The following is a 188,634-nucleotide window of genomic DNA, read 5'->3' as shown; positions in this document are numbered from 1 at the left end:
AATGGACTCCTTGATTGGCCCTACCTTTGAAAGCAGATACTTCACAGAGGACAAAGGTTATGATAAAATATTCACAACTTTGTTATGTAAATGAAGTCCTTACTTCCTCCATATTTTACTGTCTTACGCTTGGCGGCCGCGGACAGCAAAATGTCGATCGGAATGGGGGCTTTATTATTTTCTCTTATTCTAATATATATATTAATATATTACCTTCAAAGTTCTACATATTTCCACTCCTTATTTTGTGACAGAAAAATAAATTTAAGAAAAAGCCGAAGGCTGGACGCATAATGCTTGTTTTATATTAATGTTTATTTATTTTAAATGATTATAAGAATGATTGTTTGTTTACAAGTCTCAGAATCTATTGATTCTATTGGCTTTCTAGTATTTTGCTATCACAAGTTAGGGAGTTAATCGTCACATATTAAGGAGTATAGAAATCACAATAAGGGGAGTTAAGTGTCACTAATTCAGGAGTCATCTGTCACGATTTGTGGAGTAGAACTGTCACAACTTTGGGAGTAGAATAACGAGTATTTCGCCCAATTTGTTACCCACGATAGAACTGTGAATTTACTTTTTTTAATTTACTCATAAATATTGCGCCTAGAAGTTACTTTTATAGTTTTATGATGAAGTTTTGAACTAGAAAGTGAATGGAGTACTCCTTATCTTGTGACAGAAGTGAACGATAAGTCCTCGATTTGTGACAGCAGAGCTATTAAACACTCCTGTTTTTGTGACAGCCGGCAAACCTGGGATAGAAATACTCCCTTTTATGTGACAGACATTACTTTAAACTCCTCAATTTGTGACGCTTGAAGAACGACATAAAAGGAGAATGCTTTCGATAAAAGCTTGATCTTCAGTGTGTCCAACTCCTATTTTTGTGACAAAAGACCGGAGATACTCTTTTATAACCATAGATAACTCCCAAATCTGTGACAGAAGCATAGATTTACTCCTAAAAATGTGATAGTTTCCTCATAACACTCCTATATTTGTGACAGCTAGAGGATTAGAATAATCTAGATACTCCTTTTTTTGTGACAGTAAAGTAGAACGTAACTCCTCATTGTGTGATAATTATACCGAGGAAACTCATGTAAGGCTGTTTTTAATAAGCAAAATACTCTGGTTTGTGGCGTATTCCTTGGATAACTCCTAAAATTGTGACAGAAAACTTGCAGGTAATTTCTAACTATTTCCTGTCACATATAAAGGAGTGGAAAATCAGGAGCCGGTTAATTATAGTAATCATGAAGGGGGGGTTAAGGGAATGGAAGCAGAACAGCTAGAACAGATAGAATTTGATTTGGGTCCCACGTCTATTTCACCTGAATATGTCGTCACAAAGTCAAATGCATTGATTGAAATGCCTCTTAACCTTGACCTGCAGGAATCGCGTGTCATCTATACGCTCATTTCGTTAATCCAACCTGATGATGAAGACTTCAAAACGCATTTTGTTAAGGTGAAGGAGTTTGCCGACATCTTAGATTTGCAAGAGAAGAATTTTTATAAAAAGATTCGGGAAGTTGTGACAGGGTTACAGAGAAAAACGCTGGTAATTCGTGAAAACAATGGTGAATCCGATCTGGTGGTGAACTGGCTTTCCGCATCACGTTACCATCATCGTAAAGGTTTGGTCGAACTTGAATTTTCACCGCAGTTGAAGCCTTATTTACTGAAGCTAAAGAAGGACTTCACTCGATATAAATTGGCTAATGTCTTGGTCCTGAAGAGTAAATACTCGATACGGATGTATGAACTACTTAAGCGTTACCTGAACTTTGGGAAAAGAAGATTTACGCTTGAGCAGCTCCGAAATTTGCTGGAGATCGATCCAGGAAAACTAACTCATTACGGCCATTTGAAGCAGCGGGTTCTTTTGAAGACCCAGGAAGAGTTAGCCGAAAAGACGGATATTTCTTTTGACTTTGAGGAAACGAAAGTCGGACATAAAGTAGTGGCAATAACATGTTACATAAAGCCTAATCACCGCAAAAAATTGCTTCTAAAGGATCCGGAGATTTTCGAGAAGGATGTCACAGCATACTCATTATTGACCCGCTTCGGCGTCCGAAAGCCGGTTGCTGAAGAGCTGATCCAAACATTTGGTGAGAAGAGAGTTAAGGACAACATTCAATACGTATATGAGACAAAACAAGAGGCAAATATCGATAATATCAGCGGGTACATGGTAAAAGCAATACGTGAGGATTTCGTTCATAATGGTGCCGGATATGAGGATGAAGATCGGTTTGACTTTGATACATCTATCCCTCATTTAAATGCCCGTTTACGGCGTTTGATCGAACAGCATCACGAAAAGATCCATGGTGCTAAAAAATCCGAAGAGAAGAAACTACGGAGTGATATGGCTCAGGATGTAGTGGATGAGATTCACCGTACACTAGAGATACGAAGAAATCGAAACCTTAGGCCGCTCGAACCGGAGGATTTTGACCAAAAATATGTCCGAGAATTGTATGAATATTTGTTAGAGCACCCCTATGTCTAATAGTCGAACTTTGACCCTGTTTGTAAACGGCTAAAAGAAAACACCCATCGGCTTAGCAAGATAGTAGATGACCTCTGAATTCTAAGGGGTCATCTTTTTTATCGCCAACTGAAACCATTCGGAAATGAAACACCCACTCTAACTTCCTCGATGAAATGACAATTAAGGATATTCACCCATCTTTTATATGTGAAATTACAATTCCAATGAAGTTATTGTCCCAACAATTACCACGAAGCTACAATGTAAAACCAGCCCCAGAATCTTGTCGCATTTGGGAAGAAGTAAAATGCATGCTTGGCAAATTTCAGAATGGATCCTGGGGTTATGAGAATGTAACAACGAAAAGACCATGAAACTGCAAGTTTTCTCAAAGCTCTCGTTAGCTAAGCAACTACAAAACAGTTTGTGAACCTTAACTCCTGTATATTGGAGAAGATTTATATTTCTTAAATTATGTATACCCACATTAAAATATGTAAGTTGTAAATCTTTGGATAATAAATTATCTATATATATAATGACATTCCCAACAATAGGTGGTTATTATGCAATCAACTTTCTCTGTGTATCGATGGATGTTATCTTTTCTTAAACCATATGCTTCACTTGTTGCTGGCCTCATCGTGATTATGGCAGCAACTTCGGGAGTACAGTTGTTAGTACCGAAAATGATTCAGCATTTTATCGATCATATTTTGCCGGCTAAGGATTGGACACTGTTTACGGTGCTGTTTTTGACTCTTACTGTGTTTATTGTCGTGATGATCTCTCTATTTATGGTAAGGAATCTGCTACAGCGGCACATCGAAGAGAAGGCCTCACGGGATTTGCAGGTTACGATCTTGGGCCATCTCAGAAAGCTGGGATTCTCATACTACGAGAAGCATACCGTTGGGGAAACGTTAGCTTTTCTAAACACAGAAGTCTCGGCAGTGCAGCATGTGTACCGTCAACTATTTCCTATGACGATTTTTAGTTTTATATTTACAGTATTTGCGTTAATTGTCATGATTTCATCTAGTTGGCAGCTAACCCTTGTCACAATACCTTTTTTCATACTTTACTATTTGTACGGTCCAACTATTGAACGGATGGCGGCCAAGGCCAGCAAAGCACTCGCTCAAGCGAGAATCGAAGCGAACCAAAAGGCTCATGAAAGTGTATCTGCGATTGGGGAGCTGAGGTTGTTTACTGCAGAAAATTGGGATTTACAAAGATATTTGAACAAGGTCGACGCATGGAATTCCAACGTAGTAAAGTCCTTTTTTCTTGCGTATTTGCGGGGGAGCGGGCGAACGTTCAGCTTCTACGCAGGAGCGATTGGGTTGTTCCTAATCGGAGCTTGGCTATTGGAAAGGCATTTGATCACTGCAGGGGAGTTGGTCGGTTTTTTGCTTCTCTATTTTGTGGCAATGCAGGAGTTGACCAGACTGGTTTCACTCTTGACAGAGCAGTATGTGATAATGCACCAGACGGAGCGACTGTTTCGGTTCGTTCACGAGAAACCAGAAGTGAAGGAACCCCAAAAGGAAGTGTTGGAGCTGGTACATCCAGTGAGAGGAGAAATTTGTTTCGATAAGGTCCATTTCTCATACAGCGTTGACAGACCGGTACTCAAAGGATTCGATTTGATGATTAGAGCAGGGGAGAAAGTCGCCATCGTCGGAGAAAGCGGAAATGGGAAGTCGACGATTATCAAGCTGATAGGTCGGTTCTACGATCCGCAGCTAGGGAGGATTACACTTGATGGCGTTCCTATCAACAAGCTATCTTTTGAATCGTTGCGCGATCCACTCGGCTTTGTATTTCAGGAGACATTTCTGTTCGGGCAAACGGTGAGAGAAAATATATTGTTCGGGTGTCCGGATGCAACCGAAGATGAATTGATGGTTGCGGCGAAAGCGGCTTATGCGCACGACTTTATTATGAAGTTGCCTGAAGGATATGACACGTACGTTGGCGATCGTGGCATAAAGCTCTCCGGTGGACAGCGGCAGCGCATTGCTATAGCGAGGATGTTTATAAAAAACCCAGCGGTCATTTTGTTGGACGAAGCGACGTCCTCATTGGATAGTACTAGTGAGCGCGAGGTGCACATTGCGTTGGAGCAGTTGAAGAAGGGAAGAACAGTCATTTATGTAGCGCATCGGTTGCAAACGATCAAACATTTCGATCGAATCGTGGTTCTCCAAGAAGGGAGAGTAGTGGAACAGGGGACGTACGAGCAGTTGAGCCACGCTGGAGGAGCCTTTCAACGTCTGCTCATCGGTGACGAATCGTAAGAGGGGGCGTCCATATGGACAATTTGAGATTTGCTTGGAAGTATGCATTGAAGGTGAAGTGGCTCATTTTATTTACTACGCTGTTCATGATCATCGAGTCCCTGGCCTCGACGATATCCATTGTCTTTCAGCAAAACATCATTGATAAGGTCATTTTAAATCGGGAGTTCGGTATGTTGTTACCCCTGGTGGTGCTTATTGGATCTGCATATGTTACGCATGTTGTCTTCATGACTTTGGCACCGCGTTGGATGTACAAGATTGCTACCCAATCGAGGAAGCATCTTTCTGTTGATTTTATGCAGTGCATGTATCGGATTCCAACCAATAAGCTTCAAAATGAGCGAACCAGCAAATATTTGTATCAATTCGCCACCGATGTAGGGGATATCGGAAATGTTTCAAACTTCTTGGCGGGAGATATCACCCGGGCGATCGGTCGTGCGATGTCCTTGGCCGTTCTGATAGGGATATTTGCGATGACTGCTCCGGTGATGCTCCCCTTTCTATTAGTTCTAAGTGGGTTCTATATCGCGGTGGGGCGTTACTTTGCTATGCATTTAAAGGATGCCTCCGCCGAAGTGAATCGGACACGCTCGGATATGCTGGTGCTCTTGGAAGAGGGAGTATCCTCCACGCGGGAAGTGGTAGCGTTCCAACGTCAGAAATGGGAAATGGTCAAATATCATGATCACTTTGCGAAATATTTCGCAAAGTTGGTAAATGAAGTAAAAATAATTAATAAAGAACAATTTATCAGTATGTCACTGCAGTGGGGCATTACGCTGCTGATCCTCTTATTCGGTGGGATCATGGTCATGAACGGAAAGCTTACCGTTGGAGTGTTTGTGGTTCTGTACCAGTTAGCACATCGGGTGATGGAGGATATTGAACAAATATACACGTATGTCATGCGTTTTCCGAGCCGAATGGTTTCGATAGAGCGGCTGAGAGAGGTGATGGAAGGCGAGCAAATAGATGAAGACGGAACGCCTCTAACTGACCCGCTCCACAGCATTCGATTTGAAAGGGTGTCATTCCATTACGGTGATCGGGTGCTTCCAGTGTTGCAGGATGTGGAAGTCAATCTGCCGTTGAATAAAAAAGTGGCCGTGGTGGGACCAAGCGGTGGTGGCAAGTCGACACTGTCTAAGCTATTGGTTAGGTTTTATGATCTAGAGAAGGGAGATATCTTGGTTAATGGAAAGCCTTTGCACCATTGGAAACGTGCTGATTGGATGCGCAAAATTGCGCTTGTGGCTCAGGAACCATATTTCTTCCATAATACGATCCGAATGAACTTGAAGATGGGAAATGACAAAATATCGGATGAGAGAATGATCGATTACTGTAAAAAGATGCTCATTCATGATTACGTTGCGTCATTGCCAAACGAATACGAGACGGTACTGGGAGAGCGAGGAGCGCCTCTGTCCGGTGGACAACGGCAACGGCTGGCTCTGGTGCGGGCATTGCTAAAAGATCCTGAAGTGCTCGTGATGGACGAAGCAACTTCCGCACTCGATTTGGAAACTGAACGCCACGTGCAACATAATATTGACGAGCTCCGAAAGGGGAAAACCACGATTATCATCACTCATCGGCTGTCAACGGTGATGAATGCAGATCATATCTATGAGGTAAGAGATGGCCATATCACAGAGAAAACCACGGAGCTATGTTATTAGTATGTCTTAAAATAATTTCTACACAGACCGAAATAGAAAAATTTATAAGGTGGGATTGTAATGTTTACCGATTATAAAGATACACTATGGAATTATTTAGTTAATAATTCTCCGACTAATGAGAGTTTATTCAATATTCTAGATTACTCAACAAAAGCATTATTTCTCGAGAAGTTAACTGACTCAGAGGAATATAAAGTGGTTCTTGATAAGATCGAAAAGCAAAAAAAATTTAATGTTTTGGTTCGAAGTGAAATGATTGAAATTACAAAAAGATTCGAAAAGTGCAAAAAAAAGGTCGTATATTTAAAAGGTTTGTCTTTGGCTGCTAGTCTTTATAATCCAGTAGAATCAAGACTATATAGCGACATTGATGTAGTGGTAGAAAGCGATAAATTAGATGAATCTTTGAGGATATTTCGAGATATGGGTTATGTTTACGAGCATACGGGGAAGCCGGTAGGAATCGACACTTCCCATATACCATTGAACGAATGGTTGAGAAGAACTCAACACATCCCTGAAATTTTAAGGAGGGATGTTGATGGTGAAGGAAATAATATTTATATAGATGTCCATGCAAAGATATTTAACGAAATATCTACGGATTGGAGTTATATAACCAAAATTATTCAGCGGGCAGAAATGGAGGTAATCTTAGATCGTCCCCATTTAGTTCTAGAATTACATGATAGAATTATTCATCTTCTTACTCATATTACTAAAGAATATATTGATACAGGTACTCTACATTTGTTCGCCCACGGTAAAAGAAGGCGCTTAAAACTAATTTGGTTGTATGAGGTTGCCTTGTTGATAAGGAAAAACAAGCAATTTATTAATTGGGAGATTGTTTGCGAACGAATGGCTGAATGGAAAAAAGAGTATGAGGTACTATTTGCATTGGCACTTATTAATAGGGTATTCCCTTCTTGTATGGATAATAAAATACTTTCAGATTTATTAGAACTAGTTAAAGTGAATGAAATTGATAATATGAGTGGTTTTAGGAGGAGAGCGTTACCTCATTTAATAGAAATCTCTCCTGACGAGGTAATTCTTGGTGATCCACATATTATTTATACGAAATTATTATCAAGTGTTAAATGGTTGGGGCCAGTTATTCAATGTTATAAACAAGAAGATATTCATGCCAAAACACCAAGTATTGTTTTAGGTAAGAACCAAACCGGAGTAAAGAATGCTTTTGGATCACACTTAAGAAGGGGAATACCTGTCAAACCGGATGAAAAGGCTTTCATTGATTTTAGATGGGATTCTAGTTATTTCAAATTTAAAATCCGGTTTTATCAAAATGCTTATTCTCCCAAACCAATTTCTAAATATTCTAATATGGATTATTTCTGCTTAAGTTTTGGTACAAGTGGAAGAAACAATGAATTTGAACCTATACCGTTTGTTCGAATGCTAAGTTTTTATCCAATGAAAAGCAGTAATGAAATGACCCTTTATTTTTGGGACTCATTTGAAAGTGAAGGACTAAATAAATTACACGCATATGATGGAATAAAAGATATAAAAAAATGGCCATTTTTAAATGAACTATCTATCTACGAGGACGGATATGAAGCAATAGTAAACATACCATGGATGAACTTGGGTATTAAACCAAATATCGAGACTCAGCTTTGGTTTGATGTTGATGTTAGCTTTTCGAGTGATAAAGGCCGAACTCAACGTTCTTTATTAGCACTTGCAAACATGCATTATGCTGGGTGGTTAGACCCAACATGCTATGCAAAATTAAGGCTAATGTAACTTACAAAAAATAAAGTGTTTGACAAAGTCGTATTAAGAAATAGAAGTGAAAAATAACACCGGAGGGGATAAATTTGTCTTTGAATTGGCAGATTACTCAAATACAAGATATTAAGGGGAAAAGGAGTGCCTTATGGGATATTACCGGCACTTGTAATTTACGCTGTAAGCATTGCTACCAATATGATAGATATTTGTATCAATCACGAGAGGCTTATAAGGATGATTTAACCTATGATCAAGCATTAATAGTTTTAGAAAGGCTCGTTGAAGCCTCTGTAACCCATATACATTTTTTGGGGGGAGAACCCCTACTTCGTAAAGAACTAACTGATATTATCAAGAAAGCAAAATGTAATAATATGTATATTTCGATTAATACCAATGGCCTCCCGCTATCTGTAAGGAAGGTGAAGGAATTAATTGATGTAGGTGTTGATCAAGTAATGGTAAGTATGGATGGTGCTAGAGCTGAAACCAATGATCGAATAAGAGGGCAAGGGACTTTTAATTCTGTTTGGAAAAACATTAAGAATGCTGTGGAAGCCTGTAAAGGTACAAATTTGTCGATAGGTCTTACATTTACTGCTACTAATGCTAATGCGCATGAATTACCAGATCTTTTTAAAATGGCGATAGATAATAATTTGGATTATCTACATATTGTTCCAGTAGATGAGGCGGGGAATTTTATATCCAATAAAGGGCTCCTGGGGAATGATGAAAATTACTTATTAAATAATCTTGATAAAGCATTAGAGAAACATAGCTCGAAATTAATAAATATGTTGAAGATCAGAGCAGATCTTCGATTATGGCCGATTGAAGTTTTAAATAGGAAATATGGGAATATTCTTGAACCAGACCCAATAGGAATTAAATGCCAAGGCGGTGAAAAATTTTTCGTGGTCCAAGCCGATGGCAGTCTCGGTCCTTGTAATGCCGTGTTAGATAAAAAATTTAGTGAAACTGTTGTAAACCAAGGGTACTTTCAAACAGAAAAGGAGTACGTGCATACCTTTAATAAGGGTGGCATTGATAACTCAAGAATATTAAATGAATTTTATCGTTATCAGCATGCACCCAATACATTTAAGGGACTGGTTCCTTGTGATCGTTGCAGTTTCAAAGATCAATGTCAACCCTGTCCTATTGAGTATGATGAGAATCGGATTGTGAATCAATGTCTTTGGGCAGAGAAAGAAGAAAAGGACTTTAGAGAGCATATTCTTTTAAGTGAAATTCTAATTGAAGATGGATATTCTTTAACAACAAATAATTTGATTAATAATAGAACGGGTCAGATTACAGTTAACTTAGGAAGTATGCTTTCTAATATCATACGTGAAAGTCAGTCAAAACCACTCATTCGAGTATTAAAGGAAGATTTTGACCCACCACTAACTGAGCATCAGTCTAGAGAATTATTAGATATAATCTTGCAATTAATTGCTCTTAAAGTTTTGCGTTTAAATAAATCTAAAGAAAGAGGTGAAATATATGCCTGAGAAACAACTTCTTTGGGATATTACCGGAAAATGCAATCTATTTTGTACCCATTGTTATGCCTACGATAAGTATGAATGGAGAAACAAAGAAGTAGTTAAACGTAAAGATATGACCTTAGACGAGAGTAAAGAATTTCTGAAATTGGCGAAAAATATGGGGTTTAATCATGTTCACCTTCTTGGTGGAGAACCATTACTTCGAAAAGATGTTTTAGACATCTTAACTTTTGCTCGAAGGGAACTAGATTTGAAGATAACAATGAACACTAATGGATTGCTATTAACCTCTAAAATGATTGATAGCCTAATAGACTTAGGTATTTATCAAGTGGCAGTCAGTTTTGAAGCAACTACTGCGGTATATCATGATCTTATACGGGGTGTTGGAAATTTTGAAAAGGCAAGAAAAAACTTAAAGGCACTTGGTGATCGGGTAAAAGAGCGCGGTGCCGACATGCTTGTAGGAGTAGGATATGTCATTACAAGGGCTGGCCTTATAGATGTGAAAAATGTATTCGACTTTGCAATGGATAATTCCGCCAATGGATTGACTATCGATTTCCTAAGCGAGGATGGACGTGCTGTAGAACACCTTGCACAGTTAGAATATCCAGAAGAAGATGCTATAAATGCCATTGAAGAACTGCTGCAAACTACTGTTGGTCGAGTACCTGAAGGTTTTGTATTCCAAATAAACACAAAGCCAAAATTACGAAGGTATTTAAGTGAAAAGTATGGCCTAGAACTGGTTGGAGAGGCTTTTGGGGATAGTTGTCCTGCGGGTGAATATACGATGTTGGTAGAGAATGATGGCGTTGTTACACCGTGTGGAATACTGAATAAAAAAGCAAAAAATGAGACGGCAATAAAGGAGAGCAAGTATAATCCCGAAAATATGAAGATTTGGGACTTTCCAAGTTTGAAAGATTTACAGAATTCCATTTTTTTTAGAAGTTTCAAGGGATTTAAGAACGATCACCAAGGAACTGTTCCAACCTGTAGTTTATGTGAGTTTAAGTCTACGTGTCAGCCTTGTCCAGTGGATTATTTAGATGCAAGTGAAGTTAGAGAATGTGTGATAGCAGAAAAGAGGAGAATAGATTGGCGCAGTTCAATTTGGCAAGAACCGTTACAGGTTGGGGAAATAGATTTAGAGGGGCAGAGTGAAATTGTAAAGTATATATACACTTTACTTAAGACAGGGTATTCTCTCAAGCAAATAAGTGACAACATCACACAGAATAATGAGATATCAAAAGGACAAATTGATGAGGAGTTGTGGGAATTCGCAATGATTTTGCGCAAAAGTGGGTTACTGAGCATTGATAAACCTTTAGTATCGTAATAATTATTTGAATTTTTACTTGAAAGGAGGTGAAAATTCAATGGAAAACAAACGGAACGAAGTGAATAATGAAGAGCAAGGTTCCAAAATTCAATATGAAAAGCCAGTATTGGATCTAACAAAACTGCAAGAGGCAGCAAAAGCATTTGCTGTAAAATCTGGAATGAGTAGTTGCTAATTATTTGAAGAATTTCAAGGAGAGCGTCGTACCAAAAAGTTCGTTTTGGTATGACGTTCTCAATATGAGTACGATCCTACACACGTATATTTGGTGCACTTAGTTGCGGTTAAGGTGGTTAGTATTATTCGCAGTCAGGAGTGAGTTGCTTGAATCCTGGAATAAAGGAATGGGCAAAGTGGGAGATAGGAAGTAAAGCATATATTTTTTGTGGTGGACCTGAAAAAATACGAAAGTATTTTTTGGATTTTTACTCTGCTTTAACCCCCCAAAGTGACTATGAGGGCAAAATAAGGAGAATAGAGTTTGGATGGTTAAAAAATAATTCAGCAATCTATAAACCACAAATAATTATACCGGGTATTTATCAAATAGGCCAATTAAATGAATGTGTAATATTGGAGTCGCCAGGTAATTGGTTTGTAAAGGTATTCCCTAATAAGATAGTTATTGAATTGGAAAAACACAATGAAGCTTGGTTGAAACATTGGGATGTTTTAAATCAAGCGTTAACAACTGCACTTGTTATTAATTCTTCTACTTGGGATATTTACTCATTACATGCAGCATGTGTTCAAACCAATTGGGGGAATGTGCTTATTTCTGGTCCTAGTGGGGTAGGAAAGAGTACTCTTGCATTAGGGATAACTGCAGAAGGTGCGAATATTCTTACGGATGATCGAGTGTTTATATCACTCGAAGATAACGTTGAGGTTAGCTCGCTAGGGACTCCAATAACTTTTCGGGCAGGAACCAGCAATATGATTCAAACACTCAATAGATATGAGAATGAAGTTGATCCAGATATTTATTCAAACGTTAATAGAAGATACAATCACAAAATTGGAGTGAATGTTGAAGAAACATTTAACTCAAAAAGACTTCGTCAAGTTTCAACTTTAACCGGAATTGCCTTTTTATCGAAATCACACGAAATAAACCCTGGTTCATGGAACAATATCAACTCGGTTAAAGCCTTAGAAAAATTAAGCAGCTCCGATTTAATATTCGCTAATTCCATTGGCAATAGCGCCTTGCAGTTATTAAACAGAATAGATAAGTGGGAATTTTCATTTTCTTTTGGAGAGTTTAGACATTTTAATCAAATAGTAAGAAATTTTTTAAAGGGGCCTATTTTGTGAAAGCAAAAGAATTTGTAATTAACTTTCGAAATGGAACCATAACAGAAGTTCCAGAGGAAGAAGACAAGTATAATTTCATCATGAACACATATGGTTACCAGTACAGTGATATTCAAAAAAGAATTGAACAGGGACACTTATTCTTAGGTACATTGCCTCAAGTATGGAAAATGGTGCTGGAAAAATATCGTGAGTTTGAATTTGAAGTAGTTGGGAAAAGTATGATACCGGTATTGGTAGAGGGAGAGAAAGTTACAATAGTACCCATTACGAGGGAATTAAAACAAGACGAAATTGTTCTAGCTATTCTAAAAGAGAAGTTAATCGTTCATCGAATCAAAGAAAAATGTGGAAACACATATATTCTTCAGGGGGATAATTCTCCAGAACCCGATTTACCAATTAATATTAACGGTATAGTTGGTGTGGTTAAGAAGAAGAAAGTTTCCTTAAATAAACGAGCTCTTACCTTACGAAATTATATTAGAAAAAGAAGGTGGCATTTAATTTGGCCCATATTAAAAGGAATTTTTCGGCAGAATTAGTCACAAAATATATTAATGCATATTCTACTGAATTCACGAATTCTTGTTATTTAAATTCTAAAGATAATCCTTGGTATGGTTTAAAAAGAGAAGTAACTATTAATATAAATTTAATTGAGGCATCTCTTAACGATATAGTTTTCTCTGAAATAATAATGCCTAATCTAGAGAATGAGAAAATAATAAAGCAGTTGTCTGATCCTGAATATTTATCTAGAGAATGGGGGGTGGATACAATAAGTATTCATGGACTTCCATTTAATCTCTTGAAACAATTTAATCATAATCATGGTTGGGTTTCAAGGGGGATGTCTACTTGTTTACTGGAGCTTGCTAACTGGAAACCTTCCAATAAAATAAAAAAGGCAATCACTAAGGCAAAAAATAATAATCTTCAAATAAAAGTCGCAAACTCGAAAAAAGACTTTTATTGTATTAGGGAATTAGTGAATAACTTAAATTTAGGTGCAAAGGACTCCAAAAAGAATAAGGAGAATCAAGTGGATTTCTTTGAACATGCATATCTGGAAGGTAAAGGGATAGGCCTTCTAGTTATGCATGGCCAGGAATCCATCTCGGGGATGTTTGGGATTTGTGTGGATAATGTAATTTATATGTTGGTACACGGTTATAATCCACTTACTACTCATTTATACGCAAACGATTTTCTTTACTTTCATTTTATATATCTATCTCAGATTAAAGGCTTAGAAATAATTAATTGGGGTAATGTGGATGAAGATGATCTAGGGCTTCTTAGGTTTAAATCAAAGTATAGTTCTTCAATTATTAAATCCAACTCAATTCATTGGTTAGGGGGGATAAATTTATGTGCGGGTTAGCTGGTATTACTGAATTCGGAAAGGTAACCGATTATATTACTTCTTTAAGGAGCTTTCCTGGTGTCTCAGCAGATGTATCTGCACGTGGTCCTGGAACAAAGACATTTGTATGCGATCCATTTATGTCTTGTATTCATGCAAGGCTCCCTGTAGTTGGTGGACCAGATGCTGAGCAACCATTAATAAGTGAGGATAAGAAAAAATATCTAATTTATATAGGTGAAGTATACAATTATGATGAGTTATATTCAGAGCTTAGAAAAAGGCATGAATTTTCTACAGCTAGTGATGGAGAAGTAATTCTTCACGGGTTAGAAGAGGGAGGAGTAGATTTTCTTAAGAAAATTGATGGGATGTTTGCAATAGTTTATAGGGATCTCTCGTTAAACAAAGTCATACTTGCACGTGATAATTTGGGGATAAAACCCATGTTCTGGGGCAGGGATGGTAAGAAAGTTGCCTTTGGTACTGATATTAAGTCAGTGCATTTACTTCTAGGAAAAAAAACCGAGTTTCATTGGTTAAATGCTCTAAGCATGATAGGTCAACCATCTTCTGTAAATGGTACTTGCTGGCATGGGATAAATGAGCTAGAGCCAGGCTCTGCGATAATATTCTCTGAAAGTGATGAAACTGTGATAAATTGGTATAAGTTCAAATATACTCCGTCAGATTTTGGTTATTCCGAATTCATAAGTCAATATGAAACCATACTAGTTGAAAGTATAAGTAGACAAACCAACTTAGAAAATGGCTACGCAGTTTCCTTAAGTGGAGGACTAGATTCTTCGATTTTATGTGCTCTTTCATCAACTAAACCAAGTGCGTCCTTTGTTCTTGTAAATAAAAGTACAATTGAAAATGGTGAATTGGACGCTGCGAAACAGGTAGCAAACTATTTAAATATAGACTTAGTTGAAGTCTACACTTCGGAGTTAGAAGAAGCAAGAGATGACTATTTAAATTTACTACGATTTTATGAAAATCCCGAGTTAAGGACTGAGCATATACTTAAAAATAAATTACTCAAGGAAGTTTCACAACAAGGGTATAAGGTCATTATTTCTGGTCAAGGTAGTGATGAATTTAATGGAGGATATTCATCACTTTTTGTAAATGAATTGGGAGAGACTAGTTTAGATTTATACTTAAAACATACAATTCAGGACGAATATTTTAAACACTTATTGATAACAAATAGAATTAAACCCGAACTCGTTGATTTTATTAATTGGAATAACAGCTCTTTTTTGGGGGACATAGGTAAGGGACTATGGGAAAAGGAGTTACATAGAAGACTAAAAATACTTAGGAGATACAACTTACGCCTAGAGGATAGGATTAGTGCTAAATATGGATTAGAAAACCGCGTTCCGTTTCTAGGAAAGGAGATTGTTTCTCTATTGTGGAGTATACCTCAACAACTTCAAGGATCTTTATTAAATAACAAAGAAATATTGCGAATTGTTTCTAGAAAATATTTGCCGAAAAATATCGTGGACAGGAAAAAGGTTCCTTTCTTCCATGGTAAATCTTCTGGTAGTTCATTTAAATATTTTAGTGATATATTATTCTTCAAATCTAACAATAAAGAGTCAATTATTGAAATAGCACGGCAAACCAGTGCGTTTAATAAAGATGGTTATTTAAATAGTGATATGTTCGATGACATAGTGGCACTAGTTAGTCAACATCCAAACCATGAAGGAGTTGAAGTACTATCAACATTAATAAACTTAGCTTTATTATCTGAAAGCTCATATTTTTTTGGGATGTTGCCAGATAAATCATTTGACAGAGCTGTGTACATACAAAAAGAAAATATTGAGTGGACAACATAAGTTCCAACTAACCATTAGGATTTTGCTTTATTTGCTGCCTTAAAACATTAGTTTTAGCTCAAAATCCAAGATTAAATGAAATTATTAATAATACACTGTAATCTCTATTTGAAAGGAGTAGTAGAGAAATATGGATTTATATTTTGGGGAAGCTCAAGATAACGATATCATTGAGGTCGTTAATTTGTCACGTAAATGGGAAGTTGAAAATATAACTTATGGGCTTGTAGCAGGAAAAAAGGATGACTACAAAAAGTCTGATGTTTGGATTTGTAGTTGCGCCGGACAAATTATTGGTTACTTGTCCGGCACCGTAAAATTTTCAGAATCCATGAGTGTACTTCCATGTAATTCACAGTATTTCGAAGTTGATGAACTTTATGTAGATTCGCCGTGGAGAGATAAAGGAATTGGTAGCAAGTTGTATTGTTATGTAGAGAATGTTCTACACGAAAGAGGAATCGAATACATTATTTTAAGTTCTGCAACAAAAGATTTTATGAAAATTATTAACTTCTACACTGGACATAACTTTGATTTGTGGACAATGGTTTTTTATAAGAAGATTAAGCGCTAGCAAAAGTATATATAGGTACTATACTGACTGAAGAGAGGATGTGATTGTTTATGATGGCTCGTGCTTTTCTGGAAATTTGCGAAAAAAAAGTTTGCTTTAATGGCGGTGACTATCGGATACTATCTTTTATTGCTCAATACTTTCGCAGTTTAAAAACAGATCGAGTAGACAGGGTTCCAGATTTACTTATTAATATAATCCAACATAATAGTTATGATCCTTTTGCAAGAAACATTAAAGAGCAGCAAACGGTTATTGACGGGGAGTATTTGGTTGGAAAACTCAACACCACTGAGTGTCATTTTTCTCCCGGGCGCTGGATTATCCTTAATGGAGGTTCTCTGGATGTACATTTATATACCGATAATATCGACTCCTGGAAACTGATGGTACAAGTTCTTCGGGATTGTATTATTAATCAGTGTTCTTTAAACGAAGTTTTATCATTACATGCTGCTGCTGTTGTAAATCGAGGAAGTTGCACTATTTTGTTGGGTGAGGAAAGTGTAGGTAAAAGCTCATTTGCAATAGCACTTGGTCTATTAGGATGTCCAATTATCTCTGATGATCGAATATTTATTTCTTTTAAAGATAAAGAGCTAGTTGCATCGTCTTTAGGGATACCTATTACTTTTCGAGCAGGCACATCGATATTGATTCCTGAATTAACAAAGTACGAAGAGGGTGTGCCGGAAGTTGTTTTTACTGACGAAAGGCTTAACTATAACTATAAGATTGGGATTGAAGAGAAGGAGTTATTTCCAAGTGATTCTATTTATCAGTGGAGAGGAAGAGATTATGATTTATACTTTTTGTCAAGAGATCCATCCGGTTACCGTTCCAGCGAAGAATTTAGTGAACATGCTGTATGGCACACTTTTCTAAACAATGCTCGAAGCAGTACCAACATTGTTATCGAATCCGAACGTAATCCAAACACTTTTAGAGATTATGTACGAAAAATGTTTGCAGGTGATAATACATGAAACGTGTGTTATGTATAGGTTCTCTGGAGAACTATTTTTTTGTTGAGGCTGTACATGCGTTTCAAAAAATAGGTTTAGATGTCATTTATCATTATGAAAAAAATGATAGAAAGCCAGATTTGATATTTTGTGTAAATGACATTCGTTATGATATTGATTCAAGTCTTAATGACATTCCTCTTGTAACCTGGATTGGGGAGAGACCTGTTTGGACACAACTTTGGAATAGCTTCGGTGCAAGACAAGCAGACTATATTTTTGTAACTGATTTTGAATACATAGATTTACTAAAACCAGAATATGAGAATGTGTTTTTTTTGCCATTGGCTAAATCTTCTTTCATTTATAATCAGCGCATTCACCAGTCATATAAATATGAAGTGACGTTTGTAGGAAACAATATGTTATCACAGATTTATAAAAATAATGAGTATTATTTGTTTGAGATGATAAATTCTCAAGAGCGAAATTCTGTCATTGAGATTCTAGGGAAGGCCGATCTTAACTTAAGTGTTAAAGCCCTTATTGAATCATGCGATTACATTCAGGAATTATACAAACGTTATGTAGTTTCAGCTAAAGGGAGTAGCCTTTATAAATTTAAGAAAGAACTGTTTATTAGCAAAATCGGAATGATCCATACTTATCTAAAAAGACTTTGTTATTTAAAAGGAGTACCTGATATAATCGTGTTCGGTAAAAGATGGGAAAGCCATTTTGGTGAAAGTGCTTTTCCTCCTGTACCATACCATACTGTTTGGGAAAAGGTTTATGCCAGATCGAAAATTAACATTAATATATCGTCCCAGCACATGCAAAACGCATTAAACTCTCGTATATTTGATGTTATTGGTGCACATGGGTTTCTACTGACGGATTATCGCGCGGGGCTTTACGATTTATTTGAGGAAGATGAAATTATATGTTATTACGACTTGGATGATTTAAATGAAAAAATAAAATATTACAGGGCACATGACAATATTCGAAATGAAATTATTAGGAAAGGGAAAAAAAATGTTTTAAATAACCATACATTTGGTAATAGAATACAACAAATCTTAAGGATAGCTTTATAATGAGCTTATTAATTAAAAAGCAAAAGTCTTATTCGTTAAAGCAAATAATCGGTATCAATCCATCAGCTTATAGCTCTTATTTTTAAACACAACAGACCCACAAAAGGGATACTTTTTTCAAAGAATCCTCTTTGTGGGTCACAGTTAATCGTCGGCGTATTTCTTTTTTCGAGTGTGGGTTACATAACTATTAATATCGTTGATGATCTTTTCTTTGGACTTGAGCCAGATCTGATCCGCTCTCTGTTTAAATCCTTTTTCACTGCATAACTTTTTTAATTCATTTTCGATCACAAAATGAGGGGTGAAGCTGGTAGTACCGCGGAAGGGTTCCAGGAAATCACGAATGAGCAGATACTCCTCTGGCCGCAGGCCATTTAAAGGTTGGCCATAGGATCCGGTATCAATCAGTTTTGATAAATACGGCACTGGCTGCCGGATCCCATCAATCCGGGTTTGTACATAGTCGAGGGCTATAATGAAGGCGTATTCTCCCTTCCTCAGCCACTTGGAATATAGATCTGGGGTAAGCTTGACCCCTAAGAACCCAGTGAAGAGTCTGGCTTGATCAAAAAAGTATTCTTGATTGATATCCAGGTGAGCATGAGTGAGAAATCGGGAAAGGTGGAACTGCAGGCCAATTATGCGATTGCCGGCCGTTTTATGTTCTACAATGTTAATCGATAACCCGAGCAGTTCCTTGATCTCTTCGATGGCTGGGGCTAATATTCTCGCTTTAAAATTGGCGTATCGCGGATATTGATGATGCACCCCAAGCATGGCCCTTAAATTTTCTAAGGAGACCACCTCGCCGGCCCAAATGCTGTCACGAATCAGTGAGTATAGCTTAATCGTAAAGCTGCTCTTAGCCTTCAATAGTAAGTCGATTTCATCGGAATTAAACAGTTTGGCAATACGGAGAAACAAAATCTCCACAGAGGCGTGCATCCGAAACTTGATAACTGATCCACGAGATAATTCTAAATTTTCTATTAGTTTCTTCTCGAATTCTACACTGCCGGCGTGAATGGTAATCTCTTGTGTCGCCAGATGGTTCAGGCTTGATTTCAGTTCTGAATATTTAATGCTTTTCCGCCCCATACGCTGGGATAGATCAGCAAGTGTAGCCTCATAGGAATGAAAAGGTGTGAGGTTCCAACGGATCACATCGGAAAGCCAAAGGAGGATTTTGATCTCAGTAAGGGTAATTTTCTGCAGCCCAAAATAGGACGCCTTATATGACATATGCTGGACACCACCTCTTACGCTATTATACTTTAGATTTGTATAGGACGTAACTTTTCTCTATCGGTGGAAGATGTTATAATCGAGGTATTATAAGAAAGATGAATTGATTTTCTCTGCTGACTAACAATTTCGGCGGAGAGCGAGAAGCTGTTTATGGCAAATAGGTAGTGGATTTGCAGGGTGCATGCGCTAGAAGTATGTGCTTTTTTTGCGTCCATTTTTCGGAGCTTATCATTTGATGGGCTCCTTTTTTGATCATAAACAGGTGAAGGAGGCACGATCATGGATCCATGATCAGCACAGGAAAGAGGGAAACTAAACAATCTTCGAGGAGGAATGTTTACATGGCTGGAAACCATGGGCGTAGGCAACATGATGGTAGTGAATCTCAAAAAAAAGAACTTAGTGGTGGCCTGGCAGATCATCTACTAGGCATGGCACTTGAAAAACGTAAACTAGCCAAAGATCATATTCAACAGGTATATGATTCGGTCCCGGCTAAATATCACAAACATATCCGGATTCTCTCAAGAAATGAGAAAATCTGGGATAAGGAATTCTTTCTAACGGATGAGCAGCGGAGACGTGGCCTGCATTCGTACCACAGTAAGACATTTGTTGAAACGTTCAGGCCATATGTGGACGTAGAAGGCCGCATTACGGAAATGATTGACGTACACCAAGAGCATGGCAGCGGGTACACACTAGAAACCTACGCGGAGCAGATCGGAACTCATTGGGTCATTGAATGCGTATTTGATGGACTCAACAAAAAGGGTCAGCGAGTTAAAACACGTGATCGAGCTGTGATCGGATTTGGAGGTACCGGCGTCGATGCGACAAATCCAATTGAAAATGCCACGACAAGCGCGGTAGGGCGATCACTCGCTCAGGCAGGATACGGATGTATTGGATCCGGCCTAACGTCTTTCGAGGATATGTTCATCGACATATCTAGGCAGAAGGCGCTGGAGGATCTGAAAAATGAGAGGAGATCTAAGGTGATGAATCAGAATGACAGAGGAGATGTCCAGGATCTCGATCGTGATTTCTCTCGCACGACTACTAAACAGACAAGTGAACCAGATGATCCGGTCAAAATGAAAAATTCACTAATAAACCAATTGATCAATCTTACAAAGGGATTTGATCAAACCTACGTGAAAAATCGAATCTCCCAATTACTAAAAGTCACCTTTAATGGGCGGTTTAATTCACTTGAGGTCGGACAACTGCGTTTGGTTGAAATGCATTTTAAACAAGAGATTGAGGATCAACAGGTTTCTTAAAGAAAGGAGTTAAGGCATGAGGCTACGTAGAACAAGACATGTTGGATGGTATGAGATTATGTCTCAATGCCCGATTTGCGGGAAGAAAGGGTGGTGTGGGATCAATGAGGACCAGACCATTGTCCATTGCATGCGGGTACCATCTGATAAATTTAAGGATACAGATATTGGTCGACAGTATACTCATTATTTGACGGAACGTATCCCTCGGGAAAAGATCGAGGTAGAGGTTTCAAATGCCGTAGAAAAACGTTCAAACGACCATCTTAATCGTGTATACCGTGCCTTAACGAGAGAAATACCGTTATCTGCAAAGCATGCTAACCATCTGCTGAACGATCGAATGATGGATGACCAGTCCATTCGTTTGAGAGAATATCGGACTATGCCGGATCGTGATCGTTACAAGGTCGCTAAAGGCGTCATTGGTCGCATAAGCAGTGATACGGACTTATTGGGCGTTCCAGGCTTTTTCGCTCAAGAGGGACGATATGGGCCGTATTGGACGATGGCCGGCGATACGGGGTTGATGGTTCCGTTTCGTTCGATTTTAAATGAGATCATAGGCTGGCAGATACGTGTAGATAAGCCAAAACTGGAATTAACGATGGAAGGTTCTATAAAAGGGGACATCTTGGAAGAGGTTGAACCTCTTCCTAACGGCTTGAGACGAGCGAGATGCTCGCTTCAAGTCCAGGACAAGACCCTTGAAGTGATCCTTACTGAGAAGGATAAGAAGATATGCAATTCCAAGTCAGGGCAATTCGTCTTTAGTGTACGATTGCAGCAAGGTACCAAGTACTGGTGGTGGAGTAGTGGTTCAAAATTAAATGGAGCCTCAATAGGTGGACCGCTTCCGGTCCATCTGGCGTTACCGTATCCATGTTTACCGTACTGGAAAACAGGCGAGGATCCTAGTGGCCTTATTGACTGCTCGGAAATTTGGATCACTGAGGGAGCAATGAAAGCAGACCTTGCTTCGGATATGATGGTAAAGCCGTTTATGGCTATACCAGGAACAGGAGCTTTCAGATTAGCTCTTGAACCACTTAAACAGCTCGGTTGCAAGCATGTCGTTCTAGCATATGATGCTGACGCTGTTACAACACCAGAAGTTCAACGTTCTTTAGAACTCTGTGCAGAATTTTTTGCTAAAGAGAGCGATATGGCACTGAGTCTTGCGATGTGGGATGTATCTTTAGGTAAAGGAATCGATGATCTTTTAAGAGCAAATTATGTTCCGCAGGTGTCCTCTCTGTTGGCTTAAAATTCTTCGTCGTTCCTTCCAGAATGCTGGCCGACTGATTGATGCTCTAGAGATGATTTGTCATAAAAGTAGGGGGAATGTTTATGGTTATCCAGACCAATCCAACCTTTGGAGAACAATTATCCCAAACTCAGCAGGCCCCTAAGGAGAGGGATAGAGTGGTCCATAAAAAGTATAAGCATTACGGAACCGGTGTCGTCATTGAAACAGCGAGGAGTGGTGTCAGGGCTCTTTGCGTTTTTCCGGATGCCAATCCTCCTGTGATTGCTTATTATAAAATTGATAATTTGGTAGTGGCACTTAAAAAGAATAACTAGTATTTATGGTATGGGGAGAGTAATTCTCCCCATTTGAATATGGACACAGTCAGGCGAGAAAATAAAGGGGTTACTACCCGAAAGATCCGGATTTTTAGCTTATGGAGGATGAAGACAATGCCCAATAAAAAAGGCTGGTACGCAAAGGAAGAAGTGTTAGAAACGGGATTGCCATATTACAACTCAATTTCTAAGCGCTGGACAGATACGCCATATCCATTTGCGGTGCTACTGACAAAGAGTCGTTGTAATGACCTGGGCGTTCCGATTCTGGCAAGTGGACGTGAAAAACCATCAGCTTTCCGTCATATCGCGTTAGCAGGGAGAGGAACAAATGATGATAAACGGTATAGATATGCTCCTTTATACGATCGGAAGGATGCATATCACCTTATCAAAAGCCAATTGTACCCTCATGAGATTATGGGAGATCCCGATGAACTATAATAAAAAGGAGCTGCCCAACGCTGTAAGGCAGCCTTCCAGAGCAACATGAACATAAATGTCTGATGAAAATGGATATTAACGAAATTAATTGTTCGTATACCAGCATTAACTGATACATAGAAACGAATAATGTCGAATAACTTAAAGTATTAAATAAACGAGAAATTGAAAGCGAGAGCCTTGTTGGCCCTCGCTTTTTTTGATTTTTTGAGATTGAGTATTTTCGACATTAGAACAAACTTTTTGACATTATCAGTGTTTTAATAAATACTAGGATATTTGTAAAGTTTTTGATTGTACCGAGGGGTGAATAACTCGTTGTGCAATTGTTACCCAGTCGATCTGGACAAAATCTTGTGGCACTGGATTATTACTTTCTCTTCGTGTGTTTATCTCTTCCTGCAATAGAATTCTAACCTTCCGTTGAACATCTTCAAATGATAAGCCTTGGACTTGAATACGAAAACCAGGAATATAAGCTTTATGATGAGACATACTTCCATTTGTCTCATACAAAATCGGGAATTTACCGCCAGCCATTACAATCGTCTCGGTTTTAGCGTTATCTTCTGGAATCAGCAGGCCAGAAGCAGCAAGTGATGTTATTTCCTGATTCATAATCTCTTGAACAAGGTAACGTACCTCTTCGTAGGTATCACCGATAATTTCTAAGTCTAGAATTGGTACGTAGGCTGCCACATTCGACGCAGCTCGATCTCCTTCATAAATGACTAAATAAGAAACGCGACTCATAGAATACGGACCCCCTTTGCCTGATTGCGAGCGTTCTTATTTGCAGTGTATATCAGATTAGTGAGTGTTGGAATAAAAACGGCCTGAAATGGGGTTAAAGCGACCTGAAATGTTGAAAATATAGGTAAAAGGGGGTGGGTCTTAGGGGGTAATTATCTGTATGTCCAGTCGGACGATTGCGTGGTTGTTCACGATAACTATTATTTTATTCCTATTAACAAACCTGTTTATGTTCGATAATATAAGTAAAAAGACCTTTTTTGAACGCGTGTCAAGTGAAATGACTATCACTTCGAAGCTGCTAGATTCAGAAATTCAAAAATTTAGTAAGAGTATAGAAATATCAGATTCTCTGTTAGCGCATTCGCTTCGAAATACAGCGATTGCGATCTCGAATAATATTCCTGAATCATATGAAGATGTTTCTAATGATCAGCTTAGTGATCTCGCGGAATACCTAGATATCAACATGATCTCGCTGATCGCGCCAAGAGGGAATGATTTTATAGTAGTCCGATCATCCGAACCATCTCGGGTAGGCATGCGACCTCCTAGTTCTGATACTTATAACACGGCATTTCGGCAGTTATTGAATTTAGAGCATTTGGAAGGGTCAAAACTTAAGAATTACTGGTCAGATCAGCCAATAGCTGGTGCTCTTAATTCTCATGCTCTTTATAAAAACGGCTTTTACTACGATGGAAGAACTAACTACATTATTAATCCTTATGTAGATAATGGATACTCTTACCTGATTGAGCAGGGAATGGATCTTAATAAGTACATAGAAACTATGCTTCGTGAGGAAGAAGGGGTATTGTTTGATATCGCCGTCTTTTGGGATAATCCGGCGCGCAGTAGTCGAAATGACCAAGAAAACTCGGGAGAATGGAGTCCTAGAAAAATAGAGTTACTATTTGGCACGAATGTATTCGAAGATCCGAGGGATTTGAAATATATTCAGAAAGTGGTTGAAGCAAGAGAGAATACATCCTATAGGGCTGAGATAAAGAATCATAAAATCGTGAAAACGTTTTATCATTGTCAGGATACAAATGGCTATACATATATCATCAGCATTACAGGTAACTTGGATCACACGAACCATGTATTCAAGGATTATATACTGAAGTATGCGACTCTCTCCTTGATTTTAACGCTTATTGGAGTCTTCGTTTGTGCATTATATAAACTAATTGCAAAATTCCAGAAGGAACCTGTTGTGGCGTCTTTGGAGCATCATGAAAGTACTACGGATCCTCTATGGATTGAGGTAAGGGGACAGCGCCATGATTTTCATAATCACTTGGATACTTTGCATGGTCTACTTGAGCTGGAGTATTTTGATGATGCTAAGGCTTACATCAATGAAATAGTAGAGGAGACAGCAACAATAAATGAAATTATCGATATCGGTGTTCCTGAAATATCTGCTCTGATTTTATCAAAATACTCAAAAGCAATGGCTGAGAACATTACTTTTAAATTTGAGCTTACTAATTTGACAGGATCAAAACCAATTCTTACAGGTTCCCGAAAGGTAGATGTTGTAAAAATTCTTGGAAACTTACTCGATAATGCCTTTGATGAAGTGCTAAAAATGAATCCGGACCGACGCCTGGTTGTGCTTAACGGAGAAATACGGAACTGTGAGTTTCGATTCTCAGTTAGAAACAAAGTGAAGCAGCAAATGTCGGTTGATTTAATTGAGCAAACGTTCTTACCGCGAGAATCCACGAAGAACAGCACTGGAATTGGCTTAAACATTGTTCGGGAGCGGGTTAAACGTAACAAGGGAAGTCTTCATTATGAACTTCCGGAAGATGGGTATATTCAGTTTAATGTATGGCTGCCGATAGGGGAATAGTAGGTAATAGTACTGCACAGGAGTAGAGGTGTTTCATGGTGGATAGAAATTATGCGGTTATCATTGCAGAAGATGGGTATGCTCAGCGCAGTAAGCTAAAAATGTTTGTCGAAAAAATGGGCCATACTGTTATAGATATGGTATCTTCCGGTTCTCGATTGATTGAAAGTTGTGTTATGCACCAACCGGACATAGTCCTTCTTGATATTGGGCTCGAGAAAATGGACGGAATTTCTGCATACCGTGTCCTTCGGGAGAGTGGTACTTCATCAAAGATAATTTTCGTTACAGGATCGAGCAGTTCAACTCATCTGTTATTAAGTTATGAATTAGACTCCGTTGATTATATTGTGAAGCCAGTTACCTATCAACGATTAGAAAAGGCCATCCAGAAAGCGATCATCCAGTTGAAAGCAGATAACATGCTGAGTACGCTGCAGGAAGAAAATATGAATATGATCACCGTTACATCAAGGCGTCGGGATATATCGGTTAACGAGAAAAAGGTTCTCTACGCTGAAAAGATTAATGATATGAAAATGATAAAGATCTACTTAAAAGATGGGAAAGTTGTCGAGACGAGAACTCCTTTAAAAAAGATCATGGATCAAACGTCTCGAATCATTTTTTGCCCTCATCGAAGTTTCCTGGTGAATTTGATTTATGTAGATGAGGTTCTTCCCGATCCCGTAACTCAAGGCAATTATCTAATTACAATGCGGAATTCAACAACACGTATTTTACTTTCAAGGAATAATTACGACGAATTTTTAGTAAGGCAGCGTGAGCTGAAAACAGGATTACCTGCGATCGGTGTCTAGTCTTGCAGGACCGCTCTTATTTAAATATAATATTGATATTACCGATTTACCATTTTTTTCACCGCCGCTATCATTTCGGCAGGTGAGCGAGTACTCCCTTTTTATGGGGAAATAAATATGAGGCATGAAACTGCCGTGGAGAACAAAGACACGCCTAAGGTGTGTTTTTTTGTTTCCACGGTTTTTTTTGTGCTCAAAAACAAGGAGGAATTAAACGATGGCAACAGCAGTAAAGGAACATGTCGGTACGGTCGTTAAAGCGGAGGGGGCTTCGTTTACCGTCGAACATGAAGCCATTATGAATGTGTTAGCTACATGTGCAAAGGTAGTTCCGAAGAGCAGCATGATTCCAATATTGAAATGTATTCGATTCGATTTGAAAGATAATGTGCTCTTCGTTACGGCGATGTCTGATTCTCAGGCAGTTCTTATGATGCTGCAGGTAGAGAATACTGGTGGCCTGGATGGTAGTTACTTATTTCCGTCGAGGGAAGGCATAGAGTTGGTAAAGCGTTTACCGAGTGGGCCATTGTCATTCAGCGTGAGTGAAGACTCTGTAAAAATATCATACGGAAATCGTGGATCTGCATCCCTTAAGGTACTGGATCCAGATGAGTACCCACAGCTCCCATCATTGGCCGGAGCAGAGTTTATCTCGATCCCCATTGATGTATTGCGAAAGGGGGCAGCAGCTCAACGATTTGCCTCAACTGATGCAACAACAGCAATCCTTTGCGGTATTAACATCTTCTCCGTGGAAGGTAGACTTGGCTTTGTTTCGACAAATAGGCACCGGCTATACCGTCTCATCACCGACGTAAAAGTACCTAAGGATCATTTCAATGGTGGCGTAATCGATGCATTGAATTTCAAAAACATCGTGGATACATTTAAAACTTCGGAGAGGATGGACATGGCCATCACTGGACACCATGTCATTCTTCGGGATAGAAGCAGTAATACGGTGTACTTTGGAAGACTATTGGAGGGGAGCTTTCCTGATGTTAATTCTCTTTGCCAAATGCCAGAGGAATTATACGTTGCAAAGATTCCTCTCAACCGGCTTGATGACACATTAAACCGAATGTTGTCACTCGAGTCTGAAAACCATCGTGTTTATTTTTTGCGCGGAGACAACGGGGAACTGATTGTGAAATCAGTAAGCCAAACTGGTGAAATTATTGAATCCATCGAGGGATCCTATGTAGACGAAGGCATGGACGGTGTGAGGTTCAACGGTCGTTATTTGAGGGATGCACTTTCAGTTAGTGATCGGGACGTGAATGATGTTCTATTCAACATCACGGGACCTGGTACCCCATCATTTGTTTTGTATGATGGAGATCTATCGGTAATGAACGTTGTATTGCCCGTTAGATAGTAAATTACAGGGTTGCCCAAAAAGAGCTGCGCGTATGCGCGGCTTTTCTATTTTCTTTCAGGGGGATGATAAATATGTCCGACAACATGAAGCGGATGTTCGATCGTATCGTGAGGAACAAGATTCGAATGGGAAACTTCGAGACGACGGAGAAAGATATGGTCTGTGTCAGAAATTTGTTGCACTACCCGCAACGGCCATTTTCCGTCGCAGACTTCTGTGCAGGAAGCGGTCGAGCGCTGGAAATCCTTACGGAAAGCTCAATGGCCGTTACCTTTGGAGTTGAACCCAATGAAGAGAAGTACCTGGAGCTTAGAGAACGTGTTCATCATTCGTGTTATGGCGGCTATGAGCAATGCCGAATTTCGAAAGACTATTTTAGGCTAATCTACCTGAATCCACCCTATGATGACGATTCGGAATCGGAAGAGATGAAGCGTGAGCGTAAAGAGAAGGTGTTTCTTCGTCACATTATGCAGTACTTAGCTGCGGACGGAATACTCATCTATAACATCCCAAGGCGACGAATGACAAAGGATATTGTAACTTTGCTGGTTACCAACCTGGATGATATCAAGGTGTACCAATCTCATGACGATACTTTCGGCCAAGTGTATGTGTTTGGCCGTAAACGATCCGTCAAATTCATTAATCGACCGGAAGTGCAGCGAATTCTTGGTTTGGTTGCTGAAGGTATGGAGCTTAATCGTTTACCTGAATCCGAGGAACCGTACTATAAGGTGCCGGCGGGTAACATAACCCCGAAATACTTCAGGTCTATGTTAATGGATGTCGACCAATTGAGAATGGTATCTTGTAATTCCTCATTATCGCGCAGAGGTATGGAATGGACAACTCCCAAGGCTCCTGCTTTGAAGTTGCAGCCCCTTCTTCCCGACAAGGAAATGCACAGGGTGTTGCGCATGGCTTCAGGGCGATTAAATGGGAAAGTCGGGAGCGGAGATCTTCTTCACGTTCTCAAAGGAATCGTGAAGAAGGAAGCCCTAACCGAGGTTGAAAAGGTCGGTGACGAAACTATTGAGACGACAAGGGAGACCTTTAAAATCACGTTCCGGATCGTGGATCGAGCAGGTAATATTCGTACGATTCAAAGCTAACAGCTTGAGATTTCAGAAGAGGGGAACTAAAGAACATGAAATTTATGGAGTTTAATCATAAAGATATTTACGTAAGAGTCCATTGTTCACTTTTGGTAACGAAGTATGATTCAGACCAAAAGAATCATTATCTCATTTATACAAATGTTATCGATATTGACTCACGCGTGCAGGCTGTATTCGCACAGTTTCATCATGCCAAAAAGGCCGAGGATGTCAACTTCCGAATCTATCATGCACCACGAATTGGGGAAAAACCCGGTGAACACTCTGCCATATATGTGAAGCCATACGGAAAGTACAAACACCTTTCACAACGTGAAGACGAAACCCTGGTCACCGGAATTGTGGCCAGTGAAAGAGTGCTGTCACGTGAAGATCAAGGTTACTGTATCTTTGCATGGGATGGAAACATTCATGAAAAGCTCTTCTGGGCAATCGATGCTTATTATGAAACTCCGTTACTTGAAGAATGGATCCCATATTTGTATCAACGCCTTTTCCAGGACGGATATCTCATTCCGCTTGATGTGCGGGACTATACGGGGGATTATAGTAAGTTGGCTGCCTTCGAGTTGTTGGCCGGTGAAGACATTCTAGACGAATATGTGTCCTATGGACTCAGAACAGGCGCTATTCGACTGGTCGATGATACGAAGGAAGGGGCTGCTTCATGAGTACTCACGTAGAAAGCCATAATATGGCGATCGAGGAGATCGATCCATCGTTAGGGGAGAAGAGTGTAACATCACTTGCGGATATAGAAAACATTGGGGATTATTTAGAATTATTCGGGCCCGCTCTTATTCGGCGTCTGAATGACGAATATGTCCCGGTTCATCATCCTGGACATGATAAGCCACTCGAGGTGTTAGAAAACTTCAAACGTCCTTTATTTCAAGCGCAGGCTCACGTCGTAACTGCTTTAATCAAGGGGTTTAAGCGTCATCGGAATCTCTTTGTGATTGGTGAGCCTGGAACAGGGAAAACATCCGTCTCTATTTCGGTCTTCTATTCGCTCATTACTGAGCTGCTTCAGAAGAAAGCTGGGCGAGTCCTTTATATGGTTCCCAATCACTTGATCAAGAAGACGAAGCGGGAATGCGGAATATTACTGGATAAGAATCTGTTTGAGGTTCATTTTTTGTCTGATTATGTAGATGTCATTAGACTTCGTGATAGTCGGAAGTTGGATACCAAGCCTCAAAAGATTGAGGTGTTTATCATAGCAAGGGATACTGCTAAGCTTGGTTACATCTACGAGCCGGCTGCTCAATGGTCGGACCGTACATATCAGCAGCGGATCCCGACTAATGATGGAGATTTTTATATGGTCGAAAAAGTTGCATTTCGGGGATGGAAATGTCCGGATTGTGGAGGCCAGTTGATGAAAGAAAAAGAAGGCGGCCTCGTACCCATGGAGCATGATGACTTTTTCGATAAACATGGAAAACCCAAGCGACGAAAAAGTAATTTGTTCTGCTCAAATCCTGTAAGACTGTATGAAAATTCTGATCCGGATAAGGACGAGACCCGTATTTGCGGAGCTCGGCTCTGGCAGGCAAAAAATCGCAATAAAACGTTCATCTCTGGCATGCCGAAGCCGGTGACTGGGACGGCGCCACGCAAGGTATCTCCTGCAGAATTGTTTAAGCGGTGGTTTAAGGGGAAATTTGACTTGGCCATCGGAGATGAATGCCATGAGCTTGCTGGTGGTAGTGCCCAAGCACACGCCTTTCATGTCTTCTTAAACTGTGCTAGACGTGGGATCGCTATGACGGGCACCTTGTCAAACGGTTACGCTTCCTCCTTATTCGAGCTGATATTTCGTATGTTTCCTGCTCGTATGAAGCAGTTAGGTTTTAACTGGGATGATGTAGGAAAATGGATTGACTTATACGGCGTTCGCGAACGGGTAACGAAAATACGTGATGAAGGAGATTTAAACAGCTCCAGTAACGGGAAATCGAAACGTACCAGCGTGAAGGAACAACCAGCTGCAGCTCCTCAGCTCTTTACGGACATTCTAAGCGATGTTGCTGTGTTCATTCAAATGGCTGATATGTTTGAGGTGTTGCCGGAACTTAGCGAAGGGCCGATGAGTGTTCCACTTGAGGGTGAGCGAAAGTTTGTAAACTGCAGCACTCGTATTGAACGTCGACCAGGAGTTAAGAGAGGGCTTAGGAAGGGAATGAGGCTGCTTGCGCCTGCCGGGTACCTAAAAGAGAATATAACCAAGGTAGAAAACCTTCTGAGAGCAGCCATTGAAAAAGAACTCTCAGCAGGGGGACAGTCGTTGTTGCTCGGCAGCTTGCTTAATACGCTCTTGAGCTATCCGGATGTTCCTTTCAACTTTAAAGGGGTCTATCATCCGGATACAGGAAAGTGTATTGTACCCGACAAGTATCGGTTAAGTGACCGCCTCTTATATCCTAAAGAACTACAGATGATCAAGTTCGTGCGCTCGCAGTTGAAGCTTGGGAGAAGAGTCGGCATTTACTCAACCTATACCGGTAAAATGAAGACATTGCAGCGGCTTTCTCGACTGCTTGAAGAACGAGGGATTAAAACTGCGATTCTTGAGTCTGATGTCAAGGGTAAAGATCGGGAAGAATGGATTGCTGATCGAGTGCATGAAGGAGTACAGGTCATCTTAACTAATCCAGTATTAGTTAGCACCGGACTCGATCTTCTCATGTTTCCGTCGCTCTATTTTTACCAGACAGGATACCGACTGAACATTGTACGCCAAGCTTCAAGACGCCACTGGCGGATCGGTCAGGCAAATAAATGTTTGACCGTGTACAATTCGTATAAGGGAACGATGCAGGAACTTGCGATAAATTTGATGGCAGCCAAAATGAGTGCTGCACAGGCTTTAGAGGGGCAGTTCTCTCAAGAAGGACTTTCTGCCCTCACTGAAGGAACTGGGGGTAGCTTAGCTACTGAATTGGCGAAGCGCTTTGTTGGGAACAACATTGAAGGTGTGGAGAGCGCAGAGTCCATCTGGGGGAAGATGACAATTGATGCAAGTCAGTTCATTCCGGATACTTTGGTTCAAATTGCGCCAGCGGCAGAGGATCCAATCGCCGAAGTCGATGTCAGTCTCAGTGAAGAGCAAAAACCAGAAAGTACATTGCCACTGGGGGTCGAAATTTTCGAGGCACAATCACTACAGGAAGCCCTTCTAGGTTGGGCAAACGCCGTTATTCCTGCTGATCTTTATCCTCGTTTTGAGCAGCAGATTGAGTACGTAGCTGATCGAGTAAAGCTTGGCGTTGATGGATTGGATGTTTCCGGCCGACCTGATTCGACCATTTTGACCTGGGATTGTTCAAAGGCTCCCAAAGAGACAGCTGGCTTTCGCAGGTGGGTGTTTCATTTAACCAACAAACTGGTTCAGGAGCAACCCTATCCTTCGCAGGCAAAGATTGAGCTTGTGGTTGAGGGCAATAAACCAGGGGCTAAGACAAAAAAGAAGTATAATGTAGGAGCCGGCCAGATAGCTTTTAATTTCTAAACGTTTTGGGGGAGCTATAAGCTCCCCAATGGTTAAAAAAATGGAAAGGGGACGTGTCAAATGTCTGTTCCATATTAACACCGGCTGCTGACAGGGAATCGCCACGAGTTAAGCTGTCAAAAAAAGAGTAAACTTCAAACCCAGAAGCCGGCGTTTACGAGTCTGACGAGTCTATTTGAGAGCATTCGCTATGATTTTATAACCAGAAGTTGTTATTGTTTTTCTGTTTCCTTTCTTCATCTTTTTTGCGCTGTTCATCCAACCATTTTTTCATCTCTGTATTAACTACGTTTCCATGATAATAATCATTAAAGTGATCTTTTGAGAGAAGACCTTGGTTTTCTACATTTAGGTTTTGATAGTAAGATGATGTCACTACAATTGGTGATGATGTTTCCTTACTCGCCTTAGAACACATCTTAGATGCCTTGTTAACAGCATCCCCCATGTAAACTACATCGTTTATCGTAGAACCGTTATATCCTGCTTTAATCATTAACACTCTTCCATATGCCACTCCTATACCAGCTTTTATTGTTGAGTAGCCCTTCTTTTCTAATTTATAATTTAATACATTTATTAGGCTATTTAGTCTAGCGGCGGTACTAAATACATCATCAATTTGTGATTTATACTGTGCCCCAAATATAGCAGATACACAATCGCCGACTATATTTATTTCTTTACAATTAGTATCTCCATTTATAATGGCAACAGCCTCACTTATGTAACTTCTGTAAATTTTTGCTAGTACTTTAGATTGGTGTCTTTCAGGTAATTTTGAAGAATCTCTTAAATCAATAAATAAAGAACTACATTTGACGTAAAATCCATTCGTGAATGTAAGCTCATCGCGGCTCGGTATAGTGTCTTTTTCTTCAAACGAACTTGAAGAATTTAATATATCATCAATACGTTCCCTGCTTTTTTCAAAGTTATAGATTTTATAATTAGATTCCACGATACCACTTCCTTTGTGCGTGTTGTATAATAAATTCTAACATACATATTACTTAATAACACTATATATGGTTTTAAATTCAATTGGGAGTCTATATATGGATGATAACAGTGAAAAAAAATCAATTTTAAATGGAACTTTAGATCGTATTTCTTTCTGGATAGGAAATGTAGATGCAAAAGCATCCTTTCTATTAAGCATTTCAGGAGTCATACTTGGTTTTATCTTATCGAATGAGTCTATAGAAAAAACAATGGAGACTTATTTATCCTATATATATTTCCATTTTGATTTTACTGATCTTAAATCTTGGATTTCAATTTTAAATGTCCTTTTCTTTGGATTGGCTATCTTGTTTATTTCATGGGCACTATGGGCTTTCCTTAATACTCTTAGAGGTAAAGTAGACAAGAAGAAAATTAGACAACGCGGTTTACACAGGAATTCACTTCTATTTTGGGGTGATATTGCAAATAGAAAATATAAGGAGTATTTAGACGATTTGACTAAGGTTTCTTTAGATCAACTCCAAAGTGATCTTAATTCACAAGTGTATGTTAATTCTTATATAACAACCATAAAATTTAGTATCTACAATAGTGGCATCAAGCGTATAAAGTATGGGGTGATTTTCCTAATTATTTTTAAACTGGTCTCTTTTATTCCGATATTTAAAGCATGATTTACTAAAACCGTGTTCACATTAGTCATGTTGCAAGGATGAGCAGGAAAGAAGTTAAAATCGGATGGAAGACTGTTGATTCCCTGTTGTACGAGGCTGTTCTCGTGAGGAGGCAAAAGATAATCTTTACCCAGATAACCAGAGTGTAATGAAAAAAATAGTTTATTTGAAAAAGATGTCGGTAATTCCGGCATTTTTTTATTCTAAAATTTTGTGAAATTCGACTTCCGTTATATGATTAAAGCAAATAGATGGAAAAAGGGAGATTTTACTATGGGTATACAGAAGATTTATCCAACCTGCCGAATTTGTGAAAAGCTCAACGATGAAATGACTCATTGTGCTGTATTCGGGCCGATTTCGCCGGATAATATTAATAATACCGCATTAGCCGGAGCTTGTGCTAAATCAGGTGATTATGTCAGATTGATTCATGCGCGGCCGAATGAATACAACTACGGTCATGGACCGGTAAAAACGGTTAATGAGCAAGATAATGAGGAATTGCTGGTTTTTGATGCAGCTGATGAAGCAGAAGGATTTAAAATCCAAAATGGTATTACCTTAGAGGAATGGGCCAGATTGACATTTGGAAAAAATAATAACTAGAGAAGTGTCAATAGGCACATAATCAAAATTATGTAAACAATGACCCGGATGAAGATTATTCGACCAACATATACCTGTAGGATTGTGAAAATTCACATGCTACCGTTATATGTAGGTGGTGAGTTTTTGATGGAGTTTGAACCTATGTTATTAGCAGATACAAAAGAAGCGTTTGAGGACGATCGATATATTGCCGAATTAAAGCTGGATGGCATCCGAGCGGTCGTAGAAGTCGATCATCACACGAGAATATATACGCGGCACAATAACGAAATCACTTTTAAATTTCCGGAAATCGTGAGCGGGGTTAAAGCTGCCGTCCCGAAAGGAACTGTGTTGGATGGCGAACTCATTGTATCGGATCCAGACGGTAAGCCCAACTTTGAAGCCATGATGCGCCGTTTCATGCAAAACCGTACTCCCGCTCCCTCGCCAGGTCTAACTTTCGTAGCTTTCGATATTTTGAAGAGATGTGGCGAGGATGTCCGCCGGCTGCCGTTAATGGACCGGAAAGAGTTATTGGAGCAAACTCTCCGAGAGAATGATCTGATCAAGAGGATTCGGTATATTGATCATAACTTCATCCCTTTTTACAGCGCTGTTGAGCGGGCGGCTCTGGAGGGCATTGTACTGAAACTCCGGAACAGCCGATATTATTCGGGGGCGAGGAGAGATGTTTGGCAGCGTGTTGTTTGCTACAGCCGGGAAACGGTCTTTGTCACCGGATATTCTCGAAAAAAACTAGCCTGGTCCATTGCCCTTAAGGAAGATGATCGTTTGATCCCGGTAGGGGTTGTTGAGTACGGTTTAACCGAGACGGTACGTAAGAGAGTGTTCCCGTTGCTGCAGCGTAAAATAATTCGAGAGACAAGAGATTTTGTCTTTGTCGAACCCCATGTACAGATAGGTGTTCGGTTTCGAAACTGGACGAGCACTGGAAAGATGCGTTTAGCTGTGCTGGAGTATGTCGTTTAAATACAAAAAAGAAGGGCCCGGTGGGTTCTTCTTTATTTTTTTATAGTATACAAGGAGCTTAGTATCCTTTAACAGCACATTAATGACACAGAAGGGATGTTATAAGTTATAATTTTGAGAAAACTATGTGATTTATAGAGAGGAAGAATCCATGACATCTGAACATACTATATCTACTGTTGGACAATACATAGACCTCATCAGAGAAAAGGATTACTATCATTATATTTTTAGAGGTCAAAATGAAGCCTACGGAGGCATACAAGCAAGTGGTTTTAGACCATATAAAGGTGGGTGGGAGTCAGATACTTTTTATGATATTGAGGGAATGAGGAAAGACTATTACAACAAAGTGATTAGGAAACTTTCACGAGATGAACAACGGCATTTCTTAGCCTTTTGTCAGCATCATGGATTACCAACAAATATTGTAGACTTCACGAGATCACCGCTAGTGGCATTATTCTTTGCCTGTAATGGAAAACAAGAATCTACTAATAGTGCTGAAATCTACTTGATCAATAATTGATATTACTGATTTACTTATAGAGTATAAGTATCAGAATTTTTTTGAGCTACTAGTAAAAGATAAAGATGTCCAAAGCATTATCCTTGAAAAGGTAGAAAAACTATTCATAGAGAATAAGGAATACATTGAAATTTGGATCGAGGATTTAATCAAATGTTATGAACAAAGTTCCGTGTTTTATGTTGATTTGAGTACTGGAAAGATTGAAAAGTATATTTATGACACTCTAGAAGAATATATAGATGGAATAAGAAAAGTAGGCCCGAAAAAAATTAGAGAATTTCTAGAAAACGAAAAAGAATCCAGTATTTATTTTATGACAGGCTCGTATGAATCAAAATCAGCTAAAACATATTTGGCATTATTAATAAATATTCTTGATATTTTAACGTCATATAAAGGGGGGATGGACATTAAATTGGATATTTATTTTACTTACCAGCCTCCAGATTTATTCGATAGGATCACTAATCAGAAGGGATTGTTTATTTACCAACCTTATCTCTATGAGGTAGAGGAGGTTTATAACTATGGCGTATTGAATTATCAATCTATTGTTCCAGACATAACCATTGAAGTTGAAAATAGTGAAACAATCCTTGAAGAGTTAAATTTTTTAGGTGTAAATTTGGAAAGCATCTATGGCGATTTTGATAATATAGCAAAATCTATAAAGTATAATAATGATTTGATTATGTATAAGAAGAAAAACCTATCAAAATAGGATGTCTTTCAAACGGAGTGCTGTTAATCTTGGAATATCTAGGTGTCGGATAATACCATAACTTGCTATAATATAAATAGGACAAAGTGCGGTGGAGCGATCACGGATGTAGCCTCATGATAAAGGAGGTGACGCCTGTGATCGCGCTAGACATTCTGAAGGGTATTGCAGCAGTCTTAAGCATTGTGCTCAGCCTGCGGAAGTTATACCGGTGGACACGTCGGAAGCCAAACAAAAGAAAGACCACCTCTTAGCTTCCCGGCTAGGTGGTCTTTCGCAAAAGGATAGAACAAGCACATACCGTGGACATTCCACAGCCTTTGTTCTTTAGAGCCTTAACCGTTGGAGCGGTTTGGGCTCTTTTTAATTATTATAGGTACTTACCAATCGGAAAATACCTAATGATATCGTATATACAGCGTATATATGATATCTATCTCATACATCCATAATACCACAAAGTGTTTAGTTTTATGAATAAATTAGTATTCAGTTTTTTGAATACACGCGAAACTTATCAAAGGGGACCAGGATTGATGAAGTATGAATACAGGGCGACTACTTTCGAAACATGACTGCATATCAACATTCGTGTTTTCACTAGGCGTGTTTGCACGGTTATTCCCTCCCATCGACCATTCCCCGCTTCATTTCCTTCCACCGCCTATCGTCCTCACCAATCTGCCGTTCGGTCGGCTGTTCCACCCTAGAGATATATCTTCATGATTAACTTTTGACCTCCACAGTCCCACAGCTGGCTCCCGCTCCTTTTTTTTATCCGGATATTCGTAATCCTTCGACGATTTTGATGTATCTTGTTTTCGGATCCCTACATTGTGGGTTTGGACACCTTTTCAACCCGGTTTTCGCGCAGCGCGCGGCCCCCCCGGCGGTCGGAATTCTGCAGCTGAATTCGGATTAAGTAGCAGAGTTTAAATCTGCAACTAAGTACGTACATAGCAGAAGAATAAATACGGATTAAGTAGCAGATTTAAATTTTGCAACTAGATTCGAAACTAGATACAAGAGGAGTAGAAGGATGGTATAAAAGGGGCTGGATGTGAGAGTGCGACGTATGATGGGGAGAGGGAAAGGGGTATCCGTGCAAACACGGATAGTAAAAACACGCTTTGTGTCTGAACTTCTCTCATGATACAATTAATTAATGAGTAAATCATACTTTGTTTAAGGTGGCGTTTGAATGAGAATTTCAACACGGTGCGCTGTTTGCGAAATCCTAGAAAATGACTATGAATCTTATTTCATGTTTGACATCACTGATGAAATCATAATTCAGTCTGTTACTTGTCCTAAAGGGCACCCCAGTGTATTGATACTAACCCACCAAAGGTTCGAGCTGCTTTTTGACATGGGACTACACGCATTGAATGATGGTTACTACCGTGAAGCCGCAACCAATTTTGCTGTCGCTGTTGAACGTTTTCATGAGTTTAGTATTGAGGTCATGACAGCTGCATATTTATTAAACAACTGTGAAAAACCCGATGGGGGAAACAGCTTCAATTCCCAATACTTAACCACTTGGAAGAAAATGTCCCAGCAATCAGAACGCCAACTTGGAGCGTATATGATGTTATATCTGCTTTCTTTTAATAAATCCCCTGATATGTTAAGCAATAAGGCTACACAATTCAGGAACGAAGTAACCCACAAAGGAACTTTTCCAAGTAAAGAGAGAGTAATGGAATACGGAGAAACCGTGTTTAACTATATTAAAGATAAGCTCGAAGAGCTCCGCAACACTTTTCCTGAAGCGTTTGAGTATGTTAGCCAAAAGCAGTTAAATCAGGCACTAGAGCAAAATGCTGACGGTGTTCTCGTTCAAATCAATCAAACCGCATCCTTTAACATCGACGAGGAGACAGGGGAGTTATTGCATAATTCTTTTGAAGAAGCCCTTTTTACCTGCTCAAAGTTTCAATTCTTAAAATCTGAACCGGTTTAGAGTTATTCATAGAGAATGACTACGCATACACATGGTACATTTAAAGTGATAGCGATCATTTATCGGCCAATAGAAAGGAGAATCTTCTATGCCTAGAGACGATAATCCCATTGAAAAAGAAGGTACACTTGGTTACGTCATTAAAGTGCAGCAGGTGATTGATTTCGTAGTATTATCAGAACTTCAGGACGGTAAACAGCTTTATGTCAGTGAACTGGATAAGAAAATCGCAGCTGTCCTGGGCGGAATCGGTGTTAACGATTCATACCTTAGCGCGAGGCTAAGGAAACTAGCTGAGAATGGACATGTTATTCGAGAATGGGGGAGCGATGATCGGTATAATCGCTACTATAGCATCACGGATTCAGGTAACGAATATTTGATGCAGATGTTGCGGGATCTACCGGAGCGGGTTCGGCTGGCGCGGAAAGTATATTCGAACTTCGAAAAATACATAGCGCGATACAATTAATGTAAACCCCATAAGTAAAAGTGGCCGTGAAGTAAGAGAAGAATTCTTGGGGAGTGAAAAAATGGACGAGCTGAGTTACTCTGAAATTATTCTTCGATTGAAGGAATCGTTTCCACATGGTACTGTGAAGTTTCGATCCGATAACAGTAAAGCCTATATACCGAATCAAATCTATACGGATAGGCTGGAGGCTGCCACGCAAGGAAAGTGGAATAAATCGATAAAAGACATTGAAATCAACCTTGAACATCTATATGTAAAGGTCATAGTCACGGTTACGATCGGTGACTACAGTCGTGACGGATACGGTTTAGCATATATCGATAGCGATAGCAAAGGGCGCCCTAAAATCTCCAATACACTAGATCAAGCTGCTGCCAGTGCATTTGTCGATGCCTTAGACACTTGGCAGATGGGTTGGAGGGACCTTGCGCCACATAATAAGATGGATTGGGGAGGTAATCCAGGTATTCGGCACCTATTGGACAGCGATACGTCTATAGAGGGGCAGAACCAGGTACGTTTGGCAAATCCTAATCATAAGGTTGAGCGAAAGTGCATTATGGCTGGTTGTAATAAGGTGTTAAGTGCGGATGAGTGGGACTTGCTAAAGCAGGTACCGAATCTCAATAGAAACAAGATGGTGTATTGTTTTGATCATCTACCGGATCATTATAAGAGAAAGATCCCTGAGCAGTATCTCAAAGCCTTTTTACGCGAGTAGCTCATGACCTTACTCCATTCCCGTCACGGAAATAAGAACATCGGACAGTGAAACCTTAATTTTTCCGATTGATCCTTCAAGAACAATAACAATCTTAAATATAGATATAAATATCGTAAATTTAACATATAACAGTAATAAACCGTCATAAAAACTGCTGTAAATAGGCCGATGTTCAAAATGAACATGGCCTATTTATTTTCACCAGATTTAGCTTGTGAGGGGGTACGACCGAGGTACTTGTAAAAAAGGGTCATAGCATGGATTTTTTTTACATTTACAACCCTTTTTAATCTGTAGGGTAGGGTGGGGTCAGAAAAGTGCGGTTGTTGGTAGGATCCTAATAGGGGTAGTGTCATTGTCGCTACTCCTATTAAGGAATACTTAAACTAAATCACAAATTAAAGAAGAAACACATCTTAAAAAATGAGCATTGAACCTTTGCATAATAAGCAAAAGTCCTTTAAAATTTGTTAGCCGGGTAGAAAATGCTATAATGCTCTTATAAAAAAGAATGGATGCAAAATAGTTTAGGTAAGTTCTAAAACGATTTCTTTTATTCTTCGACAAACAGGCCAGATTCGTAATTTCTCAAGAGAATAATACAAGTCGCTGTAGGGGTTTTTGTGTTTTTTCACTTATGATCACTTTGATATACAAGACCTATTTCATCTCTCACTTTATCCAACACTTGTATCGTGGTGTATGAATTTTTATATGAGTTAGTATCAGACTCTGTTTTTCCTCGGTTGATTAATTCAATAAATTCTTTCACTTCGTAATACATAGCTGGATGAGATTGGTCGACTGTTAATTGTTCAACCGTGCCGTCAGTGTAGTGAATTTCTACTTTTTCAGCCGTATGAATCTTATCAATCATGATACTTCCTTTTTCGCCTTGAATTTCGCTTGGTAAATAAGAGTTCGTTATTTTGGAATACATCACAATCGCATCTTTATCATCATATTTTAAGATGACGCTACCTTCACCATCCACACCCGAATCAAGCATAATGCCAGTTGCCTTCACTTCTTTTGGTTCACCAAATAATGTAATAAGTGGATACAAACAATAGACACCAAGGTCCATTAATGAACCGTTCGCAAACTCTGGATTGAAGGCATTAAGGACAATTCCTTCTTTGTATTTATCATAACGAGATGAATACTGACAATAGCTTGCAAAGTATCTACGGATAGGACCAATTTTATGTAAATTATCTTGAATGACCTTGAAGTTTGGAAGTAATGTTGATTTCATTGCTTCCATTAATAGGGCGTTATGATCTTTTGCGGCTTGAATCATCCTCGCTACTTCGGTTGCATTAACAGCCAGTGGCTTTTCACATAACACATGTTTGCCATTTTGCAAAAATAAAATAGCTTGTTCTGCGTGATATGAATTGGGAGTAGCAATGTACACCGCGTCAATTTCTTGACTAACTGCCATTTCTTTTAGGTTTGTAAATATTTTTGTTACTCCATATTTACTTGCAAATTCTTCTGCTCTACTAATCGTGCGAGAATAAACAGCAGTTAGTTTAAAATCTTCTACATCATTTGCTGCTTCAAGTAATCTTTCTGTAATCCAATTAGTACCGATTACGCCGAATCGAACCATTTATTCAACCTCATTCCTTTGTTTTATAAAACGAAGAGTTTTGTTTACTACACTTATGAAGCGTTTTTCATCGCCAATAGGATTTTATTTTCCCATAAAAAAACTTATATAGACATGGGGCCTACCAGTGAAATATTGGTGATAACCCAAATAGGGCTCATACTGTGAGTGATGGCTAAATTCTTGGCTGTGCCCCACCCAATAATGATCTCTGATCCGGCCATAGAAGGGACTGAATCAGAGGCTATTTTTTCTTTCCTGTATGGACTGTGTTATTTGTAATATGCAGTAAAGACCGCAATTCATAAAAGAAATAAATGCGGTCTTTACGATGTTTCCATATTTTTTAAAGTGTACTCTATTCGAGATTGGCATGTTTGCCGTACATTTTAGTAGAGTCTAAGCCTTTTTTTTCCATAAAACGCAAGATCAATGCATCATAAAATAATAACATCGTTTGCTCAAAAAGTGACCCCATTGGTTGTATGGTCTTATATTCACTTTCAGATTGATCTTTCGGTGATCCAGGCAATTTAATGATAATATCAGCTAATTTTCCAATCGTGGAGTCAGGGGAAATCGTTACAGCTGCGACCGTCCCACCTAAACTTTTTGCTTTTTCAGCGATTGAAACCAAGGTTTTCGTTTCACCTGAACCTGAACCGATGATCAACAAATCACCTTTTTCTAAATTTGCTGTTACAGTTTCACCGACTACATAAGCATCGATCCCCATGTGCATCATTCTCATCACGAAAGATTTGCCCATAAATCCAGATCTGCCCGCACCTGCAACAAAGATTTTTTTGGATTCCAGAATCTTATTAACCAACTTCTCTGCTTCTTCGTCAGAGATTAAGTCGACTGTCCGACTTAATTCTTGAACGACTTCAGCTAAATATTGAGTAGTTTTCATAGTTATAATTAACCTTGTTTAATTAATTCTTGCATTTTAGCTGCAACTGCTTTTTTATCGTCTTTGCTTGTGATACCGCCACCTACGATGACAAGATCTGGTTGTACTTTAATCACATCTGGAAGTGTTTCTAATTTGATTCCGCCTGCAATAGCAGTTTTCGCATTTTTTACAACGCTCTTAATGGTTGCAAGGTCTTCGAAAGAATTTTTTCCTACAGCTTGAAGGTCATAACCTGTGTGAACGCAGATATAATCTACTCCTAGTTCATCCAGTTCTTTCGCACGACCTTCAATGTCTTTAACTGCGATCATATCAGCAAGGATTTGTTTACCTTGTTTTTTTGCTTCTTCTACAGCACCTTTAATGGACTCGTCTTCAGCTGTACCAAGAATGGTGATGATGTCAGCGCCTGCTGCAGATGCTTGGCTAACTTCATATCCAGCTGCATCCATGATTTTAAGGTCAGCTAATACAGTTAAGTTAGGGAAGGCAGCTTTCACTTCCTTTACTGCTTTAAGGCCTTCATTAATCACAACCGGCGTGCCGATTTCTACAACATCTATATGATTTTCTACTTCTTTCACCAATTCAATGGCTCCTGGAATATCTACAAGATCTAATGCTAATTGTAATTTCATTTATTACTCGCTCCTTATATAATAGTATATTGTGCCGTATAGCTTTCTTTTGCACAGTGTTATTGTATCCAATTGATAGCTATTTACTAACGGTATGATACTCAGTATACTGGGTATGTTACTAAATTAAAAGTATGCACTTTTTTATCATATAGTAACAAAAAGTATACTATTGGACATAATAAGGGTTGGAGGTTAAATGAATGCCGAATCTTGGGGAAAAAGTGTTTAATTGTGAAAAAGAATTGACTCTTTCGATTATTGGTGGAAAATGGAAAATGTTGGTATTGTGGCATCTAGGAAAAGAAGGAACCAAACGTTTTGGTGAACTAAAGGCCCTCATGCCGGGTATCACTCAAAGAATGCTTGTTAATCAATTGCGCGAACTTGAAGACCATTTGATTGTTCATCGTGAAGTCTATCCTGTCGTTCCACCAAAAGTTGAATACTCACTCACTGAGTATGGAAGAAGTCTGATGCCTATTCTGGATGCTATGTATGACTGGGGTAAAGATTATATTGAGAATGTATTGGAAAAAGAAACAGAAAACAAATCGTCTATTCAGTAGAAAAAAGAGTTTCTCCTAGGGGTTCGAAAAAGTGTAAAAAAGTTCATATACTAACAAACCACGGTTAGCTATCTTAATAAAGATGCTGCTTCATTTTTTTATTCCAACGTCTAGAATTTACAAATTTTAAAAGCGCAGATTTTTAGATTTATTTTAACTGTTCTCTCAAAGATTGTGGCTATTGCGCACGATTTAGGTAGTTGAAAAGGCGTACATCTGATAACAGATTAGTACGCTTTTTCCATCTCATTTTTAATGTCAAATCGGGAGTTGAACTGGAGTAAACGCCCTATTTAGTTAAATAGAACTAAAAATAAAAAAAAAGTATATTAATTTCTTCAATGGGTATTATAAGAGTTATATGAATTTATAATAGGAGGTTTTACTTGTGAAAGCAGTTACTTTTCAAGGTTCCAAGGATATGCAGGTGAAAGAAGTTCCAGATGCGAAGCTTCAACAAAAAGACGATATTGTTGTGCGCATTACATCAACAGCGATATGTGGGTCTGATTTACATATTTATCAAGGTGCCTTGCCAGCTGAAAAAGATTATGTAGTTGGCCACGAGCCCATGGGTATTGTAGAAGAGGTCGGACCAGAGGTAACAAAAGTGAAAAAAGGGGATAGAGTGGTCATCCCATTTAACATTTCATGTGGAAGCTGTTACTATTGCCAGCATGATTTGGAGAGCCAATGTGATAATTCTAACCCAAATCCAGAAGTTGATACAGGCGGATATTTTGGATTTACGGAGCGTTACGGGAATCATCCGGGTGGACAGGCTGAATATTTGCGTGTTCCCTATGGAAATTTTATGCCTTTCGTGATTCCTGAATCTGTTGAACTTGAAGATGAAGCATTACTGTTTATGTCTGATGTACTGCCAACTGCTTATTGGAGCATTGAAAGTGCAGGAGTGAAAAAAGGGGATACAGTTGCCGTGCTCGGCTGTGGACCCATTGGTTTGATGGCGCAAAAGTTTGCCTGGATGAAAGGCGCAAAAAGAGTCATTGCCGTCGATAATCTTCCCTATAGGCTTGAACGTGCCAAAAAAATGAACAATGTTGAGATTTTTAATTTTGATGAATTTGATGATATGATTTCTATGGGTTCCCATATTAAAGAAATTACAAGTGGCGGTGTAGATGCCGTCATTGATTGCGTAGGGATGGATGGGAAAAAAACACCAATCGAAGCTGTCGAACAAAAGATGAAGCTTATTGGCGGAACCATCAGCCCGATCGAAATCGGTATGAGTGCTGTGAGAAAATTTGGAACGCTGCAGCTGACGGGGGTCTACGGCTCTAAATATAACCAGTTCCCTTTAGGAAACATATTTGAAAGAAATGTAAAAATAAAAATGGGTCAGGCACCAGTCATCCATTACATGCCAATGCTCTTTAAAATGATTACGGAAGGAGAACTGGATCCAACAGAAATCGTCTCTCATAAATTGCGTCTAGACCAGGCGAGTGAAGCCTATCAAATCTTTAATGATCACGAAGATGGGTGTGTCAAAGTTGTTCTCAAACCCTGACCTTCCCAAAAAGTTATAACCATGTTTTTAACAATGAAGAACATTAAAAGCCCCGTTGGTAAAAGTGTAATTTTACGAACGGGGCTTTTTTATGCAAAAACAGCTATTTTAACTTTCGTTTAAGTCTAAAATCATTTTACGGATTCTCTAATTAGGGAATCGATTTTTTTAATTAGGGGTACAGCCAACATTTCGCATAAAACATACGTTAAGCACATTTCGACATAGAAAAAACTCATTTTCTATACGCTAAGCCCATCAAGAATGTAATGAAACTTATTTTCGACCTATTAACTGAACATAGATAAGTGAATGAGTTATTGAACATCAACAAATGAGGAAAATCCTCATAAACCCTTTTGTTAGAAGGTGTTAAGGAACTCAAGGTTATCTGAACAAATTCCTTAGCGTATGTTTTTCGCTTTTCGTTGGTAGGACCCCAATTACGGCGAATAAATGGTGTCAAAACTCAACAGGCTTGAATTCTGGTTTAACTTGGAATAGGGGTACCGTCAGCAAAACGCGGATTTACAACGTTAAGGGGATCTGGATACAAAAATAGCCAATTTTCACCACGTTAAGGATGTAATCGGCTTTAGAACTATTATTGATTTAAAGACCGCAATGATTCTAAGTTGGTAACTCCTTTTGGATCGAAGCGATACTCTCCAAGGAAGTTGATATGTTCCCATCCTAATGGTTATATATGCTTTAATAAATCCTCCCGTAACATTCCTTTACTTTGAAGTAATTCGGTAGCTTTGCCTAGATAAACTGTATTCCATACACTAATTGCATTAATCAAGATGTTCAAAGCACTTGCGCGTTGCAATTGATCCTGCAGAGCACGTTCTCTCAGTTCTCCATGTTTTCCAAAGAAGATGGATCGAGCCAGAGCATTCATGGCTTCTCCTTTGTTTAACCCACGTTGGATACGGCGGCGCATCGATTCGTTTGAGATGTAATCTAGTATAAAAATCGTCTTTTCGATTCTTCCCATTTCTCTAAGTGCCTTAGCAACCTTATTTTGCCGAGCATAAGAACCAAGTTTACCCATAATGAGGGCACCAGAGGCTTGCCCCTCCCGAATAGAATGTGCCAGACGCAAAACATCATCATAATTTTTACGTATAACCTTCATATGGGGTACAGTCAGGAAAATGCGGATTTACAACGCTAAGCCCATTTCCCCGACTATTCCCCCAGTTTTAACAACGTTAAGAAAGTTTCAAGGGTCTTAAAGAATCTAACGAGACCATTTTCTCCGAATTAAAATGGTATTCTCCAAGTAAATTAATATGTTCCCAACCTAGAGGTGACATATGGTGCAATAATTCTTCATTAAAACTACCTGACCGTTTTTGATATTCAACTGCCTTTGTTAGATGTAAAGTATTCCAGATACTGATGGCATTAATGATTATATTTAAGGCACTGGCCCTTTGCAATTGATGCTGTATGGTTCGTTCCCTAAGCTCACCTTGTTTTCCAAAGAAAATAGCCCTTGCCAATCCATTCATGGCTTCTCCTTTATTCAATCCTCGTTGTATTTTTCTTCTTAATGATTCATCCGATATATAATTCAAAATAAAGATCGTTTTTTCTATTCGGCCCATCTCACGTAAGGCGGTAGCTAAGCTGTTTTGTCTTGAATAGGAACCTAGTTTCCCCATAATAAGGGATGCTGAAACTGTTCCTTCCCTTATAGAATGAGCTAATCGCAAAACATCTTCATAATTTTCTTTAATGACCTTTGTATTTATTTGTCCACGTAAAATGGCTTCTAATTTTGGAGATTCGCTTGCTTTATCTATTGTAAATAATTTTGAATCTGATAAATCTCTTATTCTTGGAGCAAATTTAAATCCTAATAAATGAGTCAATCCGAAAATTTGGTCTGTGTAACCCGCAGTATCTGTATAATGCTCTTCTATGTTTAAATCCGTCTCATGGTGCAACAAACCATCCAAAACATGAATCGCATCCCTTGAATTAGTATGAATGATCTTTGTGTAGTAAGAAGAAAATTGATCACTAGTGAAACGGTAGATGGTGGCTCCTTTCCCCGTTCCATAAACTTGGCTTTTCTTCAAATTCAGGGGATTTTGTTCAACAATTAAAGCTCTGGCTAGGAGATACTGCACAAAAAGTAGATTTAAACTACCCTGATAACGGCCAGGTAATCATTAATGAAAATGGAGAACCAACGTTGAGAAAAATAATGAGAAAAGAACAACCTCAGACAAGTAAGGCGTTAGAGGTAGTTATTTCTCAACGGTTACCTGAACGAAATGTCTTAGATATTCTTTGTAATGTAGAACATTGGACAAATTGGACACGGCATTTTGGACCATTATCTGGTTCAGATCCTAAGCTTGAAAATGCAATGGAACGTTATATCATTACTTCTTTTGGATACGGATGTAATTTAGGACCAACACAGACTTCTAAGCACATGAAAAAAGCAGTAACCCCACACATGATTTCATTTGTAAATCGGCGACATATTAATGCATCTAAAATAGACGAAGCTATTCGTAATATTTTAAATCAATACAATCAATTTAGTTTGCCTAGACTATGGGGTGATGGAAAAACGGCTGCTGCAGATGGAACAAAATTTGATCTCTACGAAGAAAACTTAATCTCTGAATACCACATTCGATACGGAGGTTATGGGGGGATTGCATATCATCATGTTTCAGATACTTATATTGCACTCTTTAGTCACTTCATTCCATGTGGAGTTTGGGAAGCAGTTTATATTATTGATGGTTTGCTGAAAAATAAATCAGACATTCAGCCCGATACGTTACATGCTGATACGCAAGGTCAATCAACGCCTGTTTTTGCACTTGCACATTTATTGGGGATTAATTTAATGCCTCGTATTCGAAATTGGAAGGATTTAAAATTTTACAGGGCTGATAAGGACACAAAATATCACCACATTGATCAGTTGTTTAGTGATACCGTTGACTGGGACCTAATTGAAACACACTGGCAAGATCTGCTCCAAGTGGTTCTTTCTATAAAAGCTGGTAAAATATTACCCTCTACACTACTTAGAAAACTAAGTAACTATAGTAGAAAAAACCGATTATATCAAGCTTTTAGGGAATTAGGAAGGATTGTAAGAACTGTATTTTTGCTTAAATATATTTCTGATATAAAACTAAGAGAGCAAATTGGTGCTAGTACAAACAAAGTCGAAGCATATAACGGCTTTTCCAAATGGCTATTTTTTGGTGGCGATGGGATCATTTCAGAAAATGATCCAGAAGAACAAGAAAAGCGAATTAAATATAATGATTTAGTTGCCAACGCAGTAATATTCCAAAATGTATGTGATATAACACTTATTTTGTGGGAACTTTCTAAAGAAGGCTATGTATTTTCAAAAGAAGATATTGTCATGCTTAGCCCTTATCTGACTAGGCATATAAAACGTTTCGGAGACTATATGATCGATTTAGAAAATATTCCACAACCAATCGAGGGAGATATTCCTGTATAGTATATAAGAAAGTAAAGAGCAAGAAAGGGTTATAAATGGTAAACAATACCATACTATGACCCTTTTTTACATGTATCTCGGTCGTACCCCGTGAGAAGAATAATTGAAATTAATTTGATTTTTTGTGGCCATATAGTACTATATTAATATATTAATTAATATATATACATCAATCCAAGGAGGTTTTTGTGGAAGAATTTATTCAGCGTGCGCTTGGAGCCGGTGGCCACCTCTCCAAACTTGTGAAAGGATACTCGCCGCGCCCACCACAAATGCTTATTTCGAATAAAGTAGGGGCCGCACTGGAGGTTGAAAGGCACCTTTTGGCTGAAGCCGGCACTGGCACAGGTAAATCACTTGGTTATTTAATTCCAGCAGCCAAGTGGGCTGTAGAAAATAATAAAACCGTCATTGTTTGTACTCATACGATCCCGCTTATGACTCAAATCGTAAATGTAGAGCTCCCACGCGTACAACAGATACTGAAAATGGAGCATCAGAACTTAAAATACCAGCTCGTGAAAGGAAAATCTCATTACGTTTGCTATTCCAAACTAGAGAACCTATGGCAGGAAACACTTCGAAGTATGACGGAAGAATCCAAAACCGTGCAGAAAATATTCAAGAGGGTCACGCGAGAGCACGTAAACGACCGTACCGGCCTTGGATTCGATGTTGAAGATAGCTTGTGGAACAAAATTTCAGCAAGCACCTGCCCGGCAATCAATAAGCCGGAGTCCTGCCTACTTGAAGAGTTAAAAGAGAAGATGCATAAATCACATATTATTGTCACCAACCACGCTTATTTCTTCTCTGACCTTGCTATACGAAGGAAGACTGGAAATGGTTCGCTTCCAAACTATGACGCCGTTATTTTTGATGAAGCGCATGAAATGGAGGACGTCTGCTGCCAGATTTTCGAAAAATCTGCTGATGTGAACCGGTTTGAATCTTTATTCGAACATCTATTCCGTCGAGATTTCTTTACAGAATTAGATCTTCGTACGCAGCTCATGTTTTCTCAGATTCGCCAGGACATTCAGTCAAAACTCGATCAGGTATATGCTGAGGTCGGAAATGGAATGCAAAATAAAGCGTATCAACTCCTTCATGAAAAAATCAATGTTGCTGATGTTTGCTCTTTGATAAAGGAATTCATTGATAAGCTAAAGAGTCTGAACGTCAAGGGCGCCTCGGATATTCTGGACAAGCTCTTCGAGTGCAATGACGATCTGGATTTTATAAGTAGTAATTCCAAGCGTTCCTGGGCCTACTGGGCAACTGTTCGTGGTCGTGATCACATCACACTACATGCAGCTCCACTTTTTCCTAAAGTCATCTTAGCTTCAAGCTTGTTCGAAAAGGTTCCCGTCATCTTAACCAGCGCAACCATGTCCAATGGGGGGAAATTCTCCTTTTTTGCAGGTCGAGTGGGGGTGAAGGAATATGATTCTGTCCTTGTTTCGAGTCCCTTTGATTACTTGAACAAGACGATGATCATTGTTCCCGATGATGCACCGGATCCAAATAGCCAGGAATTTAACCGGTACACGGCGGAGAAGTTGGAGGAAATCACAATGTATACCGGCGGCCGCATGCTTGTTCTATTTACAAGCTTTGAGGCAATGAACCAGGTCGCTCGTTCTTTTCAGAATTATTGCAGCGAGGTAGGTTACCATCTATTGGTCCAGTATCCTGGCTGTAACAGAGAGGAACTGATCCAGCATCTTAAGAATGAGCCGCGAACGATCGTATTTGGCTCTTCAAGTTTCTGGACTGGAGTCGATGTGGCTGGAGATGCCCTTACCGCTGTCGTGATCCCCAGATTGCCGTTTCCACATCCAGACGACCCATTGATCAAAGCCCAAATCGAGCTGCTGGAGAAAGCCGATCGTAGTAGCTTTTTCGACTACATGTTCCCCAAAATGATTTTTAAGCTAAAGCAGGGTTTCGGGCGGTTAAATCGCTCCGTTTACTGTCAAGGGGCCGTGATTATCCTCGACAATCGAATGAGGACCAAACGATACAAAGGACTTATCATTAAATCACTGCCAAAATGTCAGTACTCATCAACCGTATCCGATTTGGTACACATTCTACCGATTTAGTAGAAAGGAGCTGGTACTTATGATGGGGAGAGCTCATTTTGTAATTAGTACGGGACTATCCGTGTCTGTACTTGGACTAACCGGACACGTCATTACACTTCCCGTTGTTGTCGTTGCCGCGCTGAGTTCGTTGTTACCTGATATCGATGAACCAAACTCTCTGTTAGTATCAAGAGCTATTCCAAAACCAGTGATTCGAGTATTTCAACTTTTGTTAGTGTTGGCCGCTGCTGGCAGTTGCTTTCTTGGAAGGGCAATTACCCCTTGGAATTTTGTGGTGGCACTGTTCATAATGACATTCACGATGCTGCCTAACCGGAGATTAAAGAATGTGATCATGTTCCTAGCAGGTATCGGACTTCTTACACTTGGCGAACAGTTCACACCCTGGCACTATATCGCTGGAGCAATCTTAATCATTGTGCCTTTCCTTCGGCATCGAGGATTAACACATACTCTATATGGATTAACCGGCTGGACTTTAATCTTATTTTTTTCAACGGGCGACCGCTCAATTTGGTTAGCTGGATGTTTATCCTATATGCTTCATATTCTTGCTGATGCATTAACGAATCGTGGTATTCGTATTCTACCCCCATTTCAATTCGTCTTAAGGTTTCGAATTATGAGTACAGGAACATTTAAAGGTACCCTGATCGAATACCTTTGTATGGGGGCAACTGTCGGTGTCGTTTGGTTTACTTTTTTTATAGATTCCCACCTAACTGGAGGTTAAAGTATGAGTTTAGTTATGAAATTCAAAAACGCAAATTTGAACCAAGTTTTTCAGGAGATTAAGGATACATACAGACTGTCATCACGAGAAATTGAAGTGGTAGAGGCTCTGGCCATCCATGGCGAGAATAACCGGGATCTCGGTTGTCGGTTGCGCATCCGCGAGCACACATTAAAAAATCATATGACCAGCATACTACATAAAACCAAATTAAGTTCGGCTCGAGAACTTCAAGCTCTGATCCTTAGAATGATGCTTTTGAGTTATGCAAACTCTGTTTATATTGGAGATCTTAGAGTAAAAAGGTTATTCTGAATATAAAATGAATATACCGGTACCGTTGGAGAGTGGGAGATAAACCATAAAGATTTAGAGGCTGGAATTAGTGGCGGTACGTCGTGGAATGTAATTTTGAACTTCGTCAAAAGCCGAATTCGTCAAATAGCGATCGATCCAATGCCAGTGTTTTACCAATCACTCATAAAAGAATGTAGCTACACAACTGGTTTTGGATTAAATTATGACACTATTTCACAAGATATTATCAATCACCTACATAAATTTACAATTTATGTAATACAGGTATACCTTCATGTTGAAAAGACAATCCTAATTGAATAGAACCGTAATATTAGGAGGAAACATGAAAAAGACAACAATTATTATCGCTTGTTTGGTTGTTCTTCTGGTAGGTATTCCAACAGCATATGCTACTCCACTTCAGGTCAAAGAATCGGATTCCAAAAGAAGTCAAGTGAACTTCAAACCACTTTACCCAAAAGTTCCAAAGGAATGGGAAGTAGTTAATAAAAAGCTTGATGGAACATATGTCATTACTTATTTGTCTGACAAGGATTCAGTACTTAGCATTTCAGAAAGTAATTTTACAGGAGAAGAAGTAAATAAATCTGACACTACTGAGGTTATTAGTGAAGGGAAAATAAACTACTATTACAGTCCATACAGAAATAGATCAGGTGGAAATTTGACATGGGTTAAGAATGACATTCTTTTTGAAATGAACAGTGCATATTTCGACCGAGATTTAATGATGAAGTATGCGAGAACGATAATGTAGTTTGTACAAACAGATAAAGGATGCCCTCGTGTGGGCATCCTCTATTTATTTTATTGATATGCATATCCATCTACTGTGATCCAGAAACCTCCGTCACAATCATTATTGGTGTGAGATTCAAGTACTACATGATAAGTTCTCCCCGGAATGGCGTTACTCACATCAAAACTTTTTCCCGATACATCCTCAGTAAACGTTCTGCTGTATTTTACTTCTCCTGTATTAAAATCAGTAATTCTCATAGTAAAATATGCAGATTCATTGGCGTGAACACCAATCATTTGTAAGTCAGTAATTTGGAAAGTAGTGACCCCAGAGTTAGTATACACGCTCGCGCCATCAAAATCCCCGATGTTTCGTGGTCTTACCCAATAAGGACCCCATTTTTTAACTGCTTTGGTCTCAAATTTTGGAGTTGAATTTTCAACTTCCGTTACCACAAGTTCAGAAGTCACAGATTCTGAGGATTCAGCAGCATATGACGGGGTTAAAGTGGAGAAAAAAAGCAAAAAAGTAAAGAAAAGTGAATAGGCGAGTTTGTGATTTCTAGAGAAGATAGACATGGATAATACCTCCTAAATTACAATTTATTCCTTACAAACCCAAATATACCCTTATTTAAGCAAGGTGCACATAGGAATAAATCACCATTTATGCGCGATTATTGTCGATAGGCTTTGGGCTTCTTTCTGGATCAAATTATGAAATGGTATATAATTGTATCATCTTCAATGATAGGAACACTTCACTCGAATCTCTCAGTGTGTTATACTTTCACTATTACGAGTAACTGAGTATTTTTCTTTACCGTCTATAATTCGGTGAAGAGAGGGAGTAGCGGCAATTTGCCGTCAAAAAATCAGGCTTACAATAAGCCGTTGGAAACTAGAGACAACCGTTGGTTTGTCTTTTTTTGTTTCCAACGGCTTTTTTAATGCCCAAAACAAGGAGGAATAGAAATGCGTATCAACCTGGATATTCTCAAAGAGATCCTACCATGCCCCCCATTGAACCAAGTCCCATCGGTGGGGCAGAGCAACATCACACCACCTTCAATTGGACTGTTCCGTGCGATTGAGGCAGCACATGAGTCGGACAACAGCAAGGATGTTGACTGGAATTCATTTTCGCTTGCAGATGCTGAGGAGGCATTAGAGCATGCAATGAATTATGAATCCTATGAACACATTGAGGAAGGCACTGACAATGTCAACAAAGACAATGCCATTCACCAATACTTGCACAGTTGTAATCTTATTGCCGTACTTAAACGGTCTGCCCCTGAAAATCGAGTCTCGGAAGTTCAATTTTTTTGAAGGGTGGTTTAGAAAATGGAGAAATCCTACTTCTGTTCCGAGCAGATCGGACAAATGCAGGCAACCTACGATGCTCTTGTCATGTTGAAGATGATTCACGATGCAGGGTGTGATATCGTGAATCAACCAATCAATTACTATTGTTATGATTGGGGAGATCAATATCCTATCTTCATCACTTGCATTAAACGAGCATTTAGCGATGTAAGGAAGACGTACGAAGGATTAAATCAACACTGGGAGGAAGTGAGTACATATCGGATCTCGTTTCCGGAAATGGCTCTATTTTTCGCTATCGTTGATAAAGAGAAAAGTGATCACTATGCTGCTAAGTTCAACAAAATGCTGAAGCAGGAATGCCAATTTCTCGAATTCAATATGGATGGATTAGTAGCCACTTCCTGCATCCATATTACCCTAACCGGCTTCTATGGCATTCTGTCTCCATTTCTTAAGGTTTTGTTGAACATACGGCAAGAGGTACAGCAAGTTATTCGTGATTATAAATATCAAATCCAAAACGGTGCACGTAATGTTTTATTGTTAAAACAGGTCCAAGAGAGGATTGGATCCGTTCCAGACGTTGGCAACGGTGAAAAGACAGATATCGTTTTTGCAAAGATCATGGAATATCTTCATGCTGATTTGATAATGGAGAGTAAAGACGCATTAACTTTCGATATGATGCTGACAAGACTAACCCATGTTCTTAACCAGGAGACCATAAATAGGAAGGATGAAGTTGCATGAGTCAGGTGCTCACAGTTCACAGTGACGAAGGTAGGACGGGAAATGAATTGGTTATCCGGATTCGGGATCATTACGCACTTCCGATCGTTGAGGAATATACCAACGGCGTGAAGGTCGGCGAAGGAATATACACCCACGAGGCAGTCGCCGGTGCGATCCTGCAGTCGCTTGAAACCGGAATGGTACGAACACCTGTTATGCCAAGAGGCTCACTCCACTATGTTGAACTGACAAAATCTCGGAGGTTTGTGTTCCTGGAAGTGTCCCCTCATACCAGGAAGGCATTTTATCATGAAGCCACCTTGGAGGACGTTCCTTTTCCGAGACTGGTATTCGGCTTTGAACTTCAGGTACGTGAAAAGAAATGGGCAATCGTCCATGTATATCTTGCGGCATTGGAAGACCAAATCATTCCTAATGAGGAATCGATGGTCTTTTTTTATCCTTACACAAACGTTCAAAATAACTATCAAGTTTGCTGGGGTGGACAGCAGTTGCCGGATATAGAGCGATTCTCGCAACTCTCTACATTTCCGGAATTGTTCTTCAACTCTCCGAACTCGGACTGTTACTACCTGGACGCCAATAAAAGCAAGATGAGTTATCGGGAACTGGTGACCAAGATCAAAGGTCGAGATTTTCCGCAAGAATATCTCGCACCTACAAACCTTACGCTTCAGGAATGGTTTAATCGCATCGTTGGTTTGGAAGTGTAGGCACTAGGCTCAATAATAATAGACAATAGGAGGAATAGAAATGGCGAACGATTTTTTTGGTCAGAGTGATCTTTTTTCTTACTTTGGTGGTAACTTTGTAGATCCTCTTCAACAAAACGATGAGAAAAATGGAATACAAGCGGAAGGATCGTCGGAAACGGGAACCACAGGTTTGACGGAATCAAAGGAAAGTGATCTGCCAGGTAGCACAGTGCCCGCTCCGGCCGAAAATAATCAGGGCATTAAGAATTCATCCAAGTTAATCTCCCTGGAGCAGCACAGGGGGAAGGAAGGACGCGAAAAAGAATCTTCCCCCGCTCCAGATGCCTGTACTGATGCCAATAATTCTGTGGCGTCTGGTGGAAATAATGACACTTTAGATGAAGAGGAGAGAGAGGCTTTAAAAGAGGAAGGAGATGAGGAGCGCGAAGCGGACATGCGCGAGCTCGCCGGCGAAAGCGGGAATACTTCAATACCCAAATCAGACATCAAAACGCCGTCGAACACAGCTAAGAAAGAAGTGAAAAAGCCTGTTTTTAATCAAACCACTTTCATTTGTTACTCAGGTCTAAACCTTTCGATCACAAAATTCTTCTCCGTGGACAAGCTGGCAACACTTGAACTCGAAGAAGTCCGGAAACGGCTTGAAAAAGATTATCCCGAGCTATCGAAACAACGGACTAAAATGGAATGGGACGAGAAAAAGAATATCATCGTTCCAATGGTAACCGGTGGAAAAAAGGGTGCATATTTCATTAATGGTACCCGTGGCTTTTATTCATCCGCCAAAGAACTAATCGAGCACCAGGAGCCTATAAGCTACCTGGCTGCTCAAGATGGGTATTATGAAATACGCGAAAATCCAATTGGAGTCTTTATAGGAAAGTCTTCTTTTGAAGAACTATGTGACTGGGAAGGTTTCGAGAAATTTGATGCTGAATTGCCTATGTCTGAATATCGAGAGCTATGTCGATCTAGCTTCAAATTTAAGTTACCAAGGATCCCTACGCAGCTTCTTGCTCAACTTGTTTCCTTTTTTATGGACTATACAGAATATAATGTCGAGGTCATGGGTGTGTTTTATTTTGATATTGTACATGAGAGATACATCCTGGATGTCCCTTATCAACGCGTGACCAAAACTTCGATTGATCCGAATTACACCTTTTTTCCCGGGCATATGATCAAAGTTGCCGAGATCCACTCGCATAACACAATGCTAGCGGATTTCAGTTCGATCGATGATAACGACGAAGTCGGGACTATGCTGTACGGGGTGATCGGTAAAATTCATAGAGGGCAAGCAGGCAAAGTGTTCTTTGATATCCGAACGCGGGCTGGAATGGCTGGAAAGTTTATCCCTCTTGACCCTCAGGTTTTTATTGAGGGGGATCTGAGAAGCCATCGTTTCAACAATCAGATGGACTTCGTAGAATATCCCAATGACTGGGTTAATAAAGTGAAATTCGTATAAAAAGGAGACAATAAATATGGTCAATCTTCTTAAGCTGACTCCTACATACAAATCTCTATACTACTACATCGTACTGATTGGTGCAGGTGGTAATGGTGGGTATACAGTGCAACGTCTCACGAAAATGATGAGTGCGTTCTCGGAAGTAAGCTCCTTTCTTATGATTGCCGATCCGGATACCGTGGAACAAAAAAACATTCTACGGCAGCCATTTATATCTTCAGATATTGGACTTAAAAAATCCGAGGTTCTGGCCAAGCGATACGGTGGTACTTATGGGCTGAAACTGGGATCATATCCAGAATCTTATGTTGAGTCGGTCGAGCAAATAGAAAAACTTTTCTCCTTAACGGATTACCGACACAAGAGAACCCAATTAATCCAAAAGGTGCTTATAGGAGCAGTAGATAACGATTATTCGAGGAATATTATGAACGAATATTTCAATCAAACGGACGATATCATCTACATTGATGCCGGCATCGAGGGAGTATTTCTTCCTGCAGATGGCCGACCTCAAGACCAATGGACAAGTGATGAATTTGAAAGACATGTTGAGAGTGGATATTCAGGTCAGGTTGTCGTAGGGCTCAAGAAAGAGGGAAGGGTGATCTTGCCTCCACTGAACGAGGTATACCCAATCAATGCTCAAGACGCAATCCCTCCATCTCACAACTGCGGCACTGAACCGTATCAACCACAACGTATGATTGCGAATGAGCATGCTGCCATGCATATTGCAACAGTTATGAACGAGCTCTTCGCCTCAAATACCATTCATGTTCACGTATCAAATTTTTCTGCGAGAACTGGTGGTTGTCGTCCTATCTTTGTAGATGAAGTGCTAGATCTAGAATCACTGAGCAATAAAGATCAAGAGACCTCTTAGTTCAAATTAGCGGGGAAGAAGAAATTCTTCCCTCGCTAATCCATAAAATATTTTAGGAATAATTGACGAGATTTGTCCTTTTTGCTATAAATATAGTATTACATGCTTTTCAGATTTTTCTTTGTCGTTGACGATTCGATAAAGAGAGAGTCAACCGATTTTCGGTTAATAAATATTTCGGCTTTATTTGCCATGGAGACATAGACACCTTTGGTGTCTTATTTGTGTTTCCATGGCTTTTTTATTGCCTAATGGGAGGTTATAGACGATTTACGATCAAATATCTGATTCGATGAAAAGAGTGAGTGCAGATGAATTCGTGCTTCCCTCGCTACCATCTGACATGTATGCCATTGACCAGTATGACTCCTATCACATTAATTTTTCTGGCGGCGCAGACTCGCTTGCACTCGCACTGATCATGAAATATGGATACAAAATACCAACCGAAAAGATGGTACTGGTCCATATGCGGGTTGATGGCGATCCAGAGAAGAAGCAGCTTTTCGATTGGCCGCAGACGGATGAATACTTGCGCTATGCAAGTCAGAAGCTGGGAATCCCATTAATCGTAATATGGGGGGAAAAATCACTAGAAGAGCGTATTCGTGACCGAAAGATGTTCCCGGATAAAAGTTGTAGGTTTTGTACCTCTTACACCAAGCGGGATGTCTACGCCAAATGGGTACGTCAGTTCGATAACTGCAAAATACTAATGCTTACCGGGGAACGTTCTGAGGAATCATCCGATCGAGCCAAGGAGACATTCTTTGAGTATCATCCTGCACATGCAACTGTTCGTAAAAAACGTGAAGTGCACTGGTTCAGACCTATTAAGGATATGCTCAAATCCCAGGTTAAGCAATTGGCCGCCAACCATGATATCGAACTCCATCCATGCTATCAATGGGCTTCACGCTGCAGCTGTCGATTCTGTATATTCAATACCGCTTCGGAAATGGAGCGAGTCGCTCAACTTTATCCGGAAGATTGGGAGTATCTGAAGCGTATGGAATTACATCTTGGTCACACCATGAAGAGTAAGAGGGGCAAGCCACTCTCTCTTTCTGAGTTTGTGAACGAATCCCAACTCACGATAGCCAACTTTATATAAATCGTTGAATCATTTACTTTGAAGGAGGAATAAACAGTGGGGACTATTTTTACAGAAAGACCGAAACAGAATATGAATCCAGAGCTCATAAAACAGATGGAGTCCATAGTTAAAAGCTTGATCGTGAATAAAAAATTCCAATCTGATTTTTATTTACATGATCTTAAAATAATTCAGTCGTCCAATGGAGGAGTATTTGCCTGGTATGTCTACGATTGTGGCACTCATTTAATACCGTTGAACAATTTGGATGAGGTGATCACATTTCAAAGAGACTGGCTCCAGAGCATGACCAACCTCCGCGATAAACATTGGATAGATCGCTTGTATGTCTGCGATACCACGCAAGGTGAACTTAAAATTGTAAAAGGATTCTATAAAGGGAACCTGGTTGAGCAGCTGAAGTCAGTGATTTGACTTTGGATAGCCTTGAGAAGCATGGAATTGTTATGCTGATACCTATAGCTAACACTTCCATTCTTCAATTAGGTTGTCCAAAGTGACACCTTACTAAATTCATAACCATACTGGAAGGAGAATTTCGAAATGGCACAACCGTTCCACGACCAAGGTTTTATTATTATGATTGAACAAGACAAAGCAGAGAAGGATTATACAGCATACATCCCGGCACTTCGACTTGGCGCAAAAGGTGACACCATTGAAGAAGTACGCGAAAATGCGCGTGATCTGATTGCGATGGAGATCGAGTCAATGCTTAAGAGGGGTAAGACCATTCCAGACGATAACTGCATCGTTGAAACGCTCACGGTTTCAATCACTGTGTAAAACACCACTTCAAGAAAATCCTAACTAGTAATAGAGCAGCCGTCCAAATGGATCGGCTGCTTTTCTATTGGTTTGGATAGTTAATTGAAATTCGGCGTGGAAGGAGCTTCGTTCAGTCTAGCATACCTGGAAAGGGTTATTTAATCGCTGTCAAAAACAACTTTAATAGAGCAATGGCATCCTTTCGCTGCTTCTCTGTGCAATGGTTGAGTGCATCTAGAATTAATTCGGTTTCATCACGAGTTTTATCCTGTAAGTTATCTAAAAGCAAGTCGTTGGGCGAAAGCTTAAGTAAGTTACAAATGCTTAACATCGTTTCAATGGACATCCCAGCAGTCCCACGTTCAATATCTGCGCAAAATCGAGGTACTCTCCCAACCTGTTCAGCCAATTGTTCACGTGTAATACCCAAAGCCTTTCGCTGCTTGCGAATGCGCTGTCCTACCTTCTGTTTATCGTAAACAATCATCATGTATAGTCACCTCTTCTTCCCATAGAACATGAGTTTACAGCTCCTATTATGGTGAAGTACAGAGTTGACTTAAATGAGGTTTAAACTTACTATAAAAGGTAGTTTTTAACATACATTCTGAGTGTATTCATATAGAGGACTTTAAATAGGAACTGGAGGGCCGAAGGGTGAATGAATTGTTAGGGGAGCTGGAGGAGGAGCGGCGAAAGTTAAACGAGCTTGGAAAACTTTCACTGGAGCAATCCGTTCCCTTATCCAGCAACCATGTGCTGCTGGAGCAGAGTAGGAAGGTGGATGAGTTGACGGTTCGATATCAACATATGAAAATCAAGTATGAGCAGTCGGCCCCTTAACGATCCGGAGGTAGCAAAGGCGCCAAGAATTCGACTGTGGTTCTGCTCTAAAGAGGCAAAACGTAGAGCGCCTAAGGTTTCGTTTAACCTTACTTAGGCGCTTATATAATTTTCTTTTAGAAAGACATAATATTGGGTTCTTCACTAACATTAATTCGTTTGGTTTATCTTCCGTGACGTAAAAGCAGGGATCGATGGCCGCACTTTGTTCATGGCTCGTTCCTTTGCTTCATCCATAACATGCGTGTAAATTTGCGTTGTAGAGATATCCTCATGTCCGAGTAACTCCTGAACAGCTCGAAGGTCAGCACCATTACGTAATAGGTCTGTGGCAAATGAATGCCTGAACTTGTGCGCTGATAAGGGTAATCCGGAAATTTGTGGGTACTGTTTGGTTAGAGCATCGAGCGTCTTTTCAGCGATGGTTTGCACCATTCGCTTACTAATCCGTCGGCGAAACTGTGATACAAAAAAAGCAGGATCCTTGCTATTCCAGGGATTGATTCGTTCCGACAAATACATTGCTAAAAGTTGGTTTAATTCGACTGGCAGCGGGATATACCTCCATTTGCCCCCCTTACCCAAGACCCCTATATTTGAATTATCTCTGTCGTAATCAGGTATATTCAAACGGACGATCTCACTAACACGAAGTCCAGCATACGCCATTAGGGCAACTATCGAGACATCTCTTATTAGATATCTTCCTTGAATGAGTTCCAGAGAGGCATCAAGAAATTGTTTTTGAAGGTAGGCTGGTTGTCTTTTTTTCTCGACTTTCGCCTTTTCAATATCCATCGCCGGATTATGATCGGTTACCTTAAAACGAATCATTACTTTATAGAACAAGCGAATGGCAGATTGACAACGATTGCGATACCTGGCGCCTGCCCCTGTCTCTCTCACTTGGGTTAGATAGTACATAACATCAATATCCGAAACATCACCAATGGCTTTGTAATTCAAACTCAGGAGAAAATGTTTTATATCATGGAGGTAACCTTTTTGAGTATCTAAAGAATATTCTCGATCCTTCATATATACCAAAAAAAGGTTTATTTCGCGTTCATAGTGCTCAAGAATATCCGCATACTTCATCAAATCACACCTATTCAATCGTTTAAAATCGAAGTTGCGTTAAATGTGAATTTAACGCAATTTAATTATAACATGAGCGTAAAAAAAAGGAGGCAAATCCCACGTCATTACCTCATCGTTTTGGATCCTAACATTTTTCCTAATTCTTCTTAATATCTATTGTGACAATTCCAAATACATAATATGATTAATAGGTATTTTGGAATATATTTCTACAGGATAGTAGGAATTACGACATAGTCTGATAGGAGGAATTTCGTTAATCATGACATTTCAAAAAAAAATTAGGGTTGGGGCCCTCGCACTTGCGATTAGTACGGTGATGAGTTCTAATGCAGGCGCCGCTTCTAGCCATAGCTTTACAACATTTAAGGATTTAGGTGATGCATCTCCTTGGGCGCGTTCATTGATTCAAGAAGCACAGGATAAGCAGCTGATGACTGGAGATCCAGGAGGATTATTCAGACCACTTCAGGCCGTGACACGTCAGGAGGTGGCTGCTGCTCTTGCAAAGGCATTCAATCTACCTGTTGAGGCTAACTCAGGTTCTGCATATTCTGATGTTTCTAAGGATTTATGGAGTGCTGATGTCATCGATGCAGTAAAACGTGAAGGATGGATGAAGGGAGACAGCAATGGAGCTTTTCGCCCTAAAGACAACATTACTCGTGAAGAGATGGCATCCGTCTTGGCTAGAGCAGCGGGTTTAGATAAGTCGAATAAAGTAGAAACAGCAATCTCTTCTTTTAAGGATTCCGGCAATATATCTTCCTGGACAAAGGAATCTGTAGCAACCGTTGTCTCCTCCGGATTAATGATTGGGAGTAATGAGAGGTTTTCACCGCAGAAGCCTATTCTCCGCCAGGAACTTGCTACTATTCTGGTTAGAATCAATTCAGACAATGATGATCTTCAAAACATTCAACGAATAGAGAATGGTATCGTAACGATCGGAGAAGCGTCTTACACCGTAGTGGACTCTTTGAAGCCCTTGTTTAAAGATTCCAACATTCCGGTTTTAACAAACGCGGGTGTTCGTTTTGTTGCGGATAACGGACAAATAACACAAATACTGTCACTAGATATCGTCACTTCAGGTAGCGCTGCAGGAGAAGGCCAAGCTGAATTCTCCAAGAATCTGATACTCGATGGTGGCAAGGCCAACATTGATGGCAATCTTAAGATTGCGGCAGATTTTATAACCATTAAAAATTTTAACATCAATGGTAATTTGGAAATTGGTGAAGAACTCGAACATGATTTTTATGCACAACAAGTTACTGTGAAAGGAAGCACTTTTGTAAGAGGAGGCGATGAAAATACCGTCGTATTTGACCAATCTTCATTAAAGGGCATGGAGGTTAGCAAGGACGGTGTCCGGGTAGAAGCAACTAACAAGACAGTTGTTCAAGAGGTAAACATTAACTCCAGGGAATCGGGGCTTTGGGGTGATGAATCAATTACGTATCAAACAGTGAAAGTTGAAGAAAGTGCTTTCTATGTTTATTTAGCAGCACATATCAATAACTTAGAACTAAACGCGGGGTCGGGCGAAACCATTGTATCAGGTAATGGTGTTCTTGATAACGTCACAGTAAAGGGATCTGGTGAGATTTCGATACTTAACAAGGGCGCCATCGGAAAGTTAACCATTACAGATATAGAATCAAAAATCACACTACCATCGAATGTGCCCATTCAAAGCATCGTTTTACCCCCTGGAGTCTCTCCAGAACAAGTAATTAAAAACTATGATACTGTTAAATCCCAAATAGCGAAAATTAACGAAGTTGACAATCCAGACTACACTACCAATGCCGGTCAGAATGGGAGTCCTTCTACGGACGGCGGAAATGGTTCAGGGTCTTCAGTTGGGGGAGGTAGTCCATCTAACCCTGAGTCTCCACCACCTACAACTAACCCAACAAACCGTAACCCGCTACTTTACTACAGTTATCAAAACCGAAATGCTTCATCTGCGGACGTACTTGTAACAAGCGAGAAAACGGGAACTTTTTATTACTTGGCGATCCCGTCAGATATTGATTTTCTGTTTCCAAACAAAGACCAAATTAAAAGCGGTAGTTTGCCGGGCTACGATACTGTACTTAGCGGGGAATTCACCGTGAGTGCTAACCAGAAAACTGTATATAAGCTCGATGGAATGCAGGAAGACAAAGGCTACAGAATATGGGCGTTTTTCAAAGAATCTGGTACAACTGTCGAGTCAAATGTTGTGCATCTCACTTACATCTTGAATTATCATCCCAACTCACTTTACGTCTTACCCTACCCAAAATCTAATTTATCTCAAATCCGTATTCAGTTCACTGGAAAGTTAGAATCACAAATCACCAACACACTGGATCCCGCTACAATTATTAAAAGTGGCCGGTTACGAAATTACGGATTTGGACACATTCCTATAACATCTATCAATTGGGACTTATCGATTCCTGATATGCCTATCTTAAATCTAAATTTTGATACCGTCACACTTGGCGATGGAAAGTCATCCTATATCGATTGGTCTTATGAAGAAAATGGTTTATATATCATGGATACACATACCGATGGTACAATTTATAAGAAAACATTTGGTGGAAATGGTTCATATGGTGGAGAGGATGTTATCGGACTCATTACTAAACAACTGTCCATTGAAGCGGGCAATATAGAAGATCCTACGAAAGCAGATGACGTGCTGCATGTTCTAAAAGCTTACCCGCACCCACTCGAGCTAGAGTTAGAACTAATTGATTTCAATGCAAAGGCATATCAAAAAGCGTTATCCGAATCAGATAACTACTTGACCTATGCTGATGTCCAAAAAATCATTGCCGCAGTAAATGAAAAATATCCCGCTCCATCTAGTTATGAGGCCGATGCCATCAGGGCGATGAACCGTACATCTGATGCTCTTATAATGCAAGGGTTATTAAGGTCTTACGCATCTGTCTTATCGATAGATAAAGCGGAATACGAAGAACTTCATGAACTTATTCGTATAGAAATTGCCCAATCTATGATTAATCAACGTGCTCTTAATCCATTCAAGAAGTATTCAAGCATTGAAGAAATTAACATTGCATACGAGCAAGCGTACCAAACCGTTTCTATGGTTCCAACCAGCATTCGCTTTGTTGATTCTGATAATCAAGCCGGCATTATCGGTGGTGAAATTATCTGGACGCCAGGTAAAGTGGACGATGTCGTAGATCATTACGAAATTCTTTGGGGAACTGATGGCCAGCCAACCTCAACCATTTCTAATATTGATAAACAAGCAGGGAACGTGTATATTTTGCAGCATGGAACAATGATCCCTGCAGGAGCAAATCAATTATTTGTACGAGCGATTTTGAAGAATGGAACAAGTACATTAGCAATCTCTATGGCGTTGGAGGATACTTTACCTCCAACACCTTCTAGCCCTAATGTTCGTAAAGACGAAATAAGGAACCTCCTTATCGGCGCCGATGATAGTATGGAATTCTCTGTCGATGGGGGAAATACTTGGTCCCCTTATGATGAAGGAAATCCACCTACCTTCCCAGGTGATGTATCTGTCAGTATTCGGGTAAAAGCAGATCCAGTAAACCAGGTGCCTGCTGGATTTATTACGACCGTTTCTTTTGTAGATGTTGTCAATTTGTATATCGCACACAACGATGTTAGGAATACCTTTGAATCGACTTATGCCACTTCTGCATTGGAGTATTCAGTTGATAATGGTGCCACTTGGACCACTTTCGATGAACAAAATCCACCGGAATTTCCAGGGGATATGAACGTTCTTCTACGTGAAAGAGGAGGGCAATATTTGCCTCCGGGCCCAGCCAAAAGCTTCTTATTCACTTCAAAGGTACACATGCAATTTCCAGGCAGCGATTATCTTTGGACCACAAGTAGTGTAGCAGAGTATTCACTAAATGGTGGTAGCTGGACCCCGCTTCCATTTGATCAACTGGTTAAATTTCAGCCAGGTGATGTGGTAGATGTTCGTGAAGCAGCTAGAGGTGTATTTCCTGCAGGAGCCAAAGAAACTTATACATTTTAACTGGGATTATTCTATAAAAGCTAAAGCCGCTTATTGCGGCTTTTTTGCTTTATAGTGATCTACACGAATCGGCGAGTTATAATAGGCAATAACTAGAGTGATTTTTTTCTGAACTGAAATAGTCGTCTTTCTTCAGTGGATGCTGATCCAAATACGAAATTTGATAATTCTACAAGGGTGGCTCAGTATGGACATAGGGTTATATTTGGGGAAACTGATCAATATCAAGACAATAATAAACAGTGCAGCGGAGCGGGATTCCGAAATTGAGAAATTTCGAAAATATGCGGAGAAGGAAACCATAACCTGTCCGTTCTGTATGGCAAACCTGCGGTTACGAGCTGGCGATATCCGGGATATTCATTTTGCTCATACCCGAGGGAAAACCTGTCAACTGGCTCGAGCTTATGATTCTTACCAGGCTCAAGTAAGCAGAGAGAATACGAAGCACTCAGTTATTAAAGAGATCATCTACACGGATCTAAAAGGGCAAGAGCGAATCAAATCTGATTTAAAAGTTGAGTATGGGTACAAAGAGAAGGGGCCGGAGTCATGGAGGTATTATCCGGACATTTATATCAACAACAACGGCAGGGAGTTCGCAGTTTCAATTATTACTAACGTGCACGAAATTGGTGACGATAAAGTTGTTCAGCTTATCAATAGGCGGACGAAGTACTTTAGAGATCGAGGACTCCAGACAATCTGGTTCGTAGAAGACCGGGAGTTGGCTGAGGATAGTGATCATAATATGCTCCATCTATGGGAAGCTGAGTATGGACTAACGATGAAAACGGCAGAGGATAGCAAATGGGACCAGCTGCTTGAAGATTTATCTGAGGAGTTCCCTGACGTGAATATCCCCGCACTGTTTGGCTATCAAGCGCATGCGCCTTTGAACTTTGATGTTCGTAGCTTATATTATGTTCACTCCAAGGAAGATAGCATTACGATTTCAGTGCATCGTTTAATTTTGGATCAGAAGAAAACGCCATATCGTGCCTTTTCTTTGACCAGAGGGTATCAGCTCAGTATTTCACATGCCCTCATCGTCCGAGATGAAATACTCCTTAGCGATGTGGAACAAGAGGATAAGGAACGAACAAAATTCGCTTCCGATCTGATCCTTAAAGTTGAAGAACGCCGGCAGCGTTTAACATCTTTTAATGAAGGCTATATGGAACAGCCGAATCCAATAGCTGAGGTTCGGCAACCCACAACGGAACGATCGAGGTTCACCTCTCCAACAACTGATTCTGCAAACGCGGATCCAGACTTTGACCTGACAGGAAGCATTCTAATGCTAAAAAACTGCTCAATTTCGGAAGCAGAAGCAAAGCAACTTTATTATTATATTCGTTTCAACCGAGGTGATTTAGCCGACTATGGACTAACCTTAAAAGATCTCGATAAAATGATTCAGTTTGCTTTGGGCAGGATTCAAACCCCTCAAATACGTAAATGGCTTGTTGATATTCAATTTTTATAATCCAAAAAGAGCTGTAATTTATGCATTTCTACCTCTGTAGAGTCTGACGGTACCCGTTCGATCGTCGCAGATCCCGGCTTGACGCTCCAGGTTGTGAGCGATGACTCAACGTTCATCCTCATGTACAACGAGCCACCTCAACATGCAGAGCCACCGATGTTTCCACTACCAGCAACTAGGGGGCCGTAACGTGAGCTCACCTTTCACCGAGAGCATGCGTATAAACAATCCTGTTGTTTTGTGGAAGTTAATTATCGGTGATATTGGATAATATATTAATAAGAATGGGGGGATATCAGATGTGCGGAAGATTTACCCTAACTATTAACGAAAATGAAATCGTCGATCATTTTAATGTGAGCAGGGTCGAGTATGAGTTAAAACCGCGTTACAACATAGCGCCTTCTCAAACGATCGCTGTCATAAATGGAAGCAGCGGAAGAAGGGTATTGGATGGATATAGATGGGGGCTTGTTCCATTTTGGGCCAAAGATATTAAAATTGGTTATAAGATGATTAATGCCAGGGCTGAAACGATACAATCTAAGCCGGCCTTTCGACATCTTATTACCACGAAACGTATTATTATTCCGAGTGACGGGTTTTATGAATGGAAAAGAGAAGGGAAGGACAAAAAGCAGCCTTATCGATTCCAGATCAAATCAAAGGGCGTGTATGGCTTTGCCGGTTTGTACGACGAATGGAAGGATCCGGACGGAGAGACACTGCGCAGCTGTACCATAATTACTACGAAACCAAATGACTTGGTGGCAAATATTCATGATAGAATGCCGGTTATTTTGGATTATAAAAAAGCAGACATCTGGCTGGATCCGGATGTACAAGATAAAGAAAAGCTTCAGGAATTATTATCTCCTTTCCCTACAGCCAACATGCTGTCCTATTCAGTTTCTGTTGCAGTAGGGAACGTTAAGAATACAGGTTCAGAATTAATAGATGAGATTCCGTTAAACTCAAAATAAGACCCACTTCCACGCTAAGACGTGGGAGTAGGTCTTTTTTTTAGTATGAATTCCGAATGCATGCCGATCAAACCACCTAATAAAATACTCGGGTAGCATTAGGCATCGTCGCGAGTTCCTCGCAGACTGAGGGGGACGATTTCACTGAACCAGAATCCAGCAGCTGCTGGTGTTTGTATCCTAATTTCCAAATTGCTATAGTTTTGCACAGTTCCGGTTTTTGGGATAATAACGCCAGGTATGTCGAGGCTATAACTACTATCACGGTAAAGTCTGGCTGTTGAATTCAGCACACCTTTATTGAAAAAGGCATCGCGATCAGGACTTTCAAATCCACGAACAAGGAATCGCAGATTTTTATCAGGGTTATATCTTTTTGTATCTTTGTTAAATACCGTTCCCCCTTTGAAATAGAGAACGTAACTGTTTTTTTGGTCTTTGACCATTAGGTGGTTCTTGGTATTAGGATGGTTATTGAACCATTTGAGCGTATTGATCGGTTTTATCAACTCAAGGTTGGGGTCATTGGGATCGGAAAGGTCGATGGCGATAAGTGCGTCTAGCTTGCCTTGATACAGTCCGTCTTTTGACGTGATGGTCATACGTTCTTCTTTCCACATTTCTTCGACCGAGGCCTTTCTAGCTTGTCTCAGATCGGCTTCCGTGGTTACCCACATTTCCGGCATCACGGTGAAGATGTTTGTTCCATGCCATGCGATTTCAGCACTGCCGACCGCATACTTATCGACGTGGAGGTCAGTGCCGTTATTCTTGGAAAGAATTCGTTCGATTACAACGATGGCCTGTGCACGCGTGGTCAGCCCTTTCGGAGCGATCTGCCCTATACCGACACCATTAATAAGACCGGCTTTCGTAGCGAGATACATCCATTTGTCATCTTCTTTTGTCGTTTCTCCGATCGCACGAGCTGCAACGCGGGCCATTTCTTCACGTGTCATGACTTTCGTCCAAGCGGCTTCGTTATCGTTGAAATCGGCGGATGAGTAAAGACCTGCTTTGCTTGCGGCTTCAACGTACTCCGTGTACCATTTACCGCTTGCTGGCGTGGTCTCAAGTTCCAGGGCCGAGACGACCATCTTCAAGAATTCCGCGCGTGTGACGCTGGCGTCTGGCTTAAATGTACCGTTAGCGTATCCATCGACATAGCCTTTGGAAACGGCTTTGGTAATGGCGCTAGCGCCCCAGTGGGTCGATTTCACATCGGGAAATTGAGTTATCGCGGCTTGAGCGTTTGGTGTCTTGATGCACATCATACCTACCATAAGTGCTGATGCTAAGGCGATTCCTGCAATTTTGATTAATAGTTTTTTCATAGTACTCTCTCCTTTTGATTAGGCGCACTTAATTTGGGAGAACACCCCTTTATATTTATCGTCATCATGGGCTTAGCAATTTGCTTTTCTATTTGTGACACAATCCATAAATGTCGGGGGACAAGAACATGATCCCATAGAAAGTCGCTAATTTAGCGGCTTTTTTGTTTAATCGGTACAAGTTCTTATCCCGAGCCAAGGACAAGAACTTGTACCGATTCCCGATTAGATGAGTATCTAACTATGTTCCCATGCAATTTCATTAAGCTAACGGACATGATAATTGAAGATCAAACACGCTGAACCGTATCGCCTTTAAGGGTAAAATAGAAAGGGACTCCATGATGGAATCCCTTCGGTTTTCACCGGACAAGCTGTTGCATGAGTCCAGCATCCACGCTTCAACAGGAGCAATGTAGTTGTATGACTCATCCGCCGCGAGGCGGGTAAGCAGATCAAAGGAATTATGATTGATACGATCAATCGTAAAGTCAAAGTGCAGATGAATGGCCTTGACCTGCCGTCCCTTGCCCCGGGGTGCTTCCGGGGTGATCTGGATGCTTTCGACCATTAGACGCAAGAGGGCTTTCTGTGCTTCTGCATCTACCGCCATCACCTTGTCCTGTATGTGCATCAGCAAATGATGAAGGGCGTCTGCATCTACCGGCGTGCTGTTATCTTCGGCGATCTGTGCCTCCACCGTTTTGAGATTCTCCTGAAGCTGCTCATGTTGCGTATAAGCCTTCATAAGTTCGGACTTGAGAACCGGTACAAGATCGGGTTCATTCATCAGGTTGTCCTTAAGCTTTTGCAGCTTCCTGCCCACATTGTTCATTTCATCCAGTATGGCCTTCCTTTCTGCTTGTAATGGGGCTTCCGCACCGGATCGAAGCTTGTTGATATTGTCCGCCAGTTGTCGGGCAATGTCCGGTCTGGAGGCAACACGGACAAGTTCTTCAAGCAATTGCTTCTCGGCTACATCCGCACGAATACTATTGGAGCGGCATACCGTTTTCCCCTTGTTATGAAATTGGCCGCATGTATAGTAACGATACGATTGCCCTTTGGCTCCTTTGGAGCGAGCTGGAACCATTCCGTGACCACAAACCGGACATTTCAGCAGACCGCTGAGAATGTAGGGCTGATGGGAGCGAGAGGGCTTGTAGGAGCGTTCTCCAAGCTTGTTACGGACGCTGTTCCACAACTCCAGCGGAATCAGCGGCTCGTGTATACCATCCACCATCAGAAAATCCGGGTTTTTCCCTTTGCGGCGTTTCTCAGCCCAATCGACAACCTGATTGTATCTGATCTTTCCAATATACATGGGATTGTTGAGGATGGTCTTGATGCTGTTTGTACTGAACGGCTTACCTGTTTTCGACCGGTAGCCCTCTTCATTAAGCCGCCGGGTAATGGCCTTGAAGCCCATCCCCAGATTGGCGTAATCAAAGATTTTGCGTACGATGACGGCTTCGTTCTCATTGATGACAAGCTCCTTGTTCATGCTGTCGTAGCCTAGTGTTTTTCCTCCGTTGTACCGTCCTTCCTTGGCCCGTTGCTCCATCCCCATCTTCACACGACCGATGATCGTGTTACGTTCCAGTTCGGCAAACGAGCCGAGAAACTGGAATGACGCCTTTCCGAATGGAGTTGTTGTATCAATCTGCTCACTTAAACTCACCAGTCTGACATTGTTCCGCTCCAAGGTGTCACTAATCTCCAAAGCATCTTTCAACTTGCGGGCCAAACGGTCAATCTTGTAAATGACCAAAATATCAAATTTATTCTGGCCCGCCTCTGTTAGCAGCTTTCTCATTCGTGGGCGGCCAGCGATGCTTTTTCCACTTTTTCCTTCATCAATATATTCGCTCACGATCTCAATATCATTGCGTTCGCAATATTTTCTTATCTCGTCAATTTGTGCGGTGATGCTGAATCCTTCCTTGGCTTGCTCTTCGGTGCTTACACGAGCATACAGAGCGGCTCTGGTTTTAGGAGTCATAGGGTGTTAGCTCCTTTCATTATTTCCTTTGGGTTGATAGGTTGCTATAAGCTCATTACGTGCTTTTATCCATGCATCTTCCGGAATAGACGGATAGGCTTGAGGGTAGATTGCCAAAGCGTTGTACAACTCGGATGCAACAATAACCGGATGCGGCTGAGTGTATAGCTTCTCGACAGTTTCCGTTGCCTGAAACTCACTGATGAGCCGGGCAAGAGCCGAGATAAACTCAGGCTTGTCCAGCGGTCTGTATGAGCGAAGATCATGAATGAGTCTGACGGTATTATCGCTTCGATGCTCATACAGTACGGCACCGATGACGGAGGTTCGAGCAATCTCTTCTCTGGCTTCTGAGAAATTGTCATTATTGCCCGTAGGCTCACCAATGGCAACCAGACGGAATGGGCCTTCATAGAAATCATCAGTCAAGGCCTCGAATGGCAGTCCGAGGTCTTGTGTGATTTTGTGCATCAATTGATAGGCAGGCTTCTTGGAATCACCGCGTTCAATGGAGATGATCGTCTGATGCTTGACGCCAATGCGTTCACTGATTGCAACGGTGGTGAATGCTTTGGTTGTATGAAGTTTGCCGATTTCCTTCCGAAACAAGCGGAGGCGGCTACCGAGATCAGTTGACTTAAGAAACTCAAATTCTTCGGGTGTTAATGTACGACGCGGCATAACCGGATCAGTCCTTTCGAGCAGGTAATATTTACAGTCAGTATAAACCATGATATATTGCTTGTAAATAAGTACGAATACTTAAATATAAATACTGGAGGTTGTCATGAACTACATTCTACCTGTAGACATTAATCTGAACATGATGGAAGATGAGCCCTTCCGGCTCTATTATGAGAAGCAAGTCAAAAAGGAGCAGTTCACCAGACAGCTTGCTATTCTGTTGACCAAAACAATAGACGTGAAGAGCTCAGCGGGAAGTGTTTCTCTAACAACAGGTGTACAAGAATGACAAGCGAGAGGGCTCAAACCCTTGTCCTGTAAGGTTTCATGCCCTCTTTATATTCGAGGTGAACATTGCATGTTTCTATACAATAAGCAAAGGGCGTTGGAGTTGCTGAGCACAGTGCCGATTATTCAAAGCATTCAATCCACTAGCAAAGTGAAGTACTTTGACTGTCCTTACGACAAGCTGATCGTTTGTTCTGATGAGCCGCCGACCCAAGCATTCGTTGACCTGATTCGGCCCGCAAGATTCGAGACGGACGATGATGAAACTTTTTACCGATACAGGCTGGTACATGACTTGTTCAGCGTACAGTGGATACAAGCAAATCCGCAGGCTCCAAAGACATCCATCATGTTGAACCCTTGGAAGCATCAACTCTCACCCGATGATGTGCTTGCTTTGATCGACTTCATTATCGGCAGTCATCTCGATGCATATGTCGCTCACAACGACGGTAAGCATGATTGGCTCCGGTTTCTGACATCGAAGGAGTTGGCGAAGCGTACCTACGTCGGCTATCAGAAGAAGCCGCCGCGAAACTATAATGACCTTGACCAAACATTTATGTTCGGCAGTAAAAAGGGCCAGCAGGTCATCATTTACGATAAGGCGAAGGAACAAGAACGTGATGACGAAGAGTGGATTCGCCTTGAGAAACATAGAAAAAGGCGGGGTAAGCACGCAAGGCCAACTTTGACGAGATTTTTGCTGGATGAGTATAGTGATGCTTTGAAACACATTGTCATTGTTGATATCGACAAGTTTAGCGGTAAGGACAAGATTATGCGACGCATAAAAAAATACGGAACATTTCAGGAAGCCTACATGACATTGAACAAGGCAGAGAAGCGAAAGCTGAAACTGCACGAAGCATTCAAGCATCCCTTGGTTGATGTCGGTGCTTTGTTTAAAGGGGAGCTCGACCAATGGCTGTCTATGTCACCGCACTTGCATATGATGAGCAAAATCTTTCCGGTACTAAAAGCAACATGGAGCCGGAAAGAAACGATAACTTACAGAGGCATTCGTTTTAACCCGATAAATCTGCATTATACCGGAGACCTTCAAGGATGGTCTGCTGGTAAAGAGAAATATGGACGGAAGAGAAGCTATGTTAATGAGACATGAGTAGGCATGTAGGGGGCCGCGAGCGAAGCGAGCGGCCCAGTACTTCCTTCAAGTTGTGGTCAATGAGTCGCATGAAGCCAGTCAAGGGCCGTAAGGGCGAAGCCTTTACCCTTGACTGTGCGATGCATGAGCCAACACTCCTGCTTGTTCTCAGCGTTAGCTGAGGAACGCCGTACGGCGAGTGACGGGATTGTAAAGGGTGAAAACCCTTTACGTTCTCCCTCAGGGAGCGGAGAGGGTGGTCTTTAATCGGCGAGCGAAGCGAGCCGCCTTTCCGATTGCTGGTGCAGGATATATGCAAGCTTTAAACCGCATATACCGTAAACAGTAGCTCCTTCTGATTACGTTTCAGTTCATAGAAAACATCAAGAGGCAACGGGATGGTGTAGCCTTGATTTCTGATCTCGATGGGAGTTTTATAGGCGTAGAACGGCAACGGCAGATTGGTCTGACAGAACATCCTCCATCCATTGTCGAACCGCAGATAAACCTCGTTGTCGTTGATTGATACATGAACGAAGAGTTCATCCGCAGAAAAGGCGTAATGGGCAGGAAAGCAAAGACCATTCTCACTTACTGTGAGCACCACAGTAGCTTGTTGGTTCACTCGGAGAACCTTTGTCCTGCTTGGTTTGTACAATCCGTCTACGGTCGACTTCACTCGTTCTGATAATACGGACAGCAAACCGGGCAAGCTGCTAATCAGTCTGGCTATTGCCCGAAGAGGCATTCGCAATAAATCTGCATTGATGTACAATTCCTTTTTCCGTCTATCTGCAAACATTCCACCACTGACTGATTCGGTTTTGTACAATTTGAACAGATATACCTTCCAGCCGCTCAATTGTTCGATTGTTTCCCGGATGAACCTGAATTTATACCGCAGTCCGCTGAACGGAGCGTCCTTCAGCACCACGATTTCAAACGATTCATTCCGGTAATCCGATTCACATACGAGCTTCCTCGAAGCGTCTGGTAAGGTTGTGTGTTGCAGGACAACAACTGGCGTGATTGAAATTGCTTGTTGCGGGTTAAGTTCGACTTTGCTTTCGCTCGTTGCTGCTTGAAATTGTTTCTGATGGTTGTTCATACGTATATTCCTCCAGTGTGAAGTTGATGATTTAGGGACACAGCGGCCAGTAGCAAGCCGCTGTGAATGGGGTTTCGCTCAATATCCGTTGTTTAGGAAGTCATAAGACCACGTTCCTTGAGACTGATGAATTGGTCTCCGCCTACAATGATATGATCGAGTACTTCAATGCCAGTAACATTACCGGCTTCGACCAGACGAGTCGTGAGTTTAATGTCTTCATGTGACGGTGTGCAGTCTCCGCTTGGATGGTTGTGCGAAACTACAATAGAGGCTGAGGATCGTTTGATTGCGGCACGAAATACTTCACGCGGATGAACTATGGCTGCGTTGAGCGAACCCTTAGAGATCGTCTCCGGTTGGCCAATGACATGATTCTTGGTGTTGAGAAACAGAACAACGAAATGCTCTTGTTGCAGATACCGCATCTCAGGAATCAGCAAGTCAGCGGCATCCTTGGGAGACCGAATAACATGCGGATGACTGTAAACAGGTACATTCAATCTCTGAGCAAGTTGCAGAGCGGCGATGATTTGGCGTGCTTTCACTTTACCGATGCCCTTGATGGCGGTCAGTTCCTGCTCCGTGACGTTCATGAGATCGGTCAGCGAAGGAAAGCGGGCAAAGATTTGATCAACAACATAGGAGTTCGGTTTTTCGGCAAGTGCCTCAGCAAACAACGTTTTGATTGACGGCATTTCATATACATTCATGTGATTGACCTCCATAGATATGCAAATAGGAGAAGCCGCGGCGGCTCCTCCAGTTGCGTGATAGATAAATTTGAATTATGATGATGACAACGTATTTTTTCTTAATCGCTCCGTCTCTATCTGCGGGCGATTTTTTCTTTTTCCTGGGCCTCAATTTGCATTTGAATCATGACCAGCCTGACCAGCGTATTAGCGTATTCCCTGCCTTCCTCAGTGTCAAAGCTGGCGTTTCGATCCATCATCCGCATTGTTGATGTCAACCAGCTTCTTCTGGCCAGAAGTTCCTGTATGGTCTCCATGTGTCTCACCTCCTTTCAAGGCAACTAAAATAACCCTCCTGTCGATACAACAGCACGGCTTATCTGCAATGAACGGTATGAACTGACTTTCCTGCTCAATTGAATCTTTGCTGTTTTCGACAGCCCCACCATTCATATGAATATCGGGGAGGTCTGGACGGTGTAAGTAATCAGAACCGTTACCTGTCCATTTCGAAGTGCAACAACAGCATACTTTCCTGCATCCAATGGCACAGAGTAGATGTACCCTTTTTTCTCACAGAATCCGAGGTAATCTTTCTGGCTGTTACGCCTGAATGATTCATAAGTCATCTCTTCAATCTCCTTTCTCCCGAAGTCGCACTTCCTCAAGCCCTCGCCAGCCGTTTCCGGTGACGTTGCAGCTGCCCGGGAAACTCGCGTTGAAAGTAGACAGCGGTCCAGCGAGCGGCAGTTTCTTCATCCACACCATAAGTTCGGCGGCAGTAGGTTAGAAGAACGTGGCCAGCCATACTGAAGTGTCCATTCATGACGAGCTGCTTTAGAACGGTAGAAACGTCTTCCGGCAATCCCTTTTTCATAACCATGTAGATTCACCTCCTTTCAAGTGAAATAGCGGTATAAAAAACAAAGCGAGCCAAGGATCGCTCCCTGACTCGCTGAAAATCAGTATTTTATTGTTGTACACGGTTGACGATGGCATTAACTACTGGATTGAACCTTGCTACCTTCGCATTGTTTCCACGTAACGAGTAGCCCGGATGATAGGTACGATAAGAGTGATACGGCAGCTTATCATGGATAACTCGACATATCAGATTGAGCGGCATGTCATCGACAGCTTTCAGAACCGACCCGGGAAAAGTTCGTTGCAGTCTGTCGTCATAATACGGCCCGGTGAAAAAGAGAACTACATCAGGACTAAGAATATTAATCTCATGAGGAAGCAACGGGAAATGGTTGCAGATAATCTCTTCAACTTCGGGTAATGGTCTTGTCCTGTTCTGATCGAACTTGATCAGATTGCTGGTCATATAACCGTCTTTAGGGCCGTGGGGATTTAACCTGTCGTAGATGGTTCTGCAAGCTCTCCAAAAGGGAGTATGTCCCCATCTACTATCCTGCCTGAACCGGATGTAATCATTCTGCAAGTCACAGACTGCCTCCTCCGGTTCTCGATTTATGTATTCGGTGTACTGCCCCCAACCGTTTGTCTCCTTCCCTACAAACAGTACTTTGGTTGGAGCCTCTCGATAAGCTTCATCTGCATCGATCAGGAAGGGGTTAGACAAGCTATGCAGGTCGACGTTCTCATCCGCTAGAGCACTCTTTAACCGGTTCCAGTATTCCAGATACATCACATGTAACTGCTCTCCAATCTGATTCATTTAATCGCAATCCTTTCATTCGGTTATGGTAGATGCATACGATGACCAATTAACCTTGGTTTCATAATGAAAAAAGACTTGGATCATTGTCGGTAACCGACTGATATCAAGTCTTTTATACAAGAGGGGTGGGGCATGAAACGGCAGGCCACCCCCTCGCAAATAATGCAGGGTGGTACCCCCGGAAAATATATGTGATTTTTCCCCCTATTGGGCCTTTTATCGAATTACGTCTAGTATTAACGTCCCTTGCGATCCATAGCGTTCAGGAATTCGCGTGCCATTGTGAGCAAGAAATTGACCTCATTCAAGCTGCGATCAGCTATTAATGTGTTCAAAGTCCTGATCTTGTTCTGAATCTCATCTGCATCAGGATGCCTTGTATTTCCATCTGCAATCTCAAATAGCTCGGCAGGCTTGATTCCGAGTGCTCCAATGATCTTGCCCAATGATTCGAGTGATATATTACGGGTTCCTCGTTCCACGTCGCTTATATAGCTATAGCTTAAGCCGGATTGCTCCGCCAACAGCTCTTGCGTCATCCCTCTAAGCTTTCGGATGCTGCGGATTTGATCCCCAACCAATTGTTTGAATTCTACCATTACGTCACCCCTACTTCAGATTAGTAGAGGGCGAATGAGACGCTTATCCCATTATAGTGACATTCGAACTACACATATAAGTTAAATAAGTATATAATAACCCTGACTAGCTCCTGCCAAAATTCAACAAATACCACCCACAGGGGGTGTCGCTAAAGCCAGAGAAAAAAATTATTCCAAAGGGAATCTGTAAAACAATCATACGCATCGAAAGGGGAAAATACCATGTCAATTAAGAGAATATCATCGCTAATCATTACAGCAGTTTTAATGTTCAGCATGATTGGGACAGCGTCAGCAGCACTGCCTGAGTACGGAGAAGAATGGCAGAATGCACCGGATAAGACACCATCCGTGTCATTTACAGACCTTCCGCCTCAGCATTGGGCTTACAACTACATATCCGAAATGGTGAATCGTAAAGTCATCAGCGGCTACCCCGATGGCAAATTCCGACCAAATAACACGATCACTCGGGCTGAGTTTGCGAAGATCATGATCACGGCATCCGGCATCACGGCAAAGAAAGTGAATTACTCTTCCTTCTCCGACATCCCAGCAACGAACTGGGCTTCGCCGTTCGTGGAATCCGTAAAAGACTACATGACTGGCTACCGCACTGCAAATGGGCAATACATATTCAATCCATCCGCACCTGCTACCCGTGAAGATGTGGCAGTTGCTCTTGTCAAACTCAAGGGCTACGACGCCAATCGTCTTCCTGACCAAAGCACCATTGAAGCTATGTTCAAGGATTATGCTGGTATTTCCGAAACTGCAAAGAGCTATGTTGCATTAGCGGTAGAAAACGGGCTCGTATCAGGCTTTCAGGATGAGACATTTCGTCCGCAAGCGACAATCACTCGTGCAGAAGCCACGGTTATGCTCTGGCGTGCCTACCAGTATGGCAATGACAACAAGGAAATCGGCGGTGGTCAGACAACGACAGGCCCAACACCCGTTCCATCCTCACCAGATACAACTACGCCGGGGCCATCTGCACCTACAGAAACACCATCTGCATCCACACCATCTGCAAAGTTCACTGTAGAGACACTGGTCGGCGGATCCAGTGCAGGTGATGTAGACGGGCCTGTACGGACAGCGAAGATCAACCAGATCGACAGCATGGTCGTGGACAAGAACAACAATATCTATTTTCTCGACAGTCAAAAGATGAAGATACGCAAATTCAACAATTCTAATGGTACGGTGGAGACCTACAAAACGATCAACCAGAGCTTCAATTGGGACTACAAGGATGCAGACGGGAATGCGAAGCACTATGACTACAATAAACTCATTCCGCTGAAATTGGCCTACAATTCGGCCAGCAACAAACTGTACCTTGCCGCCAAGGTGTCTGCAAGAACAATCATCTACGACATTACGAGCAACGTCAGCGTGGCGACCTATGATTTTGACCATGAAGAAGCTCGGTTCGTGGACTTTATTGCTTTTCCTGATACAGAGAACGTTTTATATGGCGTTACAGGCGGTCACGAGTCCCACGTCTATGAAGGGAAGCTGAATCAATCTCAGGTAGAACAAGTAGCCAGCAGTACAAGTTACAATACGCTTGATCTATCTGATTACTACGGATATGCTCCCGTCGCCGCCGCTCATGCAACAGCCAACAATTTGTATGTGTTTGGTCGAAGCAAAATGTATGATCTGCAATTGTTCCCCGTAAAGGTAAACAAGGCAGCCGAGTATCAGGATATTCAATTTGACAGTGTTTCGGCTTACAACGGAAAACTGTATATGAGCAATGGAGGAACCGTCTACGAGATGGGCACGGAAGGCAACATGACGACATTCGTCAGCAGAACTGACTTGATCTACAAGGACGGAACACCGATTCGCCAAATGAAGCATCTTGGCTTCGATAACAACGGGAATGTTATTTTCTACGATGATGACAGCAAATCTATCCGCAGAGTCAATTTGTAAAATGTGAATCCATCTGAATGGGCAACGAAATTTTTTACTATTCGAACAGGAAGATGAATGATGTCTTTGTAAGAAACCAAGGAGCGTAACAGTAGTGGTTATTGATATTCGACGCATTAATTAATCAAGCGTGCAGTAGTATCTGCTCGATACTGCAATATCCAAGTAGAGAATAGACGCATCTGGTTCGGCAATACTTTGTTCATTGGCGGATGTAGGTTATTGAATCGGGCTATGCACTTGTAGACTGTATTCGTGAAGGATAAGGATACTAAGGTTGCTGAAAGAAACATCGCTGCGGAGAGGACGAACCTGTTCTTTCCGCTTTTGTCTGCATTTAAGGACTTAGCCGGGAGGCAGGATATAATTTGGATAAGCTCATCGATTTGTTTTTAGGGGAAGCATTTAAAGCGGGTTTGCATAAGTTGTTTGGTCATAAGCCTGAGCGGCCCAAGGATACTGCCGGAAGTATTGGATGTCTGGTTATTATCTTAATGATTGCTCTCTATCCTATCGGTATCTATTGGTTGAAGCCGCGGCTGGAAGCAGGATCGTTCTGGTATGAACACATCTATACATGGCCGTTGTACATCATCGGCTTGTGGATCGGATATCATCTTCTTAGATTTGTTCTTTACTGTCTGAAGGAAATTCCATTCCTAACTATAATGCTTGCTGGAATCATCTGGATCGGATGGTATGCCTATAAAAGAGGCTGGTTGTAAATTCAACGTCCAGACTCATTGCTATCTTGAATCCGAATTTCACGAACCGATCCAGTGAGAATTAAGCTTATTTGCAAATGCTACGTTACAATTGATTTATTTTGACGATATATAGAATATTGACTTACTGTCAATAAAGCCTGTTTTTGATTAAAATCGTGGGTAATAGGCCTTTTTATCAAGGATTATTCCTTGTTGGGCGGTATAGAGCCGGAAAGTTAGCGTTTTACTGCTTCAACGCCCAATGAATTTTATAACAGGAAATACAGATAGCTTGTTAGGAGGGTACAGATGCAGGGTGAGATTGTTCCAGAGCATGTATTAACGCACCTGAATCAAGAACAAACTTTGAAACGAATCATTGAAACAAGTTATGATGTGCTGTTAGGTCAGGTTGGAAAAGGGAGAATTGTTATTGAAAATGAGGCATCATTCCAACTCCACTTTGCGTACATTCTAAAAACCATTGGCGAACTCATGCAGTTTTCTCCCGAAGACACATTTGCAATCAAGCTGGAAACCCCATATGTGTCGGCTGGAACACTTAATAAAAGTGGTTCAAAGAAGGCCAAAATTGATATTGTGCTGGAAATGAAAAATCTCTCTACTACTACCCGGTGTGCGGTTGAGCTGAAGTTCTTTCAGAAAGTCAATATGCGTGAGCCTAACAATCGCTATGATGTCTACAGGGACTTGCAGAACCTTGAGGACTATGTGTATTCAAAGCAGTATAACTTTGGATTGTTATTTATAGCTACTGATCACATCCATTACGTTAGTAAGGAACAGTACTCTATGGATACAGCAGATTTCGACTTTCGGCATGGTGCTATGTACAAAACAGGTCGCTTGTTGGAATATCGTACGACAAAGCCATACGGTGACCCAATTACCTTGCTAAATGAGTATAAATTTACATGGGAAAATGCAGGTAGAGTTTACTTCTTGAAGCACCTTGTGGAGCTGAATGATAGGCCAACATGAAGTCAAGCTCATACTGCATTGTTTCAGATATCAGATCGTCCAGCAAAGTGTGATGCTTACTGAATTTCTCTATAACTTAAATATCAATGATTATCATGGGGGCAGGCTGGTGTAATCCACTGCTCTCTTTTGTAAAGCAAGAACAGTTACGCTGTTTTTATTTATGGTAAGGATGGTTGTTTATGATGCGAAATGCCCGATAGAGCTGCTCAAATAGAATCGTAGTTTTAAGCCCTGGGTCCATATCCATTGGACTCAGTGTCAAAGTACTATCGCATGGGGTAGTAACTGATCCGATAATAATAGAGATATCTGATGTTCCAGACACTCCCAAATCATTGATTTTTGACGCAAGTTCCTCGGATGATATAGATTGCTCGGTGTTATTTATTAAATGTAGTCTGTAACTGTTATTGTTTAGTTTCTTCTCAAGCTGATCTTCTCTTTTAAGATGAACCAGCTTGACTGTGCAGTATCGACTCAGCCTCTTTTCATACTCCTTTATGGCTTCAAGGTAGAATTTATCTATCTTCTCGCAGATAATGTATATTGTAAATTTCATAATAATCTCCTCATTTCAAGGATAGATGATTGCGGTAGGCTTTCTGCTGAAATCATGACACTTTCATTGAAAATTAGGTTAATAGACCCACTCCTAAAGGAATTTAGGAGTATAATGTAAAATTAATATAGATGTAGTAGCTGCAAGGAAGAGAGGTTGATTATGGAGGTAATAAATAATATCGATAAACTCCTTGGAGACGATCTCAAACACTCCATTAGAAAAGGATCAAAGCTGTCCATAGCAGCATCATGTTTTTCAATTTATGCATACGAAGCCTTAATGAAAGAATTGAATCAAGTAGATGAAGTACGATTTATCTTTACTTCACCTGCCTTTGTTGCTGATAGCTTTAACAAGGAAAAACGTGAGTTCTATATACCTAAGCGTAGCCGCGAGAAGAGTTTATACGGAACAGAGTTTGAGATACGGCTCAGGAATGAAATGACGCTCAAATCAATTGCAAAAGAATGCAGCGACTGGATACGTCAGAAGGTCACCTTCAAGTCTAACCGGACTTCTGGTGCCATGCAAGGAATGTTAAACTTGCAAGCATCCGATAGTACAACCACGTATATGCCCTTGGATGGCTTTACTACCGTTGATCTTGGTTATGAGAAAGGCAACGCTCTCTCTAAGATGGTCAACAAATTCACTGAGGCTCCATTTACTAAAATGTATTTTGACTTGTTCGATCAGGTATGGAACGACAAAAGCAAGCTTGAAGATGTCACAGATCAAGTAGCTGAACACATCTCATCCGTTTATAAAGAAAACTCACCTGAATTTATTTACTACGTCATCCTGTACAATATCTTTAATGAATTCTTGTCTGATATCACTGAAGATATACTGCCGAACGAAGCAACAGGATTCAAGGAGACAGAAATTTGGAAGCGTCTATACCACTTCCAAAAGGATGCCGTACTAGGTGCCATCAATAAGCTTGAAAAATATAATGGCTGCATTCTTGCAGATAGTGTCGGTCTCGGTAAAACATTCTCTGCACTCGGAATTATCAAATACTATGAACTTCGCAACAAGTCGGTCCTCTTGCTGTGTCCGAAGAAACTTGCAGATAACTGGCTCACGTATAAACAAAACGTGACTAATAACATACTGTACGCCGACCGCTTGAGGTACGATGTGCTTTACCACACGGACATTTCCCGTGAGAGAGGCAAGTCTAATGACATCCCACTCGATAGGCTGAATTGGGGCAACTATGATCTACTCGTCATCGACGAATCGCACAACTTCCGTAATAACGAAGCGAAGAAAGATAAAGAGACACGATATCAGAAGCTGATGCGGAAAGTGCTAAAGAGCGGCGTCAAGACGAAGGTACTGATGCTGTCGGCAACCCCGGTGAACAACAAGTTCATGGATCTTCGCAACCAGCTGGCTCTGGCTTATGAAGGAAATCCTGAAGAAATCAACAACAAGCTGGGTACTGACAGAGGCATTAATGATATCTTCAAACGGGCTCAGTCTGCTTTTAATCAGTGGTCAAAGTTGGATGCCGTTGATCGAACAACCGAGACGCTCCTAGGAATGCTCGACTTTGATTTTTTTGAGCTCTTGGATAGCCTCACTATCGCTCGCTCACGCAAGCACATTCAGAAATATTACAATGCGGAGGAAATCGGCGAATTTCCTAAGCGTCTTCCTCCTATATCCAAGTTCTGTGATTTAACAGACAGAACAGATGTCATCGGGTACAATGATATATTCACGGAGTTGTCCAGAATCAACCTCGGTATCTATGCTCCCTTCAAGTACATCCAACCGAGCCGCTTGAGATTGTATGAAGAGATGTACGATACAAGCGTAAAGGGCGGAAGCGGGAGCTTCAAACAATTAGATCGAGAAGGCAGCTTGCAGCTCTTAATGAGGATCAACTTGCTTAAACGGTTGGAGAGTTCCGTGGAATCTTTCCGGTTGACGCTCTCCAAGATTATCTCTAAACTGGGCCAGACATTGGAGAGAATTGAAGCTTTTGAACAAAGCGGAAAGTCAGATGCAGTTGGATACACCGAGATTGAAGATGCCAGTCTCGATGATGATGGCTGGTTGGATGATGACTTTACTATTGGGGATACGATAAAAATTAACCTTTCTGATATGGACATACTCAGATGGAAAGAAGATTTAATGAACGACCATAATATTCTATCTTCCCTCCATGAGGAAATGCTGAAGGTAACACCTGAGCACGATGAGAAGCTGAACGCCTTGAAACAGGCCATCGATAACAAAATTGGGCAACCAATTAATCCGGGCAACCATAAAGTGATCATCTTTAGTGCATTTACGGATACCGCGGCATACTTGTATACTCATTTATCAGAATACATGAAGGCAAAATACAACATTGATACCGCTAAGATTGTCGGCAGCGATGAGAATAAGAACACCGCTGGTCTGAGGAACGACATCAGCACATTGCTCACCTGTTTCTCACCGCGATCCAAGGAAAAGAAGCTGACAATGCCTGATGTAAAAGGCGAAATCGATCTGCTTATTGCTTCTGATTGCATATCTGAGGGGCAAAATTTGCAGGATTGCGACTACCTCGTGAATTATGATATCCATTGGAATCCCGTAAGGATTATCCAGCGGTTTGGACGAATTGACCGGATAGGATCGCAAAATAAATCCATTCAGTTGGTGAACTTCTGGCCCAACATGACGCTAGATGAATATATTCAGTTGAAAGAACGGGTCGAGAATCGCATGATCATCATGGATATGACGGCAACCGGCGACGACAACGTCCTGTTTAATCAGTCCAGCGATCTGGAATACCGGAAGCAGCAGCTTAATCGCTTGCAGAAGGAAGTCGTCGATCTGGATGATATGAATACTGGCGTATCCATAACGGATTTGGGTCTTAATGACTTCCGCATGGATTTGGTGAACTACGTCAAAGAGAATGGCGAACTTGATACCGTGCCAAGCGGGTTGCATGCGGTTGTTTCTGCTGACGAAGACAAGGGAGTAAAACCCGGCGTCATATTCGTCCTTCGGAATGTAAATGAAGAATTGAACCCGGACAAGCAGAACCGCCTGCATCCTTTCTACCTGGTCTACATGAGTGATGATGGCGAAGTCATAACTAATCATATGGATGTAAAGAAGACACTCGATGCCCTGCGTGCTTTGTGTAGAGGACAAGCAGAACCTGTTCTGGATGCTTGCCGCAGTTTCAATCAAGCGACCAAGGACGGCAAGAAAATGGATTCCTACTCCATGCTGCTGGAGGAAGCGATCCGCTCCATTGTTCAGGTGAAGGAAGAAGGCGATCTAGATAGCTTGTTCAGTTCAGGAGGCACAACGGCTTTAATCGATTCCGTCAAGGGACTTGAAGATTTTGAACTTATCACCTTTGTGGTCATTCGGCAGGTGAATGCATGATATTTCAATTACCATTAAGTACACTTGTGAATCGCAAAATACCGAAGAATAAGTTCTATGAGAAGCTTCACGCCAATCAACATCTAAAGGAACTGTTTACTAAGCAAGTCGAGTCGATCATCTGGAAGCACAAACTATCCAAAGAGACGATTCGCCTCGAACCGAAAGATGACATTGAGGAAGTCCAGGTGTTTGAGATTCACTTGAAAGAGCGAACCTACTCACTTGATTTGTTGCGGTGCATAGACAAGGCAATTCCTTACCCCATACTGCACGTCATTATATACGAAGATCAGGCAAAGCTCGCAATCGCCTACAAGGAGCGGAATCAGACCGATGATAACCGCTCGGTTGTACGTTCCTATCACGAATCGGAATGGCAGCCTGTAAAAGAATTGAAGCTGGACATCATTCAGGGGCTTGATTTAAAGGCCGTATACGAGAACATCATCCGTCAACTGCTGCCGATGAACTCGAAGCCGGAAATGGAACTTACAGCCGTTCTGGAGCGGCAGGCCAGCATAGATAAGCTGACGCTAGAATGCCAGCGGCTGGAGTCGAAGATTCGCGGAGAAAAGCAGTTCAATCGCAAGGTCGAATTGAACATGGAATTGCAACGTAAACGTAAACAATTGAATCAACTACTTGACTAAGTAACTGGAGGTCTAACCAAAACATGAACCATCTAACGATGAAATCAACCGATCTAACTAAGGTCAATATCGACAAGATCGCGGAATTGTTTCCTAACGTAATTACAGAAGCAAGGGATGAACAAGGAAAAATCAAACGTGCGATTGATTTTGATTTGTTGAGACAGGAGCTATCCGATTACCTTGTTGAAGGGGAAAAAGAACGGTATCAATTGACGTGGCCGGGGAAAAGGGAAGCTATACTTCATGCCAATACTGCTATCGATAAAACACTTCGTCCAGTCAAAGAAGAAAGCGTCAACTGGGATAGCACTCAAAATCTTTATATCGAAGGCGATAACCTTGAAGTGTTAAAGATGTTACAGGAATCATACTTAAATAAGGTTAAGTTTATATACATTGATCCACCGTACAACACAGGAAAAGATTTTGTATATAAAGACAATTTTACGGAAACAACAAGTGAATACCTTGAGGAATCAGGACAAATTGATGCAGATGGCAACAAGTTTTTTCAAAATACTGAGTCAAATGGCAGGTTCCATAGCGATTGGCTGACAATGATGTATTCACGGCTGAAGATATCAAGGAATCTATTACGGGAAGACGGAGTCATTTTTATAAGCATTGATGACAATGAAGTTGATAATATGAAAAAAGTGTGCAATGACATCTTCGGTGAAGATAACTTTGTGGCCTGCATAGTATGGGAGAAGAGATTCACTCGAAATAATGATGCTAAGCTATTCTCTACCGTCATTGATTATATTCTAATGTATCGAAAGAGTGAGGCTGTATCTAAACTTAGAGAGCCTAGGACTGAAAAAAACAATTCTATTTATAGTAATCCAGACGATGACCCTCGTGGACCTTGGACAAGCGTTTCTTATGTAAGCCAAAGGACAAAAGAAGAACGTCCTAACCTTAGCTACACGATTATCAACCCATTCACTAAACAAGAAGTTTCTCACCCAGTGAATGCTTGGAAGTATAGCTTTGAGCAGTACGAGTTTTTATCAAAAGACAATCGGCTTTACTGGGGAAAGAGTGGAGAAAATCAATACCCGCGTCTTAAGAGATTTCTCTCTGAACTTGATGATGGAATTGTCCCAATAAATTTGTGGAACTACAAAGAAACTGGCACGACTGATGATGGAACCAAAGTTGTTGGCACTCTACTTGGGAAGGATGTTTTTGATTATCCCAAACCAATCTCTCTACTCATTAGAATGCTGAAAATCGCTTCTGAAAAGGATTCATTAATCCTTGATTTTTTCTCGGGTTCAGCAACTACTGCCCATGCGGTCATGCAACTTAATGCGGAAGACGGAGGGAATCGGAAATATATCATGGTACAAATTCCTGATTCCACTGGTGAAAAAACTGAGGCTTATAAGAACGGATATAAAACTATCTGCGAAATTGGCAAAGAGCGTATCCGCAGGGCAGCTAAGTCTATTAAAGAGGAAACAGGAGCAGACATTGATTACGGCTTCCGTGTATACCGTGTAGACTCCAGCAACATGAGAGACGTCTATTACACGCCGGACAAGCTAGGTCAGATGAATCTGGATGATGTGGCATCGAACATCAAAGAAGATCGTACTAGCGAGGACTTGCTCATCCAAGTCATGCTGGAGTGCGGACTGGAACTTTCATTGCCAATGGAGTCCAAAAAAATAGAAGGAAAAACCGTCCATTATGTTGCAGGTAACTCCTTGATTGCTTGCTTTGATGATGAGGTATCCGAGACGGTTATTAAGAAGATTGCAGAGGATCAACCGCTTCGCGTTGTATTCCGTGACAGTTCGTTCAGGGATGATTCTGCTCGCATCAATGTTGAGGAACTGTTCAAGCTACTATCCCCAAGCACTGAAATTCAAGTGCTGTAAGGAAGGGGAACAACGATGAAGATTAAATTCAAACATCAGCAGTTCCAATTGGATGCGGTAAAGAGCATTGTTGACGTATTTCAAGGACAACCCAATGAATCCTCACGCTTTACGCTTGATAAAGGTCGGCGGCAAAAGAGTGTGGAAATCGGCGATCTCTTTCTGCAAACGACAAGCAAGGAGTCTGATTATGGGTTCAAGAACAACCCCATCAAGTTAGTCGATCAGGAAGTTCTAAGCAATATTCAAACAGTTCAACGTCAGAACGGGTTGAAACAATCAGAGCGACTTGAAGGCAAGTACAATCTGACGGTTGAAATGGAAACCGGTACGGGTAAAACCTATACGTATATTCGGACGATGTTCGAGTTGTACAAAAAATACGGTTGGAGCAAGTTCATTATCGTTGTTCCTTCGATCGCAATCCGTGAAGGCGTTCTGAAGACGTTTCAGATTACCGAGGACCATTTCATGATGGAGTATGGATCGAAGGCACGTTACTTCGTATATAATTCCAAGGACTTGCCTCATATAGATAGGTTCGCAAGTGACGCTGGCATTAACGTAATGATTATTAACGCTCAGGCCTTTAATGCGAGAGGCAAGGATGCAAGAAGAATCACAATGGAGCTGGATGACTTTCAATCTAGACGACCGATTGATGTAATCGCCAGCACCAATCCAATACTTATCATCGATGAGCCGCAATCTGTTGAAGGGCAGAAGACGAAAGAGGCATTGAAGGATTTCAAAGCGTTGTTTACGATGCGATATTCGGCAACGCATCGGGAAGACTACAACAAAGTCTATCGCCTCGATGCACTGGATGCCTACAACATGAAGCTGGTCAAGAAGATTAGCGTGAAAGGCATCTCGGTCAAAGGGTCAAGCGGAACGAACAGCTATGTGTACCTTGAAGGCATAGATGTCAGTGATAAGCATGCTCCTGTAGCCCGGCTTGAGTATGAAAAGCGAACCAAAACCGGATTAACCAAAGTATCCAAGAAGATCGTCACAGGCGATGACCTCTATCAATTATCCGAGAATTTGGAGCAGTATAAAGGCTACAGGGTATCCGAGATCAACGGCCAAAATAACAGTATCAGCTTTATAAACGGAGTCACGCTGTTCGCTGGAGACGTGCAAGGTGATGTCAGCGAGCTGCATTTCCGGCGAATCCAGATACGGGAGACGCTGAAATCACACTTCGAGAAAGAGCGGGTGCTGTTTCATAAAGGAATTAAAGTGCTCTCACTCTTCTTCATCGACGAAGTTGCTAAGTATCGACAATACGATCAAGATGGCAACGAACGGAACGGTGATTATGCAGATATCTTTGAAGAAGAATACATGGAACTCCTGAACGAACAACTGTCCTTGTTCGCAGACGATCCATATGTTCAATATTTGAATAACATTCGAGTAAAGGCTACGCATAAAGGGTACTTCTCCATTGATAAAAAGAGCAATCGGTTCATTGATTCTAAAGTGTCTGCCAGAGAAACCGATTCCGATGATGCGGATGCATATGATCTGATTATGCGGCAGAAGGAGCAACTTCTCAGCTTTGAGGAACCAACGCGTTTTATTTTCTCTCACTCGGCGTTGAAGGAAGGCTGGGACAACCCGAACGTATTCCAGATTTGCACGCTCAAGCACAGTGATTCCACAATCAAGAAGCGGCAGGAAGTTGGGCGTGGATTGCGACTCTGCGTGAACAAGTATGGCGAACGGATCGATTCCACTATTCCGGGTATTGATGTTCATGAGATTAATGCATTGACCGTTGTCGCAAGCGAATCCTATGAGCAGTTTGCAAAGCAGCTCCAGGGTGAGATTGCCGCGACATTGTCGGATCGCCCACGCAAGGCGGATAATAGCTTCTTCTTGGATAAAGTCCTCGTGAACGCCCGCGGCGAACAATTAAAGATCGATGAGCGACTCGCAACCAAGTTGCAAAATGCATTCATCCGTAATGGCTATACAGACGATGACTACAATCTGACGGATGTTTACTTTACAGCCGTAGAAGAACAAACCATCAAACTGCCTGACGAGCTGAATGCACATCAAGAGCAGCTTATTGAGCTGGTTAAAACGATCTACGTTGAGGGCAAGTCGGATATGACGAATGATGATCGTAAGAATACGATTCCGAACATCACTGTGAATAGCAATTTCCACAAGAAAGAGTTCAAGGAATTGTGGAGCCGGATTAATAAGAGATCGGTTTACACGGTTCAGTTCGACTCGGAAGAATTGGTGCGGAAGAGCATCATGGCGATTGATATGAACTTGGATGTGCCTTCCATTCGTTATTCCATCAAGCATGGGGAAATGAATGAGATCGAATCCCGTGAACAATTGAAGCAGGCAGAAGCGTTCATACAGAGAGAGACGCAGACAGAATACGTTCACGGAGCTGCGACATCGAAGATCAAGTACGACCTGATCGGTAAACTGATGGATGAGACGAAGCTCACTAGAAAAACGACTGTGGCCATCATGAAAGGCATCAGGCAGGCTAAGTTCATGTTGTTCCAGAAGAATCCTGAGGAGTTTATACTTCGAGCGTCCAGACTGATTAATGAGCAGAAGGCGACGACAATCATTGAATCTATCACGTATGATGTGATCAATGATACGTTCGATACAGATGTGTTTACGAAGAACACGCTGAAAGGACAGCTTGGTCAAAACGCGATAGCTGTTGAGAAGCACATCTATGACTATGTGGTAACGGATTCCAAGATTGAGCGGGCTTTTGCTAAAGAGCTGGATACAAGCAAGGAAGTAAACATTTATGCTAAGTTGCCGCGGGGCTTCTACATCCCAACTCCAGTCGGCGACTACAATCCGGACTGGGCGATTGTATTTAAAGAAGGCGGCGTGAAGCACATATACTTTATTGCCGAGACAAAAGGTTCTTTGGACTCCATGGAACTGCGTGAAGTGGAGAAGGCCAAGATTGAATGTGCACGAAGGCATTTTGCTAAGCTGAATTCAGATCAATTGAAGTACGATGTGGTTAATAGCTACGAGAGGTTAATGGAGATTGTGAAAGGTTAATTCCAGTTCAAAGCCGGGGATCATTTAATCGATCCTCGGCTTTTCAATTGGATTTTACACTCGTGGATAGCAGGAATATGAGGAATTATGTGGAAATATGTATATAACAAAGCTACCGGGGGGCTTATATGTACTTCGAAAATACATTTGCTCACATAGAGGGAAATCCCAATCTAAGAGAGCCACAAGTTCAAGGATATTTGAGAGTGAAAGAATATTTTGAATCTCCAGTTGAACATAAACCTGCATTAGTCACTTTGCCAACTGGAGTTGGTAAAACGGGCTTGATGGCTATTCTGCCTTACGGTATAGCCAAGCATAGGGTGTTAATTGTTACTCCGAATCGGACAATTCGTAGTACGGTTACAGATAGCCTTGACCCAAGATACGAACATAATTTCTGGTGGAATCGAAAAGTCATTAATATTCCAACCAACTTGCCCGAAGTCATTGAATACGAAGGCGATCCAAGAACGCTGGAGCAAGCTAAGATTGTGATTACCAATATTCATCGTCTTCAATCTCACAATGCAAGTTCATTGTTGCAGAAGGTGCCGAGGGATTTTTTCGATATGATTATTATCGACGAAGCACATCATTCTCCGGCAACATCATGGGTAGAGATGGAAGAGTATTTCAATTCGGCAAAAATCGTTAAAATAACGGGCACACCTTTCAGAACGGATAAAAAGGAAATCTATGCTGAGGATATTTATTCATACCCGCTTAGTCGGGCAATGATAAAAGGCTATGTGAAGCAACTTGTTAAAAAGGAGTATATTCCAGATAAGTTGACTTTCAAGGTTCAAGGATTCGAAGAGGATGTGTCCTTAGAGGAAGTATTGAAATTAAAAGACAGCGACTGGGTGGAAAGAACGGTAGCGTACTCAACACAGTGCAGTGAAGCTGTTGTAAAAAGAAGCCTTCAAATCATGACTGAGAAAAGGGAAGCAACAGGAGTACCTCATAAAATCATTGCCGTTGCTTGTTCCATTGAACATGCAAGGGAGATTAAGCAGCTATACGAAGCCGCAGGTTGTCCTGCATCAATTATACACAGTGACATGGAACCCTCTGAACAAGATCGGGAGAGATTGGACTTTCACAATGATCGAAAGCATGTAATTGTGAACGTTGGGATGCTTGGTGAAGGATATGACCATCCCTACATCTCTATTGCTGCGATTTTTCGGCCATTTAAGAGCTTATCGGCATACGCACAATTTGCAGGAAGAGCATTACGTTCAATTCCTGACGCAAAGGATGCGGCAATAGATAATGTTGCACATCTCGTATATCATAACGCACTTGGGCTTGAAGAGCTGTGGGAGTACTACAGTAAAGAACAACAAAAGGCTGAGATCATTGACCGGTTAGAGCAGTTATTCGAGGAGAACGAAAGAGAAAGCTCTTCTGATGGTAAAGGTGGATCAGAGCCTGATGTAGGAGAAGCTAGACAATCAGAAACCTATATAGAAGAACTGAAGACATTTGTTGGTGATGAAACCATATTAGAAGCTTATGAAGAAGCTATTCGTCAGAGCAGAAGCAAGACCGAAGAAGCATTAGAAGCATTAAGATCAAAGGGTATTCCGGTTACTGACGAGATGATTAAACTTATCGAAGGATCTACGTTCGAAGATATTGCGAAATCGAAAAGACCCGACCTTGAATTGAAAGAGCGTCGACAAGAATTAAAAACATACATTGAAAATGGAATCGCGGAAATATTAACTGCAAAGGGTCTTAACCCCAAAAGGAAAGCAGAAGATATTGCTACAAAGTTGGGTTATTATCGTGATACACAACTGGCCTTAGATGGATTATGCGTCAAAATAATTAACGAACAATTGCTGAGGGCGGTTGGGTATCCAAGAAAACAATGGTCTATTGCCGACTTCAAGCAAGCAAGGCCACTGGCTGAAAAACATGTGGCATATTTAGCGGAAAGACTTTAGAATGAGTTTATTAACCGAAAGGAGGGTAACAATTGCTTAGTGTGCAGGAATTAAAAGTGAAGTTAGCACATGTTCTTGCCAATAAGGGGATTCCTCCTTTTGTGTTGGCAAACAATATCAGCGAAGAAAATTACGATGAGGTTTCCCTTTACAAGCGAGATCAAATGATCATTGTTGACATGTACTGCAAAGATGATGAAACAGGCGAACCGCTGCAATTCAAGTATATGTATAACAAGGATGAGGTACTGCTAAAAACCGAAATGATAATAGCAGGACGCTCAAGTGTAATGTGGGATAGAGAAGCAGAGATAGCTACTTTGACCATGCAGATTCAGCAAGCTGAAACTCTAGTTTGATTATAGAAAAGGGGGCCTAGGAGATGATCCGGGCCTCTTTTGCAATAAGGTGGTGTCTCCATCTTTACATCTTCTCAACTCTCCAGTTTGCCTTCTACTATAAACACATTAGACTTTTCATCTAAATATCTTTACCTTGGGTTACTAATAAAGTTTATTTGACACACTCGCCAAGCACCCTTAAGAACTCTTTGTCGAAATCTAACTGTACAGTTACTTCGGCTATAATACGTGCAGAAAAAATCAAGAGATGGTACTGTCCTGCTACAACTCTGAAGTTATGAACGTCTTCCCAACATGTTACTTTATTTGTTGTAGCAAGTATCAATATTCTTCTGGAGTCGAATTTATCTTTTGACAGATGGTGCTGTACTTTTTCAATTGTATGATGGTCTACTGCTGTTGAAGTATAGCACTTAGCATCGGCAGTAAAGTCCCCCCTTATTACTTCATTCAGGTACTCGAGCAGGTCAATTGTAAGTTTATCAGCATTGCCTGCACCTGCAGCATTGACAGGAATTCTTCTGAATCTTGGAAAGGATTCAAGCATGAGCCGATATTTGTACAGCTCAACTTGTTGAGTTCGTAGCTTGTCTAAAAAGAAATTTGTCAATTCATTCTCAACAGCCTGCCAAGTTACTAATGAACTTTTATTGAGTATTTCTTGCTCAACGAGTGCTACTTGTTTAATATTACTGATGACTTTTTGTGAACTAGGAAGATCTCTTAATCTAAACTTTATATCGTCTAAAGATCCTTTAAGAATGTCAATCGCTGCAACAATAACTGTTGTATCAGGTAATGTAGGAAGGGGATTATCAGTAATTTGGATAAAAACAATGCCTTCCTTTTCATCAATGGCACGAATAACTGTAGTAAAATCAGTTGTGTCAGCATCAAATATTAACAAATACTGACGATCAGTAATTGTTAATAAGTAATTCCCAGGTCTCTCACATAAACCTTCAGTAGTACAACCGGTAATATTAATGCAACCAAGGACGTCGGAAAGAATCTTTTTGTAATTGATAGATACTATTTCGTAATAGTGAACTGAGGTAAGATCAATATCCTGTTGTGAATATTCGTTTCCACAGTGCGGACAAATCAAAAACCCATCAAATAGTTTCTTAATGAAGATAGCGTTGTTACCGCAGCCGTCCATTCTATCTCCAATATTAATACTGGCCCTACCGGTGCAATGAAACTCTGTGAACTCCCCTAGATCAATGTAATCTTTTATTTCTAATTGCAGTACTGATGGTGGGACAATTCCCGTGTAACGTGTACCAGGTATGGGGATTAGCATAATTCATTTCTCCTTTGATTCAAGTGTATACGGATATTTGTGTAGTCATCGAGCAAGGAAATTAATGTTCTTCTCTTTCTGATGCCTCCGCCGTTACCTGATATCATCACATAAATCTGATCGGCACTTTCACTCATCTGTAAGGTGAAAATATGTGGCTTTCGATTGACTGTATAGGTTACTTTAACTTTTTTGATCTTTGAATCAGGGATTAGTGAGGATAAATCTATATTTCTGCGATCATCACTCATGGATTGCAAGAGAGATACCTCGGATGACTTTCTCTCGATGATCAATGCCGGCCTTCCAGGAAGAGGAACCACCATCTCAATATGATTCATTTCAACTCCGGGGATATTTTCTGACAATAGTTCTTGAATGAAAGTCTGGAAAACAGTTAATGCATTGCCATAGCTCTTCTTAACAAAATTAGCTGGAATTCGAGGATCATTACTTACCACTATATTATTTGCAATAGTTAGATAAACATCTTCTCTCACTATGTTTACAGCTCTTACCCGTAAATCTTTTAGAGTGGGACTAAAACGCAAAACAATTAGGTCCGCATTCATGTCAACAATATATCTTCTGAATGTTCGTAACCCACTTCGTTGCGACTCTCTTAAAATAAAGACAACAATTTCGTCTTGATAATTTATTACCTTTAAACAAGTGCTTGATAGATTAGTGTTATTTGCTGCTTCATAACGTTCAAGAATATCATCAATAAGAGTTGCTGTTATATTTGGTGTATCAATACCGATAATTTCAACTTGACGTAGTTCCGCTTGTCTTAGTGGGTCCAGAACACGTTCCATATCCATTAATAATATATACTCTTCATATCCGTATCGCTCACAGCGGCTTACGAGTAGACACATGTGTAATAATTCAGCATTTAACGATGATAGCAGTAAAGCTAGAATAAGCCGATTCTGCATTCCCATAGAAGATACTGTATCCCAGTAATCACGTTCAATCAAAGCATCTTTCAGATACTCAAGTGTCACATCACGAATTAACTGTGACATGTATTCTTTAAGGAGGCTTAGAACCAGTATGTCACTTTTAAGTGGATTATCTAATGGTGGTGGTAGTTCGCGGGTATTGGGGACACCGTAAGGCTCTAAGAGACAACTCCTTATTTGGCGTGGAAATGTATCGAGTAATGTTAAATAATCCTCTTCCAACAAGAGCCTGTTTTTAGCTCCGTCACAATCCGTTTCTAATACATCTTTCCAATGCTCTTCAGTGATAGTTTTTAATAGATCAATATTAGAGCGTATAACTTCATTCATTTTGACCGCCTCCGTCACCGTTTTCCAATAATATACACTATACAACATATTTCATATAAGTAGTAGGTAGCGGAAAGTATCAGTAATAATACAAATCAGCCGGTCTGTTTACTACCCGGCTGACTGTAACTACAGAGTTATAGAGGGCGTTAGTTTACCCTATCAATAGATACGGTGAGCCGTATCATAAGTAGGGCGAAATATCTTTACGTAAGATATGGGAAATGAGTTGATCCATTTGCTCCACTTCAATGTAACGACAGATCAGAAGGAATGATGGGGAATATGTCGAATTTTAATGGTGGAGTACTATCTGAGTAAACGCAAGACCTGAAATACAACTGATGATAATTGTAAAACATACAGCAGGGATTGGAAATCAATTGTTTAGATATAATTAAACCGAAATGCATGCAGCTCTGAGGATTAACGGCGCATGGGCCCAAGTTTTGTCGTGGTGTATGAAATGAGGAATTCGAACCCATAGAGCAGAAGTTTACGATGATACGAGACGGAGGGCGAGGTATGTCCGAAAGAAAGCCAATATTTCAAAAACTTACACCAATTCATAATGCTGAAATAGGCATTTACAGTGAAGCGATGGACTTTGTTTTTGAAAACAGAGACTTGCGAAATGTCGCTATTTCTGGTTCTTACAGTGCTGGGAAAAGCAGTGTAATAGAGACATATAAAGCATCGCATTCAGACAAGAAGTTCATCCACATATCGCTGGCACATTTTCAATCTACAGAAGATACTGCTGCAGGAGATTCAACATCTAACAGCGCATCTGAATCAATAAAGGAATCTATTTTAGAGGGTAAAATTATTAACCAGCTCATTCACCAGATTTCACCAAACCGTATTCCGCAAACAAACTTCAGAGTCAAACAGAAAGTTGTACGAAAGAAACTGGTTTGGTGGGTAATAGCTTCAACCGTTTTTATGCTTTCGTTTCTCCATCTCTTCTTTTTCAGCAGTTGGAAAAGCTATGTAGACAATGTTTCGGAACCGTGGATCAAAAACATTTTGGGACTGACTGCAGAGAACAGTTTTCCTCTCGTAAGTGGATTCATTTGTGTTGCGCTGGCTGCAATTCTGCTGTACCACATCATAAATATGCAGATCAATAAAGGCGTTTTTAAGAAGATTAGCGCAAATAAGTTCACTATAGAAATTTTCGAAGGCAGTGATGACTCGTATTTTGACAAATACCTAAATGAAGTGTTGTACTTATTTGATCAATGCGCGGCAGATGTCATTGTCTTTGAAGATATGGACAGGTACAACGCCAATCGCATCTTCGAACGGCTTCGGGAGGTTAATTACCTGATAAACGTTCATAGAAGCAAAAAAGTGGATGCAAAGCCGCTCCGCTTCTTCTATCTCTTACGGGATGATATTTTTGTATCAAAGGACAGAACTAAGTTTTTTGACTTTATCATCCCGATAGTTCCAGTTGTCGATAGTTCTAACTCTTACGACCAGTTTATCAAGCATCTCAGTGATAAGGATGTGTTGGGGCTGTTTGACGAATCGTTTTTGCGTGGTCTTTCTCTGTATATTGACGATATGCGTTTGCTAAAGAACATCTGCAATGAATTTTTATTTTATGATAACCGGCTGAACATTACAGAGCTGAAGCCTAATAAGTTGATGGCGATTATTGCCTATAAAAATCTTTTCCCGCGGGATTTCAGCGAATTGCAGTTAGGCAGGGGTTTTGTTTTCACGCTTTTTGACAAGAAGGAGCAATCTATTGCAGCGAAGATCATCCAACTGGAAGCGGAGTTGGCGACAGCAAGGGCGAGACTGGAAGCGACCAAAAATGAACATCTAACTTCCGTTCATGAGCTTGATTTGGTTTTCCAAGAAAAAAGAAGCAGGTTGAGTAACTACAGCTATCAAGAGCGGCAAACGCGATCACAACAGATAGAAACTGAGTATACAAATCGAAAAGAAGCACTTGAGAATCGAAGTGCTGGCCGGCAGCCCACTTTAGAAGATGATATTAGTCGTCTTGAGAGCGAAATTGCACGAGTTAAAAATCAGGCATTGCAGGACATTATCACCCGTGAGAACATTGACGAACTGTTTGCAGTAACGAGCAAAAACAATATTGGAGTTATCTCAGATTTCAGTGACATTCGTGGGAACGATTACTTTGACTTGCTCAAATACCTCATTCGTAATGGTTACATTGATGAATCTTATGCCGATTACATGACCTATTTCTACGAACACAGTCTGAGCAGGACGGATAAGATATTCCTTCGCAGTGTGTCCGACCAAGTCAAGAAGGAACCAGGCTACCAATTGAAAGAACCGCATAAGATACTCGCTCATTTAAACGTTTCTCATTTTGACCAACCAGAAGTCTTGAATTACGATCTGCTTTTCTTTCTTCTGCAAAAGTTCGCTGTCAATGAAACTACCATACCTTATATTGCCGCCACTCCTATATTTCCGAAAATTGAGGCTGGCATAACAAAAGAGCAACAATGCTTAATGGCTATGGTACAACAGATAATCAGCACAAAAGACTATTTCTTTCTGCAGAGTGCATTTATCGACATACAAGACGAAAAACTCAATTTTCTTGTTAATTTTCTAAATTCAGCAAGGAAAGATTGCCTTATAAACATACTTATCAAAAAGACTGATTTCGCTGGAAGATGTCGAGATGATTTTGTTTTCAGAACACTCATAATCACTCCAGACCGTGATCTCACAAACGATGACGATTTTACGAACGCGTTGTCCGCTTTCGTTTCCAATCATCCGTTCATCTTTGATAGAGCCAGTGTTGAAGAAAATAGGCTGAAAGCCATGTTTGGGGAGGATGTCAAGCAGAACCTCTTGATTGATTCTCTCGTCGAACGCTTCAAACTGCTCAAAATACGCTTTTGCAGTATTGACTATCAAACCACTGACACAAAAATGTTCGATGCGGTCTATACTAACAACCTATATAAACTATCATTTTCCAATATTGCACACTTGCTAAAAGTTAAGTATGATCTCACGGAATCGGATGACCTCAAACATAAGAATTATACCTTGATAAGTGCACGACCGGACAGCCCGCTGGCGGTGTATGTCGAGAGTGAAATCGACTGCTATATCGAAGAAGTTCTCACGCACTGTGACAAGCGGATTGAAGATGACGAGACGGCGGCCAAGGCGATACTCAACAATGACGAAATATCCACCGAAAATAAGACGGCTTATATTGCTGTTCTCAAAACAGAGATTCAGGCTTTATCAGACGTTGAAGAGGAGTCCCTTTGGAAGCAACTGATTACGTCAAATCTTGTAGCACACACTGAAGAAAACATAATCAATTATTTCGTGCAATGCGGAAATAGTCTTACAGACGACTTGGTTCAATTCATTGACGCTGATGAACAGACATACAATTTCTCCGAGGTTCGAAAACAATATGATAAAGAGACTCAGAGGGCATTCTTCAAAGCAATAGTTAGGTGCGATTCTTTAAGTGATGCTCACTACGAACAGTTTCTTGCAACATTGGGATGGCATTATAAAAATGGTTTTGATGTTGAAGACATCGCTGGAAAGAAGATGGATATTCTCGTTGACAACAATGTAATTCACATGGGCGAAGCCAACCTCACCTTCATCCGAGCGACTTATCCCGACAACCTGATTCAATATATCATTGTGAATATCGAGGAATATTGCGACTTAGTTGTAGCGTCAGAGTTATTTAATTCTGACGAAGCGATTGAACTGCTCGTGGAACATATTTCCGACGAGTTCAAACTGAGGTTGATTGAGAATATTGAGGGCGAATTTACGGCTATAAACTCAGCCTATACTGATGCGGTTAAATCGTATATTATTCTGAATAAATTCCGCAAAGAAGATTTACCGCACTTCGTTTCGCATTACAAAACAGAAGGAGAGAAAACGAAAGCTGCGATTATTTCAAAGACTATGGACTGGCTGGAAACGCCTCTTACAGAACCACTGCCAGTTTCGAGGGAGCTTTTCGAGGACATCATTTCGTCTGATAGAAGCATGACCCCAGAAAAAAAATCAACTCTGTTTTGGTGCCTACTTCCTACACTAGATAAAGCCCAGTGCAAGCATTATCTGAGCCAGCTTGGGTTGGATGATGATTTCCTTAGCTTGTTTGAACAAAAGCGTCCGAAAATTCTGATTAATGATACAAATAAGCGAATACTCGAAGAATTTCAAAGCAAATACTGGATTACCAAGTTTGAAGTCGACGATAGAGATAGCAACTATTACCGAGCGTATGGTCGCAGAGTACTTACAGGTGCCGAAAAAGATGATGTTATGGATTAGTGGTTGGAAATGGACGGCGTTCTTGGCTACGACTGGTCATTGATGACAGAGTTCAGACGCTAGGGATAGAAGGTTCCTATTCGCAAAGAAGGCACCCGCTTTGGGTGCCTTTCGATTTCGCCTCAGTGATGTTACGTAGAACCGTATCATAAATAACGGCAGGTTTCGTCCTACGGCAGCTGCTGTGGAGCGAATACATATACTTGTTTAAGAATCCCTCTTTCATGCCTTGACTCTGACGTATACTGTAGGGTTTATAGTCAGAGGGAGGAGGGATCGTATATGAAGAAATGGATGATTAGGGGATCCGATAAGGACGGGCATTATAGTAAAGGGCTAACTGTTGTATTACATTGATTGTCGGGGGACGGACAAGAACATGATCCTATTGTGTCGGGTGCCAAAAACATAGTAACATTAGAAGCCGCTGATTATGCGGTTTTATATATTTATGTTATCAAGTTCTTGTCAAAACACAATGACAAGAACTTGATAACATTCCCGACTGATGACAAGAACATGGTTACATTCCCGATCTGATCTCATCCACGGCGGCAGACGCCCTTTTATTAAACTAACGGGCAGAATACTTCCAATATGTGTTATACAACTACATGTTTTGAAGGCAGAAATGGTAGAATAAATGCTTTAATAAATACAGTCTGACTTGAATACCAATCATTCTATCGGGAGAATATAGTTTCGGCAGTCGACCACGCGATCGACTGCCGTTGTTGTTGACGGTCAGAGCGTATTTAGAATTCACTTAACTTCGAACACGGTCTGCAAGTGAAAAAAACCAATTTAATATACTCCAGTCGAGATACCTGGTATCGCCACTTTATTCACGAATCAGCTTGGCATCCTTGGGCAGCAAAAATGCAAACACTCCAAGCAACGGCAAATAAGAGCAAAGTTGTATGACGTAGACCACGTTCGTCTGGTCGATCATCCAACCCAAAACTACGGAGCCGAGTCCCCCCATACCGAAAGATAGACCGAAAATGAGCCCTGCGATCGTTCCTACTTTGCCCGGAAGCATCTCTTGAGCATACACGATAATGACGGAGAAACCCGACATCAGGATGGCTCCAACGGCCAAACAGAGCAAAATGGAAACTACAGGACTGGCATATGGCAGCAGAATCGAGAACGGCGCCGTACCGAAGATTGAGAACCAGATGATCTTCTTCCGTCCAAAGCGATCGGCCAGCGGGCCGCCAAGCAACGTTCCTAGCATGCCGGCAAACTGGAGAGCAAATAATGAGAGTTGAGCTTTTTCAAGCGGGAGATTGTATTTTTCCATATAGTAGAAGGCATAATAGCCGGTCATACTGGCCAAGTATACGAATTTGGAAAAGAGAAGCATGATCAGCACACCGAGCACGAAAACTACAAAGCTTTTACTATGCTTATCCTGTACCTGATTAGTAATACGGCGCTCTGTTCTGGCCGTTATTTGGAGATGTTGAGCATACCATCTAGCGACGTAAGCCTGAATAAAAATGCCGGCTAAGGCCAGAAAAAGAAACCATAGAAAACCCAACTGCCCCTGAGGGGTTATGACAAAAGCAACCAAAAGCGGCGCTAACGCCTGTCCCGTATTGCCGCCGACCTGAAACACCGACTGGGCGAGTCCCCTGCCCTTACCTGCAGTAAGGTGTGCAACACGGGAAGATTCTGGGTGCAGGATCGATGATCCGATACCGATTAACGCTGCTGAGACAATTAGCATGGTCAAGCTGGACGCAATAGCCATTCCACCCATACCTAACAGTGTAAATAGCATTCCCAAAGGTAGTAACATCGGCATTGGTCTGCGGTCGGTGTAAGCACCGATCAAAGGCTGAAGCACAGACGCTGTCACGTTGAGTGTAAATGCGACCCAACCGATCTGGGCAAAGTTCAGCTTCATCGACTGCTGGAAAAGCGGAAAAACAGCGGGAACGACCGATTGCATCGCATCATTTAATAAATGCGCAAGACTGACACCGATCAGTAGGACCGCGGAACGCCGGCCGACTGTTTTTTTCTCAACGGCAGTTGAGGTTGTTGTTAACGACATGCGTATCACCCATTTCTTTTTGTTACTCATAATATCTAAGAACCTGGAAGAAGTCCTCGCGATAATTGCGCTTTATGAGAGCATTTTTTGATATAATGGGTATCAGGTGATTTCAGATGATTGTACAAATAACTACGCCACAGATGGAATTATGGCGCATCGGAGGGCAGTTTTCCAACTTGCCTCACGCTCATGAGGGTGAGTTTCAAGTGACCGTACCCGTCAACGGGACATGTTTTTTTACACAGGCCAATAAGGAGTATATGCTTTCCGGCGGCAGAAGTATTGTTCAGCATCCGCTCGAAAATCATTACTTTAACATAGGGCATGATGCGGAGGTGCTTATATTTAGATTTGGCCGCAGCAGCTTGAAAGAGGTCTTCCCTTACACCGAATTGGAGTTCGCCATTCGTCAGGAGTTCGATCCGGCCACCATAAGTGGGTATTTCCGCCGGTGGATGGGGGCGTTGCTGGAATGCGATCCCACCGATCGCATGGCGCAGGAGGAGACAGAGACAGAGGTGCTTCAATTTTTACTTGGCTCCCTCGTCGGGGGTCACGTAAATACTTCCAAAACGTATTGCGACCTACCGGTGGGTACCTTTTCATCCGATCCCTACCTGAGACAAGTGCTTGAATATATTCACACACATTACTCGGACGAAATTCACATTGATGAATTGGCATCGATCGCATTGCAGAGCAGGTTCCATTTCATACGTTCGTTTAAAAAGGCCATCGGCGTGACACCATACCAATACGTGCTACGCCTGCGAATCGAAGAAGCCATGCGTCTGCTCGAACGGACCGAGAAGTCTGTGATAGACATTAGTTGCAGCCTCGGCTTCTCGAGCCCAAGCCAGTTTTACCGTGCATTCGCGAGATCGGCTGGTATGACTCCAGAGAAGTATAGGAGCTCACTATAAAAAAGATTTCACTAACGGGTAACGATAGCTCAATCAAAGTAAGAAGGCAGCTGATCATTGTGATCGGCTGCTTTTGTTCAAGTAACGGGCAGGATAATTCAATAGGATATTAGTCTTTTATGGTAAGATTATAGAACAAGATAAGTTATAGTCGTCGTTTTTAGAATGAACAGTATGAAATTATAGGGGAGTCCTAAATTGAAAAAGAAAATGAACTATTTAATCTTAATTTTAACGATCATCTTTATGGTTGGTTGTACCAATTTAGAAGATCCGCCTATTACAAATGGAGAAAACGCCATACAAGAAGTAACCAAAGTTGATAAAGAAGCAGAGGGAAATATTACCGAGGCCATTAAGGAACCAAAAGGAGAAGAAAAGGTTGTTGATGAACCGGCAGTCGAGGAAACACCAACCCAACCATATAACGATCTATTCTCAGGATACGAACGTATTGAAGTGGATGCTTGTGATTTGTCTGGCCATCGTGAACCTAACGTCGTTGTGGATGTTGGTTACGGGAAGCGTAAATACTGGGCATTTACAAACGAACACGGGCAACTAGTGCGTGTCATTGCTGATAAAATCATTCTACAAGATGACAATAAAGAGCCTGTCTCATCGTCTGGTAGGTATTGTGCTGATGAAGCAAAGGTCCCTGGGGTTGAGAGTGCTGTTTTAGACGAAGGACATGCCATAGCTGATTCTCTTGGCGGTGTATCCAATGCTTATAATATCACCCCACAAGATAGTACGCTCAACCGACATGGTGATCAAGCATATATGGAAGACGCTATACGCAAAGCAGGTGGAGCTACTAATTTTGAAGCAATTATCACCTACCCGAACACGAAAACGCAGATTCCCTCCAGTTATCAATACACCTATACGTTAAAGGGTAACGTGATTGTCGATAAATTTGATAATGTGAATCCTGACGAAGTAAACAAAACCCTTGGTTTAACAGACAGTAAGCCTTCTGATTCAAAAAGTTCTAACACAAAAGCGTCTAATCCAAATACAAAAGATGATCTTTCTAGTGTTGATACCAATGGTAACGGGAAGATAACGATAAAAGAAGCGAAAGCAGCCGGTTATAGTATGCCAATAACGAGTGATCATTGGTTATACAAATACATGGATGATCGTGATGGTGACGGTATGGTAGGTGAGTAAGACTAAAATTAAATGAACGGAAGAACAGAACATACTCCTGTTTGCCACAAAACCGGCTGAGTATGGGATCGTGGCAATGTTATCAAGTTCATGTCATTTATGTTATCAAGTTCTTGTCATCCAACATATTGAAAGTCGCTAAAATATCGTTCTTTTCAACTTAATTACGCATAACTACAGTTAGACGAAATCATAGTAAAAGGAACTTATGTTTGCTATAATATATGGACAGCAAAACTCTATTTAATGCCATTAATGATTACAAGGTTATGAGAGAAACTCAGGTTATGAAAAGAGAGAAAAAACCGTCCAAATTGGGCGGTTTTTCTTTTTTAACCCGCGACTCAGACATATGTACAAAATCCACCTTTGGTGAAATAGTCTTAAAAACGAAAACACACAAAAAGTCGCTGACCGATTTATATTAGCGACTTATTATTGATTGATTAATGTTTTTAAGGCCGTCCCCGATTTTATGGGACGGCCTCACTCTTATAACCTGGTTTTGGTGATATCTGTGGTGTAGTTACAGTATTACCTCATCTCGTAGCGATATACATAAGGTCGGTGTATTTTTGAGTTGCCAAGTTTTTTCCTGAATAAATCAATTCATTAATTGATTTGCTTTGCTTTATGTACAGTTCGACCATCTTAGCATCTGGCTTGTACCCAGGTGTAGATTCCATTTTATCAAACACAGAGTTAATTTGCTTAATCTGATTAATGCTTTCATTATACTTATTAAGAATAGTATTTATTTCGGGATTCATACTGCTGTACCTCTTTACGTTTGGTGCATCTACATAAAGGTTATAGTTCTTTATTGCATCATTCAGCCATTCACTGACATTGGATTTTTCGCTCGTGCCTGCCACCTTCCCAAGCATAGTAGTGCTATAGACTTGATTTACAGAAAGAAGCTCTTCCCCTAAATCTTCTAGACCTTTAAAGATGTTTGCAGTAAGTAGCATGTCTTTAATGGTAGAAGTAAGTTCTTTCGGCTGAGAGTCCGTCTTGATATCAACGGTCTGATTATTAGCATCCCATGTGTATTTTAATCCAATTTGACTTAACAAACTGATTGGTATCATTGTTCGTCCATTGTAGCTAATAGCTGGGACATCTTCTGTTCTCAATTGCTTTCCTTCAGACGTGATTCGGATGATTTGATTGCCTTTATAAGTACCCCATATACTTGCTGCGCTGACAACACCTCCGCAAACCACACTTAGAGTTAATGTGAATATTAGTATTTTCTTTTTCATGCTTTTTACACCATCTTTCCTAATTTTAACTTTATCAATGCCAATATTATACAACATCCCAATGGTAATTTCCCTCTATTATTTTAGTGAACCTCCCTCCACTTAATTTCTAACGGAATTATAAGTTTGGGTTTTCTGGTCCAATGTTTATTGCCTTTAGTATTTTTTAATGGGTTTATAATGAGCTGGTACCTGCAAAATAAAAACACTGCAAAATAAAAAGACCACCAGATGGGAGACTGGTGGTCTTGGGTGCGGGAATGGGTATTCTCACACCAAACACATGTTCAAGTAAGAATATAGCATATTCACTGCTTATGATGCAAACTATTCGTGCAGAATAAAACTCATATTAAAGAAAAAAGAGAGCCAAAAGCCCTGCACTGCCAGGACCATAGACTCCATAGATGTCGAATAATGACTTCCTAATAATACCATTAGACTATTTTATTGTCAAATCCCTCTTATTTTTAGAGACTTTTTGCTAATTGGTCAGTACAAGCGCCTATATAGCCGGCTATTTTTATTATCCCCCCCTATCTCGCGGCCTCTTCAACCACCTACTCAACCTCCTCTTTCCAAATGTCTATCCGAAACACACTTTCACTTATTTTTATTGACTACTAAAGGATTTGTTGTTTTTTTTGACAAGCATAAATTCATCCGATTATAAAAAACCCAAATCCCAAATTTGCCATTCAAAAACTTAGCACAATTCTAAACTACAACTGTAAAAAAATTGATTACCGAGGTGTACCGTTTGATGTACAGAATTTTAATGATGATGTTGTCTATGACGTTCGCATTTCCTAATGTTTCCTACGCAAAGGAAATTCAAAAAATAAATGTATATGTTCAAGACAAAAATGTACAATTTGAAATTCCGCCAATTAAAAAGAATGATGTTACCTATGTCGAGATGCGTTCAATGTGCAAAGCAGTTTCAGGTACAATGCAGACAACTAATAAAGTTTCCTCGTGTTACAAAGGAAAAGATTTAGTTGAAGGCAAAAATGGATTCCTCAAAAACAATCGCTTAATGATTCCCATTAAGAATTTTGCAGGTAAATTTGGTTACACATTAGTTCCGTTAGAGGTTTCAGGGGATATACAATTAATGTCTAGGAACAATAACAATGCACCAACCACAAAATTGATAGAACAGTATCTCAAAAGATTAAACCAACTTGGACGTTTCAATGGTAGTAATCTGGTCGCTGTAGAAGACCAAATAATCACCAGGAAGGGATACGGATATGCGAATGAGAAAATCAAACTTCCAAATACCCCCTCTACCAAGTTCGCAATCGCCTCAATAACTAAAAGTTTTACGGGTCTTGCAATAATGCAATTAGTTGAAAAAAATAAAATAAAAGTAACCGACTCAGTAAATAAGTCTTGTATATCCTACCATTTTGGCTAGCCAATTCATTACAGATACATCATGACTTTTTATTCTTGTTGCAAATTTCTCATTAAATTATGACTATATACGACAGAACCATCTACGAAATTACCTGTTTTTTGTAAGTTTCATAACTAATTTTTTGAAATTTGCGTGAATCTTCACACTTTTCTAATTGCAAAGTCATTTAAATAGGTCGCTTCTTTATATAATCAATAAATTCTCTTGTTTCCCTTTTTTACAAATTCCCAGTCTTTCTCTACATTTTTTCTTACTCTTTGAAGAAGATGGAGAATCGTTTCTACTTCTTTTTCGGAAAATCCCTCTAATGCCACGATATTGGAATAATCATTTTCTCTTTTTATAAAAGGATAAACATTTCTTCCTTTCTCCGTTGGAAAGATTTTTCTAATTTTTTTGTTAAGTTGATCTTCTTTCTTTTCAATAAAACCAGTCATTTCAAGCTTTTTTATTGCGCGAGCTGCTGTTGTTCGATCTACTTTTATCATCTCGGCTAATTTTTCTTGAATGATTCCTGGATTTTCACATATTCGTACAAGGTACAAATACTGCCCTTTTGTAAGGTCATATACTTTAAACTCTATATTACTTATAGAATCTAATGCTCTTGCGATCATTCCAATTTCTCGTAGTATTTCTTTCATGTCTATCTCCTTAATCTATATTTTTGTTGCATTCACAATAAAATTGTTATATATTCAATTTACTTTAATATTGTTGCATTTGCAATAATATCATTTTGACCATATTAATCTAAAAGGATGAAAGTAATGAACACAAAAAGAATAACGATTGATGAAGATTTACGAGCAGCTTTTGCTATTCGGAATGAAGTATTTGTAAAGGAACAAGGTGTACCACTAGAGGATGAATTTGATCAATTTGATATACTTAATGGACCATGCGAACACATACTAGTCCATTACAATGAACAACCAGTTGGAACAGGAAGGATTAGGTTTATGGATGAAGTAGGTAAATTGGAGAGAATCTGTATACTTGAGACTTACCGTAAATTCGGTCTTGGAAAAATCATTGTAAAAGCATTGGAAGAGATCGCGGAAGAACGTGGAGCCTTGCAGGTTAAATTACATGGTCAAACACAAGCAGAAGGTTTTTATAAAAAACTAGGGTTTAGGTCTTCATCTAACATATTCATGGAAGATGGAATTCCGCATATTCTGATGCTCAAAGATTTGTCTAGGAAATAATATAATGAAGTCAAGCAAAGCGAAATATGTTGTTTTTATAATAGGTATATTACTATTAACCCTGGGTACTTCTTTCACTATACAATCAGATCTTGGGACATCACCCTTTGATGCCCTTTTGGTCGGTCTATCAATAAGTGTGGGACTTACTGTGGGGAGTTGGGAAATTATCATAGCTTTTATACTGATAGTTTGTAATTCATTATTAAAAAGACAAAGACCCGAAATTTTGGGTTTATTGACAGCTTTTATAACAGGTATTGGTATTGATATGTGGCTATTTTTATTACACAATCATTTAACCCCCGAATTATGGTTAAGCAAACTGGCTTGTTTTGTGTGTGGCTTAGTTGTTATAGGGTTAGGAACAACTATTTACTTACACACAAATTTTGCACCGATCCCAGTTGATCGATTAACACTAATCATACAAGAATTAACTAGAACAAATATATTTTTTTTGAAAACATTAATTTACCTCTTATTCTTGATAATGGCAATGATCTTTAATGGACCAATAGGCGTTGGAACTCTATTAACCGTTTGTTTAGGGGGGCTAATACTTAATTACTTTATGTCATTTACTGAAAAAGTATTAGCCCACAAATTAACATCCTCTAGTACATTACCAAATTATGATAAAGAAAAACAGCATTCAATATAAGATGGTTTTTGTTGCTCTTATTTCACTAAACTGTCAGTTACTTTAAGTTCACGCTTTCAGCTGGTAAATTAAAAGTATCAATCTTTATTATAAAAGGCTAGGCTAACCTGCCGTTAGCTTAATGAAATTCCATGAAAACATAGTTAGATACTTATCTAATCAGTAATCGGCTCATGTTCTTGTCCTTTTCGGCAATCGGTACAAGTTCTTGTCCTCGACTCGGGACAAGAACTTGTACCGATAAAACAAAAAAGCCGCTAAATTAGCGACTTTCTATGGGACCATGTTCTTGTCTCTCGACAAGATTTTTGTTGGAAATATGATTGATGACAAGAACTTGATAACATTTTGTTCCGATGTTCCGAACAATATAGACATCTCCCCTCCCTACCAAAAATTCAATCCAAGGAACAAGCCTTGATGACAGCAGCCGTGCAGAACATGAAGAAGATAGTGATCCACCTGGATCGCATGGAAAAACGGGGGTAAGCCCTCGTTTTCCAACGTCTGTAACTTTATTCAATAAAAAAGAAAAAACAAGTCTTTAAAAAAGACTGGGTTTCTCTCACAAGCTGTCTATTATTTATAATAGTTATACTTTTAAATAATATAAAAGTCATATTTGAAATTCAAATATGACTTAAAAATATCAAATTAATAGTGATTCAGAAAAAATACCTTTATTATTCCTGTAGATTATCTCCCTTATCTTTCTATCTTTTAGTGTATTCCCCTTGCTTACAAAAGTTCCACGGCATAACCCCCTCTCACTTCTGTGCATTATATTCACTTCCGCTTAACAACCGTCCCGACCGAATGCCGATTACCTCATCCGCGATGGCGGTCACGTTTTCGGAATGTGTGACGATAATCACACATTTACCGTCCTCATGTGCAAGGCGAACGAGTATATCAAGCACCGCCTTCTCGGTTTCCGCGTCAAGGTTACCAGTCGGCTCGTCCGCAATGATTACGTCAGGGTCATCTGATAACGCCCGCGCTATTCCCACACGCTGCTGTTCGCCGCCTGATAGCTTTAGGATTTTTCGATCGGCAGTTTCCCTGTCAATTCCTACCTTGCCCAGCAGGACGTAGGCATAGTTCTTTTTCGCCTGCCGCTCCTTAACATCGCTCTCGCTGACATTCATAGAGAGTGTGATGTTGTAAACCGCCGTTGAGTTCAAGAGCAAGTTATAACTTTGAAAAATCACGCCTATGCTTTTGGAGCGGTATTCGTCGCGGTCAAGCTCCCGCAGATTTTTACCGTTGTAAAAAACGTCGCCGTCTTTGCAGGTATCCAGACCGGAAATCAACGATAAAAGCGTAGATTTTCCCGCGCCGGACTGTCCTATAATCGTATAGACCTTACCGCTTTCAAACGAGGTGCTGATATTCTTCAACACGGTGTCTGTCCCGCCTTCATAGCGGTAGGAAACATCCCGTAATTCTAAACATTTCATAACGCCGCCCTCCTAATTCCGCTCCATCAAGATTTTTATGGGTTCGCATTTGGTAATCCGGCTGATTGAAATAACACCTGCAATAGAAGCCAACAGGATTGATATGCCCAATATCTCCAACGCAGTGACGGCGTTCACCGACACGTCGATTTTTTCCAACTGCTCTGTTTCTGCCGTTATGTTTAGCCTGTCGGCTAATGATGTTGACCCGGTGGACAACGAATCGCTTTGCCCGACCAGTATCGTGTCGGCCACCGGCTGTGACAGCATTGTCCCCGCGCCCATGCCAAGCACGAAGCATATACAGGTGATAGCGATTAGTTCAACCCAAAGACCAAGCGCGACTTTTTTCTTTTTCATTCCCATTGCCCGCAGGACGCCGATTTCATATTTGCGTTCGCGGATAACGATTGCTGATAAAAGCACCAAAATGGCCGCGCCCAGCGCAAGCACGATGATTAAAAAGTTAAGCATCAGGTTCTGTAAGTTTGCCAAAGACTCGATTGAGTTTTTGAACGCTGAATCATCTGTTTCCACAGTATAATTATCCGGCAGACCTTTGTTCCGCAGTTCCGCTTCAAATTTTCCCAACATATCCGGTTGTTTCAAATAATATATGGCGTCAACCCCATCGACGCTCCAGCGACTTTCTTTTATGTCTGCGCCATCGAGGTATTCAATTTCGGCAAAAGACTGATACTGTTCAAAGGAAATCGCCGCTTCTGCTTCGTCTATTACCTGCCGATTGCCGATTGGTACGACACGTACCGAGCTTTTCATCACATCTTCAGTTTCTTGAATGACAATCCCCGTTGTGTTGAAAATCGTCAAAGCTACAGCAGCAGCGGTGATAATCGCAAAAATAATCACTCCCAACAGGACGTTACGCCCTTTGTTCTTTACAAGATTCAAAAGCGCGTGTTCAATAACATACATTATGCCTGCCCTCCATGTTTCTTGGGTATCGGCCGTAAAACACCTTCCTCTAAGCCCCATATTTCATCTGCGATGGCGGTCACATTTTCTGAATGTGTGACCATAATCACGCACTTGCCATCGTCATGCGAAAGTGATTCAAAAATCTTCAAAACATTTGCTTCGGTATCCTTATCTAAATTGCCGGTCGGTTCATCTGCCACGATTAGTCCCGGATTATGTCCCAACGCCCGCGCAATACCAACACGCTGTTGTTCGCCGCCCGAAAGTTTAAGGATTTTACGTTTCGCTTTTTCGGGCGAAATGCCGACTTTTTCCAGTAGTTGGGTAGCGCGCGCCTTTTTGTCTACGCCTGTTACGCCGCTGATATTCATTGATAAAATGATATTATCAATAGCCGTGGCATTGGTCAGCAGATTTAAGCTCTGGAATATAATTCCCGCTTTTTGCGCCCTATAGCGGTTGCGGTTGATTTGGGCGAGATTTTCCCCGCCGTATTCGATTTTTCCGTCAGTCGCAACATCAAGCCCCGACAGCAGGGAGAGCAGTGTGGATTTCCCCGCGCCGGACTTGCCTACGATGGTATAGACCTTTCCGGCTTCAAACCGCAAGTTTACGTCTTGAAAAATGGTTTTTTCTGTTCCCTCATATTTGTAGGAAACATTTTGTAATGCAAGTGTACTCATATTTTCCGCCTCCTTAACTTCTTTCCCGCAGGATTTTCAAGGGTTCGTATTGTGTGATGACTACAACTCCGATAATACCGGATAACGCCGCCAAGCAAAGTGTTATCATAATAATCTGAATGATGACATCCGCGCTCAAACCTACCGTTATTTCACTTTCCGGTTTATAGCCTACGCTTGATACCGTTTGCATCTGACCGCCGAAAGACGTTGCCTGGAATAATCTATCAGCCCCTGCTTCCGTTGCTTCAGCTTCGGCGGCGGTAACTCTGCTTTCCAGCAAGCTATTCGCGATAGGCTGCGACATGACGCTGCCTGCGCCCAAGCCAACACATAAGCATAGCGCGGCTATCATAACAGCCTCCGTGAAGATACCAAACGCAATCTTGCCCCTTTCCATGCCCATCGCCCGCAAGACGCCGACTTCATATTTGCGTTCGCGGACAGCGAGGAATGATATTAAGGCAAGCACAATGGCTCCGAGAATCAGAATTACTATCGAAAAAGTCGAGACGGCAGACTGCATACTTAACATAGGACCGGCTACCCTGTCATAAGCCGCTTGGTTTATTGAAACATTGTAGGTGTCAGGTAAGCCCTTCGCTCTTACCTCCTGCTCAAACAGCCCGAGGTCGTCAGGGTTTCTCAGGAAGTATTCCGAAGTCATGTTCAATCCGAGGTTAGATTCCCACCCCGCAGCCACAATGGTATCAAAACTTGTTATTATTTCAGTAAATCTGAAAAGTTTTTGTTGATAGACATCAGCGGAATAAATACCGACCACGGTTAGTTGATAGGTTTTAACCCCTTCACCAAAAAAATCTGGAACTTCTAAATCTATAATGTCGCCGATGGAAATATCATTAAGTCGCGCAAGTTCATCATCGATGATGCCCTCGTTAAGACCGTCAAACATTCTGCCTTCTGTGATGGTATTGGGCAGAGCATCTGGCTCCGATGTGCCTATTAGTTTTAGGGGTACATCCTCTTCCACGCTGGAGCCTGGGTTTATTGCCCGTACAGGAATGAGATTTGCGCTCTCTAAGAAGAATATCTCCGCATTAAATACGGTATTGCTCAGATATTCAGATTCGGCATACTTGATAAAGTCATCGACGGATATATGTTGTACATTCGCTTCTAACGCTTCTGGATCCATGCTCGACTCGAACATTCCCATAATATCCTGCTCTATCGCAACCCTTGAACCGATGTCGAGCCGAATCTCGTCAATGACTTTTGCCGCAGTGTTGTTGATGGTCAGCGTCACGACTACCCCGATTATGATTGCCAGCGTAACGGCGGCAATCAGTATGTTTCGCCCCTTGTTGCGGGCGAGATTCTTCATTGCGTTTGTAATAAGATACATCGTTGTTCCTCCATTGGTTGTGTTTACATTTTGACAATGATTATCGCGGTTGCGATAAATTCATCGCCTTGCCATTCTCCAGTTGCATTGATAAAGTATTGTAGAGCTAAATCATCCGTTGTCCCGGCTCTCGTTCCTGTAATCTGCCCGCCACTGACTGTTCTAACTTCGATGGCAGTTTGTTCTGTCAGGCGGATATTTATTTCTTGCCCTTCATTAGACCCATCCGAAGAACGAAGTTCACCGTTTCCGTCGGCTATATAAATACCGGATGTGTCAATGGTAATTTTAGTTCCGTCAATTGCTTGAATCATACCAGCGAGTTGCTCTTCTTGCGGTAAACCTTGCTCATTGGTATTTGGGTTCGTATTCGGGGTGATCTCGTTAGCGTTTTGGTTCGTATTCTGATTCGCATTTTGGTTGGTATTGGCGTCTGCGTTGTCGCTATCCCGTATACTTAGCGGCACGATGATGATTAAGGCAACAACGGCAATGGCGGCAATAGACAAAAGTAAAACTTTGCTTTTTTTCACAGTATTTCCCTCCGTTTGTTTGATGTTGCCCTGTTTGTGGGTATTTGCTTTTTTTAATGGTAAAAACTCCTTTTCTAGTTTGGTTGAATAAGTTGCCTTTTGGGGTTTCTTATGGCGGAACACCATGCGCGTTTTATGTCGCTATCACTTGCCCCTGCCTGACTAAGATTAGTATAACAAAGCCTATATAAAGGCAACCTTAAGGAATCGAAGTGATCGGAAATTTTCTGATTTATTTTATCTGGCTCATCTTCGGAATCAGATTGCCTTTCCAAAAAAAAAGAAGCCACAAACGTCAATCGCAAGACATTTGTGGCTTCTTTAAATGGTAACGATCTTAAATATGGATTGTGATGAGAGTGCCCACACCGACTTCGCTTGTAACGTCGATACGCATATCATGAGCGTCTAAAATATTTTTTACAATAGCCAGTCCCAGCCCATTGCCGCCTAATTTTTTTGAGCGGGATTTGTCCACGCAATAGAAAGGGTCAAAAAGTTGTCCTATGGATTCGGGTGGAATCCCAATCCCGCTATCGTTAATGGTGATTTGATTCTGCGACATGGTAACGGTAATGCTGCCACCCTCTGTATTATAGCGAATAGCGTTATGGATTAAATTGAAGTAAGCCTGACGCAACAGCTTTTTTTCCCCTTTTATGGTTAGGTCGCCAACGGTTTGTACATTCAAATGTTTGGAGCAAATGGCGTCATCTAAATCCCTGAAAATAGCCTCAAACATTTCCCGCCCCTGAAACACGGTCATGTCGGCATCGAGAGGAGATTTACCCATTGCCAGCAATCCTTCCACCAGTTGAATCATCCGCTCGGTGTTTTTTTTTACCTCAACAAAGACTTCTTCATAGTCGTCTGCCGCCCTGTTGTCGTCCATCTCCAGAGCTTGCATATGGGCATGGATAATGGTAAGCGGCGTTTTAAGTTCGTGAGCGGCATTTTGGGCGAATAGCTGTTTGCTTTCAAAGGAGCGGTGCAGTTTGGCAAGCATCCCATTGAAGCTGACCGTCAGTTGCGAAATTTCGTCGCGGCTTTTGGGAATGGGTAGCGTTTCATGTAATTTATCGGCTTCGATTTCTTTGACTGAGCCGGATAAATCCTTGATGGGGCGCACAATAACACCCGCCACCCAATATGCCGCCAAAGTACCGAGGATAATGACCGCCCCCGCTATCCAAAGGCTATACTGCCTAAAATCCCGCCCTGCGACATTCAATTGTCCCAACGGGTCTACTATATAACTGCCTGTTTCCTCTACCACTAATGTCCCTTCTGGGTGAAGTTTAACGAGTTCTTCTAACTGCTCTTCTGTGAGAAGAATCTCCTTAACTCCATTCTCATTTACTACGAAGCTGCCGCCCCCAAAAACTTCAAGGTTTCTCGTCATCGGATTTGTGATGTTTTGTTGTACATTCATCAGGGAAAGCGCCGTCAAAGAGGCGGTCAGCACAATAAGGGCGACGGAGAAAATGAAGGTTATTTTGGGCCGAAATGGGAGCTTATTCCACATAATATCCCTGCCCCCTCACGTTTTTGATAAAATCTTTGGGAAGTTTTCGGCGAAGGGTACTAATGTGGACGTAAAAAGATTCTTCCATTTCCTTCGAGTCGCTTTCCCATACGCTTTCAATCAGTTTTTGGGCTGAAACCGTTTCTCCTTTTCGGAGAATCAAGTATTCCAAAACTCCATACTCTTTTTTGGAAAGGGCAACAGGCTTGCCTTCTACCGTAAGTGTTTTGTTTGCGGTATCAAGGATAACGCCGCCAATTTCAATTTTTGTTCCCGACGTTTGAAAGTTTCGGCGAAGAAGCGCCCTAATCCTTGCCGCCAGTTCATCAAAATTGAAAGGCTTTGTCAGGTAGTCATTTGCTCCATCGTCAAGCCCCTGAATTTTGTCGTTTATTTCACTTCGAGCTGATAAAATAAGAACCGGCAGTACAGCATTATCCTCACGAATGGACTTGAGGACTTCCATGCCGTCCAATTTGGGCAAATTTAAATCCAAAATCACCAAATCGTAATTGTTTTCAAAATAATAATCGAAGGCTTCCTCCCCATCAAAAGCCGAATCAGTCATATAACCCAGCTTCCTGAGTACCTTAACCAACACCTTGTTCAAACTTTCCTCGTCTTCAACAATCAACAGTTTCATACCGTCCTCCGTTTTGTATGAATTTCTCCTAAATCTAATTATAGCGCAGTGAACATTAAGAGAACCTTAAGAGAACCTTAAGTAAAATTCATCTGTAGTGTAAAAAACGCATCTTAATCCATCGAGTCTTTCTTTTTAGCATTTCTTTCGGAACGCAGCCTGCCGTCAACAGGTTTTTCGGCGTCCTCCGGTATTGCCCACGTGCAGCCGAGCCGATAAGCGCCCTCAATTCTGCCCTGCTTACATAAAAGCTGTATGCGCCGGTTTGAAACTCCCCACTTCTCACTGGCTTCTCAGAAGTATGGGGCGAATGAAATGGTATTCATGTAAGGGCTGTGGTAATGTGACAACAAGTACAGGGGGAATCAATCTTTTCTGCTGCGGTAGAATTCTAGAACCGCTCCAAACCAATCCGATAAACGAAGAACATAATATAACGGTTGAAGAAGTAGAGGATGATTATTATGTCACTCTGAAGCATGAGATGAGCAGAGATCACTATATCTCTTTTTTGGCTTATCTTTCGATTGACAGAGTTCTTATCATCAAATTATATCCAGAACAAGCTGCCGAATAGCGACTTTGAATGGAACAATGTTCTTGTCCCGCGACATTATAAGGTGTATATGGACGAAACATTAGCTAGGCTGTGTAAATTGTTTCTCAACAAAAAACAGTCGATCCTAATGACCAACTGTCTCTCTATCTATATTAATCTAAAGTATCTCGTTAATGTAATGAACCTGCCGATCTTGCCGGCAGATTCATCCTTGTTTCTACGATGGAACTAAAGCTCTTCGTTAGTTCCATCGTTACTTATTCTTTACTGGTATCCAGATCTCACCCTGTGTATGCCCCGGCATTCCATAATACATTTCAAATTGGGGACCCTCAACCTGTTCGTATCCAGATGTCGGGAACCATTCAGTATATACCCGTTCCCATAGTTTTTGTAAATCACATTGCGGCTCCGGGAAAATAGCAAATGTTAAAGCTGGAACAGATAGCTTTGTAAATCTTTTCGGAATTTCAAGTCCTTTTGGTAGATGATAGCATACCATGTACTTGAATGATTCTCCTGTATGGTCATATAAGGCAGCATGCAGCACGGTATTACCAAACCGCCCTAGCAACTCGTTCATTAGATCCACACTGCCATCCTCATCACATTAGGCTTTTAAGGAAACACCTTTATCGCGCGCAGATATCGGCATAATCCCATGGAGATTTTTAAACGCCCGTGCGAACGCTTCCGGCGATTGGTATCCATATCTCATAGCAACATCGATTACCCTTGCATCGGTCTGCAGTTCAAAAGCCGCTAATGTCAAACGACGACGTCGGATGTACTCGGACAACGTGATTCCGGTAATGAACGGGAACATTCGTTGAAAATGATACGTAGAGCAACAGGCAATCTGCGCTATTTCATCATATGAGATATTGTTCGCCAAATTTGTTTCGATATGATCCATTGCGCTTTTCATCCTCTCCAACCAATCCATCGTTCTCCCTCCCTTCGAGTTAAATATTATCGTAAATAAAAAAGACTTTCCGTGCATTTCCTGCACCAAATTGTCAGCATCGTTCGCATCCCCTGAAGACCAATCCCAATAAATCTTGTCTAATTATGTTCTCCCTAGTCACCACGTTAACCTGCCCGTTAGCTTAATGAAAAAGGAGCAGCCGCCAATCGGCGAACATTACAATTGAGATCAAATGAATTATGAAAGAACAACCAAGTATTGTTAGTTGCTCTTTCTAGTTTTTATTTCTTCTTCAATTTTATGATTTAACCCACGATGCTTATGATGAATGAATATGAATAATTTCGATTCGCATGCAACGTATACTCAGGATGCGTCCAAGATCCCCAACTATCGTCCCCGCCCACGCCCATCTGAGCAGCGTTGATACGTACTACTGAGCGTTTGCCCGCTTCAGGGAGCTTGTAGCTGTGCGATGTTGCTTCTAATTCATCTGCGCTGTACGGCAGCACACTGCACTCCAATTCCTCATTGGCCGAGAATCGTATCCCTCTTCCACTCTCGTCCGTAACCTCCAGCCAGCGAACACTGGTCAGATTACCACATTCCTGTGGCTTAAGGTACGATGTGTACATCATCGCCACATCGGACTCATAAATGCTTATTTTTCCACCGCTCCGGCGATCCCAATACGTTTCGAACGGGCCCTTGCCAAACCACTGCATCCGATTGTACTGTCCTCCCAGTGACAACACTGCACCGACAACCGGTATTTCCGGCAAAGAGGAACTACCCGGCCGAAGTATAGTATCGACTTGGATATTGCCAGATTCATTAATAGTATAAGATACATCATATAGAGAGATTGTGCCCGTCTGCAGCATCCACGTTTGCGTGATGATCACTCTGTTCGATTCTGTCGTTACTCCCTTAAGCCTACTTTCCGCTGTCTCGCTAGCCGTTCGCCAGATTCCACTGCGTTCGTTGAGCTTGTTCCCTCGATCATTATCGGTCCAGGCTCTCCATAATTGCGGCGCAAGTGCCTCCTCTACAAATTCGAGGCCTTCAGAAGAATAAGACACCAAATCTCCATGTACGGAGTCAAAAGCCGCCTTCACACGCCCTCCCGCTGCATTGACGATAATGCGGCCATGGTCATGTTGTACAGTGATAGACGAAGCTTGTTCGCTAACTGTTGCTTCAAGCACGACACCTGTCTCGTCTAGAGAGTCCCTAGGAGATAATCGAAACTGTGCGAAGGCCACCTCATGCCCTGCTGTAGCCCATGAAGAATCTTCACGCAGTTTGATACTGATCGTCAACCAGACGGCATCTAACGGTCCAACCGTATAGGACTGCGGCAGGTTCAGTTCTATTATTTTCTCCTCACCAGGCAGCACTTCAAAGGAAGTACGTTGCGTTTCACCGATGAGCTCACCGTTCCTCTCGATTAGCCATTCCCAGTCAAATGAGTCCAGATTCGTGAACAAGAACTTATTCGAAATGAGAAGCTTCCCTTGCTGCAGATCAATGGCCTCGAATCCCACGTTTTGATAACACGCTTTCACCTCATGAAGCTTCGGAGATACGCTACGATCAGCAAACACCAATCCGTTACCACAGAAATTGGCATCATTTGGTGATTCGCCAAAGTCGCCTCCATACGCGAGATACTCTGTTCCTTCCTCGGTTTGTTTTACAATGGCCTGATCAATCCAATCCCATATGAATCCACCTTGAATAACAGGGAATTCATCGAACAGTTCAGTATACTTATGAAGATTACCGCACGAATTGCCCATCGCATGGCTGTATTCACAGAGAATAAATGGTTTTACCTCACCCTCCGTATATAATGCATAATCCCTTACTTTTGACGGGGACGTATACATCTGACTTTCAATGTCTGAGGCGCGATCATACTCCCTATGATGGAAAGTGCCTTCATAATGGATAAGACGAGTATCATCTTTGCTCCGCAGATCGTCACTCATCTTAATGAAATTTTCTCCGCCGAACGATTCATTTCCAAGCGACCACATCAGGATGGACGGGTGATTCTTATCCCTTTGATACATGGAATTGGCGCGATCCAGCACGTTCTCTGTCCACTCCGGCTTGCTGCCTGGTAAGGTGTCCCCTTCCCCCTGCTGACCATAAGACCACAGACCATGTGTTTCCAAATTGACCTCATCAATCACATATAGTCCGTACTGGTCACACAGCTTATACCAAATGGACTGATTAGGATAATGAGAGGTCCGAACTGCATTAATGTTATATTGCTTCATCAAAATGATGTCTTGGATCATCTCATCCTGATTCAGAGCTCGTCCTAGTCGGGAGGAGAATTCATGACGGTTCGTTCCCTTGAAAACAATACGCTTGCCATTCAGCTGCATTAATCCGTCCTTCAACTCAAAGCGGCGAAAACCAACCTGGGTTCCCGTTGTCTCTAATACGGTTGCCTTGTCATCCACAAGCTCTAATACAAGGTTGTACAGATACGGATATTCGGCACTCCAAGGATATACGTCAGCAATGTCTTCAGAAAATTCAATATTTACTTTACCTCTTCCAGTCAGATCGGCCTGTATAATCCGCTTATCCTCGAAGATCTGGTTCCCATCCATATTCTTAAAACTAACGAGAATGCTGATTGGTCCGGTGTGCATTCTGTTATAATTCGTAATCGTCGCGTTAAAAGACAACCGGCCTGTCGAGAATGTATCATCCAGCCCAGCTGTTATCGATAGGTCGTAAATATGGGCTGTAGGCGTTGTATACAAATATACTTCGCGGAAAATGCCGCTTAGCCGCCAGAAATCCTGATCTTCCAACCAGCTAGCATCGCACCAGCGATATACTTCTACTGCAAGCTTGTTCTCTCCCTCACGTAAATAAGGAGTCACATCAAATTCTGCTGGCGTGAATGTGTCTTCGCTGTATCCCACCATGTCTCCGTTCACCCACACATAGAAGGCAGATTCAACCCCTTGGAAGCTAAGATAGACCGGCCCATCCTTCCAATCGGCAGGCACCGTAAATGTCTTTATGTACGAGCCCACTGGATTGTAAACGGTTGGTGCAAACGGTGGCTTGATGTCCTCCTTATCCTGCCACGGATAACGAATATTCGTGTACTGGGGATAATCGTATCCTTGTAATTGCCAATGTGACGGAACGGGAATCTCCGACCAGCTTGTTACATCATAATCATCTCTGTAAAATTCCTGTATCCGCTGTTCCGGATTCTCCGCGAAGCTAAACTTCCATGAGCCATTCAAGGAAACAAAAAAAGGTGAGGCCTCTTTGAGATCAGCTTCGGCCTGTTCTGTATTCGCATATGGAAAAATATCCGCATGTGCATCCATACGATTAAGCTGAAACCGATCAGGATTGTTGTTCCAATCGGGGTAACCATTCAGCGGCGGCTGATATTTAAATTTCTGAGTCATGTGAGCACCCTTTCTCCTGATTAATTGGAAACTCCGCCTTCCAGCTGAAGACGGAGTCAGATATGAAACGTATGATCATACCGAACTGTTACTACACTTAGTTCGTGTTCCGTCGCAAGATATAAGACCCATTCACAGGGAGTTCAATCTGTCCTGTTACGGCTTCGCCTGATTCAGCATTCACGTATCCGCCTTGGTCAAGCTCTACCGATGCTTCAGCTCCTGAGAAATTAAGCAAAAACACGTAATCGGTATCCCCATCCGTTCGCACCTGAGCGGTTACCCCCTCCGGGAGTGTAGAATGGATTGCCCGCCGTACACCTGCCTCCTCCACCAGCTTACCGTAGAAAGACTGATAGAAAGCATCTTCGCTTACCCGCGCTGCAAGATAATAAGCTTGACCAGCTCCTAGGCGATTCACGGTGAGTGCTGGACGCCCCTCGTAGAAGTCAGCCCCATAAACAGCAAGCACTTCTGCCGTCTCGGTATGGATCAAATCGCACAATTCGCGAACCTCATAAGAGCCCTCGATTCCCAGCGCATTGCCGGTATTCAACACAACCGAATTGCGATCGTGATCATGTAGACCCTCAATCTCCTCAGACCAGATACCGACCGTCGTGCGCAGTGGTCCAGGGAAACCTCCAAGATGACACAGGTCATTCTCATCTACGATGCCGCTCCAATACGTAACGACTGCCGTGCCTCCGTTTATAACAAACGCTTCAATCTTCTTGCCTGTTTCCTCACGAAGAAGGTAAGCCATAGGTATCAACAGAAGCTTGTAGCTGGAGAAGTCGTCGTTCGACCCTACAATGTCGACCGGTACACCCATCTCCCATAGGGCACGGTAATGCTGTATTACCGTCTCCTCATAATGAATTCCGCTATTACGCGGACCTTGTGAGTCATTGATTGCCCACCGATTATCCCAATCGGCTAGAATTGCTGCTTCAGCAGGAACAGGCGTACCGATCAGGTCTGTCAATCCCGCCAAAGTGCTGCCGAGGTCGGCAACATCCTGGAATACTCGCGTGTGCTCGTGGCCAACATGGTCTACAACCGCGCCATGGAATTTCTCACTGGAGCCGCGGCTCTTGCGCCACTGAAAGTACTGCACCGTATCTGCTCCATGCGCCACAGCCTGCAGCGATGATAAGCGATGCATTCCTGGCCGTTTTAGCTTGCTTACCGCCTGCCAATTCGTCAAGCTTGGCGTACTCTCCATCAGCATGAACGGCTTCTTCTTCAGGGTACGGAACATGTCATGATTAAAGGCGAACCATGATGCTACACTACGATCCGAATCAGCCTCGTGCCATTTAGGGTAAGCATCCCAGGAGATCACGTCGAGCTCGTCGGCGAATGTACGGTAATCCAAACCGTAGAACCAATCCATCATATTCGTCGTGCAGGGAAGATCAGGATTGGCTGACTTCACTTGGGCCACCTCGTGCTTATAGAAATCCAATGTTTGATCGGATACGAAGCGCCGCCAATCCAGGTTCTGTCCGTGTACGGCATTCTCCCCATGCGGCGCTGGTGACTCCACCTGGGACCAATCCGTATATGTATGGCTCCAAAAAGCCGCCCACCACGCGCGATTCAACTTATCAATGGTTTTGTATTTTGCCTTCAGCCAGTCCCGAAATGCGGATTGACAGTAATCACAGTGACATTCGCCACCGAACTCGTTCGAAATATGCCAGCCGAGGACCGCAGGATGATTCGCATAGCGTTCAGCGAGCTTCGTATTCATGATCGCAGTTTTCTCCCGATAGACTGGTGACGTATAGCAATGATTGTGACGTACACCAAACAGATTACGAACACGGTTCGCCTCAACGCGCAGGACTTCAGGATACTTCTGTGCCATCCATGCGGGTCTTGCGCCGGTTGGTGTAGCCAGCCAAGCGTATATGCCATTCTCTGAAAACGTATTGAGCACATGATCCATCCACTCAAAATCAAACCGGCCTTCCTCCGGCTCCAGGGCTGTCCATGCGAAGATACCAATAGCCATAACGTTACAATTTGCCAGCTTCATAAGCCGGATATCTTCTTCAAATACCTTAGGATCATGCAGCCATTGGTCCGGGTTATAATCGGCGCCATGCATAAATACCGGCAGCTTGCTACTGATGGGTGGAAATTTATTGGTCATTTCATTTATCTCCTTTTTAAAAAGAAAGAGGGGGAAAATAGATCCCCTCTAATCTGTCCTATGATTGATTTGCAAGAAAGGCATCGATCTGTGTTTGCATCTCTTGCTGAACTTTGTCTATGCCTGCAGCATCAAGCTGAGAGTTCAATTCTGCCAAGCCTTGATCTATGTCCTCTACAAGTCCATACACCAATGGGATTGCATAACGCACCATAATATTGCTAATGTTGGCCACTTCTGTCTTTACAGCCGAGTCATCAAATACAAATGTCTCTAGCGTGTAGTTATATACATCCGACTGCCAACCGTTGAAGATATCGTCTGCTTCCTTCGGATACACAGCATCTTGTCGATTCAGAGGAGAATTCCAGCCCCAGTTAGAGAAGCCTGTATAATTGGTAGCACTTGGTCCTGTTGTGAACTTATCGTCGCCTTCTGGACTATAGTGCCTTCCTGCAATTCCATACATCGATAAATCGTGAATTTCCTGATCGTTCTGCAACAGGTCAAGCACCATCAACGCTCGGTCTGGATGCTCTGATGTGGAGTGGATCGCGATTCCGTTCTGTGTTGAAATTGCGCTGAGCTTCTTACTGTTCGGTGTAATATCAGCTATTGCATACTCCTGATCAGGCAGATCGCGGCGTGCTTCAGCCAAATTAAATGCTGTTGTACCGAGGTTATGTGCGTAGGAGGAAACTCTCCCTGCCTTCATGTCTTGCCAAATGTCGTTCTTATTGGTGACAACGTTCTTCGACCAAGCACCATTGTCTGCTAAATCCTTGTAGTAATTAAGGAGCTCTCTGTATTCCGGTGTTTCATAAACGTTAAACACCTGACCTGTAGTATCGTCTAATTTATAGGCAAGAGGAATACGCAAGTCGGCAACCTTGAAATCATTGACTTGCTCTAGTGCGATTTGATCAAGCTCATGCCATCTCCATCCATCAGCAGCCTTAGCTCCAAATGCACTCATCCCCTGCTCATTCGCAGCTATGGTCTTCAAATAGTTTGCATAGGTTTCTAAGCTGTTTATATCTGGCAGGTTGTACTTCTGGCGAAGATCCTCACGGTATAGCACGACTTTGTTCGTCACTTCTAGATTATTGTTTGGAACCATATACAATTTACCGTTAACCTTGGCCTGATCCCAAGATACTTCCGGCATTTGAGCCCAAGTCTGAGGCGCGTATTCCTGCAGCATCTCCTCTGTAATTTCCATAAAGCCGCCTTTAACTGCCTGGTCGTTATAGAAAGCCCAGTTCGCTGTATACACTAGATCAAAATCTTCGTTAGCAGCAAATTTTAGTGGATACTTCTGTGTCCAGTCAGACCAGTCAAGGAACTCTACTTCCAAAGTGGTATTGATCTGTTCCTTCAGCTTCGTGTTCAATTCACCGAAGACCATGTCGTAATCAACCGGCTTGGCTCCAAGAAGAACCATCTTTAGTGTTACTTCTTCTGATGCAGGTGTTGAACCAGAGCCTGATGCGTTGTTGTCTTCTGTATCGTTGCTGCTAGCTCCATTACCTGCGCACGCTGTCAGTACAATGGATAGAACAAGCATGATGGCAAGCAGTAAGGTTGGTTTGTTTCTACGTTTCAAAGTGTTAACCCCCTGTTATAGTAAATTAATTGAGATTATCCTTTAACGGCACCGATTGTAAGCCCCTTCACGAAATAACGCTGAATGAATGGGTACACGAGCAGGATCGGACCGATCGCGACAACCGTCATCGCCATTTTGAGACTCTCGGTAGGAATCTGAAGATCAACTACAGCACCTGAGGCAACCATGGCTCTTCGCATCCCGTCCATATTTCCTAACATTTTATACAAATAGTACTGCAATGGCATCAGATCTTCATTGGTGATAAACAACATCGCATGATACCAGTCATTCCAGTACGCCAGTGCAATGAACAGACCGATCGTTGCCAGTGCTGGTTTGGACAACGGAAGAATAAGACGTCGAAAGATAAGAAAGTCGCCTGCTCCGTCAATCTTCGCAGATTCTGTAATCGCATCGGGAATGCTGCTCATGAACGACTTCATTACAATAATGTAGAAGACATTTAACAGCATCGGGAGTATTAAAATAAGAAACGTATCTTTTAAATTTAAGTAGTTAACGATCATTAGATACCATGGCACTAAACCGCCACTGAATAGCGTAGTGAAGAAAAAGAAGAAGGAAAATCCGTTACGCCATTTAAAATCTCTTCTTGCCAGCGCATATGCTGTCGTTGATGTAAGGAACAAACCTAGGACTGTTCCGATAACCGTAACCCCAAACGTTACTGCATAAGCTCTTAATAACTGCTCCGGATATTCAAAGAGCAATCTGTATGCCTCCAGTGAAAACACTGTAGGAAAGAGCTGGTATCCATCCTTGATAATGCTGCTCTCATCTGTCAGTGATGCCGAGAGCACTAGGATGAATGGAACCAGACAGAAGAGCGAGATGATCGCGAGCAAGAAATACCCGATAATCTGCAGCAGCCTTTCATCACGGCTTTTAGGGCTCGTCGACTTACTTGCTAAGTGTGCACTCAAATTGGTTCTCTCCTTTCAAATTTCGCCCGATTCTCAGCTGACTTAGAACAGTGCTCGATCTTTATCGTATTTACGCACAGCATAGTTGGCGAGCAGAATGGTGACGAAACCGAGTACAGATTGATAGAATCCGGCAGCGGAAGACATTCCGATATCGTTAGAGGATGTCAAAGACCTAAATACGAAAGTATCAATAACATCTGTGTTTGCAAATAACAGACCATTATTTCCAACCATGTTGTAGAACATCCCGAAATCTCCTCGGAAGATGTTACCGACTGCGAGCAGCATCAGAATAATTACAGTTGGGAACAGGTTTGGAATCGTAATTTTGATCATTCGCTGGAACACATTGGCACCATCAATTTCTGCTGCTTCGTACATCTCAGTGTCGATACTAGTAATAGCAGCAAGATACATAATCGTACCGTAGCCGACGGCCTTCCAAGCCGATACAATGACTAGCAGGTATGGCCAGTAAGCCGCTGTGTTGTAGATATCAATCGGATCCATGCCTAGTGCTCCAAGTACAACGTTGATCATGCCATAGTCATAGCTGAACAAGTTGTATGCGATTGCGCCGACTACAACCCAGGATATGAAGTAGGGCAGGAACATCATCGTTTGAAAAATTTTACGGAACCACTTATTCGCAACCTCAAACAACAGAATGGCCATCGCAATCTGAAGCACGTTGTTTACGATGATAAAGGCAATGTTGTACAATGCCGTGTTTCGAGTTACCTGCCAAGCCTGGCCTGACTCGAAGAAGAAGCGAAAGTTGTCCAGTCCATTCCATGGGCTCCCAAAGATCCCACCGTTGTACGTGTACTGTTTAAAGGCCAATACAATCCCGGCCATCGGAATATAAGAGAACACGAAGAAGAACAGTAGGGCTGGTGTTAGCATGAGCAACAGGGTTCTGTACTTGACCAAATCTCTCCAAAAACCCTTTCGATTCATAGGTGTCACCCTCTCTAATGTAACCGTCTTGCGGTTAGTGATATGATACTTTGATTATAGTCTGTCTGGGTCATCAGCCAACATTAAGCTAAGCAACTAAAAGTTATATTCAATCTACGATTCAATGAAGAAAGAGTGCCGAAGCTTAACCGCCCCGGCACTCTTTTTCTTCATCTAAATGTTATGCTTTTTCCGATATTCACCTGGTGACATTCCGCTCGACTGTTTAAATTGTCTGTTAAAGTAAATAATATTCTTATATCCAACCCTCTCGGCAATCTCATAGATTTTGAGAGACGGATCAGCGAGCAATTCGCACACCCGCTTCATCCGCAGATCAAGAAGAAAATCGCTAAAGCTCATGCCCGTTTCTTCCTTGAAAAGATGCCCAAGATAGTTCGGCGAAAAATTGAAATGAGCCGCTATCTCCTTTAGTGTCACCTTCAATTCAACCCTCTCCTTGGCGTATTTCAGGATGTTTCTAATGAGCTTCCGATTGGTCTTCGACCGCTTCGTAAACAACCTCTCTGACAATTCAAAGAATCGCCGCCTTAACCAGGATAAGATGTCGCTTACGGTCTCGAACTGAAACAGAACCTCTGGTTGCTGTGACTCCCACTCAAGTATTTCATATAAATCCTCATCCAACTGCTGCAGATCGGCATGAATCTTAGAGGTGATTCGGATGATGAGATTGTATACATCATTCATTTTGTGCAGCGGACGATCTCGCCCGAAGATTTGTAGAAGACAGTCATCAATACCAAGCAGATCATATGCCAGAATTGAAGTTACCATTAGCTCAATAAGCTCATCAAGGTTCTTGGATACCTGTACACCCGATGGGGATTTTGCCACATCCCGGATTAGCCGATTCTTTCCAACTAGCCATTTGGCATCTAAAGCAGCCACTGCCTGATGATAAGATTCAGGCAGACGTCGCCAGTCATCGGTAGACTTGCCGTACCCAACAGTAACCGTGATAGGAAAAGCATTGGCTACAGCCTGGATCATTTCCTCCAGTAAAATAACATTCTCCTCTTCAGTGCCTTTAGCCAGCATGACAAATTGGTATTCGGAGTGACTCGCAATCACTGTACCAAGTCCACTCTCCGTTGCAAATGTTCCGAGATAACTCATGATGTCCCCAGACAGTTGATGTCGATCATCCGCTGACATGTCGAGCATTTTCCACTCCACATCATCCATCTCAATGATCGCCACCGCAGCCCCGTTGCGTACTTGCGGTTCTATATACTGCTGCATATGATTGTCAATCTGCTCCCGAGTACGACTGCTCAGCCAGCGGAGTAGCAGCGCTTGACTGGCTAGCGACAGTACCTCATCATTTGACTTGGTTCTCTCCCTCTCTCGGCTGATTTCGCTACATAGTTCCGATAGCGTCTCTCGAAGCTCGTCATCGTCGACAGGCTTCAGTAGATAACCGGAAGCATGTAGAGACAACGCCTCCCTCGCATAGCTAAAGTCTTCATGCCCGCTAATAAAAATGATTTTTACATGAGGATTTATTTCTTTTGCTTTCCGTGCGAATTCGATCCCCGTCATAATCGGCATGCGAATATCCGATAGGAGAAGATCAACCTCAAGCTTCTGCATTAACTCGAGCGCTACAAATCCATTGTTTGCCGTTCCTGCGACTTCAAGTGGCAAACCGCTGCTTACTACTCTACGCCGAAGCCATTCCAAGTCGATTTTTTCATCATCTATGAGCATTGCCTTTACAGTCATGTAGTCTCCTCCATTCAACCTGCCTTACATTATGTTCATTTCCTGAGGACGCTCAGCAGGCAGTAGAATCCGTACGGTCGTCCCTCCGCCGTACACGCTGCCGATCTCTAAGCCATATTCATCTCCATAGTGAAGTTTGATTCTTTCATTCACGTTCTTTAACCCACATCCGCCTTCCTGTTTGACTGAATCCAATAGGGAACGGACCGTTTCCGGCTTCATGCCGACTCCGTTATCGATTACACTCAGCTCCAACAGGCTGCCTAGCCTGCGGCCTTTGATACGGATGGTAATGGTATCGTCGAACCAGGCATGCTTGAATACATTTTCTACAACGGGCTGAAGAATCAACTTAATCACCGGGATGTCTAGAATGCTGGGATCCACATCCGTACTGAAGGTAAAGCTATCCACATACTTGACTCTTTGGATATTCATATATGTTTCGACTTGCTCCAGCTCCTTCTCAAGTGAAATAATGATATTTCCCTGATTGAGCGTTAGACGATAAAATCGCGACAGTCCCTTGACCATCTCCGTGACTTGAGCCGTTTCCCCCATATTAGCTAGACTGCTAATGGTAGAGAGTGTGTTGTATAGAAAATGGGGGTTAATCTGTGCCTGCAGTGCGTCAAGCTCAGCCTGCTTACGTCGTATCCCCTGCACATAAACGCTGCTAATCAGCTCTTGAATATTCGTAGCCATGGAATTAAATGCTTCCGCGATTCGGCTAAATTCGTCATTACCCCCAAAGCGAAGCCGCTTCTCAAAGTTACCACTTTCAAAAGTGCGAATAAGCGTAATGATCCTTCTCATCTTGCGACCCGATAGTCTGGCGACCATGAAACCAATCAGCATCATGACCAGGAAACTAATCGTGCATATAGCCAGGATAACAAGCTGGAGACGCCGGGCATCCTTCTGCAAATACTCATGGGGTACCCATGTTTCGATGACAAAGTCCGTCTCAGGTACGGCTTGCTTAAGTGTCAGGTAGGAGGGTGAATCTGCCATCTTCGGGTCTGCGCCACCACGTTGGTACATCATAGCACCTGTAACTCCGTCAATGAGCCGCATGGAGATACCATCCTCCTCTGGATAGTTCACATAATTTCCCAGTAGATCTTCAAACCCGGCCGTAATCCGAAGCATACCGTTAACCTGATAATCGTCGAATGACAGCATTCGGCGTATATGCGAAATATGATTTAACTCACGGTCTGACTCGACCTGTATCCACCGATTCTCATCTCCGTTCATGATCTTCTGAGACCACTCGCTGTCCTGAATCTCAGTGGCGGGTAAAATGTAGTAATCGCTATCCTCTAATGGACTTGTCAGGTCATCTCCTTCTATAATGTTCAAGTCGTCATTATTCGTGTATAAAACAATTCGAATCGGATTTCCAAACAGCTGCAATGGAGCCTGCATTTGAGGTATGATGTCGTCGATCATACTCAGATAGATGTCATGCGGTTCCCCTTGCTTCTGTAAAGCACGCTGAAAGGGGGCACTGCTGAACAAAGTATCCGAGATACGCTGAATCTCGTCCAGTTGATACTTTAAATTATTGCTAGTCTGCGCCATCATCGTCCTGATATTGGTCTCGGCGATCTCTGTTCGCGAATCGGTCAGCATTCTAAAAGACGAATAGCCGATGACGGCATCTGTAATAAGGACAAGCAGCAAGTAAGTAAACATCATTTTGTAGGTATAAGGAATTATCTTTTTCTTTTGTGTTGCTAGGCTCATAGATCGTCTCCCGATTCATTGGATGCGTAATACTTTATATGAAGCAGTATATCTCAGCCAGTTCTGATGTAATAGTAAGAATTTTTGTGAATGGTAAGACTTAGTTAGAAAAAAACATTCAGCTTCAAGAAATGCCTGAGAGGCCGATCACAAATCGATCGACCCTAATAGTATCTGCAGTTGAAATGTGGAAGCCAGATAATATATGCGCCTCAGGCGAATGGGTTGGGAATAACAGTGACCTTTAGTTATTCTCCAAAAACGCGTTTATCTGGCTTTGGAGTTCTGACTGTACCTTGTCAATGCCAGCGGTTTTGAGTTGATCCAGAAGCTCTTCCTGTCCCTGCTCAAGATCTGAAACCAAGCCGTATTCCAATGGAACGCCATAACGTATCATGATGTTGCCAATGTTTGCCAGCTCATTCTTCACCATCTGATCGTCGAACACGAACGTTTCAAGTGGAAAGTTGTACACTAGCTCTTCCCAGTATTGTTCGATCTCTGTCGCTTCTCTCGGGTAGGATATCTCTGTACGGTTAAGTGGAGAATTAAACCCCCAGTTAGAGAATCCAGTATATTTATCTCTGTTCGGGCCTGGCTCATATTTATCATCGCCAACTGGCTCATAATGACTACCCGAGATCCCATACATCGCCAAATCATGGATTTCTCGGTCATTCTGCAATAGATCAATGGCCATCAGGGAACGCTCTACATGTTCAGACGCTGCATGAACAGCCATTCCGTTCTGTGTTGAGATCGAAGCTGTCTTCTTCTTGTCCGGGGTAAGATCCGCAATAGCCATTTCTACATCTGGAAGATCACGACGAGCTTCGACAATTTGGAAGCCTGCGGTACCCAAATTTCCTTTGAGAGATGCTGCTTTGCCGGCTTTTACATCCTGCCACACTTCGTTTTTACTGTTAACGACGTTCCTAGACCAAACACCGTTATCAGCTAAATCCTTGTAATAAGCAAGCAATTCAATAAACTCAGGAGTATCGTACACATTGAAGACTGTCCCGGTCTCATCGTCTAGTCTATAAACGAATGGCATGTTTGGATCCACAAGCTTCCATTCATTCTGTTGCTCAAGTAACACATTATCTAACTCGTGCCATTTATAGCCGCCCCCCACCGCTGTACCGAAACCACTCATTCCACTTTCGTTTGCCGCAATAGTCTTAGCATAGATAGCAAATGTCTCTGCATCCGTCACCGGCTCAAGATTGTACTTCTTACGCAAATCCTCGCGTATCAGTAGAACTTTGTCTGTGAGTTCCTGATTATTGTTCGGTACCATGTATATTTTATCTTTAACCTTAGCCTGATCCCACGATACCTCCGGCATCGCTTCCCATGTCAATGGTGCATAGGTTTGTAACAGCTCGTCCGTTAATTCATGGAATCCGCCATTCATTGCCTGGTTGGTATAGAATGCCCAATTCGCAGTGAACACCAAATCGAAGTCATCTTTCGCCGCAAACTTTAATGGATATTTAGATGACCAATCGGACCAGTCCAGGAATTCTGTTTCAATGGTCGTGTTGATCTTATCCTTGAGTAACTTGTTCACCTCGCCAAACACCGCGTCGTAATCCGCAGGTTTGCTGCCTATGAGCACCATCTTCAGCGTAACCTCTTCCGAGTTATCTTTCGCTCCTTGTGAATCGCTGGCTGGCGTAGAACTATTCACCGTTTCGTCACTATTACTCACATTACCCGCACATGCGCTTATCAGAAGACTAACCATTAGCATGAGTATAAGCAGTTTTATGCCTTTGCTGTTATTTTCCTTCATTTTCCATCCCCCTTTAGTTTTTGAGAATATTCATTACAGACAAGCTATTGATAACCAAGTTGCCCCTCAATCATCAGGTATTCATGTGTCAATCTCAGTTGATGTAATCGCTTTCTAAAAAGGCAAGACTACACGTTTTTAGTGCTTTTCATAACCATTTCTCATTACCGACTCCTTTAAATCACGTCTTTAGTGCTCGCTTTCAACCCCATTATATGTAAACATCTAACCCTTAGAAATTCAGTCAAGCAACAAAAACCTATACTTTTTCAACGATTTCCCAAATTTGAACCATGTAGAATGTTCGATGACCCTCTAAAAGATCGCTCCTTTCTAAGTGCATATAGCTTTATATTTATTAGATCACAATCAAAATCGGTAATATGAACATGTTCTTTCTTCAAAACGAATAAGCAAAGCCGAAACGGACATTCCCTATATCTTCGACCGATTTTTTATAAGTGCAACAAATCCGAAATGCGGGGCAGCTCAAGCACAGGTCTGCGTCTTTCCATAGCTAAATGGATTGTGGAGTAACATGAAGGCAGCATTACAGTGGAGAGTGAATTAAACACAGGGACCGTAATCGCGATCGGTTTCCAATTTACCGGAATAATCACGGCATATAATTGCAAAAGTATAGGTTTTCGTTGAACAGCATAGTTTGAAAGCGTATTCCTGTCTACTACACTGGATAATGATAACAGAAGTGAGGGGAGGAGCGCATAGGCAAGCCACAATAAAAGAATGAATGCACACCGCACTCTTTGGGTACACATTGTTTTTATTCACCGTTATGAAATCGTTTGTTATTCACACCATACTTGGATGAACTCAAGGAGGTAACACAGTGAACACAAGAAAACGGATCATGCCTGCTATACTTGCACTTGCACTACTTTTATCAATGCCCCTCTTCAACGCGTCGGCAAAGGCGAATGCCGCCGCTGCCGAATCAGCTCCTACCTTCGCCAAGGGGGCAGATGTAAGCTGGCTGCCGCAATTGGAGGCTTTAGGGCACAAGTTCTATGATGACAACGGAAACGAAGAGGATCTCCTCCAAATTTTAAAGGATCACGGAATTGATTCGATCCGCCTGCGAGCCTTCGTCAATCCTTCGGACGACCCTTCCAATGGTCACAACAGCACCGAGGAAGTGATTGAAATGGCTTCTCGTGTAAGCGATTTCGGATTCAGGATCATGATTGACCTGCATTACAGTGATTCCTGGGCAGATCCCGGCAAACAACATACTCCAAAGGCGTGGGAGGATGCGGATCTGGAGCAATTAAAAACGCATGTCTCCGAATATACGACAGAGGTTATGGACGGTCTCAAAGAAGCCGGCGTAACACCGGAATGGATTCAGATCGGCAATGAAATTAACAATGGCATGCTGCATCCGATTGGCGCTTATAGCAATACTACCAATCTGGTAGAGTTGCTTCAGGCAGGATCACACGCTGCGAAAGAAGTTTTTCCCGACATTAAAGTCATTATCCACCGTGCCAACGGAGCGGATGAAGGTGTAGATGGATTTTACAATGGTTTGATTGAAGCTGGCCTTAAGGATAGCGACTACGATATTATCGGCTTGTCCTATTACCCGGACTCGATTTATACCACTTCTATCGATGAACTGGCTGATAACATGAATACGCTTGCTGAGAAGTACGGCAAGGAAGTTATGATTGTCGAAATCGGCGGCGATGTCCACAAAAATGAAGATAATGTGTACAACATGCTGGTAGCCACTCAGAATAAGCTGAAGGACGTGCCGGACAATCTGGGAACCGGTATTTTCTATTGGGCTCCTGAAGGTGTCTATTTCGGTTATCCGCTTTCGGCCTGGAGCTCGGATGGCACACCTTCCTTCGCCATGGATGCATTCCTGGACGATGCTGCAGAGGTCAATCGTCAGAAAGTAACCGGCGTCGAGCTGGACAAGAACACCACTACAGTTGAAGTAGGGGATACTGATCGATTACGTGCTATTGTTGCACCTGAAAACGCTACCTATCAAGGTGTAACTTTTATCAGCTCGAATCCGGAAGTTGTAAAGGTAGACCGCTATAATGGTACTGTTTCCGGGCTTGCCGAAGGAAAAGCGACGGTAACAGTCACCACCTTTGAAGGACAATTTACCGATTCTGCCGAGGTCGTTGTGATCCCAAGCTCCAATCCGATTGAGAATCCGGGCTTTGAGAACGGATTAAGCGGGTGGAGCGTTACGGATAATAACAATGGCGCTGTAAGTACGGGAACCGATATGTATTCAGGTTCATCGGCACTGCATTACTGGAGCGCTTCGGCTATGGAGTTTACTGTTTCACAGCAGCTTACAGGACTGGAGAACGGAACGTATGAGCTATCAGCCTGGGTATCGGGCGGGGGCGAGGAAGAAGTTGCTGAGATTTTTGCCGGTGAACAGAAGCAGAGCTTTACCAATACGGGTTGGACGCAATGGTCTAACCCTAAGATTGACACCATTGAAGTTACAGATGGAACCTTGACCATTGGCGCAAACTTGAAGTATTCAGGTGGACAATGGGGGAACATCGATGACTTCAAGCTTGTGATGAAAGCGGATGCGATTGAAACTAACAATCTTACCGTAAACGGCAATACCGCTTCGTGGTACTTGAATGGAGAGCAACCGACGTCTTTTGGGGACAGTACCGGCTCCAAGGCATTTAACTATGGCGACGAGCAGCCGATTGATTTTACGCTTACCCATGAAATTTCGGGTCTTGCACCGGGCACCTATACAATGCAAGCCAAAGTATTTGGTGATAAAGGCGAACCTGATCAAGGATCTGTCATGTATGCCGTATCCGAAGGACAGACCTACTCCATCCCGCTTACCTATAAAGGAAGCGCCTGGGAAAAGCCGGCTACCTTAAGCCTGAAGCACGTTCAGGTAGGCGAAGACGGCATTGCCGAGTTGGGCTTTATCGTAAAAACAAGCTCCGACGAGCATTTTGGTTATCTGGATGATGTGACCTTTGTACGGACCAACGAAGATATCACCCGTGCCGAATTTGCATCCCTGCTTGTTCGTGCGCTTGGCATAGAATCATCCATTGCCAACCCGTTCGCGGACGTTATCCGTACACAATGGTATGCCGGCGATGTGGCCGCCGCATTTGATGCCGGTCTTGTGCAGGGCTATAGCGCAACCCGCTTCGCACCTGAAGCAAGAGTTACCCGGCAAGAGCTGGCAGCAATTCTGGTGAAAGCTCACGAAATGAAGACCGGGACTACGGCAACTGCCGCTTCATCCGTCACCTTCTCCGATATCAACCTGATTAGCTCCTGGGCCAAGGATGATGTAGCCGCCGCTGTATCGCTGGGATTGCTTGAGGGCATCACCGACGAAAACTTTATGCCGCAAGCCTTCGTCAGTCGCGCCGAATGTGAGCAGGCAATCGCTGCTCTTCTGCAACAATAATCGTACCGATTCAATGGGGGCTGTCCCAAAAGATCATTTAGATTCCCATCTAATCGGTAATCGGAACAAGTTCTTGTCCATTTTGAAAATCGGTACAAGTTCTTGTCCTCGGCTCGGGACAAGAACTTACATCGTAAAAATATAAAAAGCCGCCCACTTGATATTATCCCCTTTAAGTAGACAGTGTGTAAAAAGCGCATTAAAGTCTACTTGGAGGGGATTTTGCTGGAGACCGTACAAGCAGCTGTACATAAACGCAAAGTAACCAACCTACTGCTCCACAGCGACCAAGGCTTCCAGTATACCCACAAGGATTACCATGCCTTTTTGAAGCGCAAGAAAATGAAAGCGAGTATGTCGCGTAAGGGAAATTGCTGGGATAATGCTTGTATCGAGAGCTTCTTTGGACACCTGAAGTCAGAATGTCTTCGACTCGATACCTTCTCGACCGAGGAAGAGCTTGTTAAGGCGATTGAACGATATATCCATTTTTACAACTACGAACGCTTTCAACAAAAACTAAACAACCTTAGTCCGGTTGAGTACCGAACTAAGGTTGCTTAAGGCTGCCTTTTAAGGCTGTCTACTTGACAGGGGTAAGATCATAATGACGGCTTTCACGATTTAACGTTAATCCCTTTCTGTTTCGTTCCTATTGCTGACCAAAAGCAGGGGAGCTGTAAAAGTAACCCCAGGCCCGTCCTCCGACAATAATGAGCAAAACAATCAAGTATTCATGCTTTTAATTGTTAAGTGTATACATCGAAGTCACTCTAACGTTTCTTTCAATGGTGTTTCTCACAGGTGATATTTCTATGGCTTTTGCAATCAACTTTTCAACCTGCGCTTCATCTGCGTCACTATCCACATTGAAACGAACGTTTATTTCATCAAAGCCAGAATTCCCTTCCTTTGAGCCAAAGAAAACGTTCAGATCTATTTCGCCAGTAACATCAACTTCCAACGAATTCACTTTAATCCCCATACCACTAGCTGTTGCAATGAATCCTACACCTACACAAGCGCCAAGTGCACTTAACAAAAGCTCAACGGGATTAGGCCCTTTTCCAGTTCCGGATAGCCATTCTGGTTCATCAATGGGTACCGGTTTATAGTCCCCAACCTCGGCCTCCGAGTAAAACCCATCTTTCCATTTTACTGTAGATGCAAAACTTGTAATCGCATCCTCAGGATTATTCTTATATTTTTCTGCCAAGCTTCCGAGCATATTCACATCTACACCGTTCATTTTACTCATATTTAGCACTCCTCTATTTTATATTCTTCATAGATCAATCTTAATTGAATCCCCGCTTGTCCTTTATGACTTTTTAGGCGGGATCGCACACCCTTCATCCGTACATAGTCCTTGACTAGAGGTTTCATTAGAAAGAATTTCAAACTTAGCTGCCGGATGCTCTTCTTCCCAAACTTTCTCCAACACTTGAGAAAAAGATTCTGACGGCTGTGCCCCTGAAACTGCATATTTTTGATTGAATATAAAGAAGGGTACCCCGCTGATCCCCACTCGACGAGCTTCATCTTGATCTTTTCGTACCTGATCTGCATAGAGATCCTTCGATTTCAACACTCCAAGGGCATCTTCTCTATTTAATCCAACCTCTTCTGCGATATTGGCCAGTGTATCATAATCTCCTACATCTCTTGATTCAGTGAAATGTGCAATAAGTAATTTCTCATTCAACGTTGTTTCTTTGCCTTTCGTTTTTGCCCATTTTAATAAACGATGAGCATCCAGTGTATTGGTGGGTTTAAGACTATCTAATTGAAAGGATAATCCCACATTCTTTGCTTGTTGAGTTAAGTGGCTAAGGAATTCTTTCGCTTGTTCTCTTCCGCCAAACTTAGGGGTTAATTTTTCTACAAAACTTGTCCCATCATACGAAGAAGCTCCCGGATCAAGCTCAAAGCTTTTATATTCAATACTTATTTCATCTTTATACGGTAATTCGTCTAAAGCTTTCTCCAGATTATGTTTACCTATATAGCAGAATGGACATGCAATGTCAGACCAGATTTCAATTTTCATGTTTCTACCCCTTTTTAGTTTAATTATTCGTCAAATGCAACCAGGGCATTTACGCCATGAGCAAGAGCGGAACCAGCTTTTAACGCAGTAGCTACCATAATCGATTCAGCCAGCTCTTCTTTGGTTGCAGCGGCTTTTTTGGCTGCTTTCGTATGAATATCAATGCAATACGGACACCCAGTGGTATGGGCAACCGCAACCGCAATCAATTCTTTTTCCTTGGTACTGAGTATGCCAGATTTCAATGCTTGCTGATCAAAAGAAACAAAGGTTTTAAACGCATCTCCACTTAATTGGGTAAACTCCCTCAGTCGATTAATATAAGATGCACGGTATAACTCGTCGTCATCTGTTCCATCATACGCATTTAAAGCATTAACGCCATGAGCCATTGCCGAACCGGCTTTGAGCGCGGTGGCAACCATTATAGCTTCAGCCATTTCCTCTTTCGAAACTCCATGTTTCTTAGCTTGTTTCACATGAGCCTCAATACAATAAGGGCATCCCGTAGTGTGGGCTATAGCAATTGCAATGAGTTCCTTGTATTTTGCCGTTAGCTTACCTTCAGCCAATGCTAAACGTTCAAAGTTCACAAACGCCTTGAATATCTCCGGAGAAACCGAGTTGAATTCTCCAATACGCTTAAAATTTGATTTTTTAAATAAACTGTCTTGATGACTCATAGAAATTCCCTCTATTCATTAGAAATTTTTTTGTGTACTCTGAGCTTTAATTAAAATTAAAGTATTCAATCAATTAATTGAATTTTAGAATGCACTGATGTTCAAGTCAAGTGTTTATGCGAAGTGGGAATATACTCAGCCTTCCAACATATGCATGCGCACTGACTCTTTTCCGAAATATTTTCACTTTCCTCTTCACGATAAAAAAGTATCCTTAGAATACATTGGTTAAACGTTAGTTATTTTTTTAGTTCCATTTAATATAAAGTATTCAATGCCTCACGCGTAAACGGAAGTAATTCTTCTGTTCTTCCATCGCGGATTTTGTTTACCCAGTCAGGGTCAGCTAACAATGCACGACCCACCGCAATCAAATCGAATTCTTCACGTTCTAATCTCTCGATTAAATCGCCCATCTTGTTGGCTTTGCCATTAGCCTCTTCCCCGTTATCAAAGAAATCCAAGAAGTCAGCGTCGAGTCCGACAGATCCAACTGTAATGGTTGGTTTCCCTGTCAGTTTTTTCATCCATCCTGAGAGATTCAGTTCAGATCCTTCAAATGCAGGTTCCCAAAAGCGACGAATAGAGGCATGAAAGATGTCAACGCCTGCATCAACTAATGGCGTTAAGAAATGTTTTAATTCTTCTGGAGTTTCAACTAATATTGCCGTATAGTCATCATATTTCCACTGTGAGATTCGTAGTACAATTGGAAAATCAGGTCCAACAACACGTCGGCAGGCTGCGATAACCTCACTAGCAAAGCGGGTACGTTTGAGTATGTCGCCACCATATTCATCACTACGCGTGTTTGTTTTTTCCCAGAAGAATTGATCGATTAAAAATCCATGCGCCGCCATAATCTCAATACCATCAAAACCAACTTTTTTAGCATTGACTGCTGCCTGTGCGAAAGCTTCAACCAATTCCGAAATTTCTTGTTTTGAGTAATCATTAGCGTTGCCTCGTGCACCCATATGCCACAATTGAGAGAAAATTTTCCCACCGGCCTCATGTACTCCATCAACTACTTTTGACCAACCCTTTAGAGCCTCTTCTCCGTATATGTGTGGTACGTCCTCCTGCCATGCTGGCACCTCGGATGCAACATCAGGATGGTTGATAAACGTACCCTCTGTCAGAATAAGTCCAACACCATTTTCAGCTCTACGACGATAATACGCAGCGACATCCTCCCCTGGCACTCCATTTGGAGAATAGTTTCGAGTCATTGGTGCCATTAGAATACGATTAGATAGTTTGAATTTTCCCATTTCAAATGGTTTAAAAAGAGCTGCAACAGATTGAGAATTATTCACAAAAAAACCTCCAAGTTTTATTTTTGTCATTTCATAAATCTAAGAATTACTTGAAATCGAATCCTTGATGCTCCAACATTTTTCTCACTTCAGGATAATAAATGTGGTTATACATGGAGGATACTTCTTTACTCCAACCTCTTGTTTCTTTTCCATTTGTACGTTTATCCATGTAGTTAGAGATCGTTCGATCAAATTCCCTAATAAGGCCTTCTAAGTCGGTGTTGTACCGTTCTTTATGCCAAATTGCTTTTTGAGGTAAACGTGGCTTCTTCGCAGAGGGATTAGCAGGATGTCCAACAACCAGTCCACTCACAGGAAATACATATTCAGGAAGCCCAAGCAACTCAATTAATTCAAGCGGCCTGTTTCTCACTCCTCCAATCGGCACAATACCTAGTTCTAATGATTCAGCTACAGCAATTGCATTGCCCATTGCCAGTCCAACATCAGTCGCTCCCACTAAGATGGACTCCATACTTTCGGTAATAACCAAGGGTTCTTCGTTCAATTCGGCCGCAAGTTTCGCTCTAAAAAAATCAGCACAAAACAATAGGAACACTGGAGCTTGTGCTACCCATGGCTGGTTTCCAGTCAGCTCAGCGATTTTTTCTTTGGTTTGTCGATCCTCAACACTTATGACAGACACTTGTTGCCCATTGATAGAGGATGGAGCTGCTTGCACAGAATTCATGATTAGGGTCAGGTCTTGCTCGCTGACTGCTTGGTCCGTGTAACTACGGATGGATCGGTGATTCATTAAGATTTCATATAGTTCATTCTTATTCATTGTCCATTACCTTTCTTTGGTTAATCCAATTTCGATCCTTATGAACGTTTGTTATATACCTCAACAGCACTTTGCAGAAAATGTTCAATCTCTTCGCGTGATTTACGAAGCTTGTTGACATATCGAGTAAGCTCTTTACCGTCGACATAGGCTACAAAGCTTGGAATACCCATAATATTTTGTTCTTCACTTACAGTCCCTACTTGATCTACATCCACTTCGATGAGATCCAGATCATTCGCAAATTTTTCTTCAACCTCAGGCATGAATGGATCTATAAATTTGCAGTCAGGGCACCAGTCTGCTTTAAAAACAGCAACAGTAATTTTGGGGGAACGGGTAGCTGTATCAAATTCTGATTTAGAGGTAATTTTTTTCAATTGTATAATCTCCTTTTTTAATGGGATGGTTTACCATCCCATTTGATGTTGTTCAATATAGTTACTTGTCAGATCATCTCCAGCATCAATCGATACCTCACCTTCGGTACCTACCGGTACACCTGCTTTGACAAGCAGTTGACCAATGTGGCATTTTTCTTCTGCTTGCAGGAATAATGCTTCGACCACAGCGATATCTTCCTTGGATGCATTCGAGGATAAAACAACATGCGGACGATGTATAATGCTCAGTTGTTCCCCTCTAGCTGTGTTCCCTTCTGTGTCCATAAAGAACCCGGCAACGGGTACTTTCTTGCGATCGAGCATGTACGCTAGTGTCAGAGCATAACAAGCAATGGCCGAGGACATCAGGAGTTGTTGTGGATTAGCCCCTTCTCCACTTCCCCCTTTAGGAACAGGGATAGCAACTTGGGTTAGTAAATTGTCGCTTTTAATGCGACCAAATCCTTTCGCGTCTTTGAACCAAACGGTATTCATAATCATTTTTTGATCCGGCATCTATTATGCTCCTTTCCCCACGTATTTAATTATTTTCTAAAGAATCGATAAATTTTTCGCTATCCATAGCCGCCATGGCTCCAGATCCTGCTGCAGTAATAGCTTGACGATACCGAGTATCCTGCACATCTCCACAAGCAAACACACCTGAAATATTTGTCATGGATGTGCCAGGTACTGTGACAATGTAGCCATTCTCATCCGTCTCAATTTGACCATTTAAAAATTCTGTATTCGGATGATGACCGATAGCTACAAATACACCGTTTGCATCTAGAATTTCTTCTTCGCCTGAGACATTGTTCCGGACTTTCAATCCAGTCACTCCACGTTCTCCCGCAATAACTTCAAGAGGGGTCTTGCTTAAAGCCCACTCAATCTTAGGATTTGAACGAGCCCTATCTTGCATAATTTTTGAGGCTCTCAGTTCTTCTCGACGATGTACCACAGTAACTTTGGAAGCAAATCGTGTTAGAAAGTTTGCCTCTTCCAATGCAGTATCGCCTCCACCCACTACAATGAGTTCCTTATTTCGAAAGAAAAACCCATCACAAGTGGCACAAGTACTAACTCCCCGGCCAACATTTTCTGTTTCGCCTGGTATTCCTAAATATTTCGCACTGGCACCAGTTGAAATGATCAGAGTTTCAGTAATGACTTCGCCCTTTCCATCGACTTCCAGTCTAAATGGTCGTTTTTCCAAATCTACCGCCTTTACCCAACCGTTAAGAAATGTAGCCCCAAAGCGTTCCGCTTGTTTACGCATATTATCCATTAATTCAGGGCCCATGATGCCATCTGGGAATCCAGGATAATTCTCAATTTCAGTGGTTGTTGTAAGCTGTCCTCCTGGTTCAAGTCCTTCAATGACGAGCGGATTCATATTTGCACGGGCCAGGTAGATCGCTGCGGTCAATCCTGCTGGACCAGTTCCGACAATTACAGATTTATACATATTTTATACCTCCTAATTTATAGTTTTCACAGTTACTTTCGCACAACATTATTTAATATTCAATTGAATAATTGAATTATAGCATTAGAATCTCTATTCGTCAACACATGGGAGAAGATGACCACAAATGAGATACACATTGCAGAAGTTTATATTCGGTGGCGGATGTTTGACTAATCCTTGCAATAATGAAAAAAAGCAGACAGAGCGCAATGGCAGTGTCAACTTTTTTTGTGAGAGATTATGTTTCATATGGGTTGCATTCTGGACATATAATCCATAATTCGATCATTATACGTTGAGAAATTTGCAACTAATTCTGCCGCGATTAGAATCTACCTAACCCATTATAAATGATGTAAAGACTATCTCTTCTCAACTATAAATGAGCTAGCCGCAAATTGTTAGCATATCACATTATTCATTTGGATGGAGATAACTAGGCATTGTCGTCTTTACGTTTATGGGATACATGAAACAGAACAGATTTCTTTTTTCATCTTTCTAAATAGTGTATTCCTATAAGTTTTATCAAATTATATCCTTTTGACTTGACTGCACTCGGGATGTTCATGTTAAAATTTTAATATTCAATTGAATGACCAAGAGTTCGATTTCGTGAGTAAAGTCAAAATTTGAGTAAATATCTAATATCCTTACTATGACTCTTCAGATATATGGATTATAGTTTAAAGCGTGTTCTAAGGCTTCTGATATGCATGAATTTAAATTGGGGATTCCCGTTTTATAATACGACAAGAATAGAGGTTAACAATAATGGAAGAAATGCTGAACTCTGCGAAAACTTTTAAGGAAGATCTTTATAAACAATTGGCTAGAATCGGAAAATGTTTATCCAGTGATAAGCGTCTTGAGATCTTAAATGTGCTATCCAATGGTTCTAGAACGGTAGAAAAAATAGCTACCTGTACAGACATGAATATTGCGAATGTATCCCGGCACCTTCAAGTTCTGCTCGATGCAAAACTGGTTAAATTCACGAAAAAAGGAACATATGTGATTTATTCTTTGGCTGATCCAGAAATCATCGAATTTCTTTCCTCATTATGGCGAATTAGTGAAAAACAGATTCCTGATATTAGTAGAATGAAAGATGATTTCCTCAACAATCTTGATGATGTTCAAACGCTTACGATGGATGAGGTTAGGGAGAGAATTAATAATGATTCAATAATTTTGGTGGATCTACGTCCTAGAGAAGAGTATGACATGGATCATATTACGGGAGCAATTTCGATGCCTATGGAAGAGTTAGATGTATGGATAAGAGAAATTCCGAAAAACACAGAAATCATCGCATATTGTAGAGGCCCACTGTGTGTCTACTCAGCACTGGCAGCACAGAAATTACAATCTGAAGGTTTTACGGCTTATCGCATGGAAGAGGGCTTGAATGAGTGGCAAGAACATTTTCAGTTACACTAAACTGACTTCAAAGAACAGATTAAGAACAAATTATTTCTCCAATCCTTAACTATAAAGACTTCATGGCCAATATTACTGGCTCTGAAGTCCTTTTTTAATTGGCACCTTTCAGAATTTTATTGAACTCTTATACATGCAGTGACTCTATCCTGTAAAACTGCAGCAAATACTGTTTATGAGCCTCAGTCATTCATCCAACAAAGCTTGGCCGAGTCACCGCTTTGAACCAGAATTGGACGTACATGCTTATACAGCCGTTGCGTAGTTTCCCGTAACCGCAGCCTCAATAGTTAATTCCTCCATGGACTTCATTAACTATAATATCCTCGTTGTGTAAGAGGAAAGAACTGAAGTGAATAGGCTCAGCACCATGGGGGGTGATCACAAGAAGCTGAGGGAGAAGGGTCTCGTAAACAAGTGATGGAAATGCTTAGAGGATAGGTTGAAAATCACCAATGACAGAACTAAAAACCTTATCATACAAGTTGTTGAGCGAAGATCGATGTAACAGTATCTTATACAATCTTATAGTAAATCCAGTAATTCATTAAAAAAACCACTTGTTCGATTTGAACAAGTGGTTCTAGACATACGTTGCCTTCAGGTTGAATTATAGTCGAGGGAATTGAGATTAAGAAGATTAAACCCGACTAACCGCATAATTTAACATGAGAGTCGTGTGCTATCCACCCTTAGGATTATATCTTCACTCAGAAATATTCAGGACAGCACGAAATCGAGTTGATGCTGACATCATTTTATCGTATGCTTCGCTAGCACGATCTAATGGGAATGGCTCAATCAAGGGGCGAGTATCAGTCAGGACACTAAAATTAATCGTAGCTTGTATTTCTTTTGCTCCGCCTGTAAATGTTCCTTTGACCGTGTTAGGCCCTTTCAAAAAGTCCATCGCTGACAATTCTAGTTGATCAGTGGAACCTGCCACAATGATTAGCTCGCTGTCTTGACCCAACCCGTTTATCAGAGAGGAAATGGCTTTCGCGTTAGGTGCAGTTGCCAGAATGACTTTGGCACCGCCTAATGCTTGCAATGCCTCAGCCGGATCTTCTTTGGCCGAATCAATGTAGTGATGGGCTCCAAGTTCACGTGCGAGATCTTCTTTATCATTTCCTCGTGAAATAGCCACGGTGCGAAATCCAGCTTTGCTTGCAAACTGAACGGCCAGATGTCCCAGTCCACCAATCCCTTGAATCGCCACCAAATCACCAGGACGAGCTTTACTATTTTTGATGGCACTAAAGGTTGTTTCTCCAGCACACATTAGTGGGGCAGCTTCCATTACCGAAATTTCATTTGGAATACTGGACAAGCTGTCTTCATAAGCAACCATATACTCCGCATATCCACCGTCCATTGTTAATCCGGTTACATGACTATGTCCCGCATTCCATCCAATGCCAACACGATCTCCTATTTTCCATTTTGATGCGCCTGCTCCAAGCTCATCAACGATTCCTATCACTTCATGTCCAGGAATACGAGGATATGCTGACGCACCACCGCCCATGGCCATTGAATCTCCGTTACAAACGCCACAAGCTTCAACGCGGAGCAATACTTGCCCTTCTGCCGGCTGCGGAACCGGCACCTCCACTAACTGCATTTTTTCTCCTGCAGCTGGAATTTGCATGGCTTTCATCTTCTTCATGGATAGACCTCCATAGTTTTAAAATGATGGAACTTCATTAGTATAGTTTAAACCAACCAAATGTTCAATCGATTAATTGAATGATTGAATAAATTATATACGGATAGATTCGTTGAAACTTTGTTAGTTTTTTGTTGTGCAAATATTTTATTCATTATATTTTTGTTATCTGATTGATGACTTTTGAGACTGCAATTTCAGCTGACTGAAGTGCACCTCACCAAATTCTGTACTTGATTCTGCAATAACAATTTTATTTTTCCAATCCCCAGATGCAGGTATAAGTCCGTAATGTGGAAAATTTTGAAGTGGAACATGATCTTCGGATATAGCCATATCGACATCCGCAGACCAATCTTTATAAATAATAGTCCCTACTTTTATTGCTGACGGGCCGAACAGCCTAATCAACTGTTCCTTCACTTACTCTAAAACCTCCTTTTCCCCTAACTGTTTGCGAACCACCGGAGGTATGCCAAAGAAACCAAATAATGCACCCGAACCTGTTTTGGGAGATGCATCATGAATTTCCTGCAGAGGCCCTACCCAACTCGATGCGAAACCCGAAAGTCCATCTATTCTCCAAAAAGGCTCATCATATACAGCTAAAGCCTTGGCTTGTCCAGCCATCCAGGTTGGTTTGTTGATAAGGTTTAAGTTCGTTTCAGGAGGGAATGAAGGAATAAAAGTAATTTGTTTTGCAATAATTCGAGGCGGTAATGCTAAAATAACAGCACGAGCGATAAACTCTCTTTTATTTGTCCATCTGCAAGTTCTGTGGTTATCGTGATGGAGTTTTGATCGTTCAATTTAATTGTGATCACACGTGTTTCCAAATCAAAGATTTCAGGTGGCAACTTACTAGCTAATGCATCTATTAAAGATTGTACGCCACCTGAAGATCGCAATGATCTCTCCATGGAGTGATCTGGGAGGATATGGCGTTCACGCGCTTGGTTCTCATACCGATCAAATAACATAGCCCCATCGGTGTGCTGAACGAAAGTTTCGAGGTGTAGCACTTGAACGAGTTTGGCGATCGTACGCTCATATCGCGGCCAGAACCAAGTGGGGCCAAGATCAAATTGACCCAATTCAGGTTTGTCGGGACTTGTGGTAGTTAAAATCCTACCACCAATTCTATTGCAAGCCTCCAAAATCTTACATCCAATACCTTGTGCTGTGAGTAAACTGGCTGCACGCAGGCCACTTAAACCAGCACCAATAATAATCACGGGATTCTTCATTCTTTACTCCATCATTAAAAAATTTTATATTCATGTTGGATACTATATAAGTTATACAGCTTTGTACAACTGTTTTAATCGTGCTTCTAATTGTTCAAATCGAACAAACCGTCCTTCACGAAGATATTCCTTTTGATCAAAACATAAGATGATCGTGGGAACTGAAAAAATCAACAATTTGCCTGCGACCGCTTTTACCTGACTAGCATCTATATGAGCAAGTTTTATTTCTGGATAATTTTTAAGTAATTCTTTTAATTTCGGATAAATTGCATGACATACATTACAATCAACTTGAGATATATATAGCATACTTAATCGGTTATTTTGAATGAACGTATCTATTTCATTCACTGAGGTTATTTCTTGAACATTTATCATAAACTCCCGCCTTACTGTATGTTATTCGGAATTGAATGGCTACAAATCCAATCATATTCAATGCAATATTGTTCTAATTTCCTCTTCTGACTCCATTCAATTAATTGGGACACTGGGCCTACTAATAAATACAAATCTTGAAATCCCTGTTTTCGTAGAATACGTACCGCTTTTTTTTCTTTAAAATATTGATCGGTCAATATAATTACGCTATCTTTTGGAGTCAAATCTTTTCCCCAAACAAAAGGCAATCGCCCTAGGGAGATATTGATGGATTCCGGAAAATGTTCTTTTTCAAAATCGGAACTATCTCTTATGTCAAGCCATTTAATAGGATCAGGCACCTGGATTGGGTTAGATTTTAAAGATAACATGGTTACACTGCGAAGGAAGTGGAAATGTTGAATTAGCCAGTAAATTAGCAAAAAAACTAATATCAAAGCACACATCATTTTTTATCCTTAGCAGAAACTAGACTTAGGAACTTCTGCTCTTGTCTTGTGGTGATTGCTTTTAACTGCATAGGTTTTTTCCTTTTGGTATTTTTCAGGAATTCCATTGTATATCTACTCCGTTCTGCCACGTATTATTAATCCAACAATTAAAATCAATGGAACGTTTTTTGTATCACCTTTCAAAACTTGTTTCATTTAATGAAATTCCGTTCTTCATTTTCCTCGATCGTAAGCATTCCACTCGCGGGCTCCTTCTTCTACTCGATACGCTGTGAAGCCCTGTTTTTGAATGTAATCAACAGCTTGCGATGCAGAAGAACAATAAGGCCCACGACAGTATGCAACAAGTTCTACATCTTTATCTAATGTTTTTAGGTATTCTTCTAACTGCTCCAAGGGTACAGAAATAGCACCTGGGATATGAGATGTTTCATACTCCTCAACCGGTCGAAGATCTATTAGAATCATGTTATCCTGCTTCATTTTAACCATTAGGTCGTTTTTTGTGATAGTTTGAACACCTTCATATTGCCTTTTCAACTCATCCTTAATCAGTTTTATGTCAGCGAGTCTATCCTCGCACAAATTCCATAAAGAGGACAAAAAATGAGTTACAGATGAGTCACTAATGTTGTATATGACATAAGTACCTTTCTTGTGAAATCTAACCAACTTCGCTTCTAGCAAAATCTGTAAGTGACGGGATACATTCGCAACACTCATACCAGTTTGAACAGCCAGACTTTCAACAGATTTTGGTCCGTTCGATAAGAGATCCATAATCTCAAGTCTTTTGTCACTGGATAAACATTTCCCAATTCGAGCAAATTGCTGATATAGACGTTCTTTAATATCTGAATTAGAACTTGAAATTTCCATTAGAACCCTCCTCTCTTTGTAGTGATACCTTTTAATTTTGGGTTTGCCTTTTCATTCGAATTACTACTAGTATGTCCAAGTATAAATTAGTAATCCATTATTCAATTTCCGATCTAGCTCAAGAATCCACTTAATCATTATGTTGAAAAGAACGACGGTTCAGTTGAATCCCAATCCGTCGTTCTTTTCACATATATTCAATAATTACAAAATGGATTTGTTGATTACTCTGTTAATTGAGCAATCCTAGAATTTTTTCTTTAAGAGCTTGTTTTTGTTTAACCCCCACCATAGTCTCAGCCAATTTACCATCTTTAAATAAGAGTAACGTAGGAATACTTCTGACTCCGAATTGTTGAGCCAATTCGATTTCTTCATCAACGTTGACTTTGGCTATTGTTGCTTGTCCAGCTAAATCATCAGCTAGCTCATTTATGATTGGAAGTTGCACTTGACAAGGTGGACACCACGGTGCCCAAAAATCGACTAGTGTCACTCCGGTATTAATATTCGATTCAAAGTTCTGTTTTGTTAAAGATGCTGCTCCCATAAATAGAACACCCCTCAATTAATTTATCAATTATTCAATCGATTAATTGAATTATACTTTTGAAATCAAATTTAGTCAACCTCTTCTTAAGTAATACTTAGATTTGGAACGTCATAATTTGCAACAATCATGCATCATCCACCGGGTTACCAACGTTTTTAGCATCTATTCTTCTGCAGTACCCGCCAGTTACAAAATCATTTCGGCACCATCTGACAAAGTGGGTGGAAGCTAATATCTCTTTTAAAGTTGGATACCAACGCAAACAAGGACGTTCAAATTTGAAGATCCTTGTAATCTTACTGATTCATCTCACGATCAGTGAATCCATGCGGTATGGTGAAGGTTGAAAAAATAAGTCCGTCCTTTCGATATCCCCGTGTTGAAATAAAAAACAGACCGAGGCGTGATTCGACTTTGTTAGCAGAATCAAACAATGAGTAACTGGAAAAGGCTTCAAGCCACGTATAATCATGCCGGGTCTCCATTCTAGGAGCTGCAAATCTGTGGTTAATCGGATTCCAGGAAGTCTTCGAAACAGATCGTTAATGGCAATCTCACCTTCAAGTCTGGCAAGTGGTGCTCCAAGACAATAATGCACCCCTTTGCCAAAAGCAATATGGTCATTGACTTTTCGTGTGACATCAAACGTATCCGGCTCGTCAAACTGTTTTAAATCTCGATTCGCAGACGATAAGGCAACGAGCATCATGTCCCCATGGCGAATAAACTTCCCATCCATTTCGACATCCTCGGTTGCCCATCGAATATTGCTCACTTCGGCAGGTCCGCTAAATCGCAGCACCTCTTCCACGGCCGATTGGATCAAATTAGGGTTCTTCATCAATAGCTGTTTCTGCTCCGGATGCTCTAGAAGGGCGAGCATCCCGTTGCCGATCAGGTTCACTGTGGTCTCATGATCTGCAATGATCAATACAAATACGAGCGCGTACAGTTCCTGCTCGGTCAGCTTATCACCTTGCTCCTCTATACTAATAAGATCACTGATGAGATCCTCCCTCAGGTGCTTTCTACGATCAGCAATTAATTCTTGTAGGTATTCCACAAATGATTTCAACACCTGATCCATCTCCTGGTTCATCTGCGGATTACTAACGCCCACCATAATCATGTTAGACCAGTTTCTAAATTTGTCCTGATCCTCCAATGGTACGCCCAACATTTCGCAGATGACAATAATAGGTAGCGGAAAAGCTTACTCCTCAATCAAATCAATGTCACGTTTACCGGAAGGTAGAATCTTGTCTAATAATTCTTCGCTGATGTCTTCAATTCTGCCATGCAGTCGCTCAATCATACGGGACGGGGTGTGAATGCTTTCTGGATCAAACGGCGAAGGCGTCGGTGATCATCCGGGCCAACACTGAGCAGATTATGCGAAATAATCTCCCTGTGCGGTGACCATAGGTAAAGGAACTTGCCAAAAAGATGAGTCCAGTCATCGTACTCCCACTTTTCCCGATCAGCAACCCTACACTCATCGGACCAAAGAAGCCTCAAGATTATTGGATTTCATGACAGTGTTACCCATTCCGATAAAACCGAAGAACGAAGATGGCGTCCGCGCTTGCAACTATTGAAACGCTTATAAAAATGTGCGGTGCGATGGCAGCCAGTGCCGTATTTGATGCCACTAGTAGGCCAAGGAAATGGAGATTCTAATTTAGGATAGGTTAGAAGATATGTAATCCATGATCTGAAAATTGTAGTTTTAATAGCACAGCTGCAAACAAATACACAACGTGCACACTATGTGCGCACGTTGTCTGAAACGACCTTCGTTATTAGATTCTGATTATAGTCCGTCAGTATGCAAACATAGCTCCCTTACACCAAGCGCTAATGCTCCACACAAGCCTGCATTATCACCTAGCCCAGGTGGAACAATATAATGTTGGATTTCCGAAACAATCGGAATAGCGCTCACGTACCCGTTTAGAATTCTGCCTACTGACTCTCGAATCATCGGAAATAGCTGTTCTTGTTTCATCACGCCTCCGCCGAGAATGATCTTCTTGGGGGATAGCGTCAGGATGACGCCCGATATGGCCTGCGCGATATAAAACGCCTCCATCTCCCAAGCCGGATGGTTCTTCGGCAGTGTATCGCCCTTAGCCTTCCACCTTGCTTCCAGTGCTGGGCCAGCAGCCATCCCTTCCAAACAATCACCGTGATACGGACAAATACCACCGAAATCATCGTTCGGATGACGCCTCGTGAGAACATGCCCACCTTCCGGATGGACAAGCCCATGTACCAGATTACCTTCGGTATAGACGCCAACTCCTATACCGGTGCCGATCGTATAGTAGACACAGCTGTCCAACCCTCTCGCCGCACCCCATGTGACTTCACCTAATGCAGCAGCATTGACGTCCGTATCCCAACCGACCGGAACATTGAAGACGGATTTCAGCGTACCTACAAAATGATACCCGGCCCAGCCAAGCTTTGGCGTTGTCGTTACATAACCGTAAGTCGGACTAGATTGATCGATATCGATCGGGCCGAACGAGCCGATCCCAATACTATCGACTCTCTTATCCCGGAAAAAGGCGATGACGTTCTCCATGGTCTCTTCGGGTCGACGAGTAGGAAAGTGAATCCGATCCTCAATCTCACCTTCCTCGTTCCCGACACCGCATACGAACTTGGTTCCGCCCGCTTCAATTGCTCCGATACGCATGTATGTCCTCCTTGACTTTGTCACTCGTCAGCCATATGCTTCCCAACTCATTGATTTGGAGCGACACTAGCTTCACGTTGCCGCCAACTGCATATAGATCAAGACCGTCGCTTCCGGGAGCGGGAAATAGGGTGTCCGAAATAACCGCAGTGCCGTCGCCACCGAAAACTTCGATCGTAGACCAATCTACGAAGATTGATATACGCACACGGTTATCGTACGGCTCGAGTGGCACTTCGTGCTTAGCCGCGAAATCCGGATGGAAATCTGTTCTACCTGAATTCGTCCGATCAACAAACAACTTCTTCATGTCGGTTTCGTATCCGACAACCGTCTCTTCATCTGCAGACTTTCTGACCTTAAAACCGAACTCTGTTGCGGTTCCAATCTCGAATTCCGCGATCAATTCCGCTTTATGAACGGTGATGTCGGCAAGTGGATTCGCACCAGGCTCGATCGTCACATTTTCCAGGGTCGCGAGCGGCGAGCGAATCCCTCTCAACTCTTCAATCGGCTCTTGCACCAGACGAAGGCCTTCCGGATACGTCTTCAGCTTCAACTCTCTTGGAATCGACATGTTGCCACGCCACTTGTCGGTTGGAAGCGTTCCGGCATACCGCCAGTTGTTCATCCAACCGACCCACAGCTTCCGTCCGTCTCTTGCCATCGTATTGTCCCAAGTGACGGCGGCGTAAAAGTCGGACCCAAAATCAATCCATTGCAAATCATGAATCGAATGGATAGGTTTGTCTGGTGTAAATATCTTACCGTCGAAGCTTCCGACAAAATACATCATTCCGGAACCTCCTGCTGGTGGTTCTGGATCATTTGGATTCACACCGTTACAATCGCCGACACTGAGTATGAGCACCCATTTTTTCTTATTTGGATCTCCGTCAACATCAATCGAAAACAAGTCCGGACATTCATAAATACCACGATGTGTGCCGATCACATCGGAGCCGAATGCGCTAGCAAAGGTCCATTCCTTCAAATTCGGAGATGTGTAGAATTCCACACGATCTTGAACAGCTAGCGACATAATCCACTTGGAAGTCTCCTCATGCCAGAATACTTTTGGATCGCGAAAATCAAGCGTCGATTCCGGAAACAAGACTGGGTTCCCTTCATACTTCGTCCAAGTCCTTCCCTTGTCTCTGCTGTAAGCAATGCTTTGAACCTGCGGCCTGCCAGGCTTCGCCTTGTTGCCGTTGTTCGTATAAATTGCCACAAGCCCTGACCCTTCATCATCAAAAAAACCACTTGTATTATGATTGTCGACTACCGCGCTACCGGAGAAAATCGCGCCATCCTCACCCGGCGGCAAGGCAGGTGGAAGTTCCTCCCAATGAACTAGATCAGAGCTCACTGCGTGCCCCCAATGCATTTTCTCGAAATTGGGTTCGTTTGCGAACGGGGTGTGTTGATAGAATAGATGGTACTCACCATCGTAATAAACCATTCCATTCGGGTCGTTCATCCAATTTTTCTCGGGCGTATAATGAAATTGCGGGCGGAATTTCTCTCTATATTTCATGGTTTCTCTCTCCTCAAAAATAATAATAGTCGGAGCATGGCCTGCTGATCCCTGAGTCCATGCTCCGATCCTGTGCATGAAAATAACGGACTATTGCTTTGTTCTGTCGTAGCCTGTCTGTTTGATTTTTAGCCAATCCTGCATGCCAAGACGATCAAGCTCTTTCACGAATGCGTCCCACTCTTTATCCACGTTTGCGCCTTGCATCCATTCCGTACGCTTCTTCAGAATATACGGCCACAAATCGGCTTCGACTTGGGTCAGGCGTTCTGATTCCTCTTGGGAGAAGAAGACCCTCGGATAAATGTTCTCAGCCTTCATGTCCGGCACATAGATCTTCTTCAAAATATCGAGGCGCCAAGCTGCATCATCCGGCATCGTCGTCACCTTGCCGTAGTAAGAATCCAGAATAGCGAGCGGTCCGCCAGCACTCGTTTTAGCTCTCAGTTCACTCGGTGCCGCGCCATTCAGCGGCAGGTGTTTCAGCATATTGGCAGCTTCATCGAACTCAAAAATATTTTGCTGCGTGTCGTCGCCGTAAGTTCCCCAGTTGTTCTGTACGGACTGTTGAGGATCGTAAAGCGCGTCAATCCATTTAATCGTCGTTTCGATGTTCTTATTATCGGCTGTGATAACCATTCTACCGCGGTCAAATCCCATGCCGTTTGTACGGGCTACATTCTTCCAGCCGTTTGGCCCTTCCAGTGGCGGCATTGGCTCGAACGGACTGTCCATGCCGCTCACATTCGCTTTGTCCCAAGTGAAGTACAAACCGTACCGATCATCCTTTGCTTTTGCAATAAACTTGTTCCAGTCTTGTGTAATGAACTCCGGATCAATCAGCCCCTCAGCGTACAGTTCCTGCAAATACTTCATCCCTTCCTTATATCCTGGGGCGAGTGCAGCGTTGTTCACCTTGCCGTTATCGTCTACCAACGTTAAATCCCCGTTAAAGCCGGCTCCGAAGGAACCGAGCAGAAAGCTTAAATCCTCGTTGCCCCCGTCATCATTAATAAAGGAAAGGGGAATCTCGTCAGCCTTGCCATTGCCATTCGGATCTTTCGTTTTAAATGCGATCAATACTTGCTTCAGTTCCTCCGTCGTCTTCGGCATTTCTAGGCCGAGCTTATCAAGCCACGCTTTGTTAATCCACGGAATATTGTTGACGGAGTGAATACTCTCTTTGCCTTCGCCAAGCTCTTCGATCCATGGGAATGCGTAAATGTGGCCGTCCGGTGCGGTCATCATACCTTTGTATTGAGGTGCTTGCTCCAAAACTTTACTGAGATTCGGCATTTTCTCAGGCGTAAGGTATTCCTCGATCGGGATGATCGTTCCATCTTTAGCCAATTTCAGTAAATCGAAATCACTCAAGCCGGCGTTGAAAAGTGCGTCCGGAAGCTCTCCCGTTGCCAAGGCAAGATTCCGTTTCTCGACAAACACATCGTCTGTATAGGCGATCCAATCGATATGAATACCGGTCTTCTCTTCCAAGCGTTTGAAGATCAGCTTATCGTTCGGGTCTTGGGGAGCAAGAGGTGAGTTCGGCGTCATAAAGGTTAGTGTATTGTTGTCGGAATCGACATTCTCTTTGCCGCCGCTACATCCTGCGATCGCCAAAATGGCTGCCAGGGAAATGATGGATACCGTTTTCTTAAAATGTTTCAATCTAAAACCCTCCCTTTTTCTATGTACAATCTCAATTCATATATCTGCCGGTTCCCTACTTAAGGGATCCGACCATGACACCTTTTTCGAAGTACTTCTGGAAGAATGGGTACATTACGAGAAGCGGAATACTCGAGACGACGATGGCTGCGTACTTCATCAATTCGGACAATCGCGCTAACTCGGCCTGTTCTTGTATGGAGGAAACAATATTCGGATCCACCTTGTTCAGAATCAGAATACGCCGGAGCACGAGTTGCAGCGGATATTTATCTTGACTCTCCAAGTAAATTAGGGATTGAAAGAAATCATTCCAATGACCAACGAACGCGTATAGCGCAAGGACGAAAACGATTGGTTTGGACAGTGGCAGGACGATCTTAAAGAAGATCATCAAATCCGAGGCACCGTCAATCTTAGCTGCTTCGTTCAACTCCTTCGGCAAGCTCCGGAAGAACGTTCTGGCCAGAATAATGTTCCAGACACTTACCGCACCCGGGACTACAAGTGCCCAGATTGTGTCAAGCATGCCTAATTTCTTTACTACGAGATAGGTTGGGATCAACCCGCCGCCAAAGAACATTGTGATAATAAAAAGCGTCATAATGATTTTTCGTCCGACGAAGGCGTCAAGCGACAGCGGGTATCCCGCAAAGACGCAGACCGTAACCGTTATAACCGTGAAAACGGACGAATACAGCAAGGCGTTGAGAAATCCGCCGATGATGTTGTCATCAGATAAAATCATTCTGTATCCCTCGAGGTTATAGTCTGCGATGTTGAATGAAATCCCCTTATTAAGTAGTGCCGTCGGTTCCATGAACGAGGCCGCGACCACATAAATCAACGGACCGACAATCACCAAGACGCCGAGGAAAAGCAGGGTGTAAGTGATACCGAGTACGATCCGATCCAACTTGGTTGGCTTAATATTGTCCATGATGATGATCTCCTTTCCTAAACAATGCCATTGCCCTCATTAACTCGTTTCACGATAGAATTCACCGTGATCAGCATGATGAGGTTAATGATAGTGTTAAACAAATCTACCGCTGCAGAGAACGAATAGTTCGCCTGCTGGAAGCCGACTCGATAGACGTAAGTGCTAATAATATCGGAGGTTTCCATATTCATTTCATTCCACATCAGAATTGCTTTATCACCGCCGCCTCCCATAATGCTCCCTGCAGCGAGAATCAGCATGATAGCGATGACCGGCTTGATGGTCGGTATATCGATATGGCGTATTCGCTGAAGCAAGCTTGCTCCGTCGAGAGTTGCGGCATTGTGCAGCTCTGGATCAACATTGGCCAACGCAGCCACATATATGATGGATGACCAACCTGCCGCCTGCCAAATACCGGAGAGGATATACATCGGGCGGAAATATTCCGGTTCTGACATAAACGAAATCGGCATCCCTCCAAAGGCCATAACCAGCTTATTAACCGGACCTGTGGGAGACATTAAAACAAAGAGCATACCCACGACAACGACAACCGAAATGAAATTCGGCGCATATAGGAACAACTGAATGTTTTTCTTCATCGTGGCTTTACGCACCTGATTCAACATTAAAGCTAGAATAATCGGAACCGGGAATCCAAGCAAAAGACCGTAAAGGTTCAACTTCAACGTATTGAAGAACAATTGCTCGAAATTCGGCGAGTTCAGGAAACGTTCGAAATGATGAAACCCTACCCAGTCACTCCCTAAAATACCTTTGCGAAAGCTGTAATCTTTGAAAGCGATCAGTACGCCGTACATCGGAAAATATTTAAAGACAATAGTCAATAAGACCGACGGCAGAACTAGCAGGTAAAGCCAATAGTTTGTCTTGATGTACCTAAGTTTCTCCATAAGACCGCTTGTTCGGACCTGCGTTTCTGATTTAGTGTTCTCTGTGATTCCTGCAGTTTGATGCAAGTTCTCCTCCCCCTTAATATTCATTAGCACAATTGAAATGTGATTTTGGAGACTTTTCCCACAAAAGAAAGTGCTTCCACAAGTCGCCATCATCAATGTAGCAAATACAATTTACAATAATCGAATCATTTCGTCAACAATTTTTGCAACACATAAAATTAACATTTGCACACTTTGAAAGTGTTTCAATTGTTTCTTTTCGTGAAAAAACGTCACTATATATGAAAAAAGTTATGTTTTTCCTGTGAAATCAATATAAAATCAAAATAGGACGACTTAACTTTGTCTGTTATTATTTGTGCATTTGTTTACAGAATGAAAATATTTTCTTATTTCCATCAAGTATGACTAAATGGTTGAAATGTTCATTTGTAACATTCAAGTTGATTATTTTGTGGAGTTATACTACGATTAACTTAGTCGAAGACGTAATACTTTTGCCAAAGGAGCCATTATCGTTGAGTAGAGAAAAGGTTACCATTCAAGACATAGCAGATTCGCTAGGACTTTCCCGAAATACAGTGTCCAAAGCATTGAATAATAATCCTTCTATACCGGATGAGACACGCAACAGAGTGATCCAGAAAGCCGTCGAGATGAAATACAAGCAGTTCGCCTTCTTCGAACAAGAGATTGCTTCTCCCAAAAAATCAGGTAATATTGCCCTGCTTACGGCTAACATGCCGAACAATTCACATTTTGGTACGTCCCTATTAAGCGGGCTCGAACAAAAGATCAGCTCCGTAGGATTTAATTTATCAATACACATGGTTCGAGAGAATGAACTGAAATCACCAGCTCTTCCTGTGAATTTTGACAAGAGTAAAGTAGACGGTATAGTCTGTATCGAATTGTTTGACGAGAACTATTCTGAATTCATTACCTCGCTTGAGATACCGACATTATTTATCGACGCTTCGGCAGCCTTGACGTTCTCTGAGATGAAGGCGGATTTACTGCTAATGGAAAACACCCACAGCACCTTCAGTATAACGAAACGTTTGATTGATGAAGGCGTCGGGCCAATCGGGTTTATCGGCGATTACCGCCATTGTATGAGCTTCAGTGAACGTTGGGAGGGGTTCAACAAAGCATTCTTTACAGCTCAGATCAAACCCGACGAATCGTTCTGCATCCTTGAAGAAGACCGATACATCGCTGACTATAAGTGGCTTAAGCAGCAACTAACAAGCATGAAAAAACTCCCGGCCGCATTCGTTTGCGCGAACGATTTCATCGCAATTCATGTTACCCGTATATTGAAGGATCTAAATATCCGAATACCTGAGGAGGTTAAGGTTTGCGGATTCGACAATGCCCCCGAATCGCGGATCATAGAACCCCATTTGACGACAGTCCATATCCACCGTTCCGAGATGGGGATTCTAGCTGCCGAGATGCTGCTTAAAAGAATCGAAAATCCCTATAGACCTCCACAGGTTACTCACGTCAAGACAACACCGGTTTTCCGACAAACGACAGGTCATGCGTAGTATCCTCAAACATGACGAACTGGCTTGATGCCGGTTTGTCTCTTTCATCACCTAGATCGTACATTGATTCGAAATATTTGAAACTTAGATGCTACATAAGCAACTTTTAAGTACGGAATTGTAGACAAGAAGAATAATAAGCTTGACAGGAATGCAATCCGGCAATTTAATTCAAAAAGTCGAGCAGGGAGGTCCCCTGCTCGACTTTTTCTTTCTTATCCTTTGATCTCGATTTTAACATCGCTGAATTGAGCACTGCCCTGACTGACAAACAAATCGAGCTTCCCATGCTGGATATCATACGTCAAGGATGAATGGGATAAGAAGTTTCATGACTACAAGAAGGATTCAAAATTCCTGTATCTCAAGATCATCATGAGCCCAACGAGCCAATTAGCCGTATTTCATGACGCCTTTTCGCTCAACGATTTTGTTGACACGCTCTTGACGAAATACGGTAACTCTAAAATCCTAAGCCAACTCCAGGGCATCCTCTTTTACGTCGCAGGAACCTACCAGTTGATTGAGTTAACGAAAAAGAGTCCGATCTATCATCCTAAGCTAGTCGCTCCTTTTCCCTGAACGCAAAAAGACCTCTGTCACCATCTAGAGGTCTTCTTTGTAATTAGCCAATAAGCCGCCATTGTTGTATCTCTATCGGATCCTAAAGGACCCTTCCGGTTAGGTCTACAATTTCAGGTTATGATGTTTGTTTATAGAGAGAGGTTTAAATGCCGCCCGGCATTTAAAGTCCGCGCGGCATTTATTTAGAAGCCGGAAATATTAAATACCAGATGTAGCCTTATACGTAAACACTGCTTTATAGGATCCTTGCAGTACCCCGATCTTTGTACCGTCCTGCTTACTTATAGTTTGAGGCAGCTTCAAGTCGTAACGCATTTGAAACTGGTGTGTACCGCCACCAAAAGATGGTTTTGCTTGTATAATTGCTTGCGAAGCGTTTGAAAGTACGAGTTGGGAGGAAAGCGTTCCTTGCCCCCGACTGAAGTCGATAGGAGCACCTGTGACCGGTCCTTTATACTGTGCTGTTACCTCAACAGCCGAAGCCGGAATGTAAAACTTTTCTAAGGTCCCATTTATGTTTTTCTCGATTTCGAAATCCGTCGAGCTCATACTTAATGTATAGCCAGCATCTGATCCTCTTCCATCAACGAGCGTCACGGTCGTCTCTGCCTTAGAGCTTTGGCTTTTCTTGACATCCAACCTGATATCATCGAACTTAATTTGAGTTTGGAACGCACGCAGCCCAGAACCTACAACTTCGACTTTTTGTTCGCTTACATCTGCTGCGAATGTTGAAGTTCCTAGAGACAACAAAAGTGCTGACATCCCCATCGTCCCAAGAAGAAGTTTTCTAAATCCTTTAATCATGTTTTGCCCTCCATTATTTCTTTTGTAGGAAACTTAAGTTGGTTGGGAACCATGCATTTATGCTGGTTCCCCCATAGAACATTAGATCCCTTTGGCCAATGAGAAGGTGAACAAGGATCTGTACACCCCTACTCTCAATCCAACTTTGTCGCCCACTTGATGAGCACTTCCACTGCCCATGGACACTACCTCAACGGTGCTTGGCACGCGGAACATAAAGTCCATAGGAATGTCATAGTAACCCATTCCTTCAAATGGATTGGCTTGTGCAAGAGCCTGTTTCTGAGATCCGAGGACGTAATTCCCCACTTTAGCGGTTTGATCCGGAGATCCGGCAAGAACCTTAGCAGATTTTACATCAACGTTCATGGCAGATGCAGGAATTTTAACAACAAGATCCTGAGTGCCCAATCCAGTGTCTAACACCGGATCACTTACAAAATCTGTAACGGAAAGCGAGTACGTCCAACCATCCCCGGATCCTGAGCTATCTTCAATCAACGTATTAGTGACGGAGTTAATGGTTTGATATTGGTTTACGGTCTGTATTTCAATATTATCCAGGAGCAAACCGTTAAACTTGGATGACAATCCCCCACCAATGACGTTTAGAATTGCTTCCTGATCTGCAGCCGTTACCTCCGTTCCCCATGATGGGTCTACACCCGGATTTGGGTTAGGATTTGGATTGGTTCCGTTCAAGGCTGGCGTGATGTACTCTTTATCGATAAGCACTTGACCAGATGCAGTATCCGTTACCCGGACCTTGATAGGCAGCGCTGCACCGATATCGATTGGTCCGGTGTACTCATGGTAAGTAGCTCCATTATCAACCGAGTATTCTTTAAACCAGTTACCCGTAGGAAGATTCGAGAAATCGATCAACAATTTATCATTGATATCACGGAAGAAAGACGGATCGTAAACTTGAGCTGTCACTACTAAGAGTGTTTCCGAACTGAAGTTAACTCCATCGGTTACTCGGGCTTTATAAACAGAATCCACAACGTTATCTACATACAGTGTAAATTTACGCTCTGTAGCACTTGGATCCTCAGAGGTGCCGTTATATTGGTTTAAGATTTCAGGCTCGTCCACCCATGGGCCATTATCGTGTTGAATTTGCAGTGATCCTTGTGTTGGGTTAAAGCCGATCGTCAATGGTCTTTGATTGTTTGAATCAAGATCACCTACAGTTCCGACAGGAGCAGTTAGTGTACCCGGAGCCGGCGGATCGACCGTAATGTTTTCTGTTACTCTTGTGAGTTCTTCACCTTTCTGGTTTGAAACAATCGCTGTTACAACATAGTCTCCCTCTTGCAATAAAATTGGAGATGTATAATCTGAAAGCTGCCCATCAACATCAAGTTGTACTTTTACTCGATTCAAGTCAATAGAGCCTGTATCAACTGTAAGGACCCCATCTTGCTCAAGCAACTTAGGGTACCCCTGCGGAATGACGATTGGGTTGTTCAGGAATGAAACATCGAGAATCTCACTGTATAAGCTATCCAATCCAGCACGAGCTTTAATGTTAGTCATACCTTTATTCGTCAATGTTATTGGAGCCGTGTATTCCAACCAAGTAGCTCCATTGTCTAAGGAGTACTCTTTTTTGTTGGCTACTGCAGGATATTCTAGGGTGATAATTGTGTTTTCGAATTTATCCGTTGAGCGCATACCCTCAGTAGGCTTATCGATTGTAGTTGGTGCTGGTGTATACCCCGGAGGATAGATACCAGATGCCCCATCCTGAATGATTGTGCTTCCATTTTCATCTATTCTATACAGATTGCCGTCTGAACCAATACCATAAACATTTTGGACATTGAGATCCAATGCGATTTCAAGCAATCCGACAAATTTTACACCTGATGCTGATGTGTTGGTGTACTTTGCATTGCTTGAAAATACATATACATCACCTGTATTTTTCAACAGGTACAGTGATTTTGTATCGAATGCCAGATCAGTGATATCTTTAATGGCTCCATCCGGTCCAGATAATCTTGTCTGGGTTTCGATTCTACCCACGATACCAGTTATCCCTTTACCGTATACGTTGCCGTTGTACGATGTATTGCCATTACTTCCAATCACATACACATTGCCGTTAGTACCTAAACCAGCAACGAGAGACACGTCACGGTTCGCGTTTACCGTATACTTTTTCAGATTCGTCATCACAGTCGATTCAGACGTTGTGTAGTCGGTGTGATTATAATAATCGGCACCTATTCTATTAGCAGGAAGACCCCATGCTTTCAGGTTACCGCTGTCATCCAAGTGCATGAACGTATTGCTTGTGTAAGTGATACTGCCATCAGTCTTATCCGACAAATTTGAAACTTCCCTACTCATGTTCGTCGGATCGCCGTTAAAGGGATATAAAGTCTTAGTACTGATCTCAGTCGTAGCTCCGGGTGTATAACGATCTGTATTTTTCGGATATACTGACGTATCTCTCAATGTATAAAAGCTGCCGTTGACATCGAAATATCGCATTCCGATCCGGGTGCTGTCCGAGGTAGACGATATTTGCTTTGTCCCGTAGGACGTTTCATCGATATAGCCCATATCAAACGTAGCTGGACCGGAGAATCCCGGAAACATCGATGTTACTTTTACGGGCTTCGCATTAGTGTAAGAAGTATCACCAAACTCGCGACCGATTTTATATACATCCGAATCTGTAACAAATAGAACAACGTTTCTATCTACTTGTATCATTTTCTTGACACCTGTTAGAGGGGTATCGAATAGATCGGGATCTACAACCTCAACAGGAACAGTCGTATCTGCTTTTATCCCGTTACCTAATTGCCCATAAGTTCCAGCCCCTATTGACTCTACCCTTCCATCTGCGGTCAGACCATAAAAGGTATATGCATTATAACCCTCGGAATTGTACACGAAATCTGTCCACCCAGACGCTATCTTTTCAAAAGAACTCGCCGGATTGTAACCTGAGTCTTTCCGGTAGTAAAAATCCCCGTTAGACATCAGGCGCATACCTACACCTTTGTCATCAGGGCTTTGCGCATTATACTTTTTAATATCCGCGCCTATTTCGTCTAGTTTATCTTTATCAGCAGGACCGGAGTATTCTCCCCTGTCTCTAAAGAGTATCTTCCTACCATCACTCAAAGTTAGATATGCACGAGTACGTGATTGATGATCTTCGTAATAGTACACAATATCTTCGATATTTGCATGCCCTGCGCCCTCTACTGTATTCTTACCTGGCATCAATACACTTGGTATCAATAGCGCAGCGGCCAGCAATGCACTTAAATAACGTTTCTTCCCAGGTTTACTCCTATTTTTATGTAATTCTCTTTCTGTAGTAGCCATGTATAAAGACCTCCAAATTACGTTTATTTTCAGCTTGTTTTCGACTTGTTCCTAACGGAACCCCATTGACCTTTCGCTGTTTACGATTAAGCTCCTTTCTCTACATCGCCCTCACCCCCCTTCAGGTTTTCAGGTGATGCAGTTCCTTCCAAAACTTCCGCTTTACTATCGTTATTTGTAGAGGTATTCTCAACCATAGCAATCGCAATACGTCTTGCATGTTTGCATGTGTGAATGGTTTTATCCCACTCAGGTTCTTCGCCATCAGGTATATACCCTAGCTTGACAACGTACAAAGTGAATGTCTTTTGGTCAAGTTGTACTTTCTTTCTTGTTTTTTCAAAAGTCAGTCCCTTTGCCAGATACATTTTAATCCGTTCCTCGATGTCACCTTTTTTCCGTTTTGCCAACAACCAAAACAGGAGGATTAATAGCAGTAGAATGAGGATCCCACCGATGACAAGTACATATTTCAACCAATCTGGAATGCCATCCGTTACTTCCAGTTTGTCGTAATGCGCCATAGCCGCTTGTGCTTCATTTTTAGCTTCTGGTGTTACTGTGAATTTAAATAGCTTCCATTCCTTTTGCCCAGCAAAGTTTGCTTCAAAGTATGCTTCGTAATTGCCTGGCATTAACAACTGGTTTTGCGCGATGCTTACCATATTTGCTGTCGTACCGTAGTAGATCGAGCCGGCCTCATACTCTTCTCGAAAAATAACTTTTTTGGAGCTATCCCTAACCTCAATATAACCGGACGGTTGTTCCAAGATAGTGCCGCGATTCTCAAGTGTAACGGTAAACCGGGATTCACCCGATGCGATATAGTCATGAGTAAATGTATTAATCGACATTGCATGTTTGGCTTCATCGATCTTGTAATCCATAACGACCCATAAACCATTTGAACTTTCAACATCCGGAGCAAGCGTCGTATTTTCGATGTTGGTCGCAACAGCTTCTCCCCGGAACTCGTTATATTCAGATACCGCAACAACCCCGATATGCTGACCAGGAGCCAAATCCTTTGGTATGGATGCTCTGTAAGTGTACTCACGCATTTCTTGTGGTCCGAGTGTAATATCTTTTGAGCCTTGCGGATAAAGCCATGTCCCTGCATTCGTTACCCCGGCGTTATATGCCCCGAAATCCTTTCCTCCATTCTGCAAGGGCACCGGATCCGTCGCGTAAATCTTCAAATTGAGTTTTTCATTCAGCAAATTTTTAACATAGAATTTGTACTCCCGAGTTTCTCCGGGTTTTACCGTATCACGGTAATACCCCAGACCATCTCGTGCTTCTTTTTTACTTGGTGCAAACCAAAAGGATGCTTCTGGCGCTTGATTCGGTTTTATTTCCTGGTTTGCGTAAGAGGGAGTAAGGATAAATAAATTAGAGAGCAAAGCAATTAGCATAGTTAAACCAACTAACATGATTGGTTGTTTTGATTTCATGATTTTCACCTCTGAAGAGAGTCTTGATATGATGTACTTCCATTGGGAATAAGTAGATTTATGAGCGTTACTTATTATTCAAACCATTGAGCCAATCCCTTATTTTAGTTATTTGTTGATTATCGATAATATCTCTGGGTTCATAATTACTAACAAATTCATTCAATTGATTGGCAGTTAGTACAGCTGTATTCGAGTTTTTCTTTAACCTGACATCTAGTTCAACTGTTGGATGAGTAAACACCACGATCCCCTGAACCCACATTCGACAACCAATTTCCGCAAGATTTTTAGCTAGAACGAAAGTATGAATTCTTGTAATCGCCATTGGGTTTCGAAGGGTTTTGGGGTTTACCTTATCACCTGTTTGCTTGTATTGATTCCACACCTCATCATTTTCGGATCCGACGATATAACCAGATCGATTCTTTCTGACGATAATAAAAACTCCGTTATTTTGAACTCGAATTTCTTCGATTTCCACCTTGATGTTTTCGTGAATCAATTCAACATTTTTGTATATGTAATTAGGATCTTCAGTAGACGGCGCGCTAACTGCCATCATACTCGAAGGCACCCCTTCCTGCTGAAACTTCCTCTCCTGAAGGGTTCGAATTAGTAAGAAGCATACTATTGCTAATGACAAGGGTATTAGCGTTAGTAGTATCACATTTTGAACATCCAATTGTTCCACCTACGCATATAAAATTGAAAAATCTTAGACTTTTAGAGCCAGTAATACAAATAGGAATATGTTGATAACGACAAGGATGGGGATTCCTGCTACAAAAAGGGCGTGCTTTGTCTTATGCCTAAAAAGATTCATGCCTAGCCAAACACCAATAGCTCCTCCAAGAAAGCCGATCATAACAATTCGTTTTTCTGGAACCCTTCTCGAGCCTACGATTGCTTGAGACTTGTCATACCACATAATGAACATGCCAATTAAATTCATAAGAGCAATGAAACAAGGTATTAGCATCTCTTTCTCCCCTTGAATGATTAATGTACTTATGTACAAGTTACATTTGAAATGATCATCACCCCTTTATATTATATAATTAATTAATTAATATATATATTAATATACAAATATATATGTATACAATTATTAATTTTCATTTAATCTTTTCTTTATCCTGAAGCATATTCCAAGGAACCTTCGATTCTGATATTACTCGATTATTATTTATTTCATTTTCTACGATAATGGTTAATGATTGAAGGATGACTGCATCAAATAAATGAGTATCTCGTTTCATAATATTAATAGCTTCTCTCGCAGATCTAAGGCTTTGATAAGGTCGACCACATATTATAGCTGAGAATGTATCGCTCACGGCTGCTATACGGCCACACAATGGTATGCTGTAGCCCTTTAATCCCTTTATGTACCCGCTACCATCAAAACGTTCATGGTGGTACCTTACAATGTCCTTCACGATTGCAGGCAGTGGAAATCTCTCAAGTATTTTTTCTCCACTTTTTACATGTTCCCATAAGCATGTTCGTTCTTCTGCTGAGAGTCTTGTATTTCCTTTTAAAATCCTATCATCCATCGCTATCTTCCCTATATCGTGGATCAGGGAACCTGCATAATATAAAAGTGATTGTTCTTGATCATAAATCTTTGCGAGCTCGTATGAATAGTGAGCCATTACGACTGAATGGGTGGCAGTCTGTTTGTCTCGCAGCTCGATGCAATAAAATAAAGCGTCAATGATTTCGAGATTCAGCGAGCTTTTAAACGAATGCTTAAATGTCTGCTGAGGCACGTTTATTGTTTCTTTCATTACATGTTCCCCACTTTAGTTAAATTTCTGTCAGATACATTGATCGTGGAGGATTCATATTTGCCGTATTCCACCACTTGGTTTTTCCCTGATTTTTTTGCAGCATACATCGCTTCGTCTGCTTGTTTTATGAGTTCATCAGATGATAAACCCTCGACGTATGAACTGTAACCTATACTCGCGGTTACAGAGTACGTTCCTTCTGGCGTGTCAAAGGAAGCCTCATGCTCAATACGAGAACGGATCGATTCGGTCAACTCCAACATATCAATTTGGGGATCTACAATTAAACCTACCATTTCCTCTCCGCCGTATCGTCCTGCAACACCACTACCCTCTAATTCCTCCAACAGAATGGATGCAACTTTCTTGAGAATCTCGTCCCCCTTCTTATGTCCAAAAACATCATTTAGTTGTTTGAAATTATCAACGTCCAGGAAGATAACATATACATGTATCTTTCTATCAATGCTTTTATTTACGAAAGCAGCAAATTGCTTACGGTTATAAAGCCCTGTTAGTGGCTCCTGAATAGATGATTCGTATGTACCTCGAATTAACTGAATTAAATAATCAACAATGTAAGAAATTATTATTGTATATGCCAAGATAGTTATGAGTGCTATTAAAAGCTCTAATGACGATAGATCCCAAAAGAATAGTTTTGCCAAAACAACCATCTTAGATGAAATAAAAAGGACAATAGCAATCTTCGCTTTACGATGCATATCTGATGCTAGATAATACCACGCAGCAGTTCCCAGTATAATCGAAAGTATAGGATGAAGCACCGGAAGCGGGATACAAAACCCGACTAAACCTGTAACTAAACAACCTATATATACTACCCACTGTTCCCATCTTTGGGTATTATGAAATATCTGATAAAGCGCAAAAAGGATAGCTATAAACAACACATCCCCGAGTATTTCTCCGTTTAATGTTACATTTTCGAATACTCCAAGGATTTGCAGAACATGATAGATAGCTGTAAACAATACGATAATGCTCAATTGGATATTACTTTCAGAGCCTTTTCGTCTAGGCATTTTATTTGTCAAGTTCCACATGATAAATAACAGAGGTAACATCATGATTGATTGCAATAATTCCAATTGAATCCTCCTTATAAAGAAAGGATCCAGGAAAGGGAATGCCCTCCCCCGGATCCCTTTGGCAAGTTAGACCACATGGGCAACGGATCGATGACGAGTTTTCTTCTCCCTAACTCATTAAGTCACATAACCTTTTCCTACATATTTTTGGTCATTCGATAAACAGGGTAGAACTCTCGGCTCTTGTCAGGTATGCTTTTGGTCTGGATGATTCTTCCGGATAGCCGGTAACCATCTGCCGCTGCTTCAGGGGCCAGGAATTCCAGGAAAGCATAAATCCTCCCCCCTGAAACTCTTTTAATTTAATGAGGCACCTGAGAGCTGAAATCATTCCGACTGGACAGATCAGCATGATAGAAAACGACATCTCCATCCTCTAAATTGAACCGGTTGCCGAAGGAGTCAAATACCAAACGTTGATATCCTTCAAGCTGCCATTGATTCATCAAAGGCGCATTAATGTACTGAAGATGAGGATTATTCAGATCCCCATTGCGAATGGACTCAATGTTAAAATTCACAATGATATAACCATTCTTGAAAAAGACAGCCGATTTTTCATCTAGTCCCCCGTGGGTTCTTGCATACTCTGCCAGATCCGTACCAGCCTCAACGACATATGGCTCTGCCGGCAGGCTGTATTCTCCATACCATTTCTGGATGGAAGCATTTGCTCGTTGAACATTGACAGAAGGTGGAATACTGGTTTTTGGCCCGATAAAGGTTCGGATATACTCTGGAAGCAGCATCAGCCCGTATCCACCAACGGGTGTCTTTTGTTTTGTATCTTTTGAAATGTAGCGATCGATGTACTGCTGTCTTGTGATTGAACCCAACTGCCCAGGCGTGAAGTAGTTATCATATTTGAAGTTTGCAGTATCGATCATTTCCTCTGCAGGTACATTTCTTAACCTTTCATTCAAGATGACGTATCGCTTTACTTGATCATCTGGAGATCCTACCTTAACGAAATTTTTTGAATTTGTTTTATAGTACAGATCAACAGGAAAGCGATATTGCCCATCCTTGGAAACAAAGTGGAATGTCGGTGTTATACGTATACCATCCTCTTTTCCAAACATGTTACCCTTGCTCTTGAAATCGAATTTGAAATGATACCCGGTTTTGACGGCCACATTTTTAAATCCTTGGATCGGGTTACTTCCTGGCCGGATTGGTAAAGTGAATTGTGGTGTATTTCCTCTTGGTTCTCCATCAATGCCCTTTGTTCCAACCCAATAGGATATTCCCGTTGGATTTGTGCTGCCTGGTCGTGTCCGGAAAACAGATTCCCATTTATAATCCGCAATATCGGTAATATGGAAATCGTAAAGCCGGCCAATGACTTCCACAGATACTTCATCAGCAGCCACGTGATTCACCAGATCAAGATTTGCATCGTATTGATATGGAAGATCTGGTGGTGAATTTTCCGCAATGTTCCGGAAGTATACTTGATAATTCCCCTCATCAACCCAAACCGGTAAGAAAAATTCAGTATCCAATTGGTTAACCGGGATATCGATCCATGTGTCTTTCGGATAAAATACCGTGCGGCTGCTGTTATACGTATCAAAAGGGAAACGCACTTGCTTCGTCCGGAAGTATTTAGCGTAATCTCGATTTCCGTAACCAGGATAGTTCGTGTGCTGCCCGTTTGTCGGCATTCGTACTATAAACGGTCGATCCAAGATGAACGCGGCCCTGTTATAATTCGGTGTTGTTTTCTGATTATGTGGCCGATCATCACTAACCGATGAATAGTTCACAACCGGTGTATGTACCGTTACCGTATTGATTCGGTGAATCGAAAATTCTTGGTCACTACCGCCGTTTATGTTGCCAGGCAGCAATCCGTAGAATATCGTGCCGGCACTCGTTGTATTAGCTCGATTGACCTTGCTGGAGCTAATGATGTTGTTCGGCTTATACAGCACATTCTCATCGATCTGAGTCGGTGCAGGTATATTTCCAGGCCTCGGCCCTGTCTCAGGTGTCCGAGCAGGATTCATGATCGTTGCCCCATTAAAAACTAATGCATCATTGGTAACTTCAACCTTCTTTACACCATCCTCGGCAACGCTTTGCAGATTCTCACTTGGTGGAGACGGTCTGCTTGTGAATTGACTGCCGCCATATGATCCGGCTGGTGCCACAATAGGATCTGGTGGTGTCGGCGGATAGTACGCTCCAGACGCATTTGTTGTAAATTGCGGCGGTTGATACCCTTGCGGACTAATGGTAATTTGCTCTCCAGGTAAGGCATAGTTCCTTAAAATACCTTGGTTGATCTTATACACTTCAAGGTTATCGATCACCCAATACGAATACGGCCGCACAACGGTATACCTTTGAGTAACAACCTCTTCATCTTCTTGCGGATCCGGTACTTCAGTCGGTTTACCGTCTGGTCCATTCGGCCCCGGTTTCTTCGGATCCCATCGAAGAGTCCATGTCTTCTCCACGTTTACTTCAAAGGTACATGTTCCCGACATTTGAACGAAGGTATTCTGGAATAAATAGTTTCGAGCTAAAATGTTTCCGTACAAGCTTTCGGATGTCGGGATTCCCTGCAAAACATCAAACATTTCACTTCCACGTTGATCTGCCAATATTTTGGCCGTGACCACTGGATCCATGTACTTCCCAGTAATTTGGGCTCCTGGCGTCGGTGGTGTACATGCATTTGTTGGCGGTGGCGGATCATCCTTGGGTTCATAGTAGAAATATACGTAATACTTCGGAAATGAGCCATCATAACGTAATGGTGCTGGGTCACCAGGCTCTATATTCCCACCAGACGGTGGTCCAGAGTCACTTACTTTATACCCCTTGTACTCGTAATCAGCTGTTCCAGGGGTATGTGGGAACGTATGTGATTTCCCTACCGTAAGTACCTCCGTCCGGTCAGAAAAACCTGGGACTCCATTTAAAGGTTTTCCTGTTGTTGTATAATGCCGGATTAAAGCCTCTCCACCTTCAGGTTCTAGCTCAATCGTAATAAGCAAGGGAAAGTAATATCGAACACCTAGTATCAATCCACCCATTCCTGGTTTAGTAATATCTTCTGCCCTAGGTGCAGACAATGTGGCGTTCATTTCAACAGGAAAAGAAACCGAATCTGTACCATAACCGACAACTTTATTTACTTGATGTGGGTCTATTACTGTATAAGTCCTTGCAACATTCGGAACTCTAAAATCCCATGTTTCCTGTTTGTATCTGGAATTGTAGTATAATGTTTGTCCGTCAGGATCGGTCATATTTACATTAAACTTAGTGACATTAACCTTTTTTATTTTTCTGTTCGGAAAATCAAAACTATATGGAAATGAGATGGTTTTTGTGTCACCAGGTGCTCCGTCAGATGTCCAGTTTCCTGCAGAATCTCTCCAAATATCGTGATAGAACAAACCTACAAAATAATGAGTATCGTTTGGGTCAGAAGGTTTAGGTGTCGTTGGTAAGACCCCAGCAAGAACTGAACTAAATGTTTGAGATATTACTACCAGTATCAGAGTAAACGCAACGATTTTTCTAATTCTACTCATATTTCTGCACTCACTAACAATTAATTAAAAGGGCTTTTCAGTAGGATTAGTGAATTTCTCGACATATTAAGTGCAATGTAGTCTGCATTTTCAATCCTAAATGATTTCCAAGTTTTATCTCCGCCGTTTATTTCATCGGTGTCAGACCAGGTTGCAAAGGATTTGATGTAAGTTTTATCTGAAGCTCGTTCAGGGTTTGCTTGGCTTCTATATCGAGCAGGAAAACCTTTTTGCAAATAAACAACTGAAATTGCCCCCGAAGTAAAACGAGCTTGAAGATATGGATAGTTGTTAATTTTGTTTGTTTCTTTCCAAATGTCATAGACCACAAATCCATCAATTTTTACCGGGAGATCATTAATTGTTAAGACTCGGACGTCCTTCTTTCCGTCCAGCAAAAAGGTATCCTGGCCATATAGATCAGTATAAGATTTGCTTAATTCGTATTTTTTCACAGCAGGGACATTTTCTAGATCCGGTATATCCTTTGATCCAATCCAAACCCAATTCCCGACTTGATCCCAATTTACAGGCACTCCGAGATTTTCACTTACAAAGCGTAGTGGAACATAAGTACGCCCTTTTACAGCCTTGGCAGGTGTATCCATCGTGACGTTCTTACCGTTTACTACTGCTGTCTTACTTCCAAGTGTCAGAACAATTGATCTTCCATCTTTTTTATAACTCACGGTTTTACCTGAAAAACCAATCTGAGCCTTGAGTGCTTCACCAATTCCTCGAAGCGGCACCTGAACTCGACCTTTTTCTGAAACAGGGTCCCCACCTTCGAACTGTACCTTTCGCCCATCAACCAACACTGCCAGCTTAGGCCCCCCCGATTTGCTTGCTGCTTCAACAGAATCTGTTCCATAAAACCCAATACCAAGAATTGAGGTAGAAACTAAAACACCGGCAAGTAAGCTCTTTACAAATGACTTCATCCCTATATCCACTCTCCCTTTATATATATTGAATCCGTTTTTCCATAAACTTTTGAATTAAAGCCAAGACACCCGATAGAACTAAAACCAAGGCTCAATAGCATCACCCCTTTCAATTATCCCTTATGCTCCCACTATCCTGAAGGCAGAACCCTATTAAAATCTGCTGCGGCCGGTATGCTTGCCGCTTGGAACAAGCAATTCAGGTCGAGTAATCAACGAAGTCTAACCCTCGCGCGTAGTCCAACTAGAGGCTCAGCAAAGCGCCAAAGGCGCTGCTGGAGTAGTTGGACTTAATTGTCACGGAGGAACGCGTAGCGGTAAATCCTTGACAATTTCAAGTGCCCTGATACGCTGTGCCGATGCGGCAAGTGACAAATAGGCCTCGGTCTTCCTGAATCTAGGAAGACTACCTATTTGACGCTACGGAGCCCCATTAAAACATTCTTTCGGGAAATATCCAGCAGCTGCAGCCTCCTTTTCGCTACTAAATGCTTCTTCGATTCGGTACGGGTAGGAACAGCTATCTCGGTAGTAATATTTCATGCTGGTTTGAGGGTCAACAGCTCCATAGATAACCGGATTCTTAATTAACCTTCCACCACCAAAAGCATAATTGTTGTAAAACTGATCTCCGATTGGGATCCCTTGGATGAACGCCATAATCCCTATATCATCGATGGTATTTACCCAATCCTCTTTTGGTATGAGCGGTAACTTGAACGTGTAGCTGATACCACTTCGGGTGACAAATTCATTGTGTTTGTTTATAAAATAAGCGAGATCGTTCTGGACATTATTAACGATCCAACTTCTTCTAATTTCGTCAAACTGAGTGGTATTATTTAGGATTTGAATATTCGTTCTATTCTGTAATTCCCATTGATACCCTTCTATCCATTTTTGGTTAGTTGCGTCGTAAGCATATACGTAACTATCTAAGGTGAAATTCATACTATTTCCCTGGGGATCTGTATAGGCATAGGGTTTTTTGGGGCTCCACATATGCTTCATTTCAGTTGTACCCTCACGATTGGTATACTCTCTGAGCGTATACAGGTAGTAGCCGTCATAATCGAGGACCACGACTGCTGGGATATATGAAGCCAAGGCCCCTTGCCCAATATAATCGTCCATTACGCCAAAGTTGAGATAAAGGGTCTTGAAAAAAGTATCTATAGCCAGTTCTTTATTAGCTTTAAAAAATTTGGCGGATTGATAGCCAGCTTCGTATTCCTGTAGCTCATTCAGATTCAACACAAAACTAGCATCTTGTGCTGCAGTCTTCAAAGCCACATCATATTGGTCTTCCAGCTGCGCAACGAGTTTGAGATCATTTGTTCGAGCATCCAATACATAATAAAAGGGGAAAAATATGAGTACGAAGGCGATGGCAAAATTATAAATCTTCATTCAGAACCATCCCCCCGTAAGGCATAAAAATCTTTGGGACATCTCCACTGTTTCCGACCAGGATAAAATCATTCAAGATAGTGGCCATCGTTCGATTTTTGTTCTTAACCTGTACTTTGATAAAATCATTTACAGCCAGCTTGTATTTGCGAGTGTCGCTGTCTTCAGGTATATTTGCATCAGGAAAAATAACTTTCATGATTTCCTCGGTATAATGTCCGTCATAATAGGTATCAAAGCTGTTTTGAAATGACGCCGGATCGGCTGGGTCTGCATAAAGCGGATTGTATTTTTTATGTAAGTGCTCAATGGTTACTTCGTAAACATTTCCTGTAGCCCCAAGCTTTTCATTAAATTGAAGATACATTTGTGGTGAAATGTACCCCTTTGTCCGCGCCGCATCAACAAATTCAGTAACTGCCTGGTGAACAACTGTTTGGATTTGGTCATCGTGCCGCTCCGCTGCTTGATACAATGGGTAAACTACTAACAACGCTAAAGCCAGGAATGCAGCTACTAGTTTGGAAATTGCGTCCATCAATTCATCCCCTAGTTAAAAATAATCTTTACTAATTCGCCATCGGTATTTCGTTCATACGTTACATTGAATTTTCTATCCGGATCGATGCTAGAAACATCGGTATTTTCGATCGTTAAATTTTTTGAGTAGATAAGGTTTCCGACTTGAATATCTGCGTTTAAGTTTTTAATTTGAAATATGCTATAAATGACTTGTGCACCAGAATAGACTTCCTTGCCAGCCTCTTGAATCGAATTGAAGAGGCGATGATCTTCATTTGCATGTAATTGTTGCATGTTTTTTACACTTTGTTCCTGAGAAACGAGAGCCCAGAGAGCTAATGTCGCAGCAGCTATAAAGACAAAAATGGTTGCTGTAATCGAAATGCCAGCTTCGGTATTCTCATTCATATATGAATGCTCCCTTAATTTAATGGAGGATTCCCCATCTCCCTTCATGGATCCGGGGAATCCTTATAAACGCTTCTTTTTATGGTTGACTGAAAATAATGCCGCGTACTACATTATTTCCATCGAAAACAACCTGAGATGAGAACTTTCCTGATGGATTGATATAGTTAGGATTAGATTGGTTTTGCGCTACAGAAATGTCTGTGTTTTTTCCAGTGCCTACAATTTCGCCGTTAGCGTTAAATTCATTACCGTAAGTAATGCTGCCGCCCTTCCCAGTAATTACTCTTACTCCAAACTGATCCTGATTCATATATTGACGAACCGCATTCAGCACTTGACTGCCAGACATAATTGAGTTGTCGTAATTGTTGTACTCGGATTGAGATAATGTCTGCTGAATCCCTGTCATTTTCTCTTGGCCGGTCTTAGCACCCGCCTGAAAAACCGCGAAAAGAATTACCACGAGCGTAATCAATCCAATGGTCAGGAAAATGCCACCGGTAATTCGTAATCCTGAGCTAGTTGTTTCTTCCATTTTTTTCTCCCCTTTAAGTAAAATTCATTAAATTACTCATCGTTTTGTCCATTTGCCCAATAGATACATAGAGCATTGGAAACAAAAGGTAAAGTAGAACACACATATAAAATGGTGTCCAGCCGCAGATCCGCCCCCATAACACTTTTTTACTAATGAGTCGATTCATGCGGTCCATTTTTTGCTCCCGATGAAACTCTTGCTCCAGTTCTAAATCATCGAAAGCTTGAATCAACGGTATTTTTTCTAGTGCCAGCTGCAGTCTGTTAATGATTCTTACAAAGGAAATGAATGGTGCATCCTCCTTGAGCTCTACTATCGCCCTCTCAGGACCACTGTCAAAATTAACGATGCATTTTCGTAGTGCCGGTCGAAAAATGATGCTGTATCTTTCCATCCATTCCAGGATTGTTTGCACATTCATACGTTCAAATTGACTCAGAATGGAAATCATTACATGAAATTGGTCAACTTCATTCTGGATCTCTAAAGTTCGCATCCTTCTTTGAAATTGCGTTATCCATAATGGGATGAAAAAACCTATACAACTCGTACCAATCGCAATGAGAAGCTCCCACCACTTAAAATATTGATTGTTGAGAACTTCCATTTTCTCCGTAATCCTGGTGACAGTTTTACTCAAAGCAGTATTTTCCGTTGGCGCATCCGGCAGCAACATTACCCTTTCCAAGACTGCATCTCTGGTTAAAGTATCAGCTCCTTTCAAGTCTCGAATTACTGCATTATCAAAGTCAGTAAGCTCTTGGGCCCTTAGCTTCTCATCTTCGGTCATGAAGCCCATCATGTGTGGTGTCTCTGTTGTTAAATTGGTTAGGATTTGATGGCTTGTATTCCAATGAAGGAAAATGGATAGAGCGATGACTCCGATAAAACAAGCCAAACTCACAACTATTCGTTGTATATAGAACCACTCAATAGTAAGTGGTGAGTTTGATTCTTTTAGCAAAAGTGTTATCTGATAGTGTTTTCTTGTCCTTTTCGATGGAACAATTCGATCAATGAACCAACGAGCACCTGGAAAATTGTAGACATGCTTCTCCCAATTCCTCCTGCTCCCCACTGCGGTATACCTGGCATCTTCGATTTCACCGATTTTACGAACTAATAAGTAGAAGATGATGCATGCAGAATAAAGAATAATCCGTAAAATATATCCGATATTCCCAGCGTAGAATTGTTTCATAATTGGGAAATAGGTTGTTGCCCAGGTTTCAATTGGAAAGGTGAACAAGATTGGCAATAAAGCGAATAAAGATAAGTTACTGAGCTTGTAGCTTAGCCGCCTTCGTCTCAGGACATCATCCCGGATCTCTCGAACCAACTTACTTAAGGCATTCAAGTACATGGAACCTTTTGATACGACCCGATCCCCATGCTCCATGACCAAATAAGAAACACCTGCAAAAAGTTTTAAGTACCGGTTTGGAGCTACCGCATAGAATGCCTCTAATTCTTTTTTAGGATCCTTGGATGTCAATATATCGTGGATCCGCTCAGCCTGAAGCTTCATATCGTGCGGTGATCGTTGAGCACCTTGATATATCGATTCATCTACCAATTTCAGCTCCTGGTAGTCATGCCGAACTTCTTCCAAATAGTTAACAAATTGTACGAGAAGTCGGTCTTCAACTCGCTTTACAAAAATACTAATAAGCAGTGTATTCAGTACAACGACGCCCATTATGGTGAACAGAACCATGACAAAGCTTTTACTAAAAATCGCCATAGTTGTAATAACTACAAGGGAAATGGCAAGGACCCTTAAAGTGATTCGCATGGTTTCTTTTCGAAGTGTCAGCTCGTCGTAAGGATTAATGGTCGAAAGCCGAAACCGCACACGCCTAATCAGTTTGCTGAGAAAAGGGAGCTTTGAAAACTCAACATATGATTTTTGATAAAATACCATCAGTCGTTTGTTAGTTATCTTTCTGGCCCCACTGTATCCTACAGGCTTCGCTTTTCGCTGGGAGACAAAATAGGTAGCTCCTGAAATAAACAGCGCGATGAGACATATGATTAATAGAATTTGGGTGTTAATCATAGCTCACATTCCCCCAGTATTTTTTTAAAAACATCCGGAAATTATCTGCATCTTTTGGGGGCATGATGGACAGCATTTGATGAACCTTTTCCTTTGATAAGGGTTCACAAGCAATGTATTTACCGTCTCGGTACTCAACAATGTTTCGATCCTTCCAAACACGGCCTGTCTTACGTAAGATCTCTTCCTTTTTTATAGCTATAAGGGCATCCATTTTGGATTCGAGACCGTTTCCCGATTCGATTTTCTCGAGCGCCGAGTCATCATGCTCTTGATAGATGCACTCCGTGATACGCTCGATGTATCGGCGACCGGTACTATTTCTTTCCACATGGACATCAAGCTCAATGACTTTGGCTACCTGTTCTTCTGCTGCTTTTTGATCTGTGGCGGCTTGCGTATTGATCAATGCATTTCTCAAGGACCACATAAGATCTCGAAATGTTTTGGCATGATGGGTAAAGATCGTGAATAAACTCGCGACTTGACCCATTTTTATCATCCAAGCAGCCACTGGATCAGTAGCTACCTCACCCAGCAAATTGACGGTGCCATCTGTTTTCTTTTGAAAATCAAGTCCTTGTTGGCCGGTAATATAGTCTGTTTCCCGAAAAGCGATCGTATTTCGCTGCGGGTACAATTTCCGAAGGTTGAGCTCGAAGGCCAGTTCCTGGATTCGCAAGTTATACGTTGCCGGTATATACTTAACCGCGGCCATCATAAGAGACGTTTTACCGGCACCTTGGGGCCCCGTAATGGCTGTTATTCGTGCACCTTTCATGAAAAACTTGATAAGTTCTCTCGGGAGTTCAGCATTTTCAGCGGATTCATCCGAGATCAGCTTTTCAAGGGACATGTTCGGAAGGTCAAATTTCCGAACCCAGAACGCCCAGCTTTCGGAAAAAGGTGGACGGGCCACAACAACCCGTGAACCATCCTTCAATTCGTTTACTTTGAAACCTGTCTGTTCATTCATCTGGCTCGGATTGTCATATTTGTAGATGTTGTTGACGATTCGCTTTAATTCGAGCTCTGAGCCAAAGCTAAGAAAGGATAAGTGAATTGATTTTCCTTTATAGAAGATCCAGACACTTTCGTATCCGTGATGCTTGATCTTTTTCATGGAGTTCATCAGATCCACTTCGTCATCGAGTAGCTGCATCGAGCTAGGTACACCAGATACCCCGCCGGACACGCCGTCGATTTTCTGGTTTAGAATGTCATCGATCACTCCATAACCCTTGTACTGCGAGTAAATCCGTTGCACCACAACGCTCAACCGGTCGTGAAAATCGAGTTTGTGTTTGGCGGCCTCCATTTTATATACCTTATTGATTTCTTCGCTTGTAATGATGTAGGACTCGGTGGATCCATCTTCGATCACAGATTTTAAATCATCCAGATGATACTGGGTAATCAACTGCTCTAGCCCCTTAAATCCGTATTTCTTCTTGTACAAATGTAGAAGAATATCAAACTTGTCTTGATCACTAAGGCTATCAGGATCATGAAAAGGAATGATCCAGTTCACGTTGTCTTCATCAATGCCGTACTTGCGTTCTAACAGATCATAAATGTACTGTTTGAGGTATACCTTCTCTTGGATATCCCCCGTATTTGCATTCTTCAAGGCTTTTTCCAATTCAACTACCAAGGCTTTTCGACGGCTATATTCTTCTTCAGATAGTGCCAAATCTAATAAATTGGTATTGATAAAATCGCTTATCGTCCGTTTCACGAAACCGAGAATCTCTTCGATCTCGTATCGTTCCCTGTCCAATTCTTCTTTCTTGGAAAAATGCTGGACCGGTTTACGCCGAAGCTTGAAAATCAAAAACAAAATAAGGCCGATTAGAATGAGGACGATAATCAAGAAATTTAAAGTCGTCCCCATTAAGACACTCCTCTCTCAATATTTTTGATTTTGGTATTGATTCCAACTTCTGTCAGAATGAACTCAGCTGCCCTTCGGACCTCCTGCATGAAATGAAAATTCTCGTGGTTTTTGGCTATAAAGCAATTCTTCGTAAAGAATCCTTTTACGTCTCCATCGTTGTAATGATCCTTGAAGTTGGTATTATAGGGAACCGTAAGAATGGGAGCTTTGTAGCGATATTTATTGGCAATGTTCTTGATCTTATATTTTGACTCAACATCATACTGACCGACCAACAAGACATGTGGCTTTGTGTGTAATTCTTCCGGCCAGGAGTCTTTGCTCTCAAAGTATTTCTCCAGCACATTAATGTTCTGGTTAACACATACAACAATCAGATCCGAATTTTGAAGCATGGATTGTCCCACATTACTATTGGATCCACTATGCAGATCCAAAAGCAAAACGTCGTAGTAGGCGCGTGCACTTTCATAAATGATGCTAAGGACATCCGTCGATGCTTCAAACTGTTCTCGATTAAGTTTTCCACTATTCTTCAGAAAGTCGAGACGATCCCGTTCGATGAAAAGAGAGTTGTTTTTAATGGAATCATTCTGCAACTTCCCTGCCCGAACAGCTCGTTCCAAAGAGTCAATGCCGGTACCTGTAAAATCGAAAAACTCAGGATTCGACTGCTGTAAAGCTCTTCGAAATGCTCGTTCCAAGGTGGCATCGGACCATTGTGGCTGAGAACAAAGGGTTCGAATTTGATATTCCAAACCAATCAAAGCTGCAATTGCTGCGGTATTACTCGTAACGCCCAGGCCGTGTTGGTAGCCCCAAAATGCAATTTGCCCCATAGCTATTTGCTCCTTTCAGCTTGCTTCCATAAATTCAGGGTTTCCTTGGCACTCAGCTCAAGAATGTGGGATACTACAGTCTTAATGACGTCTTTGTACGGTCCGGACAACCCTTTCAGTTTTACCTTACTAGAGAATTGATTATTAATTTTCCGGGTTAAATCACGCTCATCCGGATAATACGTCAAGGTATCCCCCCAATGAATAGGGTGCTTATCTAAGAGATCATTGAGATAAGTTTCATTTTGAGTACCGTGGACTTCAAAAATGATTTTGCTAAAAGGGTACAGCTCGGAAGCCGGCTTTTCTTGAAAATAGGATTGTATGAGCTTTTCATTCTTCCGCATCACTGGATTCTCAAAAGAGGAAACGAGATAATACAGATCAGCTGCCGGCCAATTTCTTAAGGCCTCTTCATTTTCCGCATCAATCAGTACGATGTCATATTCGTCGTTCTTAAGTATTGCATCGAGATCACTGTGGCAAGATAAACCCTCTGCAATATCAAAATGGTCATACTCCTGCAACAGCGAGACCATCTCGACTTTTGGATAGGCAAAGTCATATCGTCTGGTTAATGTGCAGTCAGCGATTAGTACTTTCTTCTCCTGCGATATCAGTTTGGCAATGTAAAACATTAAATCAGTCTTATCATAATCACCAATAAAGAGAATCTGCTTCATAACTGCCTCCTACTCCGTGACCGTATTATCCGTTACAGTGACACCTTCATTGTTATCCGTGAAAACTGCTTCTGAGTTTGGATTCACGGGTTGCTGCTGATCAAGTAACGAATTTCCGGTGTTTGCCGACCTTTCTTCCGCTTTTTCAAACTCTTTCTTGGTTCCATTCAAACCGTTGATATAATCCTGTCTTTGTTTTTCGGTCATGGATTGCAAATCGCTTTCAAGCTTCTGGCGATATCTGCGCTCAAGTTCCATTTTTGCAACCTCAATAATATTGGGGTCGGACTCAATAAGATCCAGCACTTTCTCGTTTGCAGGATAAGTAACGTAAGCCCCGTTTTGCATATATGGATCAACATAGCTGAGAGCATATATCGAAGCATCGTTGATATATGCATCCACAATGGCACTGGACATGGTAAGGATCTCCTTTTCATTCATCTCATACCAGACAGTTCCATTGGCCAAGTCCTTAACTTTTTTCTTGGACAAAACGATGTAATCTTGCCCCGTCGGGAACTTCACACGGACATCAACAAATTCTTCCTTTTTCAGTTTGCTCGGCAGCTCGATAAGGCCAAATTCTTGGTTTCTTAAATCGTGCGGTGTTATCCCATCTTCATAAAGCATTGATTCAGTTATAGGTGTATTTTTCTTCAGATTGATCTTGGTGTATTTGCCAACAATATCGTTTGTACTCAAGACATTGTCCGGTACCGCTCTCTTCGGAATATTAATGGTTTCCAAATCAGATTCATGTAAAATATCGCCTGCCTGGTAATCGTTAGAGGCAACCTGAACGGCTACAGTTTCTTCCTCCAATTGCTTCTGTGCATAATCACGTTGTTGTTCAATAACAATCCTTTCACTTTCATTCCGGTTTTCAATGTGTTTAAAATAGAAAAACCCGAAAATAATACAGATTAACAATACCGCAGCTCCGCCGATTGAGGCCGCTAACAGTAACTGTTTTTGGCGAAATCTTATCCTTGACATGTTTCTTCTCCCTTCTGATCTCAAGCCCACCGTTATTCATCCTGGAAGAACGACTGCATCTTTTTCTTAAGAACTGATAACCGTTGATGCTGATGCAGCTTTAACATATCTTCCAGGATCGAATTTACAACCTTGTCCTTTCGATAAGGATCCGGATGAAAAGGTAAGGCATGAATTTTCCGCTTTGGCAGTTTTTTCCTTATATCTTCAATCGTCTGCTTTGTGGCCAAAGAAACACACAATTTCCATCTGCTTTGATCCAGGTGTATCTGTTCCTCAAAGAATGTGATAATATCTTTTTGCTTCCACTCACTTCCTGACCCAATGACGATGGATATATTAGCTCGTAAGAATTCCTCGTAGCAGTAACTTTTTTGATAGGCGCCCATATCGAGAATGATGAAAGCATAATTCCCAGGGTGGTATTGATAAAGCTTTAGGTCCGTGACATTCTTGACATATCTTACTCCGTCTATTGTAAATGTTGGATTCTTGAGTATTGTTGGATTTTCAATACCTTCATAGGCAGCTTCAATTTCCACAAAATCATTTGAATCATTTGCCTCTATTAGGAGAACAGGATAATTTTCATTCGCTAAATAGTTTGCAATCATAACAGAGGTATGCGTGCATCCTACGCCAGGCTTCACGCCGATTACAGCGATGACTGCCGTTCCAACAAATCTATCTTTTTTGCGTTTATTGCCATTACGCAATATGGGTGCAAAATCGATATCATCTGTTCGAATTACATCTGTGTTTTTTTTCTTCTGACTCTCAATGATCAACCGTTTCTTTTCTTCAATTTTCCCGAAGAGCTTAGAGCTAGTCTCGGAGATTTGTCTCCCTATTCCCCTAGCCTTTTCCCCAATCAAAAATGCCGGTTGATTATCCTGATCAAATTCATCTGCTCCTATATTCTTCTCTTCGTTATTAGGAGCGGGTGTTTTCTCTACTTCTTCAGGTGACTCAAACAAGTCATTTATTTCACTTTCCGGATTGTAATCAACGTCCTGGTTTACCACCGTCATCTGTTCCGGAACAGGGACTGGGAATTTATGTCCTAATGCCTCTAAGAGCCGGAGCTCCACGATACCTGGCTCTAGGTCCATATAATTCAAACAGGTGACACCTTCATCGTGCAGGTTAGAAATTAACTCATCATCCTCACGATGATAAACCAACATAATTGATGAACCTGGTCGATCAGAGCGTACCTTTTTAATCAGACGTATAAATGCTTCATCTGACCTTATTACGTTTTCCATAAAAATAACTACATTCGCTTCGATGGATTCCCACTGAGGTATAAAGAAGTCTAAAGAATCGATTGTCCTTACTATTTTTCCGACTTCACTTAGCTCATCAGTAAGCCATTCTGCTTCATCCCGATCTGGGGTAGCTAAGAATATGCGATTCATTTCAACCCCCTACTTAAGTACGTATATTAATTAATCAATTTATTAATATACAAGTATTGAAGAAGGAAATTTCATCCAAGATTGTAGTATTGCTTTCCTTCATCTTTAAAAAAGAAGAAGCTGGTTTTAAGGTCCTTCTCAGTATCATATAAATCCTTATCGGTAATAAACCAGACCAAATTATTAATGCCTTCTTGTAGCAGTAGCTTTTGTGCTAATTCTGCTTTTTCGTCTGAGGATAACAACAGGACTAAAACTCCCCCATCTTCTCCTCCACTGATATAACTTTTATAGAACTGCGCCTGGTACCTAAGTGTTTTTAGCCACTTCTCATCGTCTCGATGAACCACCAAATAGAATATTATTTTCTTACCAGCCGGTGTTTGAAGTATGTAACGAGCCATTGGTATTTGCTGGTCATCTTCTAATTTCAATATCGGGTGGAATTCAAAATGAATCATATTGAAGTTTTCACGAAGTTGGATGTACAGCTCGTTTGTTACGATGTACTTCATTCGATACAGCATCGTAGTGGGACGAGCTGCACGCGGATCTTTGCTTCCTAAGGCTATTCCGTACCTATACTTTAAGATATCTGCACCACTAGCTCCGAGTTCGTAAAAACTTTGTCGATTTTCGGTAGGGCTTGAGTAGGTTTTCCACTGAATACGTCTAATCAGCCCATACTTGAGTAATTTCCGAACTCTCTTTTTCACCGTTTCGTCTCGATCTGCTTCTCTAAAGAAAATCTGTTGTAGTTGTATCAATGTTATCCAACGGTGAACGAATAAAAATTTGACGATTTCAATATCCCTGTCTGTAATCCAACCATTTTTTATTTTTTCTTCGATGTAGTAAAACTCATGTCTTGTTAACTGATCCATCCCGGTGATATACGCATATGGATCATCCCATACAGGTTTAGGTTGGAGTGCCATCTCTCCCGTTGTATTTATCAACGGAGACACTTGAAATTCCATAACACACTCCCCTTAATAAATTTCATGAGGAAACTTACAGATTCTTGCTTTTATCCGCCTTCTCTCAGCATCGATGCTCTTTATCTTAACACTTACATGTTTTCCGATTAATTGTCCATGTGATGGTAACCTCTTCGGAAACCATGAAAGCACTTCAATGCCAGGAGCGATTTTTACAAAAATCCCAACATTTTCGACTACCCCTGTTATCTCACCAGCATAAAAATTATCGACTCCAAAATTTTCTCGAACACGATTCCATGGATCCTCTAATAATTCTTTTCGAGATACTTTTACTTGTTGATTCTCTCGATCGATCTTTGTAATTTTCACAGTGAGAGATGTTCCCAATGGAACTAGGTTTTTCGCGGAGAATGTCCAATCATATTCGTAATCCTGTATTGCAAGTACACATGATACCCCTTTAACCAAAATATATAATCGACTCTCTTCCCAACCCGATACTGTACCCGTAACAACATGGCCCTCTTCTGCAGTCTCCCAGAATTCTTCCTGCAATTCTTCAATTGCTTGAACACGTGAAAGCAAGACAATTCCCTTTTCTTCATCGAACACCTGATATTGATTAGGGTCCAATCCCATCTTTTGAACATCCAATACCATAAAATCAATTCGATGATCAATAAAGCCGACTAGTGAACGAAATTTATGCTTATCAAACTGATCTTCGAAGATCAATCCCTTAAGACCGTTATTTAATCGAACAAGTGCACATTCCATTTTTTTACCATGCGGTTCATGAACCTCGACTCCACTTACCGTGCCCTGGTGAATTTGTTTACGTCGAAGAGAAGTACGATACTCTTGCATAGGATTGGACGATAGTGCTTGAAAAGTAGTCATGCTGATTCCTCCTTAACTTTTAAATAAAGTGTACAATTACGATCCGTCAAAAATCGGAATCCTATTAACTCCACTTCTCGACGTTTTCTGTCTATAACATGGATTGCTCTTCGTTTAAACATTTGATTAAAAAGTCCCTCCTCAAGTTCAGAAGACCAAACTACTTTATACAGTCCGCCTTTGGGTAGATGTCCAGATAAATCAATACTGATTTGAATTGAGAAGTTGCTTGTTCTGATATTGCTAACCTCTGCTTTCACTCCTAATTCCTGAGCTGCTACCCTTACCATCGGGTTTTTATTAGACCATTCCTCCAATAGTTGAGGATTTATCATATTAACCGTTTTAACAAATGCGTAGACTGGGACTGATTCATTCATCATTAGACAATTGTTATAGAACGATTCTATTTTCTCCACGTTACAATGAGGATGGGTTAGAACAAATTCCAATTCTTTAATAAGATGCTCATCAAACAATCTAAAACTCCTTTCTATAAGTTCTCCTTTCTATAAGTTCTCCTTTCTACACACTCATATTAATTAATTATTTAATATATATATTAATATACAACTATTAATCAAAAAAATGAAGGACTATTATTTCACCCTCTTTAGATGGCTACCTTTCTCTTTAAATAACCGTTTTTCGGATTTTTTCACAAGTTGAATTTCTAACTGGGGAAATCCATATCGGTCTGAATTTTGTACCACATCATACTGCAGCCCATCGTACAAAATAAACGAGTCTCCGTCGAAGGATTCACCTTGCTGGATTTGTTCTAAAACATATTCAATAATTTCTCTTGAATAAGGTATTTCTGCTGTAATAGTAATTTCCGGTAGATTATATAATTGCTGAATTCCTCTGGTTAATAATTTATAGGGTTCATCAGTCACGGGATTATTGATTGTAATGATTTTTATTTCATCATTTGATGGGAAAACGATTTTTGCAAGCTTCTCTTCTGGGTAAATCTCAAATTGTATTATGTAACCATTGAACTTCCAGATCTGATTGATATCAAAATCAAGCGAGAACATTTTATCCAATATTGAATGAAATAACACCTCGTAATTACTTTTTACATTATCTAAATAAATATCAGGATAACCATAATGGTGCAGTCCATGAGTCCGAACATATATAATATTTCCTGCTAAATCGGTCGTAGCAACAGGTCTGATTGAAGGGTCAAAAAAATGATACATAATATCACCTACTCCTCCCCAATAAGTTTCATCTTAAGTAATTATAATATCAACCTTCAGTTCCACAAAATATTTTCAAGAACCCCTGTATTTATTTATTTGAGTTGGGTACAATGTACTAGATAGTTAATCTATTTGTACTGTAATAACATTGGTTTTGAGGAAATATACACCCTTTGAATACGCTAATAGATATATGTTATTTACTTATATTGTGTGTTAATATATATAATAGTAACTTGAAAGGCTCGGTGAAATAATAATGACCTTTTCCTTTGATTTATCGTCACAGTTAAAGCCTTATTTAGAAACGATGATTTCCAACTTACCCAACGCTCCAAAATTAGTTATGCAATCATTGTCAAAAAAGGATTACAACAAAGAAGATTTATCGCTTGAAAGCAGAGTCCGTCGCGGAGAACTAAACTATGCTTTAATTTGGATTGAAGCGCTTGGTTTTGTACAGTATAATGCTAGTGGTCGTCAGAAACTTTATAGTCTTACACCATTGGGTATCAAGGTATATGAAGAATTCAACGAATTGTTTCACACTCTAAACGAAGAGCAATAAAGAGTAGCAGACGGATTACTCCGTCTCGCTACTTTTTTTTTCATTGCGGGATATTTGAGCATCATTTTTGATTTGCTGCGCTAGTTTTAATGCCTTGTCGTCTATGCTTGCCGGTCTAAAAGTTACTCCTCGTGGTGATACTATACTCCCGCCCTCTTCCCCATTTGATGTATTTTCAACAGGATTACTACTATTGTTTACTGGATCCTGTTCATCCCATAGAGGGCTTCGAACTGTTGTAGGCTCATTAATTTCTGTTTGGGTCTCAAGTTCACAAATATTTGAATGAAGTTCTTTGCGATGTTGAGCTCTCTTCTTAATTTTTTCCAATTTATTATTATTATCCTCGGTTTCTATATCGTCCACTTCCCCCTCCCTTTTTTGATTTTCCACCTTTATAGTTTCGTGATCATCTTCAACCTCTTCAATAATTTCATCTTCGCCCCTAACCTCGAGTGGAGTGAACAATACTTTCGGAAGTGGGTAGATTAATCCAATGACAGGGTCTAATCTGACATTATTATGTACTCCCCTAAAGAGACATTCCGCCGGATCCCCGGTTTCCGGATTATAACCCTTTAGGCTAAGAATTTCTTTTGGCATAACCGTAAACCTTTTCTCTTCTTTGATTTGGGTTTTAAACCCTGTTGTAGACATTTCATCTGTTCCACTACTCTGGCCAATCTTATATTCTTCTCCTATCATCTCTGAATAGTATTTTGCATCATTTGGATCGAGACCAGCCATTATAAACTTCTGGACAGCATTCTGTTTTACCATTGCGCCTAGCCGCTTACTTACATCATCGAGTTGTTCATTACCCTGATGGATTACATTTACAAATACTTCAAACTCCCTCGCCATTTCCATGAACGTTGAGAACTCTTCATCCGCAAACATTTCAACTTCATCAATAGTCAATTGATGTGGCCGGACATTGCCATCCATATTTCTTCTGAACGTACTCGCACGCATAAGATTTAGAAATAAACGCCCTGCAGTATATGTTAGAGTTTGAAGTGTACCGTACGCTCCATTGAAAAGGATGATCTCTCCATTCTTCATTGCTTCATCTATGCTGAAAGTTGACTTTCCACAGAACATCTTTTGAATATATTTGTTCGACGTCAATTCAGAAAGATAATCATACAAGTTTGAATACGTCTGCATGGCATGCTCTTGCATTTTTGGAGAACCAGCCATGTTACGCGTATATTCTCTAAGCAATGCAACTTGGCCCTCTTTACCAAGCAGTGTTATTTCGTGAAGGACCTCTACTCTAAAATCATCATTGATGGGTTGAATCAATCTGTCTAGTTCATTGTATGTTACTTCATTACCGTAAACTAACTTTAAAGCTTTAACCCCGACACGAAAGAGCTGTGTGGCGCGGCTTTTAAAGTAAATTTGTGCATCTGGACCTAGATAAGCATGAAACGCTGCAACATTTCGCTCGATCATGGGTTCAATATCTTCACTCTCTGGGACAAAAAACGGATTAAGACAATCTGAATTAACAACTAATGGATCCAATCTATAATATTTTCTTCCGATACGATCCAAAAAATTAGCCATTCGTTTTATCAAACTACCTTTCGGATCTATAACTGTGCTTCCGATGTAATCATTTAATAGATCCTGTGTAATTAAGTTGGTTGCAAATAAGGTTTTACCGGCACCCGTCCCGGCAATTATTTGCCCGTGTTGTGCCCTGTCGGAACGGTTTAGCTTCATGAGCTGACTTTGCCTTTCTTTCGTTGGACGAGTATAAAAGAGTTCTAACTCACATTGCTCCGAATAGTATCTGAGATGACTTAAGCAGCCAGGTGTATTTAAATCAATACTGTCTAGCTCTTTAATTTCTTCCCAAGAAAATTTATTTTCCGGTTTCTCCTCTCCCCCCTCCATCTCATAATGACTATTGTTAGGAGTTTTCTTGTGCTCCTTTCGAGGTTTACTTTCTTCAGCTGCAGCAGACAGTTTACTAAATATTGTAGAACTGACTCTAATACGCAATGTGTAATATAAAGTAATAAAAATCGTTAAAACAAATAATACAAGAGCAATCAAAAGGCCTATTTCTCTATCCATATAAGCAAGTATCAATTGACCGATTGCAAGAATGCTTAGTGCATTAAGAAATGTCTGAACAAGAGGTTTAGCATACTGATTTTGATATAGAGCCGGACACGAATATATCGAGTGACCCAAAAAACATGCTAATATGATCGGAATTGCTCTAAATACTACTGGATCGTCTACTCCGTAAATTACATCTTGGTATTTACCAACCAACCATAAAAAAATACATAATAGCAGGATTAATAATGAAAATGCTTGGATGTTCCAGATAGCGTTCTTGTTTGCGGGGTCTAATGTAAACCTCCGGATTCCAATATAAATATTCTTGAAAATAAAAGCCATCATATGCCCTATTGCTGAGAATATTCCGCCGATTACCATTCC

The 188,634-nt window shown here is 41.5% G+C and carries 158 protein-coding genes and 5 pseudogenes (1 of these 163 cut by a window edge); 74 read left to right on the top strand and 89 right to left on the bottom strand.

Translation table 11 applies throughout. The features are described from left to right. Positions 1 to 1,285: 1,285 nt before the first annotated feature. From AC0VZ8_RS34875 to AC0VZ8_RS34810, 14 genes are all read left to right on the top strand, one after another. Positions 1,286 to 2,530, top strand: a complete 1,245-nt coding sequence (locus tag AC0VZ8_RS34875) for a replication initiation protein (RefSeq protein ID WP_475487903.1) — start codon at positions 1,286 to 1,288, stop codon at positions 2,528 to 2,530. A 548-nt stretch (positions 2,531 to 3,078) separates the two neighbouring features. Beyond that, positions 3,079 to 4,815, top strand: a complete 1,737-nt coding sequence (locus AC0VZ8_RS34870) for an ABC transporter ATP-binding protein (RefSeq protein ID WP_475487902.1) — start codon at positions 3,079 to 3,081, stop codon at positions 4,813 to 4,815. Between the two features lie 14 nt (positions 4,816 to 4,829). Next, a complete protein-coding gene (locus AC0VZ8_RS34865) occupies positions 4,830 to 6,503 on the top strand; it encodes an ABC transporter ATP-binding protein (RefSeq protein WP_475487901.1) in 1,674 nt (557 codons plus the stop codon). Positions 6,504 to 6,563: 60 nt separating this feature from the next. Further along, positions 6,564 to 8,282: a nucleotidyltransferase family protein gene (locus AC0VZ8_RS34860; RefSeq protein ID WP_475487900.1), complete on the top strand. Its 1,719-nt coding sequence runs from the start codon at positions 6,564 to 6,566 to the stop codon at positions 8,280 to 8,282. 80 nt (positions 8,283 to 8,362) lie between these two features. Continuing rightward, positions 8,363 to 9,790 carry a radical SAM/SPASM domain-containing protein gene (locus tag AC0VZ8_RS34855; protein WP_475487899.1) on the top strand — a complete coding sequence of 476 codons (1,428 nt, stop codon included), beginning with the start codon at positions 8,363 to 8,365 and terminating at the stop codon, positions 9,788 to 9,790. Next, on the top strand, positions 9,783 to 11,135 hold the full coding sequence (locus AC0VZ8_RS34850) for a radical SAM protein (protein ID WP_475487898.1): 1,353 nt from the start codon (positions 9,783 to 9,785) through the stop codon (positions 11,133 to 11,135). Before AC0VZ8_RS34855 ends, AC0VZ8_RS34850 begins: the two co-directional genes overlap by 8 nt. 40 nt (positions 11,136 to 11,175) lie before the next feature. Continuing rightward, a complete protein-coding gene (locus tag AC0VZ8_RS34845; protein ID WP_475487897.1) occupies positions 11,176 to 11,313 on the top strand; it encodes a hypothetical protein in 138 nt (45 codons plus the stop codon). Positions 11,314 to 11,462: 149 nt separating this feature from the next. Beyond that, positions 11,463 to 12,455 carry a phosphoenolpyruvate carboxykinase (ATP) gene (locus tag AC0VZ8_RS34840; protein ID WP_475487896.1) on the top strand — a complete coding sequence of 331 codons (993 nt, stop codon included), beginning with the start codon at positions 11,463 to 11,465 and terminating at the stop codon, positions 12,453 to 12,455. Continuing rightward, positions 12,452 to 13,000 carry a S24/S26 family peptidase gene (locus AC0VZ8_RS34835; protein WP_475487895.1) on the top strand — a complete coding sequence of 183 codons (549 nt, stop codon included), beginning with the start codon at positions 12,452 to 12,454 and terminating at the stop codon, positions 12,998 to 13,000. The genes AC0VZ8_RS34840 and AC0VZ8_RS34835 overlap by 4 nt, the downstream gene beginning before the upstream one ends. Beyond that, complete coding sequence (locus tag AC0VZ8_RS34830) at positions 12,964 to 13,842, top strand: hypothetical protein (protein ID WP_475487894.1); 879 nt, start codon at positions 12,964 to 12,966, stop codon at positions 13,840 to 13,842. Before AC0VZ8_RS34835 ends, AC0VZ8_RS34830 begins: the two co-directional genes overlap by 37 nt. Next, a complete protein-coding gene (asnB, locus tag AC0VZ8_RS34825) occupies positions 13,830 to 15,683 on the top strand; it encodes an asparagine synthase (glutamine-hydrolyzing) (RefSeq protein WP_475487893.1) in 1,854 nt (617 codons plus the stop codon). Before AC0VZ8_RS34830 ends, asnB begins: the two co-directional genes overlap by 13 nt. A 130-nt stretch (positions 15,684 to 15,813) precedes the next feature. Next, a complete protein-coding gene (locus AC0VZ8_RS34820; RefSeq protein ID WP_475487892.1) occupies positions 15,814 to 16,260 on the top strand; it encodes a GNAT family N-acetyltransferase in 447 nt (148 codons plus the stop codon). A 50-nt stretch (positions 16,261 to 16,310) separates the two neighbouring features. Continuing rightward, positions 16,311 to 17,246, top strand: coding sequence for a phosphoenolpyruvate carboxykinase (ATP) (locus AC0VZ8_RS34815; RefSeq protein ID WP_475487891.1), 936 nt, complete (start codon positions 16,311 to 16,313; stop codon positions 17,244 to 17,246). Beyond that, positions 17,243 to 18,325 carry a glycosyltransferase family protein gene (locus tag AC0VZ8_RS34810; protein ID WP_475487890.1) on the top strand — a complete coding sequence of 361 codons (1,083 nt, stop codon included), beginning with the start codon at positions 17,243 to 17,245 and terminating at the stop codon, positions 18,323 to 18,325. Before AC0VZ8_RS34815 ends, AC0VZ8_RS34810 begins: the two co-directional genes overlap by 4 nt. A gap of 144 nt (positions 18,326 to 18,469) precedes the next feature. On the opposite strand, the gene AC0VZ8_RS34805 is transcribed toward AC0VZ8_RS34810, so the two are convergent. Next, entirely contained in the window at positions 18,470 to 19,570 is a 1,101-nt protein-coding gene (locus tag AC0VZ8_RS34805; RefSeq protein WP_475487889.1) for a replication initiation protein, read from the bottom strand. Positions 19,571 to 19,917: 347 nt separating this feature from the next. Here AC0VZ8_RS34805 and AC0VZ8_RS34800 point away from each other — a divergent pair, with 347 nt between their 5' ends. The 4 genes from AC0VZ8_RS34800 to AC0VZ8_RS34785 all read left to right on the top strand — a co-directional run bounded on the left by AC0VZ8_RS34800 (position 19,918) and on the right by AC0VZ8_RS34785 (position 22,893). Continuing rightward, positions 19,918 to 20,862 carry a hypothetical protein gene (locus tag AC0VZ8_RS34800; protein ID WP_475487888.1) on the top strand — a complete coding sequence of 315 codons (945 nt, stop codon included), beginning with the start codon at positions 19,918 to 19,920 and terminating at the stop codon, positions 20,860 to 20,862. A gap of 16 nt (positions 20,863 to 20,878) precedes the next feature. Continuing rightward, entirely contained in the window at positions 20,879 to 22,129 is a 1,251-nt protein-coding gene (locus tag AC0VZ8_RS34795; RefSeq protein ID WP_475487887.1) for a toprim domain-containing protein, read from the top strand. Between the two features lie 83 nt (positions 22,130 to 22,212). Then, positions 22,213 to 22,446 (top strand): hypothetical protein, encoded by a 234-nt coding sequence (locus tag AC0VZ8_RS34790; RefSeq protein WP_475487886.1) that lies wholly within the window; start codon positions 22,213 to 22,215, stop codon positions 22,444 to 22,446. Between the two features lie 117 nt (positions 22,447 to 22,563). Next, a complete protein-coding gene (locus tag AC0VZ8_RS34785; RefSeq protein WP_475487885.1) occupies positions 22,564 to 22,893 on the top strand; it encodes a hypothetical protein in 330 nt (109 codons plus the stop codon). Between the two features lie 270 nt (positions 22,894 to 23,163). Here AC0VZ8_RS34785 and AC0VZ8_RS34780 read toward each other — a convergent pair whose 3' ends face one another. Further along, positions 23,164 to 23,646, bottom strand: a complete 483-nt coding sequence (locus tag AC0VZ8_RS34780; RefSeq protein WP_260069526.1) for a hypothetical protein — start codon at positions 23,644 to 23,646, stop codon at positions 23,164 to 23,166. A gap of 160 nt (positions 23,647 to 23,806) precedes the next feature. Between AC0VZ8_RS34780 and AC0VZ8_RS34775 the strand changes: the two genes are divergently transcribed. The 6 genes from AC0VZ8_RS34775 to AC0VZ8_RS34750 all read left to right on the top strand — a co-directional run bounded on the left by AC0VZ8_RS34775 (position 23,807) and on the right by AC0VZ8_RS34750 (position 32,353). Next, entirely contained in the window at positions 23,807 to 25,513 is a 1,707-nt protein-coding gene (locus AC0VZ8_RS34775) for a sensor histidine kinase (protein WP_475487884.1), read from the top strand. A gap of 35 nt (positions 25,514 to 25,548) precedes the next feature. Beyond that, positions 25,549 to 26,334, top strand: coding sequence for a LytR/AlgR family response regulator transcription factor (locus AC0VZ8_RS34770; protein WP_475487883.1), 786 nt, complete (start codon positions 25,549 to 25,551; stop codon positions 26,332 to 26,334). Positions 26,335 to 26,551: 217 nt separating this feature from the next. Next, positions 26,552 to 27,715: a DNA polymerase III subunit beta gene (locus AC0VZ8_RS34765; RefSeq protein WP_475487882.1), complete on the top strand. Its 1,164-nt coding sequence runs from the start codon at positions 26,552 to 26,554 to the stop codon at positions 27,713 to 27,715. A gap of 74 nt (positions 27,716 to 27,789) precedes the next feature. After that, complete coding sequence (locus AC0VZ8_RS34760) at positions 27,790 to 28,833, top strand: DUF6094 domain-containing protein (protein WP_475487881.1); 1,044 nt, start codon at positions 27,790 to 27,792, stop codon at positions 28,831 to 28,833. A gap of 35 nt (positions 28,834 to 28,868) precedes the next feature. Further along, positions 28,869 to 29,510, top strand: coding sequence for a hypothetical protein (locus tag AC0VZ8_RS34755; protein ID WP_475487880.1), 642 nt, complete (start codon positions 28,869 to 28,871; stop codon positions 29,508 to 29,510). Beyond that, positions 29,507 to 32,353 carry a P-loop NTPase family protein gene (locus tag AC0VZ8_RS34750; RefSeq protein WP_475487879.1) on the top strand — a complete coding sequence of 949 codons (2,847 nt, stop codon included), beginning with the start codon at positions 29,507 to 29,509 and terminating at the stop codon, positions 32,351 to 32,353. Before AC0VZ8_RS34755 ends, AC0VZ8_RS34750 begins: the two co-directional genes overlap by 4 nt. Positions 32,354 to 32,549: 196 nt before the next feature. Here AC0VZ8_RS34750 and AC0VZ8_RS34745 read toward each other — a convergent pair whose 3' ends face one another. Beyond that, entirely contained in the window at positions 32,550 to 33,314 is a 765-nt protein-coding gene (locus AC0VZ8_RS34745; protein WP_475487878.1) for an adenylate/guanylate cyclase domain-containing protein, read from the bottom strand. 97 nt (positions 33,315 to 33,411) lie between these two features. Here AC0VZ8_RS34745 and AC0VZ8_RS34740 point away from each other — a divergent pair, with 97 nt between their 5' ends. The 8 genes from AC0VZ8_RS34740 (at position 33,412) to AC0VZ8_RS34705 (ending at position 39,995) form a co-directional block, all read left to right on the top strand. Beyond that, the gene (locus AC0VZ8_RS34740; protein ID WP_475487877.1) at positions 33,412 to 33,996 is read left to right on the top strand and encodes a Pycsar system effector family protein; all 585 of its coding nucleotides are present in this window, start codon (positions 33,412 to 33,414) and stop codon (positions 33,994 to 33,996) included. 273 nt (positions 33,997 to 34,269) lie between these two features. Continuing rightward, on the top strand, positions 34,270 to 34,605 hold the full coding sequence (locus AC0VZ8_RS34735) for a hypothetical protein (protein WP_475487876.1): 336 nt from the start codon (positions 34,270 to 34,272) through the stop codon (positions 34,603 to 34,605). A 144-nt stretch (positions 34,606 to 34,749) separates the two neighbouring features. Then, positions 34,750 to 35,580 carry an ATP-dependent DNA ligase gene (locus AC0VZ8_RS34730; RefSeq protein ID WP_475487875.1) on the top strand — a complete coding sequence of 277 codons (831 nt, stop codon included), beginning with the start codon at positions 34,750 to 34,752 and terminating at the stop codon, positions 35,578 to 35,580. Between the two features lie 151 nt (positions 35,581 to 35,731). Continuing rightward, entirely contained in the window at positions 35,732 to 36,109 is a 378-nt protein-coding gene (locus tag AC0VZ8_RS34725; protein ID WP_475487874.1) for an FRG domain-containing protein, read from the top strand. Between the two features lie 172 nt (positions 36,110 to 36,281). After that, positions 36,282 to 36,833, top strand: a complete 552-nt coding sequence (locus tag AC0VZ8_RS34720; protein WP_475487873.1) for a hypothetical protein — start codon at positions 36,282 to 36,284, stop codon at positions 36,831 to 36,833. 1,201 nt (positions 36,834 to 38,034) lie between these two features. Then, entirely contained in the window at positions 38,035 to 38,799 is a 765-nt protein-coding gene (locus AC0VZ8_RS34715) for a hypothetical protein (RefSeq protein ID WP_475487872.1), read from the top strand. Positions 38,800 to 38,887: 88 nt separating this feature from the next. Continuing rightward, the gene (locus tag AC0VZ8_RS34710; protein ID WP_475487871.1) at positions 38,888 to 39,271 is read left to right on the top strand and encodes a PadR family transcriptional regulator; all 384 of its coding nucleotides are present in this window, start codon (positions 38,888 to 38,890) and stop codon (positions 39,269 to 39,271) included. 61 nt (positions 39,272 to 39,332) lie between these two features. Next, positions 39,333 to 39,995 (top strand): hypothetical protein, encoded by a 663-nt coding sequence (locus tag AC0VZ8_RS34705; RefSeq protein WP_475487870.1) that lies wholly within the window; start codon positions 39,333 to 39,335, stop codon positions 39,993 to 39,995. Positions 39,996 to 40,629: 634 nt separating this feature from the next. On the opposite strand, the gene AC0VZ8_RS34700 is transcribed toward AC0VZ8_RS34705, so the two are convergent. The 3 genes from AC0VZ8_RS34700 to hxlA form a co-directional block, all read right to left on the bottom strand. Next, positions 40,630 to 41,616 carry a Gfo/Idh/MocA family protein gene (locus AC0VZ8_RS34700; RefSeq protein WP_072526549.1) on the bottom strand — a complete coding sequence of 329 codons (987 nt, stop codon included), beginning with the start codon at positions 41,614 to 41,616 and terminating at the stop codon, positions 40,630 to 40,632. A 358-nt stretch (positions 41,617 to 41,974) separates the two neighbouring features. Beyond that, positions 41,975 to 42,532: a 6-phospho-3-hexuloisomerase gene (hxlB, locus tag AC0VZ8_RS34695; RefSeq protein ID WP_031538337.1), complete on the bottom strand. Its 558-nt coding sequence runs from the start codon at positions 42,530 to 42,532 to the stop codon at positions 41,975 to 41,977. An 8-nt stretch (positions 42,533 to 42,540) separates the two neighbouring features. Continuing rightward, the gene (gene hxlA, locus AC0VZ8_RS34690; protein ID WP_031538336.1) at positions 42,541 to 43,173 is read right to left on the bottom strand and encodes a 3-hexulose-6-phosphate synthase; all 633 of its coding nucleotides are present in this window, start codon (positions 43,171 to 43,173) and stop codon (positions 42,541 to 42,543) included. 203 nt (positions 43,174 to 43,376) lie between these two features. Here hxlA and AC0VZ8_RS34685 point away from each other — a divergent pair, with 203 nt between their 5' ends. Further along, the gene (locus tag AC0VZ8_RS34685) at positions 43,377 to 43,742 is read left to right on the top strand and encodes a winged helix-turn-helix transcriptional regulator (protein WP_031538335.1); all 366 of its coding nucleotides are present in this window, start codon (positions 43,377 to 43,379) and stop codon (positions 43,740 to 43,742) included. A 388-nt stretch (positions 43,743 to 44,130) separates the two neighbouring features. Next, complete coding sequence (locus tag AC0VZ8_RS34680; RefSeq protein ID WP_090727731.1) at positions 44,131 to 45,279, top strand: zinc-dependent alcohol dehydrogenase; 1,149 nt, start codon at positions 44,131 to 44,133, stop codon at positions 45,277 to 45,279. A gap of 604 nt (positions 45,280 to 45,883) precedes the next feature. Here AC0VZ8_RS34680 and AC0VZ8_RS34675 read toward each other — a convergent pair. Continuing rightward, positions 45,884 to 46,423 (bottom strand): annotated as a pseudogene (locus AC0VZ8_RS34675) (Tn3 family transposase); the annotation flags it as partial. A gap of 73 nt (positions 46,424 to 46,496) precedes the next feature. Beyond that, positions 46,497 to 47,354: pseudogene (locus AC0VZ8_RS34670) on the bottom strand (transposase); the annotation flags it as partial. Here AC0VZ8_RS34670 and AC0VZ8_RS34665 point away from each other — a divergent pair. The 5 genes and pseudogenes from AC0VZ8_RS34665 to AC0VZ8_RS34645 all read left to right on the top strand — a co-directional run. Beyond that, positions 47,354 to 48,796: pseudogene (locus AC0VZ8_RS34665) on the top strand (transposase); the annotation flags it as partial. The pseudogenes AC0VZ8_RS34670 and AC0VZ8_RS34665 sit on opposite strands and share 1 nt — an antisense overlap. 188 nt (positions 48,797 to 48,984) lie before the next feature. Then, positions 48,985 to 50,904 (top strand): ATP-dependent DNA helicase, encoded by a 1,920-nt coding sequence (locus tag AC0VZ8_RS34660; protein WP_475487869.1) that lies wholly within the window; start codon positions 48,985 to 48,987, stop codon positions 50,902 to 50,904. A 19-nt stretch (positions 50,905 to 50,923) separates the two neighbouring features. After that, positions 50,924 to 51,640, top strand: a complete 717-nt coding sequence (locus AC0VZ8_RS34655; protein WP_475487868.1) for a metal-dependent hydrolase — start codon at positions 50,924 to 50,926, stop codon at positions 51,638 to 51,640. 3 nt (positions 51,641 to 51,643) lie between these two features. Next, positions 51,644 to 51,955 carry a LuxR C-terminal-related transcriptional regulator gene (locus tag AC0VZ8_RS34650; RefSeq protein ID WP_475487867.1) on the top strand — a complete coding sequence of 104 codons (312 nt, stop codon included), beginning with the start codon at positions 51,644 to 51,646 and terminating at the stop codon, positions 51,953 to 51,955. Between the two features lie 328 nt (positions 51,956 to 52,283). After that, positions 52,284 to 52,718: a hypothetical protein gene (locus AC0VZ8_RS34645; RefSeq protein WP_475487866.1), complete on the top strand. Its 435-nt coding sequence runs from the start codon at positions 52,284 to 52,286 to the stop codon at positions 52,716 to 52,718. Between the two features lie 50 nt (positions 52,719 to 52,768). On the opposite strand, the gene AC0VZ8_RS34640 is transcribed toward AC0VZ8_RS34645, so the two are convergent. Then, positions 52,769 to 53,281 (bottom strand): hypothetical protein, encoded by a 513-nt coding sequence (locus AC0VZ8_RS34640; RefSeq protein WP_475487865.1) that lies wholly within the window; start codon positions 53,279 to 53,281, stop codon positions 52,769 to 52,771. A 396-nt stretch (positions 53,282 to 53,677) separates the two neighbouring features. Here AC0VZ8_RS34640 and AC0VZ8_RS34635 point away from each other — a divergent pair, with 396 nt between their 5' ends. The 8 genes from AC0VZ8_RS34635 to AC0VZ8_RS34600 all read left to right on the top strand — a co-directional run bounded on the left by AC0VZ8_RS34635 (position 53,678) and on the right by AC0VZ8_RS34600 (position 59,766). Beyond that, complete coding sequence (locus tag AC0VZ8_RS34635; RefSeq protein WP_475487864.1) at positions 53,678 to 54,034, top strand: hypothetical protein; 357 nt, start codon at positions 53,678 to 53,680, stop codon at positions 54,032 to 54,034. A gap of 15 nt (positions 54,035 to 54,049) precedes the next feature. Beyond that, complete coding sequence (locus AC0VZ8_RS34630; RefSeq protein ID WP_475487863.1) at positions 54,050 to 54,784, top strand: hypothetical protein; 735 nt, start codon at positions 54,050 to 54,052, stop codon at positions 54,782 to 54,784. Further along, positions 54,781 to 55,500 carry a hypothetical protein gene (locus AC0VZ8_RS34625; RefSeq protein WP_475487862.1) on the top strand — a complete coding sequence of 240 codons (720 nt, stop codon included), beginning with the start codon at positions 54,781 to 54,783 and terminating at the stop codon, positions 55,498 to 55,500. The genes AC0VZ8_RS34630 and AC0VZ8_RS34625 overlap by 4 nt, the downstream gene beginning before the upstream one ends. A gap of 40 nt (positions 55,501 to 55,540) precedes the next feature. Continuing rightward, positions 55,541 to 56,974, top strand: a complete 1,434-nt coding sequence (locus AC0VZ8_RS34620; RefSeq protein WP_475487861.1) for a hypothetical protein — start codon at positions 55,541 to 55,543, stop codon at positions 56,972 to 56,974. A 16-nt stretch (positions 56,975 to 56,990) separates the two neighbouring features. Further along, complete coding sequence (locus AC0VZ8_RS34615; protein WP_475487860.1) at positions 56,991 to 57,863, top strand: ThiF family adenylyltransferase; 873 nt, start codon at positions 56,991 to 56,993, stop codon at positions 57,861 to 57,863. 301 nt (positions 57,864 to 58,164) lie between these two features. Then, positions 58,165 to 58,977: a phosphoadenosine phosphosulfate reductase domain-containing protein gene (locus AC0VZ8_RS34610; RefSeq protein ID WP_475487859.1), complete on the top strand. Its 813-nt coding sequence runs from the start codon at positions 58,165 to 58,167 to the stop codon at positions 58,975 to 58,977. Positions 58,978 to 59,013: 36 nt separating this feature from the next. Beyond that, complete coding sequence (locus AC0VZ8_RS34605) at positions 59,014 to 59,394, top strand: hypothetical protein (protein ID WP_475487858.1); 381 nt, start codon at positions 59,014 to 59,016, stop codon at positions 59,392 to 59,394. 129 nt (positions 59,395 to 59,523) lie between these two features. Beyond that, positions 59,524 to 59,766 (top strand): type II toxin-antitoxin system HicB family antitoxin, encoded by a 243-nt coding sequence (locus tag AC0VZ8_RS34600; RefSeq protein ID WP_119851366.1) that lies wholly within the window; start codon positions 59,524 to 59,526, stop codon positions 59,764 to 59,766. Positions 59,767 to 59,902: 136 nt separating this feature from the next. Here the strand turns inward: AC0VZ8_RS34600 and AC0VZ8_RS34595 are convergent, their stop codons facing one another. Continuing rightward, positions 59,903 to 60,238 carry a helix-turn-helix domain-containing protein gene (locus AC0VZ8_RS34595; RefSeq protein ID WP_475487857.1) on the bottom strand — a complete coding sequence of 112 codons (336 nt, stop codon included), beginning with the start codon at positions 60,236 to 60,238 and terminating at the stop codon, positions 59,903 to 59,905. A gap of 167 nt (positions 60,239 to 60,405) precedes the next feature. On the opposite strand from AC0VZ8_RS34595, the gene AC0VZ8_RS34590 reads away from it, so the two are divergent. Then, positions 60,406 to 60,591, top strand: a complete 186-nt coding sequence (locus tag AC0VZ8_RS34590; RefSeq protein WP_475487856.1) for an aspartyl-phosphate phosphatase Spo0E family protein — start codon at positions 60,406 to 60,408, stop codon at positions 60,589 to 60,591. A gap of 150 nt (positions 60,592 to 60,741) precedes the next feature. Here the strand turns inward: AC0VZ8_RS34590 and AC0VZ8_RS34585 are convergent, their stop codons facing one another. Further along, on the bottom strand, positions 60,742 to 61,689 hold the full coding sequence (locus tag AC0VZ8_RS34585) for a tyrosine-type recombinase/integrase (RefSeq protein WP_475487855.1): 948 nt from the start codon (positions 61,687 to 61,689) through the stop codon (positions 60,742 to 60,744). 265 nt (positions 61,690 to 61,954) lie between these two features. Here AC0VZ8_RS34585 and AC0VZ8_RS34580 point away from each other — a divergent pair, with 265 nt between their 5' ends. From AC0VZ8_RS34580 to AC0VZ8_RS34570, 3 genes are all read left to right on the top strand, one after another. Continuing rightward, entirely contained in the window at positions 61,955 to 65,749 is a 3,795-nt protein-coding gene (locus AC0VZ8_RS34580) for an S-layer homology domain-containing protein (protein ID WP_475487854.1), read from the top strand. Between the two features lie 187 nt (positions 65,750 to 65,936). Continuing rightward, entirely contained in the window at positions 65,937 to 67,238 is a 1,302-nt protein-coding gene (locus tag AC0VZ8_RS34575) for a competence protein CoiA family protein (RefSeq protein WP_475487853.1), read from the top strand. A 299-nt stretch (positions 67,239 to 67,537) separates the two neighbouring features. After that, positions 67,538 to 68,221, top strand: coding sequence for an SOS response-associated peptidase (locus tag AC0VZ8_RS34570; RefSeq protein ID WP_475487852.1), 684 nt, complete (start codon positions 67,538 to 67,540; stop codon positions 68,219 to 68,221). 98 nt (positions 68,222 to 68,319) lie between these two features. Here AC0VZ8_RS34570 and AC0VZ8_RS34565 read toward each other — a convergent pair whose 3' ends face one another. From AC0VZ8_RS34565 to AC0VZ8_RS34555, 3 genes are all read right to left on the bottom strand, one after another. Continuing rightward, positions 68,320 to 69,555, bottom strand: a complete 1,236-nt coding sequence (locus AC0VZ8_RS34565) for an S-layer homology domain-containing protein (protein WP_475487851.1) — start codon at positions 69,553 to 69,555, stop codon at positions 68,320 to 68,322. Between the two features lie 262 nt (positions 69,556 to 69,817). Continuing rightward, positions 69,818 to 71,557, bottom strand: coding sequence for a recombinase family protein (locus AC0VZ8_RS34560; protein WP_475487850.1), 1,740 nt, complete (start codon positions 71,555 to 71,557; stop codon positions 69,818 to 69,820). A gap of 6 nt (positions 71,558 to 71,563) precedes the next feature. After that, a complete protein-coding gene (locus tag AC0VZ8_RS34555; RefSeq protein WP_475487849.1) occupies positions 71,564 to 72,238 on the bottom strand; it encodes a helix-turn-helix transcriptional regulator in 675 nt (224 codons plus the stop codon). Positions 72,239 to 72,344: 106 nt separating this feature from the next. Between AC0VZ8_RS34555 and AC0VZ8_RS34550 the strand changes: the two genes are divergently transcribed. Both AC0VZ8_RS34550 and AC0VZ8_RS34545 read left to right on the top strand, forming a co-directional pair. Then, entirely contained in the window at positions 72,345 to 72,530 is a 186-nt protein-coding gene (locus AC0VZ8_RS34550; protein ID WP_475487848.1) for a hypothetical protein, read from the top strand. A gap of 69 nt (positions 72,531 to 72,599) precedes the next feature. Beyond that, the gene (locus AC0VZ8_RS34545; protein ID WP_475487847.1) at positions 72,600 to 73,655 is read left to right on the top strand and encodes a hypothetical protein; all 1,056 of its coding nucleotides are present in this window, start codon (positions 72,600 to 72,602) and stop codon (positions 73,653 to 73,655) included. 304 nt (positions 73,656 to 73,959) lie between these two features. Here the strand turns inward: AC0VZ8_RS34545 and AC0VZ8_RS34540 are convergent, their stop codons facing one another. From AC0VZ8_RS34540 to AC0VZ8_RS34515, 6 genes are all read right to left on the bottom strand, one after another. Further along, positions 73,960 to 74,745 (bottom strand): hypothetical protein, encoded by a 786-nt coding sequence (locus AC0VZ8_RS34540; RefSeq protein WP_475487846.1) that lies wholly within the window; start codon positions 74,743 to 74,745, stop codon positions 73,960 to 73,962. Between the two features lie 92 nt (positions 74,746 to 74,837). Continuing rightward, the gene (radC, locus tag AC0VZ8_RS34535; protein ID WP_475487845.1) at positions 74,838 to 75,458 is read right to left on the bottom strand and encodes a RadC family protein; all 621 of its coding nucleotides are present in this window, start codon (positions 75,456 to 75,458) and stop codon (positions 74,838 to 74,840) included. A gap of 116 nt (positions 75,459 to 75,574) precedes the next feature. Then, positions 75,575 to 75,757, bottom strand: a complete 183-nt coding sequence (locus tag AC0VZ8_RS34530) for a hypothetical protein (protein WP_475487844.1) — start codon at positions 75,755 to 75,757, stop codon at positions 75,575 to 75,577. A gap of 347 nt (positions 75,758 to 76,104) precedes the next feature. Then, positions 76,105 to 76,323 (bottom strand): hypothetical protein, encoded by a 219-nt coding sequence (locus AC0VZ8_RS34525; protein ID WP_475487843.1) that lies wholly within the window; start codon positions 76,321 to 76,323, stop codon positions 76,105 to 76,107. An 87-nt stretch (positions 76,324 to 76,410) separates the two neighbouring features. Then, positions 76,411 to 77,124 carry a hypothetical protein gene (locus AC0VZ8_RS34520; protein WP_475487842.1) on the bottom strand — a complete coding sequence of 238 codons (714 nt, stop codon included), beginning with the start codon at positions 77,122 to 77,124 and terminating at the stop codon, positions 76,411 to 76,413. A gap of 239 nt (positions 77,125 to 77,363) precedes the next feature. Beyond that, positions 77,364 to 77,726, bottom strand: a complete 363-nt coding sequence (locus tag AC0VZ8_RS34515; protein ID WP_475487841.1) for a helix-turn-helix domain-containing protein — start codon at positions 77,724 to 77,726, stop codon at positions 77,364 to 77,366. A gap of 225 nt (positions 77,727 to 77,951) precedes the next feature. Here AC0VZ8_RS34515 and AC0VZ8_RS34510 point away from each other — a divergent pair, with 225 nt between their 5' ends. The 3 genes from AC0VZ8_RS34510 to AC0VZ8_RS34500 all read left to right on the top strand — a co-directional run bounded on the left by AC0VZ8_RS34510 (position 77,952) and on the right by AC0VZ8_RS34500 (position 81,388). Beyond that, positions 77,952 to 79,679: an S-layer homology domain-containing protein gene (locus tag AC0VZ8_RS34510; RefSeq protein WP_475487840.1), complete on the top strand. Its 1,728-nt coding sequence runs from the start codon at positions 77,952 to 77,954 to the stop codon at positions 79,677 to 79,679. Between the two features lie 368 nt (positions 79,680 to 80,047). Beyond that, a complete protein-coding gene (locus AC0VZ8_RS34505) occupies positions 80,048 to 80,404 on the top strand; it encodes a hypothetical protein (protein WP_475487839.1) in 357 nt (118 codons plus the stop codon). A gap of 291 nt (positions 80,405 to 80,695) precedes the next feature. Further along, on the top strand, positions 80,696 to 81,388 hold the full coding sequence (locus AC0VZ8_RS34500) for a hypothetical protein (protein WP_475487838.1): 693 nt from the start codon (positions 80,696 to 80,698) through the stop codon (positions 81,386 to 81,388). A gap of 157 nt (positions 81,389 to 81,545) precedes the next feature. On the opposite strand, the gene AC0VZ8_RS34495 is transcribed toward AC0VZ8_RS34500, so the two are convergent. After that, entirely contained in the window at positions 81,546 to 81,950 is a 405-nt protein-coding gene (locus tag AC0VZ8_RS34495; RefSeq protein ID WP_475487837.1) for a 23S rRNA (pseudouridine(1915)-N(3))-methyltransferase RlmH, read from the bottom strand. A gap of 162 nt (positions 81,951 to 82,112) precedes the next feature. On the opposite strand from AC0VZ8_RS34495, the gene AC0VZ8_RS34490 reads away from it, so the two are divergent. The 6 genes from AC0VZ8_RS34490 (at position 82,113) to AC0VZ8_RS34465 (ending at position 93,298) form a co-directional block, all read left to right on the top strand. Then, the gene (locus AC0VZ8_RS34490) at positions 82,113 to 85,367 is read left to right on the top strand and encodes a helicase-related protein (RefSeq protein ID WP_475487836.1); all 3,255 of its coding nucleotides are present in this window, start codon (positions 82,113 to 82,115) and stop codon (positions 85,365 to 85,367) included. Further along, a complete protein-coding gene (locus AC0VZ8_RS34485; protein WP_475487835.1) occupies positions 85,364 to 86,020 on the top strand; it encodes a DUF4391 domain-containing protein in 657 nt (218 codons plus the stop codon). The genes AC0VZ8_RS34490 and AC0VZ8_RS34485 overlap by 4 nt, the downstream gene beginning before the upstream one ends. Before the next feature lie 23 nt (positions 86,021 to 86,043). Next, positions 86,044 to 87,912, top strand: a complete 1,869-nt coding sequence (locus AC0VZ8_RS34480) for a site-specific DNA-methyltransferase (protein ID WP_475487834.1) — start codon at positions 86,044 to 86,046, stop codon at positions 87,910 to 87,912. A 15-nt stretch (positions 87,913 to 87,927) separates the two neighbouring features. Next, positions 87,928 to 90,981 (top strand): type III restriction-modification system endonuclease, encoded by a 3,054-nt coding sequence (locus AC0VZ8_RS34475; RefSeq protein WP_475487833.1) that lies wholly within the window; start codon positions 87,928 to 87,930, stop codon positions 90,979 to 90,981. A gap of 128 nt (positions 90,982 to 91,109) precedes the next feature. Further along, positions 91,110 to 92,939, top strand: coding sequence for a DEAD/DEAH box helicase (locus AC0VZ8_RS34470; RefSeq protein WP_475487832.1), 1,830 nt, complete (start codon positions 91,110 to 91,112; stop codon positions 92,937 to 92,939). Positions 92,940 to 92,971: 32 nt separating this feature from the next. Further along, the gene (locus tag AC0VZ8_RS34465) at positions 92,972 to 93,298 is read left to right on the top strand and encodes a hypothetical protein (RefSeq protein ID WP_475487831.1); all 327 of its coding nucleotides are present in this window, start codon (positions 92,972 to 92,974) and stop codon (positions 93,296 to 93,298) included. Between the two features lie 154 nt (positions 93,299 to 93,452). Here AC0VZ8_RS34465 and AC0VZ8_RS34460 read toward each other — a convergent pair whose 3' ends face one another. Continuing rightward, positions 93,453 to 94,607 carry a hypothetical protein gene (locus AC0VZ8_RS34460; RefSeq protein WP_475487830.1) on the bottom strand — a complete coding sequence of 385 codons (1,155 nt, stop codon included), beginning with the start codon at positions 94,605 to 94,607 and terminating at the stop codon, positions 93,453 to 93,455. Beyond that, entirely contained in the window at positions 94,601 to 95,905 is a 1,305-nt protein-coding gene (locus tag AC0VZ8_RS34455; RefSeq protein WP_475487829.1) for a hypothetical protein, read from the bottom strand. The genes AC0VZ8_RS34460 and AC0VZ8_RS34455 overlap by 7 nt, the downstream gene beginning before the upstream one ends. A gap of 525 nt (positions 95,906 to 96,430) precedes the next feature. Between AC0VZ8_RS34455 and AC0VZ8_RS34450 the strand changes: the two genes are divergently transcribed. Continuing rightward, positions 96,431 to 100,240, top strand: a complete 3,810-nt coding sequence (locus AC0VZ8_RS34450; protein WP_475487828.1) for a YobI family P-loop NTPase — start codon at positions 96,431 to 96,433, stop codon at positions 100,238 to 100,240. An 841-nt stretch (positions 100,241 to 101,081) separates the two neighbouring features. On the opposite strand, the gene AC0VZ8_RS34445 is transcribed toward AC0VZ8_RS34450, so the two are convergent. Continuing rightward, positions 101,082 to 102,335: an MFS transporter gene (locus tag AC0VZ8_RS34445; RefSeq protein WP_475487827.1), complete on the bottom strand. Its 1,254-nt coding sequence runs from the start codon at positions 102,333 to 102,335 to the stop codon at positions 101,082 to 101,084. 86 nt (positions 102,336 to 102,421) lie between these two features. On the opposite strand from AC0VZ8_RS34445, the gene AC0VZ8_RS34440 reads away from it, so the two are divergent. Further along, positions 102,422 to 103,231, top strand: a complete 810-nt coding sequence (locus tag AC0VZ8_RS34440; protein ID WP_475487826.1) for a helix-turn-helix domain-containing protein — start codon at positions 102,422 to 102,424, stop codon at positions 103,229 to 103,231. A gap of 198 nt (positions 103,232 to 103,429) precedes the next feature. Continuing rightward, positions 103,430 to 104,407, top strand: coding sequence for a DNA/RNA non-specific endonuclease (locus tag AC0VZ8_RS34435; protein WP_475487825.1), 978 nt, complete (start codon positions 103,430 to 103,432; stop codon positions 104,405 to 104,407). A gap of 539 nt (positions 104,408 to 104,946) precedes the next feature. Here the strand turns inward: AC0VZ8_RS34435 and AC0VZ8_RS34430 are convergent. Then, positions 104,947 to 105,672, bottom strand: coding sequence for a stalk domain-containing protein (locus AC0VZ8_RS34430; protein WP_475487824.1), 726 nt, complete (start codon positions 105,670 to 105,672; stop codon positions 104,947 to 104,949). Between the two features lie 763 nt (positions 105,673 to 106,435). On the opposite strand from AC0VZ8_RS34430, the gene AC0VZ8_RS34425 reads away from it, so the two are divergent. Then, positions 106,436 to 107,095, top strand: a complete 660-nt coding sequence (locus AC0VZ8_RS34425; RefSeq protein ID WP_475487823.1) for a serine hydrolase domain-containing protein — start codon at positions 106,436 to 106,438, stop codon at positions 107,093 to 107,095. A gap of 194 nt (positions 107,096 to 107,289) precedes the next feature. On the opposite strand, the gene AC0VZ8_RS34420 is transcribed toward AC0VZ8_RS34425, so the two are convergent. Continuing rightward, positions 107,290 to 107,742 (bottom strand): MarR family winged helix-turn-helix transcriptional regulator, encoded by a 453-nt coding sequence (locus tag AC0VZ8_RS34420; protein ID WP_475487822.1) that lies wholly within the window; start codon positions 107,740 to 107,742, stop codon positions 107,290 to 107,292. A gap of 126 nt (positions 107,743 to 107,868) precedes the next feature. On the opposite strand from AC0VZ8_RS34420, the gene AC0VZ8_RS34415 reads away from it, so the two are divergent. Beyond that, the gene (locus tag AC0VZ8_RS34415) at positions 107,869 to 108,309 is read left to right on the top strand and encodes a GNAT family N-acetyltransferase (RefSeq protein ID WP_475487821.1); all 441 of its coding nucleotides are present in this window, start codon (positions 107,869 to 107,871) and stop codon (positions 108,307 to 108,309) included. Positions 108,310 to 108,313: 4 nt separating this feature from the next. Further along, complete coding sequence (locus AC0VZ8_RS34410; RefSeq protein ID WP_475487820.1) at positions 108,314 to 108,973, top strand: YczE/YyaS/YitT family protein; 660 nt, start codon at positions 108,314 to 108,316, stop codon at positions 108,971 to 108,973. 767 nt (positions 108,974 to 109,740) lie between these two features. On the opposite strand, the gene AC0VZ8_RS34405 is transcribed toward AC0VZ8_RS34410, so the two are convergent. The 7 genes from AC0VZ8_RS34405 to AC0VZ8_RS34375 all read right to left on the bottom strand — a co-directional run bounded on the left by AC0VZ8_RS34405 (position 109,741) and on the right by AC0VZ8_RS34375 (position 116,125). Then, positions 109,741 to 110,433, bottom strand: a complete 693-nt coding sequence (locus AC0VZ8_RS34405) for an ABC transporter ATP-binding protein (RefSeq protein WP_475487819.1) — start codon at positions 110,431 to 110,433, stop codon at positions 109,741 to 109,743. Positions 110,434 to 110,445: 12 nt separating this feature from the next. Beyond that, entirely contained in the window at positions 110,446 to 111,369 is a 924-nt protein-coding gene (locus AC0VZ8_RS34400; protein ID WP_475487818.1) for an ABC transporter permease, read from the bottom strand. Further along, positions 111,369 to 112,055, bottom strand: coding sequence for an ATP-binding cassette domain-containing protein (locus AC0VZ8_RS34395; protein WP_475487817.1), 687 nt, complete (start codon positions 112,053 to 112,055; stop codon positions 111,369 to 111,371). The genes AC0VZ8_RS34400 and AC0VZ8_RS34395 overlap by 1 nt, the downstream gene beginning before the upstream one ends. 13 nt (positions 112,056 to 112,068) lie before the next feature. Then, entirely contained in the window at positions 112,069 to 113,424 is a 1,356-nt protein-coding gene (locus AC0VZ8_RS34390; protein ID WP_475487816.1) for an ABC transporter permease, read from the bottom strand. Between the two features lie 23 nt (positions 113,425 to 113,447). Continuing rightward, positions 113,448 to 113,957 carry a hypothetical protein gene (locus AC0VZ8_RS34385; RefSeq protein ID WP_475487815.1) on the bottom strand — a complete coding sequence of 170 codons (510 nt, stop codon included), beginning with the start codon at positions 113,955 to 113,957 and terminating at the stop codon, positions 113,448 to 113,450. 337 nt (positions 113,958 to 114,294) lie between these two features. Then, positions 114,295 to 115,482, bottom strand: coding sequence for a sensor histidine kinase (locus AC0VZ8_RS34380; RefSeq protein WP_475487814.1), 1,188 nt, complete (start codon positions 115,480 to 115,482; stop codon positions 114,295 to 114,297). Further along, positions 115,472 to 116,125, bottom strand: a complete 654-nt coding sequence (locus AC0VZ8_RS34375) for a response regulator transcription factor (RefSeq protein ID WP_475487813.1) — start codon at positions 116,123 to 116,125, stop codon at positions 115,472 to 115,474. The genes AC0VZ8_RS34380 and AC0VZ8_RS34375 overlap by 11 nt, the downstream gene beginning before the upstream one ends. Before the next feature lie 310 nt (positions 116,126 to 116,435). Between AC0VZ8_RS34375 and AC0VZ8_RS34370 the strand changes: the two genes are divergently transcribed. Continuing rightward, positions 116,436 to 116,702 carry a hypothetical protein gene (locus AC0VZ8_RS34370; RefSeq protein WP_475487812.1) on the top strand — a complete coding sequence of 89 codons (267 nt, stop codon included), beginning with the start codon at positions 116,436 to 116,438 and terminating at the stop codon, positions 116,700 to 116,702. Between the two features lie 235 nt (positions 116,703 to 116,937). On the opposite strand, the pseudogene AC0VZ8_RS34365 reads toward AC0VZ8_RS34370, so the two are convergent. The 9 genes and pseudogenes from AC0VZ8_RS34365 to AC0VZ8_RS34325 all read right to left on the bottom strand — a co-directional run bounded on the left by AC0VZ8_RS34365 (position 116,938) and on the right by AC0VZ8_RS34325 (position 132,055). Further along, positions 116,938 to 117,630 (bottom strand): annotated as a pseudogene (locus tag AC0VZ8_RS34365) (AraC family transcriptional regulator). 287 nt (positions 117,631 to 117,917) lie between these two features. Further along, positions 117,918 to 121,070 carry a beta-galactosidase, LacZ type gene (gene lacZ / locus AC0VZ8_RS34360; RefSeq protein ID WP_475487811.1) on the bottom strand — a complete coding sequence of 1,051 codons (3,153 nt, stop codon included), beginning with the start codon at positions 121,068 to 121,070 and terminating at the stop codon, positions 117,918 to 117,920. 97 nt (positions 121,071 to 121,167) lie between these two features. Beyond that, on the bottom strand, positions 121,168 to 123,234 hold the full coding sequence (locus tag AC0VZ8_RS34355) for a beta-galactosidase (RefSeq protein ID WP_475487995.1): 2,067 nt from the start codon (positions 123,232 to 123,234) through the stop codon (positions 121,168 to 121,170). A 58-nt stretch (positions 123,235 to 123,292) separates the two neighbouring features. Beyond that, entirely contained in the window at positions 123,293 to 124,840 is a 1,548-nt protein-coding gene (locus AC0VZ8_RS34350; protein WP_475487994.1) for an ABC transporter substrate-binding protein, read from the bottom strand. 35 nt (positions 124,841 to 124,875) lie between these two features. Continuing rightward, positions 124,876 to 125,790 (bottom strand): carbohydrate ABC transporter permease, encoded by a 915-nt coding sequence (locus tag AC0VZ8_RS34345; RefSeq protein WP_475487993.1) that lies wholly within the window; start codon positions 125,788 to 125,790, stop codon positions 124,876 to 124,878. A gap of 42 nt (positions 125,791 to 125,832) precedes the next feature. Beyond that, positions 125,833 to 126,753, bottom strand: coding sequence for an ABC transporter permease (locus AC0VZ8_RS34340; RefSeq protein ID WP_475487992.1), 921 nt, complete (start codon positions 126,751 to 126,753; stop codon positions 125,833 to 125,835). 174 nt (positions 126,754 to 126,927) lie between these two features. After that, positions 126,928 to 128,502: a response regulator gene (locus AC0VZ8_RS34335; RefSeq protein ID WP_475487991.1), complete on the bottom strand. Its 1,575-nt coding sequence runs from the start codon at positions 128,500 to 128,502 to the stop codon at positions 126,928 to 126,930. 24 nt (positions 128,503 to 128,526) lie between these two features. Further along, positions 128,527 to 130,254, bottom strand: a complete 1,728-nt coding sequence (locus AC0VZ8_RS34330; protein WP_475487990.1) for a sensor histidine kinase — start codon at positions 130,252 to 130,254, stop codon at positions 128,527 to 128,529. Between the two features lie 244 nt (positions 130,255 to 130,498). Beyond that, positions 130,499 to 132,055 carry a DUF3502 domain-containing protein gene (locus AC0VZ8_RS34325; RefSeq protein WP_475487989.1) on the bottom strand — a complete coding sequence of 519 codons (1,557 nt, stop codon included), beginning with the start codon at positions 132,053 to 132,055 and terminating at the stop codon, positions 130,499 to 130,501. Positions 132,056 to 132,905: 850 nt separating this feature from the next. Here AC0VZ8_RS34325 and AC0VZ8_RS34320 point away from each other — a divergent pair. Together AC0VZ8_RS34320 and AC0VZ8_RS34315 are read left to right on the top strand one after the other, a co-directional pair. Beyond that, positions 132,906 to 135,506, top strand: coding sequence for a glycosyl hydrolase 53 family protein (locus tag AC0VZ8_RS34320; protein WP_475487988.1), 2,601 nt, complete (start codon positions 132,906 to 132,908; stop codon positions 135,504 to 135,506). Between the two features lie 273 nt (positions 135,507 to 135,779). Continuing rightward, a pseudogene (locus AC0VZ8_RS34315) lies at positions 135,780 to 136,070 on the top strand (IS3 family transposase); the annotation flags it as partial. 178 nt (positions 136,071 to 136,248) lie between these two features. Here AC0VZ8_RS34315 and AC0VZ8_RS34310 read toward each other — a convergent pair. The 8 genes from AC0VZ8_RS34310 to trxB all read right to left on the bottom strand — a co-directional run bounded on the left by AC0VZ8_RS34310 (position 136,249) and on the right by trxB (position 142,202). After that, positions 136,249 to 136,764, bottom strand: a complete 516-nt coding sequence (locus tag AC0VZ8_RS34310) for an OsmC family protein (RefSeq protein WP_475487987.1) — start codon at positions 136,762 to 136,764, stop codon at positions 136,249 to 136,251. Positions 136,765 to 136,827: 63 nt separating this feature from the next. Then, a complete protein-coding gene (locus tag AC0VZ8_RS34305; protein ID WP_475487986.1) occupies positions 136,828 to 137,556 on the bottom strand; it encodes a DsbA family oxidoreductase in 729 nt (242 codons plus the stop codon). 23 nt (positions 137,557 to 137,579) lie between these two features. Next, a complete protein-coding gene (locus AC0VZ8_RS34300; RefSeq protein WP_475487985.1) occupies positions 137,580 to 138,239 on the bottom strand; it encodes a carboxymuconolactone decarboxylase family protein in 660 nt (219 codons plus the stop codon). Between the two features lie 257 nt (positions 138,240 to 138,496). Then, positions 138,497 to 139,558, bottom strand: coding sequence for an NADH:flavin oxidoreductase (locus AC0VZ8_RS34295; protein WP_475487984.1), 1,062 nt, complete (start codon positions 139,556 to 139,558; stop codon positions 138,497 to 138,499). A 46-nt stretch (positions 139,559 to 139,604) separates the two neighbouring features. Then, positions 139,605 to 140,348 carry an NADPH-dependent oxidoreductase gene (locus tag AC0VZ8_RS34290; protein ID WP_475487983.1) on the bottom strand — a complete coding sequence of 248 codons (744 nt, stop codon included), beginning with the start codon at positions 140,346 to 140,348 and terminating at the stop codon, positions 139,605 to 139,607. 38 nt (positions 140,349 to 140,386) lie between these two features. Beyond that, entirely contained in the window at positions 140,387 to 140,728 is a 342-nt protein-coding gene (locus tag AC0VZ8_RS34285; RefSeq protein ID WP_475487982.1) for a thioredoxin family protein, read from the bottom strand. Between the two features lie 30 nt (positions 140,729 to 140,758). Next, positions 140,759 to 141,247: an OsmC family protein gene (locus tag AC0VZ8_RS34280; RefSeq protein WP_475487981.1), complete on the bottom strand. Its 489-nt coding sequence runs from the start codon at positions 141,245 to 141,247 to the stop codon at positions 140,759 to 140,761. A gap of 25 nt (positions 141,248 to 141,272) precedes the next feature. Further along, positions 141,273 to 142,202: a thioredoxin-disulfide reductase gene (gene trxB / locus AC0VZ8_RS34275; protein WP_475487980.1), complete on the bottom strand. Its 930-nt coding sequence runs from the start codon at positions 142,200 to 142,202 to the stop codon at positions 141,273 to 141,275. 777 nt (positions 142,203 to 142,979) lie between these two features. Here trxB and AC0VZ8_RS34270 point away from each other — a divergent pair. Further along, positions 142,980 to 143,648 carry an ArsR/SmtB family transcription factor gene (locus AC0VZ8_RS34270; protein ID WP_475487979.1) on the top strand — a complete coding sequence of 223 codons (669 nt, stop codon included), beginning with the start codon at positions 142,980 to 142,982 and terminating at the stop codon, positions 143,646 to 143,648. 706 nt (positions 143,649 to 144,354) lie between these two features. On the opposite strand, the gene AC0VZ8_RS34265 is transcribed toward AC0VZ8_RS34270, so the two are convergent. The 14 genes from AC0VZ8_RS34265 to AC0VZ8_RS34200 all read right to left on the bottom strand — a co-directional run bounded on the left by AC0VZ8_RS34265 (position 144,355) and on the right by AC0VZ8_RS34200 (position 156,601). Then, entirely contained in the window at positions 144,355 to 145,317 is a 963-nt protein-coding gene (locus AC0VZ8_RS34265) for an alcohol dehydrogenase catalytic domain-containing protein (RefSeq protein WP_475487978.1), read from the bottom strand. Between the two features lie 165 nt (positions 145,318 to 145,482). Then, complete coding sequence (locus AC0VZ8_RS34260) at positions 145,483 to 145,740, bottom strand: hypothetical protein (protein WP_475487977.1); 258 nt, start codon at positions 145,738 to 145,740, stop codon at positions 145,483 to 145,485. Beyond that, complete coding sequence (locus AC0VZ8_RS34255; RefSeq protein WP_475487999.1) at positions 145,741 to 146,046, bottom strand: hypothetical protein; 306 nt, start codon at positions 146,044 to 146,046, stop codon at positions 145,741 to 145,743. Then, positions 146,040 to 146,564, bottom strand: coding sequence for an FAD-dependent oxidoreductase (locus tag AC0VZ8_RS34250; protein WP_475487976.1), 525 nt, complete (start codon positions 146,562 to 146,564; stop codon positions 146,040 to 146,042). The genes AC0VZ8_RS34255 and AC0VZ8_RS34250 overlap by 7 nt, the downstream gene beginning before the upstream one ends. A 51-nt stretch (positions 146,565 to 146,615) precedes the next feature. Next, on the bottom strand, positions 146,616 to 146,945 hold the full coding sequence (locus AC0VZ8_RS34245; protein ID WP_475487975.1) for a thioredoxin family protein: 330 nt from the start codon (positions 146,943 to 146,945) through the stop codon (positions 146,616 to 146,618). An 11-nt stretch (positions 146,946 to 146,956) separates the two neighbouring features. Then, complete coding sequence (locus tag AC0VZ8_RS34240) at positions 146,957 to 147,319, bottom strand: rhodanese-like domain-containing protein (protein WP_475487974.1); 363 nt, start codon at positions 147,317 to 147,319, stop codon at positions 146,957 to 146,959. A 294-nt stretch (positions 147,320 to 147,613) separates the two neighbouring features. After that, complete coding sequence (locus tag AC0VZ8_RS34235) at positions 147,614 to 148,279, bottom strand: ArsR/SmtB family transcription factor (RefSeq protein ID WP_475487973.1); 666 nt, start codon at positions 148,277 to 148,279, stop codon at positions 147,614 to 147,616. 232 nt (positions 148,280 to 148,511) lie between these two features. After that, positions 148,512 to 148,829, bottom strand: coding sequence for a thioredoxin (gene trxA, locus AC0VZ8_RS34230; protein WP_475487972.1), 318 nt, complete (start codon positions 148,827 to 148,829; stop codon positions 148,512 to 148,514). A 307-nt stretch (positions 148,830 to 149,136) separates the two neighbouring features. Beyond that, positions 149,137 to 149,931, bottom strand: coding sequence for a cytochrome P450 (locus tag AC0VZ8_RS34225; RefSeq protein ID WP_475487998.1), 795 nt, complete (start codon positions 149,929 to 149,931; stop codon positions 149,137 to 149,139). A 714-nt stretch (positions 149,932 to 150,645) separates the two neighbouring features. Continuing rightward, positions 150,646 to 151,536 carry an ROK family protein gene (locus AC0VZ8_RS34220; RefSeq protein ID WP_475487971.1) on the bottom strand — a complete coding sequence of 297 codons (891 nt, stop codon included), beginning with the start codon at positions 151,534 to 151,536 and terminating at the stop codon, positions 150,646 to 150,648. Then, a complete protein-coding gene (locus AC0VZ8_RS34215) occupies positions 151,517 to 153,073 on the bottom strand; it encodes a glycoside hydrolase family 32 protein (RefSeq protein ID WP_475487970.1) in 1,557 nt (518 codons plus the stop codon). Before AC0VZ8_RS34215 ends, AC0VZ8_RS34220 begins: the two co-directional genes overlap by 20 nt. A gap of 90 nt (positions 153,074 to 153,163) precedes the next feature. Next, the gene (locus AC0VZ8_RS34210; RefSeq protein ID WP_475487969.1) at positions 153,164 to 154,741 is read right to left on the bottom strand and encodes an ABC transporter substrate-binding protein; all 1,578 of its coding nucleotides are present in this window, start codon (positions 154,739 to 154,741) and stop codon (positions 153,164 to 153,166) included. 55 nt (positions 154,742 to 154,796) lie between these two features. Beyond that, positions 154,797 to 155,681: a carbohydrate ABC transporter permease gene (locus tag AC0VZ8_RS34205; RefSeq protein WP_475487968.1), complete on the bottom strand. Its 885-nt coding sequence runs from the start codon at positions 155,679 to 155,681 to the stop codon at positions 154,797 to 154,799. A gap of 17 nt (positions 155,682 to 155,698) precedes the next feature. Then, the gene (locus AC0VZ8_RS34200) at positions 155,699 to 156,601 is read right to left on the bottom strand and encodes an ABC transporter permease (RefSeq protein WP_475487997.1); all 903 of its coding nucleotides are present in this window, start codon (positions 156,599 to 156,601) and stop codon (positions 155,699 to 155,701) included. 524 nt (positions 156,602 to 157,125) lie between these two features. On the opposite strand from AC0VZ8_RS34200, the gene AC0VZ8_RS34195 reads away from it, so the two are divergent. Next, complete coding sequence (locus tag AC0VZ8_RS34195) at positions 157,126 to 158,160, top strand: LacI family DNA-binding transcriptional regulator (protein ID WP_475487967.1); 1,035 nt, start codon at positions 157,126 to 157,128, stop codon at positions 158,158 to 158,160. A 783-nt stretch (positions 158,161 to 158,943) separates the two neighbouring features. Here the strand turns inward: AC0VZ8_RS34195 and AC0VZ8_RS34190 are convergent. The 24 genes from AC0VZ8_RS34190 to AC0VZ8_RS34075 form a co-directional block, all read right to left on the bottom strand. Beyond that, positions 158,944 to 159,552: a WxL domain-containing protein gene (locus AC0VZ8_RS34190; protein WP_475487966.1), complete on the bottom strand. Its 609-nt coding sequence runs from the start codon at positions 159,550 to 159,552 to the stop codon at positions 158,944 to 158,946. 81 nt (positions 159,553 to 159,633) lie between these two features. Then, positions 159,634 to 162,906 carry an RCC1-like domain-containing protein gene (locus AC0VZ8_RS34185; RefSeq protein ID WP_475487965.1) on the bottom strand — a complete coding sequence of 1,091 codons (3,273 nt, stop codon included), beginning with the start codon at positions 162,904 to 162,906 and terminating at the stop codon, positions 159,634 to 159,636. Positions 162,907 to 162,992: 86 nt separating this feature from the next. Further along, positions 162,993 to 164,360 carry a COG1470 family protein gene (locus AC0VZ8_RS34180; RefSeq protein WP_475487964.1) on the bottom strand — a complete coding sequence of 456 codons (1,368 nt, stop codon included), beginning with the start codon at positions 164,358 to 164,360 and terminating at the stop codon, positions 162,993 to 162,995. A gap of 67 nt (positions 164,361 to 164,427) precedes the next feature. Further along, positions 164,428 to 164,925 (bottom strand): nuclease-related domain-containing protein, encoded by a 498-nt coding sequence (locus AC0VZ8_RS34175; protein WP_475487963.1) that lies wholly within the window; start codon positions 164,923 to 164,925, stop codon positions 164,428 to 164,430. Between the two features lie 153 nt (positions 164,926 to 165,078). After that, on the bottom strand, positions 165,079 to 165,300 hold the full coding sequence (locus AC0VZ8_RS34170; RefSeq protein WP_475487996.1) for a DUF1294 domain-containing protein: 222 nt from the start codon (positions 165,298 to 165,300) through the stop codon (positions 165,079 to 165,081). Positions 165,301 to 165,478: 178 nt separating this feature from the next. Further along, positions 165,479 to 166,153, bottom strand: a complete 675-nt coding sequence (locus tag AC0VZ8_RS34165; protein ID WP_475487962.1) for an HD-GYP domain-containing protein — start codon at positions 166,151 to 166,153, stop codon at positions 165,479 to 165,481. After that, entirely contained in the window at positions 166,153 to 167,268 is a 1,116-nt protein-coding gene (locus tag AC0VZ8_RS34160; RefSeq protein ID WP_475487961.1) for a GGDEF domain-containing protein, read from the bottom strand. Before AC0VZ8_RS34160 ends, AC0VZ8_RS34165 begins: the two co-directional genes overlap by 1 nt. A 151-nt stretch (positions 167,269 to 167,419) precedes the next feature. Then, complete coding sequence (locus AC0VZ8_RS34155) at positions 167,420 to 167,542, bottom strand: hypothetical protein (RefSeq protein WP_475487960.1); 123 nt, start codon at positions 167,540 to 167,542, stop codon at positions 167,420 to 167,422. Between the two features lie 28 nt (positions 167,543 to 167,570). Further along, positions 167,571 to 170,819, bottom strand: coding sequence for a DUF5704 domain-containing protein (locus AC0VZ8_RS34150; protein ID WP_475487959.1), 3,249 nt, complete (start codon positions 170,817 to 170,819; stop codon positions 167,571 to 167,573). 20 nt (positions 170,820 to 170,839) lie between these two features. Then, positions 170,840 to 171,760 carry a copper amine oxidase N-terminal domain-containing protein gene (locus tag AC0VZ8_RS34145; RefSeq protein ID WP_475487958.1) on the bottom strand — a complete coding sequence of 307 codons (921 nt, stop codon included), beginning with the start codon at positions 171,758 to 171,760 and terminating at the stop codon, positions 170,840 to 170,842. A gap of 423 nt (positions 171,761 to 172,183) precedes the next feature. Next, on the bottom strand, positions 172,184 to 173,173 hold the full coding sequence (locus tag AC0VZ8_RS34140) for a hypothetical protein (RefSeq protein ID WP_475487957.1): 990 nt from the start codon (positions 173,171 to 173,173) through the stop codon (positions 172,184 to 172,186). Next, on the bottom strand, positions 173,160 to 173,711 hold the full coding sequence (locus AC0VZ8_RS34135; RefSeq protein ID WP_475487956.1) for a hypothetical protein: 552 nt from the start codon (positions 173,709 to 173,711) through the stop codon (positions 173,160 to 173,162). The genes AC0VZ8_RS34140 and AC0VZ8_RS34135 overlap by 14 nt, the downstream gene beginning before the upstream one ends. An 11-nt stretch (positions 173,712 to 173,722) precedes the next feature. Then, the gene (locus tag AC0VZ8_RS34130) at positions 173,723 to 174,103 is read right to left on the bottom strand and encodes a hypothetical protein (protein ID WP_475487955.1); all 381 of its coding nucleotides are present in this window, start codon (positions 174,101 to 174,103) and stop codon (positions 173,723 to 173,725) included. Between the two features lie 79 nt (positions 174,104 to 174,182). Beyond that, the gene (locus tag AC0VZ8_RS34125; RefSeq protein ID WP_475487954.1) at positions 174,183 to 174,641 is read right to left on the bottom strand and encodes an ABC transporter permease; all 459 of its coding nucleotides are present in this window, start codon (positions 174,639 to 174,641) and stop codon (positions 174,183 to 174,185) included. 13 nt (positions 174,642 to 174,654) lie between these two features. Continuing rightward, entirely contained in the window at positions 174,655 to 176,703 is a 2,049-nt protein-coding gene (locus AC0VZ8_RS34120; protein ID WP_475487953.1) for a hypothetical protein, read from the bottom strand. Continuing rightward, on the bottom strand, positions 176,696 to 178,597 hold the full coding sequence (locus AC0VZ8_RS34115) for a pilus assembly protein CpaF (RefSeq protein ID WP_475487952.1): 1,902 nt from the start codon (positions 178,595 to 178,597) through the stop codon (positions 176,696 to 176,698). Before AC0VZ8_RS34115 ends, AC0VZ8_RS34120 begins: the two co-directional genes overlap by 8 nt. Then, positions 178,597 to 179,439: a hypothetical protein gene (locus tag AC0VZ8_RS34110; RefSeq protein WP_475487951.1), complete on the bottom strand. Its 843-nt coding sequence runs from the start codon at positions 179,437 to 179,439 to the stop codon at positions 178,597 to 178,599. The genes AC0VZ8_RS34115 and AC0VZ8_RS34110 overlap by 1 nt, the downstream gene beginning before the upstream one ends. A gap of 2 nt (positions 179,440 to 179,441) precedes the next feature. Beyond that, positions 179,442 to 180,122, bottom strand: coding sequence for a hypothetical protein (locus AC0VZ8_RS34105; protein WP_475487950.1), 681 nt, complete (start codon positions 180,120 to 180,122; stop codon positions 179,442 to 179,444). Between the two features lie 9 nt (positions 180,123 to 180,131). Next, positions 180,132 to 181,121: an SAF domain-containing protein gene (locus tag AC0VZ8_RS34100; RefSeq protein WP_475487949.1), complete on the bottom strand. Its 990-nt coding sequence runs from the start codon at positions 181,119 to 181,121 to the stop codon at positions 180,132 to 180,134. Positions 181,122 to 181,153: 32 nt separating this feature from the next. Next, positions 181,154 to 182,542 (bottom strand): hypothetical protein, encoded by a 1,389-nt coding sequence (locus AC0VZ8_RS34095; protein WP_475487948.1) that lies wholly within the window; start codon positions 182,540 to 182,542, stop codon positions 181,154 to 181,156. A 71-nt stretch (positions 182,543 to 182,613) separates the two neighbouring features. Next, the gene (locus tag AC0VZ8_RS34090; protein ID WP_475487947.1) at positions 182,614 to 183,522 is read right to left on the bottom strand and encodes a replication-relaxation family protein; all 909 of its coding nucleotides are present in this window, start codon (positions 183,520 to 183,522) and stop codon (positions 182,614 to 182,616) included. A gap of 12 nt (positions 183,523 to 183,534) precedes the next feature. Continuing rightward, positions 183,535 to 184,386, bottom strand: coding sequence for a 30S ribosomal protein S1 (locus AC0VZ8_RS34085; protein ID WP_260068873.1), 852 nt, complete (start codon positions 184,384 to 184,386; stop codon positions 183,535 to 183,537). Beyond that, positions 184,383 to 184,865: a hypothetical protein gene (locus AC0VZ8_RS34080; RefSeq protein WP_260068872.1), complete on the bottom strand. Its 483-nt coding sequence runs from the start codon at positions 184,863 to 184,865 to the stop codon at positions 184,383 to 184,385. Before AC0VZ8_RS34080 ends, AC0VZ8_RS34085 begins: the two co-directional genes overlap by 4 nt. A 120-nt stretch (positions 184,866 to 184,985) precedes the next feature. After that, complete coding sequence (locus AC0VZ8_RS34075; protein WP_475487946.1) at positions 184,986 to 185,597, bottom strand: hypothetical protein; 612 nt, start codon at positions 185,595 to 185,597, stop codon at positions 184,986 to 184,988. Between the two features lie 262 nt (positions 185,598 to 185,859). Between AC0VZ8_RS34075 and AC0VZ8_RS34070 the strand changes: the two genes are divergently transcribed. After that, the gene (locus AC0VZ8_RS34070; protein ID WP_475487945.1) at positions 185,860 to 186,168 is read left to right on the top strand and encodes a hypothetical protein; all 309 of its coding nucleotides are present in this window, start codon (positions 185,860 to 185,862) and stop codon (positions 186,166 to 186,168) included. Positions 186,169 to 186,183: 15 nt separating this feature from the next. Here the strand turns inward: AC0VZ8_RS34070 and AC0VZ8_RS34065 are convergent, their stop codons facing one another. Beyond that, on the bottom strand, positions 186,184 to 188,634 hold the 3' portion of the coding sequence (locus AC0VZ8_RS34065; RefSeq protein ID WP_475487944.1) for a type IV secretory system conjugative DNA transfer family protein. It continues 12 nt past the right edge of the window; the window shows 2,451 of its 2,463 coding nt (coding positions 13–2,463); its start codon lies off the right edge, out of view; the stop codon is at positions 186,184 to 186,186.

Source organism: Paenibacillus sp. QJM3NY_38 (genome assembly GCF_056173265.1).
Note: the sequence above shows the minus strand (reverse complement) of the source record. Positions and strands in the feature narration are given on the sequence as shown.

What these genes read in the sequence shown, in the direction of transcription:
- AC0VZ8_RS34875 (WP_475487903.1), top strand. Translation starts at nt 1,286, where the DNA reads ATGGAAGCAGAACAGCTAGAACAGATAGAATTTGATTTGGGTCCCACG.
- AC0VZ8_RS34870 (WP_475487902.1), top strand. Translation starts at nt 3,079, where the DNA reads ATGCAATCAACTTTCTCTGTGTATCGATGGATGTTATCTTTTCTTAAA.
- AC0VZ8_RS34865 (WP_475487901.1), top strand. Translation starts at nt 4,830, where the DNA reads ATGGACAATTTGAGATTTGCTTGGAAGTATGCATTGAAGGTGAAGTGG.
- AC0VZ8_RS34860 (WP_475487900.1), top strand. Translation starts at nt 6,564, where the DNA reads ATGTTTACCGATTATAAAGATACACTATGGAATTATTTAGTTAATAAT.
- AC0VZ8_RS34850 (WP_475487898.1), top strand. Translation starts at nt 9,783, where the DNA reads ATGCCTGAGAAACAACTTCTTTGGGATATTACCGGAAAATGCAATCTA.
- AC0VZ8_RS34845 (WP_475487897.1), top strand. Translation starts at nt 11,176, where the DNA reads ATGGAAAACAAACGGAACGAAGTGAATAATGAAGAGCAAGGTTCCAAA.
- asnB (WP_475487893.1), top strand. Translation starts at nt 13,830, where the DNA reads ATGTGCGGGTTAGCTGGTATTACTGAATTCGGAAAGGTAACCGATTAT.
- AC0VZ8_RS34820 (WP_475487892.1), top strand. Translation starts at nt 15,814, where the DNA reads ATGGATTTATATTTTGGGGAAGCTCAAGATAACGATATCATTGAGGTC.
- AC0VZ8_RS34815 (WP_475487891.1), top strand. Translation starts at nt 16,311, where the DNA reads ATGATGGCTCGTGCTTTTCTGGAAATTTGCGAAAAAAAAGTTTGCTTT.
- AC0VZ8_RS34810 (WP_475487890.1), top strand. Translation starts at nt 17,243, where the DNA reads ATGAAACGTGTGTTATGTATAGGTTCTCTGGAGAACTATTTTTTTGTT.
- AC0VZ8_RS34805 (WP_475487889.1), bottom strand. Translation starts at nt 19,570, where the DNA reads ATGTCATATAAGGCGTCCTATTTTGGGCTGCAGAAAATTACCCTTACT.
- AC0VZ8_RS34800 (WP_475487888.1), top strand. Translation starts at nt 19,918, where the DNA reads ATGGCTGGAAACCATGGGCGTAGGCAACATGATGGTAGTGAATCTCAA.
- AC0VZ8_RS34795 (WP_475487887.1), top strand. Translation starts at nt 20,879, where the DNA reads ATGAGGCTACGTAGAACAAGACATGTTGGATGGTATGAGATTATGTCT.
- AC0VZ8_RS34790 (WP_475487886.1), top strand. Translation starts at nt 22,213, where the DNA reads ATGGTTATCCAGACCAATCCAACCTTTGGAGAACAATTATCCCAAACT.
- AC0VZ8_RS34785 (WP_475487885.1), top strand. Translation starts at nt 22,564, where the DNA reads ATGCCCAATAAAAAAGGCTGGTACGCAAAGGAAGAAGTGTTAGAAACG.
- AC0VZ8_RS34780 (WP_260069526.1), bottom strand. Translation starts at nt 23,646, where the DNA reads ATGAGTCGCGTTTCTTATTTAGTCATTTATGAAGGAGATCGAGCTGCG.
- AC0VZ8_RS34775 (WP_475487884.1), top strand. Translation starts at nt 23,807, where the DNA reads ATGTCCAGTCGGACGATTGCGTGGTTGTTCACGATAACTATTATTTTA.
- AC0VZ8_RS34770 (WP_475487883.1), top strand. Translation starts at nt 25,549, where the DNA reads ATGGTGGATAGAAATTATGCGGTTATCATTGCAGAAGATGGGTATGCT.
- AC0VZ8_RS34765 (WP_475487882.1), top strand. Translation starts at nt 26,552, where the DNA reads ATGGCAACAGCAGTAAAGGAACATGTCGGTACGGTCGTTAAAGCGGAG.
- AC0VZ8_RS34760 (WP_475487881.1), top strand. Translation starts at nt 27,790, where the DNA reads ATGTCCGACAACATGAAGCGGATGTTCGATCGTATCGTGAGGAACAAG.
- AC0VZ8_RS34755 (WP_475487880.1), top strand. Translation starts at nt 28,869, where the DNA reads ATGAAATTTATGGAGTTTAATCATAAAGATATTTACGTAAGAGTCCAT.
- AC0VZ8_RS34750 (WP_475487879.1), top strand. Translation starts at nt 29,507, where the DNA reads ATGAGTACTCACGTAGAAAGCCATAATATGGCGATCGAGGAGATCGAT.
- AC0VZ8_RS34740 (WP_475487877.1), top strand. Translation starts at nt 33,412, where the DNA reads ATGGATGATAACAGTGAAAAAAAATCAATTTTAAATGGAACTTTAGAT.
- AC0VZ8_RS34735 (WP_475487876.1), top strand. Translation starts at nt 34,270, where the DNA reads ATGGGTATACAGAAGATTTATCCAACCTGCCGAATTTGTGAAAAGCTC.
- AC0VZ8_RS34730 (WP_475487875.1), top strand. Translation starts at nt 34,750, where the DNA reads ATGTTATTAGCAGATACAAAAGAAGCGTTTGAGGACGATCGATATATT.
- AC0VZ8_RS34725 (WP_475487874.1), top strand. Translation starts at nt 35,732, where the DNA reads ATGACATCTGAACATACTATATCTACTGTTGGACAATACATAGACCTC.
- AC0VZ8_RS34715 (WP_475487872.1), top strand. Translation starts at nt 38,035, where the DNA reads ATGAGAATTTCAACACGGTGCGCTGTTTGCGAAATCCTAGAAAATGAC.
- AC0VZ8_RS34710 (WP_475487871.1), top strand. Translation starts at nt 38,888, where the DNA reads ATGCCTAGAGACGATAATCCCATTGAAAAAGAAGGTACACTTGGTTAC.
- AC0VZ8_RS34705 (WP_475487870.1), top strand. Translation starts at nt 39,333, where the DNA reads ATGGACGAGCTGAGTTACTCTGAAATTATTCTTCGATTGAAGGAATCG.
- AC0VZ8_RS34700 (WP_072526549.1), bottom strand. Translation starts at nt 41,616, where the DNA reads ATGGTTCGATTCGGCGTAATCGGTACTAATTGGATTACAGAAAGATTA.
- hxlB (WP_031538337.1), bottom strand. Translation starts at nt 42,532, where the DNA reads ATGAAAACTACTCAATATTTAGCTGAAGTCGTTCAAGAATTAAGTCGG.
- hxlA (WP_031538336.1), bottom strand. Translation starts at nt 43,173, where the DNA reads ATGAAATTACAATTAGCATTAGATCTTGTAGATATTCCAGGAGCCATT.
- AC0VZ8_RS34685 (WP_031538335.1), top strand. Translation starts at nt 43,377, where the DNA reads ATGCCGAATCTTGGGGAAAAAGTGTTTAATTGTGAAAAAGAATTGACT.
- AC0VZ8_RS34655 (WP_475487868.1), top strand. Translation starts at nt 50,924, where the DNA reads ATGATGGGGAGAGCTCATTTTGTAATTAGTACGGGACTATCCGTGTCT.
- AC0VZ8_RS34650 (WP_475487867.1), top strand. Translation starts at nt 51,644, where the DNA reads ATGAGTTTAGTTATGAAATTCAAAAACGCAAATTTGAACCAAGTTTTT.
- AC0VZ8_RS34645 (WP_475487866.1), top strand. Translation starts at nt 52,284, where the DNA reads ATGAAAAAGACAACAATTATTATCGCTTGTTTGGTTGTTCTTCTGGTA.
- AC0VZ8_RS34640 (WP_475487865.1), bottom strand. Translation starts at nt 53,281, where the DNA reads ATGTCTATCTTCTCTAGAAATCACAAACTCGCCTATTCACTTTTCTTT.
- AC0VZ8_RS34635 (WP_475487864.1), top strand. Translation starts at nt 53,678, where the DNA reads ATGCGTATCAACCTGGATATTCTCAAAGAGATCCTACCATGCCCCCCA.
- AC0VZ8_RS34630 (WP_475487863.1), top strand. Translation starts at nt 54,050, where the DNA reads ATGGAGAAATCCTACTTCTGTTCCGAGCAGATCGGACAAATGCAGGCA.
- AC0VZ8_RS34625 (WP_475487862.1), top strand. Translation starts at nt 54,781, where the DNA reads ATGAGTCAGGTGCTCACAGTTCACAGTGACGAAGGTAGGACGGGAAAT.
- AC0VZ8_RS34620 (WP_475487861.1), top strand. Translation starts at nt 55,541, where the DNA reads ATGGCGAACGATTTTTTTGGTCAGAGTGATCTTTTTTCTTACTTTGGT.
- AC0VZ8_RS34615 (WP_475487860.1), top strand. Translation starts at nt 56,991, where the DNA reads ATGGTCAATCTTCTTAAGCTGACTCCTACATACAAATCTCTATACTAC.
- AC0VZ8_RS34600 (WP_119851366.1), top strand. Translation starts at nt 59,524, where the DNA reads ATGGCACAACCGTTCCACGACCAAGGTTTTATTATTATGATTGAACAA.
- AC0VZ8_RS34595 (WP_475487857.1), bottom strand. Translation starts at nt 60,238, where the DNA reads ATGATGATTGTTTACGATAAACAGAAGGTAGGACAGCGCATTCGCAAG.
- AC0VZ8_RS34585 (WP_475487855.1), bottom strand. Translation starts at nt 61,689, where the DNA reads ATGAAGTATGCGGATATTCTTGAGCACTATGAACGCGAAATAAACCTT.
- AC0VZ8_RS34580 (WP_475487854.1), top strand. Translation starts at nt 61,955, where the DNA reads ATGACATTTCAAAAAAAAATTAGGGTTGGGGCCCTCGCACTTGCGATT.
- AC0VZ8_RS34575 (WP_475487853.1), top strand. Translation starts at nt 65,937, where the DNA reads ATGGACATAGGGTTATATTTGGGGAAACTGATCAATATCAAGACAATA.
- AC0VZ8_RS34570 (WP_475487852.1), top strand. Translation starts at nt 67,538, where the DNA reads ATGTGCGGAAGATTTACCCTAACTATTAACGAAAATGAAATCGTCGAT.
- AC0VZ8_RS34565 (WP_475487851.1), bottom strand. Translation starts at nt 69,555, where the DNA reads ATGAAAAAACTATTAATCAAAATTGCAGGAATCGCCTTAGCATCAGCA.
- AC0VZ8_RS34560 (WP_475487850.1), bottom strand. Translation starts at nt 71,557, where the DNA reads ATGACTCCTAAAACCAGAGCCGCTCTGTATGCTCGTGTAAGCACCGAA.
- AC0VZ8_RS34555 (WP_475487849.1), bottom strand. Translation starts at nt 72,238, where the DNA reads ATGCCGCGTCGTACATTAACACCCGAAGAATTTGAGTTTCTTAAGTCA.
- AC0VZ8_RS34550 (WP_475487848.1), top strand. Translation starts at nt 72,345, where the DNA reads ATGAACTACATTCTACCTGTAGACATTAATCTGAACATGATGGAAGAT.
- AC0VZ8_RS34545 (WP_475487847.1), top strand. Translation starts at nt 72,600, where the DNA reads ATGTTTCTATACAATAAGCAAAGGGCGTTGGAGTTGCTGAGCACAGTG.
- AC0VZ8_RS34540 (WP_475487846.1), bottom strand. Translation starts at nt 74,745, where the DNA reads ATGAACAACCATCAGAAACAATTTCAAGCAGCAACGAGCGAAAGCAAA.
- radC (WP_475487845.1), bottom strand. Translation starts at nt 75,458, where the DNA reads ATGAATGTATATGAAATGCCGTCAATCAAAACGTTGTTTGCTGAGGCA.
- AC0VZ8_RS34530 (WP_475487844.1), bottom strand. Translation starts at nt 75,757, where the DNA reads ATGGAGACCATACAGGAACTTCTGGCCAGAAGAAGCTGGTTGACATCA.
- AC0VZ8_RS34525 (WP_475487843.1), bottom strand. Translation starts at nt 76,323, where the DNA reads ATGGTTATGAAAAAGGGATTGCCGGAAGACGTTTCTACCGTTCTAAAG.
- AC0VZ8_RS34520 (WP_475487842.1), bottom strand. Translation starts at nt 77,124, where the DNA reads ATGAATCAGATTGGAGAGCAGTTACATGTGATGTATCTGGAATACTGG.
- AC0VZ8_RS34515 (WP_475487841.1), bottom strand. Translation starts at nt 77,726, where the DNA reads ATGGTAGAATTCAAACAATTGGTTGGGGATCAAATCCGCAGCATCCGA.
- AC0VZ8_RS34510 (WP_475487840.1), top strand. Translation starts at nt 77,952, where the DNA reads ATGTCAATTAAGAGAATATCATCGCTAATCATTACAGCAGTTTTAATG.
- AC0VZ8_RS34500 (WP_475487838.1), top strand. Translation starts at nt 80,696, where the DNA reads ATGCAGGGTGAGATTGTTCCAGAGCATGTATTAACGCACCTGAATCAA.
- AC0VZ8_RS34495 (WP_475487837.1), bottom strand. Translation starts at nt 81,950, where the DNA reads ATGAAATTTACAATATACATTATCTGCGAGAAGATAGATAAATTCTAC.
- AC0VZ8_RS34490 (WP_475487836.1), top strand. Translation starts at nt 82,113, where the DNA reads ATGGAGGTAATAAATAATATCGATAAACTCCTTGGAGACGATCTCAAA.
- AC0VZ8_RS34485 (WP_475487835.1), top strand. Translation starts at nt 85,364, where the DNA reads ATGATATTTCAATTACCATTAAGTACACTTGTGAATCGCAAAATACCG.
- AC0VZ8_RS34480 (WP_475487834.1), top strand. Translation starts at nt 86,044, where the DNA reads ATGAACCATCTAACGATGAAATCAACCGATCTAACTAAGGTCAATATC.
- AC0VZ8_RS34475 (WP_475487833.1), top strand. Translation starts at nt 87,928, where the DNA reads ATGAAGATTAAATTCAAACATCAGCAGTTCCAATTGGATGCGGTAAAG.
- AC0VZ8_RS34470 (WP_475487832.1), top strand. Translation starts at nt 91,110, where the DNA reads ATGTACTTCGAAAATACATTTGCTCACATAGAGGGAAATCCCAATCTA.
- AC0VZ8_RS34460 (WP_475487830.1), bottom strand. Translation starts at nt 94,607, where the DNA reads ATGCTAATCCCCATACCTGGTACACGTTACACGGGAATTGTCCCACCA.
- AC0VZ8_RS34455 (WP_475487829.1), bottom strand. Translation starts at nt 95,905, where the DNA reads ATGAATGAAGTTATACGCTCTAATATTGATCTATTAAAAACTATCACT.
- AC0VZ8_RS34450 (WP_475487828.1), top strand. Translation starts at nt 96,431, where the DNA reads ATGTCCGAAAGAAAGCCAATATTTCAAAAACTTACACCAATTCATAAT.
- AC0VZ8_RS34445 (WP_475487827.1), bottom strand. Translation starts at nt 102,335, where the DNA reads ATGAGTAACAAAAAGAAATGGGTGATACGCATGTCGTTAACAACAACC.
- AC0VZ8_RS34440 (WP_475487826.1), top strand. Translation starts at nt 102,422, where the DNA reads ATGATTGTACAAATAACTACGCCACAGATGGAATTATGGCGCATCGGA.
- AC0VZ8_RS34430 (WP_475487824.1), bottom strand. Translation starts at nt 105,672, where the DNA reads ATGAAAAAGAAAATACTAATATTCACATTAACTCTAAGTGTGGTTTGC.
- AC0VZ8_RS34425 (WP_475487823.1), top strand. Translation starts at nt 106,436, where the DNA reads ATGTACAGAATTTTAATGATGATGTTGTCTATGACGTTCGCATTTCCT.
- AC0VZ8_RS34420 (WP_475487822.1), bottom strand. Translation starts at nt 107,742, where the DNA reads ATGAAAGAAATACTACGAGAAATTGGAATGATCGCAAGAGCATTAGAT.
- AC0VZ8_RS34415 (WP_475487821.1), top strand. Translation starts at nt 107,869, where the DNA reads ATGAACACAAAAAGAATAACGATTGATGAAGATTTACGAGCAGCTTTT.
- AC0VZ8_RS34410 (WP_475487820.1), top strand. Translation starts at nt 108,314, where the DNA reads ATGAAGTCAAGCAAAGCGAAATATGTTGTTTTTATAATAGGTATATTA.
- AC0VZ8_RS34405 (WP_475487819.1), bottom strand. Translation starts at nt 110,433, where the DNA reads ATGAAATGTTTAGAATTACGGGATGTTTCCTACCGCTATGAAGGCGGG.
- AC0VZ8_RS34400 (WP_475487818.1), bottom strand. Translation starts at nt 111,369, where the DNA reads ATGTATGTTATTGAACACGCGCTTTTGAATCTTGTAAAGAACAAAGGG.
- AC0VZ8_RS34395 (WP_475487817.1), bottom strand. Translation starts at nt 112,055, where the DNA reads ATGAGTACACTTGCATTACAAAATGTTTCCTACAAATATGAGGGAACA.
- AC0VZ8_RS34390 (WP_475487816.1), bottom strand. Translation starts at nt 113,424, where the DNA reads ATGTATCTTATTACAAACGCAATGAAGAATCTCGCCCGCAACAAGGGG.
- AC0VZ8_RS34380 (WP_475487814.1), bottom strand. Translation starts at nt 115,482, where the DNA reads ATGTGGAATAAGCTCCCATTTCGGCCCAAAATAACCTTCATTTTCTCC.
- AC0VZ8_RS34375 (WP_475487813.1), bottom strand. Translation starts at nt 116,125, where the DNA reads ATGAAACTGTTGATTGTTGAAGACGAGGAAAGTTTGAACAAGGTGTTG.
- AC0VZ8_RS34370 (WP_475487812.1), top strand. Translation starts at nt 116,436, where the DNA reads ATGAAATGGTATTCATGTAAGGGCTGTGGTAATGTGACAACAAGTACA.
- lacZ (WP_475487811.1), bottom strand. Translation starts at nt 121,070, where the DNA reads ATGACTCAGAAATTTAAATATCAGCCGCCGCTGAATGGTTACCCCGAT.
- AC0VZ8_RS34355 (WP_475487995.1), bottom strand. Translation starts at nt 123,234, where the DNA reads ATGACCAATAAATTTCCACCCATCAGTAGCAAGCTGCCGGTATTTATG.
- AC0VZ8_RS34340 (WP_475487992.1), bottom strand. Translation starts at nt 126,753, where the DNA reads ATGAATCGAAAGGGTTTTTGGAGAGATTTGGTCAAGTACAGAACCCTG.
- AC0VZ8_RS34335 (WP_475487991.1), bottom strand. Translation starts at nt 128,502, where the DNA reads ATGACTGTAAAGGCAATGCTCATAGATGATGAAAAAATCGACTTGGAA.
- AC0VZ8_RS34330 (WP_475487990.1), bottom strand. Translation starts at nt 130,254, where the DNA reads ATGAGCCTAGCAACACAAAAGAAAAAGATAATTCCTTATACCTACAAA.
- AC0VZ8_RS34325 (WP_475487989.1), bottom strand. Translation starts at nt 132,055, where the DNA reads ATGAAGGAAAATAACAGCAAAGGCATAAAACTGCTTATACTCATGCTA.
- AC0VZ8_RS34310 (WP_475487987.1), bottom strand. Translation starts at nt 136,764, where the DNA reads ATGAGTAAAATGAACGGTGTAGATGTGAATATGCTCGGAAGCTTGGCA.
- AC0VZ8_RS34305 (WP_475487986.1), bottom strand. Translation starts at nt 137,556, where the DNA reads ATGAAAATTGAAATCTGGTCTGACATTGCATGTCCATTCTGCTATATA.
- AC0VZ8_RS34300 (WP_475487985.1), bottom strand. Translation starts at nt 138,239, where the DNA reads ATGAGTCATCAAGACAGTTTATTTAAAAAATCAAATTTTAAGCGTATT.
- AC0VZ8_RS34290 (WP_475487983.1), bottom strand. Translation starts at nt 140,348, where the DNA reads ATGAATAAGAATGAACTATATGAAATCTTAATGAATCACCGATCCATC.
- AC0VZ8_RS34280 (WP_475487981.1), bottom strand. Translation starts at nt 141,247, where the DNA reads ATGCCGGATCAAAAAATGATTATGAATACCGTTTGGTTCAAAGACGCG.
- trxB (WP_475487980.1), bottom strand. Translation starts at nt 142,202, where the DNA reads ATGTATAAATCTGTAATTGTCGGAACTGGTCCAGCAGGATTGACCGCA.
- AC0VZ8_RS34270 (WP_475487979.1), top strand. Translation starts at nt 142,980, where the DNA reads ATGGAAGAAATGCTGAACTCTGCGAAAACTTTTAAGGAAGATCTTTAT.
- AC0VZ8_RS34265 (WP_475487978.1), bottom strand. Translation starts at nt 145,317, where the DNA reads ATGAAGAAGATGAAAGCCATGCAAATTCCAGCTGCAGGAGAAAAAATG.
- AC0VZ8_RS34250 (WP_475487976.1), bottom strand. Translation starts at nt 146,564, where the DNA reads ATGAAGAATCCCGTGATTATTATTGGTGCTGGTTTAAGTGGCCTGCGT.
- AC0VZ8_RS34245 (WP_475487975.1), bottom strand. Translation starts at nt 146,945, where the DNA reads ATGATAAATGTTCAAGAAATAACCTCAGTGAATGAAATAGATACGTTC.
- AC0VZ8_RS34240 (WP_475487974.1), bottom strand. Translation starts at nt 147,319, where the DNA reads ATGTTATCTTTAAAATCTAACCCAATCCAGGTGCCTGATCCTATTAAA.
- AC0VZ8_RS34235 (WP_475487973.1), bottom strand. Translation starts at nt 148,279, where the DNA reads ATGGAAATTTCAAGTTCTAATTCAGATATTAAAGAACGTCTATATCAG.
- trxA (WP_475487972.1), bottom strand. Translation starts at nt 148,829, where the DNA reads ATGGGAGCAGCATCTTTAACAAAACAGAACTTTGAATCGAATATTAAT.
- AC0VZ8_RS34225 (WP_475487998.1), bottom strand. Translation starts at nt 149,931, where the DNA reads ATGAACCAGGAGATGGATCAGGTGTTGAAATCATTTGTGGAATACCTA.
- AC0VZ8_RS34220 (WP_475487971.1), bottom strand. Translation starts at nt 151,536, where the DNA reads ATGCGTATCGGAGCAATTGAAGCGGGCGGAACCAAGTTCGTATGCGGT.
- AC0VZ8_RS34215 (WP_475487970.1), bottom strand. Translation starts at nt 153,073, where the DNA reads ATGAAATATAGAGAGAAATTCCGCCCGCAATTTCATTATACGCCCGAG.
- AC0VZ8_RS34205 (WP_475487968.1), bottom strand. Translation starts at nt 155,681, where the DNA reads ATGGACAATATTAAGCCAACCAAGTTGGATCGGATCGTACTCGGTATC.
- AC0VZ8_RS34200 (WP_475487997.1), bottom strand. Translation starts at nt 156,601, where the DNA reads ATGGAGAAACTTAGGTACATCAAGACAAACTATTGGCTTTACCTGCTA.
- AC0VZ8_RS34190 (WP_475487966.1), bottom strand. Translation starts at nt 159,552, where the DNA reads ATGATTAAAGGATTTAGAAAACTTCTTCTTGGGACGATGGGGATGTCA.
- AC0VZ8_RS34185 (WP_475487965.1), bottom strand. Translation starts at nt 162,906, where the DNA reads ATGGCTACTACAGAAAGAGAATTACATAAAAATAGGAGTAAACCTGGG.
- AC0VZ8_RS34180 (WP_475487964.1), bottom strand. Translation starts at nt 164,360, where the DNA reads ATGAAATCAAAACAACCAATCATGTTAGTTGGTTTAACTATGCTAATT.
- AC0VZ8_RS34175 (WP_475487963.1), bottom strand. Translation starts at nt 164,925, where the DNA reads ATGATGGCAGTTAGCGCGCCGTCTACTGAAGATCCTAATTACATATAC.
- AC0VZ8_RS34170 (WP_475487996.1), bottom strand. Translation starts at nt 165,300, where the DNA reads ATGTTCATTATGTGGTATGACAAGTCTCAAGCAATCGTAGGCTCGAGA.
- AC0VZ8_RS34165 (WP_475487962.1), bottom strand. Translation starts at nt 166,153, where the DNA reads ATGAAAGAAACAATAAACGTGCCTCAGCAGACATTTAAGCATTCGTTT.
- AC0VZ8_RS34155 (WP_475487960.1), bottom strand. Translation starts at nt 167,542, where the DNA reads ATGCTTTCCTGGAATTCCTGGCCCCTGAAGCAGCGGCAGATGGTTACC.
- AC0VZ8_RS34150 (WP_475487959.1), bottom strand. Translation starts at nt 170,819, where the DNA reads ATGAGTAGAATTAGAAAAATCGTTGCGTTTACTCTGATACTGGTAGTA.
- AC0VZ8_RS34145 (WP_475487958.1), bottom strand. Translation starts at nt 171,760, where the DNA reads ATGAAGTCATTTGTAAAGAGCTTACTTGCCGGTGTTTTAGTTTCTACC.
- AC0VZ8_RS34140 (WP_475487957.1), bottom strand. Translation starts at nt 173,173, where the DNA reads ATGAAGATTTATAATTTTGCCATCGCCTTCGTACTCATATTTTTCCCC.
- AC0VZ8_RS34135 (WP_475487956.1), bottom strand. Translation starts at nt 173,711, where the DNA reads ATGGACGCAATTTCCAAACTAGTAGCTGCATTCCTGGCTTTAGCGTTG.
- AC0VZ8_RS34130 (WP_475487955.1), bottom strand. Translation starts at nt 174,103, where the DNA reads ATGAATGAGAATACCGAAGCTGGCATTTCGATTACAGCAACCATTTTT.
- AC0VZ8_RS34125 (WP_475487954.1), bottom strand. Translation starts at nt 174,641, where the DNA reads ATGGAAGAAACAACTAGCTCAGGATTACGAATTACCGGTGGCATTTTC.
- AC0VZ8_RS34120 (WP_475487953.1), bottom strand. Translation starts at nt 176,703, where the DNA reads ATGATTAACACCCAAATTCTATTAATCATATGTCTCATCGCGCTGTTT.
- AC0VZ8_RS34115 (WP_475487952.1), bottom strand. Translation starts at nt 178,597, where the DNA reads ATGGGGACGACTTTAAATTTCTTGATTATCGTCCTCATTCTAATCGGC.
- AC0VZ8_RS34110 (WP_475487951.1), bottom strand. Translation starts at nt 179,439, where the DNA reads ATGGGGCAAATTGCATTTTGGGGCTACCAACACGGCCTGGGCGTTACG.
- AC0VZ8_RS34105 (WP_475487950.1), bottom strand. Translation starts at nt 180,122, where the DNA reads ATGAAGCAGATTCTCTTTATTGGTGATTATGATAAGACTGATTTAATG.
- AC0VZ8_RS34100 (WP_475487949.1), bottom strand. Translation starts at nt 181,121, where the DNA reads ATGTCAAGGATAAGATTTCGCCAAAAACAGTTACTGTTAGCGGCCTCA.
- AC0VZ8_RS34095 (WP_475487948.1), bottom strand. Translation starts at nt 182,542, where the DNA reads ATGAATCGCATATTCTTAGCTACCCCAGATCGGGATGAAGCAGAATGG.
- AC0VZ8_RS34090 (WP_475487947.1), bottom strand. Translation starts at nt 183,522, where the DNA reads ATGGAATTTCAAGTGTCTCCGTTGATAAATACAACGGGAGAGATGGCA.
- AC0VZ8_RS34085 (WP_260068873.1), bottom strand. Translation starts at nt 184,386, where the DNA reads ATGACTACTTTTCAAGCACTATCGTCCAATCCTATGCAAGAGTATCGT.
- AC0VZ8_RS34075 (WP_475487946.1), bottom strand. Translation starts at nt 185,597, where the DNA reads ATGTATCATTTTTTTGACCCTTCAATCAGACCTGTTGCTACGACCGAT.
- AC0VZ8_RS34070 (WP_475487945.1), top strand. Translation starts at nt 185,860, where the DNA reads ATGACCTTTTCCTTTGATTTATCGTCACAGTTAAAGCCTTATTTAGAA.